Below are 226,892 nucleotides of genomic sequence, written 5' to 3' on the forward strand. Positions count from 1 at the left end.
CTGGCGGTGCGCCTGAATGCGGACAAGTCCGCCGGCAAGGCCATGACGCTGAACTGGAACTTCACCGACCTGCAGGAGCGCTACGCCATGACGCTGCGCAACAGCGCCCTGACCTACCTGGCCGACGCGCAAGCCGCGCAGGCCACGGCAACCATCACGCTGGACAAGGCCACGCTCGACCGCATCAGCCTGAAGCAACTGACGCTGCCGGACGCGATCCGCGATGGCAGCATCCGCATTGACGGCAGCCCGCAAGCGGTGGTGTCGCTGTTCGGCATGCTGGATACGTTTGACGGGTACTTCAGCATTGTGACGCCACAAGCCGCACCCTGAGGGGGGACGGGCGGCACGTCACCGGCGAGGGCTTTCAGCGCGGCGGGGGCGGCCCTGGCTTGCCCAGGGCCGCCTCGAAAAACTGCATCAGTGCCTGTACCCGCGCCGTGCGGCCCCGCCGCGTGGGCACCAGCAGGGTCACCGGCGCGCTGTCGAACTCCCAGCCGGCCAACACCCGGACCAGCGTGCCGCGCGCCACCGCATCCGCCGTATCCCACTCCGAGCGCAGCACCAGGCCAAGCCCCTGTTCCGCCCACTGGCGCGCCACGCTGCCGTCGTTGGTCGTAAAGGCCGGGACAACGCGCAGCGTCTCGCGGGCCGATGGCCGCCGCGCGGTGCCGGAACCCGCCCGGCGAAAACGCCACAGCGTCACGTCCTCGTCGTTCTCGCGAATGCAGATGCACGCGTGCCCCAGCAAGTCGCGCGGCTCTTGCGGCGTGCCGTGGGCGCGCAGGTAAGCCGGGCTTGCGCACAGCCAGCGTGCATTGGGGGCGAGCGTGCGGGCAATCCAGGATGAGTCCCGCACGGCGCCGATATGCACCACCGCGTCCGAGTCATGCTTGTCCGGCCAGGGCACCTCGCGCAGATCCAGCTGCAGGCGCAAACCGGGGTGGCACTGCGCAAAGCGCGCGAGCACCGGCGCCACGTGGTGCCGGCCATAGCCGAAGGGGGCGGCGACGCGCAGCGTGCCCGTCAGGCGGCTGTCTTCCCGGCGGAACGACTCGGGCAGCGCCTCGAGCTGCGCCAGCAGCGCCGCGCCTTCCTGCGCAAAGCGCTCGCCCTCGGGCGTGAGGCTCAGGCGCCGGGCGGTGCGGGTGGCGAGCGCCAGGCCCAGCGTGGCCTCCAGCTTGCGCAGGCGCATGGACAGCGCTGGCGGCGTCACATTGAGCGCGCGGGCGGCTGCGCTCAGGGACGGGGCCTGCGCCAGCGCCTCGACCAGCCGCAGGTCTTCGATCTGGATCATTCACTTCAGCTTAACGATTGATGTTCCGGTATTTAACCACGGACCACGTACTACTTCCTACACTGAGGGCCAGTTGTTCCACAGCCCTGCGGCCCGCCGCTCTGCTGTCCCGCCCACGCAAAAAGGAATGTATGGAAATCATCGACCAATCGCCCGCCCCTGCCTGGCCCCGCGCCGTGCTGTTCGACCTGCTCACCGCGCTGCTGGATTCCTGGACCGTATGGAACGCCGCCGCCGGCTCGCAGGCGCAAGGCCGGGCCTGGCGCGCGGAGTACCTGAAGCGCACTTACGGCTGCGGCGCCTACGTTCCCTACGAGCAACTGGTGCGCGAGGCGGCCAGCCACGTGGGCCTGCCCGCCAGCGCGCCGCAGGCGCTCGACGCAGGCTGGGACAAGCTCCCCGCGTGGGACGGTGCACGGGAGCTGCTGCGAGCCCTGCGCCCGCATTGCCGCCTGGCGGTGGTCACGAACTGCTCCGAGCGGCTGGGGCGGCGCGCCGCGGACTTGCTGGAGATCGACTGGGATGTCGTGGTCACCTCCGAGCAAGCGGGCTTCTACAAGCCGGATCCGCGCCCCTACCAGCTCGCGCTGGAGCAACTGGGCGTGCAGGCAACGGATGCCGCGTTTGTCGCGGGCTCGGGCTACGACATGTTCGGCACCTCGGCCGTGGGGCTGCGCACCTACTGGCATAACCGGGTCGGCCTGGCGCTGCCCGCCGGCGCGCCAGTGCCCGATGCGGAGTCCGCCACGCTGGAGCCCGCGCTGCCCTGGCTGCGGTCCTTTCATGCGGCTACCCCAACCCGGCTGCAGGCCAACGTCCAGTTGCTGGACTGACCGATCACGCTCAAGAACGCTATGAACACTGCCAACCACACACTCGCGAGCCTGGAAACACCGGCAGCGGTGATCGACCTGCCCCGCATGCAACACAACATCCAGCGCATGCAGGCGCGCATGGACGCGCTTGGCGTGCGGTTCCGCCCACATGCCAAGACCAGCAAATGCTCGGCGGTCGTGCAAGCCCAGATCGATGCGGGCGCGCGCGGCATCACCGTTTCCACCCTGAAGGAAGCCGCGCATTTCTTTGCCGATGGCATCACGGACATTCTCTACGGCGTCGGCATGGTCTCGACCAAACTGCCCCAGGCCCTGGCGCTGCGCCGCCAGGGCTGCGACCTGAAGATCGTCACCGATAGCGTGACGTCCGCCGAGGCCATCGTCGCGTTCGGCGCCGCGCATGGCGAGTCGTTCGAGGTCTGGATCGAGATCGACACCGATGGCCACCGCTCTGGCATCCGCCCGGACGAAGCCGCGCTGATCGACGTGGCCCGCGTGCTGCATGAAGGCGGCGCCCGCCTGGGCGGCGTGATGACGCACGCCGGCTCCAGCTACGACCTGGATACGCCTGAAGCCCTGGCGGCGATGGCGGAGCAGGAGCGGGCCGGCTGCGTCATGGCGGCCGAGCGGCTGCGCGCGGCCGGGTTGCCATGCGCGGTGGTCAGCGTCGGCTCGACCCCCACGGCGCTATCCGCAACGCGCCTGGAAGGCGTCACCGAGGTGCGCGCGGGCGTCTACGTGTTCTTCGACCTGGTGATGCGCAACGTTGGCGTGTGCGCAACGCAGGACGTGGCGCTGAGCGTGCTGACCACCGTGATCGGGCACCAGGCGGACAAGGGCTGGGCCATCGTCGATGCCGGCTGGATGGCCATGAGCCGCGACCGTGGTACGCAAAAGCAGAAGTGCGATTTCGGCTACGGGCAGGTCTGCGGCATCGACGGCACCGTGCTCCCGGGCTATGTGCTCAGCGGGGCCAATCAGGAACATGGCATCGTGTCGCGCGAAGGCGGGGAAAGCGCGCCCGAGCCGGACATCGCGGCGCGCTTGCCGATTGGCACGGTGCTGCGCATCTTGCCCAACCACGCCTGTGCGACTGGCGCGCAGTTCCCCGAATATCACGCGCTTGCGCAAGACGGCACGCTCGCTGCCTGGAGCCGGTTCCATGGATGGTGATCAGGCGAGCGCCACGGTCAAGGTGGTCAAAACGGTCAAGACGGTCAACCCCGCCGGGCTATCCGCGCCGGGCGGGCACTACAGCCATGCCACCGTGGCCAATGGCTTCGTGTTCGTATCCGGGCAGTTGCCCATCACGCCCGCCGGCGAAAAGCTCGTCGGCGCGCCCTTCGAAGATCAGGCGCGCCAGGTGCTGGCCAACGTGGAAGCGGCGCTGATCGCAGCCGGCAGCGGCATCGGCGGCCTGGCGCAGGTGCGGGTCTATGTGGACGCCATTGAACACTGGCCGGCATTCAATACCATCTACGCGGCGTGGGCAGGCAGCGCGTGCCCGGCACGCGCCGTGGTGCCGACCGGCGCGCTGCACTTTGGCCTGAACGTGGAGGTGGAAGCGGTGGCGGTGCTCCTGCCCGCTGCGTAGCGGCCAAGCGGCTAAACGGCTGAGCGGCTACGCAGCCAGGCGGTGGCGTCAGCCCATCTGCGGCTGCGTCGCGACAAAGCTTGGCCGCTCGCGCATCACTGCCTGCGCGCGCCGCACGTTGGGGCATTTCTCCAGCAAGGCGGCGCCCTCGGGAAACATGCCGACGTACGCCAGGATTGGCGCGAGAAACAGGTCCGCCATCGACATCGCCGTGCCGACCAGGTAATCGCGATTGCCGTAGGCTTCGTCGAACGCGCCTAGCTGCGTGGCTATCTCCGGCAGCGCGGCATCGATCACCGCGCGCTCGGGCTGGCCGTTTTCGCCTTTGGGGAAGATGTACTGCAATACGTAGCGGCGCACCATGGCGTCGTAGGCGTGGCAATTGATCAGGCTGATCCATTGCTCGCAGCGCGCATGGCCAATGGCGCCTGCTTGTCGCGCAAGCAGGCTCGGGCCCTCGAAGGCTTCCTCGATATAGGCCAGGATGGCGCGGGTCTCATAGAAGGAAAGCGGGCCATCGCTCAATACCGGAATGCGGCCGAACGGGCTATGCGCAAGCACCTCCGGCGAGTGCGGCGGCACGGGCTGCAGCTTGTAGGCCACGCCCTTCTCGGCCAGCGCCATGCGCACCGTGCGGCAATAGCTGCTGCGCGGGTCCCCGATCACGGTGACGGAGCCGGCGCTGCCCTCCGGGTCCAGGAAATCGCTGAGGCGATTGAACACCGATTGCCAGCCGCCCATGTGCGAATCGCGCTGACCCGCCTCGGGAAAGCCACTGTGGCGCATATGCAGGTGCGTGCCGCCATCCTTGGCGGTCAGCGTGACTTCAATCAGCGTCTTGATCTGCGGCGGCATCGGGCCGGTTTCCCAGAACCAGGTATAGGCAAGGAAATCCGCCCGGTCGATCGCCTGGTACTCGCCGCCCACGATGTGCCTGGCACCATCACGCCCACCCATGACGATGCGGTACCTGCCGCCCACACGCGCGTCGGCGCTGGCCTCCAGCACGTGCATGCCGCGCGGGCAATGCCACTCGGACAGTGCGGCCTGGCTGGTGAATGCGTCGAACACCTTCTCGCGCGGGGCGCGGATGAAGCGGTCCATTTCCAGATGGAAGGTAGCAGCTTGGGTCATGGTTTTTTCCCTCGGGCTTTGCCTGCGTTGCCGGTGCCTTCGGTCGAGCCCGCCGCATGGGTGCGTTCGACGAACTCGACAAGGCGATCGAGATTGCCCTCCCAGTGGCGCCGGTAGGCGCCCAGCCAGTCATGCGCGTCGCGCAGCGCATCCGCGCGCAGATGGCAGATGCGCCAGCGGGCGCTGACTTCCCGCTCGATCAGCCCGGCGTCCGCCAGCACGCGCAGGTGCTTGGAGATGGCCGGAGCCGACATGTCGAACGGCCGCGCCAGCTCGCTCACCGGCGCCTCCCCTTCGGCCAGGCGTGCAAGGATGGCGCGGCGAGTGGGATCAGCCAGTGCGGCAAAGATGGGGGTCAGCGGATCGGTGGAGGATGGCATGGATTCATTTAACCAATAGGTTAAATGAAAGTCAAGAAAGCAGATGGCGTGCCGTCGGCGTGTTGCCGCACCTGGTTAGTGCCCTGAATCACGTACGGCAACGGATCGTGGGGTTGTCCTAAGCCCGACGCGTCGCAAGAGGGTCTGAATGGCAGCGGTGGCGACGTCATCCGTTTCGTGCACATCCTTGAGCACCGCCCGAATCCGCAAGGCCAGTGCTTCGGCAAGCCTGGCAGCCGTCACGCGCAGCGGACAAGCGTCGCATCGCGCATACAGCGCAACATCCCTGACCAGCGTATCGCCTCGGTAGATAGCCACCAGGACTTTGGGTTGGTAGCTACCGTCGACGAGCGCCTTTGCGCGCGGCGTGACGCGATAAGTCACCGCCTCACGCATGGACATCTTCCGATCGTTGCAAGAGCCTGCTCCAGTCTTGTCACGCAGTGACAGCAGTATTGAAATCCGCGATGCGGACAACGGTCACTCGCCGTCCTTCTTGGCCAGAACCGTGGCGCCAACCTGGGACCGGGTTGCATAGGCCACCCCATGCTGCTCCAGATAGTCGCGAATCAACTGACGCACGACCTGTGATGGCGTTTGATCCTGCGCCGCGCACAGTGCCTCAAAGGCTTTCTTCTTCACGGGGTCGATCAACACGGTGAAACGGGCAGTCTTGGATTCCATACGCTTCAGAGTAGTATTGTATGATAATAGCATTATCATTATATACAACTGATCAGCCAAGTGCGGCCTGGCAACCGCCTTCGCCGGAAGGTCTTGAAGGCCTTGAAGGCATGCCGGAACCACGCAATGCGATCTTTAAATATCTTTTATGTCCCTCAGGGCCAATCCGACGACGCTTTTTCGGCCTGAGGCTGAAAGCTGAGCGACTCTCGCCGCGGGCGGGAGCCCAGGCGCGTATCCGGGCCACCGGCACGGACGAAATTGCTGCCGAGAAGTCATCGCCGCGCTGTTGACCGAGTGACAAATCGAATAACAAGCCTGATCGAGCCCGCAGATGGATCCCAGCCGTACCTCCTTTGAAGCCTACTTGAAGTTCCTCTCCGAAGCCCCGGACGACGGCACCCCGACCGTGCTGGAAACCCCGCTTGCACTTTCACTGCATTTCGACGCGCTCGCGACCCAAAGCATCATGTCGCGGCATGACCCCGACAAGCTTGTGCTCGGCTACACGCGGACGATGATGGCTTTTTTGCTGCTGCAGCCGGCACCCGCCAGGATCTCGATGATTGGCCTGGGCGGGGGATCATTGCTCAAGTATTGCTATCGGCATCTTCCGCAGGCAAAGGTTGTTGCCATTGAAATCGATCCGGCAGTGATCGCCTTGCGCGATACCTTCCACATCCCGCCCGACGACGAGCGGCTCGAAGTGGTCTGCGCGGATGGCGCCGAGTATGTCAAGAGTCAGGACGCGCGGCCGGAGGTCATCCTGGTGGATGGCTTTCTCGCCCATGGCATGCCGGCACAATTGGGGAACGCCGCCTTCTACGCAGCGTGCCATGCGCGGCTCGCCGACGATGGGGTACTGGTGGCCAACTACCTCGACAGCGATGCAGATATCCCGTTCTACCTGGAAGAGATCCGTTCGGTGTTCGGGGAATCATTTTCCATCGCCCTGTCCGAGGACAGTTGCAACTACACGCTGTTCGCGTGGAAGGGGGCGCGGGCGCTTCCCTCCCAGGACGAGCTGCTGACGCGGGCTCGCGCCCTGGAAGCCACGCACCCGCTGAATCTGCGGGCGGCCGCGCGTCGCCTGAAGCAGGGCAAACGGCTCGCGTCGGATCACACATTCTGGCAAAAGCTCGCGGGCTGAAGGACTCGGCCAGGATGGCAATCGCAGCGAGCCGTGACGGTTCCGCACCCGGTGCCTGGGCATACGAAACCGGCCACCGGGCCAATGAAGAGGGACGCCAAATGATCAGTCAGAAAATCAGGTTCTTCCGCTCACGGATTCCCGCATTCGCGTGCACCCCGGGCTGCCACGACTGCTGCGGGCCGGTGATGACCTCGACGCACGAGATGTCGCGGCTTCCGGTCAAAAGCGATGCCGAGCACGAAGCCGCGCTGACAGACCTCAGTTGCCCGCATCTTGGCAGCCAGGGTTGCCAGGTCTATGCGGAGCGCCCGCTGATCTGCCGCTTGTTCGGCACGACGCCGCGGCTGCCCTGCCCGAACGGGAACCGGCCCGAGGAGATGGTCGATCCGGAGATAGATCGCCAGATTCAACGCTTCTTCGTTGAAACACGTCACGTGCTGGTTTGAAGCAAACAGCGAGTTCGCCGCCCCGCGCGGGCGGAAAGACCAACTGCCGCGCGGGACGTGGTTCAGCCGCCCGTCAGGCCGCGGGCGCCAGCACGCTGGCAATCGCTTGCGCCACCTGGGTCACGTTGCGCTCGTTCAGCCCGGCCACGCACATGCGCCCCGAACGCAGCAGGTACACGCCGTGCTCCGTGCGCAGGCGGTCCACCTGGTCGGCCGTCAGCCCGGTGTAGGTGAACATGCCACGCTGCGTGAGGTAGCGCGACAGCGCCTCGCCGCTCACGTGGGCGGCCAGGCCCTTGTGGATGGCCGCGCGCATCTTGGCGATGCGCTCGCACTTGCCCGCCAGCTCGCGCTCCCAGATCGTACGCAGCGCCGGCGTGGTCAACACCCGGGCCACCACCCGGGCGCCGTGCGTGGGCGGGTTGCTGTAGTTGGCGCGCACCGCGCCCGTCAGCTGGCCGAGCACCCGGCCGGTTTCTTCGGCGCTGTCGCAAACCACGCTCAGGCCGCCGCAACGCTCGCCGTACAGCGAGAAGTTCTTCGAGAACGAGTTCGCCACCAGGCACGGCACGCCCTGGGCCACCAGCTCGCGTACCGCGAAGGCGTCGTCGTCCAGGCCGGCGCCAAAGCCCTGGTAGGCCATGTCGACGAAAGGCAGCAGCTCATGCTGCTTGAGCAGCGTGATGAGCTGGCGCCATTGGTCGTGGTTCAGGTCCACGCCGGTGGGGTTGTGGCAGCAGGCGTGCAGCAGCACGATGCTGCGCTTGGGGATCAGCCGCAGCGCGTCCAGCATGGCGTCGAACTTCAGGCCGCCGGTGGCGTCGTCGTAGTACGGGTACGTGTTGACGGTGAAGCCCGTGCGCTCGAAGATCACGCGGTGGTTCTCCCAGCTCGGGTCGCTGATCCAGACCTGGGCGTCAGGGAAATAACGCTTGAGGAAATCCGCGCCCACGCGCAGCGCGCCGGAGCCGCCCAGCGTCTGCACCGTCGCGATGCGCCCTTCGGCGCGCGCCTGGCACGGCTGGCCAAAAACCAGCGCCTGCACCGCGTCGCGATATGCCGCAAACCCAGCCATCGGCAGGTAGGGGCGCGGGCCCATGTCGGCCATCAGCGCGGCTTCGGCTTCGCGCACGGCCTGCATCACCGGCAAGCGGCCTTCGTCGTCGAAGTAGATGCCGATGCTCAGGTTGACCTTATCGGTCCTGGGATCGAGTTGAAAGCTCTCGTTGAGGGAGAGGATCGGGTCGCCCGGATAGGCATCGATGTGTTCGAACATTGGATACTCTGGCTGGAGTGCTGGGATGGGTCGGAGCCGGCGGCCGGTGGCCGCCAGGGTCATCATTATGCCGATACGCGCTCGGGCAGCGCCGGTTCGGCGCGCTTCTGCTTTTGCCTGAGACGGTAGCTCAGGCCCAGTACGGCCAGCCATGCCGGAATCAGGTACACCGAGATGCGCAGGCCTGGCGTGAGGTACATCACGTAAAGGATACCTGCCAGGAAGGCCAGGCACACATAGTTTGTCAGCGGGTAGCCCAGGCTCTTGAAGCGCGTTTCCTGGCCGGCTGCGCGCTTGTCGCGGCGGAACTTGAGGTGAATGATGCTGATCATCGCCCAGTTGATGATCAGTGCCGAGACCACCAGCCCCATCAGCAGCTCAAAGGCCTCGCCGGGCATGAAATAGTTGATCACCACGCAAGCCGCGGTGGCCAGCGCGGAAACACCCAGTGCGGCCAGCGGGATCCCGCGCTTGTTGACCTTCAACAGCGCCTTGGGCGCATTGCCCTGCTTGGCCAGCCCGAACAGCATGCGGCTGTTGCAATACACGCCGCTGTTGTAGACCGACAGCGCGGCGGTCAGCACCACGGCGTTCAGCACCGTGGCAACGATGTCGCTGTTCATCGCGTGGAAGATCAGCACGAACGGGCTGCCGCCGGTGACGACCTTCTCCCACGGGTACAGCGAGAGCAACACGCCGAGCGCGCCAACGTAGAAGATCAGGATGCGGTAGATGACCTGGTTGGTGGCTTTGGGAATGGTCTTTTCCGGCTCATCCGCTTCTGCCGCGGTAATGCCCACCAGCTCCAGCCCGCCGAACGAGAACATGATCACCGCCATGGCCATGACCAGGCCGGAGATCCCGTTCGGGAAAAAGCCGCCGTGCTGCCACAGGTTGGACACGCTGGCCTGCGGGCCGGCCGTGCCGGACGCCAGCAGGTAGCCGCCGAACACGATCATGCCGACGATGGCCAGCACCTTGACGATGGAGAACCAGAACTCCATTTCGCCGAAGGACTTGACGCTGGTCAGGTTGATGGCGTTGATCAGCAGGAAGAACCCCAGCGCGGAAGCCCAGGTGGGGATATGCGGCCACCAGTACTGGACATAGATGCCCACCGCCGAGAGCTCCGCCATGCTGACCAGGATATACAGCACCCAGTAGTTCCAGCCCGACATGAAGCCCGCGAAGCTGCCGCAGTATTTGTTGGCGAAATGGCTGAAGGAGCCTGCCACGGGTTCGTCGACCACCATTTCGCCGAGCTGGCGCATGATGAAGAACGCGATGATGCCGGCCACCGCGTAGCCGAGCAGGACCGAGGGCCCCGCCATCTTGATGGTCTGGGCAATGCCCAGGAACAGCCCGGTGCCAATCGCGCCACCTAGCGCAATCAGCTGGATGTGCCGGTTTTTCAAGCCACGCTTGAGCGTCGCGTCTGTATTGTCGGAAGCGTTGGGAACCATCTTTGTCTCTCTACCCACTCTTTTGGAATGTCGGCCTGCGCCTCTCGCGTGTCGCGGGCGCTTCGGCTTCGGCCAGGCACCGCCGGCGCGCAGTCATGCTGCTGCGCCGGCGGTGTTGATATGGTCAGCTTGCCTTGTGGGCCTCAGACCTTGAGCGTGCCGCGCTCAATCTGGTCGCGCTCGAGCGATTCGAACAGCGCCTTGAAGTTGCCTTCGCCAAAGCCTTCGTCGCCCTTGCGCTGGATGAACTCGAAGAACACCGGGCCGAGCGAAGCCTTGGAGAAGATCTGCAGCAGCAGGCGGGGCTTGCCGCCTTCGGTGGTGCCGTCGACCAGGATGCCGCGCGCCTTGAGCTGATCCACGGGCTGGCCGTGGCCGGGCAGGCGCGCTTCCAGGCCGTCGTAGTAATAGTCGTTGGGCGCCGTCATCAGGGGCACGCCGGCCATCTGCAGGCTGTCGATGACTTCGATCAGGTTGTCCGTCAGGAAGGCGATGTGCTGGATGCCTTCGCCATTGAAGGCCATCAGGAATTCCTCGATCTGGCCGCTGCCCTTGGACGATTCTTCGTTCAGCGGGATGCGGATCTTGCCATCCGGCGCGGTCATGGCCTTCGAGGTCAGGCCGGTGTATTCGCCCTGGATATCGAAATAGCGGATTTCGCGGAAGTTGAAGAGCTTTTCGTAGAAATTAGCCCAGTAAGCCATGCGTCCACGGTAGACGTTGTGCGTCAGGTGGTCGATCAGGCGCAGGCCGAGGCCCACCGGATGACGGTCCACGCCATCGATGAATTCGAAGTCGATGTCGTAGATGGACTTGCCTTCTTCAAAGCGGTCGATCAGGTACAGCGGCGCGCCGCCGATGCCCTTGATCGCCGGCAGGCGCAGCTCCATCGGGCCGGTGGCGATTTCCACCGGCTGCGCGCCGAGTTCCAGCGCGCGGGCATAGGCCTTGTGCGAATCCTTGACGCGGAACGCCATGCCGCAGGCGCTGGGGCCGTGCTCGGCGGCAAAGTAGGCAGCCGGGCTGTGCGGCTCGCGGTTGACGATGAAATTGATGTCGCCCTGGCGGTACAGCACCACGTCCTTGGAGCGGTGGCGCGCCACCAGCGTGAAGCCCATCTGCTCGAAGATCGGTTCCAGTAGGTTGGGAGTGGGCGAGGCGAATTCCACGAATTCGAAGCCCATCAACTGCATCGGGTTTTCAAACAGATCGGCCATGGTGTGTTCAACGAAAAGTTGGGGGACGAGAGAAATAATATTGCGGCTCCTGCGCGCCAGCGCATCAATGCGCAGTGCCAGGCACGTGCGGAACAGGCTCTCATTTACCCGTGCGCACTGCTAATCTGGCGTTCAGTGTATATTCCGGGCCGCAAAATAGGATTTCGTAATCCACGCAGGCAAACCCTAAATCATGAGATAAAATTTCACGATTCATGGTGAGTAGGAAACGAAAGTGCACAAAGATGAGCTAGACCGCATCGACCGGCGCCTGCTGGGAGCGTTGCAGGAAAATGGGCGCGCATCCAACCTGGAACTGGCCGACGCCATCCGCCTGTCGCCAGCCCAGACGCTGCGCCGCCACCGGCGCCTGGAAGAGCTTGGCGTGATCAAGCGCTACGAGGCCCGGCTGGACTCCGCTAGCCTGGGCTTCGGCGTGGTGGCCTTTATCCATGTCACGATGGAGCGCGGCCATATCCGGGACCTGTCGAACTTCAAGGGGTTGGTCGCCGAGCTGGCGCAGATCCAGGAGTGCTTCTCCGTGACCGGCGATATCGACTATGTGCTCAAGGTGGTGGCGCGCGACCTGAAGTCGCTGTCGGACTTCCTGCTCGACACCCTGATGCGCATCCCGGGCGTGAGCGGCGTGAAATCCAGCGTCTGCCTGGACGAGATCAAGTGCACCAGCGCCATGCCGCTGGAGCCTTGAGCCCGGACCCTCTGACTGCTGGCGTGCCGAGGCCGCGGGGTTCGGGGCCGGTTCAGCGCCCGTTCAGCGCTTGATCACGGACGGGCTGGATGGGCTGAAGAAATACGGCGCCACGGCAAGCGCCACGACCACGGCAGCCGTGAGAAAGATCGTCGAATAGGTCTTCGCCACCGGCCAGTGCCGGGCGTCGCCCATGCTGGCGATCATGCCGAATCCCCACGACGCCAGCGCCGAGCCCAGGAACACAAAGGTGTTGAGCACGCCAAGCCCGCGCCCGCGTGAAGACGGCGGCACCAGCCCGCGCCCCTGCGCCATGACCAGCGGATGCAGCATGCCGATGGTCGACAGCAAGGCCATCAGCGCCACACCGCTGACGATGCCATGCGTGGGCCAGAGGCTCAGCGCAATGGCGCCCGACATCGCAAAGCAGGACCATCCCGCGATGGTGGTCTTGAGCGAGCTGCGCCGGACCAGCACGGGCAGGAAGAACGCCGTGAGGAACCCGCTCACGCTCAGCAGCGTAAGCGCGATGCCCCGCGAGCCGGAATTCAAGCCGTACACGCTGGCCAGGTAAGGGCCGCTCCATGCGTTGCGGAACGCCGTGCCGGCCGCCATGGCGACGCACATCGGGATCAGGGTCCACAAGGGGACGATGGCCAGCAGCTTGGCGCTTTGCGAGAGCATGGAGCCCAGCGGCACACCGCGCGCCTCGGCATGGCCATCATCGCGCACGAAGCGCCAGACACCGTAGCAGGCCACCACCATGCACAGCGCCGCGACGGACATCGCCACGCGCCAGCCGAGCAGATGCATGGCCCATCCGAGCGGCGCCGTGGCGCACAGCGCGCCGATCATGCCGGTGGCATTGGACTGGCTGACAACCCGCGTGTAGTTTTTCTCGGACAGCTGCTCGGAAGCAAAATGCAGCAGCCCCATGAAGACCGGCGCGCAAGCCAGCCCCAGCCCGGCCTGCGCCAGCATGGCGACGGTACCGTTCGGCGCCAGCGAGAACACCACGGCGGACACCGCGCCAATGGCCAGCAGCAAGGACGTCGGCTTGCCCACACCATACCGGTCGAACGCAATCCCCACGGGAATCTGCGCAACCGCGAATGCCAGGAAGAAGGAGGAAGACAAGGTGCCGAAGCCCGCCGCCGACAGGCCGAAGTCGTGCTGGAGCTCCGGCGCCATCACCGCCAGGCAACTGCGATAGAACTGGCTCAGCGCGAACGCGAAGGTCAGCAGGACGATGCCCCGGCGCGCGCGCCGCGCCAGGGTCTCGGCGTCGGCCGCCGAGGTGAGCTCGCGATGATGCGCAGCGCTGGCCGGATTGTTCAACTTGATGTCTCTTCTCGTGGTAAGGCTGCCTTTTACCAGGCTTGTCCCGCAACTTGCCGGAGCATTCGGGATGCAGGACCGGTATTCTACGCCCGCTCCCGCTGGCCTGCTCCCCGCGCTATGCCCCGGCAGTGAACATCGCGAATGAGGCGATGATCGCGATCAGAAGGATGGGGAACGCCCAATACTGCATGGGAATCCAGAACAGCGTATGGCGCTTGCGCAATTCCACGGATTCCTGCGTGTTGGGATCGACCAGGATGCGCCCAGGACGCGAATTGAGGCGCTTGCCGAGATAGAAGACTGCCGCGGCCGACAGGATCAGCGATAGCACGATGGTCGCGATGTTGGAGAGATTCACCAGCGCGCCTAGCAGGCTCATGACGAGCAGGACGGCAAGGGGCAAGATGACAACCAGAAAACCTAAACCTTGCCAGATCAGAAACATGGAAAACTCCCGGGTATGGATATCAAGCGGATAAAAAGACGAATGCCCCGGATCCGGGGCATTGACGACGAATTATATCCATGCGACGGATAAATCACAAACGAGAATCGCCGGCCGTCTCCTCGTTATGTCGGACCGGGGCTGGTCACAACGCCCTGGAACTCGACTTCCGCCTTCGAAGCCTCGCGGCAATGGGGCAATGCGGAGGATTGCAAGGACGCGGCACCCCGCGCCAAAACCCCGGCATCGGCAGCGGCCAGCGCAAGCTAGCTTTCAGCGCGCGGCGACGCCTCTTTCGATGTAGCGCGCCAACGCATCGGCGCTCACACCGCTATACGGCCTGGCGCGCGCCTTCATGCGCATGTCGCAATTGCCGGCCTTGGCGGCGCCTTGCATGACATGGCTGACCGCACCCGCCATTTCCGGGCTGATGGCCTTGGCGGCATTGCCCAGCTGCCATGACAGCACATCCGCCACGGCCATGCCGCAGCGTTGCGGGTCGCGGTATAGCGCGGCGTCGCGCTCCAGCAGCATCTTTACCTTGGCTTGCTGGCCTAGCTGCATCATGATCACCAGCGGCAGCGCGTCGTTCTGGTCCACGCCGTTGATGCGCATGCCGCCGTCGCTGCGGTCGGTCTGGTCGGCCCCCGCCTTCAGCCACGCCAGGTACAGGTCATCCGGCAGCCATGGCGCGCTCAGCGGCGCGATCGCGTTGTCCTTCATGCCCTGCGCGCTGTTCTGGTAGCTGAGGCTGACGCCGGCCGCAACCATCCGCTCGGCCGTGGCGCGCGCGCTGGCGCGCAGGCCGTCCCACGCGGGGCTGTCCTTGCTGGCTCGCGCGCGTGCCTCCAGGTAGCTCCACGCGCGCAGCAGGGCCGACAGGGGCTCGCTGGTCAGCGGCGCCGCCGGCTTGCGCGAGGCCTGCACCAGCCGGTCTACCAGCGCGGGCTGCAAATAGGAGGCCGAGAGGCGCAGCGCCTCGTCCAGGCCGTTGCGCGCCACAGCGTCCTTGCCGCCATAGCCGCCCACCGAAGCGTCCGCGCCACGATCGAGCACAAAGGCCACGCGCTCCGGGATGGCGAGGGCTGCGCCCGGCTTCAACTCGCCGTCCGACTCGCGCAGCGCTTCCAGCAAGGGCGTTTCCCACATGGGGCTGTTGCCGTAGTACATGCGGATGTAGGCCGCGTTGATGTCGGCACCCTTGGCCAGCAGCTGATCCGCAAACCAGCGCGTGCGCAAGTTGCTGATGGCGGCGTGCAGCACGGTGCGGCCTTTCTTGTCATGCGTGTTCGGATCCGCGCCGTGGGACAGCAGGTATTCCAGCGTGGCGCGATCGTCCCCATAGTAGGACGTGCGCGTGATCAGCAAAGGCGTGCCGTTGATGTCGGGCGCCTCCAGCGAGGCGCCCGCCGCCAGCAGGATGTCCGCGATGGCGTAGCGCTGCGCCAGGGGCCGCTGGTCGCGTCCGTCCGGCATGGCCGAAGCCATCAAGGCCGGGCCCCGGTTCGGCCCGTTCACCTTGACGCCGCCGGCCAGCAAGGCGCGCACGATCGCTTCCTGCTGGTAGTACACCGCCACGCTCAGCGCGGATACGCCATGCTCGTTGACCCCGTTCGGATCCTGGCCGCGCGCCAGTTGCAGGCGCACCGCCTGCAGGTCGCCGGCCTTGATCGCCGGGAAGATCTCCAGGCGCGGCCGGCAGGTGGCCGCGCTCAGTTGCGTCTCGTCCAGCGCGGTGCTGATGCGGGCCGCCACATTGGACGGGATGGCGTTGTTGGACACCAGCCGCAGGCTGCAGTACTGGCGGTAGTCCTCGCGCGCCAGCGCCAGGTAATAGTCGCGCTTTTCCGGGTTGCGCTCGCGCTCGCGCTGCTGCCAGCGCGCGTCCGCGCGGTTCAGGTAGGCGGCGATGCGCGACGGGTCCCGGCGCAGCACCTCGCCCAGGATCAGGTCGGCCTGGGCGGCATCGCCGGTCTCGGCCAGCCAGAATCCGTAGTCGTTCAGTGCGACCAGCGTGTCGGGGTATTCGCCCTTGGGATCGATCTCGCGATAATCCTGCGCCAAAACGAAGGTGCGCAACTGCGCCAGCGCGCGGGCGAATTCCGTGGTCTTCAAGCGGGGGATGGCGCGCGCTGCCTGGTGCAGCGCCCGGAAGGCAGCCAGTGTGTCGACCGGCGGGCGCTGCACGAAGCGCAAGTCGGCCGGCATGGCCGTCAGGCGGCTGGGATAGCTCACCAAGGCTTTGCGCAGCGTGGCCATGGCCTGTGCCTGGCGCGCCGCGTCCCAGGGCCGCGTGCTGGTCACCGTCGCGGTGCCGGCGTCGGCGCGCACCGTGATGGCTTCGCCGGCTGTGTCCACCAGGTAGCCGTTGACCTGCTTGCCGTCGACATCGTTGTAGGTATAGGCCACCCAGTAAAAGGTCTCGTCGCCCCTGGGCGTGGTGACGGACACGTTTTCCTCGTGCGCCGGCCGCCAGGTGCCGGGGTCGATCACCAGCGGCGCAGAGCGAAACGCCAGCCTGGACGTGCTGCCTTCGCGCACGTAGCGGTAGAAGAACAAGCGGTTTTCGACCTGGCCGACCAGCAGCGCATCGCGCGCGTTCTCTGTGCCCCACACGCGCCGCTCAGGCGCGTTCAGGGCATAGCGGCTAAGGCGCATGGCGTCGATCACCGCGCCGATATCGTAGGCCAGCGCGTGGCGCGGCGTGCCGGCGAGGCAGGCTAGTGCCAGCGCCGCGGCGCCGAGCAAGCGGAAGATGCGGGGGAAGCGAGGGAAGCGAGGGAAGCGAGGGAAGCGAGGGAAGCGAGGGAAGCGGGGAACGAAGGAAACGTGGAGAGCTTGAGATTGAGCCGTGGCAGGAATGCGCAACATCCGGGACCGGGAAGAGTGACGGGCGGCCCGATGATACTCCGGTCACCCGTCAATGCCACGATTAATCCACTTTTCATCCGCTTTTCATCCACTTTTGATGCAGTATTCCGTATCGGCAGGCAGGCCGCCAGCAGCCAGCGCCCCGCCCGGTCAGCGGCGGCAGCGCCGGCAACGAGGCCGCTCAGTAATGGCGCACAGGTGTATCCGCCTTCTGGTGCGCGTCCGCGTCGAGCGACTTTTCCGCATCGTCCCCCGAGAGTCCCTTGTAGTACAGGTGCACCCCGATCGCCAGCGAGTCGTGGCGGATTTCCTGGAACGCTTTCCATGCCTTGGCGGGGTCCTTGAAGACCAGGTAGTGCGCTTCCTGCGAGACCAGCGTGGCCACCTCGTGCAGGCCGTGGCCGTGCAGCGTGCTGACCAGCGTGTCGAGGCTTTGGTGCGTGCGCGCGTCGGTGCGCGGGTACAGCATGTGCAGCACGGCCACGCGCTGGTCGGCTACCAGCGCCGACAAGGCGACGACGATCTCCTGGTGGTTGAGCGCGGTAACGACGCTGTCGGCGGCGCCTTGTTGCTTCGGGAACAGTGCTTCGATCGTGGAGCTCATGGGTTCACTTCCTTTCCTGCTGACTTGGGTGAAGGCGCACCGGGGGTGCGCCCGGGCACGAGGCCCCGCCAACGGCATGAAATCCTGCTTGCCGCTGACAGAGCGCGACATGATCACTGGACACCCTCGGGTTAACGCCGCGCCCGGGGTTCTCGCCGACATCCAGTGCGGCATGGCGATGCACGAATTTACTCCTGTCCGGTGATTAGGGGAAACCCTGAGATACACCGATACACTTTCCCGCACGCCAGACAATGCCGCCGGGCCCGCGCCAGCACTGGACGAGGCGCCTGCGTTTCTACTGGCGCAATGCATCAATCCGGATTCCGCAACGCCCTGCGATCACGCCGTGGCGTCGAATGCCTCGTGATAGCGCAGGGCGCAGGCGCGCCCGGCACGACCCCTGAATCGTTAGCACCGCTGCCAAGCTCAACCGCTGGCAGCGCGAGACGCTCCCGCCAACCAATATCCTCCGGCGATCGTTCACGCAATGGATACAGGCCGCGGTCGCGGCCTGTTTGAAGCACCGCAGCCTGGCTATGTTATGGCTTTGCGAGTGCGGACTGGAAGGCAGGATCCACCAACAAAACGCCCACCAGCTTGCGGTAGAGCGCCTCGTACTGCCCAGCTGCCTGCGGGATGGCAACCGCGCCGACGAAGGGCGAGTCCCACGTGGCATTGACATCGAGCTGCTTGTCGTAGCACACGTTGCCGGCGCGGGTCACGACAAAACGGGCTCCGAGCGATGCTGTTCCCTGGCCAATTGGCGCATCTACCTGGCTGTCCGATAAAACACCGGTCACTACGGCATCCGCGCCAGGATCCAGCAAGCCGGCAGAAGCCAGTTCCACCCGCAACGTTTGCCGTAAATACTGCGCAAAGGAATCCTCGACAGGCGAACGCAGCTTATTGCTCCGGATGCTGACGCCCTGGTCCAGCCCCGCACCCTTTGCCGGGTCTGGTGTAAAACGGCCGACCTCCACGGGCGCCAGGCCGGCCCCACGGAGCTTTGCCGCGTTCTCGATCGTCGCCTTCGGCTGACCCATGCGCATCTCCGCGCAACCCGCCAGCTGCAGCAGCCCTGCCATGCAAATCAGCAGGGCTGCCAAGCGGCAGGCACGCCCGCGAACGCCAGCATCAATGGAAGGATGCGTCATCGGACAGGTCCTTCAAGGCATTGCTCAGCACATCGCGCGTCATCTTCTGAGCCGCTACTGCCATGCTCTCGGACTTCACGGCACCGGCAGGGGGGCTGGCATTGCCCAGCGTCGTATGGATGGCGTGGCGCGCCGTCTTCACGATGGGGGTGGATTGCCCGGCCGGAAGATAGCTGACGGTACAGATATAGCCATCCGTAACGGCACTGCCCGCCAGGCCAAAGGTGAGTCCCGTCACGAAGCCCTTGCTCGCCGCGTCCGTGGTCAAGGGAACATTATTGAGTGTCACGCTGAGCAGGGAAGCACCCGGCACCGGCTCTGTTGCAACAGTGGAAAACAGGCCGCTCTCCTTAACCTGCTTGGCCACATCTTCCTTCAAGAAACTCGTGACCCGTGCATTGGGCGCGCCCTTTGTCTGGAACTCGAACACGAGTTGCACTTGCTTTGGCTGATCCGGCTTTTTCATGCTGGCTACGGGGACCTCCTTGGTCGCGGTATCCACATAGGTGCTGGCACATCCGGTCAGCAGCGCGGCGCCGCTGACCAACAAGGCTAGCGAGAGCTGACGAATGAAAGAACGACCCGAATTACCTGAATTACCCGAATTACCCGAATGATTTCTGTTCTTGTATTGCATGACTCTTCTTCTGTTTATTGGGTTTTATCCGTCAGGCTACGGGTGACCGAGATGCCCGCCAGCCAAAGGATAGCTACCACAAAGTGGCGGCATTCATAGTAACGGACAGGTAAAGCGGAGATAGACCCTACCGAGGGAGGGGGCGCGTAGCAAACAGGGTGCCGCGCACAGACGAACGAAATGATCGCATCAACGTCAGTACTGGGAATCTGACGGATGCGCCGATTGCCTTCAAGCTAGTGCAGCCAAGTCCCGCACCGGTCGCCGCGATTTCGGCCAACGCGGCCCCGGGGATCGCCAGGCAGCATCGGCCATTGCCTGGCTCCGTTTTCCGCGCCGGGCTTCGCGCCGAACGCGCCGAGGAAGATCACCAGCGATAAGGCGGAAACTGTCGGCTTACCGAGCTTGATTCGATAGGACATGGATGCGTGTTCGATGCGTTACAGTGCGCGGCCAATGTCGACAGCGCGTGGCCCAATGCAATGCGCCAGCCAATGGATCAGGCGTTCGGGCGGGCGCTTTTGTTTCATGCCTGCGCTGTCCACGACGCCCGCGCCGCCAGCACCTCGCAGATCAAATCCGCCGCCTGCTCCGGCCCGACGACTTCGGTATCGATCGCCAGGTCAGGCGCAAGGGGGGCTTCGTACGGAGCGCTCAGGCCGGTGAACTGGCTGATCTGCCCGGCCGACGCCCTGGCATAGAGCCCCTTGGCATCGCGCTGCGCGCAAGCCGCGAAGCTGGCGCTGAGAAACACTTCAACGAACGCATCCCCGCCGATGATCTCGCGCGCCTGCTGGCGCTGGCTGCGCAGCGGCGAGATGAATGCCGCCACCACCCACAGGCCGCTGCGATTGGCGAGCCTGGCCACTTCAGCGGCGCGGCGGATGTTCTCCGTGCGGTCCGCGTCCGAAAAGCCCAGATCGCGGTTGAGGCCAGCGCGCATTTCATCGCCATCGAGCAGCAGCACCGGATGGCCGGCGGCCAGCATCCGCTTGCGCAGGGCGTGGCTGAGCGTGGTCTTGCCCGCCCCTGATAGCCCGGTGATCCAGATCGTTCCCGGCCGGCGCCCGGTGTCGTGCGTTGCATCTGGCGTGAGGTGCGTAAGGTGCGTGAGGTGCATGCTGTGCGTGATCCGGTATTTGGCGTCGGGCTGCGCGATCAAAGGCCGCGTTCGCGCTGCATCAGACCCAGCAGCGCAGTCCAGGCATCGCCCGCCAGGCTATGGCGCTGGCGCGCCAGCAGCACGGTACCGGGCAGTTCGCGAGAAAGAGGGAGCGAATCGCAATGCGACAAGCGCACGCGGAAGATGGCCGTGGTGGGCGCCAGCCCGTTGTGCTGGCTGCGCGTGACCGCGATGGGGCCGCCATAGAGGCTGGCCAGCGTGCGCTGCTCCAGGCCGGCTACATTGACCTGGTCCGTCTGCGCGGCGGTGCAGCGCACCGAGCCGAATTCCGGGAGGTTGGCGACAAAGACGCCGCTGCTGCCGGCGGTGAGCGCGGCATGGTCTTGCTCGCCGATGAAGGCCTCCGCCTTGAGCTCGCTACCCTGGCCGACGATATGGTAAAGCGGTTCGCCGCGCGCCAGCCATGCGCCATCGGCGAGGAACAGGTTGGCATCCACCACGCGCCCGGCGAACGGTGCGCGCACTTCCATGCGCTTGCGCTCTTCGGCAAGGCCCGCCACCTCCGCCTGGGCGGCGGCCCAGCGGCGGCGCAGCACATCGCCCTCCTCGCGCAGTTTGGTGGCAAACGGCTGCTGCTCCATTTGCCAGCGCAGTTGCTGCGCCTGCGCCTGCGCGGCGGCCAGGCGGAAGTCCAGTTCCGGCGAGACCAGCTGCGCCAGCAACTGGCCTGCGGCGACAGTCTGCCCGGCTTGCACCGCGCCGCCGCTCACATAGCCGGGCTGGGCCGCATAGAGCGACTGGCTCTGGCTGGCGCTGAGCACGGCCGGTGCGCGAATGGTGCCGCCCCAGGGGATCACGACCACGGCCAGCAGCACGCCGAGCAAGACCACGGCGCGCCGGGTCTGCGCGTTCCAGTGGATATCCGCACGGCGGTGGCGCCACGCCAGCACTTCGCGAACGACCGGCATGACGATGAACACGCCAAGCTCGATGGCCAGCAGGGCCAGCCCCAGCGTCTTGAAAAACAGGTGATAGACGGTCAGCGCGATGCCAAAGAACAAGCCGAGCCGGTAAAGCCAGGTCAGGATGGCGAAGACAATGAGGAAGCGGCGCCGCGAGGCGGAAAAGGATTCGGGTGCCGGATCCGCGAAGCCGAACAGCCGCTCCCGCAGCCACCAGCGCGCCATCGCGAATGCCCGGTCGTGCAGGTTGGGCATATTGAGCCAGTCCGCCAGCAGGAAGTAGCCGTCGAAGCGCATGAACGGGCTGGCATTGATGGCGAGGGTCAGCAGCCACGTGCTGGTTGCCAGCATGAACGCGCCCGCACGCAGCGGCCCGTCCGGCAGGAAGCTCCACGCCACCGTGGCAAAGGCGGCCAGCGCCAGTTCCGAGAGCATGCCGGCGGCGCCGATCTTGAGCCGGTCCTCGCGCCGCATCAGCTTCCAGGCTTCGTTGGTGTCCGTATAGAGTACCGGCCACATCACCAGGAAGGCGACCCCCATGGTGGGTACGCGGCAGCCGTAACGGTAGGCGGTAGCGGCGTGGCCCAGTTCATGCAGCACCTTGGCCAGCGACAGCGCCAGCCCGATGCCCAGCAATCCCTGCAGGCCCGCATAGGAGGCAAAGGTATGGGTAAATTCATCCCAGCGGCGCGAGACCAGGTAAAGGCCAAGCAGGGCCACCAGCCCCACGCCCCACCAGAAGCGCGGCTTGAACGCCCATTCGACCCACGGCGCGCAGCGCTGCAGCATGGGCATGGGCCGCACCAGCGGCACGCGGAAGAACAAGTAATGCTTGAGCAGCCACATGGCCTTGCTCACGCGGTGCGCGCCCGCGATGCGGCCCAGACGCGCGCTGTCCTGCGCCCGCCACGCAAGCAGCAGGTTGTGCCGGTGGAGCAGCTGCACCACCGCTTCGAGTTCGTCCTCGCCCACGGTCAGCGTGGTCTCGCGGTTCACCGCATCGAGCAGCGCGCGCGCTTCGCCAAGCGGCCAGCGCGAGAGGATCTCGAATGCCGGCCAGGATAGTTGATAGAACTTGTTGGCGGCCGGATCGTGCAAGGTCCAGGTGGGTGCGCCGCTGGGCTCGGCCGGACCGGGGTGCAGCGTGAGGTCCTGGCGTAATGGGGGCAACACGTTAAATGCCTATCCACTGGCGCGCGACCGTCAACGGACGGCGCAGCGCATGATAGAGAAAAGGAACCCAGCCGGCCGACAGCCGCGCGGTGCCGCGCAGGCCAAGCCGCGGCAGGTCCTTGGCGGCAAAGCTGGCGCGCACGCGGTAGGCCAGCACGCCGCCATCGGTTTCGGCCGCAGCGTAGGATACGCTGATGATGCGGGCATCGAATGCCTGGGTCGGGTTGGCGTCCGGGTAAAAAGTGATCGTGTCGCCGGCCTGGATGCTGACCTGCTCGGCCACCGGCATCTGCGCGGTGAGTTCCACCTTGGCCGGGTCGGCCAGCAGCAAGACCTTCTCGCCAATGGTGACGGCCTTGCCCTGCCAGTCGTTCACATCGCCGAAAACGGCCACGCCCTCGCGCTCGGCCTTGACCTGCACGCGCGCCAGCTGCCTGGCGGTGTAGTCGAGTTCCAGCGCCTTCTGGTCCAGTTCCCCGCGGGTCTGGGCCATCTTGAGGCGGCTCTCGTCGTCGGTCACCGCCATCTGCGCGGACTGGCGGTACGTCTCCTGCGCCGTATCGTAAGCGCGCTCGGCCACGGCGCGGCGGGTCTGCAGCGCCACCGTGTCCAGGCTGAACAGCGGCGCGCCTTGCGGCACCGGCTGGTTCGGCTGGACGTACACGCGTTCGATCACGCCATCGAGCGGCGCGCGCACCAGGAACGGATCCCGCGCAGACACCTCGGCCGGGGCCAGCACCGTGAGCCGCATGGGAATGAGGCAGACCACCAGCAGGCCGAGCAGGACCCGGCGGCGGGTTCGCCCCGGCCGCAGCATGGCCTTGAGCCGCTGGCCCAGCGGCTGCGCGGGCCGGAACGCCGCCAGGGCGTGGCCGTAGGCATGCGTGACTTCGGCCAGCACCGCCAGCTCGTGCTCGGTAAACGGCGCTTCGCGCGCGAGCAGCAGCGCGCCGTCGCGCCGGCCGAGCTGGTCTTTGAGCGGCAGCCACAGGGCGTGCGCGGGCAGCCAGTCTGCCCAGTCGGCGCTGGTTTTAGCGGGCGCGGCACCCGCATCGACGGGCGTGGTATCGGCGTGGGCATGAGCCAGCCCACGGCAGAGCTGGGTCAGCCATTGCAGATAAGGCGCGTTGGGGTCGACCTGCGGCAGGCCGGATACGGCCGAGACCTGGCCCAGGCCGCTCTCCAGCCAGACCGCCGCCTGCCGGTACGGCACGAGGCTGAGCGTCTCGTTGGCCATCACAAACCCGAGCGCCTCCACGCTTTGCGCTTCGCGCGCGCGGCGCTCCAGCTGCAGCAGCGCGAGCAGCGGGGCAACCGCCGTTGGTGCATCGGCGCCTTGCGTCATTTGTCCGCGAAACTCGCCCAGCCGCTCATGCCCGGCAGCAAGGAAGCCTGGCTGCCGTCGATCTTGCCGGTGATGGAAATCGCCTGGCTCACCGGGTCGATCCTGGCGCCGATGCGGCTGACCTTGGCCGGGAACGACTGGTTGAGCTCATCGACCAGGACCGTGAACGGCGTGCCGGGCTTGATGCGCGCCAGCCACCTGGACGGCACGATCATCTGCAGCTCAAGATCGCTGGAATCGACAATCTCAAGCAGCGGCTTACCCGGCGTGACAAACTCGTGCGCCATCGCCAGGCGCTTTGTCACGCGGCCCGAGAACGGCGCCGCGATGCTGCACTTGCTGACGGTGGAGCGCATATAGGCGGCCTCCGCGGCCGATTCCTTGGCCTTGGCTTGCGCCTGCTCGATCTCCAGCTTGCCGACCGAGTTCAGTTCCGCCAGGCGCTTGTTGACGGCAAGCACCTGCTGCGCGGCCTCGGCCGAGGCGTCGGCCTTGCGCAGCTGCGCGCTGAACAGCGCGCAGTCGAACGAGACCAGCGTCTGGCCGGCGCGGAAGCTGTCGCCGTCACGCAACGGCAGGCGGTCGATCTTGGCGTTGATCTCGCTGGAGATGGTGGCGAACTCGCGCGCTGCCAGCTGGGTCCGGATTCGGCCATCCTTGTCGGCGCCGGCAAACGTGGTGGGCGCGGCCACGGGTGCGGCACCAGCCGCTGCTGCCACCAGCAGCAGCGGCAGCAAAGCAGTGGCGTTTAATGCAAAGCGTTTCATTACGGAGTGACGGTAAGACTGGATTACGGGATGACTGGCTTGCTCGATTGCTTGGTTGCTCAATTCGATTGCCTGGCTGCTTGATTACTGAGCCTGCTTGGGCGGCTCAACCAAGGTCTTCTCGTGCTCGGCGATGGCCGCGCGCAAGGTCGGCAGGTCATAGCCGCCAACCGCGGTCGGCAACGGGTCCAGGCCCAGGGTTGCCATCATCTGGCCAGAGGCATTCTGCAGCGCGCCATAGGCTTGATACAGCCGCAGCTCGGACATCACCGCGCTGGCGCCTGCCCGAATCTCGGCCAGCTTGCCGGTTGCATCGGAACGGGTGGCATTCTGCGTATGCGTCAGGATGCGCTGATCGACGTCGTTCATCTTGCCGGACAACTCGAAGGCACGCTTGTAGCCGATGTAACCACGATATGCCACGTGCACCTGCGTCAGCACCGCCATGTTCAGCGCCAGGCGCTGCTGCTTGGCGACTTCATACTGCGCATCGGCGGCGGCACGGATGTTGCCGGCGTTGAGCAGGTTGAGCAGGTTCCAGCTCATGCGCAGGCCGATGTTGTTCCAGGCGTTGTTCACCAGGAAGTTGTCGGTGTCGAAGTTCGCGCCCAGCTGGAAGGTCACGCCCGGCAGCAGCTTGGCTAGGGCCTTCTTGGTTTCATCCAGGCCAATGCGCTCGTTGTAGCCCGCCTCGACCAGTTCGGGCCGGTTGACCAGGGCGGTTTCTTCCATCTTGTCGGCGGCCACCGGTAGCTTGGGCAGGCTGAAGCCCGTTGGCGCGGCCAGCGTGTAGTCATCGCCCGGCGGCACGTTCATGATCGAGGCCAGGCGCGGCTTGGCTTGCGCCAGCTCGTCGCGCACGGCTTCGAGCTGGCGCAGGATGTCCAGCAGCTGGCGCTGGTAGTTCAGCGTTTCCAGCGGCGACTGCAGCCTCTCCTTCTCGATGCGCTGGGAGTCGTCCAGCGCCGCTTGCGTCAGCTTGAGGATGGGTTCGACCTTGGCTTCGAGCTGCTGCGCGCCCACGGCTTGCCAGTAGGCTTGCCTGACCTGCTGCATCATCAGGTGAACCACCTTGCGGCGGCGCTCGCTCATCACCAGCACGCGGTCGGCCTGCTGGCGCGCGGTGTAGTAGCTGACGCCGAAGTCCAGCACGTTCCACGACAGGTTCAGGTCGCCGTTATAGTGCGAGCGCTCGGACGAGGTCGACGGCACCAGGGACTGCTGCCCGGTGACCACGTCCCTGGAGGACGAGGCGAGTTCGTTGCTGCGCCAGGCGTAACCGGCGTCGGCCGTCAGGCGCGGCAGCATGTCCCAGCGCGACAGGTCGAGCTGGCGCTGCGCCATGGCTTCTTCCATCAGTTTGAGCCGGCCGTCGAGGTTGTACTTCAGCGCGCGCGCCATGGCCTCCTCGAGCGTAACCGGGCCGGCCAGCGCCTCCTGGTTCTGGAACATCGCCTGGCGTTGGTCAGGCAGCTCGGCCTGGCGCTCGGCCAGGGTGGTGGCGACGGGCTGGATGGCACAGCCGCCCAGCATCGCGGTGGCGGCCAGCACGGAAACCAGCCGTTTGGGTCCGGGTTGGACAAGGCGAGAGATAGCGTTCGACAACGGATTTTCCTCTTTCCGGGGATGCTGCGTTTTATATTGATTCATGGCGTGATTCGCTATCGGCCTAGGCCTGCTCCGGTTGTGCTTGTGCTGGCGCTTGTGCTTGTGCTGGCGCTTGCGGCTGCCGGCTCATTTGCAGGTGGCGCAGCAACGCCGCATTGGCGGCCTGTTGCGCGGGCCGGCCAAACTGATCGAACTGCACCGCCAGCGCCGGCTTGCCGGCCGGCTGCGCCGTGGCGGCTTGCAGCAGGCTGGCCAACGGATCGGCATGGCTGGCGTCGCCCTGCGCGAGCGTGTCGGCGTGCTCCAGGCCCGCACGCGAGCCAGCCGGCGCTTTTACGTTCAGGTCCAGATGGCTGCTGGCGCGATTGCCCTTGCTGTCCCTTGCGGTGACTTCGATCTGGAATTGCTGGTTCATGCCTTGCGGCGGCTTGCCGGCCAGCGTGCCGGTCACCGGATCGAACTTGAGCCACGGCGGCAGCGGGCGGCCGTTGGCCAGGCGCACCTCCACCGTCACCGTGGCTTCGCGGTCGCTCGTACGGAACAGGGAAGCCGGCAGCGCGATGCTGACCGCCTCGCCCGCCTGCGCCGAGAAACTGCCGATCTCCGGCATGGCCTGCAGGCCGACGCTGCCGGCGCCGCCAAAGTCGACCAGATTCATGCGCCCTTCCGGCGCCTGCAGTGCATAGCTCAGGCTGCCGGCCGAAAGCGGATCCGCATTGAACGGGTTCCTGCCAACGGCGTCGGCGCTGAAGCCGGTGCCGTTGCCGGCCGGGTTGAGCGTCGGCGCGTCGATGCCAGGCGCCGAGTCGAGCGCGGTCAGCGTGATCAGCGGCGCCGACGGGACTGGCGCCAGTGGTGCCGGCCCCGGCACGGGCACCGGGGCTGGCGCGGGCTGCGTCGTCAGATGGACAGTCGAGCGCACCTCGTACGGATCGCCGCTCGCGCCCGCAACGAGCGTGTTGCCCGCGCGGTCGGCAATGCCCGTGCCGCTTGCATTGAGCGTCAGGCCAATCTGCCCGGAGCCGCCGAGACCGGTGACAAGCACGGTATAGGTCCGCGCATCGACCTGGGTGACGCTGCTGATCGTACCCGTTGCAGAGCCGGTCCGGGTCAGCGCGAAGTCGGCCGCATCCACGCCGGTGACGCCTTCGGCGAACGTCACGGTGTAGCTCACCGCGCGGCCCGAGGTGGGCGACGCATCCACGCGCGCAATGCCCACGGCCGTGGGCGGCGTGGTGTCCACCGTCACGGCCCGCGTATCCGCCACGCCGTGCAGGGACACATCGATCGCATTGCCGGCGCTGTCGCGCATCGTGCCACCGTTGGCCTGCAAGGCGGTCACGGTGATGCCGTCGGTGTCGTTCTGGCCAGCCGCAACGATGTAGCGGAAGGTCAGCGCGGTGGTCCCGCTCCCGGACACGTAATCCGCGTACACGGTCTGGCCACCGACATCGAGCGCCAGGCGCGGCGTGCCTCGGGTGGCATCGATCACCGTGTTCTCGGACAGGCTCACCGTGAAATCAAGCACCTTGCCAGCGTTGTAGTCGCCACCGGCCGGCGCGCTCACGCCAAGCACGACCGGGGCGGTGTGGTCGACCACGTAGCGCTGGCCAGCCAGGCCGCCGGCAATGGCATTGCCCGCCACATCGGCTATGCCGGTGCCGCTGGCCTTCAGGTCCAGGCCCAGTTGGCCGTCGCCGGTCACGTTGTTCACCACCACGCTATAGGTATGCCCATCGACCTGCGTCACCGAGGCAATCTGGCCGGCGGCCGTACCGGTGCCAGACAAGACGAAATCGCTCACGTCCACACCGGTGACGTTCTCGCTGAAGGTCACCGTGAAGTGCACGGCGCTGCCTGCGCTCGGCGTGGGGTCCGTGGCGATGACCGCTACCGCTGACGGCGCCACGGCATCGACCAGTACCCCGGTGGTGGATGCCACACTGTTCAGCGCGGTCACCGCATCGTTGCCCGCGACATCGCGCACCGTGCCGCCGTGGAGATCCAGCGCGGAGCCAACGGCCACGCCATTGCTGTCGAGCTGGCCGCTCGCCACTGTCAGGCGGAATGTCAGGGCACTGGTGCCGGAGCCGGACACGTAGCTGGCGTAGACCGTGCCGCCGGTGTCCAGCGTCACGGCGATGCGCGGCGTGCCCCCGGTGGTGTCGACCACCACGGCCTCGCTGTAGTTGACGGTGAAATCGAGGTTCTGGCCTGCGATGTAGGTACCGTTGGCCGGCACGCTGACGGTGGCCACCGTCGGCGCAATGCCATCGACCACGATGTCATGCTGGCCACCCATCGAATGGGCACCGCCCACGGCGGGCAGGGTCAGTACCGCGGCATCGCTGCTGGCGTTGGTGATCACGCCGCCGTTCAATGCCAGCGCGGCTGACGACGCCACATCGAGATCGGCGCTGCTGTCGCCCGCCTGCACGGTATAGCGGAACGTGAGCGTATTGGTGCCGGAGCCCGAGACGTAGGTGGCATTGCGGTCCACCGCGCCGGTTTCCAGCAGCAGGGTCGGCGTGCCGCCCGTGGTGTCGACGGTTACCGCCTGGTCGAACGTCACCACCACGCTGACCGTATCGCCAACCTTGTAAGTGCCATTGGCGGTAAGGGCATCGACGTTGGTGACGACGGGATTGATGCTGTTGACGGTGATCGCGATCGTATCGGTAGCCGTCTTGGCGCCGCCGGACCCCGTCAGCCCCAGGTCGTTCGTGGTGATCTGGATGCTGCCTGCGCCGTGATAGCCGGGCGTAGGCGTATAGACAAGGCCATTGAGCGCGGCGTTGATGTTCGCCAGCGTCCCCGTGAATGTCATGGTGGCGTCACCCGCACCGGTGCCGGTCAGAAAGGTCAGGCTCGACGTGCCGGAGAGCGTGATCACGCCGTTGGTTGCCGTCAGCGTCACTTGTTCGACGCCGCCGGCGGAATCGGCATCGCTGACCGAGATCAGGCTGCCGTTGCCGACGCTGAATGTCAGCGCGCTGTTCTGATCGACACTCTGGGCCACTGGAACGGCGTTGAGCGGGCTGTCATTGACGGAATCCACGCTGACAAGCTTGGTGGCAGCGGCACTGTCGGCCGTGCCATCGTTGAGCGTGAAGCTGATGGTGCGGCTGCTGGTATTCGGCAGGTCCGACGTATTCGTATACGTGACGGATCGCAGCGCCGCCTGCCACTGGGCCGTCGTGGCGGTCGCACCTGCCGAGGTCAGCGTCATCACCCCGGTCCCGATGCTGTAACTTGCCGAGATATTGCCCATGGTGGCGCCGTCGTTGGTAAACGCCAGCACGTCCTCGGCGCCGTGGAAATTGCCGGTGATCGACACGGTGGCGCTGGCGAGCGTGGTGTTGTCCAGGTCGCTGACCGTCAATCCGCTGTCGATGACAACCGGCGTGCTGACGACGTTGTTGCCCTCGGTGAACGCGGTGGTGCCACCGCTAGCCGTTGCAATGGGCGTGTCATCGACCGCGGCAACGCTGACCGTCTTGGTGACCGTATTGCTATCGGCCGTGCCGTCGTTGACGGTAAAGCTGATGGTGCGGTTGCTGGTGTTCGGCGTGTCCGAGCTATCGGTGTAGGTGACCGAGCGCAGCGCCGCTTGCCACTGCGCCGTCGTGGCGCTCGCGCCGGCCGAGGTCAGGGTCATCACCCCGGTCGCGCTGTTGTAGCTCGCCGAGATGTTACCCATCGTGGCCGGGTTGTTGGTGAAGGCCAGCACGTCTTCACCGCCGTGGAAGTTGCCGGTGATGGCAACGGTGGCGCTGGCGAGCGTGGTGTTGTCCGCATCACTGACCGTGAAGCCGCCATCAATGGCAACCGGCGTGCTGGTGACGTTGTTGCCTTCGGTGAACGCGGTGGTGCCGCCGCTGGCCGTTGCAATGGGCGTGTCGTCGACCGCGGTCACGCTGACCGTCTTGGTGGTCGTATTGCTGTCAACCGCGCCGTCATTGACGGTGAAACTGATGGTGCGGCTGCTGGTGTTCGGCGTGTCCGAGGCATCGGTGTACGTGACCGAGCGCAGCGCTGCTTGCCACTGCGCCGTCGTGGCGGTCGCGCCGGACGAGGTCAGCGTCATCACCCCGGTCGCGCTGTTGTAGCTCGCCGTGATATTGCCGTAGGTACTCGCGCTGGTATTGATAAACGCCAGTACATCTTCGCCGCTGTGGAAGTTGCCGGTAATCGCCACCCTGCCGCTGGCGAGCGTGGTGTTGTCCGCATCGCTCAGCGTGATGCCGCTATCGATGACAACCGGCGTGCTGGCAACGTTGTTGCCTTCGGTAAACGCGGTGGTGCCGCCGGAACCGGTGGCAACGGGCGAGTCATCGACGGCCGCGACGGTAACGACCTTGGTCGCCGTATTGCCATTGGCCGTGCCGTCATTGACGGTAAAGCTGATGGTGCGGTTGCTGGTGTTCGGCAGGTCCGACGTATCCGTGTACGTGACGGATCGCAGCGCCGCTTGCCACTGCGCCGTCGTGGCGCTCGCGCCGGACGAGGTCAGCGTCATCACCCCGGTCGCGCTGTTGTAGCTTGCCGAGATATTGCCCATGGTGGCGCCGTCGTTGGTAAACGCCAGCACATCCTCGGCGCTGTGGAAATTGCCGGTAACGGCAACGGTGGCGCTGGCGAGCGTGGTGTTGTCCAGGTCGCTGACCGTGAAGCCGCCATCGATGGCAACCGGCGTGCTCGCGACGTTGTTGCCCTCGGTGAACGCGGTGGTGCCACCGCTGGTGGTAGCCACCGGCGTGTCATCGACCGCCGTCACGCTGACCGTCTTGGTGACCGTATTGCTATCGACCGTGCCGTCATTGACGGTGAAGCTGATGGTGCGGTTGCTGGTGTCCGGCGTGTCCGAGCTATCGGTATAGGTGACCGAGCGCAGCGCCGCTTGCCACTGCGCCGTCGTGGCGATCGCGCCGGCCGAGGTCAGGGTCATCACCCCGGTCGCGCTGTCGTAGCTCGCCGCGATATTGCCCATGGTGGCGGGGTTGTTGGTGAAGGCCAGCATGTCTTCACCGCCGTGGAAGTTGCCGGTAATGGCAACTGTGGCGCGGGCCAGCGTGGTGTTGTCCGCATCGCTGACCGTGAAGCCGCCATCGATGGCAACCGGCGTGCTGGTGACGTTGTTGCCTTCGGTGAACGCGGTGGTGCCGCCGCTGGCCGTTGCAATGGGCGAGTCGTCGACCGCGGCAACGCTGACCGTCTTGGCCGCGGCATTGCTATCGGACGTGCCGTCATTGACGGTAAAGGTGATGGTGCGGCTGCTGGTGTTCGGCGTGTCCGAGCTATCGGTGTACGTGACCGAGCGCAGCGCTGCCTGCCACTGCGCCGTGGTGGCGGTCGCGCCGGCCGAGGTCAGCGTCATCACCCCGGTCGCGCCGTTGTAGCTCGCCGAGATATTGCCCATGGTGGCGGGGTTGCTGGTAAAGGCCAGCACGTCTTCGCCGCTGTGGAAATTGCCGGTAATCGCCACCTTGCCGCTGGCGAACGTGGTGTTGTCCGCATCGCTGAACGTGACGCCGCCATCGACCACCACCGGCGTGCTGGCAACGTTGTTGCCTTCGGTGAACGCGGTCGTGCCGCCGCTCGTGGTGGCAACGGGGGCGGCGTTCGGGACGTAGGTCTTGTCGAGGACACCGCCGGTGTCGTTGTAGATCTTGTCCGTGGCTGTGGGGCTGATACCGGTAGCCCCTCCGCCGAGTGCCGGGCCGCCGGCCCCGCTTGCGCCTGCGTTGCCGGCTATCGCCGCATAGGCCGAAGCCGTGATATGCACAGTGCCCTGGTTCCATATGGCACCCACGCCCAGGCCACCGGCACCGCCGTTTGAGGCGCTCCCGCCCGAGCCCCCACCACCACCGCCGCCCCCGCCTGCGCCCAGGTTGTTGCTGATGATCGAGTTGCCAACCACATTGAGGGTTGCGCCAGTCGCGTTGAAGATGCCGCCTGCCGCGCTGCCACCGCCGCCGCCGGTGGCATCCCAGCCGCTGCCGCCGCCGCCGCCGCCGATCCAGATGGAGCCGTTGGTGGCAGTCCCCCCCCTGCCGCCGTTCGAATAGCCTGCAGTGCCGGTGCCCCCCGCACCGCCAGTGGTAGCGCCGCCACGGCCTCCCATGTAGGCCGGGTCGTAACCGCCGCCGTTGCCGCCAACGCCGGTATGGCCTGACGTACCGGCATAGACACCTGTTCCTAAGCCAGCCGCGCCCCCCGCTCCACCGCCAACGCCGGACATGCCACCGCCGCCGCCGCCGCCGCCGCCAACAGCGCCGCCAGCATAGGGGGCGTGCACACCACCGCCACCGCCGCCACCGGAAGCCGCGTTGGCCGTGACGGTGACATCCGTCAGCGTCAGCGTCCCGGCGTTGTAGATACCGCCGCCCTGCGCGGCGGTTGCAGTCACCCCGCCGGCCCCGCCCGCCCCAGAAACCAGGCCATGCTCGATGACCAGCCCCTCCAGCCCGACGGTCGAGCCCGAGGTGATTTCCAGCACACGGCCGTTGTATTGCCCATCGAGCGTGACGTCGGCGACGCCGTCGTGATTGATGTCGCCATCAATGGTGAGGTTCTTGCTGATCACCAGCAGCGAACTGGGCGACGTGAGGGTCGACAGGTTGATCGTCATGCCGGTGCTGAAGGTGATGGTGTCACCTGCCTGCGCCGAATTGATCGCGTTGCGCAACGTACCGGTACCGCTATCTCCGGTGCTCGTCACGGTGATCAGCGCCAGCTCGTGCGCATAGGCGGATTCCGCGCTGGCCGAGAGCACCGAGGTGGCTTCGATCTGGCCGGTGGTGATTTCCAGGTTCCAGTCGCTGCCCGCGCCGGTGCGGTTGTCCGAGGCAGCAATATCGCGGCCCGTCAGCGCCGCCAGCGAGTCGACGAACGACAGGCCGGCCGCGCCTTGCGCGGTGCTGCAGGCATAGATCAGGATGTCGCCACCGCTCTGGATGCCGCTGCCGATCCTGGCCAGGCTGCTGGCGTAATTGCCAACGTTGTCGCCGGACAGATAGGTATTGCCAAGCCACAGGTCGCCGGCCTCGCCGTGCGCAATGATCTGGACGGACTTGGCGCCGGGGTGGGCCGACAGGTAATCGGCCATCTGGGCCAGGCCGTCCGCGTTGCGGTTCAGGTAGACGATATCCGTGCCGGGCGCGACACCGGCCAGCAGGCTCGCGCTGTCTTCCACCCGGCTATCCACGAACAGCACGTTGTGGCCGGATGGCGCCGGGGCCGGCGATACCGGCGCGGCGGCTTCGGCCGGCGCGGGAGCATGGCCGGCGGCGTCCGCCGGCTGGGCAGTGGCTGGCGCTGCGGCCGGTGCCACATGGCTATCCGTGAGGTGGCTATCCGCTGCGTGGCTGTCCGCCGGCGCGCCATGGCTATCGGCTGCCGGGTGCGGCGCCGCGGCTGCCGTCGCGACCGCGGCCCCGTCAAACATGATGCGGGGCTCCAGCGCCATGATCAGCGACGAGGAGAGCGGGCTGGACCGCTTTGCGGGCCGGGCCGGGATTGCAACCGCGCCCTCTACCTTCTGCTTCCGGGTCCACCACATATCGCTCTCCTCGCGCATCCGCGCCGGGCACGGCTCAGGAGGCGCGCGGCGGGCTGCAATTTTCTGGTCAGTATTCTGAAATCGGCCAGCGAGTGCCAGCCCTTGTTCGTCGAACTAAACGCGCCAATCGATTCAATCGCGCTAATCGAGCTTTGCGCGGATGACATTGGCCGCGCTTTTGCTGCCGTCCTCCCAGAACGACAACGCCGCGTACTTCTCGAACAGGTCCGGCGGCAGGATGCTGCGCCGTGCTTGCTTTGCCACCTTGGATTTCACCTGATGCAGGCCGGACACGCCCAGCGCCTGATCGAACTCCGGCGCGTCGTACTGCACGTTGTTGAAATCGTGCGCAAACCACGGCTCGCCGATAAAGTCATAAACCAGGCGCATTACCTTGTCGGGCGCCTGACTGAGCAGATCGTAGTCGACCAGCAGCAGGGAACCGGCGTTCTCGCCGTAGTAGGCTTCCTTGAGCGCGGCCCACGCAAAGCCAACCAGGCGATTGCGCTGCGCCAGGGTATCGACCCGGCTATAGACGGTGCTGCGTTCGGCGTCATCGGAAAACAGCTTGGTGTTTTCATACGGATTGGCGCGATACAAACGCTCAAGGCTGTCCATGACCCAGGCGACATTGCGCACGCAGGCAATCACCTTGGCATTGGGGAACAGATCCTGCAGCGCGGGCAGGCGTGCGCACCAGTTGCGATTGGTGTCGAACACCACGCCCTTGCCGGCCTTGTCCGCGTAATAGCTATCGAACAGGCCACGCAGCAGCCGGCGGCGCTGGTCCTGGGCGATCACCGGCCCGAATTCGCTGCCGGCGCTGCATTGCGCCAGCACGGCATTGAACAGCGTCCCCACCGGACTCGTCATCCCCGCGTGGAACCGGGGATTCTGCAGCAGTAGCGCGGACAGCAAGGTTGACCCTGAGCGGGGTAGACCTGAGATGAAGTGGAACTGGTTGGAAGACACCCGATTCACCGCTGTTTTTATCTTTTAAGCCGGTAGTCTATGCGATGGACATGGCGCTCGTACATATGACAGACGGGCAAGCTCGGGGCCGCCGCAAGGATTTTCAGCGGACTTGCATTGCAGGATATTGGCGTGCGGCAAGGCGCTTTCCCGCAAATCGCGCACCCGCGCGGGTTGGTGAATTGATACCCCTACAACGAGGGGATCGTATGCAATCTCCATAGCTGCGCTCAGGTATTCCCAGGCACCGGCCGAAGTGTTGACGGCAAACAACGCCCGGCAGCGCCGTGGCCGACAAATACCTGAAACGAGGTACTTCACCGCCTTCCGGGGAAGGCTGCCCGGATTTTCAGGAAGACGTAACCGGTTTGCGAACGTACCGCCTCGCGCCGCTTGTTGACATGAGGGTTCAAGATTCAGCAGGAGGGGAAAAGGCGTGCAATTCGGACGCTCGCCGCCGACCGGCCGGCCGGTCACAAGCTGTCAGACTTGTGGTACTGCAGCATCCCTATTTGCGCACGTCCCAATACCCCAGCGGTCGTGCGGCTTGGCCGACATCCTTCATTTTCTGAAGAATTGATGCGCCAGTTTGACTCTACTGCAGATACGACAGGACCGCATTGAGCGCCGCGATATCACTAGCAGTTGCATTTTCACCTGTTACTTTAAAATCTTCTGCGACGAATGTCATGGAGATTATTAATAATAAAAATAGAGAGGATGATTTTATTTGCCTCGAAATCTACCAATGAAATATTCACATTTTCTAACCGGATCTAGTTTTGCGGCAAATCGATATAAATCTTCCAGTAGAGATTTTTTGGCCGCAATCTTGCGTCCATCTGCAAGGCCAAGTAGCTTCGGATAATTCTCATATGCCCTACCAAATTTGATGGCGATTTTCTTGTCGTTGCTCGTATGCAGATAAATTGCCTCGCGATATTCGAAATTCTGCAAAGAAAAATTTTCACCCTGTAAATCAGAATCATCAATAGTCTTAATTAGATCGGCAATCAATTTGGGATCACCTGTTTTGTATTCGCAGCCAACTTGTTTTAGGCGATTTTCATCTAATTTAGTAAGATAGTATCTATCGGGGAGGGCAATGTATAATGTAATTTCCAGCGCCGTCTGCATGCTGGAATGCAAATTTTCTTTTGCCCAATATTCTTTCTCGATTTGGTTGATTACTTCCGAATCCGGAATGGCGGGCGCAGGCTGGCAAAAAACCAACTGACTTGCACCTGCGGCGCATGCCAGGACGAGAGATGAAATTACTGCCTTCATATTCTTGACTCCTTCCAAATTCTTAATCTTCGTCTTCCAAGAGTCTCGTGGCTGGAGGTGGCATTGATTTTTTTAATCCACCAATGCACGTCATTCGACATCGAGTCGAATATGATTCTTCTAAAACGTCATTTTCCTCCGGATCGGCCAGTGCATACAGAGACTATGAGAACACGCGTGAATAGTAAAAAGCTTCATATCTTCTCGCATCAAAGTCACGTTGTCGTACAAATCCGTCAAATTGCATATTTTTATTTCACAATAAAATTTAGACTCAACTTCAATTCGATTGAGGTGGTTAATTTATAATATTAATACAATTCAAGGAATTGCCTTGATGTAAAATTTATCAACGCACGTCATGCCGTCGTCCTTACCAAAAGGCCCAAGGTAATGAAGATAGTGATGAATTCGCAAAACACTATTTCCCAATACAAGATAGTCAGCCATCGCGTCCGCTGTATGCGCCCACGATTTCTTGACATTATATTTCCACCCGGAGTCCAGTAGCATCTTTGTTGCCTCTGCGGCAACTACACAATTCCCTGCCATCCAATTCCCGAATGTATCGATTGGCCATTCCATATCAAGAGCAGTGAAAATGCCACCAGGCGCCAATGGATGGGTAACATCCCTATACCCGAGCTTATACTCGTACAAGGCGACATTAAAATACCATTCATCCCCTGCCAGGAGGCCGTAGTTAGTCGCTTCAGCATTATCGACAGCTTTTCGGAGTTTTATATCGAAAGCCTTCTCAAATTGCTCATGCTTTAAATAGCCGTGATTAGCGCTAATCACATCAACTATTTTTCCCCAAAATTCCATCGGCCCAAAAGGAGGAGGCGGCCGAAATTTCGGAATATTGTCACTGTCCGTTCTCACTACGGCCCCTCTCTCGTCGCTTATCGATAACGAGGAAGCTTCAATTGAAATTGGACTTGCTGCAATGCGAATCTGTGCGTCAACCGGATCGTTGTGAGCAAGAAGAAACGCGCAAAGAGGAAGAGACAATACCCGCAGCACGATAGAGTGCAGAGTCGGTGTGCCCCATTTACATGGGTTTCGTTCTGGCATTTTCTTCATGTTCAACCAAGAATGTTGTGAGACGATGCTTAGGATCGCGGGCAGAAGACGAACAGGAGGCCCATTAACATTGATTTGGCCTCGATAGCTTTGACACGCGATGCGACGAAAATATGTTTCGATCAGGAGGTAAGTGTCATCTTCGCCCTTGGATTCTGGAGACTGCAGGTTTCCGGATAATGTGAATATCAGAGGTGCGACAATGATGCGGTTATGCGTTATGGGCATGATGATGCACACACGCGAAATGTGTCAAAGATTAAAAAATTACATACGGTTACGTACGCAACTTCAAATGATTTTTCGTAAATACATTTCATGAGCGGCCTGGCAGTACCAACGCCAGGCGGCTGTGCCGACTTTGACGGCGGGTACGGCAAATGCGTGGCGGTCCAGAGTCGAACAACATCAGGCTTCGGAAATTTCAAACTCCAACTTGCGCCCCGGTGCCGGGCGCCTTGTTTTGTTGGCTGATTGAGCAGCGCTACCTGCCGGCCAATCCCTTTGCCGTATCAAGGTGCGCAGTCGCACGCGGGTCGCGGCACCCGATACCTCGCGCGGCTTTACCGAAGGCGAATGGCTGCTGGTGCGCACTATTGCCGATGGAGTGGAATGGTCGAACGGCTGGGACGCGCCCGCGGTGCGGCGATTGCGTTTTAATCTCGATTTCGCCTGCGCGGCCGGTCTGCCGGCCTGCGAACTGATTGGCGCAACGCGTCACGATATCCCGATATCCGCGCGAATAAGCACCACGATCACTGGCGGCCCTTGGTTGGCAAGGGAAGTCGGCCTGACAAAGTGGCGCTATCGCCGCTTTCGTCCGCGACACTCAATCAATTTCTCGTGTATCGCAGCCCGCGACGCCTGAGCACCATTAGGAAATCCCCAGGCACATTCGTGTTCGGGGTGTTCGCCGTCAAATTCGGATCCGTCAACTGGGCACCTTCGTGCGCAAGATTGACCGCAGCGGATTGGACGCCAGTATTGACCAGACCAGTTTGATCGGTAATGGTCAGCGCCTGGCCCGGATTCCAGTTGATGGTGTTATTTCCCATTTATGCGCCGTTTGCGCGAGTCATGTTGATGATAGTCCCGGCCGCGACCATCTTGCTGACAATGTCAGCGCCAGTCCGGCTTTTTTGCGGGTATCTCAGTGCTGCGTTGACGGCGGCGATATCCGATTGACTGGCGCTCGTAACTGTGAGATCAGCTGCAATGTGGTCATATTAATTTGGCGGCTAATGGGGTGGGTATGCCATGTTTGCTGCTAGCGATACTGGCGCAGGAAAGATTCGCATTTCTCCACGGGGGGGAGTTTCGCCGCCCAGCGATATATGTCGCTTATTACCGATTGAGATGCCGATATTTTTTTATTGTCCACCATTCCCTCAGCATTGGGGACGTTTGTCGAGTATCTATCGAATAGTAGTGTCGTTCGGCTCCCGCCCAGTGACTGCAGGTAAATTGCTTCGCGAGGTTCGAATGTTTTTTCGCTTTTAATCCTTGCCGCTTCGGGATTGGCTTGACCAACCAATCGCGCCAGTTCCGCTAGCATTTCTGCGTCATCGGTTTCGTACCTGCATCCAATCTGCCTCAAGCGCTCTTCGGTCAGGCCTCTTTCTGCGATATATATAAGTGGCGCAAGATAAACTACGACCGATTTCGAAAGAAGCATTTTGGTTGCAAGTTCTTTTGCATCAAACGATCTTTCCGGTTTTGATTCAGTGAGTCCGAGCGACGATTGGGCGAACGACGGTTTCAGTAGCACCAACAATATTAATATAATTAATCTAAATATATTAGATTTCAATTTTCAATTCCTATTGGAAAATACTGAAACTTCGTTTCATTCTTTGGGGATCAATGGCGCGCTGACACTCCATGAGCATGATGGCGCACACATGCAAAATGTGTCAAAGATGAAAAATTACATGCAATTACGTACGTAATCTCACCTGACTTTGAATCAATACAATACAAGCGGACTGACTACGCCGGCGTTAGGCTGCTGTGACCGATTTTGACGGCAGCGACGGAATGCGTGGCGGTCCAGAGTCGAGCACCACGATCACTGGCTGCACTTGGTTGAACGCGCTTCTATCACCTCTTTCGCAGGGCGCTCAATCAGCATCTCGTGCAGCGCGGCCAGCCGGTGTCGCGAAAAGGGGCGATCTGGCAGGGGTTCTCGCCCACAAGTTCAAGATCAACAAGCAAGAGATATTGCTGTCGTATGCGTTCACGGCGAACGAACTGATCCTGCTGAGCTTAGGTTCGCGCGAGAATTTTTATCGGAATCTAACGCGTTAGGAAAGGCAGAACGCCGCTTGCATCGTGCCGGCATGACAGGATTCGAGCACGCGTACTCAGTGGCCCCTCCAGGAGGCAATCACGCGCCCGCGAGGGCATCATGGGAGAGGATAGCCGCGCTCGTTCGCAGTCACTATTCTCGCGCCAACTAGAAGGAGGAAGCGCGCCAGATGGCAAAGACGCTCACCCGATTCGATTTGCATGTCCCCGGGCCGGTGCTGCCGGCACCGAGGAACCGCCGCCCAAGGGCGACGCCGAACCTGCGACTGATGCCACCATAGGACTCGAGCACCGGCGAAGCCGAATGCGTCCCCCCTGAAGCGAGATGCCCGGGATGCACGCTCTTCGGAGCGTGTCATCGCAACTTGCCGGATTGTTTCAAGGCCGCCGTTGGCCTGTGTGTCGACCACGCGACATCTCGAATGCGACCGACACAAGATGTCGTCGCAGTCTGCGAGGCTGCTGCATTCCAATGCGTGGTGGAGCCGCACGGTTCTTGCGCAACGATCAAGCGCGGCGTGCAATCCACGCTGCTCTATAATCCACATCTGCTTTCCTGAACCCGTGTTTCGGGGCAGCGGGCGTCCTTGATGCATCCATCGGGTTCCATGCATAGCGCTGCCGCCATGAGATGCCGACCAGGGACCGGCGCACCGAGGACGAAGGAGCGGCATTAGCGTAGCAGTTGGCAGACTTTTTCTCTTCCGCCGTCCTGCATCCGTGCAACCATTTGAGTATTGAAGAATGCGGAAGTCAGAGTCATCGGTCGCCGCCGCGGCACCATCCCCCACCCCGCTCACCGAATACCCCGGAGAGGACCCCCGCGCCGCGCGGGCAGGCATCCAGGTCATTGCGCGGGCGGCGGAAATACTGCGCACGTTGAGCAGCCACCCGGGCGGCCTGAGTCTCGGCGCCATTGCAAAAGAGGTGGATTTGCCGCGCTCGACCGTGCAGCGGATTGTCGATGCCCTGGGCGCGGAGGGTCTGACAATGTCCGCTTCGGGCGGCAGTGGCGTGCGGCTTGGTCCGGCTATCCTCTCGCTGGCCAATGCGACGAAATTCGAGATCGCGGACCTGGTCCGCGACGCGCTTGTCGACTTGTCGAAAGCGACGGGAGAAACGGTGGACTTGTCGATACTGGATCAGAACAAGGCGGTGTTTATCGATCAGGTACAGGGCACGCATGTGCTGCGGGCCGTTTCCGCTGTCGGAGCCGCTTTCCCGTTGCATTGCTCGGCAAATGGCAAGGCCCTGCTCGCCATGCTGGACGACGCGGCCCTGGCCAAGATGAAAGGCAAGCTGAAGTTCGAGCAACTGACACCGCATACCCTTCGCAGCTGGGACGATCTCGCAAAGGATATTGAGTCAACGCGGGCCACCCATGTCGCCGTGGACCGCGAGGAGAACTCATTGGGGATCTGCGCCGTTGCAATCGGCTTGCTCGGGCCAATGGACCAGCGCATCGCCATCTCGGTGCCGACCCCGACCCACCGTTTCGTGCAAAACGAAGCGCTTCTCACTGAGAAGCTTGTGGAATGCAGGGCGCGGCTCCTGGCAGGACCGCTGCGCAGGGCCTGACCCAGGTTCCGGCCCTCTTCCCGAGGGCTACGCCTTACGCCTTAACAGGCTTACGCCTGGGCATCGCCGCGTTCCTTTAGCGCGGCGGCAAGATACGCCAGGAGCTGCTCCCTGACGTCCTGCGCACTCGAATGCGTCCATTCGTAGAATCCCTTTCCGGACTTCATGCCGAGGTTGCCGTCGCGCACGCTGTTGGTCACGATACGGTTCGGCCACGAGGTGCTATCCAACGTCGGCAGGATAACGGCGTGAATGTCCTGCGTCAGGTCCAGCCCGACCAGGTCAGCATTCTCCAGCGGCCCCAACACCGGTAGCCGCAGGCCAAACGAGTTCTTGACGACCAGATCGACCGTGCGCGCATCGCAGATGCCTTGCGACACAAGGGCAATTGCCTCGCGCCAGAGCGCATGCTGCAAGCGATTGCCGACGAAGCCGGGAACATCCTTCCTGACGTGTACCGCCACCTTGCCGACCGATTCCAGCAGCGAGATCGTGCGTTCGACGACCTGCTGGTTCGTTGCCGTCGCCTGCACGACTTCCACCAACGGGATAAGGAAGGGCGGATTCCACCAGTGCGTTCCGACGAGGCGATCCTTTTTGCTGACAGCTTCGCCGATATGGCCGATGGGTATGACGGAGGTGTTGGACGCGATGATGCACTCGCCAGATACGACCGCCTCGATCTGGCGCATGACGTGATGCTTGATCTCGAGCTTTTCGGGCACGGCTTCGAACACGATCTGGCAGCCGGATAAGGCTTCGCTGATGTTGTCGCTCAGCTTGAGCTTTGCGAAAGACACAGCGGGACGTCCCAGCGCTTTCAGATTGGAAGCGATGCGCTCCTGCACGGTTTCGATCAAGCCTGGCGCGGCGTCGTAAACGCTCACATCGAACCGGCCGTCCTCCAGGAATACCTGCGCGATGCCGTGGCCCATCAACCCGGCACCGACGACACCAATACACATTGAATTCAATGTTCTCTCCCTCTTAATTTAACCGTATATCGGTACACATGTACCGCATTGAGGTTAACGATAGGCAGCAAACCGGCATCGGTCAACCAAGGGTAAACGCTGTCGAACAGCCGGATTCCCAGTCCTGGCGCGGGCTGCGAGGCAATTGCATGTCTCCCGTTGAACGCGTCACAGGGAAAGCCGCTGCGTGCACGCTTGACAACGCTGATGGCGATCCATAAAGTAACCGCAAAGCGATACAACATAACCGCAATACGGTACGGATATAAAAGGAGACAGCCATGGCAGCTGAGAAGGTCATCATTTCATGCGCGGTGACGGGGGCGATCCACACGCCCACGATGTCGCCCTATCTGCCAATCACGCCCCAGGACATCGCGCAGCAGGCGGTCGACGCCGCGCGGGCGGGAGCGTCGATCCTGCATCTGCATGCGCGCGATCCGCTGGACGGCCGCCCGAGTGCCGATCCCGACGTCTTTATGCAGTTCCTTCCGGAGATCAAGCGGCAGACCGATGCCGTGATCAACATCACGAGCGGCGGCAGCACGAAGATGACGCTGGAGGAGCGGCTCGCGCCCCCATTGCGCGCGCAGCCCGAGATGGCCTCGCTCAACATGGGCTCGATGAACTTCTCGATCCACCCGGCCGCTTCGAAGATTGCCCGGTGGGAGCACGATTGGGAGAAGCCATACGTGGAGGGCACGGAAGATACGATCTTTCGCAATACCTTCAAGGACATCCGACGCATCCTCATGGAGCTTGGCGAAGGATGCGGGACCCGGTTCGAGTTCGAGTGCTATGACGTAGGGCATCTCTACAACCTGGCCCACTTCGTCGATGCCGGCCTGGTGAAGCCGCCGTTTTTCGTGCAGACGATCTTCGGGATCCTGGGCGGTATCGGGCCTGCGGCCGAGAACGTGACGTTCATGCGCGAGACGGCTAACCGGCTGTTCGGCCGCGACTATTACTGGTCCGTGCTGGGTGCCGGGCGCCACCAGATGCCGTTGCTGACCTACGCATCGATCATGGGGGCGAACGTGCGGGTCGGTCTCGAAGACAGCCTGTACCTCGGGCGCGGCAAGCTGGCGCAGTCCAATGCCGACCAGGTCAGGAAGATCCGCCACATCCTGGAAGAACTCGGTTTCGAGATCGCATCGCCCGCCGAAGCGCGATCCATGCTGCAGCTCAAAGGGCGCGACAACGTCGCGTTCTGAACCCATCGAAATTACGCCATCCTTTCTACCACGGAGACATCATGTCGATATCCGCATACCCCGCCACGCCCCCTTCCAATACCGACGGCGTCGAATTCGTCGAACTGAGCCACCCCTGGGGTCACGGCGTGCCTAACTGGCCGTACTTCGAGGACGTGAAGATCGAACGGATCCACTACATGGCGAAGTCCGGCGTGTTGACGCAACGCATTACCACCGTCATGCACAGCGGTACGCATATCGATGCGCCTGCCCACGTGATCGAAGGCACGCCGTTCCTGGACGAGATCCCGCTGGACCGTTTCTTCGGCACAGGCGTGGTGGTCAGCATCCCCAAGAAAAAGTGGGAGGTGATCACGGCCAAGGACCTGGAGAACGCCTATCCGAAGATCCAGCGTGGCGACATCGTCATGATCAACACCGGCTGGCACCATCACTACGGCGACAACAGCCAGTACTACGCCTACTCGCCCGGCCTGTACAAGGAAGCGGGCGAATGGCTGGCCGAAAAGGGCGTGAAGATGGTCGGCGTCGACCAGCAGGCCCTTGATCATCCGCTGGGCACCGCGATCGGCCGCCACGGGGTCGGCCCGCTCTTGCCGCGGGTATGCGAGGAGTATGAGCGTGAAACGGGCCGCTCCGTCGAGCAGGACTTTCCGCACTGGGAGCCGGCGCATCGGGCGCTGCTCGAAGCGGGCATCCCGGGTATCGAGAATGTCGGGGGCGATCTCGACAAGGTGACCGGAAAGCGGGTGACGATAGCGGCGTTCCCCTGGCGCTGGGTAAAGGGGGACGGATGCATCGTACGTGTGGTGGCGATGCAGGACAAGAGCCAGTCCTTCCGTATCGAAAGCGGCCTGTAACGGAAGCGGCCATGGAAGTCAAACGGCTGCATGCCGCGGCCCGCTATGACGCGGCCAGGCATTTCGACATGCGGTCCCTGCGGTTGCAGGGGCTGGACGCCACGCACGTGGAGCATTTTTGGGTCGGCCTGTCGCACTTCTTGCCAGACGGCGGTGCGCAATGGGACGCAGGGCCGACAGAGAAGGTCTACGTGGTGCTGAGCGGTGAGATCACGCTCACCACCGCCGGCGGGGACGTCGTGCTCAAGGCATTGGACTCGTGCGTGATTCCGGCCGGCGAAGGGCGAAGCATCAGGAATGATTCCAGGCTGCCGGCGTCGATGCTCGTGATCCTGGCTTCGGCCTTGCCCGGCAGCCAATCTACAGGAGAAGGAAACAATGGCTAGTACCAGTGCCGCCTTTGGTTTGTCAGGCAAGGTAGGCGTGATTACCGGTGCCACCGGCGCGTTCGGGCGGGCTGCGGCACGCAGCCTGGCCGATGCCGGCGCGAGACTCGTGATCGCGGGGGCGAATGCGCAGGCGCTGCGCGAACTCGAAATGCAATTGAATGCCGACGGCATCCGGGTCAAGGCCAAGGCATGCAGGCCCGACACCGAGGCCAATGCCCGCAACCTGATCGACGAAGCGGTTGCGCAGTTCGGCGCCATCGATTTCGTCGTCGTCGGCTCGGGCACCAACGATCCCGCGCCGATCCAGGATATGACCACGGAGCAGTGGGAACACGTGATGGCAGCCAACGTGCGCGGATCGTGGCTGGTCTGCAAGGCCTTCGCCACCCACTGTATCGAGACGGCGCAGCGCGGCAGGGTTGTCCTGCTGTCGTCCACGCGCGGCAAGCTCGGGCTTGCCGCCGGTTACTCGGCTTACTGCCCCTCAAAGGCGGCGATCGATGGCTTGACGCGGACACTGGCATGCGAGCTGGGCCGCTACGGCATCAACGTCAACGCCATCGCGCCGACGGTGTTCCGATCCGAACTCACGGCATGGATGTTCGCCGATGACGATCGCGGCCGTGCAGCGCGCGAAGGGATGCTCGCGCGTATTCCGCTCGGGCGCCTGGGGGAACCCGAGGATCTCGTCGGTGCGTTGCAGTTCCTGCTTTCCAGGGCGTCGGAGTTTTGCACCGGCCAGACGCTATACATCGACGGAGGCTACACGGCCGGATAGTGATTCGCCCTGCCCGCAGCGGCAGGTACGAAAGGCAAGCGGTTCCAAAGAAGAACCGCGCCGACATGTGCATGACATGAGCATGACAGGAGACAAGACATGAAGAAGGAAACGGAAGGTGGCACTGTCCACCGGATGCGCTTCGCCGGGCGCCGCGCCACCTTGCGCGGCCTGGTGGCGCTGGGCGCGGCCACGGTTGGCGCGCAATCGATCCGGCCCGCTTCGGCGGCCGCGCGGCCGCTGAAGATTGGCTACGTGAGCCCGCGAACCGGGCCGCTCGCCCCGTTCGCGGAGACCGATGGATTCATGCTGCAGCGCGTGCGCGCAGCAATTGCGAACGGCATCTCTGTCGCGGGCAATGTGCATCCTGTGCTGATCATTGAAAAGGATAGCCAGTCGAATCCGAATCGCGCCGCCGAAGTCACGGCAAGCCTGATTAAGGACGACAAGGTGGATCTGATTGTGTCCGCGTGCACTGCGGACACCGTCAACCCCGTATCCGATCAATGCGAGCTGAGCCGGATCCCCTGCATCACCACGAACTGCCCGTGGCAACCTTACTACTTCGGGCGAGGCGGCTCGCCGGCGAAGGGCTTCGAGTACACCTATCACTTTTGCTGGGGACTGGAAGACCTGATCGCGGTGTATACGGCCATCTGGGACAGCACCGGAGCTGCCACCAATCGCACCGTCGGCGCGCTCTGGCCGAACGATGCGGAAGGCAACGCGTTCAGTGACAAGGCATTCGGCTTTCCGCCGGCGCTTGCCGCGAACGGCTACAAGCTTGTCGACCTTGGCCGGTTCCAGCCAGGCGCCAATGATTTCTCGGCGCAGATCCGCGCGTTCAAGGCGGCAAAGGTGGAGATCGTGACGGGCGTCCTGCCGCCCGCGGCATTCGCCACATTCTGGAGCCAGGCGGCACAGCAGGGTTTCAAGCCGAAGATCGTGACCTTTGCCAAGGCACTGCTCTTCCCTTCCGCGGTTGCAGGACTCGGGCCGCGCGGTGTGGGCTTGTCCACGGAGGTCGCGTGGTCGCCGGCCTATCCCTATCGCTCCAGACTGACTGGCGAGACCAGTGCACAGTTTGCCGATGCTTATGAAGCAGCGACCGGCCGGCAATGGGTGCAACCCCTTGGCGCAACGCTGTCCCTGTTCGAGGTCGCGCTCGATGTGCTCAGGCGGACCACCGTGCTAACGCCACAGGGCATTGTCGCCTCGATCCGTGCCACGGACTACGCGTCAGCCGTCGGTCCCGTCAAGTGGACCGGAAGCCCGGTCAAGAACGTCACCAAGACGCCGCTGGTCGGTGCGCAGTGGACCGCGGGCAACAGGCATCCACTGGATCTGCAGATCGTGAGCGCAACGCTCGCGAAGGATATCGGCGTGCAGAAGCGCCTGGCAATTCTCACCTGAGGGGTCGTATGGATCATTGTGTCCTTTCCGCCGAAATGCTGGTGAAGCGATTCGGCGCGGTGACGGTTGCCGACAATTTGTCCGTCACGCTCGATCACGCCGAAGCGCTGGGCGTCATTGGCCCGAACGGTGCGGGAAAAAGCAGCTTCTTCAACTTGCTGAGCGGCAACATCCGCGCGGACAGCGGCCGTATCCTGCTGGAAGGGCGGGACGTCACCCATGCCTCTCCGAACGAGCGGGCGATTGCCGGGATCGGGCGAACGTACCAGATCCCGCGGCCCTTTTCCCAGCTCACGGTATTTGAAAACCTGCTCGTGGGCGCGTTCTTTGGCGCCAGGCTGGACGCGCGCCGAGCTCAGCAGCACTGCTACGAAACGCTGGCACTGACCGGGTTGCTCCGCCATGCCGACAAACCGGCGGCTGCGCTGTCGCTGCTCGAACGCAAGCGGCTGGAACTGGCGCGAGCGCTGGCGACCCGCCCGAAGGTCCTGTTGCTCGACGAAATCGCGGGCGGCCTGACGGAGGGCGAGGCGGCGGAGCTGGTTGCGACCATTCAATGCATCCACGCCCAAGGCACCGCCATCATCTGGATCGAGCACGTCGTGCACGCGCTCCTCGCGGTTGTTTCCCGGCTGATGGTGCTGAGCTTCGGCAAGAAGCTCATGGAAGGCGAGCCGTCGGCTGTGATGAACAGCGCCGCCGTGCGGGATGTGTATCTGGGTATCGAGGTGGAATCCCATGCTTAGCGTTCATGAACTCGATGCGTACTACGGTGACTTTCAGGCGCTCTTTGCCCTGAGCCTGACGATCCGGCAAGGCGAGTCGGTGGCGATCATCGGCGCGAATGGCGCCGGGAAATCGACCTTGCTCAAGGCAATCTCGGGAGCGCTCCCTGTCAGGCACGGCGCGATCCGCCTGCGCGAACACAGCCTCGGACGCGACAGTGCGGCGCAAGTGGTGCGCAAGGGCATTGCGCTCGTTCCCGAGGGGCGCCGCATGTTTCCGAGCCTGAGCGTGGAGGAAAACCTGCAGATCGGGGCATACGCCAGGCGGCCGGGTCCGTGGAATCTGGGACGCGTCTACACGATGTTTCCCCGACTCGCGGAGCGGCGCCGGCAGAACGTGACGTCCCTGAGCGGTGGCGAGCAGCAGATGGTCGCCATCGGGCGTGCGCTCATGTCAAACCCCTCCATGCTGATGTGCGATGAGCTGTCGCTGGGCCTGGCGCCCAAGATCATTCGAGAGATGTATGGCCACCTCGCAACCCTCAAGGAGGAAGGCACGACTCTGCTGATCGTCGAGCAGGATATTCATCAGGCGCTTCGCTTCTCGGACCGCTACTACTGCATGCAGAAGGGGCGGGTCACGCTGTCCGGCAAATCCGCATCGGCCAGCAAGGAAGAGATCGGACGCGCGTACTTCGGAGAAGAACAATGACGGACTGGATCGATGTGATCGTTCAGGGCATGCTTCTGGGCGGCCTCTACGCCTTGTATGCGAGCGGGCTGTCGCTCATTTTCGGTGTCATGCGATTGGTCAACGTCGCGCACGGCGACCTGATCGTGCTGGCGGCATTCCTTGCCTTTGCGATTCGCATCCCGGGGGCGGAGACTTCATTTGCCTCGCTGCTGCTAACCGTCCCGGTCATGTTTGCGATCGGCTATGTCTTGCAGCGCGCGCTACTGAACGGCGCCATGGGCGCCAACGTGCTGCGTCCGATGCTGCTGACGTTCGGCCTGTCCATCGTCCTGCAAAACGGTCTCCTGGAAGTATTCTCGGCGGATGCCAGGAAGCTTCCTGGCGGCGCGATCGAGACAATGAGCCTGCCTCTGGGCAACGGCATCGCCGTCGGCATCCTCCCGGTGATCACGCTGCTGGCGGCCATTGCCGTTCTTGGCGCGCTCCAGTTCATGCTGCGGCGCACCGCAATCGGACGCGCATTCAGGGCAACCTCCGATGACGCGGAGGCGGCTGGCTGGATGGGTATCAATCACCGCAACCTGTTCGCGCTGGCGACCGGCATGTCGATGGCCGTCGTCGGCATCGCCGCTGTCTTCATGGGGACGCGGGCGAGTTTCGATCCTGCCAGCGGACCGGACCGGTTGATCTTTGCGTTTGAAGCGGTGGTCATCGGTGGGCTGGGTTCGCTGTGGGGCACCCTTGCCGGCGGCATCGCGCTCGGCGTCGCACAGAGCGTCGGCGCATCGCTTGACCCCGACTGGCAACTCCTTGCCGGCCATCTGCTGTTTCTCCTGGTGCTGCTGATCGCGCCCAACGGAATCTTTCCCCAACGAGGCAACCAATGAGCGCACACCTGACATCTCCCTTGGCGCTGCCTGCCAGCGCGCCGAGGTTTTCGCGCACCGACGGCGCCTTTGCGGCCACGGCCGTTGCGCTGGCCGCACTGGCTTTCGTGCTCGATGCGGGACAGCAGTCCATGCTCGTCGAGTTCTTCTATTTCGTCGCGCTCGCACAGCTGTGGAATATCCTGGCTGGCTATGGCGGATTCATGTCGCTCGGACAGCAGGCCTACCTTGGCAGCGGAGGCTATGTCCTCTTTGCCCTGGCGATCTTCTTCAAGATGCCGCCGCTGGCGTCGATTGTCCTGGCCGGGCTATGCGCTGCCGGCATGGCGTGCATCGTCGCATTTGCGGTCTTTCGCCTGGCCGGCCCCTACCTGGCGATCGGGACCTGGGTCATCGCCGAGGTGTTCCGGTTGGCATTTTCACAAGCGAGCGCGCTTGGAGCCGGGTCGGGAATCAGCATTCCCCTGGATGCGGTGCGCTCCCTTGACCTGGGCTGGATGAGTCGCGACATGTTGCTCTATCTCATCGCCCTGCTGCTTGCCGTCGCGGTGAACTATGGCGCGTACCGCATGCTCAGGTCGAAGTATGGTCTCGCGCTCTGCGCGATACGAGACAACGAGAGTGCGGCGTCCACCATGGGGATTCATCAACGGCACCTCAAGTTCGCTGTCTATATCGTGGTCAGCGCTGCCTACGGCATGCTGGGGGCGTTTATCTTCCTGACCAAGCTGCGTATTTCGCCCGCTTCCGCGTTCGACATCAACTGGACCGGCTACATCATCTTCATTGTGGTGATTGGCGGAATCGGCACGCTTGAGGGCCCGATCATCGGCTGCATCATCTATTTCGTGATGCGGCAGTACCTTGCCGACACCGGCAGCACCTACCTGATTCTTCTGGGATTGATCGGCATCGTCGTGATGCGCTTCTATCCCAGGGGAATCTGGGGGGAACTCGCCGCGCGCCATGGCATGGCATTTCTGCCCACGCGCTGGCACGCCCCGGCCAGGTACCCGGGTGCCCCGCCCGCCCGGGAGGGTGAAGGGCGGGGGGCGGAAGTAGCCGGCAACCGGTGATGACCGATACGTGACGGCGTCACGTTGCATGGGGCGCGCCGTAGTTCTCGCCCGCAGCGCAGCATACAAGAAAATAACGAGGAGACGACGATGAAAACAACAAAGACGGTGAAGGCAAGATGGCTGCTGGCGCTGCCGTGTCTTGGATTCGGTGCCGGCGCTTGCGCCCAGAGCAGCGTATCCCTGTTCGGCATGCTCGATGCCGGCGTGACGTATGTGAGCAATCAATCCGGAAAACGAGGCGTATTGCTCGATACCGGGGTCTATGTGCCAAGCATTTTCGGCATGCGCGGGAACGAGGACATTGGCGCAGGCAACAAGGTATTCTTTGAACTGGCCAGCCAGTTCAGCAATGACAATGGCGCAACGATTCCGTCGAACGGTTCGCTCTTCGCCAGGCAGGCACTGGTCGGTCTTGGCAATGTATCCTGGGGGAAAATTTCCCTGGGAAACCAGTATGACTTCATGACGGAATCCCTGTTGTTCGGCGGTCTTGACGGTGGCCTGCTATATGGCGGCTTCTACAATTTCCGCAATGGCCCGTTCACTGGCCTCGGCATTCCGAATAACCCAACGGGAGCGACCGACTTCGATCGCGTCGGCGCCTCCACGCGCGTGGCAAATTCCGTCAAGTATGTGACACCGTCAATTGGCGGCTTCACGCTTGGCGCCCTGTATGGTTTCGGCGAGGTCGCGGGCTCGATAACCTCCGGGCGGACCGCCAGCGCCGGGGTGAACTATGAGCGCGGCCCGCTCGCGCTTGGCGCTGCCGTCACGGACGCGCGCTACAGCGCGATCAACAATGGCCGGGACGGCATACGCAACGTCGGCGTGGGCGCGCACTATGGATTCCCTTCGGTGCTGGCCCACATTCTTTACACGAACACGCGCAACACACTCTCCGGTGCCATGGTCAACGTCGTGCAGGCGGGCGCAAACTGGACCCTGTCCGGCGCCCTGACACTTGGGGCCAACTACCAGTGGATGAAGGGAAACGCACAGCTCAGCCACAACAAGGCGCAACAGATCACATCGACCTTGATGTATGCGCTGTCCAAGCGCACCTCGGTCTACCTGGAAGGCGTCTACCAGCATGCTGCCGGCGACCACGGCGCGCAGGCATGGATCAACGGACTCTTCGGGCCAGACGCGGCGTCGTCCGGATCCAGTCAGACCATCGGGCGTATCGGGATGGCCACGCGGTTTTAAGGTGACAGTCAGTTGGTGTTCTTTTTTTGAAGGAGATTCAAATGGATTTGTCTGAAGCGCACGCCTTGCTCGATCCGGCTCCGCTTGCTCTGGAGACCGGCTATGAACGTCTCGCAAGCGGCGTCTTGCACGTGGCCTGCCGCACGGAACTACACGGCTGTACGGGGGAAATGTTTGAATGGTGGTTCCGCTTTCGCCCAAATACGCAGCAGTACATCTGGTGGCATCCGGCCGACCATGTCTCCAGCGCGTGGGCAGAGGCTCAGGATGGGACACATATCGGGTCCATTCATCTGGTCGAGGAGCATTTCTCCGGATCGCCCGCGGAAAAGCTCGCCATTCAGTTTCGTCATCCCCATGAGTATTTCGATGCCGCGGCATACGACGAAGCCAGGGACCGCGGCGCCATCAGCGCGGCGGTTTGCGGCCGGGTCGGCATGGGCGATGCGCCTGCCCGCACCGGCAGTGGCGAAATACTTGGCGGCCGGCTGTTGCACATGGGGCGCGATACGCCATCGGGAATGGCGCTGAGAAGTCATTTCTACCTTGGCGAGGATATGCCCGCGCAAGGGCATGGCGCCGAGGAGATCAAGGCTGCATTTCCCGATGCGTTCGGACAGGCACTACTCATGCACTGCTACAACGAATTCACCTTCCTTTCCCGCTTTCTGCCCTCGCTCTATATTGCAGAGCATCGGGATAGCGTCAAGGTTCGGCTTCCGTGGTGAGGGACAGGGAAACTGTTCCGGCCCAATCATTTCCTTCGTTTTTTTGGGTCATGAACTAAACCGGTCATCGATTGGTGCGCAGCGTGGGCGAAGTCCAAGGCTGCGCATCGGTCGGCAGCCAAGGTCGTGACGGATCGAGGGTTGGCCGGCAGTTACACGAAAATATTATTATTTAGCCCTTGATATTGCACCGGTCATATACTCATTCAGATCACGAAAATCCTTTACCGTCCATGTGAACGCAGGTAGTTTTACGCCATTTTCCCGCAACGTTCTCGGAATCAGATCTCCGTTGGGACGGAGTATGACGGACGATACAATGACACCCGGATAATCGATCAAGCGTCTCTTGAAGGCAGACGTTGTAAGATCAGGCGTTGAAGGGGTGCTTTTATTGGCCAATGGTCCGGTGCCTTTAATATCAGCACCGTGGCACATAGCGCATCTCTGCAAATAAATGCTCTTCCCATTGATACTATCCGCAAAGGACATAGACGGCGTCAAAAGCATGATTGTCAATGCAGCGATGACGTTCTCTTTAGCTTTCATGCGCACCGCGCTCCCAATGTAATCAGCTTGAATCAGCGTCTGGCGCTGTGAGAATTGCCACGATAGCCTAAAAATCTTCGCCCACGATCTTACCGGCTGGCTGCCGGTTGAAGCGAGCGCGAGAACAACGTCCGAGAAAAAAATCCCGGGCGATTTGGGGAGAAAAGGAGGACGACGGATCAGTCGTCCCAGATCGGCGGCGTGTGTATATCGTTGATTCGTGAGGCGGAATGCTCAGGCGCCCGACTGGCCCAGGCTTGCGACGAGTCGGGTCAGAAAACCAAGGTGCAGGCCAACGTGCGTGGGCTCGCTACGAGCCCACGATCAAACCACGCCCTGCGCCAGCATCGCGTCCGCGACCTTCACAAACCCGGCCACGTTCGCGCCCTCCACGTAGTTGATGAACCCGTCGGCTTTCTGGCCGTAGTGGATGCAGTTGCCGTGGATGTCCTTCATGATCGCGTGCAGCTTCTCGTCGACCTCGGCATGGTGCCAGGACATGCGCATGGCGTTCTGCGACATTTCCAGCCCCGAGGTGGCGACACCGCCGGCATTGCTGGCCTTGCCCGGCGCGTAAAGGATGCGCGCGGCCAGGAAGCGGTCCACGGCGTCCAGCGTGGCGGGCATGTTGGCGCCTTCGGCCACGCAGAACACGCCGTTGGCCAGCAGGCGTTCGGCGTCATTGCCATCCAGCTCGTTTTGCGTGGCGCAGGGCAACGCCACGTCCGCCGGCACGTGCCAGGGTGTGCGGCCGGCTTCGAAGTGCAGGTCCTGCTCGGCGGCGAATTCCGCCAGGCGGCCGCGCGCCTCGTTCTTGAAAGCCATCAAGGCCGACAATTGTTCGCTGTTCATGCCCTTGGGGTAATGCAGCACGCCACCGGAGTCGGAGACCGTGAGCACCTTGGCGCCCAGTTCGATCGCTTTCTCGGCGGCATACTGGGCCACGTTGCCCGAGCCGGACAGCAGCACGCGCAGGCCGCTGAAATCGCGCCCGCGGCGGTGCAGCATCTCCTGCGCGAAATACACCGTGCCGTAGCCGGTGGCTTCGGGCCGCATCAGGCTGCCCCCGAAGGCCATGCCCTTGCCGGTGAAGACGCTGGCGGAACTGTTTGACAGCTTTTTCATCATGCCGGCCATGAAGCCGACTTCCCGCGCGCCCACGCCGATATCGCCAGCGGGCACGTCGGTGTCCGGGCCGAGGTGGCGGTAGAGCTCGGTCATCAGCGCCTGGCAAAAGCGCATCACCTCGCCATCGGACTTGCCCTTGGGATCGAAGTCCGAGCCGCCCTTGCCGCCGCCCATGGGCAGCGTGGTCAGCGCATTCTTCAGCGTCTGCTCGAAGCCCAGGAATTTCAATACGGAGAGATTGACCGTGGGATGCAGGCGCATGCCGCCCTTGTAGGGGCCGATGGCTGAGCTGTGCTGCACGCGGAAGCCCCGGTTGACCTGCACCTGGCCGCGGTCGTCGGTCCATGCCACGCGAAACTGGATCACGCGCTCGGGTTCCACCAACCGCTCCAGCAAGGCCTGTTCGCCGTAGCGCGGATGCTGCTCGACGAAGGGCCAGAGCGTCATCATGACTTCCTTCACGGCCTGGAGGAATTCGGGCTGGTCGGGGTCGCGCCGGGCAACGCCGGCCAGGAATGTTTCAAGGGAGGCAGATGTCACAAGTGTCTCTTTGTTTCGATGTGCTGGTGCTTGGCAGAAGACGGCCGCCGCGGATACCTGTCCGGCAGGCGTGCCGAGGGATGCCACGGCGCTGCCCGGATGTTCCGGGGCGGCGCAACTGCGGCGAGCCCGGTGGGTATGTGGCAACGGCCGCCGGGCCATGTCAATACATCCAAGACTGGGATTGAATGTATTGCAAAGGGCGAAGCTTAGCATTTGACATGGGCGGCAAGACAGACACAACACCTTTAACCAGCAGACATATAGAGGCTGCCTGCTTGTATTTTTGTGCGATCAGCGCCCACCAGGCAGGGACTGGCGGCCTCGAAGGCGGGCCTGAGCACGCCGTACAATGCTCGGATCGCGCACAGACAGGGGGGCAAAGAACGTGGAAGTCCCGATCGATCAAGTTGTCAGCCTGCTCCACGAAGCGGCCTACGGCACCCTGGCGACGCACGCTTGCACCCTGCCCGGCTACCCCTACGCCACCGTGGTGCCGTTCGTGCCCGACGCGGCCAGCGCGCCCGTGATCTGCGTCAGCGCATTGGCCGAGCACACGCGCAACCTCCTTGCCGATGCGAGAGTGAGCCTGTCGGTGCTGCAGCCCGGCGCCGTTGACGTGCAGAACGCCCCGCGCCTGACGCTGGTGGGCGATGCCGCCCGCATCGAGCCGAATGCCGACGAGCTGGCGCGTTACCTGCGCTATGCGCCGGCTACCGAGCCATTGCTGGCGCTGGATTTCCAGTTCTTCCGCATCCACCCGAGCGCCATACGGTTTATCGGCGGCGTCGGCCGGATGGGCTGGATCGGGCAATCGGCGTGGGACGCCTTGCCGCAGGTGGCGCCAGGCGTCGAGGCCGGGATCGTGCAAGCGGCGTCGCTCGCCGCGCCGGGCGGCGTACGCGTGCTTGGCGTGGATGGCTATGGCATTGACTATGACATCGCGGGGCACCGCCGCCGCAGGTGCTTTCCCCATGCACCCATCGCGCCGAACGCGTTGGAGGCGACGGCCCTGGCCATTGCGGCCAGCCTCGGCTGAAGCAGCCTTTGCCGCCCTCAGGCGATGCGCAGCACGTGGACTCCGCTGCGTAGGAAAAACAAAGGTGGAATCTAGCGGTCGATCGAGGCCGGCCGGCTCGCCGTCCGGGAGCAAGAGAAACTCCTGGCCGAAAGCGCATCGTTCGCCGTCGATACCACGCTCTCTGGCAAGCGAGAACTGATCCTGATGGGACGGGCCAAGGCTGCCGGCTACAAAGTCAATCTCGTCTTCGTCGGCGGCCCCGATCCAGGCCTTTGCATCGCGCGGATCGCCCAGTGAACGGCCGCGGGAGGTCACTGGGTGCCCCCCGGAGATGTAAGGCGCCGCCACGCCCGAAGCCTTGCCAATTTCGCTCCCGCGTTTGAGATTGCAGACAGGACCTTTGCGCTGGACAACTCCGCTCTGCGTTCACGCCTGATTCTGTCCAGGGAAAACGACCGCATGCGCCAGCGCTCTTCCAGGCTGCCGCAATGGGCCTTGGATGCATTTCCTGCCCGGCTCTTGCCCCAGCTCGCCGGACCACGGTATTAGGCCGCATGCCCGAGCACAGCAGAAAGAAGGCCAACCAAAAGCAAGATCAACCAACTGTGGTAGCCGTGTTTCCCGCCCGAAGGGGCGGGAAACACCCAAGCGCGATGCGAAGCGAGCCGTGAAGGTGTGCCAAGGCCGTATGGGGCGCCTCGGGATTCGGCGAAAAGAGCGGAAAAGAGGGACCCATGTCTGAGTATCGCCTTAAGGCGATGCGAGTTTGGGTCCCGGCCGCTCTTTTCGTCGAATCCCGAGGGGTAGTCGCCCCATCCGGCGCGCCTTTTTTGCCTACTTTTTTGGCAAGACAAAAAAGTAGGTCGCCGCGCCGCAGGCGTGGTGAAACTGCCGTTGCCTTTTACGTCAAGCAGTTGCAGTTGCTCTCAATCCCCCCCAATCCCCCCCCCAATCCCCCCCCAATGCCGGCGCCGCCAAAGCCCACCACAGCAAAAAGCGAATCAAGCCTTGATACACCGCTAGTGACCAATGCCTCTGCGGAAGTACAATCAAATCGTCTCGTTTTCCGGAACGGAGTCCGAATTGAAATCGGCAACAGTAGCGGCACCCAAAAAAGCGCCTTCCGAGGCCCCCAAGAACAAACCCGCAAAACCCGCGCGCGCGAAGGCGTCCCTGCGCCTGGAAGAACCGGCCGCCGCGGCGCCGGTCACGAGCATGGCAGCCGACGCGGCAGCGGCGGACCGCGATACCCCCACGCTGCGCGCCTTCGCCCTGCTCGAATTCCTGGTTGCGGCCGACCGCCCCTTGTCGCTGGCGGAAATCATGCAGGGTTTCGAAGCACCCAAGGCTTCGCTGCACCGCATGCTTGGCGCGCTGGAGGCCGGCGGGCTGGTAATCCGCGAGCCGGGCGCGCGCAATGCTTATGCCGTGGGGCCGCGCCTGTCGCGCCTTGGCGTGGCCATCGTCACGCATTCGGGTACGCGGCAGTTGCGCCATGCCATCCTGGCGCGGCTGGTGGCGGACATCGGCGAAACGGTCAACTTGACCATGCTGCACGAAACCTCGGTGCTGTACCTGGACCGCATGGAAGCGCCGTGGCCGCTGCGGCTGGACCTGAAGCCGGGCTCGCGCGTGCCGCTGCACTGCTCGGCCAGCGGCAAGCTGCTGCTATCGCTGCTGCCGCGCGAGCAGCGCGCCGCGCTGGTGCGGCAGCTGCCGCTGGAGCGCTTTACGCCCAACACGGTTACCAATGTGGAATTGCTCGAAGCCGAGCTGGACCGCAGCGCGCACAAGCAGCTTGGCGTGGACAACGAAGAGTTCGTGGCGGGGATCTCCTGCGTGGCCGTGCCGGTGCGCGATGAGCGCGGGCAGGTGGTGGCGGCGCTGGCGGTGCATGCGCCTACGGCGCGCTCGCCACTGTCGCGCTCGCTGGAGTTCGTGCCGCGCCTGCAGGAAACGGCGAGGGAGCTGGCCGCTACGTTCTGAGCGAGCGTTTGGCATCCAGCCCCCTGAGCGTCGCCGCTATTCAGGCTGGATGCCTGCCGTCTTGATGATCGAGCCCCAGCGAGCGAGCTCGGCAAGCTGGAATCTGGCCAGCTCCTCTGGCGACGACACCTTGACCTCCATGCCGTTCTCCATCACGAAATGGCGGATGGATTCGGTCGCCATGGCGTTGCGCATCAGCGCATTGAGCCGGTTGATGATCGGCGCCGGCGTGCCTGCCGGCGCGTACAGCCCGTTCCAGTAGCCGGACTCATAGCCCTTCACGCCTTGCTCCGCGATGGTCGGCACGTTGGGCAGCAGCGGCGAGCGCTGCGGGCTGCTGACGCCGAGCGCGCGCAGCTTGCCGGCCTTGATTTGCGGCAGGCTGGTGGTCAGGTCGACGATCATCACATCGGTCTGTCCGGCCACCAGGTCGATCACGGCGGCCGGATTGGCCTTGTAGGGCACGTACGTGAGTTTCGTGCCGGTCATGTGCTGGAATTGCTCGCTGGCAACCCGCGCCGATGATGAGCCGGAGCCGAAGGTCAGCTTGTCCGGCTCCTTCTTGGCCAGTGCGATGAACTCGGGCACGTTCGCGGCCTTCACGTTGGGGTTCACCACCATCACCATGTAGCCCTGGACCACCTGGCCGATCGGCGCGAAGTCCTTGATGGGGTTGTAGGGCAGGTTCTTCACCAGGTGCGGATTGGCCGCCTGCGTGGTGTTGGTGGTCATGAACAGGGTGTAGCCATCGGGCGCCGAGCGCGCGACAAGCTGCGCCGCGATGCCGCCGAATGCGCCGGGGCGGCTGTCGACGATGACCGGCTGGCCCGTCTGGCTGGTGATCTGGGCACCGATTGCGCGGGCCAGGCCATCCGTGGTGCTGCCGGGGCTGGAACCGATCACGATGGTGACCGGCTTGGCCGGATAAGACTGCGCGCCGGCCATGCCGCACGCCAGCACGCTCACGGCCATTGCCGCCAGATATCTGATCTGCATCTTGTCTCCTCTCATTCTGATTCTTGACTTCCAGGCGAAATAACGGGGCTGCCAGCGCTCAGGTCGTGAGGCTGAACTCGGGCCGTTGCCCGGCAAGCGCCTGGGCAATGCTTGCCAGGACCATCTCCCCCATGGCGGCCCGCGTCTGGTGCGTGGCGCTGGCGCGGTGCGCTTGCAGCGTGACGTTGTCCAGCGCGAACAGGGCTTGCGGCACGTTCGGCTCATCGACGAAGACATCCAGCCCGGCGCCGGCGATGCCCCCGGATGTCAGCGCCGCGACCAGGTCGTCTTCCTTGACCAGCCGGCCGCGCGCGATGTTGATCAGGTAGCCATCCTTGCCCAGCGCGTCGAGCACCTCGGCATTGACGATGCCCTCCGCCTTGTCCGCGGCGGCGGCAAGAATCAGCGCATCGCTCTGGCGGGCCAGTGCCACGAGGCCGGGCACGAAGGTGTGGGGGACGTCATCCATTGCCTTGAGATCGGTGTAGGCAACGGGGCAACCGAACGCCGTCATGCGCGCCGCGATGGCCCGGCCCACGCGGCCCATGCCGACGATGCCCACGCGCATGCCGCTGACGCGGCGGGCCAGCGGGATAGCGCTTGGCTGCGGATGGCGGACCCAGTCGCCGGCGCGGATAAACCGGTCGCCCGCGCACATGCCACGGCACGTGGCGATCAACAGGCCCACGGCGAGATCCGCGACGTCCTCGGTCAGCGCCCCGAACGTCCCGGTCACCGGCAGGCCGCGCGCGCGGGCATATTCGAGGTCGACCGCATCGGTGCCGACGCCGTTGACCGCCACCACCTGAAGCGCGGGCAGTTGCGCCATCATCTCCCTGGTAATGCCGGTGTGGCCGCCGGTGATGACCGCGCGGATGGTGGGCCCGTGCTCGCGCAGATAGGCGTCCTTGTCGGTTTGCTCGAACAAGCGGTGCATGGTGTAGAGCGAATCCAGCTTGTCGTTGATGGCAGGGATGAGGATCGGGTTCAGCTGCAGGATGTTGGCTTTCATACGGTGAGTCCTATCTGGAAGGTGCGGTTTCGCGTGACCTGTTTCGGCGCCAAACTTATACGTCATCCTATGACTAAGGAGGCATTGAAACAAGAAGGAAATCGGGTATTCAGGGTTTACACTCTGCTAAATTGGAGGAAACCGAAAATCGCTCGCACTGACTCTTGGATTTCCTTATAATTTGTTGTATGACAACGTAACACAAAGAGCAGCCTGAGGCGCATACTAGAATCAAGAGGCCGCTCGGTCCCTGATGTCCAAGCCGATAGATCATGATCACTGACGCACCCATCGACCTGATTGCCGATGTCCGCAATGCGGTCGGCGAAAGCCCGTTCTGGGATACGCAGACGCAATGCCTGTACTGGTCGGACATCCCCGCCCGGACGCTGTTCGAATGGCGCGCCGCAAACGCGGCAATCCGTACCTGGGAGTTGCCCGAAATGGCGGGATGCATCGCCCCGGCCAGCGCCGGTGGCTTTGTCGCCGGCATGCAGAGCGGCCTGTTCCACCTGCAGCCACAGCCCGATGGCAGCATGGCCAGCCGCAGGCTCGCCAGCGTCGCGCACCCTGCCCCCTCCATGCGATTCAACGACGGCCGGTGTGATCGGCAAGGCCGGTTCTGGGCGGGCACCATGCACCTCGACATGCATCCGGCGCAATCGATTGGCTCGGTGTATCGCTTCGACGCGCGCGGCCTGCAGCAGCAGATCGAGGGACTGATCGTTCCCAACGGGATGGCATGGTCGCCCGACGGACGCACGATGTACCTGTCGGACTCGCATCCGGATGTGCAGGCAATCTGGGCGTTCGACTACGATGCCGCAAACGGCGTGGCCAGCCGGCGGCGCCTGTGGATCGACATGCGGCAATATCCGGGGCGCCCGGACGGCGCTGCGGTGGACGTTGATGGCTGCTACTGGATCTGCGGGAATGACGCAGGCGTCGTGCACCGCTTTACGCCAGAGGGGCGCCTGGACCGCAGCATCGCGCTTCCCGTGAAAAAGCCGGCGATGTGCGCCTTTGGCGGCGCCGACATGAAGACCTTGTTCGTCACGTCGATTCGCCCGGCCGATGCGTCGGTGCAAGCCGAGCAGCCGCTGGCCGGCGGGGTATTCGCTGTTCGCCCCGGTGTCGCTGGTATTGCGGAGCGCGCATTCCAGCTGGCCGCGTGACCGGCCGATCGGGCTGCGGGCACGGCTAAAGCGGCAGGAGGGGCATGAGCGGCAGGAGCCGGGCAGCGCATGCCGCCGCCCGGTCGGTCACAGGCTTTACATCCTCCCCTTCCAGGGCACCAGCCACTTCTCCGTCTTGCGCATCAGCAGATCGAAGGTATAGGCAATCAGGCCGATCAGCCCGATGCCCATGATCACCACATCCGTGCGCAGGAAGTTCGACGCGTTGAGCACCATCTGCCCCAGGCCCGAGGTGGCGGCCACCATCTCCGCCGCGACCAGCGTGGTCCAGCCAAAGCCGATGGCGATCCGCATGCCGGTCAGGATGTCCGGCAGCGCGGCGGGGATCACCACATGGCGGATCACCTGCCAGCGGTTGGCGCCCATCGAATACGCCGCGTTGATCTGCTCGATGGTGACCGAGCGCACGCCGGCCTGCGCGGACATCGCCAGCGGCGCAAAGCAAGCCAGGAAGATCAGCAGGATCTTGGACGTTTCATCGATGCCGAACCAGATCACGATCAGCGGCAGGTAGGCCAGCGGCGGCAGCGGGCGATAGAACTCGATCGGCGGATCGAAGACGCCGCGCGCAATGCGCGACACACCCATCATCACGCCGATCGGCACCGCCGTGACGGTGGCCAGCGCAAAGGCGCCGAACACGCGCACCATGCTGGCGCGAAAGTGCTCGGTCAGCGGCAGGCCGCCCTGCACATTGCCGTTCCAGGCATCGATAAACGCGTTGATGATGGCTTCCGGCGTGGGCAGGAACAGCGGCGGCAGCCAGCGCAGGTGGCTGCCGATCCACCAGAGCGCCAGCAGCGACACCACGGTGATGGTGGAGATGCGTGAACTGGAACCTTCGCCCGGCAAGCGGTAGCCGGAGACGGCCTTCATGCGGCGCGCGGGCGGCTTGGCGGCCACGGCGGCGGTGCCCGGCGCGGGCTCGAGTCTTTGAGCAGAAGCAGACATGTCGGACTCCTCAGGGCGTGGCATGGATCAGGTTGACGATTTCTTCGCGGTACCGGATGAACTCCGGATCGGCCTTGACCTCGCGGGCGTTGCCGCAGGCAATGAAGCGTCGGGCGAAGGGCAGCTCATAGGTATGCGCGATGCGGCCCGGCGAGGGCGTCATCACGATCAGCCGCGTTGCCAGGAACAGCGCTTCCTCCACACTGTGGGTGATGAAGAACACGATCTTCTGCTCCGCCGCCCACAGCTTGAGGATCAGCGCCTGGATCGTCTCGCGCGTGAGCGCATCGAGCGCGCCGAGCGGCTCATCCATCAGCATCACCGCCGGATCGTTGGCAAGCGTGCGGGCAATGCCCACGCGCTGCTGCATGCCGCCAGAGAGCTGGTAGACCGGCTTGGCCGCCACTTTCTCCAGGCCGACCAGCGCCAGCTTTTCCTGGGCGATGCGCAGGCGCTCGGCGCGCGGCACGCCGCGCAGCCGCAGGCCCAGCGCCACGTTGTCCAGCACATTGAGCCAGGGCATCAATGCATGCTTCTGGAACACGACGCCGCGCTCTGCACCCGGGCCGTGCACGGATTTGCCATCGAGGCGGATCTCGCCTTCCGAGGGTTGCATGAATCCGGCGATGCACGATAGCAAGGTCGTCTTGCCGCACCCGGAAGCACCGAGCGCGACCACGAAATCACCGCGCTCCATGGTGAGATTGACTTGCGACAGGGCCAGCGTATCGGCGCCACCGCGGCCGCCGTAGTTCACGCTCAGGTTGTCGATTTCGAGTCTGGCCATAGCTGCAAACTTCCTGAAAAGAGGATTCAAGGCCGCGCGGCCAGCGTCGCCCGCCGCGCGGCACCGGCAAATCAGGCCGGCGTCCTGGTGGCGAGGGCGCGCTTCACCCACTCCGCATTCACCCCCGGGCCGTAGTCCGGCAACACGGTCTGGATCGTGCCCTGCTCCTTCAGGAATTGCGCCGCCGATTGCAGGGCCTTGGCCGCGCCGCCGCCCAGCCAGCGGGACGAGGCTTGCTCCTCCAGCGTGGGGAAACCGTACAGCGCCATGCTGGCCGGCACCGCCTCGGGCTTGGCGCCCGAGACCTTGGCCACCGCCTTCACCATCGGCGACTCCGGGGTCCATGCCGCCTTGTCCTGGCGATACTTGTCATCCGCCGCGGCCAGGATCTTGACGAACTTGACCATGAACTCGGGGTTCTCCCGCGCAAACTTCTTGTTGGCGATCATGCCGTCGAAGGTAGCCTTGCCGGTCTCGGCGGCGATCTTGCCGGAGGTCACCAGCACCTTGCCCGATTGCTTGAGCTTGGCCAGCACCGGGTCCCAGATGAAGGTGGCGTCGATGTCGCCGCGCTCCCAGGCCGCGGCCACTTCGGGCGGCCGCATGTTCATGATCTTGACGTCCTTGGGATTGATCTTGGCCTGCTCCAGCGCCACCAGCGTGTGGTAGTGCGTGGTGGAGACAAAAGGCACGCCCACCCGCTTGCCTTTGAGGTCTGCCACGCTGTTGATATTGCTGCCGTTGCGCGCCACCATGGCCTCGGCCGCGTTGATGTCGTCAAGGATCCAGAACAACTCCACTTCCAGCCCCTGCGACAACGCCGAGGCAATCGGCGAGGTACCGGCTTCGCCGATGGCAATCTGGCCCGACGCCATGGCGCGGATCACGTCGCCGCCGCCGCCGAACTGGCGGAACGAGACCTTGTAGCCGGTCTGCTTCTCGACTTCCTTCATGTCCTGCGCATAGCGCCACGGCACCACCATATCCTGGTAGGCGATGACAACTTCCTTGGTCTGCGCGTAGGCGCCCGGGGCAACAACGGCCGCCAGTACCACGCTTGCTGCAAGCTGCTTGAACCAACGCATGATGAACCTCCTCAAGATGAACGGTGTGATGTGCTGTGGCGGAGACCGCCGGCAGGGAAAGCCCGGCACCAGGGCGGTGCCTGCTCGAGGAGGAAGAGGTGATAAGCATGAGGCATGCCAGTGTCTCCATCTGGTTGGGACGTCTTTGCGTCCTCTCCTTTCTTAGCGGCGCTCTGCGCATTGGCGAGTCGTCGCGGCGTGCACCAGGCGCTTTGGCAAGCCGCGCTGGGCAAGGTGTAACCGTATGGTAGAAAGCGGCCCGCCGCCGGGTTAGAGCCAGCGAGGACCAACTGTGGGTCCACATGGGCGCGCAGGTCGAACTTGCGTCACTTTAAAGGGTATTTACTAGCGTTTTTAGGTACATGGCATTCCGTTTATCGGATTTTCTTATTGACCATCGCTTAGTCTCATCCTACATTTCGATCCACGAACACTTTTCGGAACATTTGGTTCCGTTTTGATCGAAGACCGGAGACACTACACCATGAGCGAACATCTTCCCGAAACCCTCGCCGCAGGCACCCAAGCTGGCACCGCCACCACCGGCCCGCAGGAGATGACCCCGTCGGAAGCCTTTGTCGAGACCCTGGCCGCCAACGGCGTCACCGACATGTTCGGCATCATGGGCTCGGCCTTCATGGACGCCATGGACATCTTCGCCCCCGCCGGCATCCGCCTGATCCCCGTCGTGCACGAACAAGGCGCCGGCCACATGGCCGACGGCTATGCCCGCGTCTCGGGCCGCCACGGCGTCGTCATCGGACAGAACGGCCCCGGCATCAGCAACTGCGTCACCGCCATCGCCGCCGCTTACTGGGCGCATAGCCCGGTGGTCATCGTCACCCCGGAGGCCGGCACCATGGGCATTGGCCTGGGCGGATTCCAGGAAGCCAAGCAGTTGCCCATGTTCCAGGAGTTCACCAAGTACCAGGGCCACGTCACCCACCCCGCGCGCATGGCCGAGTACACCGGCCGCTGCTTCGACCGCGCCATGGCCGAGATGGGACCAACCCAGCTCAATATCCCCCGCGACTACTTCTACGGACAGATCAAGGCCGAGATCCCCCAGCCCCAGCGCCTGGACCGCGGCCCCGGCGGCGACCAGCGCCTGAACGAAGCCGCCGAGCTGATCGCCAAGGCCAGGTTCCCCGTCATCATCTCCGGCGGCGGCGTGGTCATGGCCGATGCGATTGAGCAATGCCAGGCGCTGGCCGAGCGCCTCGGCGCCCCGGTGGTCAACAGCTACCTGCACAACGACTCCTTCCCCGCCAGCCATCCGCTGTGGTGCGGCCCGCTCGGCTACCAGGGCTCCAAGGCGGCCATGAAGCTGCTCGCCCGCGCCGATGTCGTCATCGCCCTCGGCTCGCGCCTCGGACCCTTCGGCACCCTGCCCCAGCACGGCATGGACTACTGGCCCAAGCACGCCAAGATCATCCAGATCGATGCCGACCACAAGATGCTCGGCCTGGTGAAGAAGATCTCGGTGGGCATCTGCGGCGATGCCAAGGCCGCTGCCGTGGCGCTCACCGAGCGCCTGGCCGGCCGCACGCTGGCCTGCGACGCCTCCCGCGAAGACCGCGCCGGACAGATCGCCGCCGAGAAGGCCGCCTGGGAGAAGGAACTCGACGAGTGGACCCACGAGCGCGACCCCTACAGCCTGGACATGATCGAGGAGCAAAAGCACGAGCGCACGCCCACCGGCGGACACTACCTGCATCCGCGCCAGGTCCTGCGCGAGCTGGAAAAGGCCATGCCCGATGACGTGATGGTGTCCACCGATATCGGCAACATCAACTCGGTGGCCAACAGCTACCTGCGCTTCAACAAGCCGCGCAGCTTCTTTGCCGCCATGAGCTGGGGCAACTGCGGCTATGCCTTCCCCACCATCATGGGCGCCAAGGTGGCCGCACCCCACCGCCCGGCCGTGTCCTACGCCGGCGACGGCGCCTGGGGCATGAGCCTGATGGAGACCATGACCGCCGTGCGCCACAACATCCCGGTGACGGCCGTGGTGTTCCACAACCGCCAGTGGGGCGCGGAGAAGAAGAACCAGGTCGACTTCTACAACCGCCGCTTCGTCGCCGGCGAGCTGGACAACCAGAGCTTCGCCGAGATCGCCCGCGCCATGGGCGCCGAGGGCATCGTGGTCGACAAGCTCGAAGACGTCGGCCCGGCACTCAAGCGCGCCATCGACCTGCAGATGAATCACGGCAAGACCACCATCATCGAGATCATGTGCACCCGTGAGCTCGGCGACCCGTTCCGCCGCGATGCGCTGGCCAAGCCCGTGCGCATGCTCGACAAGTACAAGGACTACGTCTGAGCCAGTGAGTTAGCGGGCGCTTGGCCGGTGGCCGGAGGCAGCGCCCGCTGCTTCCGGCCATTTTCCATTTTGAGCGACCCCATCATGAAAGCGATCAACCGCATCATCGAGCGCGCCCGCGCCGAACCCAGGCGCATCGTGCTGTGCGAGGCTGAAGACCCGCGCATCCTGCAGGCCGCGCAACGCGCGGCCCATGAGGGCATCGCGCGCATCGTGCTGGTGGGCGACGCGGCGCGCATCCGCCAGGCGGCCGCCAGCGAGGACATCGATCTGGCCGGCATGGACGTGATCGACCCCGCCACCTCCGCGCTCACGCCGTCCCTGGCGCGCAAGCTGTTCGCCCTGCGCGAGAAAAAGGGCATGACGCTGGAAGAGGCCAGGCGCGAAGTGCTCAAGCCCCTGTGCTTCGCCAACCTGATGGTGCGCCTGGGCCATGCGGACGGCTCGGTGGCCGGCGCGGTGCACACCACCGCCGACGTGGTGCGCACCGCCATCCAGGTCATCGGCATTCACCCGGCGTTCAAGTTGGTATCGAGCTTCTTCCTGATGATGTTGTGCGAACCGTTCCATGCATTGAAGGGCGGCCTGATTTTTTCCGATTGCGGGCTGGTGGTGGATCCCGGCGCCGCTGAGCTGGCCGAGATCGCCATGGCCGCAGCCGACAGCGCGCAAAACCTGCTGATGGATGCCCCGCGCGTCGCCATGCTGTCGTTCTCCACCAGCGGCAGCGCCCGGCATGCCGCGGTTGACAAGGTGGTGCAAGCCACGCGCCTGGTGCAGGCGCAGCGCCCGGCGCTGGCCATCGATGGCGACGTGCAGCTCGATGCCGCCATCGTTGCCGAGATCGCCAGCAAGAAGATCGAGCACTCCAAGGTGGAAGGCCGCGCCAATGTGCTGGTCTTTCCCAGCCTGGAGGCCGGCAATATCGGCTACAAGCTGGCCGAGCGCGTGGGCGGCGCCAAGGCAATCGGGCCCTTGCTGCAAGGGCTGCAAAAGCCGGCCAACGATCTGTCGCGCGGCTGCAGCGCAGACGACGTGTTTTACGTGATCGCCGTCACCGCGGTGCAGGCGCAAGCCGCCGCGCAAGCCCGGCCGCAAGCCCCCATGGCCGCCTGCCAGCCATGACCGCGGACCACCTGCTGCCGCTGCTCGCGCTGATGGGCGCGGCAAGCTACTTCCAGACGGTGACCGGCTTTGGCCTCGGCATGATCGTGATGGGCGCGACCAGCGGGCTGGACCTCGCGCCGGTGGCGACCGTTGCCACGCTGGTGAGCCTGGTGACGCTGGCCAACAGCGCCGTGGCGCTGCCCGGCAAGCTGCATCACATCGACTGGCGCGCGGTGGGCGCGGCCACGCTCGGCATTCTGCCCTCCGTGGTGATCGGCGTGCTGATCCTTGACTACCTGAGCAGCGCCGCCGCCGGCATCCTGCAATGGCTGCTGGGCGCGGTGGTGCTGTACGGCGGCGTTAGCGCCGCGCTGCGCCCTGCGCCGCTGCCGCGGCGCTCCGGCAACCGCAGCTTCTTTGTCAGCGGCATCGCTGGCGGCTTGCTCAGCGGCATGTTTGGCGTGTCCGGGCCGCCACTGATCTTCCAGTTCTATCGCCAGCCGCTGTCGCTGGTGGAGATCCGCTGCGCGCTGATCCTTGTGTTCACCGCGACCTCCGTGACACGCACCTTGTTCAGTGCGTGGCAAGGGCAGCTCAGCGCCGACATCTGGATACAGGCAGCACTTGCAGTGCCGGTTGTGGCATTGACCACGATGGCGGCCCGGCGTTTTCCGCCGCCGCTTTCGGCGGCGGCAACGCGGCGGATTGCGTTTGGGGTACTGGTGGCGATCGGGGGATATCTGATGCTGCCGGGGCTGGTTGAGCTGGTTGCGCGGGTGACTTAGCCCGCCGGCCAGGGACCACCCCCAACTTTTATCTGCGTACCCCCTTGTATTTTTCGCCAGGTGCGATATAGTCCTGCCCTCGCGTGCGGCTGTAGCTCAGTTGGATAGAGTACTTGGCTACGAACCAAGGGGTCGTGGGTTCGAATCCTGCCAGCCGCACCACCTGACACGAGTAGCAAACCAACGGCTTAGAGAACTTTGATCTCTAAGCCGTTTTTGCGTTTGCCTGGCGCATCGCACCTCGCCCGCGATCACCGGCTCTGAACCGTCCCCCGGTGCCGGCTGCCAAATTGACGCTGGAATCGGGCCCCGCTTACACTACGTCATCGATACCAGCATCGGCACCCGCTTGCTGGTCGGGACAGCGCAGATGACGCCACACCAGCTTCGGTGTTTCACCGCCTGCCACGCCCGCCACGCCCGCCCATTCGTACTGCTACCGTTGCCCGAGAGCCGAACATGCGCATTCCGCCGCTGAAGTCGATCATCGCGTTCGAGAGCGTCGCGAGAACGAAGAGCGTTAGCCGGGCATCCGAGGAACTGGGCCTGACCGCATCAGCGGTGAGCCATCAGATTGCCAACCTCGAAACCATCATCGGCCAGCCGCTATTCTTCCGGCAGGGGCGAGGGCTGACGCTCACGCCAGTCGGAGAGCAATACCTGCGCGACGTCACAGGTTCGCTTGCGGAACTGAACCGCGCCACCGAGCGCGCATCGAGCCAGGCGGAAGTCGACATACTCAGGGTGCATTCGAGCCCGAGCTTCGGCCTGATGTGGCTGCTGCCGCGGTTGAAGTCGTTCCAGGCCGACAACGGCGATATCCAGCTGAATATCGCCTGCTCCTACGAGGATGTCTCCTTCACAAGCGGCTACTACGACGTCGATATCCGCTATGGCTATGCGCACTGGCGGGACTTGCAGGTCAAGACATTGCGTAACGAATTCATCGCGCCCCTGGCCTCCCCCGAGTATCTTGCCAAACACCCCATACGCACGCCGGCTGACCTGCCGGGCCAGCGCCTGATCTTCTCGGAGACGCCACTTGTCCAATGGCAGCAATGGTTTGCCAGGTTTGGCGTGTCCGGCGAGCACCAGGCGTTCGACTTTTCCTTTGACCGCTCTTACATGTCGCTGGAGACCGCGGCACTGGGCATTGGCGTGGCGCTGGAAAGCATGCTGCTCGCGTCGGTCCATATCGGCAAGGGAACGCTGGTGCCGGTCTTTGACCCGGCGTATGCCGTTGAGGTTGGGGGCCATCACATCGTCTGCCCATCGCAGAACGCGGATCTGCCCCGGGTACAGCGCTTTCTCGACTGGATCGACCGGGAATTGAAGTAGCACAGCTGCGTCACAGGCAGTCGGAAGTCTTTCTTATTGTGCAACGCACAATGCTCTCGACTCGCGGAACCCAATCCCTCATCTGAAAATTTCTCAGCAATAGCTGAGACGGACTGCATTGATCGGCGCTGCCCGAGGCACGACACTCGGATCATCATTTCAACAGCCAGGAGACAAAGATGATGCTCGAGAACAACGTTGTGATCGTAACCGGCGCCGCCTCCCCCCGCGGCATCGGCAGGGCAACGGCAAGCGCCCTTGCCGCGCAGGGCGCCAAGGTGGTGGTCCTGGACCTGCGGCAGGCTGACGCTGAGCGCGCAGCGCTGGAACTGGGCGCAGGTCATCTTGGCATCGCATGCGATGTGACCGACCGCGAGGCCTGCCATCTGGCAGCACGCGCCACCCTGGAAACATACGGCCGGATCGATGGCCTGGTCAATAACGCGGGGATTACGCAGCCGGTACGGACACTGGACATCCAGCCCGCCAATTTCGACGCCGTGGTCGATGTGAACCTGCGCGGCACGCTCTACATGTCGCAGGCCGTCCTCCCGCAAATGAAGGCGCAAAGGCGCGGCAGCATCGTTTGCATGTCGTCGGTCTCCGCGCAACGTGGCGGCGGCATCTTCGGGGGGCCGCACTACAGCGCGGCCAAGGCGGGCGTACTTGGCCTTGCACGTGCCATGGCCCGCGAATTCGGTGGCGACAACATCCGCGTCAATTCGATCACGCCGGGCCTGATCCAGACGGACATCACCGGCGACAAGCTCACCGTTGAAATGCGTGCCGACATCATCAAGGGGATTCCGCTGGGCCGCCTGGGTGACGCCGCCGACGTGGCCAATGCCTGCCTCTTCCTGATCAGCGACCTGTCCGCTTACCTGACGGGCATCACGCTCGACGTCAATGGCGGGATGCTGATTCACTGATCGGCCTCGACGACCGCCTTCATCTGGCGGAACTATCCGCGCACCCGGGCGAACCCGGGGCGCATGGCAGGAGACAACATGAAAACCAAATACGCTTCGCCCGTTGCGGGCGATGTGATGGCGCACGCGGATGCGGCCACCTTTGAATCCAGAACCTACGCAAAAGTGGTACGGCGCCTGATACCGTTCCTGATGCTTTGCTATCTCGGCGCCTACCTGGACCGGGTCAATGTGGGATTCGCCAAGCTGCAGATGCTCAATGACCTGCGCTTCAGCGAAACGATCTATGGCCTCGGCGCCGGCATCTTCTTTCTTGGCTATTTTCTCTTCGAAGTCCCGAGCAACATGATCCTGCACAAGGTGGGTGCGCGCAACTGGCTCGCGCGCATCATGCTGACGTGGGCCGTCATCTCGGCGAGCTTCGCGTTTGTCAGCAGCCCCACCTCCTTTTACGTGCTGCGTTTCCTGCTCGGCGTGGCGGAGGCCGGATTCGCGCCGGGTGTCATCCTTTACATGACCTACTGGTTCCCATCGGAACGACGGGCCAAGGCGCTATCGATGTTCTTCATGGCGATTCCGTTGGCGGGCATCGTGGGCGGACCGCTTTCAGGCTACATCATGCACGCGTTCCACGGCGCGCTGGACCTGGCTGGGTGGAAGTGGCTGTTCATGCTGGAGGCGCTGCCCTCGCTCATTCTCGGCATTGCCATCCTGCTCTACCTGGACAACGGCATCCAGAGTGCGAAGTGGCTCACCGAAGCGGAGAAGGCGCTGCTTGCGCGCAACGTCGCTGGCGACAACGCCCAGAAGGTCTCGCACGTGTCGATTCGCGCGTTCATCGCCGATCGCCGGCTCTGGCTGATGGCGGCCATCTACTTCTGCGTCGTGCTCGGACAATATGGCCTGACGTTCTGGCTGCCGACCATCGTCAGGAAGGCTGGTGTCGCCGATCCTTTGTGGGTGGGCATCCTCACCGCCTTGCCATACCTGTGCGCGATTGTCGCGTTGCCACTGGTTGGCATGAGCGCGGACCACCACCGCGAGCGGCGCCTGCACCTGGCGATCCCGATGCTGGTGGCGGCGGCGGGCTTTGCGACGCTTCCTCTGCTTGGTGGCGTCGGCGCGTCGCTCGTCTGCCTGAGCATCGCAGCGGCGGGCATCCTGACATCGTCGTCGCAGTTCTGGGCGTTGCCCACCGCTTTGCTGGGTGGCATGTCGGCAGCGGCCGGGATCGCCGCCGTCAACTGCGTGGCCAACCTCGCAGGGTTCTTTTCCCCGGCCATCGTCGGCTGGCTCAACGATCTGACCGGGAACGCGACGGCCGGCCTGATCTTCATCTCGGTTGCCATCGTTCTCGGCGCAATGCTTGTCTTCCTTGTCCCGGCGAAGGCAGTCAACCGCTGAGATTTCCCATTCCCTTGACCATCAGATACACGCAGGAGACGAACATGAATTCATCATCATCCGACGCGTTGGTGCCATTGCCAGAGCGCGCCTATCGCATCCGCAGGAATGCCCTGTTGATGGGCGAAGTACAGGGCCAGGGCTATATCGGGCAAGCACTCGACATTGCAGACGTCCTGGCCGTCGCGTACTTCGGCGCCATGAAGTACCGTCCGGAAGACCCCGGGTGGGAGGGGCGAGATCGCTTCCTCCTGTCCAACGGGCACTACGCCATTGCCTTGTATGCCGCGTTGTTCGAAGCAGGCATCCTGCCTGCGGGCGAGCTGGAGACGTATGGCAGCGATGATAGCCGCCTGCCGATGTCAGGCATGGCAAGTTACACGCCGGGCATGGAGATGTCCGGCGGCTCGCTGGGACAAGGCCTGACGATCGCGGTTGGCCGCTGCCTGGGCCTCAAGCGCAAGGGCTCCGATGCCTTTGTCTATACGCTGTTCTCCGACGGCGAACTGGATGAAGGCGCGATCTGGGAAGGGATCATGTCGGCGAGCCACTGGAAGCTGGACAACCTGATCGCGATGGTCGACGTCAACAACCAGCAGGCCGACGGGCCATCGACGCAGATCATGGCGTTCGAGCCGCTGGTGGAAAAGCTGGAGGCGTTCGGCTGGTTCACGCAGCGCGTGGATGGCAACGATATCGCGGCGGTGGCGGCCGCGTTCGATGCGGCGCGGTCGCATCCGGGCGCGCAGCCTCGCATCATTGTTTGCGGTACACGCATGGGCTGCGGCGTTCCTTTCCTGGAGCAACGCGAGAAGAACCACTTTATCCGCGTCGACGCCCACGAGTGGCAGCTCGCGCTGGAAGCACTGGAATCCGGGAGACAAGCATGAGCAACGCAACCTTGAACAAGCCGCGGCTGAAGACGTCCGCCATGATCGCGTCCATCGCCGCGGAGGGCCAGGCGACGCGCTCTGCACCGTTCGGACAGGCGCTGGTGGAACTGGCCCGCAGCAAGCCCGAAGTGATCGGCATGACGGCCGACCTCGGCAAATACACCGACCTGCATCTCTTTGCCAAGGCGTACCCCGAGCGTTACTACCAGATGGGCATGGCCGAACAGCTGTTGATGGGCGCCGCCGCCGGCCTTGCGCACGAGGGGGCGCAACCCTTTGTCACCACATACGCGGTGTTTGCCACGCGTCGCGCCTATGACTTCATGCACCAGGCCATCGCCGAAGACAACCTGGATGTGAAGATCGTGTGCGCGCTGCCCGGCCTGACCACAGGCTACGGGCCCAGCCATCAGGCCGCGGAGGATCTGGCGTTGATGCGCGCGATGCCCAACATGACCGTCATCGATCCGTGCGACGCGCTGGACATCGAGCAGATGGTGCCGGCCATCGCGGCCCATCGCGGCCCGGTCTATGCACGGCTGCTGCGCGGCAACGTGCCCGTGGTGCTGGATGAGTATGACTATCGTTTTGAGCTTGGCAAGGCAAAGCTGCTGCGCGACGGCGCAGAGGTACTCGTGATCTCGTCGGGCATCATGACCATGCGCGCGCTCGAAGTGGCCAAGGCGCTGGAGGCGGATCGCATCGGCACCGCCGTGCTGCACGTGCCGACGATCAAGCCCCTGGACACCGAGACCATCGTGCGCGAGGCAAGGCGCGCCGGCCGGCTCGTCGTCGTTGCCGAGAACCACACGGTGATCGGTGGTCTTGGCGAAGGCGTGGCGGCAGCGTTGATGCGCGCGGGCGTTAGCGCGCCATTCCGGCAGATTGGCCTGCCGGATGCGTTCCTCGATGCTGGCGCTCTGCCCACGCTGCACGATCGCTACGGCATTTCGGCCAAGGTCATGGCGGCAACCATCAAGGGCTGGCTAGGCTGACGAGTAACGAACGGCCGCAGGCAAGCAAGCGCGGCCCGGCGGCGGTGGGGTTACCACTCACCGCCCCCCCGATCCACCGCACCTTGGGAGGGAGCGAGCGCTGAAGCAATCGCTCGCATGGCCGCTCAGTAGAGCAGCGCGCTCAGGTCGGATTTTTTGTTGGCCGCTTCACGCCCGTCGCCGGCTGGTCGCCCGCTTGTCGCTGCGCAAACGCGGTCGATCCCGCATACGTGGCCAGTTCGCCCAGCTCGGCTTCTATCAGCAGTATCCGGTTGTACTTCGCCACGCGATCCGAGCGGCAGAGTGAGCCAGTCTTGATTTGGGTGGCAGAAGTCCCCACCGCGATATCGGCGATTGTTGTGTCTTCCGTCTCGCCGGAGCGATGGGATATGACGGCCGCGTATCCTGCCGCAGTGGCCATCGATATGGCGGCCAGGGTCTCTGTGAGGGTACCGATCTGATTCGGCTTGATCAGGACTGAGTTGGCGATCCCTTCTTTGATGCCTCTCTCCAGGATGGCCGTGTTAGTGACAAACAGGTCATCGCCCACAAGCTGAATGCGTTCCCCGAGCGTCTCCGTCAGCAGCTTCCATCCTGTCCAGTCGTCCTCGGCCATTCCATCCTCGATGGTGACGATGGGGTAGTTCTTCGCCAGTGCGGCGAGATAGTCGCAGAAGCCGCCTGCATCGAAACGCTTGCCTTCGGAGGCCAGGCTATACACCCCGTTTTCGTAGAGTTCCGAACTGGCGACGTCCAGCCCCAGCGCGATATCGGGCCCAACCCGAAAGCCGGCAAGCTCGATGGCACCGACGATCGCTTCCAGCGCAGCCTCATTGGAGGGGAGATCGGGCGCGAAACCGCCCTCATCACCCACGGCGGTAGAGAGGCCACGCTTTCGCAGCACGCTCTTGAGCGAGTGAAATACCTCGGCACCCCAACGGATGGCCTCGGCAAATGACGTGGCGCCTGCCGGCAGAATCATGAACTCTTGTATGTCGACGTTGTTGTCGGCGTGAGCGCCGCCGTTGATCACATTCATCATCGGTACGGGCAGCACGAAGCGGTCGGCCATCGAGAAGCGCCGGTACAAAGGCACCCGTTGGGATGCAGCCGCAGCCCTGGCGGCGGCGAGGGACACCGCCAGAAGCGCATTCGCGCCCATGCGGGATTTCGTCTCCGTACCGTCCGCCTGCAGCAGCAGGCCATCCACGGCCGCCTGGTCCGCCGCGTCGCAACCGGCCAGCGTGGCGCCCAGGTCTTCGTTGACGTGCCTGACGGCTTGCCGGACGCCTTTGCCGCCGTAGCGCGCCGGGTCATTGTCCCGGAGTTCCAGCGCTTCCCGGCTGCCAGTGGAGGCGCCCGAGGGGGCGGCCGCATATCCACGGGCGCCATCGGCCAGTGTCACCTCCGCGGCCACGGTCGGATTGCCGCGGGAGTCCAATACCTCGAAGCCTCGAATGGATCGGATGACGGTCATGATGGAATGCCTCAAATAGTGATGTCGCGGGTGCCCGGGGTCTTCAGGCGGCCGGCTGGCCGAGCGTTGCGATGCGAAGCAGGTTGGTCGTGCCAGGCGTGCCAAAGGGCATGCCCGCGGAGATCACGATGACTTGCCCCGAAGTGGCGAAGCCCTCGTTCTCGGCTGTGTCGCAGGCATAGTTCGTCATCTCGGTGACGCTCTCCACTTCATGGATGATCACCGCATGGACGCCCCAGACGAGTGCCATGGCACGCGCGGCATGCAGGTTCGGGGTCATGCCGATAATGGGGGCATCGGGACGCTCGCGCGACATGCGCATGGCGGAATAGCCAGAGCTTGTGTACGCCACGGTGGTGGCTACGTGGAGAAGCCCGGCCACGCGGCGCATTGCGCTGCCGATGGCGTTGGCGATGTCCGGCTCCGGCGGGGTCTGCGATGCCTCCATGACCTCCCTGTAGTACGGATCTGCCTCCGTCTGCACGATGATGCTGTTCATCATCTGCACGGCTTCGACGGGGTACTTTCCTGAGGCCGACTCCGCGGAGAGCATGACGGCGTCCGCGCCATCGTAGATGGCAGTGGCAACGTCGGAAGCTTCGGCGCGCGTCGGAACCGGCGAGCTCACCATGGATTCCAGCATCTGCGTGGCGACAATGACGGGCTTGCCCGCTTTGCGGCAAGCCTGCACGATGCGCTTCTGGATCGACGGCACCTGCTCGGCGGGCATTTCGACGCCAAGATCGCCGCGGGCGACCATCACCGCGTCGGTTTCGGCCACGATGGCATGCAACTCGGCGATGGCCGCGGGCTTCTCCAGCTTGGCGACGATGCTGGCCCGGCTGCCGGCAATCTGCTTGATCTCGCGAATATCTTCCGCGCGCTGGACAAAAGACAAGGCGATCCAGTCGACCCCGAGCGACAAGCCGTAGTCCAGGTCTTCGCGGTCCTTTGCGGTCAAGGCCGACAGCGGCAGCACAACACCTGGCACGTTGACGCCCTTGCGGTCGGACAACACCCCACCGTCGATCACTTCAGTCTCGGCATGGTCCGGCCCGAATGCCTTTACCCGGAGGCGGAGCTTCCCATCGTCGAGCAACAGGTCCGTCTGCGCTTTCAGCGCCGCGAAGATCTCGGGATGAGGCAGCGCAACCCGGGTTGCATCACCCGGGCGGTCCTTGTCCATGTCAAGCCGGAACGTCTGGCCTTGCACGAGCGTAACGGGACCGTTCGCGAACTGCCCCACGCGCAGCTTTGGCCCTTGCAAGTCCAGCAAGATGCCGATTGGCCGTCCCAGCTCCGTCTCCAGATCCCGGATGAGGTTGAGGCGTGCCTTGTGGTCGGCATGCGTGCCGTGACTGAAATTCAGCCGGAAAACGTCGGCGCCGGCCATGAACAGGCGGCGAAGGGTTGCAGCATCGCTGCTGGCTGGTCCGACGGTGGCGACAATCTTGGCATTTCGAGTGCGGCGCATGATCTAGCATCCTTTCCCGGCCGGGCTGGTAATCAGCAAGGCACGGAAGTCGTTGACATTGGTAAGCGTGGGGCCCGTGACGATGGAGTCGCCAAGCGCCTCGAAGTAGGTGTGCCCGTCGTTGTTGGCGAGAAAGGCATGCGGCACCATCTCCCTTTGCCAGCCTCGCGCGAGTGTCGTGGGGTCGGCGTATGCGCCCGCGATCTCTTCGATGCCGTCCACGCCATCCGTGTCGGCGGCCAGCGCAAAGACATTCGGGTGGCCGTCCAGCGCAATGGCCAGGGAAAGCAGGAATTCCACGTTGCGCCCGCCGCGGCCGTCGCCTTTGACTGTGACGGTGGTCTCGCCCCCTGACAGGAGCACACACGGAAGCTGGAATGGCTCCGTTCCCTGCGCGGCCTGGAAGGCGATGCCAGCCATCACCTTGCCGACGTCGGCGGCCTCGCCTTCGATGCGGTCGCCCAGTACATAGGGCTGGATGCCCGCGGCGGCCGCTGCCTGCGCGGCGGCGGCAAGGGAGATGGCAGGCGTCGCGATCATGCGCACCTCGCTGCGCGCGAGCCGTTCGTCACCAGGCTTGACTGACTCCCCGCTGCCGGACGCCAGCAGACGCTCTGCGCTGGCCGGGAGCAGGATCCCGTAGCGCCGGACGATATCCAGCGCGTCCTGGCACGTCGTCGCGTCGCATACCGTCGGCCCGGATGCGATATTGACCGGGTCGTCGCCGGGTACGTCTGAAATCAACAGCGTAACGACGCGAGCCGGATGGCACGCAGCGGCAAGCCTTCCGCCTTTAATGCTGGAGAGATGCCGTCGCACACAGTTCATCTCCGAGATGGTCGCGCCGCTGGCCAGCAGCGCCTGGTTGACGGCACGTTTTTCCTCCAGGCTCATGCCGGCCAGCGCAAGGCTAAGCAGCGAGGATCCGCCGCCGGATATCAGGCAGATGACCAGATCGTCCGGGCACAGCCCCGAAACCATGTCCAGCATGCGAACCGCGGCACGCTGGCCAGCCGCGTCGGGTACCGGGTGCCCGGCTTCGACGACTTCGATGCGCGAGGTCGGCGCGGCGTGGCCGTACCGCGTCACAACCAGGCCAGCGAGCGGGCCCGGCCAAGCCTGTTCCAGCGCCCGGGCCATGCTGGCAGCGGCCTTGCCGGCCCCGACGACGATGGTGCGGCCGACAGGCGGCTCGGGCAATGCGCACGCCAGGCAGTCCTGCGGGTCCGCTGCGGATACGGCAGCCCTGAAAAGCGACGCCAGGAATGCCCGGGGGTTTTCAACGGTGAAGTGTTTCACGATGCGCTACCTGTTTCCGTTCTGGTGTCAAGCGCTCTTGCGAGCGTCGGCGGCATAGTTCGGCGGCAACGGCACCAGGGGGATTGGTTCCGGCGCGACACCTTCGTAGAGTTGCTCCAGGTCCTCGGGGTCGACTTCGCCATTGAGGACGCGTTGGACGCGGTCCTCGTCGAGTGCGCCGACCCACTTGGCAATCGCCATGGTCGCAACCGCGTTGCCGATGGTGTTGGTGATGGCGCGCGCCTCCGACATGAAGCGGTCCACCCCAAGCAGGAGAACCATGCCCGCCACCGGAATCTTCCCCAGCGACGCGAGCGTCGCCGCCAGGGTGATGAAGCCCGAGCCGGTGATGCCCGCGGAACCCTTCGAAGTCAGCAGCAGCACACCGAGCACGACGAACTGGTCGGTGAGGGTCAATGGCGTGTTGGTTGCCTGTGCGATAAAGATCGCTGCCATGGTGTAGTAGATGCACTGGCCATCGGGGTTGAAGGTAAGGCCCGCCGGCACCACCAGCCCGACGACGGGCTTCGACACGCCGACGTTCTCCAGCTTGCGCATCAACTGCGGAATGACGGATTCCGACGAGCTCGTTCCCAGCACGGTCAGGATTTCGTCTTTGATGTATTTCAGGAAGTTGAACAGGCCAAATCCGCAGATGCGGCAAATCGCACCCAACACAATCAGCACGAACAGCGCGCAGGTCCCATACATGGTGGCGACCAGCTTGCCAAGCGATGCAATGGAGCCAAAGCCATACTTGCCCACCGTGAATGACATGGCGCCGAACGCGGCAACCGGCGCGACGCGCATGATCATGCCGACGATCGCGAACATGGCATTGGCGAACGAATCCAGGGCGGCGACGAACGGCTTGCCGCGCTCTCCCAGATGGGCCAGGGCCACGCCCATGAATACCGAGAACACAAGGATCTGCAGGATGTCGTTCTTGGCGAGCGCATCCATAATGCTCATCGGCACAAGGTTGAGCAGGAAGTCCATGATGCCTTCATGCTTTACCTGTGCCGTATAGGCGGCAATGCTCTTCGTGTCGAGCGTCGCCGGGTCGACGTTCATGCCATGGCCGGGCTGTACCACATTGACCACGATGACACCGAGCAGCAGCGCAAACGTCGACAGCACTTCGAAGTACAGCAAGGCACGCCAGCCTACCCTGCCAAGGTCTTTCATGCTTTCCATCTTGGCGATGCCGAGCACGACCGTCGCGAAGATGATGGGTGCAAACACCATCTTGATGAGGCGGATGAAGATATCCCCAAGTGGTTTGAGCGCGCTGCCGATATGGGGCATGAAGATGCCCAGCAGGATGCCCGCCGCCACGGCAATGAGCACCTGGACATACAGTGAGCTTATGAGTCGTCTTTTCATGATGTCTCCTACGGCGACGCACTTGCAGCGCTGCCTGTCTTGCCTTCATCAACTGAATGCGGCCGACGTCTTCGCGACGGCCATGCCGCTTGGTCAGTCCATGCTTACGTGCGCTTCTTTGACGAGCTTGCCGAAGCGGGTGACTTCGTCCTTGATCTGGGCCGTCATCTGGGCAGGGGTATTGCCGACCGGTTCCGCGCCGATGGCAGCGAATTGCCTTTTCACATCGGGGAGTGCCAGGGCCTTGGTGATTTCCGTGCCAAGCCGGTTCACAATCTCAGGCGGTGTTCCCGCAGGGGCAAGGATGCCGAACCAGGAGGCGATGTCAAAACCCGGCAGGCCGGACTCGGCAAGGGTAGGCACGTCCGGCAGTGCGGAAGAACGCCTGGCCGTGGCGACCGCCAGCGGCTTGAGCTTGCCTGCCTTGATGTAAGGCAGCGCGGATGACGCGGTGTCAAACATCATCGACACCTGGCCGCCCATCAGGTCGGTGATAGCCGGGGCGCTCCCCTTGTAGGGAACGTGGACGATGTGGGTGCCGGTCTGTACCTTGAATTGCTCGCCGATAAGGTGATGGGCCGTGCCGTTGCCATTGGACGCGTAGGTCAGCTTTCCCGGGTTGGCCTTGGCATAAGCGACCAACTCCTGCACGCTCCTGGCCGGGAAGCTTGGGCTGACGACGAGCACGTTCGGCACGATGGCAACCACGGACACCGGCGTCAGATCCTTTTGGACGTCGTAGGAGAGCTTTTTGTAGACGTTCGGTGCGATGGTGTGATGCACCGCCCCCATGAGCAGCGTGTAGCCATCTGGCGCAGACTTTGCCGCGGCGTCCGCGCCGATGGTGGCACCAGCGCCCGGCCGGTTTTCGATGATGACGGGCTGGCCCAGCGCCTGCGCGAGCTTTTGTCCCACGGTGCGGGCAAGGACGTCGGTGGTGCCCCCGGGGGGAAACGGGACAATGAGGCGAATGGGCTTGGTGGGATATGCCTGGGCAAAAGCGGTGCCGGCGCCCAGAGCGAGAGCGAGGGCGAACGCAGCCACCGCAGCCCGGATAACGGATTGCATGCCTGTCTCCTGATGGCATTCTTGATTGGCCGGCCCATTGCAGGGCCGGCACGGTGCGGGGCACCTGTGCCGGTGCTAACCCGCCAGCGGTTTGCCGCGGCGCGGCAAGCCGCGCTTCTTTTCCTGCTTCAGGCCGCCTTCTTGACCTGATCGGCCAACACCTTGCAGATGGCTTCGGTGACAGACGCGGTGGTCGCATGGCCACCCAGATCCGGGGTGAAGACACCGTTGGCGGTGATCTGCTCGATGGCTGCCATCAGGCGCTCCGCCGCGGGCTTCTCGCCCAGATGCTCGAGCATCATCGCCGCGGTCCAGAAGGTGGCGATGGGATTGGCCACGCCCTTGCCCGTGATATCGAAGGCGGAGCCGTGGATCGGTTCGAACATCGACGGGAACAGGCGTTCCGGGTTCAGGTTGGCGGTCGGTGCGATGCCGAGGCTGCCGGACAGCGCCGCAGCCAGGTCGGACAGGATGTCGGCGTGCAGGTTGGTCGCCACCACCACGTCCAGCGTATGGGGCTTCAACACCATGCGCGTCGTCACGGCGTCAACCAGTTCGCGGTCAACCTTGACGTCCGGATAGTCCTTGGCGACTTCGTAGAAGATCTCGTCCCACATCACCATGCCGAAGCGTTGCGCGTTCGACTTGGTCACCAGGGTGAGGTGTTTGCGGGGGCGCTTCTGCGCGATCTCGAAGGCGAAGCGGTGGATCCGCTCGACACCGGCGCGTGTGAAGACAGCGGTTTCCGTGCCGGTCTCGATAGGCAGGCCACGGTGGGTACGACCGCCGTTGCCGGCATACTCGCCTTCCGAGTTCTCGCGGATGATGACCCAGTCGATGTCCTTGCCATTGGCCAGCGGGCTCTTCACCCCTGGCAGCACGCGTGCGGGGCGTACGTTGGCGTACTGGTCGAAGCCCTGGGCAATCGGTAGGCGCAGGCCCCACAGCGACACGTGATCGGGCACGTTCAGGGCGCCCACTGCGCCAAAGAAGATGGCGTCGAACTGCTTCAGGCGTTCCAGCCCACCTTCGGGGATGTAGTAGCCTTTCTCCAGATAGTAGTCGGAGCTCCACGGGAAATGTTCGACGCCCAGCTTGAAGCCGCCATCTTGCCCCGCCAGGGTCTCCAGCACTTGCAGACCAGCAGAGATCACTTCCGGGCCAATGCCATCGCCAGGGATGGCTGCAATCTTGTATTCACGCATCGCGTTGCTCCTCTCATTGTTTTCCACAAACCGAAGGCCGCTTTCCACCGCCAGGTATGCCGGCGTCCTTCTGTGACCAAACTATCGTTGAAAACCGAGGGAGTAAGATGAACTCCATTTCAAACTAATATTAACTTGAGGTTGAAGATGGGACAGCCTTCGGAACTTGCTTTCTTCGCCGGCCTGGCCAAGGCGGGCAGCCTCTCGGCCGCAGCGCGTGAGCAAGACGTCACCCCCGCGGCCATCAGTAAACGGCTAGCTCAAATGGAGAAGCGGCTTGGGGTGCGGTTGCTGAACCGGACAACGCGGCGCATCGGCCTGACCGCCGAAGGGGAGGTCTACCTCGAGCACGCCCGGCGCCTGCTCGCGGAGATCGAGGATCTCGATCAGTTGATCTCCAGCAGCCATGTGGCGCCGCGAGGAACACTGAGGGTCAACGCCCCCCTGGGGTTCGGGCGAACCTACATTGCGCCCGCCATATCCGATTTCGCCAAACGATATCCACAGATGGAGGTGCAACTCCATCTGACGGACAGGCCACTGAACCTGGGCGATGAGGGATTTGACATAGGGATCCGGTTCGGCGAGATCCCGGACACACGCCTGATGGCGCGGAAGATCGCCGACAACCGGCGTTTGGTCTGCGCCGCGCCCTCGTATCTGAAAGCCCACGGCACGCCGGTCACGCCGCACGATCTGACGCAACATCAATGCATCGTGCTACGCCAGAACGACTCTGCCTATGGCATCTGGCGCTTCGCCAAGGGGAAGAAGACGGAAACGGTAAAGGTACGTGGCGCCCTGAGCAGCAATGACGGCGAAGTGACGCTGACGTGGGGCTTGGCCGGGCAAGGGATCTTGCAACGCGCGGAATGGGACCTTGCCAAGTACCTCCGAAGTGGCCGCCTGGTCTTGCTGCTCGAAGACTATGCCCTACCACCAGCCGACATATTTGCCGTCTTTCCGGAGCGGCTGAACATGTCGGCCAAGGTCCGGGCGTTCCTCGACTTTCTCGTTGCGCACTTTGAAGGCAAGCGGCTTAGGGTACGTGGGGGTACCTCTTCTTGGTAAGCATAAACAGCCTGCCATGAGGCCGGCGCCGGCACTACGAAGATGGCCTGCCCGTAACCGCCCGGGAGGGAAACGCGGCGGGAGCGCATGCATATTCTCATACGTAATGAAGATGCTGGCCCAGCGACGGTGATCGTGGTGAGAGCGGTGAGAGCGGTGAGAGAGCCCCTCACCGCCGCCCCCCGATCCACCGCACGATCTCCCCGAACACCGGCATGTCCATCGGCACCGACAAGTCCAGCGCCAGGCAACGGCGGTAGTATGGGCTGAGGTCCAGCCCCACGCCAAGTCCCAGCACCTCCACGTCGCGCAGCGTCTCGTGGCGCGCCACCACTTCCTTGAGGTGGTTGTCCAGGTAGAACACATCGTTGGCTTGCCCCGTGGCGCTGTCCATCGGGCTGCCGTCGGATACCACGATCAGGATGCGGCGGGTCTCGGCGCGCGCGAGCAGCCGCGCGCACGCCCAGTCGACTGCCTCCCCGTCCACGCCTTCGCGGAACAGGTCGGCCTTGAACAGCGCGGCGATGTTGGCGCGGGCACGCCGCCAGCTCGTGGCCGCGTCCTTGAACACCATGTGACAGGCTTCATTCAGCCGCCCGGGATGCGCGGGCCGGCCGCGGGCCAGCCAGTCGAGCCGGGCGCGGCCGCCATTCCACGCGCCGGTGGTAAAGCCCAGCACCTCGCTGGCCACGCCGGCCTGGTCGAGCGCGCGCGTGAGAATGTCGACCATCATGGCCACCGGCTCGATATGCGCTTTCATCGAGCCCGAGCAATCGATCAAAAAGCTCACCGCGCAGTCCGCCTGCAGCTGGTGCCGCTCTTGCCGGAACAGACGGCGCTCGGCCGGCGAGGTGACCAGTTGCGCGAGGCGCCGGCCGTCGATGCGGCCGTCTTCCTCGCCGAAGGACCAGCCATCGCGCTGCGGCACGGCGAGCGATGCCGTCAGCGCGCGCGCCAGCCTTGCCACGTTGATGCCTTGTTCGGCGATGCGCTGGTCGAGGCGTTCGCGGTACGCCGCCAGCAGATCCTTGCGCACCAGCGTGCCGGGGGCGATTTCCCGGTCGTAGCGCGTGGTGTAGGCGCGGTAGCCGTGGCCGCACGCGTGCAGCACGCGGCTGTTGCCGGTGGCCGCCATGGCCATGGCGTCGAGCTCGTCGTCCTCGCACCCGAGCGCCAGTGAGAACGCCACGCGCACGGCTTCGTTGTCTTCGGCCTCTTGCTCATCGGCTTGCGTCCCGTGCGTGCGGGTGGCGCGCAGCATCTCGCCCACCAGCCGTGCCAGTTCGAGGGCATGGATGGCAAACGCGCCCTGCTCCGCGCGGTGCCGGCGCAGGCCCGCCAGCGGCACGCCGAGCACCGGCACGATGGCCGCGCGCGTGGCTTCGATCAGGTCTTCGGTGTCTTCCAGCACCGGCCAGCCCGACAGGCGCGACCACGCGATCTGCGCCACGGTGTACAGCAGGATGCCAAGGTGGCTCTCGGCCAGGCCGCTGCGATGGAAGCCGCGGGACCAGGCCGCGAAGCGGTGGCGCAGGTTCTGCGCGACGCCCGGCATGCCGGCTGGCAGTTGCGACTCGCAGCGCAGTTGCTCCAGCAGCTCGAACACCAGCCGTTCCACCGGATCCGCCGGGCACAACTGCTTGTGCAGATCCGCGTCCGAATGCGCGAGCCGTAGTGCCGCCCCATCCGCCGCGCCGCGCAGGCAGGCAAAGTCGTCCACCTGCGGGTCGGTGCGCAAATGCGGCGCATGCAGCGGCAGCGGCCGCAGGTCGCGGCACAGGCGGCCGTCACGATAATGCAGCGCGCGCTCGCCCGTGAGCGCGCGCACCACCGCCGCGCACAGGGCCTCGCGCTGCTGGCCGCGGCGGGCCGCCTGCCGGGGCGGCGGCATCAGCACGGTTGCGCCGCGTCGCCTTGTGCGGCTTCCACTTCCCGGCCAAAACAGCGCTGGAAATACTCGCCCACGATCGGGCGTTCGGCGTCGTCGCATTTATTGAGAAAGCTCAGCCGGAACGCCAGCGCCGGATCGCGGAAGATCTGGCAGTTTTCCGCCCAGCTGATCACCGTGCGCGGCGACATCAGCGTGGACAGGTCCCCCGTGGCAAAGCCCTTGCGCGTGAGCTCGGCCACGCTCACCATCGATGCGATCAGCGCGCGGCCGGCGTCGTCCGCCAGCTCCGGCACGCGGGCCAGCACGATGCCGGCCTCTTGCGCGCGCGGCAGGTAGTTGAGCGTGGCGACCACGTTCCAGCGGTCCATCTGCGCGTGGTTCAGCATCTGGGTGCCGTGGTACAGGCCGTTCAGGTTGCCAAGCCCCACGGTATTGGCGGTGGCGAACATGCGGAACGCCGGATGCGGATGGATCACGCGGTTCTGGTCCAGCAGCGTGAACTTGCCGTCGCGCTCCAGCATGCGCTGGATCACGAACATCACATCGGGGCGGCCCGCATCGTACTCGTCGAAGATCAGCGCCACCGGGCGCTGCAGCGCCCACGGCACGATGCCTTCCTGGAACTCGGTGACCTGGCGGCCGTCGCGCACCACGATGGCGTCCTTGCCGACCAGGTCTAGCCGGCTGATATGGCCGTCCAGGTTCACACGCACGCAAGGCCAGTTCAGGCGTGCCGCCACCTGCTCGATATGGGTGGACTTGCCGGTGCCGTGCAGGCCCTGCACCATCACCCGGCGGTCCCGCGTGAAACCGGCCAGTATCGCCAGCGTCACTTCGGGGTTGAAGCGGTAAGCCTCGTCGATCTCCGGCACGTGGTCGTCGCGCTCGCTGAATGCCGGCACCATCAGGCCGGAGTCGATGCCAAACAGGGTGCGTGCCGCAACCATCTTGTCCGGCTTGCCAGTCACGATATCCATCACGTCGGTCTCCTTTGGGCGCGCCCTTTCAGCCATGATAGAGCAGTTTCGTTTTTAGATACAAATCATCTCGTTTATTGATTTCACCTATTGACCTTCGTCTCCATGTGCCATACATTTTTGGCAACAACACTTTTCGGGACTCTTAGTTCCGTTTTAATAAACATACCGGAGACGCACCATGAGTGAACACCTGCCTGAAGCCATCAAGACCACCGCGCTGCCCGCCACCACCGGCCCGCAGGAGATGACCCCGTCGGAAGCCTTTGTCGAGACCCTGGCCGCCAACGGCGTCACCGACATGTTCGGCATCATGGGCTCGGCCTTCATGGACGCCATGGACATCTTCGCCCCCGCCGGCATCCGCCTGATCCCCGTCGTGCACGAACAAGGCGCCGGCCACATGGCCGACGGCTATGCCCGCGTCTCGGGCCGCCACGGCGTCGTCATCGGACAGAACGGCCCCGGCATCAGCAACTGCGTCACCGCCATCGCCGCCGCTTACTGGGCGCATAGCCCGGTGGTCATCGTCACCCCGGAGGCCGGCACCATGGGCATTGGCCTGGGCGGATTCCAGGAAGCCAAGCAGTTGCCCATGTTCCAGGAGTTCACCAAGTACCAGGGCCACGTCACCCACCCCGCGCGCATGGCCGAGTACACCGGCCGCTGCTTCGACCGCGCCATGGCCGAGATGGGACCAACCCAGCTCAATATCCCCCGCGACTACTTCTACGGACAGATCAAGGCCGAGATCCCCCAGCCCCAGCGCCTGGACCGCGGCCCCGGCGGCGACCAGCGCCTGAACGAAGCCGCCGAGCTGATCGCCAAGGCCAGGTTCCCCGTCATCATCTCCGGCGGCGGCGTGGTCATGGCCGATGCGATTGAGCAATGCCAGGCGCTGGCCGAGCGCCTCGGCGCCCCGGTGGTCAACAGCTACCTGCACAACGACTCCTTCCCCGCCAGCCATCCGCTGTGGTGCGGCCCGCTCGGCTACCAGGGCTCCAAGGCGGCCATGAAGCTGCTCGCCCGCGCCGATGTCGTCATCGCCCTCGGCTCGCGCCTCGGACCCTTCGGCACCCTGCCCCAGCACGGCATGGACTACTGGCCCAAGCACGCCAAGATCATCCAGATCGATGCCGACCACAAGATGCTCGGCCTGGTGAAGAAGATCTCGGTGGGCATCTGCGGCGATGCCAAGGCCGCTGCCGTGGCGCTCACCGAGCGCCTGGCCGGCCGCACGCTGGCCTGCGACGCCTCCCGCGAAGACCGCGCCGGACAGATCGCCGCCGAGAAGGCCGCCTGGGAGAAGGAACTCGACGAGTGGACCCACGAGCGCGACCCCTACAGCCTGGACATGATCGAGGAGCAAAAGCACGAGCGCACGCCCACCGGCGGACACTACCTGCATCCGCGCCAGGTCCTGCGCGAGCTGGAAAAGGCCATGCCCGATGACGTGATGGTGTCCACCGATATCGGCAACATCAACTCGGTGGCCAACAGCTACCTGCGCTTCAACAAGCCGCGCAGCTTCTTTGCCGCCATGAGCTGGGGCAACTGCGGCTATGCCTTCCCCACCATCATGGGCGCCAAGGTGGCCGCACCCCACCGCCCGGCCGTGTCCTACGCCGGCGACGGCGCCTGGGGCATGAGCCTGATGGAGACCATGACCGCCGTGCGCCACAACATCCCGGTGACGGCCGTGGTGTTCCACAACCGCCAGTGGGGCGCGGAGAAGAAGAACCAGGTCGACTTCTACAACCGCCGCTTCGTCGCCGGCGAGCTGGACAACCAGAGCTTCGCCGAGATCGCCCGCGCCATGGGCGCCGAGGGCATCGTGGTCGACAAGCTCGAAGACGTCGGCCCGGCGCTCAAGCGCGCCATCGACCTGCAGATGAACCACGGCAAGACCACCATCATCGAGATCATGTGCACCCGTGAGCTCGGCGACCCGTTCCGCCGCGATGCGCTGGCCAAGCCCGTGCGCATGCTCGACAAGTACAAGGACTACGTCTGAGCCAGTGAGCAGACAGCAGACACGCGCGTGACCATCCCTTGCCCGGACATGCCGGGCAGGCGATGATCCGGACCCGGCGGCAGGCGGCGCATGCGATACGCGCCGCCTGCCGCAACCCGCTCGGGTGTCATCGAGCGCGGCCACGGCCCCTGGCGGCGAGCCATTCGCCGACCTACGAACTACTATATAAGCCGTGGCGCGCGACCCCTGGGCAGAGCAGGAGACAAGCAAAGTGATTCACCATCAGCAGCAGCAGCAATCCAGCGGCCTGAAGCACGGGCTGAAACAGCGCCACATGACCATGATCGCGCTGGGCGGCGTCATTGGCGCGGGCCTTTTCGTCGGCAGTGGCGTCGTCATCAAGTCTGCCGGCCCGGCGGCTGTCATTTCCTTTCTCATCACCGGCTTGCTGGTGGTGCTCGTCATGCGCATGCTGGGCGAAATGGCGTGCGCGCTGCCCACCGTGGGCTCCTTCTACGAATACGCCCGCGAAGCCTGGAGCGACCGCCCGGCCATGGGCGAGCTGGCCGGGTTCCTGACCGGCTGGATGTACTGGTATTTCTGGGTGATCGTGGTCGCGCTGGAGGCCGTGGCAGGGGCCAGCCTGGTGCAGTTCTGGCTCCCGGGCGTTCCCGCGTGGAGCATCAGCCTGGTACTGCTGGTGATGCTCACGCTCACCAACCTGATCTCGGTGAAATCCTTTGGCGAGTTCGAGTTCTGGTTCGCCTCGATCAAGGTGGCGGCCATTGTGGTGTTCCTGTTCCTGGCCGGGCTGTTCGTGCTCGGCATGTGGCCGGGCGCAACCGCCAGCGTGGCGCACCTCACCGTGCATGGCGGCTTTGCGCCTAACGGGATCATGCCGGTGTTGACAGGCGCGGTCGCGGCGACGGGGTTCTACTTCGGCGCCGAGATCGTGACCATCGCCGCGGCGGAAACCGCCGAGCCGCAAAAGGCGGTGGCCAGGGCCACCAGCTCGGTCATCACCCGCGTGCTGGTCTTCTATGTGGGCTCGGTGCTGCTGGTGGTGTGCCTGGTGCCGTGGAACTCCGCCGGCATCGCCACGCCGTATGTCAGCGCGCTCAATGCCATGCGCATCCCGGCAGCGGCGCAGATCATGAATGCCGTCGTGCTCACCGCCGTGCTGTCGGCGCTGAACTCCGGGCTGTACGCCTCGTCGCGCATGCTGTTCGCGCTGACCAAGCGCGGCGACGCGCCCAAGGCGCTGGCCAGGCTGAGCCGCAACGGCGTGCCGGTCAGGGCCATCCTGTTCGCCACGCTGTTCGGCTACGGCGCGGTGGTGATGTCCTACGTATCGCCGGACAAGGTCTTTGCCTTCCTGGTCAACTCCTATGGCACCGTCGCCATCTTTGTCTACATCCTGATCGCCATCTCGCAGCTGCGCCTGCGCGCCCGCCTGGAGCGCGAGGCGCCGCACCGGCTCAAGGTGCGGATGTGGGCCTTCCCCTACCTGACCTGGGTCGCCATCGCTGGCATGGTCGGGATCGTGGTGGCCATGGCCTTTATCCCCGACCAGCGCACCCCGCTGCTGCTCGGCGTGGCCAGCCTTGGCATCCTGGTGGTGGCGTACGCCGTGCGCCAGCAGCTCCGAAAGCACGCCGCCGCCGCGCCGCTGGGCGAGGTGCGGCGGGCTGACTGACACGCCCAGCGCCTGAACCGGCTTGCCGCGATGCGTGCCATCGCGGCGCTCCCTGCCTCCCAACGCCTTGCAGGCCGGCGCGGCCATCCTCCGCGCCGGCCCGCCCGCGCCTGCCCGGCCGTGTACCTGATGCGCGGCATTCCGGGGGCGCACTGGCCCAAACGATTCATCGGATCTGGCCCTACAGCATTGCGCTTCACCTCTCTATGCTGCAGTCATACACCGCACAGGTCCGGCGCCCGGATCACCGGCACCATCAAGAACATCAAGGACATCAAGGAGACTCGAATGGCAAACCCCCAGGTAACCGCAGCCACCCTGCAAGCCTTCAGCGACGCGTGGAACCGCCACGACATCGAAGCGCTGATGGGCTTCATGGCCGAGGACTGCGTGTTCCACGCCGTGGCCGGCAGCGAGCTGTTCGGCCGCAGCTTCGAAGGCCGCGCCGCCGTGCGCGAGGGCTTCCAGCTGGCCTGGCAGGCGTTCCCCGACGCGGCGTGGCTTGACGGCGAGCATTTCGTCGCCGGCGAGCGCGGCGTCAGCGAATCCACCTTCCGCGGCACCAAGGCGGACGGCACGCGCATCGAGGCGCGCATGGTGGATGTGTTCACCTTCCGCGACGGCAAGATCGCGGTGAAGAACGCGTACCGCAAGGATCGCCCGCCCGTTGCCGCAGCCAGCTCCGGCGCCGCCAACTGATTCCAGCCCCGCCAGAGGGCATTTGAGGATGACAAACATGGACGCCACCGCCGCAAGACTGATCCTGCCCGAAGGCCACGCCACCGCGCCTTCGAAGCCGTACGACCCGGCCTACGATCCGCTGGTCGCACCCACGCCCGGCCAGGGCCGCGAGTACGCTCCCACCTACTGGATCGGCACGGCCGGCGAGCCGCCGCCCGACGATGGCCCGATCACCCACGATATCGACGTGGACGTGGCCATCATCGGCTCCGGCTTCACCGGGCTGACCTGCGCGATCTTCCTCGCGCAGGAGCACGGCATCAAGGCGACCGTGCTGGAGGCCAACCGCGTGAGCTGGGGTTGCAGCACGCGCAACGGCGGCCAGGCGCAATGCGCCTCGGGCCGGCTCAAGCGCTCGCAGTGGATCCAGCGCTACGGCCTGGACACCGCGCTGCGGCTGCATGAAGAAGTGTGCGACGGGATGGAGACCTTCAAGGGGCTGATCAAGGACATCGACTGCGAACCGCAGCCCGGTGGCCACCTCTACATCGCCCACCGCGCCAAGGTCATGCCCGCGCTGGAAAAGGAAGCCAAGGTGCTGCGCGACGTGTTCAAGTACGACGCGCGCATCCTGGACGCCGACACCGTCAAGCGCGAGTACGTCGACGACAAGGAAGCCGCTGGCGCCATGCATGAGCCCGAAGGCATCGGCATCCATGCCGGCAAGCTGGCCTTCGGCTACCTGCGCCGCGCGCGCGCGCTGGGCGCCAAGGTGCATCCCTCCAGCCCGGTACTGAGCTGGGAGACGCGCGGCGGCGTGCATTACCTCAAGACGCCTGGCGGCATCGTGCGCGCCCGCGCGGTGGGCGTGGCCACCGGCGGCTATACCTCGCCGAGCCTGCACGCGCAGCTCAAGAACCGGCTGTTCCCGATCCTGTCGAACTCCATCGTCACGCGCGTGCTGACGCCCACGGAGCGCGAGGCGTGCAATTTCCGCACGACGCAGGTCATCACCGATACCCGCATCCTGCGGCACTACTACCGCCTGATGCCGGATGGCCGCCTGCAGATCGGCAGCCGCAGCGCCATCACCGGCAACGATGCGCCGCAGCATAAGTACAAGGACAAGCTCATTGCCGACCTGCACCGCAAGTTCCCTGCGCTCGAAGGCATCCAGATCGACTATTCTTGGTGGGGCTGGGTCGATGTGAGCCATGACATGATGCCGCGCATCTTCCAGCCGGACCCGGCCCAGACCATCTACTACGCGATGGGTTACGGTGGTAACGGCGTGATGTATTCCGCGCAGGCGGGCAAGCGCATGGCGGCGCTGATCGCGGGCAAGAGCGCGGGGCCGGAACTGCCGATCTTCCGCTCGGCGCTGCCGTTCCCGAATGTGCGCGAGATGGTGGAAGCGCAGGCGTTCGCGCCGTTCCGCCGCTTCGGGCAGTGGTTCCTGTACCGCTGGTATCACATGAAGGATGAAGTGATCTGAACCTGGAAGGTTGAAGTTCGAAGGTTGAAGGTTGAAGGTTGAAGGTTGAAGGTTGAAGGTTGAAGCCGAATAAGAGCGCGGTCCCCTGAGAACCGCCATCCCCACCAAAGACGAGGAGCCAGGCATGGGCCGAGGCCATCAATCCGTACCCCCGCAGCCAGGCCGCCGCGGCGCGCTGCGCTCGCTCGGCGCGCTGGGCGCCGGCGCCGCGCTGACCCACCCGGCGCTGCAAGCGCTGGCGGCCACCGCCGCCGATGCGCGCATCGAGTTGCCGTTCGAGAACGGCGAGCGCGAACTGGTGGCCTTCCCCCAGAAGCGCCCGCTGATCCTGCTGACCAGCCGGCCGCCACAGCTGGAAACCCCGTTTGGCGTGTTCAACGAGGGCCCGATCACGCCCAACGATGCCTTCTTCGTGCGTTACCACTGGAGCGGCATCCCCACCAGCATCGATCCGCAAACCTACCGGCTGCGCGTAGGCGGCAAGGTCAACGCCCCGCTGGAACTCTCTCTTGACGAGATCAAGCGCCTGGCCACCCCGGTGGACCTGGTGGCGGTCAACCAGTGCTCGGGCAACAGCCGGGGCTTTTTCTCGCCGCGCGCCAACGGCGGGCAACTCGGCAACGGCGCCATGGGCAATGCGCGCTGGACCGGCGTGCCCCTGAAAGCGCTGCTGGACAAGGCCGGCGTGCAAGCCGGCGCCATGCAGGTGAGCTTTGACGGCATCGACCACCCGCCGCTGCAAGGCGGCCCGGACTTCGTCAAGGCACTGGCCATCGACCACGCGCTCGACGGCGAGGTCATGCTCGCCTGGGCCATGAACGGCGCGGACCTGCCCATGCTCAACGGCTATCCGCTGCGCCTGATCGTGCCGGGTTACTACGGCACCTACTGGGTCAAGCACCTGGCCGATATCCAGGTGCTGGACAAGCCGTTCGACGGGTTCTGGATGAACGCGGCCTATCGCATCCCCGACAATCCCTGCGCCTGCGTGGCGCCCGGCACGGCCCCCGCGCACACCGTGCCGATCAACCGCTTCAACGTGCGCTCTTTCATCACCAGCGTGGCCGATGGCGGCAGGGTGCCGGCCGGACGCCAGACCGTGCTGCGTGGCATCGCCTTCGACGGCGGCCATGGCGTTGACGAGGTGGCCCTGTCGACGGACGGCGGGCGCACCTGGCGCGCGGCGCAACTGGGCAAGGACCTGGGCCGCTACTCCTTTCGCGAATGGACGGCGGCGTTTACGCCGCCAAGGAAGGGCGAATACGAACTGAAGGTGCGCGCCAGCAACCGCATCGGCCAGAGCCAGCCGCTCACCGCGCTGTGGAACCCCGCCGGCTACATGCGCAACGTGGTGGAAACCACGCGCGTGGTGGCAGCATGAAGGAGGCCGTGATGCAATACGCCAAGCCCTTGCGCCGCCACGGCGGGATCGTTGCCCTTGCCCTGTACGCTGCCGGCATGACGAGCGCCGCGCAGGCACTGGAAATCACGCTGCCGCCGGAGACCGCGCGCTACACGCCGAGCGACCTCCCCGGCTTTCGCCTGGTGCAGCAGAACTGCATGACCTGCCACTCCGCGCAGTACGTGCTGACGCAACCGCCATCGTCGCCGCGCGGCTACTGGGAGGCGACGGTCAAGAAAATGAAGAAGCCCTTCGGCGCGCCGTTCGCGGATGAAGACATCCCCGCCATGGTCGACTACCTGACCAAGACCTATGGCGCGGAACGCACGGCCTACGCTGCGGCGAGCGCGGCGCAAGGCAGCGCGCCAGCGCCGGCCGCCCCTGCCGTGGTCGCCGGCAGCCATGATCCCCAGGCCCTGCTCGCGGCCAATGGCTGCACCGCCTGCCACGCCGTCGACAAGAAGGTGGTGGGGCCCGCGTTCAAGGAGGTCGCGGCAAAGTACGCGAACCAGCCGGGCGCCGCTGCGCTGGTGGCGCAGAACATCCGCGCGGGCGGCGCGGGCAAGTGGGGGCAAGTGCCAATGCCAGCCTATGCCGCGCTCACCAAGGAAGACCTGCAAAGCCTGGCGGGGTGGATCCTCGGCCGCTGAGAAGCCGTGGCGCCGGACTGCGGGCAACCCGCATTTCCCCGGCGCGCGGCTTCGCCCATAATCTGCCGCACACGACAACGGCCCGGCGCACCGCCACAACGGCGCCCACGGCACCGGCCACAGCAACGGGAGCGGCATGGCAAGCGTAGGCAAGGCAAACACTTTCTGGAACCGGCTGCTGCAGCTTTCCTCCGATTCCGGCGTCAGCCTGCAGGCGCAGTTGCGCCAGCAGCTGGTGTCGGCCATTCTCGCCCGGCAGTTGCCGGAAGGCAGCGCCCTGCCGTCCAGCCGCGAGCTGGCGGCCACGCTGGGCATCGCCCGCAACACGGTGATCCTGGCTTTCCAGCAACTGGTCGAGGAGCGCTTCCTGGAGACCAGGCCACGGCGTGGCTACTTCGTGGTGGAACAGTTGCCCAGCGCCGCCCGGCCCGGCTCAGCGCCGGCCCCGGCCACGGGCGCGGCCAGCCCCGAGGACGCTGGCGAAGGCGGCCCGGACTGGGATGCGCGGCTGCCGGACATGACCGGCAAACGTGCGATCGTCAAGCCCAGCGAGTGGCAAAACTATCCCTACCCCTTCATCTACGGCCAGTTCGACCCCGCGCTGTTTCCCACCGCCGACTGGCGCGAATGCTCGCGCATGGCGCTGGCCGTGCTGGAGATCCGGGGCTGGGCGTCGGACCTGATCGACCGCGACGATCCACTGCTGATCGAGCAGTTGCAAAAGCACATCCTGCCGCGCCGGGGCGTGTGGGCCAACCCCGACGAGATCATGGTCACCATGGGCGCGCAAAATGCGCTCTACCTGCTGGCCGACCTGCTGATGCAAGGCACGCGGGTCGGGCTGGAAGAGCCGGGCTATAACGATGCGCGCCACATCTTCGGCATGCGCGCGCGCGAGGTGGTGCCGCTGGCGGTGGACGAGTCCGGCCTGTGCCCCGACGACGCGCTGGCCCAGTGCGACTACGCCTTCATCACGCCCAGCTACCAGTGCCCCACCACGGTCACCATGCCGCTGGAGCGGCGCGAGACGCTGCTGCGCGAAGCCCGCCGCCACGACGTGGTGCTGATCGAGGACGACTACGACACCGAGAACCCGGCGCTGACCCAGCCCATCCCCGCGCTGAAAAGCCTGGACCGCGATGGCCGCGTGATCTACGTGGGCAGCCTGTCCAAATCCTTCGTGCCCGGCATCCGCCTCGGCTACATCGTCGCGCCCGCCGCCGTGATCCGCCAGGCGCGCGCGCTGCGCCGCTTCATGCTGCGCCATCCGCCCGCCAACAACCAGCGCGCCACGGCGCTGTTCATCTCGCTGGGCCACCACGACGCGCTGCTGCGGCGCGTGGCGCCCATCTTCCAGCGCCGCGCCGAGATCCTGCGCGACATGCTGGCGCGCCACCTGCCGCAGGCGCGCGCGCGCAACTCGCCCGGCGCGTCATCGTTCTGGGTGGAAGGCCCGCCTGGGCTCGACGCCCGCAAGCTGGCCGCGATCGCGCTCACGCACGGCGTCATCATCGAGCCGGGGGATGTGTTCTTTTCTACCGATGCGCCGTCGCCGCACTTTCGCATGGGCTATACGGCCATTGCGGAAGAGCGGATCGAGGAAGGGGTGAAGCTGCTGGGGCAGTTGATCGGGCAGGCGATGGTGCGGTGACGGGCCGGTGACGGTGCGGTGAAGCCGCACAGCGCGACGGCGCACGCAATGCGTTGGTTTGCTCCGCCCTACTCGCCCTACTCGCCCTACTCGAACACCGGCCGGAAGAAACTACGCTCGTAGCTGACGATGCATTGCGTTTCCTGCGCATAGCGGAACGCCGCCTGGCACTCCGGATCGTCGAAGGACTGGTTGCGATACACCTCGTACAGCGCAAGGCTGGGGAAGGAGAACAAGGCCAGCGCCACGTTGTTGGCGCCTTCCGACGGCAGGAAGTAACCATGGTGCTGGCCGCCGAATTTCTCGACCAGCGGAATCCACAGCTTGCCGTAGTGCTCGAATTCCTTGAGCTTGTTGGGGTCGACGATATAGCGCAGGTAGCAGGTGATCATGGTGGGGAGGTTGTCCTGGGTTGATTTTGCTTTGACGATGCGGCCTTCTCCTGCCCTAGCCGCCCGCCGCGCCGCCGCCAAACCCGATGACTTCCGACGCCAGCGCCCGGATCGGGCGGCCGAAGCTGGTGATGGCCGGCAGCGTGGCGTTGTGGTGGCGCCGGATCAGTTCGGCGCTGGCGTGCGGCTTGTCGTGCGTGGTGTGCGCGTCGGCGGCGAGCGTGATCGAGTAGCCAAGCCCGGCGGCGCGGCGCACGGTGGTGTCCACGCAGAACTCGGTGGCATAGCCGCAGATGACCAGGTGCTTCGCCCGCAGGCGGTCCAGCAGCGCGGCGAGCTCGGTATGCAGGAAGGAGTCGGGCGTGGTCTTGCGCACGCGGTGGTCGTCGGGCGCGGCGACCAGCGTGCGCTCCAACTCCCAGCCAGGCGAGCCGAACGACAGCGCGCTGCCAGCCTGCTCGTGCTGCACGAACACCACCGGCACGCCGGCTGCCCGCGCCCGTGCCGCGAGGCCGTTGATGCGGCCGAGCACGGCATCGGCATCGCCCGGCCGTGGCGCGTCGTCGAACAGGCCACGTTGTACGTCAATCACGATCAGAGCGGTTTGCATCGAATGAATGGCCGGCGGCCCGTGGCAGGATAGCCGCCAGCATAAGCGACCCTCCGCGCGACCGCAACGCAATGCGCCGGAATCAATGCAACGGCGGCGAGGCCAGGTTGACGCCACCATCCGCCGGCATCCCACGATCAAGCCGGATGGCCAGCAGCGCCACGGCCACCGCCGCGACCGGCACCAGTGCCGCCACCCAGGTCACGGCGCCAAGCCCCGGCCCGCGCGTGATGACCACCCCGCCCAGCCACGCCCCAATGGCATTGCCCAGGTTGAAGGCTGCGATATTGAAGCTCGACGCCAGGCTCTGCCCTGCACCGCTGGCACGCTCCAGCACCCACATCTGCAGCGGCGCCACGGTTGCGAAGGCGGCCACGCCCAGCAGGCCGATGAAGATCACGGACAGCACCTTGCTGTGCAGGACAAAACTCATCAGCCCGAGCACCACGGCCAGCGCCAGCATGCTGCCAAGCACGGTGGCCTGCAGATGGCGGTCCGCCAGCTTGCCGCCAAGCAGGTTGCCGGCCACCAGGCCCACGCCGAAGACCAGCAGGATGGGCGAGACGGCGCTGTCGGCAAAGCCGGTGATCTGCGTCAGGATCGGCGCGATATACGTGAACACCGCAAACACGCCGGCATAGCCCAGCACCGTGGTCAGCAGCCCCAGCAGTACCGGCCGGCGCATGAGCGCACGCAGGTCGCGGCGCAGGTCGGGCGCTGGCGGTGCCGCGCGCTCGCCCGGCACGGCCAGGGCGATCACCAGCACCGCCAGCAAGCCAACGGCGGCCACCGCCCAGAAGCTGGCGCGCCAGCCGTAGGCCTGGCCGAGCCAGGTACCGAAGGGCACGCCGAGCACACTCGCCACCGTCAGCCCGGTGAACATCACGGCAATGGCCGAGGCGCGCTTGTGCGGCGCCACCAGCCCGGTGGCAACCACCGAGCCCACGCCAAAGAACGTGCCATGCGCCAGCGCGGTGAGCACCCGCGCGGCCATCAGCAGCGCGTAGTTCGGCGCCAGCGCGCAGGCCGCGTTGCCGATGGTGAAGATCACCATCAGGCCCAGCAGCGCCGTCTTGCGCGGCCAGCGGGCGGTCAGCACGGTCATGACCGGTGCGCCGGCCACCACGCCGAGCGCATAGCCGGAAATCAGCAAGCCCGCCGCCGCGATCGAGACGCCGAGGTCGGCCCCGACCTCCAGCAGCAGGCCCATGATGATGAATTCTGTGACGCCGATGCCGAAGGCGCCGGCGGTCAAGGCATAGAGAGCGAGTGGCATAGGAAGTCCATGAAGCGGTATGCGATACGGGTTGCATGCAACCCGGGAAGTCCAGGAAGCCCGGGAAGCCGGAGCGGCACGCAGCGAAGTATGGGGACGGGCAGATTGATGCGGTAGACTGCCCACACGAACAACATTTATGAATTGAATTCACAATGTCCAGGCTCGAAGTCAACCGCTCCGGCGAGATGGAAGTGTTCGTGCGGGTGGTGGAGCTGGGTGGCTTCTCCGCCGCCGCGCGCGCCTTGCGCATGACGCCGTCGGCCGTGAGCAAGCTGGTGGCGCGGCTGGAGGCCCGGCTCGGCGCGCGGCTGGTCAACCGCTCCACGCGCCGCATCGAGCTCACGGCGGAAGGCAGTGCCTTCTACGAACGCGCCGTGCGCGTGCTGGCCGACCTGGACGATGCCGAGCGTGGCGCCGCCGCCAGCGCCGCGCCCCACGGCCGCGTGCGCATCAATGCCAACGTGCCGTTTGGCGACCACTTCCTGCTGCCGCTGGTGCCGGAGTTCCTGGCGCTCTATCCGGACATCCAGCTCGATATCGTGCTGACCGACCAGGTCATCGACCTGATGGAAGAGCGCACCGACGTGGCGATCCGCGCCGGCGAGCTCAAGAGCTCGCGACTGGTGGCCCGCAAGCTGGGCGAGACCCGCATGATGGTGGTGGGCGCGCCCGCCTACCTGGCGCGTTGCGGCACGCCCCGCGTGCCCGCCGACCTGGCCGGGCACAACTGCCTGAAGTTAGGCTACGCGCGCGCGATCGAAGGCTGGCCGATGCTCGAAGGCGGGCAAGCCACCATGGTGGCGCCGCTGGGCAATGCCATGACCAGCAATGGCGACGCGCTGCGGCGGATCGTGGTCGGCGGGCTGGGGCTGGCCAGGATGGCCGTGTTCCAGGTCCGCGAGGACATCGCCGCCGGGCGGCTGGTGCCGCTGCTCGAAGCGTTCAACCCCGGCGACCTGGAGGCGGTGCATGCGGTGTACCTGGGCCAGGGCCGCCACTTGCCGGCGCGGGTGCGGGCGCTGCTGGATTTCCTGGCGCAGCGGGTGGAGATGGGGACCTAGGGACGCCGCCTGGCTTGCTACAAGAGCCGATCGCGCGTCTAATCATTCAGGGTGGGCAAAGGCGGTCAGGAGGCGATATGCGCTGCACGAATTGCGGCTACGCGAACCTCGCAGGCGCCAACTTCTGCGAGGCGTGCGGGGCGCGGCTTGCGCGCATTTGCCCGCAGTGCGGCGAGGAGGCCACCTCCGTTGCCAGGTTCTGCCGTGCCTGCGGCGTTGCGCTCCTTGATTCCCCGTCAGGATCGCCCGTGCCTTCCAGGCCGTCGGTCGCGGCCCCTGTCCACTACACGCCACCCCACCTGGCCGAGCGCATCCTGGCCGAGCAGGCGGCAATGGAGGCCCGGGGCGGGACGGCAGGCGAGCGCAAGACCATCACGGCTCTGTTCGCCGATATGGCGGGCTCGACGGCCCTGACCCAGGACCTGGACCCGGAGGAAACGCGCCGCCTCATCGACCCCGTCGTGACGCTGATGATGGAGGCAGTGCACCACTACGAAGGCTACGTGGCCAAGTTCCTGGGCGACGGCATCCTGGCGCTGTTCGGCGCGCCCATTGCCCACGAGGACCATGCCCTGCGGGCCCTGTACGCAGCCCTGCGCATGCAGGAAGCGATGCGACGGCACAGTGACCGGCTCCGCCTGGAGCAAGGCATACCGCTTCAGATCCGGATCGGCATCCACACGGGCGAGGTCGTGGTGCGCTCGATTCGCAAGGATGACTTGCACACGGACTACGATCCGGTCGGGCACACGATCCACATCGCCTCGCGCATGGAAGGTATCGCTACACCGGCGTCCATTCTCGTGAGCGAATCCACCCATAAGCTCACGCAGGGGTATTTCGAGTTCAAGGCCCTGGGCACCACACATGTCAAAGGCGTCCGGGACGCGCTGGCGGTCTATGAGGTGATGGGCCTCGGGGCAATGCGCACGCGCCTGCAAGTCGCGGCACACCGCGGCCTGGCCAGGTTCGTGGGCCGCCAGGCCGAATTGGAACGGTTGCACGCCGCGCTGGCGCTGGCCGAGGCGGGCCGAGGGCAGGTCGTTGCCGTGGTTGGCGAGGCCGGGGTCGGAAAATCCCGGCTGTTCCACGAGTTCAAGGCGCGATCGCAGGCAGGCTGCCTGGCGCTGGAAACCTTCTCGGTTTCGCACGGCAAGGCCTTCGCCTATTTACCGTTGATCGAGCTGTTGAAAAACTACTTTCAGATCACCGCGCAGGACAGCGACCGAAGCTGCCGCGAGAAGGTGACCGGCAGGCTGCTCACGCTGGAGCGTTCCCTGGAACGTCACCTGCCCTACTTGCTCTATCTGCTCGGGAACATCGAACCCGGCTCGGCACTGCCGACCATGGACGCGTCGATCCGACGTCAGCGCACCTTCGAAGCGATTGCTTGCCTGCTGGTGCGCGAGAGCCAGAACCAGCCGCTCGAGGTCATCTTCGAGGATCTGCAATGGCTGGACAGCGAAACCGAGGCCTTCCTCAATCTGCTTGTCGACCATGTGCCGGGGGCCAGGATCATCCTGCTTGTCAATTACCGCCCGGAGTATTCCCATGACTGGGGCCCCAAGGACAACTACACCCAGCTGAGCCTGCAGCCATTGGGCCCGGACGAAGCGCAGGGACTGCTCACCGCGCTGCTCGGCGACGATCGCAGCCTGGTGCCCCTGAAGCGACTCATCCTGGACAAGACCGAAGGCAATCCGTTTTTCATGGAGGAAGTGGTCCAGACCCTGGTCGAGGAGACCGCCTTGCTCGGCCAGCCCGGCTGCTACCGCATCGAGAAGGCGCCCGCCTTGCTGCACATCCCCACCACCGTCCAAGGCGTGCTCGCGGCCCGTATCGACCGGCTCCCGCTTGCCCAGAAGGAACTGCTGCAGACCCTGGCCGTGATCGGCAAGGAGTTTCCATTGAGTCTCATCCTGCATGTCACCAGCCTGGCCGAAGACAAGCTGCGCCCGCTACTGGCTGACCTGCAGGCGGCGGATTTCATTTACGAGCGGCCCGCCTTCCCCGAAGTCGAGTACGCCTTCAAGCACGCCCTGACGCAGGAGGTTGCCGGCAATTCGCTGCTTACCGAGCGGCGCGGCGCGCTGCATGAGAGCACGGCCCAGGCCATCGAGGCCCTCTTCCATGGCCGGCTGAAAGACTACTGCAGCGATCTCGCGCACCACTACAGCCATAGCGGCAATATCCCGAAGGCGGTCGCATACCTCCACTGTGCCGGCCAGCAGGCCCTGCAGCGTTCGGCCCAGGCTGAAGCGATCCGGCATCTGAGCACCGCCATCGAGCTGCTCAAGCGGATGCCGGACAACCCCGAGCGCACACGCCAGGAACTCACGCTGCGCCTCACCCTCGGCCCGGCCCTGATGGCCTCTCGCGGTCAGGCCTCCCCGGATGTGGAGGCAAACTACAAGCGCGCGCTGGCCTTGTGCGAACAGCAGAAGCAAACACCATACGCCTTCTCGGCTCAGCTCGGACTGTGGGCGTTCTATCAACTGCGTGCGCAGTACGAGATCGCATACCCCCTTGGGGAACGGCTGCTCGGCCTTGCCCTGGAAACGCAGAAGCCCAAACAACTTGCCGAGGCGCATCGCGCGATCGGCGCCACGGTTTTCCGCCTTGGCAAGCTGGACATGGCCCGCAAGCATGTAGAGCAAGTGCTGGCATTGCAACGCCCGGACCCGCCGGTGTATGACTTTCTCATGGGATACGGACGGGATCCGGCCGTCCATGCCACCAGCACATTAGGCTGGATCCTGTGGTACCTCGGCATGCCGGATCAGGCCCGCACGCGCAGCCACGAGGCCTTGGCGATGGCCAGGACACGTCCGGACGCCTTTAACCTCGCACTTTGCCTTGTCTTTGCGGCTGAAGTGCACCTGTGCCGCAGGGAGGTGCAACTGACCCGCGAGTATGCCGAGGCCGCCATGTCGGTCTCGGGCGAGCAGGGCTTCCCGATCTATCTGGCGTGGGGAACCGTCCTGCTGGGCTGGGCGCTGGCCGAACAGGGCAATCATGCGCAGGGGATAGCCCAGATCCAGCGGGGCATTGCCGCCTATCACGAGACCGGCGCAGCGCTGGGACAGCCAAATCTCCTGGCCCTGCTCGCGCACGCCTACGGAGAGGCGGGGCAAATCCAGGCCGGGCTGGACGCGCTGGCCGAGGCGCAAGCCTTGGCGGAGGCGACGGGAGAGCGGCTTGACGAAGCGACGCTGTATCGCCTCAAGGGAGAACTGATACTCCGGCAGTCAAGCCAGGCGCCCTTCCCGCCCACCGGCAGCGATGAAGCCCAAGCGTGCTTCCAGAAAGCGATCGCGGTCGCCCGCGACCAGGGTGCCAGGTCACTGGAACTGCAGGGCGCGCTGAGCCTGGCCGGCCTGTGGCGCCAACAAGGAAAGCTGATCGCGGCGCGCGATGCGCTGGCGGCGATCCATGGCAGCGTCAGCGAGGGCGCCGATACCGCGGACTGGCAACAGGCCCAAACCCTGCTGGATGATCTGACGCGGCAAATTGGCACGACCCCGGTGCCTTCTCCCGAATGACCCGGATGCAAACCCGCTTCCTGGCGCTGTGGGCGCGTTCCGGCGGCACGCAGGCTGTCGAGGCCTATGCGGATCTTGCCCGCTGCTATGGCGAGCCGGCACGGCACTATCACACGCTCCACCATGTTCGCCGCTGCCTGCGTGACCTGGACTGGGCGCGCAGCGCGATTCCCGATACTGACGCCGTCGAGCTGGCGCTCTGGTGCCATGACGTCATCTATGTTCCCGGCGCGCAAGACAATGAGCAACGCAGTGCCGAGTGGCTCCGATACTGGGCCAAAGGCCGGATTGCCGCAACCGAACGCATCGCCGGGATGATCCTGTGCACCGCGCATGGCGGCACTGCCGAGAATCTGGCCGGCCAATTCACCGCCGACATCGACCTTGCGGTGCTGGGTTGCGCCCGCGCGCGCTTTCGCCAGAACGGCGCGCACTTGCGGGCTGAGCGTCCTGACCTGGATGAGCTTGCCTATGATTGCGCCGAGCGGGCTTTCCTGGGCGCCCTGCTTGATCTGCCTCGTATCTATCAGACCGATCTGTTCCATGCCCGCTATGAAGCTCGCGCACGCCTGAACCTGGCGTGGCGGCTTGCGCGGCCGGCGCCATCCGGGGCCGCGTCTTGCCTCAAAGAAATTCCCCTCTGATATCAATGGTCGAACGCTGGCCAATGTGTTCGTAGTGTTCCTCCAGCCACGCCCCGGCCTCAGTCCTTCCCTTGTCACGCAGCGAACAAAGGAAGGCCCAGTCGGCGTTGTACTTGCTCGACACGCCCAGCGCGGCCATCGTCTCATCGGAGCGGATCGAGTGGATCATCATCTCCTTCATTTCACTCCGGTCGATCTTGCCTTGCTGGATCAGCGAAGTCACGAATGCGATGGCGCGCATCTCTCGGATGAGGGATGAGTTAAAGCTGACTTCGCTGACGCGATTGAGGATGTCAGCGGCCGTGGTCGGCACACCGCGGCGCACGATCGGGTTGATGTGCACAATCACGACATCGTGGGTATTGCAGTGATAAATCAGCGGAAAAATTGCCGGGTTGCCAACATAGCCGCCGTCCCAATAGTGCTGGCCATCGATGGCCACTGCCTGGAACAGTGTTGGCACACAGGCTGACGCCAGTACCGCGTCGATGCACAGGTCCTCGCCTGAAAAGATGCGTATCCTTCCGGTCTCGATATTGGTCGCGCACAGGTAAAGGTGAATGGGGCAGCGCTGGCGTAACGCCTCGAAATCCACCTGCCTGGCCAACACATCCCGCAGCGGATTCATGTTGTTGGGATTGAACTGGTATGGCGACAGGAGACGAAGAACGATGTCGGCCATCGCATACAGCGGAGAATGGTCCAGGCCCAGGGTATGGTTCCCCTTGATCCACGGCACCCAGCGCAATGGACTGTATCTTTCAGCCGATTGGGCGATAGCGAGCCAGAAGTCGTGCAGCGCCTGGCGCGCGCCGTCGCTCCCGCCTTGCAACAGCCCATAAGCCAGCACGGCGGCATTCATGGCCCCCGCGCTCGTCGCGCTGACGCCCTCGATGCCGAGCCGCCCGTCCTCGAGCAGCCGGTCCAGGACCCCCCATGTAAACGCGCCGTGCATGCCGCCGCCCTGCAACGCAAGGGCCACAGCCTTCCGCTCCCCGTTTTCAGGACGCATGCGATGCCCCCTTCCATCCCTGACAAGCCGGCAATAGCGGTGGCTGGATGAGCGCCCACGCTCCGTTGTCAAGTCAAGTATTGGTTTGGCCACGCCCTTTGCGCGCGCGAAGCCGCGCAAAGGCTAACAAAAGATATTTGAAGTTAACACCTTGATGCGCATTTTGTCAGGGCTTCTTGGTTCTTGGAGGCGGGAGGGGACTGCCGCGCCGGATATGCTGCCTTCGCGCCGCTTTCAGGTCCGCAACGGACACGCTGCGCCAATGCGCGAGGCAATCTCGGCACGCAACGCCGTCAATTCCGCCAGCCGGACATCCACCACTTCGAGTTTCTCCTGCAGCAAGGCGGAAAGCGCGTGCGCCGGGTCGGGCGCATTGCGAAGTTCGGCGCCGTGCCGTGCCACCTGCGCCAGCGAAAAACCGAGGGCCTGGGCCGTGCGCACATACTGGAGCCAGGCAATCGCCTCAGGTGGGAAATCCCGATAGCCGTTGCCCAGGCGACGGCCTTCGACGAGGCCGATCTTCTCGTAAAAACGGACAGTGTCCTTCGACAAGCCCGCCTTGGCCGCCAGTTCTCCGATACGCATGCCTGCTCCCTGCCATTTCCATCGATGGGTTTCCCGGCGGCCTGTTGCCTGCTGCCCTGGCCAGGGGTTGACCTTGGAGTCTACTCCACGCTTTAGAGTGGCCAGACTTCCACTTCCTCATGCAGGGAACTCGCCATGACATCGCGCCGCTATCTCCAGTTCGTCCGCGCCAGCGCCTGGTACGACCTGGTCGTCACCGCCCCCTTCGCCACACCCTGGACGTTCCAGTGGCTGCACGCCGCCCTGTGCCAGGCCGCCAGCATCGTCGGTGCCGGCGCGCTGCCAGGGTTCGATCCCACCCATGTCCTGTTTGCCAACCTGCTTGGCTCTGTCGTGGCGGTCTGGTCGCTGCTGCGCATCCTGGGCCCGCGCGTGTCGCACGGCTTGTTCGACGCTGCGGCGCGCGTGCTGTTCGCCTGCTGGCAGGCCTATGCGCTGGCGCATGGCGCGAGCCTGGTCATCCTGCCTTTCCTGGCTTTCGAGGTCTTCTGGGGCGTGGCGCAGCTGGCGCCCTGGGCCGGCAAAGTCCCGGTGCGAGCCGCCGCGGCAAGGCTGGTGCCCGGCGAGCATTCGTAACCACGGATCGTGCGTCTTCTCGAACGACTTACCCAACGAGTTTGTGATTCAGGACACTGTCTGGCCCGGCGCGTTACCGGTCACCGCACATCGGCCGCCTGCAGCCCCTTCTCCACCATATCCAGCAACCGCTGCCCGATCTGGTGCGCCTGCCCTGGCGACGTCGCCACCATGCGCAGCGGCCCGTCGATGACCAGCATCGACAAGCCATGCACGGCGGACCACGCAAGGTATTCGGCGCCGGGACGGTGCGCAGTGGACAGCACGCCGGCCGCCATCATCCGGTCCAGCGCCGCGCCGAGCAGTTGGTAGGGGTCAAGGCCGCTGTCGCCCGCCTTGCCGGGAACCGGCACGCCTTCCAGTTCGTCCGGCACCGAGAATGCCGTGCGGAACAGGCCGGGCTCGGCGAGCGCGAACTGCATGTAGCCGGCGCCGACCGCGCGCAGGCTGGCGCGGGCAAAGTCCGCTGGCGGCGCGCTCTCGTCCAGCGCGGCAAGCTCCGCCTCGATGGCTTGCGCCAGCGCCGCAAGCGCTGCGGCGCGCACCGCTTGCAACAGGTCCTGGCGGCTGGCGAAGTGCCGGTAGGCGGCGTTGGGCACGACCCCGGCGCGCCGGGTGGCCTCGCGCAGCACGACGGCATCCGGGCCGCCATCGCGCGCCAGTTCGATGCCGGCGTCGAGCAACGCGCGGCGCAGGTCGCCATGCCGGTAGGTGCTGCGGGGCGTTGGGGTGGCGGGGGTGGTGGCTATCTCCGTATCCGCGGGAACGGCAGTGCCGCCGGCGTCGGCCGAATCCGTTGAACTCGCGATGCGCGCTGTGCGCGGGATGCGTGAAGAGCGCTTTGCGCCGGTCATTTCCTCACCATGTGGACAGCATCCATTTTCTTTACTACTGTAGTGGACAGTGTACACATGATTGAGCGAACCGGCGCCACGACACCGCGCCCCCCCTTGGCTCAACGCGCAAGGATGGTGAACACCTCCCTGCCCTCCCAGACCGCGTCGCACCCTGGCAGCGAAGCCCAGGTGCGTGCCCTGGCCGACAGTTTGTTTTCGCAAGATCGCCGGCCGATGGCTGGTGGTGCATCAGCACGCATCGATGCCGGTGCGTTTCAACCCCCGACGCGTTTCAACCCTGGAAGTGGAAAGGAGACAAGATGCTAGTCCAACCCTATCTGTTCTTTGAAGGCCGTTGCGAGGAAGCGGCTGAGTTCTACAAGCGCGCCGTAGGCGCCGAGGTGGTCATGATGATGCGCTTCAAGGAAGCGCCCCCGCCGGAGTCTCCCCCGCCCGAAGGCGCTTGCGCGCCTGCGGCCGGCACCGAAGAAAAGATCATGCACATGTCCATGCGCATCGGCGAGACCGTGGTGATGATGTCCGATGGCCGGTGCACGGGCAAGCCCGATTTCCAGGGCTTCTCGCTGTCCGTGACCGTGCCCGATGTGGCCAGCGCCGACCGCGTGTTCAACGCCCTGGCCGAGGGCGGCCAGGTGCTGATGCCGCTAGGCAAGACGTTCTACTCGCCACGCTTTGGCATGACGGCCGATCGCTTCGGCTTGATGTGGATGGTCATCGTCCTGGAGTCCTGAGCCGCGCGGCATCAGACCGAGCCAAGCCAAGCCACGCCAGTCATGCCGGCGTGGCTTTTTCGATGAACGCCACGCCGAGCCGGGCCACGGGGGAGCGACAACCAGCGATAACGAGCGATAAGCAGAGATAGCGGTGAGGCTCAGCCTTGCTTGCCGTCGGCGCCGGACGCGGCCGTTGCCTGGTTGGACTTCAGTGCGCAAGGCGTCTGCGCCTGCTGCTTTGCCTGCACCTGCTTCTGGGCGCGCGCGCGTTCGATAACGGTCCAGTCGGGACCGGCAAGCGCGGGCAGCGAGGCAGCGAGGGTCGTGACGCTCAGCAGCGCCAGCACGATGGTTTTCATGATTTGTCTTGAGACGAAATTGGCAATGGCAATGACATTGCGTGGAGGATCTTGATACTTCCATACTGGCCGGTCCGGCCATGGGTGGAGGGGTCCCAGGGCCGGACCGGCAGCGCTGTATCAGGCGCTATATCAGGCGCTGGCCTGGCGGTTGTCCGCCGCACCATGCGCCGGCGCGGCCGACACACCGGTCAGGTCGCGCCCGGCGAGGTCCAGTGCCGCGGCTGCGCTGCCGTGCGCGCCGTCCGTGAACGAATCGCGACGGTCGCCAACGCGAGCACCGTCGGTGAAGGGGCTGCGGCGGTCGCCAACGCGGGCACCGTCGGTGAAGGGGTCGCGCTTGCCGTTGTGGAGTGCGTAGCCGTACTTGTCGCCGGCGTTGGTGCTATCTTTCGGACCCGTTGCCCCGGCTTGCGTTGCGGCCAGGAGGCAGACGCCGAAGGCGGCTGCGGAAACAAGGGTCGTGATGCGCTTCTTAATCATGATTGCTGCTTAATTCCAGATTGGGCGGCACTTTCCACTGGGTGTGGAGCGGGATAGGCGGATTCTTGCGTCCCGCATGTCGTCTGTTTCGCCTTTTGATCTGCACCGCGTATTCGACGCATTCGATGCATTCGATGCGTTGAGCAGCGCGGTACAAGCACATAGTGTAGCCACGGCGAATCATTCCTGGGATGAATTAAACGTCTCACTTCCAGTCGAATTTTTCACAACAAAAAAACTGCGCGGGTCGCGCATGAACGGTGGATGGCCCGCACCACCACCATCGGCGCATGCGAAACCCGACTGGCCCGCGCGACTTTAAATCATGCTGTCCGCGCGTATGGCATGGGTACACTCTGCACGCCCTTCCCCAGGCCCCAGACTGCCATCACAAAGAACAGAACGCTCCCGGCCGCACCCTGAATGACAGACTCTCCTCGCCCCGCACCGCTCCAGCCTCCCTCCCCCGAAGACATCCGCAAGCGCATCTACGCCATCGTTGCCGCATCCTCCGGCAACCTGGTCGAGTGGTTCGACTTCTACGTCTACGCGTTCTGCGCCATCTACTTCGCACCTTCGTTCTTCCCCAAGGCCGACCCCACGGCGCAACTGCTGAACACCGCCGGCGTCTTCGCCGCGGGCTTCCTGATGCGACCGATCGGCGGCTGGCTGTTCGGGCGGATAGCGGACCGGCACGGGCGCAAGACCTCGATGCTGATCTCGGTGCTGATGATGTGCTTCGGCTCGCTGCTGATCGCCTGCCTGCCTACCTATGGCGCCATCGGCAACTGGGCGCCCGCGCTGCTGTTGCTGGCGCGGCTGCTGCAAGGCTTGTCGGTCGGCGGCGAATATGGCACCACGGCCACGTACATGAGCGAGATTGCGCTCAAGGGGCGACGCGGGTTCTTCTCGTCGTTCCAGTACGTCACGCTGATCGGTGGCCAGTTGCTGGCGGTGCTGGTAGTGGTGGTGCTTCAGCAACTGCTGGATGAGGGGCAACTGCGGAGCTGGGGCTGGCGCGTTCCGTTTGTGATCGGCGCGCTCACCGCCGTGGTGGCACTGGCATTGCGCCGCACGCTGCGCGAAACGTCATCCGCGGCCACGCGCCGCAACAAGGAGGCAGGCAGCCTCACCGCGCTGTTCCGGCATCACAAGGCGGCGTTCCTTACCGTACTGGGCTATACCGCCGGCGGCTCGCTGATCTTCTACACGTTCACCACGTATATGCAAAAGTACCTGGTGAACTCCGCCGGCATGTCCATCAAGACGGCAAGCACGGTGATGACCGGCTGCCTCTTTGTCTATATGTGCATGCAGCCGCTGTTTGGCGCATTGTCTGACCGCATTGGCCGGCGCAGCAATATGCTTGCCTTTGGCGCGCTGGGGACAGCCGCCACCGTGCCGCTCCTGAGCGCCCTGCAGATCGTCTCCAGCCCGCTCGCGGCCTTCGCGCTGATCTCTATCGCACTGGCAATCGTCAGTCTCTATACATCGATCAGCGGCATCGTGAAGGCGGAGATGTTTCCCCCCGAAGTGCGGGCATTGGGCGTGGGGCTTGCGTACGCGATCTCCAATGCGATCTTTGGCGGCTCGGCCGAGTACGTGGCGCTGGCGCTGAAATCAGCCGGCCATCAGTCGGCGTTCTACTGGTATGTGACGGCGATGATGGCGCTGGCGTTCGGGGTCAGCCTGCGCCTGCCGCGCCAGGCCAGGCACCTGCGCCACGAGTATTGAGGCGCCAGGGCCGGACCACGGGCGTCGGTCAGGCGCCGCGATCCCAGGCCTGCAGCTGTTCGGCCGTGGCACCGGCGCCGCCGCAGACGATGACCAGCACGTCGCTCGCCGCCGTCACCGCGGCAGGCTTGCGCTCCAGCGCGGCCAGCGCCGCGCCGCATGCCGGCTCCACCACGATCCGGTGCTCGGCCAAAAAGCGCAGGCACGCGCCCACCGCCTCCTTGTCCGTGACCACCTCGCTGACAATCGAATGCACCTTTGACCACTCGAGCGCTTTGGCGCAAGGGCTCCTGGCACCCAGCGAGGTCGCGATGCTGGTGATGGCGGGCAGCTCGACCTGCGCGCCGGCCGCCAGCGAGGCGGCGTAGGAATCCGCGCCAACGGTCTCGGCCGCGATGACGGGCACATCGTGCCAGCCATTGCGCTCCAGCCCGGCCAGCACGCCGCACAGCAAGCCGCCCCCGCCTACCGATAGCACCACCGCGCCCGGCTTGACGCCGGCGGCCGCCACCTCGTCGATCATCGTCGCGTGGCCTTCCCACAGCAGGGGATCGTCAAAAGGGTGGATAAATGCATACTCCGGGCGCATCAGCGAGAGCGCGTGATCGTTGGCCTCGCTCCACGCACGTCCGTACACCACCAGTTCGGCGCCTTCCGCCGCGATACGCTCGCGCGCCGCGGCCGAGGTGGTCTCGGGCACGACGACGGTCACCGGCACGCCAAGCAGCCGCCCGCTGTAGGCGACGGCAATGCCGGCATTACCGCCCGAGGAGCACACTAGGCGTTTTGCGCCCCACTCCTTGTAGGTCTGGCATGCATGGCCGATGCCGCGCGCCTTGAACGAGCCCGGGGGCTGCAGCGCCTCCATCTTGAACCACACCGAGCGCCCCAGCCGTGCCGAGAAAGACGTGGATCGCAGCAGCGGGGTGACGATGTGCAGGCTCGCGGGCAGGGCGTTGTTAGCATGGGGCATGGTGGCGCTTCTTGGTTCTGGCATGAAGAACCTTGAATGGTAGAAGCCTGCCGCCTATGCGGTCAAATGCCTGTCAATCCTGAAAGCTATACTTGTAAGGCATAGCAACATTCAGAGGCAACCGCAGAGCATGCGAAACATCGAAACGCGGCACTTGCGCTACTTCATCGCCGTCGCGGAAGAAGGCAGCATCATTGCGGCATCCCGGGCGCTGAACATCACGCAGCCGGCCTTGTCGCGGCAGGTCCAGGATCTGGAGCGGGCGATCGGCGCCCCATTGTTCGAGCGGCATGCCAAGGGCGTGCAACTCACCGATGCCGGCGCCAGCTTGCTGCACGACGCGAAGCAGTCGCTGCTGCAGCTGGAACAGGCACGCGACCGGGCCTATCGCATTGCACAGGGCCAGACCGGCTCGTTTTCGCTCGGCATCATGCCCAGCTACCTGGCCTCGCCGGTGACGCTGGCCATCCTTGCGCACTTCCGTGAGCACAACCCGGAGATCCTGCTCTGCATCGAGCCGCTGTTGTCATTGCAGCAGGCACAGGCGATCCGCAGCGAAGAGCTGGACGGCGGCATCATGGCCTGGCGCACGCCGGACGATGCCAGCCTGAGCGGGATCGCCCTGTACCGGGAGCGCTTTGTGCTGGCCGTGCCGGCGCAGCATGTCGCGCCGGCGAAGCGCCCGCGGCGGCTGGCCGACATCGCCGGCGAACGCTTTGTGTGGTTCAACCGCGAGAAGTCGAGTGCGCAGCACAGCTTGCTGATCGCGGCGTGCGCCAAGGCCGGGTTCACGCCGCATATCGTCCAGATCGGCACCGACACCCCAACCATCCTGGGGCTGGTCGCCGCCGGCATGGGCTGCGCGCTGGTGCCCGCCAGCTCACAGCTGCACGCGCCGCCCACTATCGCCTTCATCGCGCTGGCCGACCTGACCGATGAGGTCGATATCGAGCTTGTCTACTCGGCGGCGCGCCGCTCGCCGCGCGTGCAACGCTTTATCGAATCGGTCCGGCATGTCACCGGCACCAAGGCAAAGCACGCGCGCGGCAAGGCATAGGGATAGGCATAGGGATAGGCATAGGGCCGCAGCCACTCAGTGCGCCTCGCTCATCCTGTGCTCTGCCACCTTCGGGCTGTTCTGCCAGCCGCCGCCCAGCGCCAGGAACAGGTTGATCTGGTTGAGGGCCACCTGGCTGTCCGACGCCGCCAGTGCCGCTTCGGCACCGGCCAGCGTGCGGTCGGCATCCAGGCTGGACAAATACGGCACGCGGCCGGACTGGTACAGCAGCCGGTGCTGGCGGGCGACCTCACCTGCGTCCTCGCGCGCCACGCGCAAGGACTGATTGCGCTCCAGCTCGCGCGTGTAGGCGCTGAGCGCACTCTGGGTCTCCTCCAGCGCCTTGAGCACCACGCCGTCGAAGCGGGCGAGTGCCGCGTCCGCGCCAGCCTCCATGCCGTGGATGCGCGGGCGCACGCCATTGGTGGGCAGGTTCCAGGTGATCAGCGGGCCCATGCCCCAACGCGCGGTCGGGCCAGTGCCGAGATCGCTCAGGATGCCGCTCAGGCCAGCCGACGCACCGATGCGGACCGAGGGGTAGAGATCGGCGGTGGCCACGCCGATCTTCGCCGTGGCCGCTGCCAGCTCGCGCTCCGCCTGGCGGATATCGGGGCGGCGCTTGAGCAGCGCGGCACCGTCGCCGACAGGCATCGCCTGGCGCAGCGTGGGCTCCTCATGACATTCGGCTGCGGCTTGCGGCAACGCTGCCGGCGGCTGGCCCAGCATGACGGCGAGCCGGTAGGCCGCGCCCTCCTTCTGCGCCTTGAAGCGCGGCAATGCTGCGCGCAAGGTCTCGGCCTGCACGCGTGCGCGCAACATGTCGGCAGGCTGGCCACGGCCGGCGGCCACCATCTTGGCGGCGATCTCCACGCCGCGCGTCTGCAGCGCGAGCTGCTCCTGCGCCACCGCCAGCTCGTGCGTGGCGGCGCAACCCTGCACATAGGCCTGCACGGTTTGCGCGACCACGCTCACGCGCGCCATGTCCAGCGCGGCCTGGCTTGCCTGGGCGCTAGCCAGCGCGGCCTCGTCGGCGCGGGCCAGCTTGCCGAAGAAGTCCACCAGGTATGACACCGAGAAGCCGACGTCGCCCAGGTTGAAGACCGGCACCTTCTCCTTGAGCAGGAAGCTCTCGCCCGCGATCTGCGCGCGTTCGGCCTTGGCGGAGAAGGCCGCCTGCGGCAGGTTTTCCGCCTCCACCTCGTGATAGATCGCCACCGCCCGGCGCAGGTTGGCGGCTGCCACGCGCAGGCTGGTATTGGCGCTGAGCGCCTGCTGCACCAGCGCGTCGAGCTTGGGGTCGTCGTACAGGCGCCACCAGTCGTCCGGGACCGGCGCCACCGAGACGGCCGGGCCATCGGTGCCGAGCAAGGGGCCGTTGGCCTCGGGCGCACGCACGGCCGCGTGCTCCGGCACGTGGTAGTCGGGGCCCACGGTGGTGCAGGCGAACAGCAGCGGGACCAAGGCAGGCAGCAGGACAAGGCTGAGCTTGCTCATTGCGCGCTCTCCTGCGTGGTCTCGTCGCGCAGCACGGCGATGGTGTTGCGCGGCTGGGCCACGGAGACCGTTGCCGTGCGGCCCGACACCAGCCGCACATCCGCCGGCACGTCGTCCAGCACGATGCGCACCGGCACACGCTGCGCCAGCCGCACCCAGTTGAACGTGGGGTTCACATTGGGCAACAGGCTGGTGCCATTGCTGCGGTCGCGGTCCTCGATGCCGGCGGCGATGCTTTGCACGTGGCCGTGCAGGATCGTGCGCTCGCCCATGATGCGCACGGAGACCGGGTTGCCGATGCGGATGCCCCCCAGCTTGGTTTCCTCGAAATAGCCTTCGACGTAGAAGGAGTTCAGGTCAACCATCGACAGCACCGGCCGGCCCAGGACCACATAGTCGCCCAGGCGCGGCAGGCGGTCGTTGAGAAAGCCATCGACGGGGCTGGCCACCCGGGTGCGGGCGAGGTTGAGCCTGGCCAGCGCCACCGCCGCCTCCGCCTGCGCCAGCGCCGCCTCGCCCTGCTGCACCCGCGCCTGCCCCTCTTCCACCACCTCGGTGGCAACCACCTCGGACAAGGCGTGGCTGCGGGCCGCCTCCCGGCGCGCCTGCGCCAGCGTGGCGCGCTGCGCGGCGGCGCTCGCCATGGCTTGGCGCAACGCCAGCTGGTAGCGGTCCTGGTCGATCACGAACAGCACCTGCCCGCGCCGCACGCGCTGGTTGTCCTTGACGAGGATCTGCGTCACCAGCCCCGAGACATCCGGCGCAACCTGCACAACGTCGGCCCGCACGTGGCCGTCGCGCGTCCATGGCGCCACGGTGTAGTAATCCCAAAGATGCTTGCCGACGACGAGCGCGGCCACGGTGGCCAGCAGGGTCAACATCACGGGGACCAGCAAACGGAACTTGAATTTCATGATTGCAGCCAGCGGGCCATGGCGGCCACGCCACCCAGCACGATGACGTAAAGGGCTAGATTGAAAAGCGACCGGTGCCAGACCAGCCGGTAAAAGCCTGCGCGCGCAAGGGCCACACGCATGCAGGCGGTGATAACGAAGGTGAGGAGCATCAACGCCAGCAAGCCGGGCACGAAGACGCCGTAGAGATCGATTTCTGCGCTTAGCATCGTGGCTGCGCCTGCAACGGGATTGGCACGGCCTGCAAAGGCTGCGGCTGCGTTGGATACAACGTGACCCGCAACGCAATCAGCGCGCCCAGCGCACTGCGCGCAGGCTCGCCGGGACTTTGCGATGCGCCGCTTTGCATGGCCACCTCGCGCAGCGCCTTGTCGATCCGCTCGGATAGCGCATCCGGCGGCGCCATCGCGTGGCCGGCCTTCAGGCGCGCACGGAAATGCAAGGCAACCGCGTTGAGCACCCTGGCCACGGCGCGGCGCGCGGCCGGGTGCTGCCCAGGCAGGCTGCGCTGCAGCGCCAGCGCGCCGAACCCGACCTGCAGCTCGGCAAAGCCATCCGAAGCCATCTTGTCGTCGCTGGCCGCAAGCCTTGGCACCAGCTGGCTGAGCCGGTCCAGCATGCGGCCGCCGAGCCGGGCGTGCTCGCCGGGCTCGCGCCGCGTGGCGGCTTGCGCCAGGTCCTTCCAGCTCGCGCGGATCAGCCGGTGCGCCGCCACGCGCGCGCCGAACGGCCGCGTCGCCATGGCCCACAAAGGCGCGAACAGCATGCCGCCGATGCTGGCCAGGCTGGCGTTGAAGGTGGTCAGGAAATTCGTGTCGTAGACGCTCTGCACATTGGCGAACGACGCCGTGTTGACCGACAGCAGCATGGCGATCAGGTTGAAGCCGGGCCGCGATATCAGCATGCCGATGCCCATGTAGGGTAGCGCCAGCATGCCCACCAGGGTCTCGAAGTTGTGCGCGTTCGGCACCACCAGGAACAGGTAGAACGACGATACGGCGAAGCAGAATCCGCTCCAGCGCAAGAACGAATGCGCGACCGGCCGGGGCTCCTCGATGGTGGCAAAGAAGCAGCAGGCGATGGACGCCACGGCGACCGATCCCGCGCCGTCCTCCCATCCCAAGGCGATCCACAGCATGCCCGCGCAAAACACCGCCAGGCTGGTGGAGCAGGCATAGAACAGCAGCATGGCGTGATCGTGGTGATGCGCCCGGTCGGCGCGCTCGGCGCCGCGCCCAAGCGCACGCATGGATGGCGCGGCGGCACTGGCCGCCTGGTCGCCAATGCCATGCTGCAGGGCGTGGCAGTCCTCGCACAGCGCGGCCAGCGTGCGCAGCTGATCGTTGGCGGTGGCGACCAGCCCGCCATGCCAGCCCGGCGCGCGCGCATAGTCCGCCCACGGGCCCGCTTCCGGCTCCAGCGCGGGCGCGGGGCCGTCGAAGCCCGCGCGAATCCACGCAGACATGGCGGCCATATGGCGCGCCAGGCTATCGGGTATGCCCTCGGCATGGCGCCGCAAGGCCTGCAGCACGCCGGCCAGCGCGGACAGCACGGGCAGCAGCATCGTCATGCGCTCGCGCAAGGCGCGGGCGTGGCGCAGCGTGTGCGCGCTTTCCGTGTCGTAGGAGAGCTGGGTGATGAGCTGGTCCAGCGCGAGGATGTCGGCGGCCAGCCGGTGGCGGCTGCCGTGGCGCGTGGCATTGGCATCAGGGTCGGCGGACAACATGTCGGTGGCCCACAATGCCGCATCGGCCAGCCAGGTGGCGCAGCGGGCGCGCAGCGCGGGCGCCACCTTGGCCGGGAAGACGATGGCGCCCACCATGCCGGCGCACAGGATGCCGATGACGATCTCCTCGATGCGCGCCACGGCAATGTCGAAGACTTGCGCCGGCTCGCTGACTGCCGGCAGCGCCACGATCGGCAGCGTATAGGCGGCCAGCAGGAAGACATAGCTGCGCGGCGTGCGCTGCAGCAGCGAGAAATAGAGCAAGCCTCCCGTCCACAGGGCGATCGCGGCCATCAGCAACACCGGCGCGTTGACCAGCAAGGGCACCGTGACCACCGCGGCCGTCGCGCCCAGCACCGTGCCCGCCACGCGATAAGCGGCCTTGGAGCGGGTGGCGCCGGTCAGCGGGTGGGAAACAAAATAGACGGTTGCCATGGCCCAGTAAGGGCGGGGCAAACCCAGCGCGAGCGCGATGTAGAGCGCCAGCATCGAGGCGGCAAACGCCTTCAGTGAAAAGAGCCACTGTCGTGCGCTGGGCCAGCTAGCCATGACGCGAATATCCATTGAAAAGAGCGTAGGCCAGCAGTGTAGCCAACTGGCGGACATTCCTCACATGATTTAAAATTGCAAATCACATTCGCTTTTTTCATGGGAAAGGAAGCACCCGATGCCCATCGACATCCGCGCCCTGCGCTACTTTGTTGAAACCGTTCGCCTGAAAAGCTTCACCCAGGCGGCGACGTCCCTGTTCGTCACGCAATCCACCATCAGCAAAATGGTGCGGCAACTGGAAGACGAGATCGGCCAGCCACTGCTGATCCGCGAAGGCAAGCAGGTGCGGCTGACCGATGTGGGGCGCGTGGTCTACGAGCGCGGGCAGGAAGCGCTTGGCGTGGTGCACCGGCTGACGCTGGAAGTGGCCGATCTCTCCTCGCTAGGCCGTGGCCAGCTGACCGTGGGAATCCCGCCCATGGCCAACCTGTTCTTCTCGCCGGCCGTCAGCGCCTTCCGCCAGCGCTATCCCAACCTGGAGCTGCGCCTGGCAGAACATGGCGGCCACATGGTGGAGCAGCAAGTGGCGAGTGGTGAACTCGAAGTCGGCGCCACCGTACTGCCCCGGGACAGCGGCCTGGAACTGGCCACGCGCGAGTTCGCCAAATACCCGATCTGGGTCGCGGGCCCGCGCAAGGCCAGTTGGGCCAAGGGCAAGACCGTCACCCTGGCCGCGCTGCGCGACGAGCCCCTGCTGATGCTGACCGAAGACTTCTCCCTGACCCGCAAGCTGCGGCAGGCTTTTCTCGACGCCCGGCTCGAGCCCCGCATCGTGGCGCAAAGCGGGCACTGGGACTTCCTCGCCTCGATGGCCGCGGCCGGGCTGGGCACCACCTTCCTGCCCCAACCGCTGCTGGACAAGCTCGACATCCGCGACAAGCTCGCCGTGGCGCGGCTGACGGAGCCGGCCATGGACTGGGCGCTCGCCCATATCTGGTCGCCGGGCCGCTACCTATCGCATGCGGCGCGGGCATGGTTTTCGGTTTGCGAGGAAGTGCTGGGGGCGTAAGCGCGGACCGGCGCGTTTGCCGCCAGTGCGGATGCACAGCGTCAGAAATCCAGCTGGCCGGCAGCAATGCCAAGGGCGGCAGCGATCTTCCCGCGCGACGCCTTGCGCAGTTTGTCACTGTGCTCCTGCTGCGCGTATGCCGGTTGCGAGATGCCAAGACGCTCGGCAACCTCAGCCTGGGTCAAGCCCAGGTGTTCCCGCCAGGCCCGGGCGGGGCTCGCACCGCCGACGGTGCGCGTAACCACATCATGCGGCACAAGATTGCGCTCGCTCGTGTGGCCGGCCACATACTCTGCATAGGGGATCACCACAAAGGCGGGATTCCCATCCGGCCCATTGATCACTTGGACGTTAGTAGGTGCGTTCATCGCGTTTCCTCACTTCCTGAATTTCGACGATCTTGCTTTGAGCGCACCACTACCTCGAAAATTCCTCAAACACCACCTGCCGCAACCATTGGTTGGCCGGTTCCCGATTGTTCCTGGCGTGCCAGAGCACGTTGATCACGATATCGGGGATCTTCACCGGGCACGGCGCCGTCTCCAGCCCGAAGGGCTTTAACGTGCGCTCGGCATAGGCCTGGGGCACCACCGCGATCAGGTCGGTCGTCTGCAGGATATGGCCCACCGCCACGAAGTGCGGGACGTGCAGGCGGACCTGGCGCGGCACGCCGGCGCGCTGGATCACTTCGTCCACCATGCTGTGCCCGGTGCCTGCGGCGACGATGGCTACGTGCTCGGCACTGCCAAATGACTTGAGGGTCATGCCCTCGCGGGCCAGCGGATGGCCCTGGCGGAACAGGCAGACGTAGCGCTGGCGGAACAGCCGCCGCTGGAAGAAGCCGGCCTTGAGGTCGGGCATGAAGCCGATCGCCAGGTCCACGCGTCCGCTTTCCATTTCCTCGCGCAAGTTCACCGTATGGTTGCGCACCGTGCTGATGGTCACGCCGGGCGCCACCTCGGACAGCCGCTTCATCAGGTCGGGCAGGAAATAGATCTCGCCGATATCCGTCATGGCGATGGTGAAGGCGCGCGCGCTGGTGGCCGGCTCGAACACGGACTGCGCATTGAGCGTGTTGTGGATGGCGCCGAGCGCGTAGCCGATCGGCTCCGCCAGGTTCTCCGCGAACGGCGTGGGCACCATGCCCTTGGAGGTCCGCAGGAACAGCTCGTCGCCCAGCAGCTTGCGCAGGCGATTGAGCGCGTTGCTGATGGCCGGCTGCGAAGTGCCCAGCGTTTCGGCCACGGCGGACACCCGCCTCAGGCGCAGCAGTTCATTGAACACGACCAGTAGGTTCAGGTCGATCTCCCGCAACTCCATGTCAGCCCCCCTTTATCACTCACAGTGATATGACGTATCACCTTCCTTCTATTTATTAATTCTACCCGCGGCGCCAACATACGCCCATCGGCAAACGGATGCCACGAAGAACTAGCTGGAGACGCCCCCATGGAAGTATCCATCCACCCGCTGGACAGGACGCTGCACGCGCAAGCCGGCGACAACCTGCTGGACGTGCTGCGGGCCAACCAGGTGCCCATCTCGTATAGCTGCATGGCCGGGCGCTGCGGCACCTGCCGCTGCAAGGTCCTGGCCGGCCGCACCCAGGCGAGCGGCCCCGAGGATTCGCGCGCGCCCATGGCCGCCGGCCAGTCGGTGCTGGCGTGCCAGACCACGCTGGTGGAGAGCTGCGCGATCGAGATCCCGGAACTCGACGAGGTCGTCGTCCATCCCGCCAGGATCCTCAAGGGCACCGTGACCGCCCTGGACGACCTGACCCATGACATCAAGCGGGTCCGCGTGGCAATTCCCAAGCCGCTCGACTTCTCGCCAGGACAGTACGCCACGCTGCAGTTCACGCCGCGCCATATCCGGCCTTACTCGATGGCGGTGGCGCACGGCGCCACCGAGCTCGAATTCCATATCCGGCTGGTGCCCGACGGGCGCGTGACGTCCTATGTGGCGTCGGAACTCAAGGTTGGCGACGCCATCCGCGTTGCCGGCCCGCTAGGCACGGCGTACCTGCGGCGCAAGTTCGACGGGCCGGTGATCTGCATCGCGGGTGGCACCGGGCTGGCCCCGATCCTGTCGATCCTGCGCGGCATGCTCGACGGCGGCATGCGCAACGAGGTGCACGTGTATTTTGGTGTTCGCACGCATGCCGACCTCTATGGCCTGGAGTGGCTGCGCGAGCTGCAGGCGCGCCATGCGGCAATGCATGTGCACGTGGTGGTGGCATCGGCCGGCGACGGCAACGGCTACCGGGGTGGCGTGGTGACCAAGGCGGTGGCCGACGACTGGGCGCACATGCAGGGCTGGCGCGCCTACCTGGCGGGCGCCCCGGTCATGGTCGATGCCGCCTCCATCCTGCTGCGCCAAAGAGGCATGGACCCCGACCACATCCATGCCGACGCCTTCCACGCCAGCGGCGTCTGACCCGCCGCGCCCCACATCACGAACATCACAAACATCGCAAACATCGCGGAGACAAACCATGCGCGAGCAAGCTGTTGTATTCAAGAAAAAAGAATGGCAGGACGAAGGCTCCAGCCGGATCCCCTTCTGGGCCTATACCGATGACGACGTCTACCGGCAGGAGCTGGAGCGCTTCTTCTACGCCGGCCACTGGTGCTATATCGGGCTGGAAGCGGAAATCCCGAACGCCGGCGACTTCAAGCGCACCGCCATCGGCGAGCGCTCGGTCATTGCCAGCCGCGCGGCGGATGGCGAGATCTACGTGGTGGAGAACGTCTGCGCGCATCGCGGCGTGCAGTTCTGCCGCGAGCGCTCCGGCAACCGCAAGGACTTCACCTGTCCCTATCACCAGTGGAACTACGACCTCAAGGGCAACCTGGTCGGCGTGCCGTTCCGGCGCGGCGTCAAGCTCGACGGCAAGGTCAATGGCGGCATGCCCGCCGACTTCGACCCGAAGGCGCACGGCCTGACCAAGCTCAAGGTGGCGCGCCGCAACGGCGTGATCTTCGCCTCGTTCGACCATGAGGTGCCGACGCTGGAGGACTATCTCGGCCCGACCATCCTGGCCTACTTCGACCGTGTCTTCGACGGCCGCAAGCTGACCATCCTCGGCTATAACCGCCAGCAGATTCCCGGCAACTGGAAGCTGATGCAGGAGAACATCAAGGACCCGTATCACCCGGGGTTGCTGCACACGTGGTTCGTGACCTTCGGGCTCTGGCGCGCCGACAACAAGTCGGCGCTCAAGATGGACGAGCACTTCCGCCACGCCGCGATGATCTCCACGCGCGGCCAGGGCGGCAAGGGCGACGTCACCAGCGGTGTGTCCAGCTTCAAGGAACAGATGCGCCTGCATGACGACCGCTTCCTCGATGTGGCGCAGGAACCCTGGTGGGGAGAGCCCACGGCGGTGATGATGACGCTGTTCCCCAGCGTCATCATCCAGCAGCAGGTCAACTCGGTGTCGACGCGGCACATCCAGCCCACCGGCCACGGCTCGTTCAACTTCGTGTGGACGCACTTCGGCTTCGAGGGCGACGACGCCGACATGACCCGGCGCCGCCTGCGCCAGGCCAACCTGTTCGGCCCGGCCGGCTTTGTCTCGGCCGACGACGGCGAGGTGATCGAGTTCTCCCAGCAAGGCTTCGAGCAAAAGCCATTCCACCGGACGGTGGCGGAACTCGGCGGGCGCGAGATCGGCGATACGGACCACATGGTGACCGAGACACTGATCCGCGGGATGTACAACTACTGGCGCCGCGTGATGGAGGCCTGAGACATGCTCGACTTTGAAACCTACACCCAGGTGCTGGCGCTATACACGGACTACGCTTGCGCGCTGGACAACAACGAATGGGAAAAATGGCCCGGCTTTTTCACCGAGGCCTGCGTCTACAAGCTCCAGCCGCGCGAGAACCACGAAGCCGGCTTGCCGCTTGCCACGCTCTGCTTCGAGAGCCGCGGCATGCTCAAGGACCGTATCTATGGCGCGACCGAGACCATCTTCCACGATCCGTACTACCAACGGCATGTGGTCGGCATACCGCGCATCCTGAACGCCGATGCGCAGCGGATCGACGCCGAGGCCAGCTATGCCGTCTTTCGCACCAAGCCGGACGGACAAACCACCGTGTACAACGTGGGCCGCTATATCGATGTGATCCGGCGCACGGGGGACGGGCTGAAGTTCGAGTCCCGGCTATGCGTGTTCGACAGCGAGATGATCGCCAACTCGATCATCTACCCGATTTGAAATCTGACTATTGAGATTAGAGGCAGACCATGTCAAAGCAATGGACCCAGGTGATCCCGCTGGTGGCAATCCCCAAGGACGATGTCGTGGCGGTCAACGCGCTCGGCAAGGAAATCGCGCTGTACAGCGTGGGCGACGCAATCTATGCCACAGACAACGCTTGCAGCCATGGCAACGCGCGTCTGTGCGACGGCTTCCTGGACGGGCACGAGATCGAGTGCCCGCTGCACCAGGGCAAGTTCGACGTGCGCACCGGACGGGCGATGTGCGAGCCGCTGACCAGCGATATCCAGGCATACAGCGTGAAGGTGGAAAACGGCGCGGTGTTCGTGGAACTGTAGGCACGAGGACGCCGGCGAGCCAAACCGCGCACGCCGGTCACGCCGGTCGCGCCGGTGCAAAGGAACCAACAGGAACCAACGCCGGCATCAGGACCTTGCCGGCGTCTCCAGCGCCGAGCGCACGACAAAGGTCATGAGCACGGCGAACACCAGCATGGCGGCCAGGAAGTAGAGTCCCGAGGCCAGCTTGCCCGTCGCATCCTTGATCAGGCCGATCCCGTAGGGGCCAAGGTAGCCGCCCAGGTTGGCCAGCGAGTTGATGGTCGCAATGCCCACGGCGGCGCTGGCGCCGGTCAGGAACTGGCCCGGCAGCGCCCACACCACCGCCTGGATCGAATAGATCGAGAACGCAGTCAGGCAGATGAAGAGGAACTGCAGCGCGGGCGTCTGGACCCAGGCGCTGGCCGCCATCGTGATCGCGCCCATGGCCGACACCACGATGATGTGCCAGTAGCGCTCGCCCTTGCGATCCGAATGGCGTGGCACCAGGTACAGCCCGACCACCGCGAACAGGTACGGTACCGCCGACAGCAGGCCCGTGGTGGCATCCGTCACGCCGAACTGCTTGATGATGGTGGGCAGCCACAGCGACAAGCCGTAGATGCTGAGCGGGAACGGCAGGAACAGCAAGGCCAGCAGCAGCACGCGCTTGTCCTTGAGCGCGCCAAGCGGGTTACCGTGCGCCTTGAGCGCAAACGTGGACTGGTCCGCCGCCAGCTCGCGCTCGATCCAGGCGCGGTCCGCCGGCGCCAGCCAGCGTGCCTGCGATGGCGACTCGGGCAGGATGCGCAGCGTGGGCAAGCACAGGAGCACCGCCGGCAGCCCGCTGAGCACGAATAGGGTCTGCCAGTTGGTCAGGCCAAACAGCCCGCTGGTGGACAGCACCCAGCCGGCGATCGGCCCGGTGACGATCAGGGCGATGGGCTGCGCGAGCACCAGCAGGCCGATGATGCGGGCGCGATGGCGCATCGGGAACCACTTGGTCAGGAAGTAGAGGATGCCGGGATAGAGGCCCGCCTCGGCCGCGCCCAGCAAGAAGCGCAGCACGTAGAAGGTGCTGGCGCTGTTGATCAGGGCCATCGCCATGGTGATGACGCCCCAGGTGAACAAGATGCGCGCGAACCAGCGGCGCGCGCCGAAGCGCTCCAGCGCCAGGTTGCTGGGCACCTCGCACAGGAAGTAGCCAATGAAGAACAAACCCGCGCCCAGCCCGTAGGACGCGTCGCTGATGCCTACCGCCGCATTCATGTGGAGTTTGGCAAAGCCAACCACCGAGCGGTCGATATAGGCCACCACGTAGATCAGCGCCAGGAAGGGAATCAGCTTGCGGGTCAGCATGCTGATAATGCGGCTCTCCTCGCTGGCGGCGCCGGCCGGCGTATCGCCAGGCAGATCCGCAGCGCCAGGAAGCGGGACTGGCCGGTCCAGGCCGGCCGTGGGGGTGGTGTTCATCTGTGTCTCCTCGAATGTTCCTGCATGTTCTTGTCAGTGGCCGCTGCCGGCATTGCCGGCAGTGGCGCAATCAGTGCGAATGGCGAGGCACCGCGGCGCCGCGGCAGCCCACCAGGAAGTCCAGGTCGCAGCCCTCGTCCGCCTGCAGCACATGGTCCACATACAGCCGCCGGTAGCCGCCCTCCCCTGCGGCGCGTGTGTCGACGCGCTCGGCCATGCGCCGTGCCAGTTCCTCGTCATCGATGTCCAGGTGCAGCGTGCCGGCCTCGCAATCCAGCTCGATCCAGTCGCCGTCTCGCACGGCGGCCAGCGGGCCGCCGGCCGCGGCCTCGGGCGCCACGTGTAGCACCACGGTGCCGTACGCCGTGCCGCTCATCCGCGCATCCGAGATGCGCACCATGTCCTTGACGCCCTGGCGCAGCAGCTTGGGCGGCAAACCCATGTTGCCGACCTCGGCCATGCCCGGATACCCCTTCGGGCCGCAGTTCTTCAGCACCATCACGGACGATGCGTCGACGTCCAGCGTTTCATCGACGATCCGCTCCTTGTAGTGCTCAAGGTTTTCGAACACCACGGCGCGGCCGCGGTGCTTGAGCAGCCCGGGCGTGGCGGCGGAGGGCTTGAGCACCGCGCCGCGCGGTGCCAGGTTGCCGCGCAGCACGCGGATACCGCCATCGGCCATCAACGGGTTGTCCAGCGCGCGGATAACCTCGTCATTGGTATTGGGCGCGTCCTTCACGTTCTGCCACAGCGTGCGGCCGTTGACGGTCAGCGCGTCCGGGTGCGGCAGCAGGTTTGCCTCGCCCAGCCGGCGCAGCACCGCGGGCAGCCCGCCGGCGTAGTAGAACTCCTCCATCAGGAAGCGGCCCGAGGGCATCAGGTCGACGATGGTGGGCGTGTCGCGGCCAATGCGTGTCCAGTCCTCGAGCTCCAGCGGCACGCCGATGCGCCCCGCGATGGCCTTCAGATGGATGACCGCGTTGGTGGAGCCACCAATCGCCGCATTGGCGCGAATCGCATTCTCGAACGCCGCGCGCGTCAGGATCTTCGACAGCGTCAGCCCTTCCTTGGCCATCTCGACAATGCGGATGCCGGACATATGCGCCAGCACGTAGCGGCGCGAATCCACGGCGGGAATGGCGGCGTTATGCGGCAGCGAAGTGCCCAGCGCTTCCGCCATGCAAGCCATGGTGGACGCCGTGCCCATCGTGTTGCAGGTGCCGGCCGAGCGCGACATACCGGCTTCGGCCGAGAGGAACTGATGCACATTGATCTCGCCGGCCTTGAGCGACTCATGCAGTTGCCAGACGGCCGTGCCAGAGCCAATGTTCTTGCCGTCCAGCTTGCCGTTGAGCATCGGCCCGCCCGTCACCACGATGGCCGGCACGTCGCAGCTCGCCGCGCCCATCAGCAGCGCGGGCGTGGTCTTGTCGCAGCCGGTGAGCAGCACCACGGCATCGATCGGATTGCCGCGGATGGCCTCCTCGACGTCCATCGCCGCCAGGTTGCGCGTGAGCATGGCGGTGGGCCGCAGGTTGGACTCGCCATTGGAGAACACCGGGAACTCCACCGGGAAGCCGCCGGCCTCGTAGACACCGCGCTTGACATGCTCGGCCAGCTTGCGGAAATGCGCGTTGCAGGGCGTGAGCTCCGACCACGTGTTGCAGATGCCGATGATGGGACGGCCATCGAACTCATGATCGGGGATGCCCTGGTTTTTCATCCAGCTTCGGTACATGAAGCCATTCTTGTCGGCGGAGCCGAACCATTGGGCCGAGCGCAGCTTGGATTTGGATTCCGGCATGGGGGGAGCTTCCTGAATACGGGGACGATGGGACTGGACTGGGACGCGATGACGGCGACGGCCCGTGAAGGGCGCCTTGGCTACCGTGGGACCGGCGCCAAAGGGGGACGCGTCCGGGGGAGGCTGTCTCTCATCTTGCTTGAGTCTGTTTTTGAATATGGCCGGAGTGTACGGCCCGGTTTGATATCCTTCCAATGAAGATTAAGGCCGTATCCATATCACTTCAGATATCAACGTAAACCCTATGTCAACGCCCAGCCCGTGGTATATCCGCGCCCGGCTCAAGACCCGCCAGCTCCTGCTGCTGGTCACCCTTGCCGACGAAGGCAACATCCACCGCACCGCCGCCGCGCTCAACATGACGCAACCGGCCGCATCCAAGCTGCTGCGCGAGCTGGAGGAGATTCTGGAAGTCCCGCTGTTCGAGCGGCTGCCGCGCGGCATGCGCCCGACCTGGTATGGGCAAGCGATGATCCGGCACGCGCGCGCAGTGCTGGGCAACCTGGACCAGGCGCAGGAGGAAGTGATGGCGCTCAAGGCCGGGCGGCTGGGCCATGTGGCCGTGGGCGCGATCACCTCGCCCGGCGTGAAGCTGCTGCCGCCCGCCGTTGCGCAGGTCAAGCGGGAGCAGCCCGGACTGCGCGTATCGCTGGAGATCGAGAACAGCAACGTGCTGCTGGAACGCCTGGCCCAGGACAAGCTGGACCTGGTGGTCGCACGCCTGTTTGCCGAGCACGACAAGCTGCGCCTGCGCTACGAGCCGCTCGCGGGCGAGCCCGTGTGCGCGGTGGCGCGGCTGGGCCATCCACTGCTGGCGCAGTCCGCGCTGACACTGCGGGATGTGGAGGATGCGGCGTGGATCGTGCCGCCGGCCGGCAGCGTACTGCGTCACCGCTTCGACCTGATGTTCCAGCGTGCCAGCCTGATGCCGCCGACCAACGTCGTGGAAACCGCCGCGCTGCTGTTCCTGACGCGCATGCTGGAACAGAGCGACATGCTGGCCGTGCTCACCGACGACGTCGCGCAGTACTACGCGCAGCATGGCCTGCTCGCCATCGTGCCGCTGCCGCTGCCCTGTCATATGGACGACTTTGGCATCATCACCCGCACGGATCGATTGCTCTCGCCCGCGGCCATGCTGATGACGCAAGCGCTACGCACCGCGAGCCACGCGGTGTATGGCGCCGCGCTGGTGCTGGATGCCGGTGCGCCGGCTTAGCACGCTGGCGTGCCTGGACCCTGGCATGGCCATGACCGGCGTGCGGGAATGGAGACTGGCGCCGTGGCGCGCGCCGTTCGGCCAGCGCGATTCACTCCGCCACGATCGACGCGCTCTTGATCAGCGCCTGGCTCCTGCCCAGTTCGTCGCGGATGAGACGGGCCGTCTCCTCGCCATTGCCGGTCTTCACGACAAAACCCTGCGCGGCAAACAGCTCCCGCGCCTTGGGTGCGGCCAGCGCCTTGACCAGCGCCTGCTGCAGCCGCGCGGCGACGTCCTTGGGCAACCCGGCGGGACCGACCAGCGCGATCCAGGCATCGTACGCATAGTCCTTGACGCCCGATTCCGCCAGGGTCGGCACCGCCGGCAGGCTGTCGAGCCGCGCTGGCGTGCTGACCGCCAGCGCCCGCAGCTTGCCGGCCTTGATCTGCGGCAGGGCGGACGGCGTGGCCAGGAAGGCCGCGTTGATCTGTCCGCCAAGCACATCGGTCATCAACGTGTTCACGCCCTTGTAGGGTACGTGCAGCATATCGATGCCGGCCTTCGATTTCAGCAGCTCGCCGGCCAGATGCAGCACGCTGCCTTTGCCTGACGAGCCGTAGCTCAGGCTGCCCGGATGCGCCCGCGCCGCCGCGACCAGTTCCTGCACGGTCTTGTACGGCGAGCCCGCACCCACCACCAGCACCAGCGGGGTGGTGCCGATCAGTCCCACGGCGGTGATGTCCTTCACGCTGTCATAGGGAATATGGCGGTACAGGCCCGGGTTGATGGCATGGTTGGACGACACCACCGCGAGCGTGTAGCCGTCCGCGGCGGCGGATACGAGTTGCCGCGTGCCGGGGATGCCCGCCGCACCGGGGAGGTTCTCCACGTAGAACGGTTGCCCGAGGTCCTGGCCCATGCCCTCGGCCACCACGCGCGCCACCACGTCGGCGGTGGAACCCGGCGAGTTCGGCACGATCAGGCGCACGGTCTTGGCGGGATACTTTTCCGCGGCGTGCGCCGCGTGCGCGGGGTGCGCGCCGATGACCGGGAATGCGATGGCGGCGACGGCAAGCAGCCGCCCCGCCGCGCGCAGCACGCGCGAGGTATTGGGGAACATCGTTGTCTCCTGTGGATGGCTGCCGGGATCTGTCGCCCGGCTATGGATGCCGCCGCGTCCCCGCTTGCGCGCGGACGCCGGGGTGCGCTAGGGTGCGGCGCAGCTTGCCTGCAATTGCCCGAATGTGCTGATCTGCCCCGCCAGCGCGCTCGCGGCCACCGTGTAAGGACTGGCCAGCCAGACCTGGCCCGGCCCCGAGCGGCCGGGGAAATTGCGGTTGATGGCGCTGATGGTGACCTGCTCGCTGGTGGTGGAAGCGCCCGGCCCGCAGTTGGCGCACGAGCCGCAGCCCGGCATGACCAGCGTGGCGCCGGCGGCGGCGAAGGTGTCCATATAGCCGCGCGCTTCGCAGTAAGCCTTCACGCCGAGGGTGCCGAACTGCAGGAACAGCCGGGTGCGGGGCGACACCTTGAGGCCATGCTCCAGGCCCCAGCGCAGCACCTCGTGGTAGTAGTCGAAATCCTCCCGCTTGCCTGCGGTGCAGGACCCGCCGTAGGCAATGTCCACCGGCACCGGCTGCGCCAGCGTGTTGGCCGCAATGCCATTGCCGGGGTCTCCGGGACGCGCCACCATGGGCGCGATGGCGGCGGCGTCGATGCGGATCACGTCGCGATAGGTTGCGCCGGCATCGCTGCGCATCCAGTCCTCGATCGCAAAATCGACGCCGCGCCGCGCCTTCAGGAAGGCCACGGTCTTGTCGTCTGGCTCGACGATGCCGGTGAAGCCGCCCAGCTCGGCGACCATATTGGTCAGCGTGGCGCGCTCGTCGATCGACAAGGCCCGCACCGTGCTGCCGGCGTACTCGAACACCACGCCGATCGCGCCGCCCGAGCGGATTGCGTCCATCTGCAGCAGGTAGAGCACGATGTCCTTGGCGCTCACGCCCGGCGCCAGCTCGCCCTCCACCTCCACACGCAGGGTTTCCGGCACCTTGCAGCGCACGTAGCCCGTGACCCAGCTATTGGCGACATCGGTGGCGCCCGCGCCAAACGCCAGGCAACCCAGCGCGCCGGAATGCGGCGTGTGCGAATCGGTGCCCACCACCACCTGCCCCGGCAGCGCGTACTGCTCGGCCATCAGCGCATGGCAAATGCCTTCCGAGCCGGGGACGTCGCCGGGAAGCGCGTTATGCGAGCGCACCGGGTAGTCGTGCGCAAAGCTGCTATGCCCCTGCATCAGGTTGGCCACCCCTGGCAACAAGCCGTCGCGCACATGCGGGAAGCTCTGGGCCGCCAGCACCAGGTGATCCTGGAACGCGATGATGTGATCCGGCTCGCGCAGCGTTGCCGGCTTGCCGAAAGCGCGGTGCATCAGGTGCGCGCACATGCCGGTGAAGTAGTCGTGCGAGAAGCGCCAGTCCGCCGCCACGAACACGCCCTGGCCGCACTCGGCGCTCGGGGTGCCAGGAAGCAGATGGCGGGCGATGATTTTTTCCACCAAGGTGCGCGGTGCGGCGCTGCCGGTTGCCTGCGTTGCCTGCGCGCCCTCGCCCGCTGCCGGCCAGCTTGCCGCGCGGCTATAGGCCAGCAGGCCGCCGGCACGGATCACCTGCCGGGTCAGCGCATCGCGCCCGGCGAGGAACGCCTCGATGGGAATCGCCTCACCCGCCAGCACGCGGTCGAGCACGGTGAAATCCGTGGTGGTCAGGATGCCGATGTTGTCGCAGTTCTGCTGGTAGATGCGCTCGAAGCTCTCGGCAACGATCAGGCGGATGCCGGCCGACAGCTCCGCCAGCGGGCTGGACTCGCGCGAAGAACCCTTGCCATAGCGCTTGCCGGCCACCGTGACGGCAAAGCCGCCATTGCGGATGGCATCGCGGCCGATCGGCTGCTCGCCCCCCGCCTGGAACCCCACGTAAGGGAATTGCCCCAGACGCTCATCGTAGGTAAGCATGATCGTGACGGGCGTGATCTCATCGGTGGAGATGTTGTCGCGCAGCGGGCCGGCCTCGGCCCGGGTCATCGGCTTGCCGTCGAGTTGGGCGCGCACGCAGGCTGGGTCTTGCGACAGGTACAGCACGCGGCCGTCGAAGCGGATGGTGGCTTCCATTGCGGGGTTTCTCGTTATGATGACCCCACTATATGGTTTGGCGCCGCCGGGGCAAAGTGCGCAGTCGGCATGGCAGGCATCTCGGTTTGCGACGGCTGGCTGGTTGCCCACTCGCGCTTCGCTTTGCCCGCCTTATTCCTATTCCCGGCAGAGAAAGCCCACCAAGGCCAAAGCGCTCGCCGAAAGATGCTCCCGGGAGTGAAACACCACCACCAGTTGCCGTGTCGCCCAGGGGTCCGATAGCGGCCGCGCCACCACGTCCAGGGTGTTGAGGTAAAGCTCGCCCACCTGCCTCGGCACGACAGCAATCCCCAGCCCGACATGCACCATGCGGCACAAGGCATCCAGGCTCGCCACCCGGATCTTGATCTTGAGCGCCTCGTTCAAGCGCGCCGCCTGCTCCGCCAGCAGGCGGCTCAACGCACTCTCATCGCGCAGCGCGACGAAGGTCTCGCCCAACAAGTCAGCAAAGCGCACCTGCTGCGCCGACGCCAGCGCATGCCCGCGCGGCACCAGCACGCAAAGCTGGTCCTCCCGGTAAGGCAGCGAGACAAACTGCTCCACGCCCTGGATCGCATTGCAGATGCCAAAGTCCGCGCTGCGCTCGCCCACCATGCGCAGCACCTCGGGGCTGTGCTGCTCCTCCAGCTCGATGCCGACATCGGGATACACGCGTCCAAAGGCCGCCAGGTCCTCCGGCAGGAACTGCACGATGGCGCCAAGGTTGCACACCAGGCGCACGTTGCCGCACGCGCCGGAGGTAAAACGCGACAGTTCCGCGCTGAGCGCCTCGACACTGCCAATGATGGCCAGCGCATGCCGCAGCACCGTCTCGCCCACCGCCGTCACCGTGATGCCGCGCGCATGGCGCTCGATCACGGGCAGGCCGATCAGCGCTTCGATCTCGGCAATGCGGCGGCTCACCGCCGACGGCGCAATGAATTCGCGCTCGGCGGCGCGGGCAATATTCTGTTCCTGGCAAACGGCAACGAACAGCCGCAGCGAGGTCAGGTCGAGTTTTCTGAGCAGGTTGTCCATGGCAGCGATGCTACAACGATCGCGGGCGCGGCATGGATTTTTGCTCCGCACAATACACTACCTCAATGCCGCCCTGCCGGTCAGCGCGGAAAAGATTCAGGAGATCCTGGCATGCGCCTCGCCACCCAATCGCTATCCGAGCGCATCGGGGGCCAGGCTCATGTTGGCGGGGTCCATGGCCGGGCCGATGCCGCCTGCGGTATAGTCCTCGCGTTCAAATCTGGCGGAGAGATTGCATGGCTGACAAAAAGGTTCGGGTGTCGCATATCGGCGTTCCCGGCGACCTGAGTATCTTGAAACTCAAATCGTACCTGCGCACCGCCGTCGCCGATGCGGCGCAAACGGGAAGCGAAGCGGAGATCCTGCTGGTCAAGGTGCTTGTGCCCCGCCCGCTCGGCCTGCGTGCCGGGGAAAAACTGTTCGACAAGGTGCTGCAAGGCATCGTCGACAAGGATCCCCGCGTGGCCCGCGTCTCAGTCGAGTTCGTCGATGGTGAGATTACGCAGCAGGCCATCGACGCCAGCATGGCGAGGATCCAGAAAGAGCTGGATGAATTCGGGCATGTGTTGCACGAACGTCCGGAGGATGTGCACGGGGATTGATCCACGCGGGCGCGGGTGCCGCATCCGCGATGCGGATTAGCCGCACATACAGGCCAAAGTCTTGACGCAATGACGGTAGTGCCTTAAGGCGTGGAGCGCAAGCCGTATGCGGCGAGGAGGCCAAGGTGCCGCTGATCGAGCCGCCTGGCGTCTTGAATACGGCGGAGGTGCAAGAGGAGCGCACGGCAGAGAATGATGTCTGGATTTGATTGGCCGGGCCCTCTCGCTGTGAAGCGATGATCCCGTGAGAGCCGCCTGCTGGCGGCCCTCACACCTTGCAGATCAGAGCATTTCCTGTACCCGGCTGACCGCCTGGTCGAGTTGCTCCTTCAGCGGGGCCAGCAGGCACTGAATGCCGACCGTGTCCATGTCGGCTTCCTCGTCGGCCTCCAGCAGGCGCAGCACAGCCGCGAGCCCGGCGCTTACGCGCCATAGCTCTGCGCAGCCTTGCTGGGTAATGTCGAGGATGGTGGTACTGAGTGTGCCGAGCTGGTAGGCGGCATTTTGCGCCCGGATACGGTCCCTGTCGTCGGCGTTAGCCGGATAGGTCAACTCGATCAGATCGGCGATCAGGGGGGATTGGCGGGAGATGGCGAATTGGTGCGCCGGGGCTTCAAGAAGAGTGGATTGCTCAGCGCAGGGAGTACGAGCGGGCATGGCGCCTCCGTGGAACTCGGTTGGTCGGGTCCCGGATCCTTCGAGTTTCCACGCTCGGTCGCCGTTGTTTGCGGTGACTCGGGGAGTTTGGGGGAGAGGCCGGTTGCTGTCAATCAGACAAGTCTGACGCCTGGTGCACTGCGGTTCGCGGTCGCCCGACTGTTCGACAGCTTGATCGTCATCGGATGCTGCTTTGGTTGCCCGCTTCCGACCCCTAGGAGTGGGTCGCCTTACTCCAAGGCGGTCGTTCAGAGTTTGAATTAGGCCGGCCATTTCTTATGGAGGTAGAGACCCCATGCAAATGCGCCTACCCCTGACCAGAAAAGGCCACAGTAGAATAATATTGGAAAGTCGTCAACCTCGACACCGTTGACTCGGTACGTGAGTTGCCACCGGTGTTTTTCAATGGTGGTTTCTACAGGAAGGTAGCGTCGTAATGAATGGTCGGTAGGGCCAGCGCTGTATGCTGTGGTCGAACCATCTACCGCCCTGAGGACATAGCTGGTCACGCAACGGTTATGCTGCGGTTTCTGGCACCTCGTTTCATCAGTCGCTACTTGGCCTACTACGTTAATTGAGGCTCTGCCATAGATTTCTGACGCAGCTCCCACAGCGAGTAGGACGCCAAGAAGTGTCAGTGCAAGATAAGGTCTTGCGTTGGTCGATAGCGCCATGATTCGACCTATAGAAAAACGTTCACCATGTCCGCATCGTGCCATTGCGCGCGGGGAATGACAACCTTGACCAGCCGCTGATAGCCCGGATCGGTCGGATGCCCGCCGCCAAAGCGTGGTCGTCTCTGATCGACCCTGAACCGCCTTTCGGGCATCGAGACACCGTAGCGACCGCTTCCGAGGTACAACCGGCGCTCGCCCGGCCGAGTTGGCGGGCGAATCATTGGTCAAAGGGGGCACCTGCCTGACATTCGCAGGAGGCGCTGTCGCGGGGCCTAAATGACATGCTGGAAGCTCTGCAAAGGTCGCTGCCATGTGACATGGACACTCATGGCACTCAGTACTGATTCGACATCTAGGCGGAAGGCACCAGGCCGACCGCCAGGATCTCGACAGATCGACAACTAAACCGAACATCAAAGCCAGCGAGAGGCCTCATATCAAAGCCGAGGCGACCATTGTTTTGCGTCGATATGACGATCTCGTCCAGCCAGCCACCGCCGGACAGTTCATTGAGATTAATGTTGGTCTCAGCTATATCCCGGCATAGGAATTCAACGATCCGATCTTCGCCTGAAGCCGTCCACTCTGGGTTGTCCTGACCGCCATGCCGTACTGCTATAGTTGCATCAGCTACATGCCGGCCTGCTTCCTCAGCCATCCTTTTGCAGAACGTGACAACCTCAGAATCGTGAAAGGCCGGCCAGTAGTCGAATGCATTTAAGACCAGCTCGCTGTTCTGTACCAAAGTCTGACCCACTTCCCTTTTGGAAATTTCCCTGCTCATCGCCCACCTCCAGAATTCGGGGATTGCTTTGCTGGTTGCTTACCCCCAGCGTGATGCTCGGGTGCTGTCCCGACATATGCCTGACAGTGGAGGCATTTGGTCCTTGCAGGCTCGATGAGCACTTGCAGGGGGAAAAACTGGTCTCGTAACGCTTGCCAGTCTGGGTATAGGGAGGGCGATCGGAAATCGATCAGCATGCGCCTGCCGCAGTTTGCGCACTTCACCGCTAACGCCACGGTCAGAGCGAGTATCCAAAGTGCAACGCCGATGACGATTCCGCCGAAGAAATAACTCTTGCTACTAGTAAGGAAGAGTGGAATGCCAAGCAACCAGATCAGCGAAAACCAAGATGCTACTGCGCCGAGACCTGCGGCTGCGCGAATAGCGGTGAGAATATTCGTGGCGTTCATTGGAGTTCCTGTTTTTGCGCCGTATCCGAGGCGGAATGTGCCATTAACGAAATCTAGTCCCGTCGCTTCCGATGCAAATATTGTAAAAATACAACAAACACCATGCCCATGCAAAAGGAGATTTTTGCCAACAAAAATTGAGCATCATCGAGATGACTTGGTACACCAATCACCTGGAGAACGATACGCGCCGTGCCCGCTACTAGCATGCCCACTGCGAAGAAGCGAACCAGACGCCCTGTCAATATTCTAAAGGCGCTTGTCCTTCCGAACGGAAGCCATGGGAATTTTCCTCGCATGTTCCGGCCGATATCCGGCATGCCTAAGGCCACGATGATTATCCCAGCGAGGAAATTTGCGGCGGCAATGATGTAACTGTATGCGATAGACAATTCTTTATAGCCTAAGGGTCGACAGGATGAGAGTTCCTATTTTTCCAAACGATTGCGGCATGTCAGTGCGGGACCAAACACTCCATCTATGGGGCTTTTGCACTAGCACCGCCGCCGGACCGTCCGCGGAAAGACCACATCCCGCACAAAAAAAGCACGCTCGGACTAACGTTTTAACTTGGCGGAAGGGCGGCATTGCACAACACCTTGAGTACCTTTCGTGGGTACACTGGACAACCAAACGTCTGAGCAAAGGAGCGACTGAGCGGCGCTTCTGGCCGGACGCTGACGACCACAGTAGGTGGCCGAAACCCGGAACCGGCCGGGCCACACCAGATGTGAAATATAAGGCACCCCACGTCCGATCGAGAAGCACTGCATCCTGCACCGGCACGCCCCGGTTTGCGCTGGAGCCAAGCGCAAACCGGGGCGATTCCTGCCGGATCGTCAGACGGGAACGCTGCATTCGGCAACTGAACGCCACGCCCGGGGAGCAGGGCTTCCGCACCAAGGCTATTGCCAGGCGAGCCCAAGATCACCGAAGATTGGTGATTCGCCCGTTCTTCCTGGGGACGACATGCATCCACTCTCGGATTTCGCCAACCAATCGCACCGCGATGACGTCTTTGCACTCTGGGACCGGCTCGCCGAGTTCTCCGCAGGCGAAGCCGATGCCGCGCTGACCCATTTACTAACCACGCTCTGTGCGATGGTCACGGCACAGAATGCACTTTGGGCTGTAGTTGTGCGATTACCTTCGCTCGCGCGAAAGGATCCCCTGTTCGGCTGGCGTCCACGCCTGGTTCGGCTCCTGCATCCTGTACCCGCGATGGTCGCTTCCGTGCAGGAGCAGTTCGACACGCTATGGTCCGGCAACGTCGATTCGTCACATGTCGTGGCCGCGTCGGGGAACGAGCCGTTCCGCGCCAACCTGCTCTTCGAGGCGATGCCCGCCGAATGGTTTGAAGGTGCCCACTATCGCCGCCACTACCTTGAAGTCGGTCACGCCGACAGCATCCAGGTGCGTTGTTCGCTCAACGATGATGTGCGAATTCATCTTTTCGTGTTTCGCGATCTGCAAGCCCCCCGCTTCTCTGCGCCGGATCTCGAGCTTCTGGGCTTCGTGATGCATGGGCTGAGATGGTACTATCGGCAGCAACTGCTCAGCCACGGCCTGCTCATCGCCGATGCTTCGCTGACGTCGGCCGAGCGAAGGGTGCTGCTGGGGCTACTCGACGGACTGACGGAAAAGCAGATCGCGCAGAAACTCGAGCAGAGTCCGAACACGACTCATGTCCATATCAAGTCGATCTACACAAAATTCAACGTCCGGAATCGCTCGACGCTCACCGCGCTGTGGCTCGGCAAGTTGCGATAGCGAATTGCAGACGCGGCGGCGTTGCGGGCAATTGAGCGTAGTAGCCTGGCATTGAGTTCGCCCTGTCACAAGCGGTCTGCGCAAGAGTCTCAGCGCGGATCGTACGGAGGATTGGAGCGGCTCGGCTAAGGTGCGAACAGGTCCAACCCCGCCAGGGCCAGCGCGCCGCTCAGCGCAATTGCGGCCGTAGAATCCACGAGAATCAGGATTGCACCCGACAGCCAGCACGCGAAGGCGAAACCAATTGCTGCTTTCATCGTGACACCTGACTCGTAGATGGGCTGCGGCGAGCCAAGCCGGCCCGCAAACTGAATGACTGCCTCAACGAAAGCGCAGAATGCATCTTCTCCAAGGAGGCATCACTAACATCGAGCCTTGACCCTGTGCCTGGCACCAACCGACGCTGCCAGCCAGATGCCGAGCAGGACGGCAACGAAACTGACAACAAGGCGCGTACTCACCGGTTCCTGCAGGAACAGAACGCCGCCGAGCGCCGCAACGGGCGGCACCAGTAGTTGGATGGCGGCCGCGGACATTGCCGGCAGTTTTCGGATTACCGACCCCCACACGACAAAGCCGATAGCAGATGTCACGGCGCCTGACGCCACAGCGAGGGCAACTCCGGCTACGCTCGCATGGGCATCGCCGTTAAGCATCCAACCGAGGACGATGCAGATCGGGGTCGCGCGCAGGAAGTTTCCTGCCGTTGCCGAGAGTGGACTTGCGGATCGCCTACCTCGCAAGGTATAGATCCCCCATGCCACGCCTGCCCCAACCATCATAAGCAGGCCGGAGACTCGCGGAACGCCGACGCCGGGCGTGGTCAGGCATAACAGTCCGGCAATAGCCAGGAGATAGCCAATCAGCGCCACGCGGTGGAAGCGTTCTCCTTTGAGGAGACAGGCAACAAATATCGTCAGTTGTACCGTCCCGAACAACACGAGCGCACCGGAACTGACGCCGAGGGATAGATACGACAATGAGAACAGGATCACGAAAATCCCCAGCGCCGTAGCCGAGATCCAGTCAGGGTCAGGACTGGGCTGCGGAGCATACTCCGGTCTCAGCTTCGTCACGACCAGTAACGTCGCGCCTCCGGCCAGCAGTCGGATATCGGAGAAAGTCGCTGCGTCGATGCAGTAGTTGAACAGTGCGACGCGGCACAGTAGTGCGTTCGAGGCAAATGCAGCGATCGCAATCGCGCCCTGCAGGGCACAAGTTGGCGTGATTGCACTCGCGTCTGCGGGAGCCGGATAGGCATTCATCGCCCTTCCTTTCTTTAGCGTCGCAAGCCTTTGGCGGGCGCATTGTGCGACGCCCCTTGCGTCTGCTGGAGAGTAGGTGGTTCGATGACGCCCGAAAATAACCTGAATAGGTGACCGCGTGCTGGCGCCTGCGAAAGGATCAGGACGGCATCCCGCCATCCGGCACTTCACGCTGGACTGACGCAATGTCCGATCGTCGCTGTAGAGGTTGATACGCGTTGAACCGGTGACCTACCAGTTGCTTGTCTTCGGCTCGGTGTTATCTGAAATTAACCCGTTCATGTCCGCTCATGGCTGGTCTCGGCTTTCGATCTACCTGGGAAGGCACTTGCCGGCACCAGCGGCGACCGCGTGCAGATTTCCCTTGTTGGAAAAGCCATCACGCACGCGACCGTGCGCGAAGCTTCGTGATGCCGGTCCTTATCTCGGATTGCCCGCCTGTTGTCAGGCAATTTCACTGGCAGCTTCGCCAGCCAACGCGACTTCCGTTTCGTCGGTCACCGTGCTTTCCGCTATCGCGTTGTCGTCTTCGGAAACCATGTCGCCCAGACCGATGACGACCGTGATATTCGGCGTCCAGTTCTTGCGGTCGGTGCTGACCTCGGCAAACGTGGTCACCGTTGCGGTGTAGCCCTGCCCTCTGAGGTCGTCGGCTAGCCGTTGCGCGCGCGGTTCCAGCGCTGCTTGCGGATTGTCTTCGTTGATGTCGAGTACTAGTCTGGTCTCGAATTCTTCCTTGCCCCTCTGGATTGCCGTTTGCATTGTCTTGAGTTGCTTGTTCGCGAGCGCGACGAGCTTGCTGTATCTGGACTCTTCCTGGCTGGCGCGCAATGCCTTGGCGGCGTTGATGATTTCGGTGCGGTCCACAAACATAATTGCCTTTCGAGGTGAAGGAGAGAAAGCGCAGGCGCCACACGGGCCTGACTTCAGGAGCCAGCTTTTCTGGGATGTGACGACAACTGTATAAATATACAGTGTTTGCCGGCTAACCGGCAAGGAGTAAAGGGGGAAAGTCCCTGACAGCGGAAGATCTACCTCTCCTGGCTCCGGCTGAGGCTGGGTAGCTTGTAGGTGCCGGTTCAGGCCGTTGTGCAAGGTCAGCCGTAGGGGAGCACCGGCTGCTCAAGTCCAAACGCCATGACGACCAAGTTGAGAGGAGCCGACCGGCGCCTTACGACCCATCGCGGAAGTTCGCTCTTTTCAGAAGCAGACATTCAATGAATTCGCCGGCCCGCGCAACTTCATGCGCAGGCCCACCGGCATGATGGGTTGGATCTCTGGGAGGCACTCTCATTGGTGCTCATACAGAAGCAATGGGACTGGAGACCCAGCATCTAAGGTGCCAACAAAGTGACGAAGTAATTCAACTCGCTGGTTGGTCAATATCGTTCTGCACGAATAGATCAACCCTGAAACCATTGATCCCCCATCGGCTGATGACGCATCAAGGTCGCAATCAGCATTGCGGAATTGCTCCCACGCTTTCTGAGATCGCTTGAAGTATGCGAGGCGGACCTTGTCCGAGCTGAGAGCCTGATCGACTTCCTTCGCGATGCTGCGAAGTTCTTTCAGAGAGTTGCGATAGGAGGACCACTCACATATCGCAATTGAGATTTCATCTCTCTGGCAGTCGCGCAAAGCTTCATTGATCTCGGATTGCGAGGCGCCATATGGAGCCTCTTGGTCGCGAACTTGATACGAGAACGCTGGACTGGCGAGGGCTAGACATAGTACCGACGTGGATAGTAGGCGAGCGGCATTCATCTGAGAGGCTAATAGAGCAGCGTAGACAGCGGCGCATCTGAACACTAACAGAAATCCACCCGTGGATGTCTGCTATGGATGACAAAAGTCGAAGGGCCGTTCCTGGCCGGGCTCGGTCCTTAGCAATCTAGGCGGAGCCTTGCCGACGCCAGAGGCGACTTGCGATCCTTCCGAGTCAGTCGGCGGCCTCACTGCGAATGGCCGGTCTTGCCCGCTACGGTTATTAAGTCAGCCCGTGCGGCCAGGCAGCGTACGCGAAAATATTCTACATAGTACGCATTCAGTAGCATTGAATGCTACGCACTCCCCTCTCGGTTATGGATTTTGGAAGCAACTTTCAGTGCGTTCGTCGTAGCATTTCTACCCTTCTGAAGGATGAATGATGAGCACGGACACTCTGCGGTACTTCGATTACGCTGCAACCACACCGGCGGACCCTCGTGTCATGGAGGCGATGTTCGGCTGCTTGGGGGCCGCCGGCGTCTTCGGAAACCCTGCATCGAACTCCCACGCTGCGGGGCTGAAGGCAAGGGATGTGGTCGAGGAGGCTCGCGCCCAGGTGGCCGCTCTCATTGGTGCAGAGCCATCCGAGATTGTCTGGACGTCCGGTGCGACAGAGTCGAACAACCTAGCGCTCAAGGGTTTTTTCGACCACGAGCCGACGCGCCGCCATTTGGTTACCAGCAAGCTTGAGCACAAGGCAATTCTGGACACCGCGTCGCACCTTGAGCGACTTGACGTTTCCGTTTCCTACCTCTTGCCGAATCCAGCCGGCGAGATTTCGCCGGCCGCTGTTAAAGCGGCCTGCAGCAATCAGACGGGCCTCGTTTCGTTGATGATGGTGAACAACGAGATCGGCACCCTCACCAATATTGCTGAGATCTCGCAAATTGTTCACGCCGCTGGCGCTCTGCTTCACGTGGACGCGGCGCAGGCTGCTGGCAAGACCGCGATTGACGTAAAGGCGATGGGTATAGACCTGCTGTCGATGTCGGCACACAAGTTCTATGGCCCGAAAGGCATCGGCGCGCTCTATGTGAGTCGCGAAGTGGCACCGCGTATTGCCTGCCAGATGCACGGCGGCGGACATGAGCAGGGGCTGCGATCTGGCACCCTTGCCACGCACCAGATTGTCGGCATGGGAACGGCTTGCGAACTGGCGCGTACTGAAATGGCGTCGGACAACGAGCGCATCGCGCAACTGAGCGAGCGCTTGCTGAGTGGTGTGCGCGCGTCAGGCGCCGTCACGCAGAACGCCAGTTCCGCGGCCCGCATTCCGCACACACTTAGTCTGACCGTGGAACTGCCCAATTTCCTCCCGTCCATGTTGACCGACGATCTGGCCATCTCCTCAACGTCTGCCTGCAATTCGGCGGCCGGCAAACCGTCTCACGTGCTGACTTGCGTCGGCCTGGATGAAGATTCCGCGGAGCGCACAGTCCGTCTGAGCCTTGGACGCTTTACAACGTTGGCAGACGTGGATTTTGCAGTCGACTGCTTCCGCAAAGCCATAGAGCGCTGCATGGAAGTGGGCACGGGCCGACAGGACATGCTGATCAAGCAGCTCTCGAACGACGTGAGCGTGGCGCCACAGTTAAGCGGAGCCGACGTACGGGCGGCGCATGCGGTCGGGTTCCTTTCCATCGTCTGCAACCGGCACGATGGAGAGGCTGCCGGCCAGGTCCAGTTCGCGAAAATCGCGGAGGTGGCCAGTTCGCTTGGCATGGCCGCGCACTACCTGCCCGTAAAATCGGGGGGTGTCACCGTCGAAGCTGCAGCAGCCTTCGGTTTACTCATGGCGGAGCTGCCGAAGCCCATACTTGCGTACTGCCGTACGGGAACCCGTTCGGAGACGCTGTGGAATATGGCATGCACCCGGCAAGGGTGACGGGGCGGTCGGCACTGAAGGACTACGCGACGGGGCGTGCGCGGGCTGACGTCCAATCCTCGGCGTTGGGCCTACGATCCTGCGGAGGGTAAGCAAAACCCATAGGCCTTCTCGCCCGCCGAATCTGGGTAGGACATCAACCCGGCGCTGGCGCGACACAAGCGCCCGCAGCATGTTGGTATTCAGTCGGTGACGAAGTACCGCCTGGACCGCAAGTCGTCGGTGGCTGTCCGGAGGGCATTCGAGGGTCTCCGCTCGACCCGTTGCCGTCGTTCGGCCCAGTGGCACCTCGACGGCAGCTTGCAAGGCACAACGGCCATTCGCTCGATCACATTGGCCGGCAGGTCCTCGGCCAAAGCTGCCGGTTGCGAGCCGAACTCAATGCGCTCCGCATGGCCGCATCTATGGATGCAGCACCTACCGCCAAGTGCTGGCCGCTATCCGGTTGCCTGACTATCGCAGGAGGAACGCAATATCGTCGACGCTGACCTGCGTGATCGGCAGGCCCTTGCGACGCTGGAGCTGGAAATGCTGCTGCACCCGCCTGCGTTGCGCCGAAAAGATTGCCTGATCTATTGGGGCGCCGATACGAGCGTAGTGTTCCACCAGCAGCTTGTAGGCTCGGCGCCTGATCTGCAAGGCCTCAGTTTCAGCTCGCAGCCGCTTCCATTCGGCTGGACTCGTATCCATAGCGTGTTGGAGTTCCTCCAACGTGCGGGTGTGAAGGTCACGATAGATGTCGCGCTCAGCTTCTGCCTTGTGCAACTCTTCCCGCATCGTGCGAATCTTTTGCTGCAACTTCAGGCTCTGACTAACAGCCTGCTGCATGCGGCCGGTACCTTCCAACGCGCTACTGGCTATCGCCATTGTGCTCTTCCAAAAACCCGACTCTGCCGACCCGGAATCCGACGACCAACTGCTCACGACTTTTCTTAGCGTTTTCATGTTGATGACATCATGATATGGTTCCCGATTCTTAGCCACCCCGCGCACAGCACCGGTAAAGCTTAGAGATAGATATATCGGCAGCGAAGTCAAAGCCCTTTAGATACCGAGAGTAGATCAATGCGAGGCCGACGCCATATCGGTCAAAAGTATGTTTCAGGAGCGAACGGCTAACCAGTGGGCATCTAGCGTCAGTTGCGTCGCGTTCCGAGCAACGGCACCTCACCGTCGAAGGTTTCTCCAGGCATAAGACGGCACCCGCACGCCCGATTTCAGCCAGCGGTCCCCGACCGACTACATTGAACGGCTGCTTCTGGCTGGGAACGCCCGTAGCCTCTGCCAAGCCGAACGGCAGGGAATCGGACTCGGCCGTCCGACGGTGTAAGGGCGGCCGGCAGAAGCCGGATGCTCATGGGACATTCGAGTGGCCGGAGCGGCCCGTTAGTCAATGCCTCAAAATGGCCGTGAACGGCCGCCTGTGGCCGATTATCGAACGGAGTGACCTACCCCATGTCGGGCGACCGGTACCGACCCATTCCGGCCGTTCGCACCTGGCGCGCCCAACTACCGATCAACGGCGGCCAAAGCCGTCGTACATAGGCTTGACTTCCTAGCCTATCCGGAGGGTCCGCTTTGAAGAGCCCCGAAATGCCCTTTTCGGCCAGGGGCGCACGTTATGACAGGAACAGAATTGATTGGAAGGGTTCGCGCTTGGAATGTCTGCTTCCGCACCGATGCTGATCTGAATACCGCGCATGTTGCCCCTTAGTCGGTTGATGATCTTGCAGATGCAATTTGTATAAGGTGCGAGGCTCGGTTAAAAGTAGAGCGATGGCGTGTATATGTAGCGCTCGGCCACTAATGTGAAAAAATAAGCCATTTGAGCGAAGGGATGAAAATGATTAAGCGGATTATTATCTTGCTTGGAATCCTTGCCATATTAGCCACGGAGAACGGTGCGTGGGCAGGGGCCATTGAAAGCGATAAATCGAGACTTCTCGGAATGCTATTGGCTAGCCAATATACTCAATTGGATCGTGAGATGAGCGAAACTCAGCGAGCGTACGAACGCGGCACGATTGGTGATGAGCAATTGTTGGCGGCTTTTCGTTCATTCTATATCACGGACCGCACCGTGGAGCCGAAACTCATTGAGTGGATTGAAAAATACCCAAAGTCATATGCGGCTCGCTTAGCAAGAGGAATTTATTATAAATACGTTGGATTTGAGGCTCGTGGCGATAATTTTACGGACAAAACGAGCGACGAGCAATTTACAGGGATGGATGCCAATTTTAAAAAATCCATACAAGATTTACTGGACTCCGCGAATCTAACCGATAAGCCGATTCTCAGTTACCTGCACGCAATGGATATCGGAAAGAACTATGGCCTAATAAGAATGAATCGAAGACTACTTGATTTGGCCAATGAGAAAGCTCCTAGGAATTTCATTGTTAGGAGGAAGTACTTGTTCACGCTCCAGGCGAGATGGGGTGGCAGTGCCGAGGAGATGTCGAGCTTTGTCAGGGAATGTAAAGGCGCGGGCTTGCCCGTCGAGAAAGTACGGGAACTTGACGCGGCAGTTACTGCTGACGTCGCGTGGAAACTAGAATGGGAACACGACTACGTGGGCGCGCAGCGGAAATACGAGGAAGCGCTGGCAGTATTGCCGGATGATCCTGACATTATCAGTCGGATTAGCTGGGTACTGATCCGGCAAGGTAAATACAGCGCGGCGGTGCCACATTTATCGAGGCTGCTGGAAATCAAGCCAAATAATACATACGCTCTCGCAAACAGGGGCGTTTGTTATGCGCAATTGAAGCGGCTTGATAGTGCGTTGGTGGATTACATGAAGGCGGCAAACCTTGGCGATGCATTCTCACAGAACGAGATCGGGACGTTCTATTGGCACGGGATTACCGTGCCACGGGATAAGGCGTTGGCAATTCAATGGTTCCGCAAATCTGCGCAGCAGGGCAATGATGCGGCGAAGCGAAATCTCAAGGAGGCACTGGCGTCTGGCCTCTAATTGCGCCGAACCGGCCTGTAATGGCGATTTTGGAGGGCGTGAGAGAGTGTCCTGCGGCTCCGGCGACGAGTGCCACGAGAAGAAGGCCGATCCTAGCATCGGCTGCGTAACTAGACCCAAAGGCTGATACCCCCCCGGGTACGTAGGAGGCGTCTCATGAAGAAGGTGCTGATGGTTCTCGGAGGTACGCTCCTCGCTATTGCAGTCGCAGCCGCGGTGGGGATTTCGATTCTTGCAGTCAAAGGCAGCGCACTGGATAAAGAAAGTCAGGAGTTCGCGAATGAGTCCATACTTGCAGTTGTCTCCGGCTGGGATGCCGACAAGTTGATAAGTCGTGCAAGCCCCGAGTTCATGTCGGCCACAAATGGTAGAGACCTGGGGAAACTTTTTGGCTGGTTCCGAATGCTTGGCAAGCTCAAGGAGTACAAGGGATGCAAAGGGCATGCGACTATTTCCGTCACCTCCCAGCAAGGGAAGGTCATCACGGCTGCCTACACTGGGCGTGGAGACTTCGAGAGAGGCCCCGCGGAGATTAACATCACGCTAATCAAGCGTGGGGACAGGTGGCAGATTCTTGGGTTTCGAATCAATTCAAAATTATTGTTCGAACAAACATAATGGAGTATTTTGCTACACCGACGGATTATTACTCCGGCACATCAACTGAGCGGGTAATGAAAAGTACAGGAGAAACTGCGCGATAGAACCGCGTCCTGAACAGGAACGTTGAATATTTGCCTTAGAAAGGCTCGACGACCACTTTGAGTCGAGAGTACTCATTCGTGTAGCTGGGAAGCGGACATTCCGCCACTCACCTTTCGAAAAAGGGGAGCGGCCGGTTCGACCGATGAGCGGCGTCCGGCCTCTGCCCGCCGAAGGTCCGGTTCGGCCCAACTTCGGGGGTTAAAGCGAGCCTGCGCGAACGGCCGAAAATGGCCGTGAACGGCCGCCCGCGGCCGATTATCGAACAGGGTGACCTACCCCGTGTCGGGCGGCCGGTACTCGACCCCTACCGGCGTCGCCGGGCCCCGATGGCAATAGCCGATGTTGGCGGGAAGCCGGTCAACTGGATGGTCCGCCAGGAAAGACCTCCATCTTTCCTCCGATGGATACACGCTGAGTTGTCGATGAATCGGGTATTCCAAAATCCGCGCAAATCGGTAATCTGCGAGGTTTCAGTGAACGAAAAGGCCTCGCTGCCTGAATGCAACCATTTGGATCCTCGATGACTGAGCCTCGTCTGACATTCCTTGACCAGAATGAATGGGAAAACTGGTTGGCGCAAAACGGCGGTACCTCGACCGGGATATGGCTGCGCCTTGCCAAAAAGGGCGCCGGGCAGTCAACCTTGACTTATGAACGGGCGCTGGAAAGTGCCCTTTGTCATGGCTGGATCGATGGTCAAAAACAGACTGAAAGTGAAGAATACTGGTTGCAACGCTTCACTCGACGCGCCGCAAAAAGTATCTGGTCCAAGCTCAACAAAGACCGGGCCGAAGCGCTGATCGCCGCAGGCAGAATGCTGCCTTCGGGCATGCGAGAAATCGAGAAGGCCAAAGAGGATGGCCGCTGGGAGGCTGCCTATACGTCGGCCAGCAACTCGGCCGTGCCGGACGACCTGCAAGCCGCACTGGATGCCAATCCCAAGGCCAGCGCCTTCTTTGCGACGCTGAACGGCCGAAACCGCTACGCCATCCTGTTTCGGATACAGAATGCCAAAAAGCCCGCAACACGGGGACGCAAGATCGAGGAGTTCATCGGCATGCTCAATCGCGGCGAAACCATTTATCCCTAGACCAGGGGGTTCGACAGCCGACGAAAGTCGCCGGACGATGCGGCGTTCAAGGCGAGCAACCCGCAGCGCTCTCCACGCCTCGGCGCTGGCGAGCGTCGATCAATGCTGGCTTACCCCTTTGGCCGCTATTCGCGCGTGACCGGCCGCGACGAAAATCCGGCTGAGCGTCGGATTCTGGCCGTTCACGGCTGCGGATTCAACCGGTCGACTATCGAACAGGGTGACCTACCCCGTGTCGGGCGGCCGGTTACGGTCCTCGGCGGGGACGCGGACGGCGGCCGCCTCCTTCCGACCCTTAGCGATCGGTCGAGCTAGCGGAGACTACAAAGGCAGATGTTTGAGTGGATCAGTCATTGTTGCCTACCGTCATTCGCGGGCAAGTTAGCGGCGCGTGTTGCCCCGCACACGGAGCCTGGTGAAAGCGCGCGCACGGTCCAATGGTCAAATGGTCAAATGGTCAAATGGTCAAATGGTCCAATTGCCCAATTGCCACCCATGCGAACAACTACTGTATCGCCCGTATGCGCGACGAAAACTATCGGGGATCCTGAGACGTTGACCGTCCGTGCAGCTTGAATGATTTGCACGCCCAGTTCGGCTTATCGTTTTGGGAAACGCGCAAGATCGCCGCCGCTCGCGATGTTGTGCTCCCGCCTGCTTTGCGTAGTTTCGCAGCCGACTCTCGGAAATTCGGTTTGCCACCGGTAACTGAGTCACTCCGGCCTTGCCGACGCTCCGCTACCGTGATTGCGCGTAGGTTCGCCCGCGGTCGCCGACGGGCTCATTGACGCCAGAATTTCGTCGCGGCAAACCGCAAGGATTTCGTCGGCCAGCGGCGAATCGTCCGGGCAGGCGCGCGACATGACAATGGCACCGACGGCGTGCGCCAGTATGTCGAGGGACCTGGCTCGCGCCTGGGCTGTGTCCACACCGTCCAACGCACTGCCCTCGGCGCTCAGCACAGCCAGCAGGCTCTCGATGCCGGCCGCAAACGCGGCACGAACTGCTTCCGGCTGACGCACGGCATCCCCGCACAGTGCGGCCATCGTGCAACCGGTCGCGCGGGTGTCGCGGTGCTCGCGAGAAAGGTAGTACCGCACAAACGCAGGGGCTTCCACACCCGCGCTCAGCACCACGGTCTGCGCGATACCGCAGGCCGCCGATTCCGCCATCAGATCGGCCTTGGAGCGGAACTGCTTGTAGAAGCCGCCGTGGGTAAAGCCGGCGGCAGCCATCAGATCGGCAACGCCAACCCCATCGTAGCCGCGCTCCCGAAACAGCTCCGACGCCGTCTCGACGACGTGTTCCCGGTTGGCCTGCGCCTGTGCCTTGGTGATCTTCATATCTTGACCACTGTGAACGCATGTTTGCGAAGGCCTCATTATACATTGATGTCGATCATCATCAAAACCTTGACACATTAGATTACGGTCGTCATCATTGATCCCGTTCCCAACCCCTGAAGCTGACGCAACATGATCGACAAGACACTTTTCGAGCCCTACGCCCTTGGCCGCCTGAGGCTTGCCAATCGCTTTGTCATGGCGCCGCTGACCCGCAATCGCGCAGGCGCGGGGCTAGTGCCCAGCGAACTGGCTGCGACCTACTACGCCCAGCGCGCTTCAGCTGGCCTCATCATCACGGAGGCCACTCAGGTGTCGGCCCAGGCTCAGGGCTATCAGGACACGCCGGGCCTATACACGCCCGAGCAAATTGCTGGCTGGCGCAAGGTCACTGAGGCCGTGCACGCCAAGGGCGGGCACATCTTCGCGCAACTCTGGCACGTCGGACGCGTTTCGCACGTCGATGTCCAGCCTGGCGGCGCTGCGCCGGTCGCGCCTTCGGCGATCCGCGCGGAGACAAAAACCTTCGTCAACAACGGATTTGTCGATGTATCCCAGCCACGTGCGCTGGCGCTCGCCGAATTGCCGGGCATCGTGAACGATTTCCGCCAGGCTGCGGCCAACGCTATTGCGGCCGGCTTCGACGGCGTCGAAATCCACGGGGCCAACGGCTATCTGCTGGAGCAGTTCATCAAGGACGGGGCCAACCAGCGCACTGACGCCTACGGCGGCTCGATCGAGAACCGTGCGCGCCTGTTGCTGGAAGTCGTCGCGGCAGTGGTGGAAGAAATTGGTGCCGATCGCACCGGCGTGCGCATTTCTCCTGTGTCACCGGCAAACGGCATCTCGAGCAGCGACCCTCAGCCGCAATACGACTACATCGCCGGGCAGCTCAGCGCGCAGGGCATCGTCTACCTGCACGTGGTCGAGGGCGCGACCGGCGGCCCGCGCGACGTCGCACCGTTTGACTACGACGCGCTGCGGCAGCGGTTCACGCAAACCTACCTGGCCAACAACGGCTACGACCTGGAACTCGCCACCGCCAGGCTCAACGAGGGCAACGCAGACCTGTTCGCCTTCGGTCGTGCCTTCATCAGCAATCCCGATCTGGTCGAACGCCTAAAGACCGGCGCCCCGCTGGCCCAGCCCGATTTCGCCACGCTCTATGGTGGCGGTGCCGCGGGCTACACCGATTACCCAACCATCACCGCTTGAGGCGCGCGCTGCTTGCTCCCGCGTCCAAACCGCCTTTGCAAAGGAAATTACTCATGACAACGCTTCCGACTGTTCTCGTCACCGGAGCCTCCTCCGGCATCGGCGCCATCTACGCCGAACGTTTCGCCCGCCGCGGCCACGACCTCGTGCTCGTTGCACGCGACAAGGCCCGCCTCGATACGCTGGCCGCGCGCCTGCGTGAAGAAAGCGGAGTTGCCGTCGAAGTGCTGCAGGCTGACCTGACCCAGCCTGGGGACCTGGCCGCGGTCGAGACTCGCCTGCGCGACGACGCTCGCATAGGCATCCTGATCAATAACGCCGGGATGGCTCAGTCGGGCGGCTTCCTGCAGCAGACCGCTGAGGGCATCGAACGACTGATCACGCTCAACACCACGGCGCTGACGCGGCTCGCGGCCGCGGTCGCTCCGCGCTTTGTCCAGTCGGGTACCGGCGCGATCGTCAACATCGGCTCGGTGGTGGGTTTCGCGCCCGAGTTCGGCATGTCGATCTACGGCGCCACCAAGGCCTTCGTGCTGTTCCTGTCGCAGGGATTGAACCTGGAGTTGTCGCCTAAGGGCATCTACGTACAGGCGGTGCTTCCGGCGGCGACCCGCACGGAGATCTGGGGACGCGCCGGCATCGACGTCAATACGCTTAGCGAGGTGATGGAAGTCGGTGAACTGGTTGATGCGGCGCTGGTCGGCTTTGATCGCCGCGAACTCGTCACCATTCCGCCGCTGCACGTGGCCGGGCGCTGGGACGCACTGGATGGCGCGCGCCAGGGGCTCCTGTCGGACATTCGACAAGCGCACGCGGCCGATCGCTATCGGCCGGAAGGCTGACCACTGCGGCTTCGGTCTTACCCGAAAGCCAGCAATGCCTTATCGACCGACACCCCGGCTCAGCCCTCAGCAGGTAACCCGATGACTGACACGCATATCACCACGCCTACGCGCTTCGCGGATGTCGACGGTACGCGATTCGCCTACCGCCGCTGGGGTAACACCGAATCCTCGCAGCCGCCTTTACTGCTTCTGCAGCACTTTCGTGGCGGCATGGACCATTGGGACCCGTTGATGACGGACGGCCTTGCCGAAGGCCGCGAAGTCATCCTCTACAACGGTCGCGGCATTGCTTCGTCCGGCGGCCGGCCGCGCACCCGCATTGAGGACATGGCTGATGACGCGGCGGCCTTCGTTCGCACGTTGGGCTTGAAGCAGATCGATGTTCTGGGCTTTTCGCTGGGCGGTTTTCAGGCGCTGGATCTCACCTGGCGCCATCCCAAACTGGTTCGCAAACTGATGCTGCTGGGCACTGGCCCGCGCGGTGGCGACCCCGACATGGAGCCGCGGGTGCTGGGCACGGCAGTCAATCCCGTCCCCGTATTCGAAGACTTTCTCTACCTGTTCTTCGGCCGGTCGCCACATGCCGAGCAGGCCGCGAGGGAGTTCTGGGAACGGCGCCATCAACGCGCCGACCAGGACCCCCCGTCATCCCCCGAGGTCGCCCAAGCGCAGATCGAGGCCAACATGCTGTATCTGCCAAGGCTCTCGGAAGATGATCCGTTCGCCTATCTGCGTGGCATCCAGCAGCCCACTTTCATTCTCAACGGCGTTAACGACGTGATGATCCCGACGGTCAACTCGTTCTACATGGCCCGCAACCTGCCGAACGCCCAGTTGTTCATCTACGAGGACTCGGGCCACGCTGCGCAGTTCCAGTACCCGCAGCGCTTTCTTTGCCATGTGGGGCGGTTCCTGAACGAGTGACGGTAACGCCACTCATCGCCCGAATTCACGATCCAGTATCCAGAGGCCCTCGCCATGCTCAAGTTCAAGTTCCTGCTGTGGATGTTCAACCAGCTCCTGAAACGACAGATCAGGAACAACCCCGACTGTGCGAAGTACGTCGGGGGCAAGGCGCTGGTGTTTCAGATCCGGACGGTATCCGGTGGCGGTCGCTACTTCGTCATTCGCGATGGCGCCATCCGATCCTTTGCGGGAGTGACGAACACCCCCCAGTTCACGCTCACTTTCAGAGATGCGGTCAAAGGCTTCGCGATTCTCTCGGCCAGGGAAAGCCAGGCGGCGTTCCTCAGGGGCTTGGGCAACAAGGATCTGGTCATTAGCGGCGACTTTCGCGAAGTGATGTGGTTTCAGGGCCTGACGGCATTCCTGCAGCCCCCGAAAGTCGTTTCGCCTTACGACCGCACCGCGTTCTGAGCTGCCCCATGAAACCAGATCTGCTGAATCAGCCGTTGCGCCTGCCCAATGGCTGTGTGCTGCGCAACCGGCTCGCCAAGGCGGCCATGAGCGAGACGCTGGGCACCTACGACAATCGTCCGACTTTGGACCTGGTGCAGTTGTACCGGCGCTGGGCCGCATCGGGGCTTGGACTGATCGTGACGGGCAACGTAATGATCGACCGCCGCGCCCTGGGCGAGCCCGGCAATGTGGTGATCGAGGACGAGACTGATTTGACTGCCCTTCGAGAGTGGGCGCGAGCGGTGACCGGGCAAGGGGCGGCCATCTGGGCGCAGCTTAATCATCCGGGCAAGCAATCGACAAAGGGTTTGAACGCGTTCAACCTCGCGCCGTCGGCCGTTCCCTTCCGCGAAGACATGGCAGCCTTCTTCGAGACGCCGCGCGAAGCCACCACGTCGGAAATCCGCGACATCGTCGAGCGCTTTGGCCGCAGCGCGGCGATCTGCAGAAAGGCCGGATTCAGCGGCGTGCAGATTCACGGGGCGCACGGCTATCTGGTCAGTCAGTTCCTGTCTCCGCATCACAACCGTCGCGAAGACGAATGGGGCGGAACCCCCGAAAAGCGTCGGCGCTTCGTACTGGCCGTCTATGCGGAAATCCGCCGGCAAGTCGGCCCGGACTTCCCTGTGGGAATCAAGCTCAATTCGGCCGACTTCCAGCGCGGTGGTTTGACTGAAGAAGAATCGATCGAGACGATCCGTGCGTTGACCACTGCGGGCATCGACCTGATCGAGATTTCTGGCGGTACCTACGAGGCGCCTGCCATGAGCGGGGCAATGCGAGAACCGAAGAAGGAATCCACTGTGGCCCGCGAAGCCTACTTTCTTGAATTTGCCGAGAAGGTGCGGGCCGCCGTAAAGGTGCCGCTGATGGTGACCGGAGGGTTCCGCACGGCGGCGGGCATTAACGCTGCCCTGTGCTCCGGCGCGTTGGATGTAGTGGGCCTGGCGCGGCTGCTAGCGATCGATCCTGACGCGCCTGCCGCCCTGTTGCACGGACGCGATAGCCTGCGGCAGGTGCGCCCGATCAGTACCGGCCTCAAGGCCGTCGATCGCATGGGAATCATGGAGGTGCTGTGGTACACGCGCCAGCTGAAGCGCATCGCAATGGGTAGAGAGCCGCGCCCCGACGAGAGCGGACTGGCAGCGTTCGTGAAATCTGCTCTGCGCAGCGGCTGGGGCACCTTTCGCACGCGGCGTCTGCGGGCGCAAAGTTGAGTGCCGAAGGCTGGCAATCAGATTCTCAACTGTTGAGCGCCATATGAAACGATCCACAACGGGATCCAGCGATGTCACTCACGGCAGCACCCTCCTGGACGTCAACGCATGAAGGCCGAACCCAAGGAAGCGATGATGAACAGTTTCAGCCCAACTAGCCAGTCGGCCACGTCCTATGTCGACGCACAGAACAATCAGGTCAGGGCGGACGGAACCACCTTCGCTTATCGCGAGCTGGGCCCGCTCGGCGGCATCCCGCTGGTCCTGCTGAACCACTGGGGCGCCGTGCTGGACAACTTCGACCCGCGTATCGTCGATGGCCTCGCCCGGACGCATCGGGTTATTGCGATCGACTACCGGGGAATCGGTTCGTCCGGCGGCATCGCGCCCGTGACCGTGGGCGAGATGGCGCGCGACACCATCGCGCTGATCCGCGCGATGGGCTTCGATCAGGTCGATCTGCTCGGCTTTTCGCTCGGCGGCTTCGTGGCGCAGGACGTGGCGCTAAAGGCGCCGGACCTGGTGCGCAGGCTTATCCTCACAGGTACGGGGCCCGCAGGCGGCCAGGGCATCGATCGCGTGGGGGCCAAGTCCTGGCCACTGATGCTCAAGGGCCTGGTGACGATGCGCGATCCCAAGACCTATCTGTTCTTCCCCCCCACCGCCAACGGCCGGCAGGCAGCAAAGGCATTCCTGAAGAGGCTCAAGGAACGCAAGGCGGGGCGCGACAAGGGGCCGACACCCCGCGCGTTGCTTCGCCAACTCAAGGCGATCAAGGCCTGGGGCCAGCAGGCGCCGCAGGACCTCACCCGCCTGCACATGCCAGTCCTGATCGCTAATGGGGACAATGACATCATGGTACCCACCGCATTGAGCCATGACATGGCCCGCTGCATTCCCAACGCGCAGCTCGTCATTTACCAGGACGCCGGGCACGGAGGCATCTTTCAGTATCACACCGACTTCGTGATCAAAGCACTGGAATTTCTGGCGCAATGAATCCTTCGCGGTCAGCGACCGGTGAAGTCCCCATGAAGCTCAGCAGAACATGAATCTTGAACAGGTCTTGTCGAAGACAGGCCTGGACATACTTCACCCAAATCTGGAGAAACAGATGAAAGCAGTCCGGTTTCACAAGACAGGCGGACCCGAAATGTTGGTCTATGAGGAGGTGCTCGATCCGAAAATCGCCGACGACGAGGTTCTCATCCGCGTGGAAGCAGCTGGGGTGAACTTTGCCGACGTCATGCGTCGGCGCGGCGACGACTATCCTGAGCCGTCCCCGACGCCCTTCACGCTGGGTGCCGAAGTGGCCGGCACGGTCGTCGCCGTCGGGAAGGCCGTGACTTCGCTCCCTGTCGGCACGCCGGTGCTGGCGGCGCCAGGAGCAGGCGGCTATGCACAGTACGTCCGCGTGCCCGCCGCCATCGTGATGCCGCTGCCGCCCGGGCTCGACTCGGTACGCGCTTCGGCGCTGGTTGCCCATGGCCTCACCGCCGCTCTGGTCCTGCGCAAGGCCGCTCGACTGGCGCCGGGCGAAACGGTGCTGGTGGAGGCTGCGGCAGGTGGAGTGGGCTCGTTCGCAGTGCAACTTGCCAGGCTGTACGGCGCCGGCAAGGTCATCGCTGCCGCCAGCAGCCCTGCAAAGCGGGCTCTGGCCGAGCGCCTGGGGGCGGATTCGTCGGTGGACTACACCGCGCCCGACTGGGCCGAGCAAGTGCGCGCGCTGACCGACGGCAAGGGTGTAGACGTGATCCTGGAGACGGCCGGTGGCGACAACCTCGCCGAAGCGTTCAAGGCATTGGCTCCATTTGGACGCCTGATTTTCATCGGCCAGTCCAGCGGCAAGAGCAGCCTGATCGACCCGTGGAAGCTGACCGTCCCCAACCACACCGTCACCAGTTTTTACGTCGGCGCCTACCTGGCTTTCCCCGATCTGATCCAGGCGACGTTGACCGAACTCATCGGACTGGTTTTGTCGGGCAAAGTAACTCTGCAAACGGAGACGGTGTTGCCGCTCTCGCAGGCCGCCGAAGCACATCGCCTCCTCGAAGGGCGCAGCACGACCGGTAAGGTCGTGCTGCAGCCATGGGCGTGAGTTGGATTTCGTCCGAACTCTGCCCATAACTTACCCAACAATGAATTTGAAACATCATGAAAGCGCTCACCTTCAAACGCTATGGCAAGTCACCCGAGATCGGGTTCGCCGAAGTGCCTCGCCCCACGCTAAAGCCTGATGAACTGTTAGTCCAGGTCCACGCGGCGGGATTGAACCCGATCGATAACATGATTCCGGCGGGAACGTTCAAGCCCGTGCTCAAGTTCGAATTGCCGGCCACGCTGGGCAGCGATATTGCTGGTGTGGTGACTGAGGTCGGCAGCCGCGTGACGCGTTTCAAGCCGGGCGATGCAGTCTTTGCCAGCCTCTTCGATCTTGGTAGAGGCTCAATCGCCGAATTCGCGGCGGTGCCGGAGAGCGCCGCCGCGTCAAAGCCGAGCAATCTCGACTTTGTGCAAGCCGCGGCCGTTCCGATGGTCGGGCTCACCTCCTGGCAGGCGTTGAAGGAGCGCGCCAACCTTCGCGCTGGCCAGAAGGTGTTCATCCCTGCCGGGTCAGGCGGCATTGGCACGTTTGCGATCCAGCTGGCGAAGTACTTCGGCGCCAGGGTGGGAACGACTACCAGTACGGGCAACGTCCAACTGGCAACCAGTCTGGGCGCAGACGAGGTTGTCGACTATAAGAAGCAGGAATTTGAGGAAGTGCTGAGCGACTACGACGTTGTGCTTGGCACCATCAGGGGCGATGCGATTGAGAAATCCATCGGCATCCTCAAACCGGGGAGCAAGATTGTGTCTCTCATCGGGCCGCTGGACGCGGCGTTCGCCCGTTCGCGCAGGCTGAACGTTATTCTGAGGGTGGTATTCGGGCTGATGAGCCGCAAGATCATGCGGCTTGCGAAAAAGCGGGATGTAACCTATTCATTTCTTTTCGTGCGCCCCGATGGAGCCCAACTCGCCGAAATTGGCGAACTGCTTAAGTCAGAGCGCATCCGTCCGGTGATTGACCAGGTGTTTCCGTTTGAACAAGCAAAGGAAGCGCTTCAATACCTGGCGCGGGGACGCGCCAAGGGCAAGGTCGTCGTGAGGATCAAGTGAGCTGCCAAACGGTCGACTATCGTGCAGGATTTTGCCTTAGCGTTTGAAGAGAGGGGACGATTGGCTCAAGGCTCGCAGAGAAGCGGATGGCGGCTTAGGAGGGCCGAGCCGACGCCCGAGTGTCTGAACGAAAACGAGAGCGAATGACGCTTGTTGCCCGGGATCGGTCGAATACCCGCCGCCAAAGCGTGGTCGTCTCTGACCGACCCACGAGGGTCACTCGCGCCTCCGAATAGGGGCCGCTCATTCGACGCCGGTGGCCACTGGAATGTCAACCTCCCGAGTCCAGGTGCTCAAGCATATTGCGCGAGGCCGTTGCCGCGGGACCAGTTCTCTTTCTCAACCTCCACAAGGCTCACGAACACATCCTCTGGTCGGATACCGGGGCTTTCGCCGAGCAGTTCCGCAGTCCGCCCAAACAGCATCTTCTTCTGTTCTACAGTGCGGGTGTTATTCGCAGTGATCTGGATAAACACGAGCTCATCGCTACGAGCGACGCCAAGGTAAGACGCCCCATAGCGGAAGTCCGCGCCTTCATGCTGAGTAATAGTCATGAACTGATCGTCCTCGGGAACGTTGAATGTTTCACGCATCGCGCGGTAGACGCTGTCGAAGATTGCCTGTCTATGGGCTTGGGTCTTTCCGGTGCGCAGTGAGATGTGAACGAGTGGCATTGTGGGTTCTCCCCTTGTTGTGTCGCTTCATACTAATCATTCTGTTACGCTATGCATGTTTATTTCAATGATAACCATCTGAAATGACTGCTCACTCTCTCGACTTGGACTGCGTGAAAGCTTTCATCCGCATCGCAGAGCTTGGAAGCTTTACGCGGGCTGCCGAAGCAATGCAGACGACGCAGGCCGCAATCAGCCTGAAGTTGAAGCGGCTTGAAGATAGGCTTGATTCTCGACTCATCGAGCGGACGCCCCGGTACGTTGAGCTCTCGGCGAGGGGGGCAACGTTCCTTGAGCATGCGCGCGAACTTCTGGCGGCCCATGACCGCGCTCTGGCCGCTTTTTCCAGCTCCCGGCAGCGTATTACCGTTGGCATCAGTGATCATGTCGCGGGACCAGAACTGCCCGCATTGATTGCACGCATGAACGCGCAAGACCCCGAGTTGTTAGTCGAAATCCGGATCGGATCGTCCGGTGATCTTCTTCAAAGCTTCGACCGGCGGGAACTCGACACGGTAATCGTTCGCCTGAATGTAGGTCGGAGCGACGGAGAACTTATTGCCGAAGAAAAACTTGGCTGGTTCGCAGCGCCTGGCTGGCAGCATCGAGCAGACGAACCTCTGCCGCTTGCCACACTCGCGGAGCCATGTGGTGTGCGTGCGCTGGCCGGAAGCCTTCTCGACGCAGCGCAAGTCCCCTGGAGAGAGGTCTTTGTCGGAGGCGGCGTGGCAGCCGTCGCAGCGGCTGTCATGGCGGGATTAGGAGTCGCCGCACTGGCTCCGAGGATGCTGCCATTTGGTGCCATTGATATAGGATCGAAACTCGGCCTTCCGGAGTTGCCGCGTCTGCCCGTCCTGCTTCATACAAGGAGCAAGGATGGCCGAACGCATGACGCGCTTGCTGCGCTTGCAGCAGCCTTCCGGAGCGCAGTACGCGCGTAGCCGACGCCATTCCCGCCTGCCGAGATCGTCATTCCGTGCCAAATTGCCGACAAGGTGGGCGGACAAGCCGGCCGACCGAACTTGGCCGACTGCGGCCCGACGTGGGCGCCAGCACCCGCCCAACCGTGTGTCCTAAGTCAAAACGCCAGCATGCACAGGAGCAAAGAAGCCCCTGCGGCAAGTTCGCGGGTTTCACAGCGGGGGACGATTCAGGGCGACCCAACGCTGAACTGACGGCCTTTGCCACTGACGCGCAGCGTAGTCAGCCAACCTTCCCGGCACCGCATCACCATTGAGGACGAGCCGGTTCAGCATTAGAGCAAGGTCAACGTCTGCGATGCACCACTCGCCAAAGAGGTCCGGTGAGTGGTCGGTAAGCAGCACCTCGCAAGCGGAAAACAGTTTTCCTGCAGCCGTACGTGCCGCAGCAGATAGGGGCTCCGCGTGTGCGCCGTAAAATACCACCTCAGTGGAGCGCTCCTGCCGGATGGGCATGAGATCGCTTCGCAGCCACGCTTGGACTTGACGTGCCCGAGCGCGGCTGATCGCATCTTTTGGGTATAACGAGGTACCCGGAAAAACCTCGTCGAGATATTCAGTTATCGCTGACGACTCGGACAAAGCGAAACTGCCGTGAATCAGCGTAGGTACACGCTGCGTGAGTGAGCTCTGCGCATACCCGGGTTCGCGGTTCGCGTTGTTGGCCAGGTCGATGGTTACAAGCTCAAACGACAATCCCTTCTCGTGAAGGGCCACGAAGGCCGACATCGCATATGGACTTGCGAATTGAGCGTCGGCGTAGAGACGCAGATTCGTTGAAGGCAACGTGGGCTCCTGTTTGCTTATGCAACGAAAACGATTGTCAACGATCCAGGCGTCGATGTCGACCGACCGCACTTGGCGGTAGGCGACGGCTCGGGTCGCATCGACCCGTTGAATCCACGCCCCCTTGCCGTCATTGAGCCCCACGAAAGCCGGACGTTGGAAGTAACAGTTAGCCGGGCGCCCGGTCGAACGCCGGGTTAGCGTCAACTTAGTACCTATGTTCCCGACCGGCCACTTGGCTTGCAGGTACCGATGCAACTCGCGAAGCGGGTCTGCTCAAATGGAGTCGGTTATCCCGAGGCGGCGGCAAGTACTCGGCTTGTGCGCGCCAAAGTCAATTGGCCCGCTTTAGCACAACCTCTCCCGTGCCGCCTCCGGACGCTGCAGGAGTGGTCCACCTGAGCTCATCTCCCGAGAGGACAAACGGCCTGCGCTGCTCGACCCCATTCCAGTTCGGGAACGTGCTCGTATCTATGTGAAAGGTGATCGTTTTGTCTGCGTTTATGACGTACGTGCCAAAGTGCGCGATCGAACCTTGCACTACGGCGCGATATTCCTCCGCACTGCCCTTCATTCGATCGTTGGATACATACTTTGGCAAGTCGCCGCGCGAATTCACCAGCGCGTAGTGACCATGACCGTCAAAGATCACAAGACCGTGTGGATTGGGCCCGTACATTGGTGTGCGGCTGCCATCCGGGCGGACAGTGTCGACCGAGACATACGTCCATGCGCCGGCCAATTGCTGGTCCAATGCCTGTTGGCCGAACGCAACGCCCGATTGCAGCGTGAGTCCCAGAAGCACCCATCGCGGAACGATGGTGAGGATGTGGATATGATTCATGGACCTCCTCCTATTACGAGCTAGCAAAGCCGCCTGTACGCAAATATAGAATGTAAACAAGGCAGAAAGGGCCAATCGCTCCTGCTCGAATGCCCGGCACGCGTTCTCCTCGCGCGCGCAAGCGTGCCCGTGTGACAACCGCAGCCACTCGATAAGTACCGGTCAATGGCAGCTATTGGGCGTGGATTCAACCGGTCGATGCAACACTGGACGCCGCGTGAGCAGTGGAGGTGTTGCAAATGAAACAGAGGCGCAGGATCTACTACACCGAGACTCAAAAGGCACTAATGTGGGAGCGGTGGCGCAAAGGTGACACGCTGTGCGCGGCGGCAACGTCTTTCTGAACGCCGGCGTCAATGCTCTCCAGAATGGCAGTGGCCTGTTGTTTGCCAGCCCGAACATCATCACTGCACCGGTGACGCAGATCGACCTCTCTACCCACACCATGCGCAGCATGGTCGGCGGCATCGCGGGTGCGGCGCAAGTCTGACGGTCACCATCGCCGTAGCGAGGCCTGACCGTGCGCCCGACCCGCCGGAAATACCGCCAGCCATGCCGCATTTTGTGGCGTGCGCCGTTGGCGGGGTATCTCCGACACTAGCGGACCCTTCAAAGGTAGCCCGTGTCAACGCCCGTTTTTACCCATCCCTTAACTCAGGATTCAATTTTTTGCAGCACGAGATCATCCACTTGGCTGAGATGCTCCGCCCGAGCGTTGCCTATTCTTCAGATTAGTCCGCAAGGTTTCCGGCACGGCCCGGAAACCGATGGCGGCGGTCGCCGATGTGTGTTCTGGTCCGACGGAGACCTCGCGGCACTTTCACGGTCCAGCCGCGCGCCGTCCGCCGATTGCTGCGCCGTGACCCAATGGCCTTTGGAAATGGGAGGGTGCGATGCCAGACGTCCTAGCCGGAACCATCGATGTCATCATCGACATCAACCATGACAACCACTTCGATGCCGTCAAGGCAAAGAACGCTGGGGTCAGGGCAGTTATCCACAAGGCCAGCGAGGGGGCGACCTTCCAGGATCCTACTTACAGAAAGCGGCGGGATGAGGCACTGTCTGCAGGACTGCTGTGGGGCGCATACCACTTCTCCAGCTCCCGGGACGCTATCGCGCAGGCGGACAATTTCCTGGCCGCCACGCTGTGGGGCGACCCGGCGGTAGATAATTCCATGACGCTCTTCTGCCTCGATTTCGAACCCAGTTCAAGCGGACCGGATATGACGCTAGATCAGGCCCACGAGTTCGTCGCCAGGGTGAAGGAAAAGACCGGACGCTGGCCCATGGTCTATGGCGGCAACATGCTCCGCGACGCCGTGCAGGCACATGGTGCGGACCCCATCCTCAAGAATTGCCCGCTCTGGTATGCCCGGTACCGAAGCCAGCCTGTTGGCATCCCGACGGACACCTGGCCGCACTTTATCCTCTGGCAATACACCGACGGCAAGTCTGGGCCGTTACCCCATGCGTTTGTGGGGATGGATCCCAGCGATCGGGATTGCTATGCCGGAACCGAAGCGCAACTGAAGGCGGCATGGCCGTTTGCTGACTATTTCAAGACAGCGCCAAGGTCGACCGACCAGAATGCCTAGGTGCCAGGAGCCTCCACACCTAGCCCAGGACAGATGAAAACCGACGCCGCCAGTGCGGCACAACCCTTCGCGATGCATATCCTGCAATGGCTTTCCATAGCCTTGCTGCTAGGGGGGCTTTGTGCATGCGCGCCGAACAGCGCGTATCGCACCCATCGTGTTGACCTCAACAAGGATGCAAGCTGTCAGCGTGCAAGCGCCGATATGCACGACGACCCGCGGCAAGGGTGCGGCAGCGTGACACCGGAAAGTGTGCGAGGGCTCTATGAATTGCATTTCGTCGAGTTCGACGACCAGGGCTGGCTGTTTCCGAATACGCCCGCTTCCGCAGACGCACTGGCGACCAACCCCTCGGATCAGATCGATAGCCTGATGGATCGGCTGACGTCCCTCCTTGCCAAAGGCGAGGACCTGAGCATCGTTGTTTTTGTTCACGGTTGGAAGCACAACGCACAGGCCGACGACGCTAATGTGCGGGAATTCCGTGCTTTGCTCGAAGCCGCAGGCGCCGAGGAACGTGACCGGGCCGGACCGGGTGGCACACCGAGAAAGGTCGTGGGCGTTTATGTGGCCTGGCGAGGGAAGTCGTGGACGGTGCCCGATCCGCTGCTGAGTCTTACTTTCTGGGCGCGCAAGGAGGCCGCGCGGCGCGTCTCGATCGGATCGTCGCGCGAGCTGTTTGCACGACTGCGATCCCTCCGAACTCACTACAACGAAGCGCAGTCGGCCGGCGCGCTCCAGACGGGCGCAGCTTCCGAGAAAGCGGGCGCGCGTCCGCGCATCCGCACGCTGATGATAGGTCATAGCTTTGGTGGTCTGATCCTTTATGCCGCCATGTCCGGATCGCTGATCGAGTCGCTGGCCGCGCAGCGAGATCTGGCCGGAACGGGCAAGGGAACGGAACTGGCGGAAAGACCGGCGGACATGATCTTGCTGATCAATCCGGCCTTCGAGGCATCGCGCTACGAGGCGCTCTATCGCGTGTCGCTCAGGTATCGGCCGACACGGTTCCAGCCGCCGCTGCTGGTGTCCGTCACGTCGATCAAGGACTGGGCAACTGGAATCGCATTTCCGATTGGCCGGTCGGTCAATACGCTCTTCGAGCGCGAGACCACCGGTGAACAGGGTACGGCCATGAAGAAGACCCCGGGCCACATCGATCATTATCTGACGCACCGGCTCTACGCTCACGCGCCCGGCGAGGCGCCGGGCAGGGACAACGCCAAGCCTGGCGACGGCGCCCGTTGTGCAGGATGGAGGTCAGAGGCGGAGCTCAAAGATTTGCACGGCGAGGAACTGGGCGAGGCAGTGCGTCAGAACAAGAAACTCGAGGCAGAAGACGCTGCTGAGTTCTTTCGCCAGAATCTCACCCCAGGCTATCTGCTTAAGCCAAACTGGGCACGTACCTTCTGCGGCGGCAGCTTTCTGACGACGGTGGGTGGCACTGATGGGGTCGCAGCGGCGAACGCAGTGATCTGGAACGTAGAGGTGGACGGCGATGTCATCAAGAACCACGACGACGTAATGAATCCTGTGTTTCTCGCGTTCATGCGGCAGCTATATGGGGATGTCTCCACGCATCCCTGATCGCCGCTGGACCGCCGCCGAACATCAAGGTGCAACGGTCATCTAGCCAGCCTTGCCAACCGGCGCGTGATCGGCCAACCGAGACATTCGATCCTGTGCGGCGAAGCCCAGCCGCGCCCGTCAGCCTCAACGATCCACGCCGCTAGATGTTGCGTTCTTTTCGTCGGTCGATTTTGACGCTGACGAATGGCCTTTGGGAGAGATGAAAAATGCGAATCTATCGGTTGTTGCTCGCTAGCATCGTTGCCTTGGGTGCTCTCCCTCCAGGGCAGGCGAACGGTGAGGTAACGGAAACGCGAACCGGCACGCACCTCATCACGCTCGGTACGCGCGGCGGGCCAATTCCCGCCAAAGACCGGGCGCAATCATCGAATCTGCTGATCGTCGACGGGACGTATTATCTTGTAGACGCTGGCGATGGCGTGCTGCGCCGGTTGACGCAGGCAGGGGTCAATTTCCGCCAGATTGGAAAGGTATTCATCACGCACGGCCACGATGACCACACTGCGGGGTTGGGCACACTCATGTCAGTGGCGTGGGATTTTCAGCGCCACGATCCAATCGCCGTCTACGGTCCGCCCGGGACCGCGACGCTGGTAAAAGGCGCCATTCAATATTTTACGGTGAATGCGGAAATCCGCTGGGCCGAAGGCAGGCGCACACCGCTTGCCGATGTCTTCGTCGGCCATGATGTTGTGCCAGGGCCGATTTACCAGGATAAGAACATCCAGGTAACTGCTGTCGAGAACACGCACTTCCATATCCCGGAGGGCAGCCCATACTATGGCAAGTACAAATCCTATTCCTATCGCTTCCAGACACCCGACCGCGTAGTTGTCTTCACTGGCGACACGGGTCCCAGCGACGCGGTGACTGAGCTAGCAAGGAATGCCGATATCCTCGTGTCGGAGGTCGGCTCCAGCGAAGACGTGAAGCAGGTGTTGGTCAAGAACGGTACTTGGCAAGGAATGACAGCGGAACAACAAACCGCATTCATGCGGCATGAAGTTGAGGAGCATCTGACGCCGGATGAGGTCGGGAGAATGGCGGCACGCGCTCATGTCAGGACGGTGGTATTAAGTCACCTATTGCCGACGGTCAACGAGCATGACGATTACCTGCGCTATGTGACCGAGGTTAAGAAATTCTTCTCCGGACAAGTGGTCGTTGCCAAGGACCTGATGGAGTTTTGACCCTCATCCGGCCAACACTAGGCTTCGATACACCGGCTGAACGATTCCACCAAACCGTTGCATCGACCGGTTGAATCCGCAGGACTGAGCGGATGCCTGTGCAGCGGGGGGGGGGGATTCCTACCAGTTATGACTTGATGCCCCTCAGCGTCTTGTGAGGTTGGATCCTGGCTTTCATACTCCTGAGCACACTTTGCACAGGGAAGAAAGAATGGACACCGCACCTCGCCACCGCGCTCGTTGGCTGCCCAAATACTGGGCAGCGGCCACGATGGCGCTCCTCACCATGACGGGCGGAGTCGCGGCACAGTCGCTGGGGCGCGACCAAGCTAACGATCCGAAGGGGGATGGCGTCATGCAAGGCTTCCCACCGCCTCAAGCCATGCGCGTGAACAAGACCAACGCATTTGAGCGTCCGTATATGCGCTGGGCCTTCCGTCATGCCCGGGAGACCTCGCCGACGGCGGGAATTCGGCACGCTCCGACTCCAATGAATCTCCCAGAACAGCCTGTGGGGAATCTCGACGACGTGCAATTTAGCGTGGAAGGTCGGCCAGTCAAATTGGCCGACTACCTTCGGGACACCCACACCGACGGCTTCATCGTGCTGCACAAAGGACGAATCGTTCTTGAGCGCTACCTGGATGGCTTCGGACCTGCGCAGCCGCACATCTGGGCTTCAATGACCAAATCGGTCACGGGCCTGATGGCGGCCATGCTGATCGTCGAAGGCAGACTCGACCCCGAAGCAAGGCTGGCCACCTACGTGCCCGAGTTGACCGGCAATCCGTTCGGCGATGCCACGCTAGAGAAAAACCTCGACATGGAAGTGGCTGTCGCTTACGCGCCGGCCCTTCCACCCGACCTTGGGTTGTTCGGTGCGGTTGGAATTATCCCGCGCCGCGCCGGCACGCCAGACAACATCTACGATTTTCTCAAGACAGTCTCGGCCGACACGAGGGCTGTCACGGCGGACTACTGGTTCTATCAGAACGGATCACCGGAAGCGGTCGCCTGGGCAATGCGCCGGATCTCTGGCAAATCCTGGGCGGAACTGGCTCAGGAACGGATCTGGTCAAAGCTGGCCCAGGACGACGCTTACATCCAGGTCGATTCGCTCGGAACAGAGATGGCAAGCGGCGGTCTGAGCACGACGCTGCGCGATGCGGCCCGTTTTGCTGATGCAGTCCGGCGCGCTCATGCCGGCGACGCCAGCGCAGGCATATCTGTTCAAGCTGTCCGTGTTGCACTGCGGCCGCGCGAGAACCAGGCGGGGTTCGCCACGGGCCGGCTCGCGGCTGGCAAGCCTGGCTACGCCTACGGTGACTACTGGTACCAGGTCAACGATGGCGACGGCTCGGTCGAGGCCGGCGGCCGTTTCGGGCAGAAGATCTACATCAATCCGAGAAAGGAATTGACTGTGGTGAAATTTTCTTCGAGCCCTGATGCGGCACCTCGCAACCCTACCGCGGATACAGGAGGGAATGTAGCAGCACACAGTCGACCGCTGGAATCGTCAACGGCCTTCATCGCAGCAATCCAAGCGGTCTACGCGGCTATACCGCGCTAAACCCGACCGAGCCTCGGTCATTGGGGTCATGAGGGACGAAAGGCCGAAACCGGCCGACTGCCGCCCGACGTGGGCGGCAGCACCCGACCCTGTGCGGTCTGTCGTTCGCAGAAAATTGACCGGCCGGGTTGAGCATTCAACCGGCCGCCCAGTCCAGTCCAGAACTCAGATCGAGCGCCCGCGCCAAAAACCGGCACGGGTTTCCGGCCTGATCGGAAATTTGACGAGCAAGCCATAGCTGGCCGCATCAAGGTCTTTGGATGCCGCTGCCGTCGGCTGGGCGTGAGCGGCGGAAAAATGGCCGAAGGTCGCCATCACGGCGAGGGACAGAGCGTAGCGCAGTGATTTCTTCATCTGATGATCCATGCAAAGTGGCGGGCTTGGACCTCATTACAGAAAACCTACGTTACGCAATGCCTCCTCGGCGGCCTCATGGTCCTGGGCAGAGGTGCCCCCGGATATACCGATGCCACCCACCAGACGCCCTTCGTGAAAGAGCGGTACGCCGCCGCCTACTGGCGTCAGGCGCGGATGGTGCGCCAGCGGGGCAACGGCGGGTTCGGCCATGTATTGATTCCATTGGTGCGTGGCCATGCCGAACGATGCTGCCGTCCATGCCTTGTTGATGGCGACGTCAACGGTCAGGAAAGGAGCGGCGTCCGCGCGCTCGAAAGCGCGCAGGTGGCCTCCTGCATCGGTAATGGCAATGGTCGCGGCGAAACCGCGCGCTGCACAGGCGCGACGCGCCTCCGCCAGCAAGGTTTGCGCGGCTTCCAGGCTGATCGTTGCCGTGGTGACGATGGGTGATGTCATGGGTAGGTTCCTTGTCAGAATGGTTCAGGGATTAGCGACTACGACTTTGCCGATCATGTTGCCGGCTTCGACCAGCGCGTGCGCCTCGATCAAGCTCGCAGCGTTGATGCCATCAATTCGCTGGGTCAGGGTGTGCTTGATGTCTCCGCGATCGACCAGTTCGGCCACGCGCCGCAGCAAGGCATGTTGTCGGGCGATGGTGTCGGTGGTGAACATGGCGCGGGTGAACATCAGTTCCCAGTGAATCGAAATGGATTTCCCCTTGAACGGTCCGATGTCCAGATCCACCGGGTCGTCGATGAGGGCGAATTGCCCCTCGGGGCGTAGCACAGCGGCGATCTGCGGCACGTGGATGGCGCTCTGGTTCAAGCCGGCCACATGGGTGACGTGTTCGATGCCGAGCGCTGCCAATTGAGGCGCCCAGGGTTGATGGTGATCGATGACGTGGTGCGCGCCATGCGCCAACACCCATTCACGGGTGTCCGGCCGCGAAGCCGTGCCGATAACGGTCATCCCCGTCAGCGTGCGCGCCAGTTGGGTGAGGATGGAGCCAACGCCACCAGCAGCTCCGGTGATCAGCAGTACGTTGTTGTCGGTCGGGTCGGCTGCCTGAACACGTAGACGGTCAAACAGCAATTCCCAGGCAGTGATCGCTGTCAGCGGCAGCGATGCGGCTTGCGCGAAATCCAGCGATGCCGGCATGGGACCGACGATGCGTTCGTCCACGGCATGCAGTTCGCTGTTGCTGCCAGGCCGCGTAATGTCGCCGGCATACCAGACTCGGTCACCTGGCTTGAAGCGCGTGGCCAACGGTCCGGTAGCGCGGACGATTCCCGCTGCGTCCCAGCCGGCGATACGCGCGTGTCCCTCCGGAATGTCTCCGCCCCGCCGGATTTTGGTATCGACCGGGTTGACGGACACCGCTTTGACTTCCACCAGCAGGTCGTGGTCACGAAGTTCAGGCGTCGGCAACTCGATGTCTTGTAGCGCCTGCGGATGGCTGATGGGGTGGTTCTGATAGAAGCCGATGGCTTTCATACAAGTGATCTCCAGGGAATGAATGCCATGCTATCTTTCCGCAATATGCAGATAAACAAGCGAAACGCCAAAACACTTTCGGCATTCCAATGAAAATCATCCGACTCGATGACGTGCAAATCTTCGTGCACACGGCCGACGCTGGCAGCTTCTCGGAGGCGGCGCGCCAACTGAACATCGCGCCGGGGCAGGCAAGTGCGTCCGTGCAGCGGCTCGAAAAGGCGCTGGGCGCTCGCCTGTTCACACGCTCCACGCGCAGCATGCAACTATCTGAGGCTGGGGAGCGCTACCTGCCGCATGCGCGGATCATGGTTGGCGCGCGGGAGCAAGGCGAACAGGCTCTGGCTGGCGGTCGGGAAGCACTATCCGGTCCGCTGCGGCTATCTGCTCCGTCCGATTTCGGGAGAAATCTGCTACTGCCGTGGCTCGACGTTTTTCAGCACCGGCACCCCGGGTTATCGTTGCACCTGAAATTGAGCGACCGGGCGGCCGATCTCATCCGCCAGCCGCTGGATTTCGCCGTGCGCTACGGGGCGCTGCCGGATTCATCTCTTCTGGCCATGAAATTGCTCGACAATAACCGACGTGCGTTGTGTGCTGCACCGTCGTACATCGAACTACATGGCACACCGGCCAAAGTTGATGACCTGCGGCGGCACAACTGCCTTCGGTATATCTGGAGCGAGCAGATCCATGAACGCTGGCGCTTTACCCTACCCGGCGGCGACCGCACCGTGGCAGTCACAGGGAATCGCGTCAGCGACGATGCCGATGCGGTGCGTCGCTGGGCGATAGCTGGCGAAGGCCTGATCTATAAATCACGGCTGGATCTCGTCAACGATCTGAAGACCGGACGATTGGTAGAGATATTTCCGCAGGATTATGGCGAGCCAGCGCCACTGCATTTGATTTGCGCTCACCGTGCGCAACTGACGCCCGCAATTAAAGCGCTGAGTGCCTTCCTACGGGAACGCTGCATCGCCCTGCTCACAAGCTACTCCACGGAAGGCTCGCCATCCGAGTAACACAGTGCCCACTGACTCATGCTGAATCCTGATCGGCCAGTCGACCGAACTGCGCCGACCGACCGCACCTGGCCGGCAAGAGACGGCCAACGGGCGGTACCATGGCATATGATTGGTTGGACTCTTCACAAAGGTGCCAAACATGACGATTGATTGCTTCGCAGAGAGCAATCCGGCAACACGAACTCTACCGCGCTCGCTGGCGACGAAGGCCGGTGACTTTGTGTTTGTATCCGGTCAAGTGGCAAGGGCGGAAGACGGTACTCTTGTCGTCGGTGGGATAGAAGTACAAACACGCCAGACCTTGCACAACGTAGCCAGCGTACTTGCACTGGCAGGGTGTACGCTCGACGATGTCGTGAAGACAACGGTGTGGCTTGAAGACCCGCGCGACTTTGATGAATTCAATCGCATTTACGGCGAGTTCTTTCAGGGTGGCAAGCCGGCACGTTCGACATTACAGGGCAAGAACATGGCCGGCACCAAGATTGAAGTCGAGGCCGTCGCCTATAAGCCATGACTTCGTGTCCATGGCAATTCGCCGGATTCGTTTGATCACTGCCCTTCTTGGTGAGCATCCAGGACGACAGCCGCGACGTAACTGCCTGCGCATGTATAGGTAGCGCCAATTCCACCCCTCCGCACAAGCGAGGCATGTCGTCGCCGTCACAGAGCTCATGCGAGCAGGCCATCGCCGCTCGCATACGGATATCCCTTCTCAGTTCGCCAAAAAGCTACGCTAGCAGCATTTTTGGGTACCGCTAGCGGAATTAGCGATCTTCTACAGCGTCAGGCCGGCAGTGCAATGGCGCCCATGGGTCATGGACCACGGGCGCCGGTCGCCTTGCGACTGAGGGGCCGATCAGGCCGGGATCGGGGTGAAAGGCGAATCGTAGCCAACGTTGCTCTTGGAAGGATCCGTGGTGCGGATGTTGATACCGTCGTCATAGATGACAGTCGGCTCCTTGTAGTCGGGCACCATGAGGACCTTTCTGAAGATGCCTCCGTAGATTTTTGCCAGAGCGGCGGATTCGAGGGTATCGACCTTGGACAGATCGTGGATGAGGATGGCGGACATGTTCTTCTCCTTGTCGAGAGGTGCGGGCTCCGTGATTGGGTCGCGATACATCTCAGCAGCAAACATGCCAGGCGTAGACAGCACCTTTTGAGGCTGCGGCAATCAGTTTGGTTGGTTCTAGATAGACGTTTGCATCGATATGTGTTGGCAATGCTCCAACTTCCCAGGACAGAGGGGCGGCGCTTCAGAGGAACTGGGTTCCTTCCCGATGTCGCAGCCGAGATTGCTTCGCGGAGGCGCGCCGACGCTCGGGCCGCTTGGGGGGGTGTCAGGATTTTTGTGTTTAGGGCATAACATGTCACCAAGGAGCATGTCATGCCACGCAAAACGAAGACGAGCCTTGCCGCAGCCCGGGAGCTGCCGGCCATTCCCGAGGAACTGATCGCCCATTTTGTGAAGGGTCCGATGACCGCCGGGGCGGTGCAGGATGCCTCCATGGCGTTCAAGAAAGCGCTTATCCGCGACCTACGACGGTCGCGTGGCGTCCAGGCACGATTGCGGCGATTCGCGCCGGTCGTGCCGGGATTCCCTGGGCAAGTAGTGACAGGCGCTTCTTCATCTCATTCATTTAGTCAGTACAATCACGCGTCCAAACATTAAAACAGGCCGGTGCGGCATCTTCCGCGCGGCATTCAACGTCGACTGAAAGAGTGATCATGACCATTTCCATCTACAGCGCCTCCGTCCCCGTTTTCAAGCAAATGCTGGCGGCATTGTCCGAGGTACTCACGAAGGCCGAAGCACACGCCACCGAAAAGAGCATCGACCCGAACGCGCTGCTGCAAGCGCGCCTGTTCCCGGACATGTTCCCGCTGGTGCGCCAGGTGCAGATCGCCGCCGATTTCGCTAAGGGCATCACCTCGCGCCTGGCCGGTGTGGAAGTGCCTTCGTGGGCCGACACTGAGGTCACGTTTGCCGACCTGCAAGCGCTGATCTCTAAGACCCTAGCCTACATTGGCGCATTCGACGCCGCGCAATTCGACGGGAGCGAACACAGGGAGATCGTCCTGCGTCCCGGCACGCCGAAAGAGAAGCGGCTGGTCGGCAACGCCTATCTGCAAAACTACGGACTGCCGCAGTTTTTCTTCCATATCACGACCGCCTACGCAATCCTGCGCCACAACGGAGTTGATATCGGCAAGCGCGACTACATGGGCGTGTACTGATCGTTGGGGCACGCGCCAATCGGACCACCGGTCGGCAGCGGGTGTTGAACGACGTCCACGAAAGATCGGATGCCTTTGCGTGGCTGGGCGAAGCCGCCGTTCGAATGGCCACGTGAAAGCTCGTGCCACCGACCGTAGTTGGCCGTGAGGAGACGGCTGGAGGGAGCAGAAAGACGATAACAACCTGGCCTTTTGGGCGAGCCAGAGTATCTGCCCTCTGGCCGTTGAGGTTTCAGGGCAGCAGGTGGGTATCGCCGGCAGCCTGCGGCGGTAACTTGATTGCCAGTGCCTTGAAATCGCCGCTGGTTGCGATCGAACCCGCGTGCGCGACACCCTTCGGAATGACGATCAGGTCACCGGGGCCGACCTCGCGCTGTTCACTGCCCAGCCAGAATATTCCCTTTCCTGAAATGACATACTGGATCTCGTCGGCGCTGGTGTGGTAGTGCTTTGGAACGTTGCCCGATTGCACCGCAACGGTCCCGTGTGGCGTCGCCACCAGCCCTTTCGTACGCAGCGTGCCCATATTGGGTATCTGCGGCCCGATGTCTTCATTGGTCATGGCCGCCAGGTTGATGATCAGCGGCGCCAGCGTGGCGGGCGGGGTCTGCGCGTGGGCCAGCGGTACCCCCATGTGGGCCGCAAGGTAGCCGCAAGCAAAAGCGACCGGGACAGCGGAAAGAGCGGCAAAGCGATGCATATTTATCTCCCTTCGGTTGGCCTGCGATCATTGCGTCGCCACGACGCTTGATTCGTGCGATACGGCTGGATTGTCTCACCGCGATCCGCGCCCAGAATTGAGGGAAAACCCGAAAGCACTGAATCAATCGACTCGCGCAAAGGGGGCTGAAGCCCGAAGGAGATTCAACGGTGCCTTTGTCTTCGGGGGAACTCGTGTCCATTTTGGAAACGGGTGAGAATACTTGGCGGCTACGATCGCACAGGAAACCTGCTCTTTGATCGGCTGGTTGCTCCTGGCCGGCAAGCGTCCCACATCGGCCAGATCTGGCCGGCAGCACCCGACCCTTCTGCGGCGTTGCGAGTGCCGGAAGGCGAACGACCGCTACCGGAGTACAACCGCCGTCGCCTCGCTTACCGCGACCAGCAGGTCATCGGCCGAAGCGAACGTACGTCGGACCGAAAAAAGCTCGATAGCTGCAGGCCGTCGCGACGCTGGGGATTTTTCGTTCCTTCACCAAAATCCGCGTAGCTCCTTTCCTATAGCTACTATCATGTGGCCATCTCAATGTTGGCGTGGAGCCCGAAATTAAAGCAGGAAAAAAAGCTAACCCGACATCCGGTCTGGACCGGCTGGGCAATGTTGACTTCCATACTTTGTACGCGCTTGCCGCCCTGTTGCGAGGGCGCAGCGTATCGCAGGCGGCGGCCCAGATGGAGGTGTCGCAGCCGGCTATGAGTCGAACCCTCGATCGCCTGCGCGACGTCTTCCAGGATGCCCTGCTGGTGCGTGAAGGCAACCATATGCTGCTGACCTCGCACGGCAAGGAATTGCTGCCGATCGTGGAAAAACTGCTGGAAACCACGGCTCAGTTGGCGGGCGCCAACGCGCCCTTCGATGCCGCCACCCACGTGCGACACTTCTCGCTGGCCTGCAATGAGCATATTCAGCTCCTGCTGGCCCCGACCTTGCTGAGCGCACTGCGGTCCGCCGCCCCCTCCATCACGGCGCAGTTCAGTCCATTGCATCGGAGCGGCGCCGTCGATGCGTTGGCAAGCGGCGAACTCGATCTCTGCATTGGCTCGGCCTTTCCCTCCGCACCCGGGATCCGCTCTCGGCTCCTATATTCCGAGGCGTTCGTCTGTGTGATGCGCAAGCCGCGCAATACCGGAGGGAATGTACGGATCAGCCTGAAGGACTTCTGCAACCTGCCCCACCTGGACGTCTCGCCAACCGGCCTTACCCTGCTGGGTGAACTGATCGACCGGACCATCCGCAAGCAAGGTGGCTCGCGCCAGGTCGTGTACACCATTTCCAGCTTCATGGCGGCGCCGCAGATCGTCAGCGAGACCGACATGATCTGCGCCATCCCGGCAAGGACAGCCAGGCGACTGGCCTTGCCAGACAACGTTGTGGTAGCCGAACTTGCCTTCGAGGCGCCTGCCACGGATGTCTCGATGTTTTGGCACAACCTCACCCACCGCGACGCGGCCTGCGCTTGGCTGCGCACCGAGATCAGCCACGCACTCCCCGCGCAATAAAGGTTACAAGGTCATATCAGTAGTGGTATGGCTGATATATACCCGCCCCAATTGGTGCCGTGTCTGTGGCTGCCTATTCTGCAGCCATGCGAGCCAGACAGAGCTCGCCCTCGATAAGTTAGCGTGGAGACGAGATGAACAGACGTACCTCAATGCGCCTTGCCGGAGCGGTCACATTGCTCTTGCTGGCGCTGCCCTTCAGCGCGGGCGCCTACCCGGATAAGCCAATCCGACTGGTGGTATCGTTCCCGCCCGGCAGTGGTGCTGATACCACTGCGCGCTATGTCGCGCAGAAGCTCGGCGAGCGGCTGGGCAAGCCGGTTGTCGTGGAGAACCGGCCCGGTGCCAACAGCTTCATCGCAGCCGCGGCCGTGGCCAGCGCCGACGCCGACGGCCATACGATCTTCCTGGCCAGCAATTCACCGATGGCAACCAATGTTGCCATCTTCAAGCGCTTGCCATACAACCCCGTGAAGGACTTCGCACCGGTGGCCCGATTGACGCGTGGCGTGATGGCGGTGGTGGTGCCAGGCTCTTCGGGTGTGAAAACGATTGACGATCTGGCAGCACGCAGCCGAGCCCAGCCGGGCACGCTCAACTACGGCGCCGGTGCGGCCTCCTACCAGGTCGCCACCGAACTCTTTCTTCAACTTGCGGGTGGCCGCGCTACGCCGGTACCTTACAAGGGCGTGGCGCCGGCTTTGTCGGACCTGGCCGGCGGCCAGCTCGACTTTGCCTTTGTCGACCTCGGCGCCGTCGTTCCCTTTCTCCAGTCCGGCAAGGTCCGGACGCTGGCTGTGACCGGCGACCGGCGCTTCGAAGCTTTCCCCAAGGTGCCGACGCTGCAGGAGTCGGGCTTCCGGAACTACTACATGGTCAACTGGACCGGCGCTTTCGTTCCGGCTCGTACGCCGGCGTTGATCGTCGACCTGCTCGACAAGCAGTTGCAGGCGATCTACCGCTTGCCCGAAACAGCGATGAAGGTGCGGCAATCCTACGGCGAGCCGTTTGTTGGCGATGCCAACGAACTGAGGCGCTTCCAGCTTGAGGAAATCAGCCGCTGGGAGCAGGCAGCCCGGCAGGCCGGGATGCAGAAACAATGAGAGCCATATCATGACGACGAATCTGACCAAGAGCGTGACCGACCAACTTCCGGCTCGCCAGCTTCCCCTTGCCGGCCTTACCGTACTCGACCTGGGCCAGATCTATCAGGGTCCCTACTGCGGCTTCCTTCTGGCGATGGCCGGCGCCGACGTGATCAAGATCGAACCGCCACATGGCGAGCCGGTGCGCGCACGCCGCGAGTCGCTGTTGCCCCTGGCCATGCTTAATTCCAACAAGCGCGGCATCACGCTCAACTTCAAGACCGAGCAAGGCCGCAGCGTCTTTCGTGACCTGGTGGCCAAGGCGGACGTGGTGTTCGAGAACTTCATGCCGGGCGTGATGGAGCGCCTCGACCTCGGGGCCGAGGCGCTGCTGGAGATCCAGCCTCGCTTGATCTACGCGTCTGCCTCGGGCTACGGGACCAGTGGGCCGAATCGCGATCATCTTGCCATGGACCTGACCATTCAGGCCATGAGCGGGGCCATGCACGTGACCGGCTATCCCGACAGCCCCCCACTCAAGGCAGGGCCGGCCATCAGCGATTTCATGGGCGGTATCCACCTCTATGGGGCTATCGTCTCGGCCTTGTTCGAGCGCGAACGCAGCGGCCGCGGAAGGATTGTCGAGATCGCCATGCAGGACACGATGTATCCTGCTCTCGCCTCAAACCTGACGATGTATTACGAGGACCCGGAACGCAATCCGCGCACCGGAAACCGGCACGGGGCGCTCGCAATGTCGCCCTACAACACCTACTCGGCGACGGATGGCTACATCGCCATTATCTGCGTTACCGAAGGTCACTGGCCGGGGCTGTGCCAGGCGATGGGGCGCCCTGAGCTGGGCAGGCAGGAACGCTACGCGACACACGCCTCGCGTTGTGCGGTGATGAGCGAAGTGGACGAACTGGTTGCCTCCTGGACCCGCAACCTGACGCGCGCCGAGATCATGGCGGCCGGCCAGGCCCATCACTTTCCCTGCGCGCCAGTACGCACGCTCGATGAGGTTGTGCACGACCGTCATATGCACGAGCGCGGGATGCTGAACTATGTGACGCATCCCAAATTGGGCGAGGTGGTCCTGCCCAACAGTCCCTTGCGCTTTCACCAGTCCCCACCGTTGGCACTGAGGCCCAACCCGGACCTCGGCGAGCACAACGAGGCTGTACTGAGCGAGCTTCTCGGTCTGTCACGCGCGGCAATCGACACACTGCGCCAGCAAGGCGCGTTCTGAAGCAAGAACCGGCCCCCAGCCAAGAGAAAACGCCAGCCATGTCAGATTTCGTCCAGATTGTCCGTGATGACGGCATCGCCGTCATCACGCTGAACCACCCGCATACGCGCAATGCCATTGCAGACGAATCCTGCATCCAGGCCATCGTCACGGCACTTGCGGAGATCTCCGCCGACCCGGCCCTGCGCGTGGCCGTCCTGACCGGGGCCGGGCCCGCATTCTGCGCCGGCGGCAGCCTGCAGTCGCTGGGCCAGCTCGCCGCGGGCGAGCCGATCGCCAACGAAGAGCGCTACCGCAATGGCATCCAGCGCATCCCGCGAGCCTTCCAGCAACTCGACATACCGATGATCGCGGCGGTCAACGGCCCCGCCATTGGTGCTGGACTGGACCTGGCCTGCATGTGCGACATCCGCATTGCCTCGACCCGCGCGACCTTTGCAGAGAGCTTCGTCAAGCTTGGCCTGGTGGCGGGTGACGGCGGCGCCTGGCTACTGGCACGCACCCTGCCTCTGGCGCGCGCCTATGAAATGGCGCTCACCGGCAACGCCATCGGTGCACAGCAGGCGCTGGAGTGGGGGCTCGTGTCGCGCCTGGCCGAGCCTGAGACATTGATGGACGCTGCGCTGACGCTTGCGGGCGCGATCGCCGCGAACCCGGGGCACGCGGTCAGGATGACGAAGCGCCTGGTGGACGCGTCCCAGCTCAACACGCTCGACTCCGTGCTCAACCTCTGCGCCAGCATGCAGGCGCTGGCGCACACCACCGAGGCGCACCGCCAGGCGCTGCGCTTGATGACTGAACACATGAGGAGCAAATCATGACTGCGGCCAGCCCTGGCACCAACGAGATCATCCTCTGCGAAGTGGCGAACCGGATTGCCGTCATCACCCTAAACCGGCCGGACCAGCTCAACGCCTGGAACTCTGAGATGGAAGCCGGCCTGCGCACTGCGCTAGAGCGCTGCCAGGACGATCGCGAGGTCCGTGTGATCGTATTGACCGGGGCCGGAAATGCCTTCTGCGCCGGCGCCGACCTGTCGGCGGCGCGCGCGCGGCTGGCGGCGTCCGGCCCGCGACACGTCAGTAGTACCGCGGCTCACGCGCCCAACGATGTCGCCGCCAGGGAGGACTTTGGCCAGCGCTACAGCTATCTGCTGTCGATCGGCAAGCCGATCATCTGCGCTCTGAATGGCGCGGCAGCCGGTGTGGGGCTGGTGCTCTCGCTCTATTGCGACATCCGCTACGCTAGCCGCGAAGCGCGCCTGGTACCAGCCTTCGTGCGGCGCGGGCTACCCGCCGAACACGGCATTGCCTGGATCCTGCCCAGGCTGATTGGTCTGTCTCGTGCGCTCGAATGGCTGATCAGCGGCAGGTCAATGAGCGCACAGGAGGCGGAACAGGCCGGCCTCGTTTCAGCCGTGCTCGAAACCGATGGCTTTCTGCCAGAGGTCCTCGAACGTGCCGCCACATTGGCTACCCTGTGCTCGCCCAGTGCAATCGCGGCGACCAAGCGGCAGTCTTACCTCGCGCTCGGCCAGACTCTGGGTGAAGGCGTAGCGCTGGCCGAGCGCGAGATCGCGGCTTCATTGCAAGGGAGCGACTTCCGTGAGGGTGTGGCAGCCTTCCTCGGAAAACGCCAGCCTTCGTTTGTGGGACTAGAACGCTGAGCGACCTGCAAGCACGCCGCTGGTCTGCGCCCGAACGTCCGATACGAGGAGTAGACCGGACATTGGGATGTCTGGAAGCAAGCGTTGGCCGATGTCCGTTTGCCGAACTGAAACATCACCTCAGTCCTAGCGCTACCGGCGCCAAGCCCAGCCGCGCCCGGTGACTCGTCCTGCCCGCGTCCCTGGATATCGGCGAGAACCCAGAAAAGTTCTTCGCCGAATTGCAAGGTGGGAGAGTCGAGCGGGGCTGGGTGACGGTATAGTTCAGGGATCGGCCCAACGGCGGGCACCCTCGCCCATCCCGCACTAGCAGCCACCATAGTCCTTGCGACCGCTGGACGTAATCGTGTAAGTGCCTCCGCGGGGACCGGTGTAGCAGGTCTGGCCAGATGATGTGCTGCGAGTCGTCACGAGTGAATTGGTCGACTTACCGGCTGAGGCGGTCGGGCTCTGCGTCGAGGTTGAGCCGACGCGCCCACCTCCGCGATGACAATGGTATTCCCCGGTCTTGCGGTTGGTGTGACATCCGTCTGCGTCTAGGCTCTCGAGGACGAGGTTCTCCTCAAGATGGGACGGAACCTACTTCTGAATCAACAGGTGGAACACCTATTGAAGGCCATCCTGGGACTTGCAAGGATCGAGGGGACACCGGCGGACGCCGCGACTCGACTTGAGGCGCGACATGCGGCCCTGACAACGACGTCTTTGGGTGGACTGCAGAGAAAATTTCGCAATGAACTTCTCGCGCCCCCGGAAGAACAGCCACAAAATCAGGAGCCTGCTGACGTCTCCCAACCCCGGTTTAGCACGACCTTCCGGTTCGAGCTCAAGCCGTCGGACAAGGAAGCTCTGGAAGCTGACCTGGAAGCGCTAACCGCTGAGCGCAACGAACTCGCGCATCATTTCCTGCCACGCTGGCAACCTGGCTCAGTTTCGTCGATGACCGAGGCTAGCGTCCATCTGGACCGGCAGCGAGAGAGGATTGTCGCAATGCATCATCGCCTCAAATCAATGCACGGCTCAATGGCTGAAACGCTACAGATGGCTGCGAACTTCTGGGCATCCAGCGAGGCCACGGCCGCTATTGAACTCATGCATCTTCAGGGCAGCCGGATGATTGAATTGCTGGAAGAAGTCGCAGCGGCTCCCAAACGGGCAGATGGATGGACCGACCTGGCTTATGCTGCGGGAATCGTACAACGCCAGGAACCAGACGCGCTGGTTGACCGCAAGGCGCGCTTTGGCGAGCGGAGCCTGAAGGCGCTTATCCTCAAATCCGGATTGTTCGAGGTCGCAGAAGAGGTGCTTCCACAAGGCACGCGGACACTGATTCGCTCACGCTCGGTCGTCTAGGAACAGGCGAAACGAAAATGGGAAGCCTCAGCTCCCCTTCTTTCTCCAGCCCATCCCAGCGAACTTAAGCCGCGGCGTCCTTCAGTTTCTTCATCGGGCGGACTTCAACCTTGACGGATGCCAGCGTGGCGGCGAACCACCGGTCTTCGCCGACTTATACCTTAACCATGCCTAGTTGAGCGGATGGTCAGCTGGTCGGTGGAAACACCGGCTTCTTCATTTCAGCGCGCTGTCCACCGGAACGGGTAAGGGAAGGACCGCAGCCGACCCCTAGCAGACTGACCCATCAGCCCGCAAATCGCTACCGTCACTCGATGGCATCAGTTGGCACCTGCCGCCCGTAGCTCATCGACCAACCAATCGCGCAGGACGCGCACCTTCGGGTGGTCACGATTGCCGGTGCGGTAGACGAGGTCATATCCGCGCTCCGCTTTCAGCTTGACGTTCGGGAAGGGCGCGACGAGCCTGCCCGCTGCGATGTCATCCGCCACCAGAGCGCTGCGCCCCAGTACTACGCCTTCATCTCGAATCGCTGCCTCAATGGCCATGCTGCCATGGCTGTACGCTGGCCCACGGCCACTGCTGAAGCGATCCACACCCGCCAGTGCGAACCACTGCTCCCAATTCGCCAGCATACGGTCTTCGTGCAAAAGGGTACAGGAGACCAAGCTTTCGGGCGTGGGCAAACCGCCCGCGGCTGCAAGATAGGCCGGACTACAAACTGGCGTGACGGTTTCATCCAGAATCCGCTCGGCGACCACGTTGCGGTAGCGACCGCTGCCATAACGGATGGCCACATCGACCTGACCGTCGTTTAAGTCGACATTGATGTCCGTCACATCCAAGTGAATGTCCAACTCTGGATGCTTGGCTTTCAACCGATGCAGGCGCGGCGCCAACCACTTGCTGGCAAACGACACGCTGGTGCTGATCTTCAACCGCGACACGCCGTCCTGTGTGCGAAGGCGCTCGGCCTCGCGCGTGAGTTCCCCTAGCAAGCGAGCAACCGATGCATGAAATTCTGCGCCGGCCTCGGTCAGGACGATCCGACGCGTCAGCCGCCGAAAAAGCACCACGCCAAGATAACTTTCAAGTGTCTTAATGTGCCGGCTCACCGCCCCATGGGTGACGTGCAACTCTTCAGCGGCCAGCGTCATGCTAAGCAGCCGCCCCGTGGCCTCGAAGGCACGCAAGGTCTGCAGAGGGGGAAGGCGGTCGAACATCGCGGCTTAATGTGTGACTTTGAATCACACATTATGTGATGACAAATGGTTTGTCGGCAAGGCCGTCTGCACCGCACCATTCAAGGCAGCAGCTGCCAGAGCGGCAGCGATTCTTTCCACCAGTTATGTCGGAAGCACGATGCAACTCCACACCTGGCTGATTTTTCTCGCCACCTCGATTGGCATGTCGCTATCGCCTGGCCCGAACGGCATGCTTGCGCTCACGCATGGCGCCATGCACGGCAGCCGTAAGACGCTGTTCACCATCGCCGGTGCCGTGCTGGGCTTCGTGGCCGTCATCGGCTTGTGCATGTTCGGTATTGGCGCGTTGATCAAGGCGTCCGTCGTGTGGCTCACCGCCCTGAAGTGGGTGGGCGGCGCCTACCTGCTCTGGCTGGGGGTACAGGTGTGGCGGGCTCCGCCCATCGCGGTGACTGCCAACACTGAACCTGTAAAGGCCAGCGGCTGGTCGCTTTTTCGTCAGGGCGCGCTGTCGGCGGCAACCAATCCCAAGGGCATGCTCTTCTTCAGTGCGTTCCTGCCGCAGTTCATCGATCCACAACGCAACCTGGTGGTGCAATTCGCTGCAGTGGCTGCGACCTACGCTGCCACCGAGTTTCTGGCCGAGTACGCCGTGGCGAGCGCTGCACACCGGATACGCCCCTGGCTTGAGCGGGTCGGACGCCGGTTTAACCGGGTGTGCGGCGGCGTGTTCGTCCTCATCGGCGCTGCACTGCCGCTGCGTGCCTAGAAGGCCCGGCAATGCGCTCGTTGCAAAAGCGGGGCACACGCCCACCACCGATGGTTGGTGACGCACTCGGGACGATGATCGAGCCACTGTTGCCACAAGCCAAGCCGAGGCGGTTCCGGCATCCCGGTCGCTTCCCGGTGTCGGATCGCGCCGCCCTAAGCGGCATTCTGTTCGTTCTCAGCAATGGCATTCGTTGGGCCGAGCTGCCCGGCGAAATGGGGTACAGCTCTGGTGTACATGTTGGCGCCGGCTTCGCGCATGGCAATGCGCGGGGGCATGGGCGCGTGTCTGTGACGTCCTGGTGCGAGAGCTTGCGCCAGGGCAACAGATCGACTTTGCTCGTACGCTCGATTCGGCAAAGTACCACGCTGGCTGGACAGGTTCGCGCCACCATCACCATGCCGCCGCAGGCGCATACTGAAACTCGTGGCTGAGGTCCGCAAACCAATGCACGCATTGGCGCTGGCATGTTCGATATGAATCTTCTTGTCTTTAAACTCATCGTGACTCCGCTCCTGCTGCTGGCTGCCAGCGTGGCCGTGCGCCGCTGGGGTGAGACGGTGGGCGGCTTCCTGGTCGGCCTGCCGCTCACCTCGGGGCCGATCTCGGTGTTTCTGGCGCTTGAACATGGGTCGACGTTCGCCGAGCACGCAACGTCAGGCTCCCTCGCGGCGACAGCGGCGCAAGTAGCGTTCTGCCTTGCGTATTGCCGGCTTGCTACCCTGGGCTGGCCCATTGCGCTGTCGGGCGCGTGCGTGGCCTTTGCCGTTGCCGCAACGGCGCTGCAATGGAGTGGCCTGGCGCAGACCGGGCTGTTTGTCGTGGCGATGTCGGCCATGACGGTTGTGCTCTATGTGACGCCAAGAAGCACTGCACGCGGCAAGGGGTTGAGTTCGCCATGGTGGGACCTACCGGCGCGCATGGTGCTGATTACGTGCCTGGTCGTCAGCGTGACGTTAATCGCGCCTTATGTCGGGCCGCAGGCAAGCGGTGTGCTCGCGTCGTTTCCGTTCATGGCAACCATTCTGGCGATTTTTGCGCACCGCCTAATCGGCGCCGCTGCCGCACGGCAGGTGCTTCGCGGAATGGTGGCTGGGTTGTTTGGCTTTGCAGCATTCTTCTATGTGCTCAGCCTGACATTGACGCGGCTCAGCCTGTTCGTCGCATACAGCGGGGCGATTCTGACGGCGTTGGCAGTGCAGGCGATCTCTTTGCATCGGATGCGCCTGTCAGTGCCGCAGATTGCCGAATAGCGCGATCTTGACGTTGCGCCCCGCTAGCGGTCTTCGAATGTCTGTGTTTGGCCGGGAAGCGACCTCGTCCCGCCGCTACCCAGTTGGCTCTTCCCGTTTAGGGTTACTCGATGCCGGCCATAGTCCGCGTGATTGTGTGTGTGCCCACACGCGCGCTGGCGGGCACCGAATAAGCCTCGATGGAGGAAACCGCGAAGTGGTCCGATGGCGCGCGGGTTTTGCGAAGCTATGGGGATGGATGGACGAGGATGGCGAGCGGTGGCGTGAAGTAACGGACGCAAGCGCTCGCTCGCGGCTCGCTTTGCTGCGGAGCCGACGGCCGGTTTGGATACCTCCTGGCAGCTGCGATCATGGATCGCCTCGCCGAATGGGTGGTGCGCATATGGCCGCGAGGGTGACGGCAATCCACATGTGGCGGTGGCGATGCTGGGCAAATCCACCGTGCGCAACGCGGATCCGCATAACCTGATCGTGTCCATTCTCGACAGCATCGAAGCACGAAATTGGCCCAGACTGGAGAGCATGCAGGACATGCCCGGCTTTGCCTCGCGCCTGAGCAACGCGGAACTGACCGACCTGGCTAGCTACCTGCGGGCAAGCTATGGCGGCCAACCTGGCGACGTGAGTGCGGACAATGTGAAGGCGCTGCGCGCGCAGGCGGGCAAGGGGCGTTGAGGCAGCGCGCCGTTCTGCATGTTCCTGCGCAAACCAAGGGCTTGGCCACGCAACCAGATATTTCCGATCAACCGAGCGAGCACGCGATGGACGCGCGGCCCGCTCGACGCGGACCAGCGCGCCGCGCTGCATGCCATCGCCAAGCGCTGCCGGGTTCACCGGGCGTTGCACACCGAAGGGATGGTCAAGACTGACAGCGCGCAAGAATGCGGATAGGCGCTCAAGCGCCGTCGAGGAAAGGATTGCGCTGGCCAAGGCGCGTTCCGAGCGCGTCGGGAGCCAGGCTCATGCTGGCGGGGTCCATTGCAGGGTTGGGGCTGCGGGCCAGTGTCGGGTCGGCTGGTGCAGGCGCCATGCCCGCCTGCGCCGGTTGTTCGGCCCCCTGCGCATAGACATCGCGTGCGGCCGGCAGCGCCTCCTGGGCCGACGGCGCTGTCGCCGGCATGGCTTGCATTGGCTGGGCGGATGGCACCGACTGGATGGATTGCGCCGGTTGGCTGGATTGCATCGGCTGGGTCGGCTGAATGGGCTGGGCCTGCTGCGCGAATAGCGGATAGGACGCGATCATTGCGCCAGCCATCAACAAGGATTTCGCCAGATGTTGCTTCATTCGTGTACCTCCAAAAAACGCCTTCAGGCATGGGAAGGGCCACTGTAGCGCCGAGGCACCTGACATTCTGTTCGATTTTGCAACAATCATTTACCAGCCTTGCCATCGACACCAAGGCCCGTTAGCTGCGCGCGCTCGATCGTTGTGCTGCCACCAGAGGGCAGGGACGATGGGCTGTGCCGAGAGCTTTCTGATCCTCCACACGGCTGACCGCTTGCAAGGCGGCTCTCCGTCGCGATATACCCTCAACCTGCTCCCTAAACCAGCAACGCCCTCTTGTTTTCCAGAAACGCCCAATCGTCGGCATCCGGCAGCGGCCCGTCCCCGATTTTCACCACCGGCCACTTCCTCGCCAACTTGTCATTGAGTTCAACGAAGCCGAGCTCCTTCTCCGTCAGGTCATAGTCATTCTTGATGGCATTGACCGGGCACACCAGGGTGCAGATCGTGCAATTCAGGCATACCGACGGGTCGATCACCATAAAGTTCGGCCCCTGATGGAACGCATGCACGGGGCAGACTTCCGCGCAATCTCCATAGCGGCAGTTGATGCAAGCTTCAGTGACGACGCAAGCCATGGCTACTCCAATGACAAATCCCGGAGCACCGCACCCCGGGGATAGGACGCAGGGAATTTCAGGAGGCCTTGCGGAAGCCGGCCGTGCCGAAGAAGACATTCGGCTTGCGATAGCATCCGCGACATTGTGCGGCTGCCGTCGCCAGCAAACGAGTGATGCCCGAGTGATGCGTTTGCGCGCGCCAATGCGCAAGGAGGCCGTGATGCTGATTCGCGGCTCCTCAGCGCGGGCGTTGAGGATACGACGGACTTGCTGGCAGCTAGCGCGCAGGCGCTGGCTTAACGCGCCCAGGGCGCATCCACCTCCATCTTCACGCCATAGCGCTCCAGCCCCTTGGCATGCAGCGCCGGAGAAATCGACCGCAGCGCGGCAATCGCCACGTGGTAGCGGTCGATCTCGAAGAAGCGGCGCAGCGCGGCGCGCGTGTCGCTGCGGCCGAAGCCGTCCGTGCCAAGCGCGGTGAACGGCGCGCGCAGGTACGAGGCGATGAGCTGCGCATAGGCCCGCACGTAGTCGGTGGCGGCGATGACAGGGGTAGCGCCCGGCAGCGAGCGCTGCAAATGGCTCTGCGTTTCGCCGCCGCTGGCGAACAGGCTGGCGCGCTCGCATTCGCGGGCGTCCCTGGCCAGTTCGGAGAAGCTGGTCACGCTCCAGATCTCTGACTTGATGTCCCAGTCGCTTGCCAGCAGGTCCGCGGCGGCGATGACTTCGCGCAGGATGGCGCCCGAGCCGAGCAGCCTCACGCTGGTGGCAGCGCCTTCGGGGCCGCGCGTGCCGAAAAGGTACATGCCCTTGATCACGTCGCCGTGCGCGTCCTCGCGCAGCGGCGCCTGCACGTAGTTCTCGTTGTTGACGGTCAGGTAGTAGAACTCGTCGCGCTGCGCTTCCAGCATGCTGCGCGCGCCGTGGTGGATGATGACCGCGGCTTCGCTGGCGAAGGCAGGATCGTAGGCGCGGCAGTTCGGCACCGTGGCGGCGATCAGCTGGCTGGTGCCGTCCTGGTGCTGCAGGCCTTCGCCGGCAAGCGTGGTGCGCCCGGCGGTGGCGCCGATCAGGAAGCCGCGCGCGCGCTGGTCCGCCGCCGCCCAGATCAGGTCGCCGACGCGCTGGAAGCCGAACATCGAGTAGTAGATATAGAACGGGAGCATGGCGACGCCGCTCACGCTGTATGACGTTGCCGCGGCCGTCCACGACGCCAGCGCGCCGGCTTCGGTGATGCCTTCTTCCAGCAGTTGCCCTTGCTGGCTTTCCTTGTAGTACAGCATCGAGCCGGCGTCTTCCGGCTCGTAGAGCTGGCCCACCGGCGAGTAGATGCCGATCTGCCGGAACAGGTTGGCCATGCCGAAGGTGCGCGCTTCGTCGGCCACGATGGGCACCACGCGCGGGCCGACGTCCTTGTCTTTGATCAGGTTGGTGAACAGGCGCACCACGCCCGTGGTGGTGGAGACGGCGCGCTCGTCCGGCTCCATGGCGAAGCGGCCATACTGCATCAGCTCGGGCATGCGCAGCGCGGGCGCGGTGCGCGCGCGGGCCGGCAGGTAGCCGCCCAGCGCTTGCCGGCGCGCATGGAGGTAGGTCATCTCCGGGCTGTCGTCGGCCGGCTTGTAGAAGCGCAGCTGCGCCACGGCATCGTCGTCCAGCGGTAGCGCAAAGCGGTCGCGGAAGGCAAGCAGCGCGTCGATATCAAGCTTCTTCTGCTGGTGCGCCGTCATGCGGGATTCGCCCGCTTCGCCCATGCCGTAGCCCTTCTTGGTCTTGGCGAGGATCACGGTGGGCTTGCCCTGGTGCGCCTGCGCATCCTGGAATGCGGCGTACAGCTTGCGAAAGTCATGGCCGCCCCGGCGCAGCGCGTCGATATCCGCGCTGCTCATGCTGGCGACCAGGGCCTTGAGCTCGGGGTCCGTGTTGAAGAAGTGGGCCAGGTTGTAGTCGCCATCCTTGGCCCCGAGGTTCTGGTACTCGCCGTCCACCATCGCCGCAAAGCGCCGCAGCAGCGCGTGATGGGTGTCGCGCGCAAACAGCGCATCCCACTCGGAACCCCAGACCACCTTGACGACGTGCCAGCCGGCGCCGCCGAACAGCGCCTCCAGCTCATGGATCACCTGGCCGTTGCCGCGCACCGGGCCATCGAGCCGCTGCAGGTTGCAGTTGATGACGAAGGTAAGGTTGTCGAGCTTCTCGCGCGCCGCCAGCGAGAGCGCGGCAAGCGACTCCGGCTCGTCCATCTCGCCATCCCCGAACACGCCCCACACGCGCCGCGCAGCGGTGTCGGCAATGCCGCGATGCCCGAGATACCGCAGGAAGCGGGCCTGGTAGATGGCACTGATCGGGCCGATGCCCATGGAGCCGGTCGGGAATTGCCAGAAATCCGGCATCAGCCAGGGATGCGGATAGGACGAGAGGCCGCCACCGCCGGTTTCCTGCCGGTAGCTCGCCAGTTGGGACTCGGACAGCCGGCCTTCCAGGAAGGCGCGTGCATAGACGCCCGGCGCGGAGTGCGGCTGGAAGTAGACCAGGTCGCCCTTGCGGTCCCCATCGTCGGCACGGAAGAAGTGATTGAAACCCACCTCGAAGATCTCGGCGGCGGAGGCATAGCTGGCAAGGTGGCCGCCAAGTTCGCCGTAGGCCTTGTTGGCGCGCACCACCATGGCCAGCGCGTTCCAGCGGATGATCGAGGTCAGCCGCTGCTCCATGGCAAGGTCGCCGGGATAGCGTGGCTGCTCGCCTACGCCGATGCTGTTCTGGTAGGCCGAGTACGGATTGGCCCGTTCGCCAAGGCCGAGATGGCTGGCATGCTCGGCAAGGCGCTCCAGCAGGAAGCGCGCACGCGGCGCGCCGCCGGTGCGGAAGACGCCGGCCAGGGCGTCGAGCCATTCGCTGGTTTCCTCAATGTCGGGGTCGTGCCCTTCGCCAGGGGCAATCTGGATGGCGGCTGTCTTTGGCAGGGCACGCATTGCGGTCTCCGTGGGCCTCGTTCCTCTCTATTGGATTGTAGGGAGGAGCCCGCGGCAGATGCTGCCGAACTGGCAGGCAACACCGGCCGCCCGCAGCGTAGCGTGCTGCGGCTGGCCGGCTGGCAGCGCAACGTGCTGCCGGGACTGGCACGCGGATCGATCTGGCATGTGGGCCATATTCGGATTCGGATTCGGATTCGGATTCGGATTAGCGCGCCAACATGCCGCCGCCCGCAGCTTACTTCGCCGTAGGCATGGCGAACTCGGCGCCCTTGCCGATGCTGTCGGGCCAGCGCTGCATGACCGACTTCTGCTTGGTGTAGAAGCGCACGCCTTCCTCGCCATACGCGTGGGTGTCGCCAAACAGGCTGCGCTTCCATCCGCCAAAGCCGTGCCAGGCCATCGGCACCGGGATAGGCACGTTGATGCCGACCATGCCGACCTGGATGCGCCGCGCAAACTCACGCGCCACGCCGCCGTCGCTGGTGTAGCAGGCCACGCCGTTGCCGAACTCATGGTCGTTGACCAGTTGCACGGCCTGGGCAAAATCCTTCACGCGCACGCAGCCCAGCACCGGGCCGAAGATTTCTTCCTTGTAGATGCGCATGGCGGGGGTCACGTTGTCGAACAAGGTGCCGCCCGTGAAGAAGCCTGCTTCATGGCCGGGCACGCGGCAGTCGCGCCCGTCCACCACCAGCGTGGCGCCTTCCGCCACGCCGAGGCCGACGTAGCCTTCGATCCGCTCCAGGGCCTGGCGCGTGACGATGGGGCCCATCTCGGCCTCGGCGTTCATGCCGTTGCCGATCACCAGTGCCTTCACGCGCTCGGCCAGCAGCGGCAGGATCTTGTCCGCGACATCGCCCACCAGCACGGCGATCGAGATCGCCATGCAGCGCTCGCCGGCCGAGCCGTAGCCGGCGCCGATCAAGGCGTCCACGGCTTGTTCGATGTCCGCGTCGGGCATGACCACCAGGTGGTTCTTGGCGCCGCCGAGCGCCTGCACGCGCTTGCCGAAATGCGCCGAGCGCTCGCTGATGTACTGAGCGATCGGGGTAGAGCCGACAAAGCTCACCGCCTTGACCTCAGGATGTGCGATCAGTGCGTCGACCACGACCTTGTCGCCCTGCACCACGTTGAACACGCCGGCCGGCAAGCCGGCTTCGGTCAGCAGATCCGCCATGAACAGGCTGGCGCTGGGATCGCGCTCGCTGGGCTTGAGCACAAAGGTGTTGCCGGCCGCCAGCGCGATCGGGAACATCCAGCACGGGACCATGCAGGGGAAGTTGAACGGCGTGATGCCAACGACCACGCCCAGCGGCTGGCGCAGCGTCCAGTTGTCCATCCCGGTGCTGACCTGGTCCGTGTAGTCGCCCTTGAGCAACTGGGGAATACCGCAGGCAAACTCGATGATGTCGATGCCCCGGGAGACTTCGCCCTGCGCGTCGGAAAAGACCTTGCCGTGTTCCGCCGTGATCATCGCCGCGAGCGTGTCGCGATGCTGGTTCATCAGTTGCAGGAAGCGTTGCATGACCCGCGCGCGGCGGATCGGGGGCGTGTCCGCCCAGGCCGCGAAGGCCGCAGCCGCGGCGGCAACCGCGGTGCCGGCTTCGTCGGCCGAGCCCAGCGCCACGCTGCGCGCGGCGGCGCCGGTGGCCGGATTGAAGACATCCTGCGCGCGGCCGCTGGCGCTGGCAACCCGGCTGCCGTTGATGTAGTGGCCCAGCTGGCCGCCTTCGGTGTATGCGATGGGAGTCTTCACGTTGCTGCCTTCCAGTAAAAGAGAGGGAAAGAGTAGGAGGGATTAGCCAATGCGACGAGTGTAGTCACGGCCCCTTCCCCCATCAATGCCGCGCGGCTTGACTCATTGTTTAGCAAAGTAAACAATGCCGCGATGGAAGACGAAAACAAAGAACCCAACTGGGCGCACCTTTACTCGCTGGTCGTGCTGGGTGAGCTTGGCAGCTACACGGCCGCGGCCGTGCGCCTGGGCCTGAGCAAGGGGGCGATGAGCCAGCGCATCGCGGAGCTGGAGCGCAGCGCCGGGGTGCCGCTGGTGCAGCGGACCACCCGCAGCGTCCGGCTGACCGAAGCCGGCCAGCAACTCGCGGACACAACACGCAACGCCTTCGCGGACATCGAGCGCAGTTTTGCCGGCGTGCGCGATCTTGCCGGCGAGCCGCGCGGCTTGCTGCGGGTCACGGCGCCAGTGGCGCTGGGCCGGCAGCAGATCGTCCCGCGCATCCCGGCCTTCCTGAAGGCCTATCCGGAGGTGCGGATCGAGATGGAGTTTTCCGACAAGTTCACCGCGTTGGCGCAGGAGGGCTTCGACCTGGCAATCCGGCACGCCTCGGTGGCGCCGGATACGCATATCGCCTGGACGCTATGCCGCACGAACACGGTGCTGGTGGCAACGCGCAGCTACCTGAAGCGCCATGGCTCGCCCGAAACCCCGGAGCAACTGGCCGAGCATGCCTGCCTGCATTACTTCCGGCGGGGCGAATCGCCCACCTGGAGCTTCGAGCCGCTGCGCGGCGCCGGCCCGCGGCGCAGCGTGGCCATCCACGGCAGCTTTGCCGCCAACAACAGCGAGGCCCTGCGCGAGGCGGCGCTGGGCGGACTGGGCATCGCCCTGCTGCCGGACTTCACCGCCCAGGCGGACGTGGCCGCCGGCAGGCTGGTCAAGGTGCTGCCCAACTGGCGCCCGGCGGGGGCCTTTGGCGACCACCTGTTCGCCATCCGCCCCTACAGCCCCTACCTGCCGCGCGCCGTGCGCGTGTTTGTGGACTACCTGCGCGAGACGCTGAAGGATGGCTTCACGATGGGCTGACGCCCCCTGCCCTGCCGCAGCTTGCCCGGCGCATTGCCAGCGCCGAATCGTCTGCCTTTATACTGCGGCATGGCCTACGATCTCACAGACAAACTCGTCATCGGCATCTCGTCCCGGGCGTTGTTCGACCTCGAGCACGAGAACGGCATCTATCAATCCGAGGGGGTGGCGTCCTACTCCGCCTACCAGCGCCAGCATGAGGACGAACCCCTGCTGCCGGGCACGGCCTTTCCGCTGGTGCAGGCGCTGCTCGGACTCAATCACCTGATCCCGGACCGAAGGCTGGTCGAGGTGGTGGTGATCTCGCGCAATTCGCCGGACACCGGGCTGCGCGCGTTCAACGCCATCGAGACCCACCGGCTCGACATCACCCGCGCGGCATTCACCGGCGGCGAATCGATCTCGCGCTACCTGCAAGCCTTCAAGGTGGACCTGTTCCTCTCGCGCGAGGCCACCGACGTGCAGGCCGCCATCGACGGCGGCGTGGCCGCGGCCCAGCTGTACGCTGCGCCCGCCGATTATCACGCCCCCGCCGGCCAGATCCGTATTGCCTTTGACGGCGATGCCGTGCTCTTCTCGCCGGAGTCCGAGCAGATCTTCAAGCAAAAAGGGCTGGAAGCCTTCGTCCGGCATGAGCAAAAACACCGCCACAAGGCCATGGCCGAGGGGCCGTTCGCCAAGCTGCTGCTCCGGCTGGCGGAGATCCAGTCGCATTTCCCGCCCGGGGAATGCCCGGTGCGCATCGCCATCGTGACGGCGCGCAACAGCCCGGCGCATACCCGGGTGGTGCATACCCTGCGCGCGTGGAACGTCAGCATCGATGAAGCCTTCTTCCTCGGCGGCTTGCCCAAGGATCAAGTGCTGCAGGCGTTCGGCGCGCATATGTTCTTCGACGACCAGGAAGGGCATGTGGAACTGGCGTCGGCGGTGGTGCCGTCGGGGCGGGTGCCTTACAAAGGCGGCGAGCTGGGGGGCGGCAAACGCAGGCCCGCGCGCAAGCGCGCCAGGAACGATGACAACGATGCCGCCAGCCGGGCCGGCGACGCACCCGCCTGCGCCGCATGAAGACGTTCGCCCTTTACCTCATCACGGCCTGCGCGGAAATACTGGGCTGCTATTTCCCCTACCTGTGGCTGCGCCAGGGTGCCAGCGCATGGCTGCTGGTGCCAGGCGCGCTGTCGCTGGCGCTGTTCGCCTGGCTGCTGTCGCTGCACCCGGATGCTTCCGGGCGGGTCTATGCGGCTTATGGCGGCATCTATATTGCGGTGGCTATCCTGTGGCTCTGGCTGGTGGATGGGGTGAAGCCTAGCCACTGGGATCTGGCCGGGGTGGCGGTGGCGATTGCCGGGATGGCGATGATTGTTTTTCAGCCGCGTTGAAGCGGCGCGGAGCGTGATGGAGCGCTTGCGCTACAGCTAGCGCCCGCCCTCCCGGTCCGTGCCCCGCCAACCATTGCGCCCGCAGCCGCTCAGGCCGCGACCCGCGCCGCCGCCCCGCGATACTGCGCCAGCAGCGCCACACGCCGCGCCGCCGCCTTCTCCATATTGGCTTCCTTGACATGCCCGAAGCCGCGGATGTCGTCGGGCAGGCTTGCCAGCGCTACCGCCGTATCCAGCCGGTCCGCATTCAGCGTCGCGCCGAATTCCTCCGCCATCGCGATGTAGTCCTCGATCAGCTTGCGTTCCGCGCGCCGCTCGGCGGTCTTGCCGAACACGTCGAAGGCGGTGCCGCGCAAGCCCTTGGCGCGTGCCAGCAGACGGAAGGCGGTCAGCATGGCCGGGCCGAAGCGGCGCTTGACCAGGTGGCCATGCGAGTCCCGCTTTGCCAGCAGCGGGGGGGCCAGGTGGAAGCTGAGCTGGTAGTCGCGGCCAGGTTCGCCTTCGAACTGCGCGCGCAGCTTGTCCAGGAAGGCGGGGTCGGCGTACAGGCGGGCGACTTCGTACTCGTCCTTGTAGGCCATCAGCTTGGCCAGGTTGCGCGCCACGGCTTCGGCGAGCGGCAAGCGCGGGTTGGCGCCCACGCGCTTCTCGGCGGCGCGCACGCTTTCGACCGCGGCGCGATACCGGGCGGCGTACGCCGGATTCTGGTAGGCCGTGAGCAGGGCTTCGCGCTGGCGGATGACGCTATCGAGCGTTTCCGGCATGGCCACCACCTGGGCACGCGGCGTGATCTGCAATTGCGCTGCGAGCGCAGCCTCGCCGTGATGCGCCAGATAGCGGCCCCAGTCGAAGGCCAGCAGGTTCTTCTCCACCGCTACGCCGTTCAGCTCGATGGCGCGCACGAGGCTTTCGCGCCGCAACGGGACCCAGCCCTTTTGCCAGGCAAAGCCCAGCAGCAGCGGGTTGGAGTAGATCGAATCGGCCAGCAGCTTCACGGCCCACGCGTTGGCGTCGATAAAGGCGCAGGCGTCGCCGACGCTGGCGCGCAGGTCTTGCTCGGCCGAGGCGCCCGGGAATTTCCAGTTGGGGTTCTTGATGAAGTCGGCGGTAGGCGTATCGGCGCTGTTGATGGCGGCTGCCGTCACGTCGATCCGGGTCTTGGACAAGACCTCGGGCGAGGCGGAGACGATCGCGTCGCAGCCGATCACCAGCCGTGCCTCGCCGGTGGCGATGCGGGTGGCGTGCAGCGCGGCCGGGGTCGGGGCGATCTGCACGTGGCTGATCACCGCGCCGCCCTTCTGCGCCAGGCCGGCCATGTCGAGCACGGTCACGCCCTTTTGCTCCAGGTGGGCGGCCATGCCGAGCAAGCCGCCGATGGTGACCACGCCAGTGCCGCCGACGCCCGTTACCAGCACGCCGTAGGGCCGCTCCAGCGTGGGGAGCGCCGGCTGCGGCAGCGCGCTGAAATCGGCGAGCGCGCCCTTGCCGCCCGCCGCGGCCGGCTTGCGCACCTGCGCGCCTTCGGCCGTGACAAAGCTCGGGCAAAAGCCGTTGACGCAGGAGAAGTCCTTGTTGCAGGACGATTGGTTGATCTTGCGCTTCGTGCCCAGCGGCGTTTCCAGCGGCTCCACCGACAGGCAGTTGGACTTGACCGAGCAGTCGCCGCAGCCTTCGCAGACCGCGTCGTTGATAAACGCGCGCTTGGCGGGATCGGCCATGGTGCCGCGCTTGCGGCGGCGGCGTTTTTCGGTGGCGCAGGTCTGGTCGTAGATCAGGATGGTGACGCCGGCGGTATCGCGCAGCTGGACCTGGATCTCATCGAGCTGGTCGCGGTGGTGCACGGTCACGCTGGCGGGCAGCATGCCGCCGTCGCCGTATTTCTCGGGCTCGTCGGTGACCACCACGATCTTGCTGGCGCCTTCGGCCAGCACCTGGTGAGCGATCTGCGGCACCGTCAGCACGCCGTCCACCGGCTGGCCGCCGGTCATCGCCACGGCGTCGTTGAACAGAATCTTGTAGGTGATATTGGCCTTGGCCGCGATGGACGCGCGCACCGCCAGCAGGCCCGAGTGGAAATAGGTGCCGTCGCCGAGGTTGACGAACACATGCTTCTCGCCGGTGAAATGCATCTGCCCGGTCCACGCCACGCCCTCGCCGCCCATCTGGCTGAAGGTGTCGGTATTGCGGTCCATCCACATCGCCATATAGTGGCAGCCGATGCCGGCCAGCGCGCGCGAGCCTTCGGGCACGCGGGTGGAAGTGTTGTGCGGGCAGCCCGAGCAGAACCAGGGCTTGCGCTCCACCGAGATGCGCGGGCGCGCGGCTTCGCGCTCCTTGGCCTCGATCAGCGCCACGCGCGCGGCGATGCGCTCGCGCACGTCGGTGGGCAGGTCGCTCTTCTCCAGCCGGGTGGCGATGGCCTTGGCGATCAGCGCGGGCGATAGCTCGTAGTGCGCCGGCAGCAGCCAGTTGCCGCGCGGCAGCGACCATTCGCCGCCGTGGTTGCCGCGCTCGTCGAACTTGCCGTAGACCTTGGGCCGCACGTCGTCGCGCCAGTTGTAGAGTTCTTCCTTGAGCGCGTATTCGAGGATCTGGCGTTTTTCTTCCACCACCAGGATCTCTTCCAGGCCGGTGGCGAACTCGCGCGCGTCGTGCGCGTCCAGGGGCCACACGCAGCCCACCTTGAACACGCGGATGCCGATACGGCGGCAGGTATCGTCGTCCAGGCCCAGGTCCGACAGCGCCTGGCGCACGTCGAGGTAGGCCTTGCCGGCGGTCATGATGCCAAAGCGCGCGTTCGGCGAATCCAGCACCACGCGGTTGAGCTTGTTGGCACGGATATAGGCCAGCGCCGCATACCATTTGTGGTCGAGCAGGCGGGCTTCCTGCGCCAGCGGCGGATCTGGCCAGCGGATATTGAGGCCGCCCTCGGGCATGGCGAAGTCTTCCGGCAGCACGATCCGCACGCGATCCGGATCGACCTCCACCGAGGCGGTGGATTCCACCACGTCGGTCACGCATTTCATCGATACCCACAGGCCGGAGTAGCGGCTCATGGCCCAGCCGTGCAGGCCGTAGTCGAGGTATTCCTGCACATTGGACGGGTACAGCACCGGAATGCCGGAGGCCAGCAGCACATGCTCGGACTGGTGCGCCACCGAGGACGACTTGGCGGCGTGGTCGTCGCCCGCCAGCAGCAGCACGCCGCCGTGCTTTGCGGAGCCGGCCGAGTTGGCGTGCTTGAGCACATCGATGGAGCGGTCCACGCCCGGGCCCTTGCCGTACCACATCGAGAACACGCCGTCGCGGGTCGCGTCCGGGAACAGGTTGACCTGCTGGGTGCCCCACACGGCGGTAGCCGCCAGGTCTTCGTTCACGCCGGGCTGGAACACCACGTCGCTGGCGGCCAGGTGCTTCTTGGCCTTCCACAGCGCCTGGTCCACGCCGCCCAGCGGGGAGCCGCGGTAGCCGGAGATGAAGCCCGCCGTATTCAGTCCGGCGGCAAGGTCGCGCGCCTTTTGCAGCATGGGCAGGCGCACCAGCGCCTGGGTGCCGCTGAGATACACGCGGCCTTTCTCCAGGGTGTATTTGTCGTCAAGGGAAACCGACGCTAGCGCATCTTGCTGGGCTGAGGATAGGGGGGCATTCATCGATGCTGTCTCCGGGTGCTCTTGTGGGCTGTCACTGAGTGTAGGAAGGCTGGCCGATATCGTAAAATCATGAATTCAGAGAGCTGGTATCCGAAAAACGCATAGCGGAGTGGCATATGGCGAAAGAGCGGCACGGGAAGGAAGACGGCGGGCAGCGCATCGCCAAGGAAATTACCCTGCGGCAGTTCCGCTATTTCGCCGCGGCGGCGGAGACCGGCCAGTTCTCCATGGCCGCCACCGCCGAGCATGTGTCGCAATCGGCCATTACCAATGCCGTGCTGATGCTCGAGCAGCAGCTTGGCGTGCGCCTGTTTGACCGCCTGCCGCACGGCGTGGCCCTGACGGCGGAGGGCCACCGGCTGCATCAGCGCGCCCGGCAGATCCTGGATGCCGTGCAGGACACGTTGCGCGAGCCGCGCTTCCAGGCGCACAACCTGAGCGGCACGGTGCGCCTGGCGGCGTCCTACACGGTGCTGGGCTACCTGCTGCCGGGCCTGCTGGCGCGGTTTCGCACCAACTACCCGGATATCGATTTCGACCTGCACGACATGGACCGTCCCGGCATCGAGCGCGCGGTGCTGGCCGGGGAGATCGAGCTTGGCATCGGGCTGCTGTCCAATATCGAGAGGCTGCAACGCTTTGCCCACCACACGCTGATCCGCTCGCGGCGCCAGCTATGGGCGTCGCCGTCGCATCCCCTGCTGGCGTTGCCCAGGCTGACGCTGAAGGACATCGCGGCGCATCCCTACATCCTGCTGACGGTGGATGAAGGCGAGCGCTCCACGCTGCGCTACTGGCGCAGCAAGCGGCTGACGCCATCGATCGCCTTTCGCACCAGTTCGATGGAGGGGCTGCGCGGGCTGGTGGCGCACAGCTTTGGCGTGACCGTACTGTCCGACATGGTGTACCGCCCGTGGTCGCTGGAAGGCAAGCAGATCGAGGCGCGGCCGATTGCCGAGGGCGTGCCGGACATGGAACTGGGCCTGCTGTGGCAACCCGGGCGCAAGCTGGACAAGCCCGCCGATGCGCTGCGCGAGTTCCTGATCCATGCCAGCGGCAGCTAGGCGTCAATCCCCTGTGCCAAGGCGCCACACGCTGTTCCAGATTGGTACACCTTGGCGCACCGCGGCACACTGGAAGCCGCCTGCATAGCCTCCTGCTTGCCAGGTTTTACGTGGTTTCGCCGTTCTCGCTGCGCCGTGTCCGCCAGGCACGGCTTTTGCGGATGGATGCTTGTGCGCGAACAACGCGGCACGACGGACATCACAGAACGGAGACAGACATGAACATGGCGGAAATCGCCCAGCTGGGCGTTGCGTATCCCTACAAGGAACAGTACGAAAACTATATCGGCGGCGCCTGGCTGGCCCCGGCCGATGGCCAGTACTTTGAAGCGATCTCGCCGGTCACCGGCAAGCCCTTCACGCGCGTGCCGCGCTCCAACCAGAAGGACGTGGACGCCGCGCTGGACGCCGCGCACCGCGCCAAGGGCGCCTGGGGCCGCACCTCCACCACCGAACGCGCCAACATCCTGAACCGCATCGCTGACCGCATCGAGGCCAACCTGGTCACGCTGGCGGTGGCCGAAACCATCGACAACGGCAAGCCCATCCGCGAAACCACGGCGGCCGACCTGCCGCTGGCGGTGGACCATTTCCGCTACTTCGCCGGCTGCATCCGCGCGCAGGAAGGCGGCATTTCCGAGATCGACCACGACACCGTGGCCTATCACTTCCATGAGCCGCTGGGCGTGGTCGGCCAGATCATCCCGTGGAACTTCCCGCTCCTGATGGCCACGTGGAAGCTCGCGCCCGCGCTGGCCGCCGGCAACTGTGTGGTGCTCAAGCCCGCGGAGCAGACGCCGGCCTCGATCCTGGTGCTGATGGAAATCATCGGCGACCTGCTGCCGCCGGGCGTGCTCAATGTGATCAACGGCTTCGGGCTCGAGGCAGGCAAGCCGCTGGCCTCCAGTTCGCGCATCAGCAAGATCGCCTTTACCGGTGAGACCACCACCGGCCGGCTGATCATGCAGTACGCCTCGCAGAACCTGATCCCGGTCACGCTGGAACTGGGTGGCAAGTCGCCCAACATCTTCTTCGAGGACGTGCTGTCCGCCGACGACGCCTACTTCGACAAGGCGCTGGAAGGCTTCGCCATGTTCGCGCTGAACCAGGGCGAGGTCTGCACCTGCCCGTCGCGCGCGCTGATCCAGGAGTCGATCTACGAGCGCTTCATGGAGCGCGCGCTCAAGCGCGTGGCAGCGATCAAGCAAGGCCACCCGCTCGACAAGGCCACCATGATCGGCGCGCAGGCTTCTCAGGAGCAGCTTGAGAAGATCCTGTCGTATATCGACCTGGGCAAGCAGGAAGGCGCGCAATGCCTGATCGGCGGCGAGCGCAACGCGCTGGGTGGCGACCTTGCGAGCGGCTACTACGTCAAGCCCACGGTGTTCTCGGGCCATAACAAGATGCGCATTTTCCAGGAAGAGATCTTTGGCCCGGTGGTGTCGGTGACCACGTTCAAGGATGAGGAAGAAGCGCTGGAAATCGCCAACGACACGCTCTACGGGCTAGGCGCCGGCGTATGGACGCGAGACGGCGCACGCGCCTTCCGCATGGGCCGCGGCATCCAGGCCGGCCGCGTGTGGACCAACTGCTATCACGCCTACCCGGCGCATGCGGCGTTTGGCGGCTACAAGCAATCCGGCATCGGGCGCGAGAACCATCGCATGATGCTGGACCACTACCAGCAGACCAAGAACCTGCTGGTGAGCTACAGCCCGAACGCGCTCGGCTTCTTTTGATACAGCGCAAGAATGGGCGCTTGCGCCCATGACATGATCGACATGCCGCCCGCCCCTGCCGGCTTGCCGCCGCGCAGCGCGGGCGTCCTTGCCAACAGAATCAGGAGTCGAGATGACAGCGATGATGAAAGCCGCCGTGGTGCGGGAGTTCGGCGCCCCGCTCACGATCGATGAAGTGCCCGTGCCGCAACCCGGGCGCGGCCAGATCCAGGTCAAGATTGAAGCTTCCGGCGTATGCCACACCGACCTGCATGCCGCCGAAGGCGACTGGCCGGTCAAACCGACCCTGCCCTTTATTCCCGGCCACGAAGGCGTGGGCTATGTCTCCGCGGTAGGCGCGGGCGTGAGCCGCGTGAAGGAAGGCGATCGCGTCGGCGTGCCCTGGCTGTACAGCGCCTGCGGCTACTGCGAGCACTGCCTGCAAGGCTGGGAAACCCTGTGCGAGAAGCAGCAAAACACCGGCTACTCGGTCAACGGCGGCTATGGCGAATACGTGGTGGCCGATCCCAACTACGTGGGCCTGCTGCCGGACAGCGTGGGCTTCGTGGAGATCGCGCCGATCCTTTGCGCGGGCGTGACCGTCTACAAGGGCTTGAAAGTCACCGACACTCGGCCGGGCCAATGGGTCGTGATCTCCGGCATCGGCGGGCTTGGCCATGTGGCGGTGCAATATGCGCGCGCCATGGGCCTGCGCGTGGCCGCGGTGGATATCGACGACAAGAAGCTCGAACTCGCCCGCAAGCTCGGTGCCGAGGTCACGGTCAATGCGCGCACCACCGATCCCGTGGCGTTCCTGCAGAAAGAAATCGGCGGCGCGCACGGCGCGCTGGTGACGGCGGTGTCGCCCAAGGCATTCGGCCAGGCGATCGGCATGGTCCGGCGCGGCGGCACGATTGCGCTCAACGGCCTGCCACCGGGGGACTTCCCCACCCCGATCTTCGACGTGGTGCTCAAGGGCATTACCATCCGCGGCTCCATCGTCGGCACCCGCAGCGACCTGCAGGAGTCGCTGGACTTCGCCGCGCATGGGGCGGTCAAGGCGACCGTGTCCACCGCGCCGCTGGAGAAGATCAACGAGATCTTCACGCGCATGCGCGCCGGCGATATCGAAGGCCGGGTCGTGATGGACTTCGCTGCTTGACGTTTGCCAGCCGAATTTGCCATCCGAAGTTGCCATCCGAATTTGCCATCCGAATTTGCCATCCAAAGTTGCCACCTGAAGTTGCCACCTGAAGGCAAGGAGCCGCACGATGCCCGCCCCCCAGTCACCCGACGCCGTGCAGCGCGTCGTCGCCACGCCTGCCGCGCTGGCGCTGATCGAGCGCCTGCGCGCGCAGCACGGTGCGTTGATGTTCCACCAGTCGGGCGGCTGCTGCGACGGCAGCGCGCCGATGTGCTACCCGGACGGCGACCTGATCATCGGCGAGGCCGATGTCTGCCTCGGCGAGATCGGTGGCGCGAATTTCTACATGACGCGCGCGCAGTTCGAGTACTGGCAGCACACGCGGCTGGTGATCGATGTAGTGCCCGGATCGGGCGGGATGTTTTCGCTGGAAGGGCCGACCGGGTTGCGGTTCCTGACGCGCTCCGCATTGTTCAGCGATGAAGAGGCGGCGCGGCTGGAGCGTGAGCCGGCGCCGTGACGCGCCGGCACGACGTGAAACCGGTGTTGATCCGCCGCGCTTTAGCCCCGCTTTAGCTCCTCTTTAGCCGCCGGTAAATCGTATTGCGCGACAGGCCAAGCTCGCGCGCGGCCAGGCTGACGTTGCCGCCGTGGCGCGCCAGCGCCTGGTGGATCATGGCGGCTTCCCGATCGCGCAGGCGCTCGGGGGTACCGGCGGGGGTCACGGGCATCACCGGCGTCGGGGGCATGAAGGCTGATGCGGCGTCGCTGTCCTGCGCGAACATCGGCTCACGCTCGAAATCCTCCGGCAGATGCTCCACGCGAATCTCTTCTTCGCCTTCGGCCATGATGGCCGCGGTGCGCAGCACGTTGACCATCTGGCGCAGGTTGCCCGGCCAGGGATGGCGCTGAAAATGCGCCAGCACGTCCGCGGCGACGCGGGTTGGATGCGCGTCACCGTGCTCCGCCTGCGCGAGTTGCTGCGTCAGGATACGCTCCACCAGCACCGGCAGGTCGGTGCGCTCGCGCAGCGCCGGCAGCGTCACCGATAGCGCATTGATGCGGTAGTACAGATCCTCGCGGAAGGTGCCTGCCGCGATCATGGCGCGCAGGTCGCGGTGGGTGGCGCAGATGATGCGCAAATCCACTGGAATCGCGTGGGCGCCGCCCAGCGGGGTCACCGCGCGCTCCTGCAGCACGCGCATGAGCCGCACCTGCTGCGCCAGCGGCATGTCGCCGATCTCATCAAGGAACAAGGTGCCGCCGTGCGCCTGCACCAGCTTGCCCGGGCTGCCACGCCGCCGCGCGCCGGTGAACGCCCCGTCCTCGTAACCGAACAGCTCCGCCTCGATCAGGGACTCCGGGATCGACGCGCAATTCACGGCCACGAATGGCGCCGCGCCGCGTGGCGAATCGCGATGGATGGCGCGCGCCAGCCACTCCTTGCCGGTACCGGTGCGGCCCAGCACCAGGATGGGAATATCACGTCCGCGCACCTTGTCGACCCGCTGCAGCACGGCGGCCATGCGAGCATCCCCGGTATCGAGAGCGGCCAGCGCCGAGGTAGTTGCCGATTTGGTTGCACGCGCGGCCTGCGCGCGGCGCGGCGGCGCGAGCAGCGCGATGCGCGCGAACACGAGCACACGGCTTGGCAGGGTCAGTGTCAACAACTGGCCCGGCGCATCGACGCCCTGCTTGAGCGCGGTGCCCAGCGGCATGCCGAACAAGGCGGCAAAACTCTGGCGGTTCAGCGTATCGGGAGACAGGCCGAGCTGGAACAGCCCGCTGCGGTTGGCCGCCAGGAAGGTGCCATCGGGCGCGAACGCCGCCATGCCTTCGAACAGCGTGCCCACGAACTCCGGCCGCGCGTGAAAGCGCACCAGCGCGGCATCGGTGAAATGGGTGGAAAACAGATGGTTCTCGATCATCTGCGCCGACATGCGCACCAGCGCCATGGTGTGCTTGTGGAAGCCGCGATGATCGCCGCTGACGTCGAGCGCCCCAAGCATTTGGCCAAACGGCCCGGAGATCGGCACGCAGGAACAGGTCAGCGTGCGGTTGGCACGCAGGAAATGCTCGTCGGCATGGACCACCGCCGGCCGGGCCTCGGCCAGCGCGGTGCCGATGGCGTTGGTGCCCTTGCTCGACTCCGCCCACGAGACGCCCGGCGCCAAGGCCACGCGCCTGGCCCGGTCGGCAAAATCGCCGTCGCCCAGGCTGTGCAGGATCACGCCGCCGCTGTCGGTCAGCAGCACCATGCTCTCGGTATTGGCGATCTGCGCGTGCAGGGTTTCCATGACCGGCAGCGCATGCTTGTACAGCATCTGGTTGGCGTCGACCAGTTCGTGCAGCGCGCGCGCGCCCAGCGATTGATAGTCCGCCGCATGGGTGGCTTCGAGGCCGAAACCGGTGGAGCGCGCGTGCGCGCGCGCAATCAGGATGTGGCGCTCCGGATCGGCGTGCGGCGTTGCGGCGTGGCTGGCAAGCGTGCTGCTCATGGCGGCAGGTCTCCTGTTCTGGATCCCGGCGTGGCCGGGTCAGGCCGTCTTTCGTGCCGGCCTGTCTGGCGGCATGGCGGCCTTGCCGCCAGACCTTATCACATGCCGGGCGCGCAACGCGCACGCACCACCGGGAAGTCGGGTGTAAAGTACATGTTTGCCGCACGCGCGCTGCGCGCCCGGCCACTCCCGTTTCACTCCCTCGAAAGGCGCACGATGAGCATTGTGATAGATCGCTTCGACCATATCGTCCTGAATGTGAAGGACGTGGAGACCAGCGCGGCGTGGTACGAGAGCGTGCTGGGCATGCGGCGCGAGGACTTCGAATCGCGCACCGGCAAGCGGGTCTCGGTGCGCTTCGGCCAGCAGAAGATCAACCTGCGCCCGATCGATACGGACACCGTGGCGTGGTTCACCGGCGTTCACCCGACCACCGGCAGCGACGATCTCTGCTTTATCACCCACAACACGCTGGAGAGCGTGATCGCGCACTGGATTGCGCACCATGTGCCGATCGAGGCGGGACCGGCGGCGCGCACCGGCGCGCTCGGCCCGATGACCTCGGTCTATTGCCGGGACCCGGACGGGAACCTGATCGAAGTGGCGGCCTATCCCGCACACTGAGCGCCGGAGGCGGCGCCCGCCGGAATCAACGCTTGCCGTCGAGCAGGTCGTTCAGCACGTCGTCAAATGCCGCTTGCGCATCTTCCAGCGCCTGCAGCGACGCATCGAAGGTCTGCAGCGCCATTTTTGACGGCTTGCCGCTGCCCTGCGGCGCAAACTGCCCCTGCAGCGCGGCAAAGGCCACCTGCACCTGGCGGGTGGCGTTGACGACACGCTCCATCGCCCGGGCTTCTTCCGCGCGGTTGTCTACGTCGTTTTGCTGGTCTTTCTGCTCTTTCTGGTCGTTTTGTCCGGTCATGCCCTTGGCTCCGTGCGCGGCCGCACCGGCCGCCGTTGATGTGAGGCGTATCGTACAAGAATCGGGCAAGAACTTGCGCACGGGTTGCCCGGTCGAATGCCGTGCCCCCCGGAAAATGATCCGGGAGACGCCAGGAAACACCAGGAAGCACCAGAAAGCACCAGGAAACGCCCCCACGCATTGCGCTGTAAAGCCAGGCAGAACAAACCCTCCGAACCCATGCCCCCCCATTCACGCAAGGCCCTCGCCGCCGTCCTGCTCACTGCGGGCGGCTTCACCTGCTACTGGACCTACCTCACGCTGAACCAGGACAGGTTGCTGTTCGACGCCCGCCGCCGCCCGCCGCGGGACCTGCCCGAGGGCATTTCCGCTTACTCGCACGAAGTGCCGGGCGGTTTCCTGCGCGGCTATGTCTTCGGCGCCCAAGGCGTCCAGGACGCGCAAACCGGGGAAACCGTGCGCGACGCACAAACCGCGCGCGACCTGCTGTTCTACCTGCCCGGGCGCGGCGAGGACGTACTGGACACCATGCAATACCTGGCCTGGCTGCCGCCGGACGTGGGCTTTGCCACCATGGACTACCGCGGCCTGGGCCACTCGGACGGCCAGCCCTCCGAAGCAGCCGCCGTGGCGGACGCCAGCCAGTTCCTGCTGCACCTGCGCCGCATGTTCCCCGGCACGCGCGTGCACGTGGTCGGCCGCAGCCTGGGCACCGGCGTAGCCATCCAGCTGGCGGACCTGCAGGATTTCGAGAGCCTGCAGCTGATCACGCCGTACGACTCCTTGCTGGAAATCGTGCGCAAGCGCTTCCCGCTGGTGCCGCTGCGGCAACTGATGCGCCATCACTTTGACTCGATCGCTCACTGCAAGAAGGTGGTGCAGAGCACCAAGGTGCTGCTGGCCGAGGTCGACGAGGTGGTGCCCCACGCATGCTCGGAGCGCCTGATCGCTGCCTGGCCCGGCAACGTGGCGCGGCAGATGATGCCGGGCACCAACCATTTCACCATCATCGAGCAGCCCGAGACCTGGCACGCGCTGGCGGAGTTCGCACAGCGCGTGGGCCGGCCCGGCGCCCGGCCGGTTGTGCCGGAAGTGCTCCGGGCCGATGGCGTGGAACCGGCAGCGGCGCAAGCCCCGGACGGCATGCCCGGCATCCCTGAGTTCGCCCCAAGGTAGAATGCGCGCATGAAACGAGTCGTTGCAAAGGCAGCAAGCGTCGCTTTGGCGCTGGCTGCAGCCTCCACCCTGCTAGTTGGGTTCGCCGCCGTGGTGAGCCTTCGTCAACTCCCCGCCGTCGATGCGCTGCGGGACTACCGCCCCGACCTGCCGCTGCGGATCTTTACCAGCGACAACGTGCTGATTGGCGAGTTCGGCACCGAGCACCGCGAATTCGTCCCGCTGGAGCGCATGCCCAAGCAGATGTCCAACGCGCTGCTGGCGGCGGAAGACGATCAGTTCTACCAGCATGCCGGCGTGGATATCCCCGGGATCTTCCGCGCCGCGCTGGCCAATATCGGCGAGGGCTACGCCCAGGGCGCCTCCACCATCACCATGCAGGTGGCGCGCAACTTCTACCTGTCGCGCGAGAAAACGCTCTCGCGCAAATGGTATGAAATCCTGCTGGCCTGGAAGATCGACCGCTCCCTGCCGAAAGACCGCATCCTCGAGCTGTACATGAACCAGGTCTACCTGGGCGAGCATGCCTATGGCTTTGGCAGCGCGGCGCAGGCGTATTTCGGCAAGCCGCTGGATGCGCTGTCGCTGGCGGAAACCGCGATGCTGGCCGGCCTGCCCAAGGCGCCGTCGACCATGAATCCCGTGGTCAATTTCCCGCGCGCCAAGCTGCGCCAGCAATATGTGCTGGGGCGCATGCAGGCGCTCGGCATGATCTCGCACCAGCAATACCAGGCGGCCCGCGCGCAAACGCTGCAGGTGGCCGGCTCGCACAACGGCCGCTTTGACGGGCACGCCGAGTACGTGGCGGAGCTGGCCCGCCAGCTCGCCTACGACCGCTTTGGCGAGGCCGCCTATACCCGCGGCCTCAATGTCTACACCACGGTATCGTCGGTGCGGCAAAGCCTGGCCTACGAGGCCGTGCACGCGGGCCTGGACCAGTATGGCAAGCGCCATGGCCAGCAAGCCGCGCCGCAGGCCGCGCTGGTCTCGCTGGACAGCAGATCGGGCGCCATCGAGGCCATGATCGGCGGCGCGGACTTTGCCACCAGCCGCTTCAACCATGCCACGCAGGCGCTGCGCCAGCCGGGCTCGACGTTCAAGCCCTTCATCTATTCCGCCGCGCTCGAGCGCGGCGTGTCGGCCACCACGCTGATCAACGATGCGCCGCTGGATGCCTCGTCGCGCTGGCAGCCGGGCAACGACGATGGCCGCTTCCTGGGCGCCGTGAGCGTGCGCCAGGCGCTGGCGGAGTCGCGCAACCTGCCTGCCATCCGGACCTTGCAGACGATCGGCATTCCCTATGCGGTTGACTATGCGGGCAAGTTCGGCTTCTCCGAGCAGCGCCTGCCGCGCTACCTGCCGTTGGCCCTGGGCACCGGCACCACCACGCCGCTGCGGCTGGCCGCCGCCTATGGCGTCTTCGCCAGCGAAGGCTACCGCACCGAGCCGTACCTGATCGAGCGCATCAGCGACGGCGCGGGCAACGTGCTGTTCAGCGCCGACAGCGAACCCCAGCCGCACCGCGTGATTCCCGAGCGCAATGCCTATGTGATGAACAGCCTGCTGCGCAGCGTGGTGACCAGCGGCACCGGCGCAGGCCTGCAACGCTACCTGCGGCGCGCGGACGTGGCAGGCAAGACCGGCACCACTAACGATTCGGTCGATGGCTGGTTTGCCGGCTACGCGTCTGGCATCGTCACGGTGGCGTGGATGGGATTCGACGATAACCGCAGCCTGGGCCGGCACGAGTTCGGCGCCACCACGGCCCTGCCGATCTGGGCCAGTTACATGGAAGGCCGCCTGGCGGGCCAGCCCGAGGCGGAATTCGTTGCGCCCAGGAACCTCGTGCGCAGCGGCGACGACTGGGTCTACCCGGAATACGCCGACGGCAGCCACGGCATTGCCGCGCTTGGCTTCCCGTCCGCGCCGGCGGACGCTGATGCGGGGGTGGCGACGGCGCTGACCGACACCAGCGGCACTACCGCCGCGACCAGTGCAACCAGCGCGACCAGCACCAACGGCACCGCCGGCGGCGCCGAAGCCGTCAGAGCACTGAGCCCTGCCCCGGCCGGCGTGCCGCCCCGCGCATCGCAGCCTACGACCTGAACCTCTACCCGCCGCCCGCAAGGCTCCGATGCAATTCTCCCAGTACAGTGGCCCCTTGATCTGGGCGGTGGCCGCCGCCACCACCTTTGGCGTCATCACGCGGCCGTTCCGGCTGCCGGAAGCCTTCTGGGCGGTAGCTGGCGCGCTGCTGCTATGCGTCACCGGCCTGCTTGCCGTGCCCGATGCCATGGCCGCCGTGGCGCGCGGCTATGACGTCTACCTCTTTCTCGGCGGCATGATGCTGGTGTCGGAGCTGGCGCGCAAGACCGGGCTGTTCGACCATGTAGCGGCCGTGGCGGTGCGCCAGGCCGGCGGATCGGCGCGGCGGCTGTTCCTGCTGGTCTATGGCTTCGGCACCCTGGTCACCGTGTTCATGTCCAACGATGCCACCGCCGTGGTGCTCACGCCGGCGGTGCTGGCCGCCGCCCGCGCCGCCAAGGTCAAGCATCCGCTGCCCTACCTGTACAGCTGCGCGTTCATCGCCAACGCCGCCAGCTTTGTGCTGCCGATCTCGAACCCCGCCAACCTGGTCATCTTCGGCGCGCACATGCCGTCGCTGATGGGCTGGCTGGCGCGCTTCACGCTGCCGTCGCTGGTGGCCATCGTGGCCACCTTCGCCGCGCTCTACTGGACCCAGCGCGACGCGCTGCGCGAGCGCATCGCGACCGACGTGCCGGTGCCGCCGCTGTCGCTGGAGGCCAGGCTGACCGCCGCCGGCATCGTGGTCATGGGCCTGGTGCTGCTGACGGCCTCGCTGCTGGGCGCCGACCTGGGCTGGCCGACCTGCCTGGCCGGCGTGGCGACGCTTGTGCTGGTCTGCGCCTGCCGCCCCGGCTTGTGCCTGCCGGCGCTGCGCGAGATCTCCTGGGGCGTGCTGCCGCTGGTGGCGGGGCTGTTCGTGCTGGTGGCGGGCCTGGAGCAGACCGGCCTGATCGGCAAGCTCGCCCACGTCGTGCAAGCGCTGTCGCAACAGTCGCCCACGGCCGGCGTCTGGGTAACCGGAGGCACGGTGGCGCTGGTGTCCAACGTGGTCAACAACCTGCCGGCCGGCCTGTTCGCGTCCTCGGCGCTGGCGGCCAGCCATGCCTCCACGCAGGTCACCGACGCGGTGCTGATCGGCATCGACCTCGGGCCCAACCTGTCGGTGACCGGCTCGCTGGCTACCCTGCTATGGCTGACCGCGCTGCGGCGTGAGGGCCATCATATCGGCGCGCTGCAGTTCCTGCGCATTGGCGCGCTAGTGATGCCGCTGGCGTTGGTGCCGGCCCTGGCCACGCTGCTGCTTTAGGCGCCCAGCTTGTCGAGCAGGCTGTACCAGGCCACCCCCGCGGCGATGTAGAAGCGCTGCAGGCCATGCAGCGGAATCCCGGCCACAGGCGTGATGGGATATGGGAAATCCCCGCCCTTGCCCGCCAGCCGTGCCGCGATGTGCTGGCCCAGGCTAGTGCACAGCGCGATGCCGCGCCCATTGCAACCCAGCGCCATGATGACGCCCGGCGCGGGCTCATGCACATGGGGCATGAAATCGCGCGTGATCGCGATACGCCCGGCCCAGCGGTACTCGTAGGAGAGCGGACCGAGTTGCGGGAACAGCAACTCCAGCGAGCGCTCCAGGTGGGCGAAGTCCTGCGGCCCGCGCGGATCGGCGAAGAATCCGCGGCCCCCCATCAGCAGGCGCCCCAGCGCATCCTTGCGAAAATACAGCAACAGCCGCTGTGAGGTGGATGCCGTCTCGCCTTGCGTGAGGATGCCGTGCGCCTCGGCGTCCCGCAGCGGTTGCGTGGCCACGATGAAGCTGTTGGCCGACAGCACCGTTTGCGCCAGGCCGGGCCACAGCGGGCCGGTGTAGCCGTTGGTGGCGATCACGACTTGCTTGGCCGTCACCGTGGCGCCCAAGGAAGTCGTCGCCACCCAGTGCGTGCCCTGGCGCGCCAGCGCCGTCACCGCCGTGCCGCCGTGCACCGTGGCGCCCGCCCGCTGTGCGGCGCCGACCAGCCCGCGCGTATAGGCCAGCGGCTGGATGGCGCCAGCGCGCCCATCCAGCCAGCCGCCGGCGAAGGCCTGCGTGCCCACGCGCCGCGCTACCGCCGCGCGGTCCAGCACGTCGACCGGCGCCCCGCGGCGCGCCCATTGCTCGGCGCGCGCATGCATGGCCGGTACGGCGCCGGGTGAATAGGAAAGCTGCAGCCAGCCGCTGCGCACGGGCTGGCAATCGATGCCGTGACGCGCGATCAGGTCGAACACCAGGTCGGCCGAACGCGACACCGCATCGAGCAACGGCTCGGCCCGGGCGGCGCCAAACAGGCGCACCAGCTCGTCGGGATCGTGCTTGAGCGTGGGATTGACCTGGCCGCCGTTGCGCCCGGACGCGCCCCAGCCCGGCTCGTTGGCTTCCAGCACGCACACGTGCGCACCGCCCTCGGCCAGGTGCAGCGCGGTCGACAGGCCGGTGAAGCCGCCGCCGATGACCAGCACGTCGGTGGCGAGCGATTCGCGCAGCGCAGGCGTGGGCGGCGCAGGCGGGGCCGTGGCCGCCCAGAGGGAGGACGGCAAAGGCATCGCGGTGGCCGGGGCCGGCCGGCTTGCCGTGAACTGGCTGGAGGTCATGGCGCCGGGTCCCCCGCCGCTTCCACTGGCTTGTGCAACACGCGCCGCAGGAAGTCCTGCGTGCGGGCGTGGCTGGGCGCGCCCAGCACCTGCGCGGCGGCGCCTTCCTCAACGATGGTCCCGCTGTGCAGGAAGCACACACGGTCCGCCACTTCCCGCGCGAACCCCATCTCGTGCGTCACCACGATCATCGTCATGCCCTCGCGCGCCAGGTTGCGCATGACTTCCAGCACGTCGCCCACCAGCTCCGGGTCGAGCGCCGAGGTGGGCTCGTCGAACAGCATGGCTTCGGGCCGCATCGCCAGCGCGCGGGCAATCGCCACGCGCTGCTGCTGTCCACCGGAGAGCTGCGGCGGATAGGCCTGCGCCTTGGCGGCCAGGCCGACCTTTTCCAGCAGTTCCATGGCTTCGCTGCGCGCCTTGTCCCGGCTCTCGCCCTTCACGTACACCGGGCCTTCCATCACGTTTTCCAGCACGCTGCGGTGCGGGAACAGGTTGAAGCGCTGGAACACCATCCCCATGCGGCTGCGCAGCCGGTGGATGTCCTTGCCGCCGCGGTCCACTCGCTCGCCAAAGGCACGGATCTCGCCGCCCTCGTAGGACTCCAGCCCATTGATGCAACGCAGGACGGTGGACTTGCCGGAGCCGGACGGGCCGATCAGGCAGACCACCTCGCCCGCGTCGACATGCAGGCTCACGCCGCGCAGCACGTGATGGTCGTCGAAATACTTTTGCAGGTTGTCGATCCGGATCATGGCTTTTTCCTCCCCACGCCAAGGCGACGCTCAAGCCGGCGCAGCCCGAACACCAGTGGCAAGCTCATCAGCAGGTAGAGCAGCGCCACCAGCGTGTACACCGTCATGTTCTGGAATGTGGACGAAGCGATCAGCTGGCCCGCGCGCGTCATCTCCGCCACCGTGATGGTGGACACCAGCGACGAGTCCTTGAGCATCATCACCAGCGTGTTGCCGTACGGCGGCAGCGAGATGCGCAACGCCTGCGGCAGAATCACCCGGCGCATCACCAGCGCCGGGCGCATGCCCATGGCCTGCGCGGCCTCGCGCTGGCCCGGGTCGACGGCCTCGATGCCGGCGCGGAAATTCTCAGCCTGGTAGGCCGAGTAAGCGATGCCCAGGCCGATCACGCCGGCCTGGAAGGCCGTCAGGTGAATGCCCGCATCCGGCAGCACAAAGTAGATATAGAACAGCTGCACGATGATGGGCAGCCCGCGGATCACGTTGATCGCGCCGGACGCGCCCCACGACAGCGTACGCGCAGGCGACAGCTTCATCAGCGCCAGCGCCAGCCCGAGCAGGCTGCTGAGCACAAAGGCGAGGACGGTCACCTCGACGGTGACCACCGCGCCCTGCAGCAGGATCGGCAGGAACTCCCGCGCGTGCTGGAAAAAATTGGCATCCATGGGAACTCACATGTTCCATTTCTGGATGATGCCGGCCAGCGTGCCATCGGCCTTGATCTTGGCGATGGCCTTGTTGATGCGGGCCAGCGTCTCGGTGTCGCCCTTGCGCACGACCAGGCAAACGTCGCCAACGTTGACCGGCTTGTAGCTGGCGGCCAGCTTCACGCCCGGGAAGGCATTCTGGCGGATCTGGTAGGCAATGATGGGCTGGTCGCCCAGGCCAGCCTTGATGCGGCCCAGCGTCAGGTCGCGCGTCATGTCCGCCACCGAGTCGTAGCTGCGCACTTCCTTGAAAATGCCCTTCTTGTTGAGCATGTCGAGAAAGACTGTGCCCACCTGCGCCCCCACGACCTCGCCCTTGAGTTCGTCCAGCGAGGCATAGGGCTTGTTGTCGTCGCCCTTGACGATCAGGCCTTCGCCGTAGGCATAGACCGGATCGCTGAAGTCCACCACTTGCTGGCGCGCCGGCGTCTTGAGCATGGCAGCCGAGATGATGTCGATCTTGCTGGAGGTCAGCGACGGGATCAGCGCGGAGAAGACGGTCTGCTGCACATTGACGTTGAAGCCCCCCGCCTTGCCGACGGCCGTGACCGTATCGACCATCATGCCCTGGATGGTGTTGGTCTTCACGTCCAGGAAGGTGAACGGCACGCCGGTGGCCGTCGCGCCCACGTTATAGGTCGGCGCCGCCCCCTGGGCCCAGGCGAACGAAACGGTGCTGGCGGCGCACAGGATTAGTGCGGCGCGGCGGGACATGGTGAATCGAGACATGCGGACACTCCTGGCGAAAGGGAACAAAAGGCGCCCGGGTGGGGGCGACCCACCGGCTTATGCAATGAGCATGCCAATTTTCAATTACGGAGGATCGAAAATTAATTGTCGTTAACCAGTAATTGCTTTATTGAAATCGATATGCGATTCTGTAACATGATTAAATGACTTTTGCAGCACAAATATGTCGCAACCTGAAGCCAACGATTCCGCCAGCCTCCTGTTCAACCAGTCTCTGGAGAAAGGGCTTGCCGTGCTCCGCGCGTTCAGCGCGCAGCGCCGCACCATGACGATCGCCGACGTGGCGGATGCGGCCGGCATCAACAAGAGCTCGGCCCAGCGCATGGTCTTCACGCTGGAGCAGCTCGGCTACCTGCGCAAGCATCCGCAGACGCGGCGCTACCAGCTCACGCCCCGCGTGATGGAGATCGGCTTCAACTACCTGGCCGCCAACCCGCTGATCGAGGTGGCCAACCCTTTCCTTTCCGAGCTGACCAAGGTCACCACCGAGACTTCGTGCCTGACGGAGCCGGACCTGCTCGACATGGTCTATATCGCGCGCTTTGTCAGCGCCCACTTCGTGCCGGTGCATATGCCGATCGGCAGCCGTATCCCGATGTACTGCACCGGCTCCGGGCGCGCCTACCTGAGCGCGCTGCCGGAAGACGAAGCGCGCGCCATGATCGAGCGCTCGGCGCGAACCGCGCATACGGTCCACACCTGCACTGCATTGGCTGACATCATGGAGAAGCTGCGTGAGACCCGGCAGCGCGGGTACGCGGTCAACAGCGAGGAGCTGTTCCTTGGCGACATGACCCTCGCCGCGCCGGTGATCGGCGGCAATGGACGGCCGCTTGGCGCGATCCACCTCGTGGCACCCACCGGGCGCTGGACCCGCGAGCAAGCGGAGCGCAAGCTCGGCCCGCCGCTGTTGCAGTGCGCACGGGCCGTGAGCAGTTCGGCGCGGGCGATGGGCTAGGCGCGGCTATTGCCGCGCGGGCGATGCCGCTGGCGGGGTTGCCAACGGGCTTGCCAAAGGGATTGCCGAAGTTAGTGCCTCAGGCCGGATCAGGCATGGGCTGCCCGGCAGCTTGCCCGCGCTCTTGCTGCCGGTGAAATTGCGTGTGGCGGTACAGGCCGTAGATGCTGGTCGCGGTAAAGCCCAGTTGCTGCACGAACAGGCCGTAGGTGCCGGTCACCAGGGCGAACACGCTCCACACGATGTTGGAGCACAGGTAGGCGATCCAGCCCCAGCGCGACGCCTTGTTGTGCAAGGCCACCAGCAAAGAGCCGCTCATCGCCAGCGCGCAGCCGGACCACTCCAGGCCATTGAGCAGATTGGGAATGTACTGTTGCGCCAGATCCATCGCGCTTGTCTCCTGATTGGGTTCAGATTTATTTTGTGTTCACGTTTTGCATACAATGCAGGGCGAAGCTTAGCGTGACAACTCGGGCGGAGCAAGGGGTTTGCGGGGATAGTTGGCGCTGATGATGCGCCTGGCTTGCTTGGGGGTTGGCCGGGTTTGTAGTAGCGTCGAGAACTGGCGCGCCCCCCGATAGGCGCCGGTGGTGATTCCACCGCTTTTGTGATGGCCCGCAATCCGGCTGCCATAGTCACGTTTCCAGCTCCCGCCTCATCGAACGCAGCGCGCGGTTTTCCCGCACGACGCTCTCCTGCTTGCTTCATGTCAAGATTTATGAGAGCAGCAGGTACTCCCTGCGCGAGGTCCGGAAACCCAGCATCCAGGCCCGTGACCGCGCGCAGATCGGTGAAGTCCAGCGCCCGCGCCTGCGTCACCAACCGGGTGCGCTGTACGGTCCGCTGGATTGCAGTGAAACAGGACCACGAGGTCTTCGCGCCTGCGACGCCGCGCGAACTCGCCTGGCTGGCGCCGCACGCCCCCGATCACGCCGCGCGCCGTCCGGCCCGCGCCCAGCGCGCCGGGGCAGTATCGCTCGAACGCCTGCCGCGATGACGCGCCCGCGTACCAAGCGCGCAGGGCTGCCAGCGAGGCGGCATCAGGGAGTTCTGGCAAGATGGTCGTGTCTTGCATCGAACAGCGTGGAGTGCGTAAGCCTTGGTCAAAGGTGGGAAGGTTCGCGCATATGGGCTGAGGCACAAATTGCAAGATGGCAGTTTTCCAGAAAAATTTACCTATATCGCTAAGAGCGGTTATCGATATAGCGCAGCAGATCAGCACTTCACTTCTGTCCACATGCCCGACCACCTCGTTGCCAAAAGGCGAGGATCTTCGTGCTGGAGAAGCAGCTCAAATGGCTTTTTTCCAGGCGTATCCAATGCCGGGCCGTGTCGATTGAAAATAATTGTAAAAAATTGGAGATTTTAGGAATCGTCTGATTGGATTTCATCCCCCGCCAGCTTATCCTGTAAGGCTACTCCGCGTCCCATCGCTGCCTGGCATGTTGCTGTGGCGGCCCCGTCGACCTTCGCTGTATCCACTGCACATGGACAACGGATCGTTGTCATGCGTTTTTCGCCCATTTTAGTGGGGCGGATTTTTTGCAATTGGTCAAGAAACCCCAATAGAAGGACGGTTCCGTGTCGGATAGAAACGAGCGATTTCTGTACTGCAAGCCTGACTTTTTAATATCGACTGGAACATCAGACAAGTTGCCAAGGGCTGCATGATAGTTGACAGAGCCGCGCGAGCGCGAATCGTGCTCCGTGTATGGGCAATGAGCATTGCCGCAGCGATTGGGGCAATCGTCGTGATCCGCTATGGCGTCGATGTGCATCAGCGACTCCATGCGGGGAATTGCCTGCGCGAGACGTCCGCTAAAGAGGTCGGGGAGTATGTGGCTGAGATTTGCCTGCCTCCAGCACGGGGAATGGCGCTATTGCGGTTGTACTCAAAACCGTCCGGCACCCTGCTTGCCGAACGTCTGTATGAACACTCAGATCCGCACTTGATTTGGACACGGGAAGAACTTATTTACGACACGGCTGCATCCGATGGCAAGGGGACGGTCGGCTTGCCGCCAACCTGGTGGGACCGACTACTTGCATTCGTACCGTAGAAACTCGCTCGCAGCTTGCCAATAGAGGTGGTCCCCTGTGAACCTGAATTCAGACAATGCGGACGGACTGCGGGCGGGCAAGGTGCGCCATGCGATTTGAGCACACCAGCACGGATGGTTACGTCCGTGGCCAGGGAACCGACCTCGCGTGCCCACAGGCGGTAGCCTGTCGGCGTCTTGAGACGGTACATCAGGGTTCGGCCAGCGAGCGCCGGTCATAGCCGGTGGCTTACCTGGTCAGGCAAACGACGATCACGATGACCTCGAGTCCGGCGAGGGTGAGCACCAGGGTGCCCATGCGATCGAAATCGATCTCTGCCGCCGCCCGCGCGGCGTGTATTTGATCGCGGTGGACAACAGGTTGGTGACCCCCTGCGTCACCCGCGCCGTATCCGCGTACACCATGACCAAGGCAAAATTGCAGCGCCTCGCGCGCGGCCCGGGCCTGCGCGGCATCCTTGCTGCGCGACATGCTGGGCACCGCGCCGGCAAAGCCGAATTGGCGAGGGATCGCAATAGCGCCGGGGCGGATTTCCGCATCCGGCCGTACGGGAGATCGCGCAGCCGCAAGCGCAGCGGGCGCACCGCTATCACGCGCCCAAGCCGATAGCGCACCAGTGAAAACCCGCACCCGCAGACCCCGAATGTGGCTTTTCAGGGCGGAATCGACGATGCCCGCTGTCCAGTACGCGAATCTACTTAAGAACTATCCCTAGGCACCGTAAAGCTAGTCTGAACTTAAGATACGAGTAACAGCCCGAAGGGCAGGAGGGCAACATGCGCCCGCACTATGCAAACGAAAAAGACAGTAAGGAAGTACAGGACCTGCTCCAGGCGTGCGACCTGCCGGTGGACGGCGTAGCCGAGCAAATCGGCAATTTCCTGGTGGTACGCGACAACGCTGGCCTGCTCGGCTGCGCCGGGGTGGAGAACTACGGACAAGTGGCCGTGCTGCGCTCGGTCGCCGTGGCCGAGCGCGCGCGCTCGGCTGGCCTTGGCGAATTGCTGGTGGCTGCGATGCTGGCCGAGGCCCGCACGCGCGGCGTGCAGTCCGTGGTGCTGCAAACCACCACCGCCGTCGACTATTTTGCCCGGCTGGGCTTTGAGCGCGTGGAGCGCGCCTGCATGCCTGCGGAACTGCTCAATACCGCGCTGAGCCGCGAAGCCTGCCCGCCGTGCGCCACCTTGATGCAAGCCGCGCTGTAGCCATCCCTGCCAAGGGCCTGCGCCCGTGATGCGGCCCGGCCACATTGCGATCTGGCCGGCCCCTCTTCCCATTCCCCGCGTTGTTGTGTGCCGTGCACCCATGGCTGGCCGGTGCCGGCGCAGGATATTGTTGTAAAGTAAGCGCAAAGCGCAGACCACAGGCGGCCAGAGGTGGATCGGCACGCGATGCCCGCCTGCCTCCCCCCTTCAACGATCCTTCAACGACAGCCACGAACCGCACGATATGGAATCCGACCACCAAGCACCCGACCCCGGCCTCGACGAGGCCTTGGGTAGTGTGTCGACCCGCATACGGTCGCGTTTGCAGGCGGCACGCGAGCGCTTCCACGCCAACGACAATATCGCCGCGTATGTCGAGCCCGGCGAACTGGACGAGTTGCTCGATGAAGTGCAGTCGCGCATGGAAGAGGTGCTGCGCAGCCTGGTGATCGATATCGACCACGATCACAACACCCGCGAGACCGCGCGCCGCGTGGCCAAGATGTACCTGAAGGAGATCTTCGCGGGCCGCTACGTCAACCAGCCCAATGTGACCGAATTCCCCAACGCGGAGCGCATCAACGAGTTGATGATCGTGGGCCCGCTGCGCGTGCGCAGCGCCTGCTCGCATCATCTGTGCCCGATCATCGGCAAGCTGTGGGTGGGTGTCATGCCCAACCAGCACTCCAACCTGATCGGCTTGTCCAAGTATGCGCGCCTGGCCGAATGGATCATGTGCCGCCCGCAGATCCAGGAGGAAGCCGTGACCCAGGTGGCCGACCTGCTGCAGGAAAAGATGAGCCCGGACGGGCTGGCCATCGTCATGGAAGCGGAGCATTTCTGCATGCACTGGCGAGGTGTGCGCGACACCGATGCAAAGATGACCAACAGCGTGATGCGCGGCTCGTTCCTCAAGGATGACAGCCTGCGCCGCGAGTTCCTGACCCTGCTGAACCGCACGCGCGACTAAGCCAGCGCCATTCACCGCCTCGCACGCAAACCCAGTGGAGACAACATGCTCGTACGCCTGCTCTACGCCAGCCGCGCATGCCAGCCGGCCGATCCCGCGCTGGTAGACGCCATCGTCGCCACCAGCGTGGCGAATAACCCGAAGCACGGCATCACCGGCGTGCTGTGCTACGGCAACGGTATCTTCATGCAGGCGCTCGAAGGCGGCCGCACGGAAGTCTCGCGCCTGTACCAGCTGCTCGGCCGGGACGCGCGCCACGAGGACGTGGTGCTGCTGCACTACGAGGAAATCCTCGAGCGCGAGTTTGCCGGCTGGGCGATGGGCCTGGTCAATACCGGCAAGGTCAATATGGCCACCATCCTGAAGTATTCCGCCCACGGCGAGCTCGATCCCTACCGCACCAGCGGCCACGCCTCGCAAGCGCTGCTCAAGGAACTGATCGCGGGTGCGTCGATCGTGGGGCGCACCTCGGAGCGGCATCGCTTCTGAACGCTTTCGTGCCGTGGCCCGGCCAGCCCCCCGCTATTCAACAACCCATCACCCATCACCCATCATCCAGGAGAATTCGTGAGCGAACCCTTCAACCCCGGCCCCGCGGCGATGCTGCTGACCGACGCCTGCCGGCGCGGCGTGCAATTCGCTGACCTGCCCGCCAACATCAAGCCGGCGACGCTGCGCGACGGTTATGACGTGCAGGATCGCTTCATCGCCGCGCTCGGCGATCCGGTGGCGGGATGGAAGCTGGGTGTCGGCAGTGCCAACGCCATGCGGCGCGCAAAGCTGGCACGCCCGCTGGTGGGCCAGGTGGGGGCATCGCGCTGTTATGCCTCGGGCGACACCGTGCCGGTCCCCACGGGGGCGACGGTAACCATCGAATTCGAGATTGCCGTGCGGCTGGCGCGCGATGTCGCGCCGCTGCAGGCCGAACTCGCGCCGGCAGCGCTGGCCGAGCTGATAGAAAGCGCGCAGGTTGCCGTCGAGGTGGTGCTGTCACGCTATGAAGACCGCACTGCGGTGGGCATGCCGGCTTTTGCCGGCGATAACGTGGGCTTCCATGCGCTGGTGCTGGGCGCGAAGATCGACACCGACAGCATGGAAGACGTGCGCGCAAGCGCCAGCGTGGCGCTTGACGGCGTGGCTTGCGCACAACCGCTTGCCGACGACGATGCGGTCTACCCGCTGGAAGCCCTGCAATCGCTGCTGGCGCATGCCGCCGAACGCGGCGTCACCTTGCGCAAAGGCACCGTGGTGACCACCGGCACGCTCACGCGCCCGTTCGACGTGCCGGCCGGCGCGCATACGGTCCAGGCCACCTATGGCGGCGGCGAACTGGTGGTAAAGCTCGCTGCGCAAGCCGCGGGCTGAAACCGGGGCCCTTGCGGCCCGATGCCTCGCGGCTCTTTCTCTTGACTTCCTCTCCTGGCTAAACCCCGGAGATTCCTACTTCCAGCGCTTGAAGTCCCAAGCGGGCGATGTTCCTTGCGGCGTTCGTATCGCGGTTGTGTTCCGCGCCACACGCACAGCAAGTCCACTGCCTTATTCCAAGACCAGCCCTACCTTTCGGACTGCTGGGCGGGATAACGCCACAGCACGAGCAAGTCTGGGTTGAGAACGCCTCGTTGACCTCTTCGAACACCACACACTGCCTGATGGCCTTGTACTTGAGTTGTGTCCTGAACGTCGTCCACGCGGCATCGTGCACGGACTTAGCCATGCTCGTCTTTGCCATCGCTTTCGCGTTCACGTTGCCTACGAAGATTGCTGCATGTTTCTTGACCAGCGCCGTCGTTTCCTTGTGGATGGCGTCCTTGCGCTGATTTGCGATGCGCGCGTGGATAGCCTTCACGCGCCGCTTCTTGTTCGCCCGCTGGGCGATTCCTAGATCCGCCTCAGACAGCCGATACCACTTCGGCATGGCGAACTCGGAGCCGTCGCTGTACGTCGCCGCCGTCTTCAGGCCAAGGTCGATCCCGAGCGTGGTTGTGCCATCCGGCACGCGCTTTTCTTCGACCTCAACCTTGACCGCGATGTTGACGTACCAGCGCCCGCGCGAGTCCTCATTGAATCTGCCTGCTCCAAGCTCGTACTTCGACAGGCCGTAGGAGTCCCACAGGCCGATCTTGAGCCCGTTGAAGTGTAATTGCCCGTTCCTGTACTCAATGCCTTCGCCTTTGAACGGAACCCAGCCGAGCGAGTATTTCGGCGACTTCCGGTCGCTTACGCGCCAGTTCAGCCTCTGTCTCTTGAACTGCTTGAGCCGGGTCGCGAATTCCTTGCACGTTTCCTGAATCGTTCTCGAATCGACGTGTACGCCTTCGCACTTGCTGAATCCTGCGGTGAGCTTCTGGAGATCGAAACCTGACAACCAGACTTTCGGCTTGTTGCAGTACCGCTTGAGGCTTCGGTACTGGGTTTCGTTGCAGAAGTTCCAGACGGTATTGACGTCGCGTGCCATCGCAAGCATCGTCTTCGCGTGCTTGTCCTGGATGCGCAGCTTCAGTGTCTTTACGGTTCCCATGACGCGAAGTGTATTTTGCTACTCGAAACTAACGCAAGAGGAAAAATGGGGCGGCCACGCAAAACAGACAGCGATTTACGGCACGGAAGGCACTGTGTATTTGCCCTACACGTGCACTTGGTATTTGTTACGAAATGTCGCCGCAACGTGTTCAAGAAAGAGCACCTTGAAGCGATGCGGCGAGTTCTCGAAAGTGTCTGCCGGGACTTCGACGCGGAGTTGGTGGAGTTCAACGGCGAGCATGACCACGTGCATCTTCTGGTGAACTACCCGCCGAAGGTGGCTCTATCCACGCTCGTCGCGTCGCTCAAGGGCGTTTCCAGCCGTTTGCTGCGGCAGTACATCGAGCAGCAGGCACCGCACTAATCCCCAGATTCCCTGCTTACCCCGGACTGAACTCCGGGGCTTGCGCAGGTGCCTTGGTCACCCAGGCTGCCGCCCGAGGCGCTTGGCGCACGCGCGCGGCCTTGGCATTTCCAGCGGATAGGCTAGAACTATCACAAGGGCCTGGCTTTCAGGCCGCTGGTGAGAAGGAGCCGTTCATGGAACTCCATTTGCATATGCAGCCGCACCATTTCGCCCGCCGCGCGCCGGACTGGCGCGCCGCTGCGATTGCGGGGCTGATCGCGGGCACGCTGTACGTCGTACTGGAGCTGCTGACGGCACGCTTTGTGCTGTACCAGGGGGCGTGGGGCACGGTGAAGATGGTGGCTGCGCTCATGCTCGGGCGGCAGGCGCTGGCCTCCGCCGACGCGTTCAGCTGGACCATCGTGCTGGCCGCGGGCATCGTGCACTTTGGCCTGTCGATCGTGCTGGCGACGATCCTGGCCACGCTCATCGCGTCGTTCCGCTTTGATTCCAGCATCGGCATGGCCACGCTGGCGGGCGCGGTGTTCGGGGTGCTGGTCTACCTGGTGAACTTCTACGTGATGGGCCGGTACTTCAACTGGTTCGACGAGGCGCGCGGGTGGGAAAGCCTGTTCGCCCACATCATGTTCGGCGTAATCGCGGCGGATGCCTACGCCAACCTGGAGCGGCGTGAGCCGGATGCGCCGGGGATGCCGGGGATGCCAGGGGGATAACACGGGGCGGCTGAGCGCGCCCCGGGACAGACTCATCGCGCCCGCTGGCTACAGGTAGCACTCACCACCCAGATAGGCCTTGCGCCAGCGCGTGATGCGCACCTCGGCAAACAGGCCGGCCCGTGTGAACGGGTCGGCGCCGATGAATTGCTGCGCCGCGTCGCGGGTGTCGAGGTCGACGATATAGAAGCCGCCGCCGGCATCGCTGCCGTCATCGTTGAGCTTGGCCCCGCAGGCCAGCAGCAGGGCCTTCTGAGCGTCCAGGAAAGCCAGGTGCTCCGCTCGGGCCGCTTGCCGCACTTGCTGGTGCTGTGGCTTGTCCCAGGTTTCGATCAGGAATGGCATGGCGTTGTCCTCGGGTGATGACGGGTTGGAACAGGGTATCGGGTACCGGGTATCGCGGGATGGGCATGGCGGCAGCCAGTGTCATGCCGATCACTCCCGGCGACGAGTTTCGCCGATTCCGTGCCGGCAGCACAAGCCGGCAGAACCTGCGCACCGGACGCCGTCGCGCCCACCGCCGCCAGGAAAAACCTGCCCCCAGGGCTTGACAAACCCGCCGGGCCTCACATTTTCCCTGCTGCCGCCCGACAGTGTTATCCACACTTTATGTGGATAACACTGTCAACAAGCTCCGCAAATGGCTCTAGCACGCGGACCCCATCGGACTGCCCACAAAACGGGCAACTGCAAGCCGGCCAGGCAGGCAAGTCCATCATCCGCGCTGCCTACAACGGAATCACAGCGTCGTCAATGGGGGCCGGCGCAACGAAGCGGGTGGTCACGATGCCGAAGTCGTCAAGGATGCCGATCAGCAGCACCACGTTCAGCGCGGTCGTGATGATCGGGCTCAGCCGGCCAGCTTCGCGCCCGCATCGCGCAGCGCGGTGCGCAGGCCTTCTTCCACCACCGGGTGGTAGTACGGCATGGCCAGCATCTGGTCGATGGTGAGCGCCTGCTGGTAAGCCCAGGCCAGCAAGTGCGCGATATTCTCGGCGCGCGGGCCGGTCCATTCCGCACCGAGAAAGCGCCCGCTAGCCTTGTCGGCATAGACGTGCATCAGCCCACGGTTCTTGAGCATGACGCGGCTGCGGCCCTGGTCCTCGAAGCTCACCTCGCCGGTGACAAAACTGTCCGGCTCGATATCGGCATGGCGCTGGCCCACCATGGCGATCTGCGGGTCGGTGAAGACCACGCCGATCGGGGCGCGGCGCGACAACGGGCGCACCTTGGGATAGGCCGCGGCGTTCTCGCCGGCTGCCTTGCCTTCGTCGGCAGCTTCGTGCAGCAGCGGCAGGACATCGTTGGCGTCGCCGGCGATGAAGATCGGCGCCGTGCCGCATTGCAGGGTGGCCGGGTCGAATACCGGCACGCCGCGCCAATCCAGTGCCAGGCCGGTGTGCTCAAGCCCGAGGCCGCGCACATTGGGCTGGCGGCCGGTGGCGGCGAGCACGTAGTCAAAGCGCTCCGTCACGGTGTTGCCCGAGAGATCGGTAAAGCTGATCACCGCCTCGTCGCCATCGCGGTGCATCTCGCCAAGCCTGGCGTCCGGATCGAGGTAGAACTCCTCGCGGTAGCTAGCCACCGCACTGGCCTTGATGGCCGGATCGGTCAGCGGGCCCACGCCGCCGCGCAAGCCGAACACGCGTACCTGCACACCCAGGCGAGACAGTGCCTGGCCAAGCTCCAGCCCGATCACGCCAGGGCCGAACACGGCGACGCGGCGCGGCAGGTCGTCCCAGGCGAAGACGTCGTCGTTGACCACCAGCCGATCGCCGAACACCTTGAACGGCGGCGGGATCACGGGGCTGGAGCCGGTGGCGATGACCACGCGGCTGGCACGCACGGTGGTGTGCTCGCCGACCTGCAGCACGGTGTTGTCGATGAAGCGGGCATAGCCGCTCACCTTGTCCTCGGCGGGAATGCCGTCCACGCCGCGCACCACGAAGCCGACAAAGCGGTCGCGCTCGCGCTTGACGCGCGCCATGACTTCGCGCCCGTCGATGCGGATCTCGCCATCCACATGCACGCCGAAGGCAGCCGTGTGGCGCAGCTCATGCGCGGCCTCGGCCGCGGCGATCAGCAGCTTGGAGGGCATGCAGCCCACGCGGGCGCAGGTGGTGCCATAGGGGCCGCCTTCGATGATGACGGCGCGCTTGCCGGCAGCGCGGGCCGCGCGGTATGCGGCCAGGCCCGCCGTGCCGGCGCCGATCACGGCGACATCGGTCTGGATGGTTTGCACGGTCTTCACGTTCTGCAAGTTCTGCGCGTTTTGCACGTTCTGCACGTTCTGCGGGGTGGTCATATCGGCGTTCCTGGTAAAGGCTGTGTCAATCAACGGACCGGATGGCACCGGGTGGCGCTGCCATCGGGTCCGCCGACTGGGGCACGTCCGCCGGCCTTGCCGGCGGCCGCGTCCTGCGGCGATCAAGCGTCTTGCGTGGCTGGCTAAGGCTTAGCGAACCAGGTAGGTCTCAAGCGCGTCGGCGCCGCCGATCAGCTTGCCGTTGATGAAGATCTGCGGCGCGGTCATGTCGCCCGACAAGGCGCCCAGCACCTTGCCGCGGATCTTGTGTTCCAGCGGCACGTCGATGTACTCGAAGCCGTGGTCCGACAGCATCTGCTTGGCCTTGGCGCAGAACGAGCAGCCCACCTTGGAGAACACCACGACCTGGTCGGGCCTCTTGGCGTTGGGGGCGATGTAGTTGAGCATGGTGTCGGCGTCCGACACCTTGAACGGGTCGCCCGGCTCTTCCGGCTCGATGAACATCTTGTCGACCACGCCGTCCTTGACCAGCATCGAATAACGCCAGCTGCGCTTGCCGAAGCCCAGGTCAGCCTTGTCGACCAGCATGCCCATGCCTTCGGTGAATTCGCCGTTGCCATCGGGAATCATCACGATGTTTTCCGACTCCTGGTCCTTCGCCCACTCGTTCATCACAAACGTGTCGTTGACCGAGACGCACAGGATCGCGTCCACGCCGTGCTTGGCGAACACCGGCGCCAGCTCGTTGTAGCGCGGCAGATGGGTGGACGAACAGGTTGGGGTGAAGGCGCCCGGCAGCGAGAACAGCGCGATGGTCTTGCCTTCGAACAAGTCGGCCGTGGTCACGGTCTTCCATTCGTTGTTCTCGCGAACACGGAACGTGACATTGGGAACGCGTTGACCTTCACGGGATTGCAGCATGGGTTAGCTCCTGGATGACTTGGGGGTGGATGGCCGCGTGTTGCAGCGAAGACCCGATTCTGTTCGCACCCATGTGATTTGTACAATTCATCGTTACAAAGACGATGATTGTTTTTTGCTATGGTCAGTGGATAGCCCGGCCCTATCCCGAATTAAGAAGCCTCCTAAACCGGCTTTAGCGCCTCAAAAAGCACTTTCGTGTGGCGGCGCCACTGAATGCGACCTGCCCGCATCGCATCTTCAGCGCGCTAGCCTCGGAAAGTTCTGCAGGTCTTTTCAGACATTTCTCAAATCTGTGCGCAGGCGCGGCCCGTACATTTGGGCCAAGGCGTGCACTTCCTTACCGGCGCTCGGCGTCGCCTGAAGCTGCAGCCCCATGCGTGCGCAGATCCGGCACAACGCGGCACGCCTGCCTCCACGAGAATCCCTTATGTGCATCTGCAGTTCCCCGCATCCGGCGCACGGCTCGCCCACCGCGAGCCGGCGCGTGCCGGCCAACTGGTGGCGCCGACAACTGTTGGTGCTGCTGCTGGCGCTTTGCCAGGGCGCGCCGGCGCTGGCCGCCCTGCCTGCCGAGCCCCTGCGCACGTTGCGCCTGAACGCCCAGGTGCGCCTGGACCCCGCCGGCACAAGCGATATCGTCGACCGTGCCGCATCGGCCCGGGGCGACGATGCAGCGTTGCATGCATGGCGCCGCGCGCACAAGGCCTTGCGGGTGGGCGTGGTTGGCAACTACCTGCCGCCGTTCGACCTGGTCAGCCTGAGTGGGGACTACCGCGGGATTTCCGCCGACTACCTTGCCGTGGTGGTGGCCCGGCTTGGCGTGCCGGCGCAGATCCAGCGCTACCCCTCGCACGAACTGGCGCGCAGCCATCTGGCCAGCGGCGCCATCGACCTGATCACCACCTCGCTGGACAGCCCGGGCACCGGCGCGCGAACCGCGCCGTACCACGATCATCGCCTGATCGAGGTCGTGTCCCGGCGAGACGGCGCGCGCAGCCACGCCAACCGCACCATCGGATACCTCGCGGGCGAAGTCTCGCCGGCCTTGCTGCAGCGAGCCTACCCCGGCGCGCGGCTGCTGCCGTTCGAGAACCTGCTCGGCGCGCTCGACCGGCTCTCCCGGGACGCGGACTTCGTCATGGTCACCAACGCCACCGCAGCCGGCTACCTCGTCGAGCAATACCGCTACGACGAACTGACGGCGCGCGACTTCGCGCCGCTGGCACACGAGGGCATCGCGTTCGCGGTGAACGACCCCGCGCTGGGCCGGATCATCGACCAGGTGCTGGCGCAGCTGCCCGCGGCGCGCAAGCACGAGATCGACGCCTTCTGGACGCCCAGCTCGCTCGAATTCGATATCACCGACAAGCTCAATCTCTCCACGGCAGAGCGCGCGTGGGCAGCCCTGCATCCGGAGGTGCGCTACCTGGCGGCCCGCGACCTGATTCCCTTCCAGTTCGTCGACGCCGGGCAAGGCCTGGGCGGGCTCACCGAGCAGGTGCTGCAACGGATCGCGCAGCGCACCGGGCTGCGTTTCGTCCCATACTGGCCGGCCAGCGCCACGGACGTGACCACCGCGCTCAAGAACGGCACGCTGGACATGGTGCCCACCCTGCCGCTGAACCATGCCGCCACCGGCAACGCCCCGCTCTCGGTCAGCGCGCCCTATTTTTCCGGCAACTGGGTCGTTGTCACGCGCGCCGGCAACGACAGCATCAGGAGCCTGCCCGACCTTGCCGGCAAAGTCATCGCGGGGCCGCCGCTCAACGGGATCTACGATCTCGTGCGGGCCAGCTACGCGGTGAGCCAGCGCGAGACCAACTCGTACGATGAGGCATTTCGCATGGTCGCCACGGGACGCGCGGATGCCACCATCTCCAGCGCCTTCATGGCCGACCACATGCTCAAGCAAACCTATGCCGGCCGGCTCAAGGTCGCCGCGGCCGCGGGCGGCGTGCCGCTGGAAGTCGGCGTGGGTGTCAGCAACCGGCACCCGGAGTTGCTGGGCATCATCAACAAGGCCATCCTCAGCATCTCTCGCGACGAGCTTGGCGCCATGCGCGCGCACTGGACGGAACCCAGGCCGCCGGGCTTCACCTGGCGCCAGTTCATGCCATGGCTGATGGCTGGCGCGGCCGCCCTGCTGCTGGCCAGCCTGCTGGTTCTGGCTTGGGTGACCTCGCTGCGCCGGCAGGTGACCCAGCGCACCGCGGCCGAACGCGCCTTGCAGGACCAGGTCGCGTTCCAGACGGCAGTGCTCGACGGCATTCCCCAGCCTATCTACCTGCGCGACAACCAGTTCCGCATGATCACCTGCAATACCGCCTACGAAGCGGCGCTGGGCACGACGCGGCGGGCGCTGGCCGGGACCGGGCCGGCCTTCGTGCACGCCGCCTTCAACCCCGATATCAGCCACCAGGAACTGATGGCCGTTTATCAGCGCGTGCTGCGCACCGGCCTGCCGTTTGCCGCCGATCGCCAACTGACCATCGGCAACGCGCCGTGCAGCGTGATCAGCTGGGTGGTGCCGCTGCGCCGCGCCAATGGCAGCACGGCGGGCATCGTCGGGGGCTGGATCGATGTGACGGAGCGCCAGCAGATGCTGGCCGAACTGGCTGGCGCCAAGAACCGCGCCGAGGCGGCCAACCGCGCCAAGTCGACATTCCTGGCATCGATCAGCCATGAGATACGCACGCCGATGAACGCCATCCTCGGGATGCTGGAACTGGTGCTGACGCGCCGGCACGCCCGCCACGAGGATCGCGAGCAACTCGACACGGCGCATGGCGCGGCCACATCGCTGCTGGCGCTGCTCGACGATATCCTGGACCTCTCCAAGATGGAGGCCGGCAAATTCACGCTGCAACCCCGTGCCGCCAGCCTGCGCCAGGGCCTGCATGAAGTCACCCAGATGTTCGGTCCCGTCGCCTCGCGCAAGGGCGTGGCCTTGAACGTCAGCGTGAGCGATGCCGTGGCGCCGGCGCATCGCGTGGATATCCTTCGCATGAAGCAGGTCATCAGCAACTTTCTCTCCAATGCCATCCGCTTCACCGAGCGCGGCAGCGTGGAAATCCGGCTCGACGGCTCCGCCGCGCGGGGAGGCTCGCAAGCGCTGTGCCTGAGCATCAAGGACACCGGCATCGGCATTCCCGCGGAGGCAATCGGCAAGCTGTTCCGGCCTTTTTCCCAGGTGGAGTCAACCGGGCGCGCGAACACCCGCGGCACCGGGCTCGGCCTGTCCATCGCGCAAAACCTGGTACGCAAGATGGGGGGCGAGATCACCCTGGAGAGCGAGCCGGGACGCGGCACGCAGGTGCTGGTGCGCCTCAGCCTGGAGGTTTCGGCTGCGCAGCCCCCGGCAGTCGCGCCGCCTGCCGGCAACGCGGGCATCACGGGCATCGCGGACATCGCGCTGTTTGCGCCAGGCACCCGTGTGCTCATCGTGGACGACCACGCGCCCAACCGGTTGTTGATGGCGCGCCAGCTGGAGCGGCTTGGCATTACCGTGGAGACGGCGGAGAACGGCGCCGTTGCCTTGCAGGACCTGCAGCGGCGCCCTGCGGACCTGATCATCTGCGACTGCATGATGCCGGTGATGGATGGCTTCGGCCTGGCCCGGGCGATACGCGCACGCAAGGATGCGCTGGGCCGCATCCCCATCATCGGCTGCACGGCGAGCGCGCAGAGCGAGGATCACCTGCATGCGCTGGCCGCGGGAATGAGCGAAGTGATAGTCAAGCCGGTGGGACTCGCCACGCTGGAACGCGCATTGCGAGGGCACCTGCGCAGCGGCCCCCGACCGGCCAAGGGCAATGCGCAACCGGGCTAGCCGTCCCCCCCGTCATGGGGCGCGGCAGCGGTTGGGATCGCGGTTAGGGTAAAGATAGCGGTCGGGCCGCTCGCGGGAGGCGGGCGCAGCGCCGCCAGCGACGCATCAAGGTGCGCCAGCGTTGGGGCAAGAATCGGCAGCAAGGCTTGCGCGGTGGCAAGGTCGCCGAACTGGGCAACGGATTCGAGCCGGCCGCAGAGCGTGACCAGGGCCCCGCACTCCAGGATCCTGGCCGAGCCCTTGATGCGGTGAGCCCCGCTGCTAAACCGCTGCCAGGCGCCATCCGCCAGCGCCGTGCGCATCATCTCGAGGTCAGTGCGGTTGGTCTCGACCAGGCTGTCCACCAGCTCCCGGACGATATCCGCGTCACCGCCCGCGAGCGTATCGAGCAGCGTGCCGACGGCCGCGCATTCGCCGGGCGACACCGCGACAAACCCGTGCTCGGCCAGCGCGTGCGCCAGCGCGCTGACGTTGACCGGCGCGCTCAGCGTGGCATCGAAGGCGGCGCCATGGGCTGCATCAACCACGCTCGCGTGCGCGCCGGCCTGCACCACGGAAAACAACAGACTGTCCGGGGACAGGCCGAAGTCGCCGCGCGCGAGCTCGCCGGCATGGTCATGGGCCAGCCAGACCAGTGCCAGCCTGGGCGGCTCGCGCTGGACGCGCCCCGGATCCGGGCTGGCCAGGCCCACGTGCTCGACGGAAAAGCCTAGGCCCGCGAGCACGTCCGCCAGCCCGCTGAATTGCAACGCTTGCACGCCACTCCCGGTAGTGCTGAGCAATAGCGCACGGATCATGTCTTTGCCTCTGTGAACATTTGCATATTGTTGACCCAATGCCGACGCGCGGCCAATGGCTGGCGTCATTGCGCAGGCGTCAGGCGGCAGCGCCGCGCCAAGTCGACCAGGTCCACCAGCGAGGTAGCCTGCAGCTTGCCCATGATGCGGGTCTTGTGGCTGCTCACCGTTTTATTGCTGATGAATAAAAGCTCTCCGATCGCCTTGTTGGACAAACCCCTGACCAGCATCTGCAGGATGACGATCTCCTTGTCCGAGAGCAACGCGAGCCGCTCTTCATCCGCAAGCTGGTTGAACAGCGGCAACTCGCGCTCATAGCGCATTTCGGGAAACACCGTGTAGCCGGCCATCACCCACTCGATGCAGCGCACGATTTCCTTCATGTCCTGCATCTTGCTGACGAAACCCTGGGCGCCCGCCCGCCGCACCCGCGGCGCGAAGATGGCCTGTTCCTGACCCGAAATCACCAGGATCCGGATCGGCGGATAAATCCGTTTCAGGCGGGGGATCACGTCCAGCCCGCTGATACGGGGAATATCCAGGTCCAGCACGGCAAGATCGGGCTCGAACTGCCGCGCGGCTTCAATCGCGGTCTGGCCGTTGTCGGCTTCCAGAATATTGCCGACCCCAAGCACTTGCGACAGCTGGGCCTTGATCACCAGGCGCAGTGCAGGGTGATCGTCGACGATCAGGATAGTTGCCACTTGCGCTCCCCCCAAAACTGCCGAAATAACGAACTCACCTGCGTCGGGCGACAGCCGGCAATCAGCAGGTGAAGCGCGGATTATGTGGTGAAGTGGCCCCCGAACTGGCGTGAAACGTCCGAATCAGCCGTCGGAAATTTCCCAAAGGAGGGGGAAATTCAGTCCTGCCGAGTGCACGGGCGCGTCGTTTCGGCATGTCGGAACACCTAAAAAAGTAATCAAAAGTCACTTTTAAGCATAGAACCGCCCACCGGATGGCGACTTCGCTCCGCCTTCCGTTGGGAATCTTCCTTGGCGATCGGAAGAAGACCCGGGGAGTGGAGCGCCAGTGAAGCGCCTCGGGCTGCCTGGCGATTCCACCAGCATCCGGGCCGCGGTGCCGCGGTGCCGCAGGCAATGCCTCCCCAGGCAACGACGGCGCGGAATCAAACTGCCGAAGATTCTGCTCCGGACCCAATTTCCGCGCGGTTCCCGGCTCGCGCCCGCAATTGCGGCGAATTGAGGAAATTTCTCAAACCAGCTTGGCGTTCCCGGCGATACAGTCAGCAGTCACAAATTCAGTACCTTCTTCGGCGCGCCGCGCCGCGATTCCAGGAGCGCAAGGAACTCTGCCATGAGCGACCTCACCCCTCTTTGTCCGCGCCAGTTGCCGGGCATGCGCTGGCGCCATTCGTCGTCGTGGACCCATGCCCATGCCGGCTAACCTCTCGGCCGCCAAATCCCACATCGTCATCGCCGACGACCATCCCGTCATGCTGCTGGGCTTGAGAGGCTTGCTGGCGCAGTTCGAGGGCATAGAGATTGCCGGCATCGCGCGGAACTCGACCGAAATCCTCGCCGCGCTCAGCCGGCAACCGTGCGACATCCTGCTGACGGACTATGTGATGCCAGGCGGCGTGCATGGAGACGGCCTGCACATGATCGAGTTTGTGCGGCAGCGCTATCCCGCGCTGTCGATCCTGGTGGTCACCATGCTGGAAAACCCCACGCACATCGGCAGGCTGGTCCGGTTCGAGCGCTTGTCGGTGGTCAGCAAGCTGGACGATGCCTCGCATATCGCGATCGGCCTGTCGCAGGTGCTCGACGGCGTGCGCTACCTGTCGCCGACGATCGTGCAACTGCTGGACAGCACCGGACAGGACGTGAACGTGCGCTCCCGGTTCAGCGCGCTCAGCCCGCGCGAGACCGACGTGATCCGGCTCTACCTGTCGGGCATGTCCGTGAGCCAGATCGGGTTGAGTCTCGGGCGCAGCGTCAAGACCATCAGCACCCAGAAGGTGTCCGCCATGCGCAAGCTCGGGCTGCGCGGCGACCTGGATCTCTACAGCTACGCCGTCTCCATCGGCCTGCTCGGCCAGCCCCGCAAGCTGGCGCCACGGCGGCGCAACAAGCGCCCGGCGCAATAGAGATCTGCTTCTGGTAAGGCGAGACGGGCGGGCTATTCATTCCCGGCTGGCGCCCGGGGCGGCATCTCGGGCGGCGTCTCCGGTGGCAGGCAGGGGGGCGCATCCGCAGCCACCTCCGCCAGCAGCCAGGCAAGGAAGACGCCGACCAACGGGCTATGCCACTTGTCCTCGAGGCAAACAAAGTAATAGGACTTGGGCGAGACATAAGTGGCGTCCAGCAACCGCACCAGCCGCCCCGCCTTCAGGTCCTCCCTCACCACGTAGTCGGGCAGCAGGGCGATCCCCATGCCGCTGAGCGCCGCCTGCAACCCCATGGCCAGCGAGGCATAGCGCGGCCCGCGCAGGGCCCTGCGCGCCGCCATGCCGATCACATCGAAGTAGCCCGCCCACGCCTCCAGCGCCTCCGCCTGGTGCAGCAGCGGCAGGTGCTCCAGCGCAGCCTGGGCGGACTGCGCCTGCGCCAGCAGTTCGGGCACGCACACCGGAAACAAGGCCAGTGGCATCACCTTGACCCCGACATGCCCGTCGGGCGGGCTCGTGCAAACCTGGATCGCGCCGTCCAGGCCGGACGCACGCAGATCCACCGTGCCCGCCTTGGCGGTGACGTTGACCTGGATCCGGGGATAGGCCTTGGCAAACCCCGCCAGCCTCGGCAGCAACCAGATATTGCCTAGCGAAACCGGCACGCGCAGATCGAGCCGGCCACCGCTGCCCCTGCTTGTCAGCACCTCCAGCGTGGCTTCCTCCAGTTCGGCAATCACCTTGCGGACCGTGCGCAGGTATTGCTCGCCCGCCTGGGTGGGCGAGACCGCGCCCTTGCGGCGGGTCAGCATGGGCACGCCGAGGTACGCTTCGAGCTCGGTCAGCTGCTTGCTGACCGCGCTCTGCGTCAGGCATAGCTCGTCGGCCGCGCCGGTCACACTGGCTAGCCTGACGGTAGCTTCCAGCGCCACCAGGTGGGACAGCGCGGGCAGGTGCCTGCCGTTCGTGCTTCTCATAAGGCCGTTCTGGTCGATAAAGGGTGGAGAAGATGGCAGGCACGCGGCGGCGCCCATGGCCGCTACGCAGGCAAAAGGCGAAGAAGGCGGGTCAGCCGATGCGCCAGGCCGGCACCGTGCCATCCTCCGGCGCGCTCGCGCGCAGGTAGTCGCTGGTCTCGGCGCAGCGCTCCCGGTTGCTCCGGCGCACCTGCACGCCATTGAGCACGCCGCCGATCACGTTGGCGTGGGCCCGGTCCAGGTACTTGAGCGCCTCCGCCACCTTCTCCTGCGGAGTGTTGCCGGCACGCACGAACAGCAGCGTGGCGCCGGCAACGCGGCTGACCAGCGCGGCGTCGGCCACCGCGAGGATGGGGGGCGTATCCACGAGGACCAGGTCAAAGCCCGCGGCGCAGGTGAGCAGCACCTCGCGCAGGGCGGGCAGCATCAGCAGCTCGGATGGATTCGCCGGCCGCGTGCCGGCCGAGAGCAGCCACAGCCCGCCGACAGCGGTGGGCTGGATCGCATCATGCAGCGTGAGGGCCCCGCCCAGCAGGTCGGCCAGCCCCAGCGTGCCCTCCAGGCCGAACTGCCCGGCCACGCGGGCACGGCGCAGGTCGGCGTCGACCACCAGCACGCGCATGCCGGCCTGCGCCGCCAGCACGGCCAGGTTGACCGCGCCAAAGGTCTTGCCCGCGCCTACGCAGGCGCTGGTGATGGCCACGATGTGGTTGGCAGCGCCGTCCATGGCGAAGTGCAGCGACGCGCGCAAGGTGCGCAGCCCCTCAACGGCCGGGGCATGCGGATACTGCCGCGCGAGCAGGTACCGGTCGTGCAGCACCGTGTCTTCACACGCCGCGCCGGGGTGCACCGAAGCGGTGGACACGCAGTGGCGCAGGCTCGCCCGCGCCGCGTCGTCCGTGCCGCGTGCGAGCCGTACCG

General features: G+C 64.2%; 206 protein-coding genes, 1 tRNA gene and 6 pseudogenes (2 of these 213 cut by a window edge). 110 read left to right on the forward strand and 103 right to left on the reverse strand.

Annotated features, from left to right (window positions below; all coding sequences use genetic code 11):
- Positions 1–333, forward strand: partial view of an alkyl/aryl-sulfatase gene (locus RR42_RS33435; protein WP_043356293.1) — the 3' portion only. It extends 1,644 nt beyond the left edge of the window; 333 of the gene's 1,977 nt are visible here — the last part of the coding sequence; its start codon lies off the left edge, out of view; the stop codon is at positions 331–333.
- Positions 334–367: 34 nt separating this feature from the next.
- Here the strand turns inward: RR42_RS33435 and RR42_RS33440 are convergent, their stop codons facing one another.
- Positions 368–1,297 (reverse strand): LysR family transcriptional regulator, encoded by a 930-nt coding sequence (locus tag RR42_RS33440; RefSeq protein ID WP_043356295.1) that lies wholly within the window; start codon positions 1,295–1,297, stop codon positions 368–370.
- 131 nt (positions 1,298–1,428) lie between these two features.
- Here RR42_RS33440 and RR42_RS33445 point away from each other — a divergent pair, with 131 nt between their 5' ends.
- From RR42_RS33445 to RR42_RS33455, 3 genes are read left to right on the forward strand one after another with little or no spacing between them, the layout of a single operon-like run.
- Complete coding sequence (locus tag RR42_RS33445) at positions 1,429–2,130, forward strand: HAD family hydrolase (protein ID WP_052495144.1); 702 nt, start codon at positions 1,429–1,431, stop codon at positions 2,128–2,130.
- Positions 2,131–2,151: 21 nt separating this feature from the next.
- The gene (locus tag RR42_RS33450) at positions 2,152–3,306 is read left to right on the forward strand and encodes a DSD1 family PLP-dependent enzyme (RefSeq protein ID WP_043356296.1); all 1,155 of its coding nucleotides are present in this window, start codon (positions 2,152–2,154) and stop codon (positions 3,304–3,306) included.
- Positions 3,296–3,727, forward strand: a complete 432-nt coding sequence (locus tag RR42_RS33455; protein ID WP_052495145.1) for a RidA family protein — start codon at positions 3,296–3,298, stop codon at positions 3,725–3,727. The genes RR42_RS33450 and RR42_RS33455 overlap by 11 nt, the downstream gene beginning before the upstream one ends.
- Positions 3,728–3,775: 48 nt before the next feature.
- Here the strand turns inward: RR42_RS33455 and RR42_RS33460 are convergent, their stop codons facing one another.
- From RR42_RS33460 to RR42_RS33475, 4 genes are all read right to left on the reverse strand, one after another.
- Positions 3,776–4,861 carry an SRPBCC domain-containing protein gene (locus tag RR42_RS33460; protein ID WP_043356298.1) on the reverse strand — a complete coding sequence of 362 codons (1,086 nt, stop codon included), beginning with the start codon at positions 4,859–4,861 and terminating at the stop codon, positions 3,776–3,778.
- Entirely contained in the window at positions 4,858–5,241 is a 384-nt protein-coding gene (locus RR42_RS33465; protein WP_043356300.1) for an ArsR/SmtB family transcription factor, read from the reverse strand. Before RR42_RS33465 ends, RR42_RS33460 begins: the two co-directional genes overlap by 4 nt.
- A gap of 75 nt (positions 5,242–5,316) precedes the next feature.
- Positions 5,317–5,643: a hypothetical protein gene (locus RR42_RS33470; protein WP_043356302.1), complete on the reverse strand. Its 327-nt coding sequence runs from the start codon at positions 5,641–5,643 to the stop codon at positions 5,317–5,319.
- A 78-nt stretch (positions 5,644–5,721) separates the two neighbouring features.
- Positions 5,722–5,925, reverse strand: coding sequence for a ribbon-helix-helix protein, CopG family (locus tag RR42_RS33475; RefSeq protein ID WP_043356304.1), 204 nt, complete (start codon positions 5,923–5,925; stop codon positions 5,722–5,724).
- Positions 5,926–6,259: 334 nt separating this feature from the next.
- Here RR42_RS33475 and RR42_RS33480 point away from each other — a divergent pair, with 334 nt between their 5' ends.
- Together RR42_RS33480 and RR42_RS33485 are read left to right on the forward strand one after the other, a co-directional pair.
- A complete protein-coding gene (locus tag RR42_RS33480; protein WP_043356306.1) occupies positions 6,260–7,075 on the forward strand; it encodes a fused MFS/spermidine synthase in 816 nt (271 codons plus the stop codon).
- A gap of 101 nt (positions 7,076–7,176) precedes the next feature.
- The gene (locus tag RR42_RS33485) at positions 7,177–7,524 is read left to right on the forward strand and encodes a YkgJ family cysteine cluster protein (protein WP_043356307.1); all 348 of its coding nucleotides are present in this window, start codon (positions 7,177–7,179) and stop codon (positions 7,522–7,524) included.
- Positions 7,525–7,597: 73 nt separating this feature from the next.
- On the opposite strand, the gene RR42_RS33490 is transcribed toward RR42_RS33485, so the two are convergent.
- From RR42_RS33490 to hppD, 3 genes are all read right to left on the reverse strand, one after another.
- Positions 7,598–8,800 (reverse strand): amino acid aminotransferase, encoded by a 1,203-nt coding sequence (locus tag RR42_RS33490; RefSeq protein ID WP_043356309.1) that lies wholly within the window; start codon positions 8,798–8,800, stop codon positions 7,598–7,600.
- Positions 8,801–8,865: 65 nt separating this feature from the next.
- Positions 8,866–10,263 (reverse strand): amino acid permease, encoded by a 1,398-nt coding sequence (locus RR42_RS33495; RefSeq protein ID WP_043356311.1) that lies wholly within the window; start codon positions 10,261–10,263, stop codon positions 8,866–8,868.
- Positions 10,264–10,406: 143 nt separating this feature from the next.
- Positions 10,407–11,480: a 4-hydroxyphenylpyruvate dioxygenase gene (gene hppD / locus RR42_RS33500; protein ID WP_043356312.1), complete on the reverse strand. Its 1,074-nt coding sequence runs from the start codon at positions 11,478–11,480 to the stop codon at positions 10,407–10,409.
- A gap of 235 nt (positions 11,481–11,715) precedes the next feature.
- Here hppD and RR42_RS33505 point away from each other — a divergent pair, with 235 nt between their 5' ends.
- Complete coding sequence (locus RR42_RS33505; protein ID WP_043356314.1) at positions 11,716–12,189, forward strand: Lrp/AsnC family transcriptional regulator; 474 nt, start codon at positions 11,716–11,718, stop codon at positions 12,187–12,189.
- 63 nt (positions 12,190–12,252) lie between these two features.
- Here the strand turns inward: RR42_RS33505 and RR42_RS33510 are convergent, their stop codons facing one another.
- The 15 genes from RR42_RS33510 to RR42_RS40200 all read right to left on the reverse strand — a co-directional run bounded on the left by RR42_RS33510 (position 12,253) and on the right by RR42_RS40200 (position 37,356).
- On the reverse strand, positions 12,253–13,527 hold the full coding sequence (locus RR42_RS33510; protein WP_043356316.1) for an MFS transporter: 1,275 nt from the start codon (positions 13,525–13,527) through the stop codon (positions 12,253–12,255).
- A gap of 118 nt (positions 13,528–13,645) precedes the next feature.
- Positions 13,646–13,975, reverse strand: coding sequence for a hypothetical protein (locus RR42_RS33515; RefSeq protein ID WP_043356317.1), 330 nt, complete (start codon positions 13,973–13,975; stop codon positions 13,646–13,648).
- A 273-nt stretch (positions 13,976–14,248) separates the two neighbouring features.
- On the reverse strand, positions 14,249–16,723 hold the full coding sequence (locus RR42_RS33520; protein WP_043356318.1) for an ankyrin repeat domain-containing protein: 2,475 nt from the start codon (positions 16,721–16,723) through the stop codon (positions 14,249–14,251).
- Between the two features lie 304 nt (positions 16,724–17,027).
- Positions 17,028–17,450, reverse strand: coding sequence for a hypothetical protein (locus tag RR42_RS33525; RefSeq protein ID WP_043356320.1), 423 nt, complete (start codon positions 17,448–17,450; stop codon positions 17,028–17,030).
- Positions 17,451–17,992: 542 nt separating this feature from the next.
- Complete coding sequence (locus RR42_RS33530) at positions 17,993–18,607, reverse strand: hypothetical protein (protein WP_082055194.1); 615 nt, start codon at positions 18,605–18,607, stop codon at positions 17,993–17,995.
- The gene (locus RR42_RS33535) at positions 18,588–19,244 is read right to left on the reverse strand and encodes a hypothetical protein (RefSeq protein WP_052495146.1); all 657 of its coding nucleotides are present in this window, start codon (positions 19,242–19,244) and stop codon (positions 18,588–18,590) included. Before RR42_RS33535 ends, RR42_RS33530 begins: the two co-directional genes overlap by 20 nt.
- A 526-nt stretch (positions 19,245–19,770) precedes the next feature.
- On the reverse strand, positions 19,771–20,364 hold the full coding sequence (gene cysC, locus RR42_RS33540; RefSeq protein ID WP_043358380.1) for an adenylyl-sulfate kinase: 594 nt from the start codon (positions 20,362–20,364) through the stop codon (positions 19,771–19,773).
- Between the two features lie 38 nt (positions 20,365–20,402).
- Positions 20,403–22,502: an HlyD family efflux transporter periplasmic adaptor subunit gene (locus RR42_RS33545; protein ID WP_144410020.1), complete on the reverse strand. Its 2,100-nt coding sequence runs from the start codon at positions 22,500–22,502 to the stop codon at positions 20,403–20,405.
- 1 nt (position 22,503) lies between these two features.
- A complete protein-coding gene (locus RR42_RS33550) occupies positions 22,504–23,847 on the reverse strand; it encodes an efflux RND transporter periplasmic adaptor subunit (protein ID WP_052495147.1) in 1,344 nt (447 codons plus the stop codon).
- Positions 23,844–24,677, reverse strand: coding sequence for an efflux RND transporter periplasmic adaptor subunit (locus tag RR42_RS33555; protein WP_236702108.1), 834 nt, complete (start codon positions 24,675–24,677; stop codon positions 23,844–23,846). The genes RR42_RS33550 and RR42_RS33555 overlap by 4 nt, the downstream gene beginning before the upstream one ends.
- A 21-nt stretch (positions 24,678–24,698) precedes the next feature.
- Positions 24,699–26,219 (reverse strand): TolC family protein, encoded by a 1,521-nt coding sequence (locus RR42_RS33560; protein ID WP_052495148.1) that lies wholly within the window; start codon positions 26,217–26,219, stop codon positions 24,699–24,701.
- A 64-nt stretch (positions 26,220–26,283) separates the two neighbouring features.
- A complete protein-coding gene (locus tag RR42_RS33565) occupies positions 26,284–33,783 on the reverse strand; it encodes a DUF4347 domain-containing protein (protein WP_043356324.1) in 7,500 nt (2,499 codons plus the stop codon).
- Positions 33,784–33,924: 141 nt separating this feature from the next.
- Complete coding sequence (locus RR42_RS33570; protein ID WP_330218531.1) at positions 33,925–34,764, reverse strand: sulfotransferase; 840 nt, start codon at positions 34,762–34,764, stop codon at positions 33,925–33,927.
- A gap of 717 nt (positions 34,765–35,481) precedes the next feature.
- Entirely contained in the window at positions 35,482–36,042 is a 561-nt protein-coding gene (locus RR42_RS40195) for a hypothetical protein (RefSeq protein WP_144410021.1), read from the reverse strand.
- Between the two features lie 321 nt (positions 36,043–36,363).
- On the reverse strand, positions 36,364–37,356 hold the full coding sequence (locus tag RR42_RS40200) for a hypothetical protein (protein ID WP_144410022.1): 993 nt from the start codon (positions 37,354–37,356) through the stop codon (positions 36,364–36,366).
- A 218-nt stretch (positions 37,357–37,574) separates the two neighbouring features.
- On the opposite strand from RR42_RS40200, the pseudogene RR42_RS39160 reads away from it, so the two are divergent.
- Positions 37,575–37,980, forward strand: a pseudogene (locus RR42_RS39160) (integrase); the annotation flags it as partial.
- Between the two features lie 415 nt (positions 37,981–38,395).
- Here the strand turns inward: RR42_RS39160 and RR42_RS40205 are convergent.
- The gene (locus RR42_RS40205) at positions 38,396–38,938 is read right to left on the reverse strand and encodes a hypothetical protein (RefSeq protein WP_144410023.1); all 543 of its coding nucleotides are present in this window, start codon (positions 38,936–38,938) and stop codon (positions 38,396–38,398) included.
- 200 nt (positions 38,939–39,138) lie between these two features.
- Between RR42_RS40205 and RR42_RS39165 the strand changes: the two genes are divergently transcribed.
- Entirely contained in the window at positions 39,139–39,435 is a 297-nt protein-coding gene (locus RR42_RS39165) for a type II toxin-antitoxin system RelE/ParE family toxin (RefSeq protein WP_236702110.1), read from the forward strand.
- A 744-nt stretch (positions 39,436–40,179) separates the two neighbouring features.
- Positions 40,180–41,013, forward strand: a complete 834-nt coding sequence (locus RR42_RS33575; protein WP_043356326.1) for an IclR family transcriptional regulator — start codon at positions 40,180–40,182, stop codon at positions 41,011–41,013.
- A gap of 50 nt (positions 41,014–41,063) precedes the next feature.
- Here RR42_RS33575 and RR42_RS33580 read toward each other — a convergent pair whose 3' ends face one another.
- The gene (locus RR42_RS33580; protein WP_043356328.1) at positions 41,064–41,978 is read right to left on the reverse strand and encodes a 3-hydroxyacyl-CoA dehydrogenase family protein; all 915 of its coding nucleotides are present in this window, start codon (positions 41,976–41,978) and stop codon (positions 41,064–41,066) included.
- A 290-nt stretch (positions 41,979–42,268) separates the two neighbouring features.
- Between RR42_RS33580 and RR42_RS33585 the strand changes: the two genes are divergently transcribed.
- The 11 genes from RR42_RS33585 (at position 42,269) to RR42_RS33635 (ending at position 51,963) form a co-directional block, all read left to right on the forward strand.
- Positions 42,269–43,201 (forward strand): 3-keto-5-aminohexanoate cleavage protein, encoded by a 933-nt coding sequence (locus RR42_RS33585; RefSeq protein WP_043356330.1) that lies wholly within the window; start codon positions 42,269–42,271, stop codon positions 43,199–43,201.
- A 41-nt stretch (positions 43,202–43,242) separates the two neighbouring features.
- Positions 43,243–44,064, forward strand: a complete 822-nt coding sequence (locus tag RR42_RS33590) for a cyclase family protein (RefSeq protein WP_052495150.1) — start codon at positions 43,243–43,245, stop codon at positions 44,062–44,064.
- An 11-nt stretch (positions 44,065–44,075) separates the two neighbouring features.
- Positions 44,076–44,450 (forward strand): cupin domain-containing protein, encoded by a 375-nt coding sequence (locus RR42_RS33595; RefSeq protein ID WP_043356332.1) that lies wholly within the window; start codon positions 44,076–44,078, stop codon positions 44,448–44,450.
- Positions 44,443–45,231, forward strand: a complete 789-nt coding sequence (locus RR42_RS33600; protein WP_043356334.1) for an SDR family NAD(P)-dependent oxidoreductase — start codon at positions 44,443–44,445, stop codon at positions 45,229–45,231. Before RR42_RS33595 ends, RR42_RS33600 begins: the two co-directional genes overlap by 8 nt.
- A 99-nt stretch (positions 45,232–45,330) precedes the next feature.
- The gene (locus tag RR42_RS33605; RefSeq protein WP_236702111.1) at positions 45,331–46,644 is read left to right on the forward strand and encodes an ABC transporter substrate-binding protein; all 1,314 of its coding nucleotides are present in this window, start codon (positions 45,331–45,333) and stop codon (positions 46,642–46,644) included.
- Positions 46,645–46,652: 8 nt separating this feature from the next.
- Complete coding sequence (locus RR42_RS33610; RefSeq protein ID WP_043356336.1) at positions 46,653–47,390, forward strand: ABC transporter ATP-binding protein; 738 nt, start codon at positions 46,653–46,655, stop codon at positions 47,388–47,390.
- A complete protein-coding gene (locus tag RR42_RS33615) occupies positions 47,383–48,081 on the forward strand; it encodes an ABC transporter ATP-binding protein (RefSeq protein WP_043356337.1) in 699 nt (232 codons plus the stop codon). The genes RR42_RS33610 and RR42_RS33615 overlap by 8 nt, the downstream gene beginning before the upstream one ends.
- Positions 48,078–48,950: a branched-chain amino acid ABC transporter permease gene (locus RR42_RS33620; protein WP_043356338.1), complete on the forward strand. Its 873-nt coding sequence runs from the start codon at positions 48,078–48,080 to the stop codon at positions 48,948–48,950. Before RR42_RS33615 ends, RR42_RS33620 begins: the two co-directional genes overlap by 4 nt.
- Positions 48,951–48,970: 20 nt before the next feature.
- Positions 48,971–50,026, forward strand: a complete 1,056-nt coding sequence (locus RR42_RS33625) for a branched-chain amino acid ABC transporter permease (RefSeq protein WP_063778474.1) — start codon at positions 48,971–48,973, stop codon at positions 50,024–50,026.
- A 90-nt stretch (positions 50,027–50,116) separates the two neighbouring features.
- On the forward strand, positions 50,117–51,235 hold the full coding sequence (locus tag RR42_RS33630) for a porin (RefSeq protein WP_082055199.1): 1,119 nt from the start codon (positions 50,117–50,119) through the stop codon (positions 51,233–51,235).
- Between the two features lie 41 nt (positions 51,236–51,276).
- Entirely contained in the window at positions 51,277–51,963 is a 687-nt protein-coding gene (locus RR42_RS33635; protein WP_043356340.1) for a DAPG hydrolase family protein, read from the forward strand.
- A 168-nt stretch (positions 51,964–52,131) separates the two neighbouring features.
- Here RR42_RS33635 and RR42_RS39170 read toward each other — a convergent pair whose 3' ends face one another.
- A complete protein-coding gene (locus RR42_RS39170) occupies positions 52,132–52,512 on the reverse strand; it encodes a c-type cytochrome (RefSeq protein ID WP_082055200.1) in 381 nt (126 codons plus the stop codon).
- 324 nt (positions 52,513–52,836) lie between these two features.
- Positions 52,837–54,180, reverse strand: a complete 1,344-nt coding sequence (gene gdhA, locus RR42_RS33640) for an NADP-specific glutamate dehydrogenase (protein ID WP_043356342.1) — start codon at positions 54,178–54,180, stop codon at positions 52,837–52,839.
- 388 nt (positions 54,181–54,568) lie between these two features.
- Here gdhA and RR42_RS33645 point away from each other — a divergent pair, with 388 nt between their 5' ends.
- Positions 54,569–55,219 (forward strand): HugZ family protein, encoded by a 651-nt coding sequence (locus tag RR42_RS33645; RefSeq protein WP_043356344.1) that lies wholly within the window; start codon positions 54,569–54,571, stop codon positions 55,217–55,219.
- 1,197 nt (positions 55,220–56,416) lie between these two features.
- On the forward strand, positions 56,417–57,187 hold the full coding sequence (locus RR42_RS33650) for an IclR family transcriptional regulator (RefSeq protein WP_043356347.1): 771 nt from the start codon (positions 56,417–56,419) through the stop codon (positions 57,185–57,187).
- Between the two features lie 36 nt (positions 57,188–57,223).
- On the opposite strand, the gene RR42_RS33655 is transcribed toward RR42_RS33650, so the two are convergent.
- Entirely contained in the window at positions 57,224–58,183 is a 960-nt protein-coding gene (locus RR42_RS33655) for a Bug family tripartite tricarboxylate transporter substrate binding protein (protein ID WP_082055202.1), read from the reverse strand.
- A 58-nt stretch (positions 58,184–58,241) separates the two neighbouring features.
- On the reverse strand, positions 58,242–59,195 hold the full coding sequence (locus RR42_RS33660) for a 2-hydroxyacid dehydrogenase (RefSeq protein ID WP_043356350.1): 954 nt from the start codon (positions 59,193–59,195) through the stop codon (positions 58,242–58,244).
- 272 nt (positions 59,196–59,467) lie between these two features.
- On the opposite strand from RR42_RS33660, the gene RR42_RS33665 reads away from it, so the two are divergent.
- Positions 59,468–60,370: an SMP-30/gluconolactonase/LRE family protein gene (locus RR42_RS33665; protein ID WP_043356353.1), complete on the forward strand. Its 903-nt coding sequence runs from the start codon at positions 59,468–59,470 to the stop codon at positions 60,368–60,370.
- 96 nt (positions 60,371–60,466) lie between these two features.
- On the opposite strand, the gene RR42_RS33670 is transcribed toward RR42_RS33665, so the two are convergent.
- From RR42_RS33670 to tauA, 3 genes are all read right to left on the reverse strand, one after another.
- A complete protein-coding gene (locus RR42_RS33670) occupies positions 60,467–61,342 on the reverse strand; it encodes an ABC transporter permease subunit (RefSeq protein ID WP_043356355.1) in 876 nt (291 codons plus the stop codon).
- 10 nt (positions 61,343–61,352) lie between these two features.
- Entirely contained in the window at positions 61,353–62,129 is a 777-nt protein-coding gene (locus tag RR42_RS33675) for a taurine ABC transporter ATP-binding protein (RefSeq protein WP_043356357.1), read from the reverse strand.
- Positions 62,130–62,200: 71 nt separating this feature from the next.
- Entirely contained in the window at positions 62,201–63,214 is a 1,014-nt protein-coding gene (gene tauA / locus RR42_RS33680; protein WP_043356359.1) for a taurine ABC transporter substrate-binding protein, read from the reverse strand.
- Between the two features lie 484 nt (positions 63,215–63,698).
- Between tauA and xsc (RR42_RS33685) the strand changes: the two genes are divergently transcribed.
- The 9 genes from xsc (RR42_RS33685) (at position 63,699) to RR42_RS33725 (ending at position 72,988) form a co-directional block, all read left to right on the forward strand.
- On the forward strand, positions 63,699–65,537 hold the full coding sequence (xsc, locus tag RR42_RS33685) for a sulfoacetaldehyde acetyltransferase (RefSeq protein ID WP_043356360.1): 1,839 nt from the start codon (positions 63,699–63,701) through the stop codon (positions 65,535–65,537).
- An 84-nt stretch (positions 65,538–65,621) separates the two neighbouring features.
- Positions 65,622–66,662: a phosphate acetyltransferase gene (pta, locus tag RR42_RS33690; protein WP_043356362.1), complete on the forward strand. Its 1,041-nt coding sequence runs from the start codon at positions 65,622–65,624 to the stop codon at positions 66,660–66,662.
- Positions 66,659–67,429, forward strand: coding sequence for a sulfite exporter TauE/SafE family protein (locus tag RR42_RS33695; RefSeq protein ID WP_043356364.1), 771 nt, complete (start codon positions 66,659–66,661; stop codon positions 67,427–67,429). The genes pta and RR42_RS33695 overlap by 4 nt, the downstream gene beginning before the upstream one ends.
- Positions 67,430–67,514: 85 nt before the next feature.
- A tRNA-Arg gene (locus RR42_RS33700) sits at positions 67,515–67,591 on the forward strand.
- 297 nt (positions 67,592–67,888) lie between these two features.
- The gene (locus tag RR42_RS33705; RefSeq protein WP_043356366.1) at positions 67,889–68,767 is read left to right on the forward strand and encodes a LysR substrate-binding domain-containing protein; all 879 of its coding nucleotides are present in this window, start codon (positions 67,889–67,891) and stop codon (positions 68,765–68,767) included.
- Positions 68,768–68,946: 179 nt separating this feature from the next.
- Complete coding sequence (locus RR42_RS33710) at positions 68,947–69,696, forward strand: SDR family NAD(P)-dependent oxidoreductase (protein ID WP_043356367.1); 750 nt, start codon at positions 68,947–68,949, stop codon at positions 69,694–69,696.
- Positions 69,697–69,774: 78 nt separating this feature from the next.
- Positions 69,775–71,100, forward strand: coding sequence for an MFS transporter (locus RR42_RS33715; RefSeq protein ID WP_043356368.1), 1,326 nt, complete (start codon positions 69,775–69,777; stop codon positions 71,098–71,100).
- A 44-nt stretch (positions 71,101–71,144) separates the two neighbouring features.
- The gene (locus RR42_RS33720) at positions 71,145–71,990 is read left to right on the forward strand and encodes a transketolase (protein ID WP_043356370.1); all 846 of its coding nucleotides are present in this window, start codon (positions 71,145–71,147) and stop codon (positions 71,988–71,990) included.
- Positions 71,987–72,988 carry a transketolase family protein gene (locus tag RR42_RS33725; RefSeq protein ID WP_043356372.1) on the forward strand — a complete coding sequence of 334 codons (1,002 nt, stop codon included), beginning with the start codon at positions 71,987–71,989 and terminating at the stop codon, positions 72,986–72,988. The genes RR42_RS33720 and RR42_RS33725 overlap by 4 nt, the downstream gene beginning before the upstream one ends.
- 142 nt (positions 72,989–73,130) lie before the next feature.
- On the opposite strand, the gene eno is transcribed toward RR42_RS33725, so the two are convergent.
- The 6 genes from eno to RR42_RS33755 all read right to left on the reverse strand — a co-directional run bounded on the left by eno (position 73,131) and on the right by RR42_RS33755 (position 80,897).
- Positions 73,131–74,465: a phosphopyruvate hydratase gene (gene eno / locus RR42_RS33730; protein WP_052495151.1), complete on the reverse strand. Its 1,335-nt coding sequence runs from the start codon at positions 74,463–74,465 to the stop codon at positions 73,131–73,133.
- Positions 74,466–74,508: 43 nt separating this feature from the next.
- On the reverse strand, positions 74,509–75,939 hold the full coding sequence (pyk, locus tag RR42_RS33735; RefSeq protein ID WP_043356374.1) for a pyruvate kinase: 1,431 nt from the start codon (positions 75,937–75,939) through the stop codon (positions 74,509–74,511).
- A 3-nt stretch (positions 75,940–75,942) separates the two neighbouring features.
- Positions 75,943–77,238 (reverse strand): glycerate kinase type-2 family protein, encoded by a 1,296-nt coding sequence (locus tag RR42_RS33740; protein ID WP_043356376.1) that lies wholly within the window; start codon positions 77,236–77,238, stop codon positions 75,943–75,945.
- Positions 77,239–77,265: 27 nt separating this feature from the next.
- Positions 77,266–78,624 (reverse strand): dicarboxylate/amino acid:cation symporter, encoded by a 1,359-nt coding sequence (locus RR42_RS33745; protein ID WP_043356378.1) that lies wholly within the window; start codon positions 78,622–78,624, stop codon positions 77,266–77,268.
- Between the two features lie 93 nt (positions 78,625–78,717).
- Positions 78,718–79,692: a tripartite tricarboxylate transporter substrate binding protein gene (locus tag RR42_RS33750; protein WP_043356379.1), complete on the reverse strand. Its 975-nt coding sequence runs from the start codon at positions 79,690–79,692 to the stop codon at positions 78,718–78,720.
- 128 nt (positions 79,693–79,820) lie between these two features.
- A complete protein-coding gene (locus RR42_RS33755; protein WP_043356380.1) occupies positions 79,821–80,897 on the reverse strand; it encodes a tartrate dehydrogenase in 1,077 nt (358 codons plus the stop codon).
- 147 nt (positions 80,898–81,044) lie between these two features.
- Here RR42_RS33755 and RR42_RS33760 point away from each other — a divergent pair, with 147 nt between their 5' ends.
- Complete coding sequence (locus RR42_RS33760) at positions 81,045–81,968, forward strand: LysR substrate-binding domain-containing protein (protein WP_052495152.1); 924 nt, start codon at positions 81,045–81,047, stop codon at positions 81,966–81,968.
- A gap of 169 nt (positions 81,969–82,137) precedes the next feature.
- Here the strand turns inward: RR42_RS33760 and RR42_RS33765 are convergent, their stop codons facing one another.
- On the reverse strand, positions 82,138–83,859 hold the full coding sequence (locus RR42_RS33765) for a cobaltochelatase CobT-related protein (protein ID WP_043356381.1): 1,722 nt from the start codon (positions 83,857–83,859) through the stop codon (positions 82,138–82,140).
- Complete coding sequence (locus RR42_RS33770; protein WP_043356383.1) at positions 83,859–84,836, reverse strand: AAA family ATPase; 978 nt, start codon at positions 84,834–84,836, stop codon at positions 83,859–83,861. The genes RR42_RS33765 and RR42_RS33770 overlap by 1 nt, the downstream gene beginning before the upstream one ends.
- A gap of 181 nt (positions 84,837–85,017) precedes the next feature.
- On the opposite strand from RR42_RS33770, the gene xsc (RR42_RS33775) reads away from it, so the two are divergent.
- From xsc (RR42_RS33775) to RR42_RS33805, 7 genes are all read left to right on the forward strand, one after another.
- Positions 85,018–86,850, forward strand: coding sequence for a sulfoacetaldehyde acetyltransferase (gene xsc, locus RR42_RS33775; RefSeq protein ID WP_043356386.1), 1,833 nt, complete (start codon positions 85,018–85,020; stop codon positions 86,848–86,850).
- 232 nt (positions 86,851–87,082) lie between these two features.
- On the forward strand, positions 87,083–88,507 hold the full coding sequence (locus tag RR42_RS33780; RefSeq protein ID WP_043356387.1) for an amino acid permease: 1,425 nt from the start codon (positions 87,083–87,085) through the stop codon (positions 88,505–88,507).
- Between the two features lie 288 nt (positions 88,508–88,795).
- Positions 88,796–89,206 carry a nuclear transport factor 2 family protein gene (locus RR42_RS33785; RefSeq protein WP_043356388.1) on the forward strand — a complete coding sequence of 137 codons (411 nt, stop codon included), beginning with the start codon at positions 88,796–88,798 and terminating at the stop codon, positions 89,204–89,206.
- 37 nt (positions 89,207–89,243) lie between these two features.
- Positions 89,244–90,683, forward strand: coding sequence for an NAD(P)/FAD-dependent oxidoreductase (locus RR42_RS33790; protein WP_043356390.1), 1,440 nt, complete (start codon positions 89,244–89,246; stop codon positions 90,681–90,683).
- A gap of 124 nt (positions 90,684–90,807) precedes the next feature.
- Positions 90,808–92,064, forward strand: a complete 1,257-nt coding sequence (locus RR42_RS33795; protein ID WP_043356392.1) for a molybdopterin-dependent oxidoreductase — start codon at positions 90,808–90,810, stop codon at positions 92,062–92,064.
- 11 nt (positions 92,065–92,075) lie between these two features.
- The gene (locus RR42_RS33800; protein WP_082055324.1) at positions 92,076–92,735 is read left to right on the forward strand and encodes a c-type cytochrome; all 660 of its coding nucleotides are present in this window, start codon (positions 92,076–92,078) and stop codon (positions 92,733–92,735) included.
- A gap of 136 nt (positions 92,736–92,871) precedes the next feature.
- Positions 92,872–94,386 carry a PLP-dependent aminotransferase family protein gene (locus tag RR42_RS33805; RefSeq protein ID WP_043356397.1) on the forward strand — a complete coding sequence of 505 codons (1,515 nt, stop codon included), beginning with the start codon at positions 92,872–92,874 and terminating at the stop codon, positions 94,384–94,386.
- Between the two features lie 86 nt (positions 94,387–94,472).
- On the opposite strand, the gene RR42_RS33810 is transcribed toward RR42_RS33805, so the two are convergent.
- The 3 genes from RR42_RS33810 to RR42_RS33820 all read right to left on the reverse strand — a co-directional run bounded on the left by RR42_RS33810 (position 94,473) and on the right by RR42_RS33820 (position 96,664).
- Positions 94,473–94,778 (reverse strand): NIPSNAP family protein, encoded by a 306-nt coding sequence (locus tag RR42_RS33810; protein ID WP_043356399.1) that lies wholly within the window; start codon positions 94,776–94,778, stop codon positions 94,473–94,475.
- Positions 94,779–94,833: 55 nt separating this feature from the next.
- Positions 94,834–95,388 (reverse strand): cysteine hydrolase family protein, encoded by a 555-nt coding sequence (locus RR42_RS33815; RefSeq protein ID WP_043356401.1) that lies wholly within the window; start codon positions 95,386–95,388, stop codon positions 94,834–94,836.
- A gap of 82 nt (positions 95,389–95,470) precedes the next feature.
- Positions 95,471–96,664, reverse strand: a complete 1,194-nt coding sequence (locus tag RR42_RS33820) for an MFS transporter (protein ID WP_043356403.1) — start codon at positions 96,662–96,664, stop codon at positions 95,471–95,473.
- Between the two features lie 155 nt (positions 96,665–96,819).
- On the opposite strand from RR42_RS33820, the gene RR42_RS33825 reads away from it, so the two are divergent.
- The 3 genes from RR42_RS33825 to RR42_RS33835 all read left to right on the forward strand — a co-directional run bounded on the left by RR42_RS33825 (position 96,820) and on the right by RR42_RS33835 (position 101,914).
- Positions 96,820–97,728, forward strand: a complete 909-nt coding sequence (locus tag RR42_RS33825) for a LysR family transcriptional regulator (RefSeq protein ID WP_043356406.1) — start codon at positions 96,820–96,822, stop codon at positions 97,726–97,728.
- 77 nt (positions 97,729–97,805) lie between these two features.
- Complete coding sequence (locus RR42_RS33830) at positions 97,806–101,270, forward strand: adenylate/guanylate cyclase domain-containing protein (protein ID WP_052495153.1); 3,465 nt, start codon at positions 97,806–97,808, stop codon at positions 101,268–101,270.
- Positions 101,267–101,914, forward strand: coding sequence for a hypothetical protein (locus RR42_RS33835; RefSeq protein ID WP_043356407.1), 648 nt, complete (start codon positions 101,267–101,269; stop codon positions 101,912–101,914). Before RR42_RS33830 ends, RR42_RS33835 begins: the two co-directional genes overlap by 4 nt.
- Here the strand turns inward: RR42_RS33835 and RR42_RS33840 are convergent.
- Together RR42_RS33840 and RR42_RS33845 are read right to left on the reverse strand one after the other, a co-directional pair.
- Positions 101,895–102,926, reverse strand: coding sequence for a patatin-like phospholipase family protein (locus RR42_RS33840; protein WP_043356409.1), 1,032 nt, complete (start codon positions 102,924–102,926; stop codon positions 101,895–101,897). The two genes, RR42_RS33835 and RR42_RS33840, sit on opposite strands and share 20 nt — an antisense overlap.
- A gap of 234 nt (positions 102,927–103,160) precedes the next feature.
- Entirely contained in the window at positions 103,161–103,511 is a 351-nt protein-coding gene (locus tag RR42_RS33845; protein ID WP_043356412.1) for a MerR family transcriptional regulator, read from the reverse strand.
- Positions 103,512–103,646: 135 nt separating this feature from the next.
- On the opposite strand from RR42_RS33845, the gene RR42_RS33850 reads away from it, so the two are divergent.
- Positions 103,647–104,087, forward strand: a complete 441-nt coding sequence (locus tag RR42_RS33850; protein ID WP_043356415.1) for a hypothetical protein — start codon at positions 103,647–103,649, stop codon at positions 104,085–104,087.
- A gap of 80 nt (positions 104,088–104,167) precedes the next feature.
- Here the strand turns inward: RR42_RS33850 and RR42_RS33855 are convergent, their stop codons facing one another.
- Complete coding sequence (locus tag RR42_RS33855; protein WP_082055203.1) at positions 104,168–104,941, reverse strand: TetR/AcrR family transcriptional regulator; 774 nt, start codon at positions 104,939–104,941, stop codon at positions 104,168–104,170.
- A 302-nt stretch (positions 104,942–105,243) separates the two neighbouring features.
- On the opposite strand from RR42_RS33855, the gene RR42_RS33860 reads away from it, so the two are divergent.
- Positions 105,244–105,675, forward strand: coding sequence for a VOC family protein (locus RR42_RS33860; RefSeq protein ID WP_043356416.1), 432 nt, complete (start codon positions 105,244–105,246; stop codon positions 105,673–105,675).
- A gap of 140 nt (positions 105,676–105,815) precedes the next feature.
- On the opposite strand, the gene RR42_RS33865 is transcribed toward RR42_RS33860, so the two are convergent.
- Positions 105,816–106,016 carry a hypothetical protein gene (locus RR42_RS33865; protein ID WP_043356417.1) on the reverse strand — a complete coding sequence of 67 codons (201 nt, stop codon included), beginning with the start codon at positions 106,014–106,016 and terminating at the stop codon, positions 105,816–105,818.
- Positions 106,017–106,148: 132 nt separating this feature from the next.
- A complete protein-coding gene (locus tag RR42_RS33870) occupies positions 106,149–106,499 on the reverse strand; it encodes a hypothetical protein (RefSeq protein WP_043356419.1) in 351 nt (116 codons plus the stop codon).
- A 423-nt stretch (positions 106,500–106,922) separates the two neighbouring features.
- Between RR42_RS33870 and RR42_RS33875 the strand changes: the two genes are divergently transcribed.
- Entirely contained in the window at positions 106,923–108,233 is a 1,311-nt protein-coding gene (locus RR42_RS33875; protein WP_043356421.1) for an MFS family transporter, read from the forward strand.
- Positions 108,234–108,261: 28 nt separating this feature from the next.
- On the opposite strand, the gene RR42_RS33880 is transcribed toward RR42_RS33875, so the two are convergent.
- Positions 108,262–109,206, reverse strand: a complete 945-nt coding sequence (locus RR42_RS33880; protein WP_043356423.1) for a pyridoxal-phosphate dependent enzyme — start codon at positions 109,204–109,206, stop codon at positions 108,262–108,264.
- A 130-nt stretch (positions 109,207–109,336) separates the two neighbouring features.
- Between RR42_RS33880 and RR42_RS33885 the strand changes: the two genes are divergently transcribed.
- Positions 109,337–110,263, forward strand: coding sequence for a LysR family transcriptional regulator (locus RR42_RS33885; RefSeq protein ID WP_043356424.1), 927 nt, complete (start codon positions 109,337–109,339; stop codon positions 110,261–110,263).
- A 36-nt stretch (positions 110,264–110,299) separates the two neighbouring features.
- Here RR42_RS33885 and RR42_RS33890 read toward each other — a convergent pair whose 3' ends face one another.
- Genes RR42_RS33890 through RR42_RS33905 form a run of 4 tightly spaced genes read right to left on the reverse strand, consistent with a single transcriptional unit; the run spans position 110,300 to position 114,946 of the window.
- Complete coding sequence (locus RR42_RS33890; protein ID WP_043356426.1) at positions 110,300–111,757, reverse strand: efflux transporter outer membrane subunit; 1,458 nt, start codon at positions 111,755–111,757, stop codon at positions 110,300–110,302.
- The gene (locus RR42_RS33895; protein WP_043356428.1) at positions 111,754–112,671 is read right to left on the reverse strand and encodes an HlyD family secretion protein; all 918 of its coding nucleotides are present in this window, start codon (positions 112,669–112,671) and stop codon (positions 111,754–111,756) included. Before RR42_RS33895 ends, RR42_RS33890 begins: the two co-directional genes overlap by 4 nt.
- Positions 112,668–112,880 carry a DUF1656 domain-containing protein gene (locus tag RR42_RS33900; protein WP_043356430.1) on the reverse strand — a complete coding sequence of 71 codons (213 nt, stop codon included), beginning with the start codon at positions 112,878–112,880 and terminating at the stop codon, positions 112,668–112,670. Before RR42_RS33900 ends, RR42_RS33895 begins: the two co-directional genes overlap by 4 nt.
- Positions 112,874–114,946: an FUSC family protein gene (locus RR42_RS33905; RefSeq protein ID WP_043358400.1), complete on the reverse strand. Its 2,073-nt coding sequence runs from the start codon at positions 114,944–114,946 to the stop codon at positions 112,874–112,876. Before RR42_RS33905 ends, RR42_RS33900 begins: the two co-directional genes overlap by 7 nt.
- Positions 114,947–115,064: 118 nt before the next feature.
- On the opposite strand from RR42_RS33905, the gene RR42_RS33910 reads away from it, so the two are divergent.
- On the forward strand, positions 115,065–115,958 hold the full coding sequence (locus tag RR42_RS33910; protein ID WP_043356432.1) for a LysR family transcriptional regulator: 894 nt from the start codon (positions 115,065–115,067) through the stop codon (positions 115,956–115,958).
- A gap of 41 nt (positions 115,959–115,999) precedes the next feature.
- Here the strand turns inward: RR42_RS33910 and RR42_RS33915 are convergent, their stop codons facing one another.
- Positions 116,000–116,326, reverse strand: coding sequence for a helix-turn-helix domain-containing protein (locus RR42_RS33915; protein ID WP_043356434.1), 327 nt, complete (start codon positions 116,324–116,326; stop codon positions 116,000–116,002).
- Positions 116,327–116,375: 49 nt separating this feature from the next.
- A complete protein-coding gene (locus tag RR42_RS33920; RefSeq protein WP_043356435.1) occupies positions 116,376–117,278 on the reverse strand; it encodes a LysR family transcriptional regulator in 903 nt (300 codons plus the stop codon).
- 129 nt (positions 117,279–117,407) lie between these two features.
- Here RR42_RS33920 and RR42_RS33925 point away from each other — a divergent pair, with 129 nt between their 5' ends.
- Genes RR42_RS33925 through RR42_RS33940 form a run of 4 tightly spaced genes read left to right on the forward strand, consistent with a single transcriptional unit; the run spans position 117,408 to position 120,527 of the window.
- Complete coding sequence (locus RR42_RS33925) at positions 117,408–118,394, forward strand: 2Fe-2S iron-sulfur cluster-binding protein (protein ID WP_043356437.1); 987 nt, start codon at positions 117,408–117,410, stop codon at positions 118,392–118,394.
- Positions 118,395–118,452: 58 nt separating this feature from the next.
- Positions 118,453–119,709: an aromatic ring-hydroxylating dioxygenase subunit alpha gene (locus RR42_RS33930; protein ID WP_043356438.1), complete on the forward strand. Its 1,257-nt coding sequence runs from the start codon at positions 118,453–118,455 to the stop codon at positions 119,707–119,709.
- 3 nt (positions 119,710–119,712) lie between these two features.
- The gene (locus RR42_RS33935) at positions 119,713–120,186 is read left to right on the forward strand and encodes an aromatic-ring-hydroxylating dioxygenase subunit beta (RefSeq protein WP_043356439.1); all 474 of its coding nucleotides are present in this window, start codon (positions 119,713–119,715) and stop codon (positions 120,184–120,186) included.
- A 29-nt stretch (positions 120,187–120,215) separates the two neighbouring features.
- Positions 120,216–120,527 (forward strand): non-heme iron oxygenase ferredoxin subunit, encoded by a 312-nt coding sequence (locus tag RR42_RS33940; RefSeq protein WP_043356441.1) that lies wholly within the window; start codon positions 120,216–120,218, stop codon positions 120,525–120,527.
- A gap of 87 nt (positions 120,528–120,614) precedes the next feature.
- On the opposite strand, the gene RR42_RS33945 is transcribed toward RR42_RS33940, so the two are convergent.
- Together RR42_RS33945 and RR42_RS33950 are read right to left on the reverse strand one after the other, a co-directional pair.
- Positions 120,615–121,979 (reverse strand): MFS transporter, encoded by a 1,365-nt coding sequence (locus tag RR42_RS33945; RefSeq protein ID WP_082055204.1) that lies wholly within the window; start codon positions 121,977–121,979, stop codon positions 120,615–120,617.
- Positions 121,980–122,049: 70 nt separating this feature from the next.
- Positions 122,050–123,783 (reverse strand): IlvD/Edd family dehydratase, encoded by a 1,734-nt coding sequence (locus tag RR42_RS33950; RefSeq protein ID WP_043356443.1) that lies wholly within the window; start codon positions 123,781–123,783, stop codon positions 122,050–122,052.
- 244 nt (positions 123,784–124,027) lie between these two features.
- Between RR42_RS33950 and RR42_RS33955 the strand changes: the two genes are divergently transcribed.
- Positions 124,028–125,002 carry a LysR family transcriptional regulator gene (locus RR42_RS33955; RefSeq protein ID WP_043356444.1) on the forward strand — a complete coding sequence of 325 codons (975 nt, stop codon included), beginning with the start codon at positions 124,028–124,030 and terminating at the stop codon, positions 125,000–125,002.
- 91 nt (positions 125,003–125,093) lie between these two features.
- Here RR42_RS33955 and RR42_RS33960 read toward each other — a convergent pair whose 3' ends face one another.
- From RR42_RS33960 to RR42_RS33970, 3 genes are all read right to left on the reverse strand, one after another.
- The gene (locus RR42_RS33960) at positions 125,094–126,104 is read right to left on the reverse strand and encodes a Bug family tripartite tricarboxylate transporter substrate binding protein (RefSeq protein ID WP_063778475.1); all 1,011 of its coding nucleotides are present in this window, start codon (positions 126,102–126,104) and stop codon (positions 125,094–125,096) included.
- Positions 126,105–126,191: 87 nt separating this feature from the next.
- Positions 126,192–128,153, reverse strand: a complete 1,962-nt coding sequence (locus tag RR42_RS33965; protein ID WP_043356446.1) for an aconitase family protein — start codon at positions 128,151–128,153, stop codon at positions 126,192–126,194.
- A 138-nt stretch (positions 128,154–128,291) separates the two neighbouring features.
- On the reverse strand, positions 128,292–129,191 hold the full coding sequence (locus RR42_RS33970) for a LysR family transcriptional regulator (RefSeq protein WP_043356448.1): 900 nt from the start codon (positions 129,189–129,191) through the stop codon (positions 128,292–128,294).
- Positions 129,192–129,427: 236 nt separating this feature from the next.
- Between RR42_RS33970 and RR42_RS33975 the strand changes: the two genes are divergently transcribed.
- Positions 129,428–129,793, forward strand: a complete 366-nt coding sequence (locus RR42_RS33975; protein ID WP_043356450.1) for a hypothetical protein — start codon at positions 129,428–129,430, stop codon at positions 129,791–129,793.
- Positions 129,794–130,075: 282 nt separating this feature from the next.
- Here the strand turns inward: RR42_RS33975 and RR42_RS40605 are convergent, their stop codons facing one another.
- The 4 genes from RR42_RS40605 to RR42_RS40215 form a co-directional block, all read right to left on the reverse strand.
- Positions 130,076–130,450, reverse strand: coding sequence for a DUF1484 family protein (locus RR42_RS40605; RefSeq protein ID WP_052495154.1), 375 nt, complete (start codon positions 130,448–130,450; stop codon positions 130,076–130,078).
- Positions 130,451–131,479: 1,029 nt separating this feature from the next.
- Positions 131,480–131,911: an Imm50 family immunity protein gene (locus tag RR42_RS33985; protein ID WP_043356452.1), complete on the reverse strand. Its 432-nt coding sequence runs from the start codon at positions 131,909–131,911 to the stop codon at positions 131,480–131,482.
- Complete coding sequence (locus RR42_RS40210) at positions 131,908–132,321, reverse strand: hypothetical protein (protein WP_144410024.1); 414 nt, start codon at positions 132,319–132,321, stop codon at positions 131,908–131,910. The genes RR42_RS33985 and RR42_RS40210 overlap by 4 nt, the downstream gene beginning before the upstream one ends.
- Positions 132,322–132,374: 53 nt before the next feature.
- Positions 132,375–132,713 carry a hypothetical protein gene (locus tag RR42_RS40215; RefSeq protein WP_144410025.1) on the reverse strand — a complete coding sequence of 113 codons (339 nt, stop codon included), beginning with the start codon at positions 132,711–132,713 and terminating at the stop codon, positions 132,375–132,377.
- 577 nt (positions 132,714–133,290) lie between these two features.
- Here RR42_RS40215 and RR42_RS33990 point away from each other — a divergent pair.
- Entirely contained in the window at positions 133,291–134,091 is an 801-nt protein-coding gene (locus RR42_RS33990) for a helix-turn-helix transcriptional regulator (RefSeq protein ID WP_043356454.1), read from the forward strand.
- A gap of 125 nt (positions 134,092–134,216) precedes the next feature.
- Here the strand turns inward: RR42_RS33990 and RR42_RS41555 are convergent, their stop codons facing one another.
- The 4 genes from RR42_RS41555 to RR42_RS41865 form a co-directional block, all read right to left on the reverse strand.
- Positions 134,217–134,348, reverse strand: a complete 132-nt coding sequence (locus RR42_RS41555) for a hypothetical protein (protein WP_269083416.1) — start codon at positions 134,346–134,348, stop codon at positions 134,217–134,219.
- 105 nt (positions 134,349–134,453) lie between these two features.
- Positions 134,454–135,356, reverse strand: coding sequence for a DMT family transporter (locus RR42_RS33995; protein WP_043356456.1), 903 nt, complete (start codon positions 135,354–135,356; stop codon positions 134,454–134,456).
- 444 nt (positions 135,357–135,800) lie between these two features.
- The gene (locus tag RR42_RS34000; protein ID WP_043356458.1) at positions 135,801–136,229 is read right to left on the reverse strand and encodes a hypothetical protein; all 429 of its coding nucleotides are present in this window, start codon (positions 136,227–136,229) and stop codon (positions 135,801–135,803) included.
- A gap of 417 nt (positions 136,230–136,646) precedes the next feature.
- Positions 136,647–137,120, reverse strand: coding sequence for a lysozyme inhibitor LprI family protein (locus RR42_RS41865; protein ID WP_082055206.1), 474 nt, complete (start codon positions 137,118–137,120; stop codon positions 136,647–136,649).
- Positions 137,121–137,499: 379 nt separating this feature from the next.
- On the opposite strand from RR42_RS41865, the gene RR42_RS34005 reads away from it, so the two are divergent.
- Positions 137,500–139,008 (forward strand): aminotransferase class V-fold PLP-dependent enzyme, encoded by a 1,509-nt coding sequence (locus tag RR42_RS34005; protein ID WP_043356459.1) that lies wholly within the window; start codon positions 137,500–137,502, stop codon positions 139,006–139,008.
- A gap of 453 nt (positions 139,009–139,461) precedes the next feature.
- On the opposite strand, the gene RR42_RS34010 is transcribed toward RR42_RS34005, so the two are convergent.
- The gene (locus RR42_RS34010) at positions 139,462–139,953 is read right to left on the reverse strand and encodes a hypothetical protein (RefSeq protein ID WP_043356461.1); all 492 of its coding nucleotides are present in this window, start codon (positions 139,951–139,953) and stop codon (positions 139,462–139,464) included.
- A gap of 892 nt (positions 139,954–140,845) precedes the next feature.
- Between RR42_RS34010 and RR42_RS34015 the strand changes: the two genes are divergently transcribed.
- The 3 genes from RR42_RS34015 (at position 140,846) to RR42_RS34025 (ending at position 143,783) form a co-directional block, all read left to right on the forward strand.
- Positions 140,846–141,988: a DUF4034 domain-containing protein gene (locus RR42_RS34015; protein WP_043356463.1), complete on the forward strand. Its 1,143-nt coding sequence runs from the start codon at positions 140,846–140,848 to the stop codon at positions 141,986–141,988.
- A 156-nt stretch (positions 141,989–142,144) separates the two neighbouring features.
- Positions 142,145–142,606: a hypothetical protein gene (locus tag RR42_RS34020; RefSeq protein WP_043356465.1), complete on the forward strand. Its 462-nt coding sequence runs from the start codon at positions 142,145–142,147 to the stop codon at positions 142,604–142,606.
- A 607-nt stretch (positions 142,607–143,213) separates the two neighbouring features.
- Complete coding sequence (locus RR42_RS34025; RefSeq protein ID WP_043356466.1) at positions 143,214–143,783, forward strand: YdeI/OmpD-associated family protein; 570 nt, start codon at positions 143,214–143,216, stop codon at positions 143,781–143,783.
- 713 nt (positions 143,784–144,496) lie between these two features.
- Here the strand turns inward: RR42_RS34025 and RR42_RS34030 are convergent.
- Positions 144,497–145,126, reverse strand: a complete 630-nt coding sequence (locus RR42_RS34030) for a TetR/AcrR family transcriptional regulator (protein WP_043356468.1) — start codon at positions 145,124–145,126, stop codon at positions 144,497–144,499.
- A 132-nt stretch (positions 145,127–145,258) separates the two neighbouring features.
- On the opposite strand from RR42_RS34030, the gene RR42_RS34035 reads away from it, so the two are divergent.
- From RR42_RS34035 to RR42_RS34070, 8 genes are all read left to right on the forward strand, one after another.
- Positions 145,259–146,341 (forward strand): alkene reductase, encoded by a 1,083-nt coding sequence (locus RR42_RS34035; protein ID WP_043356470.1) that lies wholly within the window; start codon positions 145,259–145,261, stop codon positions 146,339–146,341.
- A 53-nt stretch (positions 146,342–146,394) separates the two neighbouring features.
- A complete protein-coding gene (locus RR42_RS34040) occupies positions 146,395–147,183 on the forward strand; it encodes an SDR family NAD(P)-dependent oxidoreductase (RefSeq protein WP_043356471.1) in 789 nt (262 codons plus the stop codon).
- A gap of 81 nt (positions 147,184–147,264) precedes the next feature.
- A complete protein-coding gene (locus tag RR42_RS34045; RefSeq protein ID WP_043356472.1) occupies positions 147,265–148,110 on the forward strand; it encodes an alpha/beta fold hydrolase in 846 nt (281 codons plus the stop codon).
- A 54-nt stretch (positions 148,111–148,164) separates the two neighbouring features.
- Positions 148,165–148,563 carry a hypothetical protein gene (locus RR42_RS34050; RefSeq protein ID WP_043356474.1) on the forward strand — a complete coding sequence of 133 codons (399 nt, stop codon included), beginning with the start codon at positions 148,165–148,167 and terminating at the stop codon, positions 148,561–148,563.
- 8 nt (positions 148,564–148,571) lie between these two features.
- The gene (locus RR42_RS34055) at positions 148,572–149,822 is read left to right on the forward strand and encodes an NADH:flavin oxidoreductase/NADH oxidase family protein (RefSeq protein WP_043356477.1); all 1,251 of its coding nucleotides are present in this window, start codon (positions 148,572–148,574) and stop codon (positions 149,820–149,822) included.
- A gap of 135 nt (positions 149,823–149,957) precedes the next feature.
- Positions 149,958–150,821 carry an alpha/beta fold hydrolase gene (locus RR42_RS34060; protein WP_043358404.1) on the forward strand — a complete coding sequence of 288 codons (864 nt, stop codon included), beginning with the start codon at positions 149,958–149,960 and terminating at the stop codon, positions 150,819–150,821.
- 49 nt (positions 150,822–150,870) lie between these two features.
- Positions 150,871–151,920, forward strand: coding sequence for a quinone oxidoreductase family protein (locus RR42_RS34065; protein ID WP_236702112.1), 1,050 nt, complete (start codon positions 150,871–150,873; stop codon positions 151,918–151,920).
- A gap of 56 nt (positions 151,921–151,976) precedes the next feature.
- Positions 151,977–152,978 carry an NADP-dependent oxidoreductase gene (locus RR42_RS34070; RefSeq protein WP_043356482.1) on the forward strand — a complete coding sequence of 334 codons (1,002 nt, stop codon included), beginning with the start codon at positions 151,977–151,979 and terminating at the stop codon, positions 152,976–152,978.
- Positions 152,979–153,271: 293 nt separating this feature from the next.
- Here the strand turns inward: RR42_RS34070 and RR42_RS34075 are convergent, their stop codons facing one another.
- Entirely contained in the window at positions 153,272–153,652 is a 381-nt protein-coding gene (locus RR42_RS34075; RefSeq protein ID WP_043356484.1) for a tautomerase family protein, read from the reverse strand.
- An 83-nt stretch (positions 153,653–153,735) separates the two neighbouring features.
- On the opposite strand from RR42_RS34075, the gene RR42_RS34080 reads away from it, so the two are divergent.
- Positions 153,736–154,593, forward strand: a complete 858-nt coding sequence (locus RR42_RS34080) for a LysR family transcriptional regulator (RefSeq protein WP_043356487.1) — start codon at positions 153,736–153,738, stop codon at positions 154,591–154,593.
- Positions 154,594–154,785: 192 nt separating this feature from the next.
- Here RR42_RS34080 and yfcF read toward each other — a convergent pair whose 3' ends face one another.
- Positions 154,786–155,418: a glutathione transferase gene (gene yfcF / locus RR42_RS34085; RefSeq protein WP_043358406.1), complete on the reverse strand. Its 633-nt coding sequence runs from the start codon at positions 155,416–155,418 to the stop codon at positions 154,786–154,788.
- Positions 155,419–155,752: 334 nt separating this feature from the next.
- Positions 155,753–156,262 carry a lipocalin-like domain-containing protein gene (locus RR42_RS34090; protein WP_052495155.1) on the reverse strand — a complete coding sequence of 170 codons (510 nt, stop codon included), beginning with the start codon at positions 156,260–156,262 and terminating at the stop codon, positions 155,753–155,755.
- 319 nt (positions 156,263–156,581) lie between these two features.
- Between RR42_RS34090 and RR42_RS40610 the strand changes: the two genes are divergently transcribed.
- The 5 genes from RR42_RS40610 to RR42_RS34110 all read left to right on the forward strand — a co-directional run bounded on the left by RR42_RS40610 (position 156,582) and on the right by RR42_RS34110 (position 162,210).
- Positions 156,582–156,752: a hypothetical protein gene (locus RR42_RS40610; RefSeq protein ID WP_158408336.1), complete on the forward strand. Its 171-nt coding sequence runs from the start codon at positions 156,582–156,584 to the stop codon at positions 156,750–156,752.
- A 403-nt stretch (positions 156,753–157,155) separates the two neighbouring features.
- Complete coding sequence (locus RR42_RS34095; protein WP_043356490.1) at positions 157,156–157,860, forward strand: glycoside hydrolase family 25 protein; 705 nt, start codon at positions 157,156–157,158, stop codon at positions 157,858–157,860.
- A 33-nt stretch (positions 157,861–157,893) separates the two neighbouring features.
- Positions 157,894–159,447, forward strand: coding sequence for a hypothetical protein (locus tag RR42_RS34100; protein ID WP_043356491.1), 1,554 nt, complete (start codon positions 157,894–157,896; stop codon positions 159,445–159,447).
- 209 nt (positions 159,448–159,656) lie between these two features.
- The gene (locus RR42_RS34105; RefSeq protein WP_043356493.1) at positions 159,657–160,640 is read left to right on the forward strand and encodes an MBL fold metallo-hydrolase; all 984 of its coding nucleotides are present in this window, start codon (positions 159,657–159,659) and stop codon (positions 160,638–160,640) included.
- 211 nt (positions 160,641–160,851) lie between these two features.
- Complete coding sequence (locus RR42_RS34110; RefSeq protein ID WP_043356495.1) at positions 160,852–162,210, forward strand: serine hydrolase domain-containing protein; 1,359 nt, start codon at positions 160,852–160,854, stop codon at positions 162,208–162,210.
- A gap of 165 nt (positions 162,211–162,375) precedes the next feature.
- On the opposite strand, the gene RR42_RS34115 is transcribed toward RR42_RS34110, so the two are convergent.
- From RR42_RS34115 to RR42_RS34125, 3 genes are read right to left on the reverse strand one after another with little or no spacing between them, the layout of a single operon-like run.
- The gene (locus RR42_RS34115; RefSeq protein ID WP_144410026.1) at positions 162,376–162,564 is read right to left on the reverse strand and encodes a hypothetical protein; all 189 of its coding nucleotides are present in this window, start codon (positions 162,562–162,564) and stop codon (positions 162,376–162,378) included.
- A gap of 36 nt (positions 162,565–162,600) precedes the next feature.
- Positions 162,601–163,023: a GlcG/HbpS family heme-binding protein gene (locus tag RR42_RS34120; RefSeq protein ID WP_043356499.1), complete on the reverse strand. Its 423-nt coding sequence runs from the start codon at positions 163,021–163,023 to the stop codon at positions 162,601–162,603.
- Between the two features lie 24 nt (positions 163,024–163,047).
- On the reverse strand, positions 163,048–164,061 hold the full coding sequence (locus tag RR42_RS34125) for a zinc-binding alcohol dehydrogenase family protein (RefSeq protein WP_043356501.1): 1,014 nt from the start codon (positions 164,059–164,061) through the stop codon (positions 163,048–163,050).
- 95 nt (positions 164,062–164,156) lie between these two features.
- On the opposite strand from RR42_RS34125, the gene RR42_RS34130 reads away from it, so the two are divergent.
- Positions 164,157–165,086: a LysR family transcriptional regulator gene (locus tag RR42_RS34130; RefSeq protein WP_043358409.1), complete on the forward strand. Its 930-nt coding sequence runs from the start codon at positions 164,157–164,159 to the stop codon at positions 165,084–165,086.
- Positions 165,087–165,228: 142 nt separating this feature from the next.
- On the forward strand, positions 165,229–165,606 hold the full coding sequence (locus tag RR42_RS34135; protein WP_043356503.1) for a RidA family protein: 378 nt from the start codon (positions 165,229–165,231) through the stop codon (positions 165,604–165,606).
- Positions 165,607–165,948: 342 nt separating this feature from the next.
- Here the strand turns inward: RR42_RS34135 and RR42_RS34140 are convergent, their stop codons facing one another.
- Positions 165,949–166,164: a hypothetical protein gene (locus RR42_RS34140; RefSeq protein WP_043356505.1), complete on the reverse strand. Its 216-nt coding sequence runs from the start codon at positions 166,162–166,164 to the stop codon at positions 165,949–165,951.
- Between the two features lie 315 nt (positions 166,165–166,479).
- Between RR42_RS34140 and RR42_RS39185 the strand changes: the two are divergent.
- Positions 166,480–166,623, forward strand: a pseudogene (locus RR42_RS39185) (IS256 family transposase); the annotation flags it as partial.
- Between the two features lie 197 nt (positions 166,624–166,820).
- Positions 166,821–167,330, forward strand: a complete 510-nt coding sequence (locus RR42_RS34145) for a DUF1993 domain-containing protein (RefSeq protein WP_043356507.1) — start codon at positions 166,821–166,823, stop codon at positions 167,328–167,330.
- A 232-nt stretch (positions 167,331–167,562) separates the two neighbouring features.
- Here the strand turns inward: RR42_RS34145 and RR42_RS34150 are convergent, their stop codons facing one another.
- A complete protein-coding gene (locus tag RR42_RS34150) occupies positions 167,563–168,030 on the reverse strand; it encodes a cupin domain-containing protein (RefSeq protein WP_043356510.1) in 468 nt (155 codons plus the stop codon).
- A gap of 554 nt (positions 168,031–168,584) precedes the next feature.
- Here RR42_RS34150 and RR42_RS34160 point away from each other — a divergent pair.
- The 5 genes from RR42_RS34160 (at position 168,585) to RR42_RS34180 (ending at position 173,553) form a co-directional block, all read left to right on the forward strand.
- Positions 168,585–169,550 (forward strand): LysR family transcriptional regulator, encoded by a 966-nt coding sequence (locus tag RR42_RS34160; RefSeq protein ID WP_082055207.1) that lies wholly within the window; start codon positions 168,585–168,587, stop codon positions 169,548–169,550.
- Between the two features lie 134 nt (positions 169,551–169,684).
- Entirely contained in the window at positions 169,685–170,653 is a 969-nt protein-coding gene (locus RR42_RS34165; RefSeq protein ID WP_043356515.1) for a Bug family tripartite tricarboxylate transporter substrate binding protein, read from the forward strand.
- Between the two features lie 10 nt (positions 170,654–170,663).
- The gene (locus RR42_RS34170) at positions 170,664–171,887 is read left to right on the forward strand and encodes a CaiB/BaiF CoA transferase family protein (protein WP_052495156.1); all 1,224 of its coding nucleotides are present in this window, start codon (positions 170,664–170,666) and stop codon (positions 171,885–171,887) included.
- Between the two features lie 38 nt (positions 171,888–171,925).
- A complete protein-coding gene (locus tag RR42_RS34175; RefSeq protein WP_052495157.1) occupies positions 171,926–172,708 on the forward strand; it encodes an enoyl-CoA hydratase-related protein in 783 nt (260 codons plus the stop codon).
- Complete coding sequence (locus RR42_RS34180) at positions 172,705–173,553, forward strand: enoyl-CoA hydratase-related protein (protein WP_043356517.1); 849 nt, start codon at positions 172,705–172,707, stop codon at positions 173,551–173,553. The genes RR42_RS34175 and RR42_RS34180 overlap by 4 nt, the downstream gene beginning before the upstream one ends.
- Positions 173,554–173,859: 306 nt before the next feature.
- Here the strand turns inward: RR42_RS34180 and RR42_RS41870 are convergent.
- Positions 173,860–174,093 (reverse strand): annotated as a pseudogene (locus RR42_RS41870) (YHYH domain-containing protein); the annotation flags it as partial.
- 69 nt (positions 174,094–174,162) lie between these two features.
- On the opposite strand from RR42_RS41870, the gene RR42_RS34185 reads away from it, so the two are divergent.
- On the forward strand, positions 174,163–174,906 hold the full coding sequence (locus RR42_RS34185) for a hypothetical protein (RefSeq protein WP_043356519.1): 744 nt from the start codon (positions 174,163–174,165) through the stop codon (positions 174,904–174,906).
- A gap of 64 nt (positions 174,907–174,970) precedes the next feature.
- On the opposite strand, the pseudogene RR42_RS41355 reads toward RR42_RS34185, so the two are convergent.
- Together RR42_RS41355 and gcvA are read right to left on the reverse strand one after the other, a co-directional pair.
- Positions 174,971–175,057: pseudogene (locus tag RR42_RS41355) on the reverse strand (DNA-binding protein); the annotation flags it as partial.
- A gap of 169 nt (positions 175,058–175,226) precedes the next feature.
- Positions 175,227–176,129 (reverse strand): transcriptional regulator GcvA, encoded by a 903-nt coding sequence (gene gcvA, locus RR42_RS34190; RefSeq protein ID WP_043356521.1) that lies wholly within the window; start codon positions 176,127–176,129, stop codon positions 175,227–175,229.
- A gap of 139 nt (positions 176,130–176,268) precedes the next feature.
- Between gcvA and RR42_RS34195 the strand changes: the two genes are divergently transcribed.
- The 4 genes from RR42_RS34195 (at position 176,269) to RR42_RS34205 (ending at position 178,808) form a co-directional block, all read left to right on the forward strand.
- The gene (locus RR42_RS34195; RefSeq protein ID WP_043356523.1) at positions 176,269–176,880 is read left to right on the forward strand and encodes a LysE family translocator; all 612 of its coding nucleotides are present in this window, start codon (positions 176,269–176,271) and stop codon (positions 176,878–176,880) included.
- A gap of 74 nt (positions 176,881–176,954) precedes the next feature.
- On the forward strand, positions 176,955–177,314 hold the full coding sequence (locus RR42_RS39190) for a transposase (RefSeq protein ID WP_158408337.1): 360 nt from the start codon (positions 176,955–176,957) through the stop codon (positions 177,312–177,314).
- Positions 177,315–177,347: 33 nt separating this feature from the next.
- Positions 177,348–178,133 carry a hypothetical protein gene (locus RR42_RS34200; protein ID WP_236702113.1) on the forward strand — a complete coding sequence of 262 codons (786 nt, stop codon included), beginning with the start codon at positions 177,348–177,350 and terminating at the stop codon, positions 178,131–178,133.
- Between the two features lie 324 nt (positions 178,134–178,457).
- Complete coding sequence (locus tag RR42_RS34205) at positions 178,458–178,808, forward strand: c-type cytochrome (protein WP_043356525.1); 351 nt, start codon at positions 178,458–178,460, stop codon at positions 178,806–178,808.
- A 220-nt stretch (positions 178,809–179,028) separates the two neighbouring features.
- On the opposite strand, the gene RR42_RS34210 is transcribed toward RR42_RS34205, so the two are convergent.
- The 4 genes from RR42_RS34210 to RR42_RS34225 form a co-directional block, all read right to left on the reverse strand.
- Entirely contained in the window at positions 179,029–179,418 is a 390-nt protein-coding gene (locus RR42_RS34210) for a hypothetical protein (RefSeq protein WP_043356528.1), read from the reverse strand.
- Positions 179,419–179,675: 257 nt separating this feature from the next.
- Complete coding sequence (locus RR42_RS34215; protein ID WP_043356530.1) at positions 179,676–179,996, reverse strand: DUF3470 domain-containing protein; 321 nt, start codon at positions 179,994–179,996, stop codon at positions 179,676–179,678.
- Between the two features lie 278 nt (positions 179,997–180,274).
- Positions 180,275–182,950 (reverse strand): alpha-ketoglutarate dehydrogenase, encoded by a 2,676-nt coding sequence (mdeB, locus tag RR42_RS34220; RefSeq protein WP_043356533.1) that lies wholly within the window; start codon positions 182,948–182,950, stop codon positions 180,275–180,277.
- Between the two features lie 238 nt (positions 182,951–183,188).
- Positions 183,189–184,709 (reverse strand): CoA-acylating methylmalonate-semialdehyde dehydrogenase, encoded by a 1,521-nt coding sequence (locus tag RR42_RS34225; protein ID WP_043356536.1) that lies wholly within the window; start codon positions 184,707–184,709, stop codon positions 183,189–183,191.
- Positions 184,710–184,841: 132 nt separating this feature from the next.
- Here RR42_RS34225 and RR42_RS34230 point away from each other — a divergent pair, with 132 nt between their 5' ends.
- From RR42_RS34230 to RR42_RS34240, 3 genes are all read left to right on the forward strand, one after another.
- A complete protein-coding gene (locus tag RR42_RS34230; protein WP_043356539.1) occupies positions 184,842–185,777 on the forward strand; it encodes a LysR family transcriptional regulator in 936 nt (311 codons plus the stop codon).
- Between the two features lie 69 nt (positions 185,778–185,846).
- Positions 185,847–186,842 carry a 5'-nucleotidase gene (locus RR42_RS34235; protein ID WP_043356541.1) on the forward strand — a complete coding sequence of 332 codons (996 nt, stop codon included), beginning with the start codon at positions 185,847–185,849 and terminating at the stop codon, positions 186,840–186,842.
- Positions 186,839–187,156 (forward strand): YnfA family protein, encoded by a 318-nt coding sequence (locus RR42_RS34240; protein ID WP_043356543.1) that lies wholly within the window; start codon positions 186,839–186,841, stop codon positions 187,154–187,156. The genes RR42_RS34235 and RR42_RS34240 overlap by 4 nt, the downstream gene beginning before the upstream one ends.
- 89 nt (positions 187,157–187,245) lie before the next feature.
- On the opposite strand, the gene RR42_RS34245 is transcribed toward RR42_RS34240, so the two are convergent.
- Positions 187,246–190,806 (reverse strand): indolepyruvate ferredoxin oxidoreductase family protein, encoded by a 3,561-nt coding sequence (locus RR42_RS34245; RefSeq protein ID WP_043356546.1) that lies wholly within the window; start codon positions 190,804–190,806, stop codon positions 187,246–187,248.
- Between the two features lie 116 nt (positions 190,807–190,922).
- Here RR42_RS34245 and RR42_RS34250 point away from each other — a divergent pair, with 116 nt between their 5' ends.
- From RR42_RS34250 to RR42_RS34265, 4 genes are all read left to right on the forward strand, one after another.
- Complete coding sequence (locus RR42_RS34250) at positions 190,923–191,870, forward strand: LysR family transcriptional regulator (RefSeq protein WP_052495158.1); 948 nt, start codon at positions 190,923–190,925, stop codon at positions 191,868–191,870.
- Positions 191,871–192,088: 218 nt separating this feature from the next.
- Positions 192,089–193,609: an aldehyde dehydrogenase gene (adh, locus tag RR42_RS34255; RefSeq protein ID WP_043356548.1), complete on the forward strand. Its 1,521-nt coding sequence runs from the start codon at positions 192,089–192,091 to the stop codon at positions 193,607–193,609.
- A 112-nt stretch (positions 193,610–193,721) separates the two neighbouring features.
- The gene (adhP, locus tag RR42_RS34260) at positions 193,722–194,750 is read left to right on the forward strand and encodes an alcohol dehydrogenase AdhP (protein WP_043356550.1); all 1,029 of its coding nucleotides are present in this window, start codon (positions 193,722–193,724) and stop codon (positions 194,748–194,750) included.
- A 109-nt stretch (positions 194,751–194,859) separates the two neighbouring features.
- Complete coding sequence (locus RR42_RS34265; protein WP_043356552.1) at positions 194,860–195,252, forward strand: DUF779 domain-containing protein; 393 nt, start codon at positions 194,860–194,862, stop codon at positions 195,250–195,252.
- A gap of 52 nt (positions 195,253–195,304) precedes the next feature.
- Here the strand turns inward: RR42_RS34265 and RR42_RS34270 are convergent, their stop codons facing one another.
- Positions 195,305–197,230, reverse strand: coding sequence for a sigma-54-dependent Fis family transcriptional regulator (locus tag RR42_RS34270; protein ID WP_043356553.1), 1,926 nt, complete (start codon positions 197,228–197,230; stop codon positions 195,305–195,307).
- Positions 197,231–197,446: 216 nt separating this feature from the next.
- On the opposite strand from RR42_RS34270, the gene RR42_RS34275 reads away from it, so the two are divergent.
- On the forward strand, positions 197,447–197,854 hold the full coding sequence (locus RR42_RS34275; protein WP_043356554.1) for a VOC family protein: 408 nt from the start codon (positions 197,447–197,449) through the stop codon (positions 197,852–197,854).
- Between the two features lie 25 nt (positions 197,855–197,879).
- On the opposite strand, the gene RR42_RS34280 is transcribed toward RR42_RS34275, so the two are convergent.
- Positions 197,880–198,152 (reverse strand): hypothetical protein, encoded by a 273-nt coding sequence (locus RR42_RS34280; RefSeq protein WP_043356557.1) that lies wholly within the window; start codon positions 198,150–198,152, stop codon positions 197,880–197,882.
- A gap of 219 nt (positions 198,153–198,371) precedes the next feature.
- Here RR42_RS34280 and RR42_RS34285 point away from each other — a divergent pair, with 219 nt between their 5' ends.
- From RR42_RS34285 to RR42_RS34295, 3 genes are read left to right on the forward strand one after another with little or no spacing between them, the layout of a single operon-like run.
- The gene (locus tag RR42_RS34285; RefSeq protein WP_043356559.1) at positions 198,372–199,328 is read left to right on the forward strand and encodes an alpha/beta hydrolase; all 957 of its coding nucleotides are present in this window, start codon (positions 198,372–198,374) and stop codon (positions 199,326–199,328) included.
- Positions 199,329–199,337: 9 nt separating this feature from the next.
- The gene (locus RR42_RS34290) at positions 199,338–201,434 is read left to right on the forward strand and encodes a penicillin-binding protein 1A (protein ID WP_052495159.1); all 2,097 of its coding nucleotides are present in this window, start codon (positions 199,338–199,340) and stop codon (positions 201,432–201,434) included.
- Between the two features lie 28 nt (positions 201,435–201,462).
- On the forward strand, positions 201,463–202,722 hold the full coding sequence (locus RR42_RS34295) for an arsenic transporter (protein ID WP_043356561.1): 1,260 nt from the start codon (positions 201,463–201,465) through the stop codon (positions 202,720–202,722).
- On the opposite strand, the gene RR42_RS34300 is transcribed toward RR42_RS34295, so the two are convergent.
- From RR42_RS34300 to RR42_RS34315, 4 genes are read right to left on the reverse strand one after another with little or no spacing between them, the layout of a single operon-like run.
- Positions 202,719–204,041 carry an NAD(P)/FAD-dependent oxidoreductase gene (locus RR42_RS34300; RefSeq protein ID WP_236702114.1) on the reverse strand — a complete coding sequence of 441 codons (1,323 nt, stop codon included), beginning with the start codon at positions 204,039–204,041 and terminating at the stop codon, positions 202,719–202,721. The two genes, RR42_RS34295 and RR42_RS34300, sit on opposite strands and share 4 nt — an antisense overlap.
- On the reverse strand, positions 204,038–204,796 hold the full coding sequence (locus tag RR42_RS34305; protein WP_043356563.1) for an amino acid ABC transporter ATP-binding protein: 759 nt from the start codon (positions 204,794–204,796) through the stop codon (positions 204,038–204,040). Before RR42_RS34305 ends, RR42_RS34300 begins: the two co-directional genes overlap by 4 nt.
- Complete coding sequence (ehuD, locus tag RR42_RS34310) at positions 204,793–205,461, reverse strand: ectoine/hydroxyectoine ABC transporter permease subunit EhuD (protein WP_043356565.1); 669 nt, start codon at positions 205,459–205,461, stop codon at positions 204,793–204,795. The genes RR42_RS34305 and ehuD overlap by 4 nt, the downstream gene beginning before the upstream one ends.
- Positions 205,462–205,467: 6 nt before the next feature.
- Positions 205,468–206,232, reverse strand: a complete 765-nt coding sequence (locus RR42_RS34315; RefSeq protein WP_043356566.1) for an ABC transporter substrate-binding protein — start codon at positions 206,230–206,232, stop codon at positions 205,468–205,470.
- A gap of 184 nt (positions 206,233–206,416) precedes the next feature.
- Between RR42_RS34315 and RR42_RS34320 the strand changes: the two genes are divergently transcribed.
- Positions 206,417–207,211 carry an IclR family transcriptional regulator gene (locus tag RR42_RS34320; RefSeq protein ID WP_043356567.1) on the forward strand — a complete coding sequence of 265 codons (795 nt, stop codon included), beginning with the start codon at positions 206,417–206,419 and terminating at the stop codon, positions 207,209–207,211.
- A gap of 79 nt (positions 207,212–207,290) precedes the next feature.
- Here the strand turns inward: RR42_RS34320 and RR42_RS34325 are convergent, their stop codons facing one another.
- Complete coding sequence (locus tag RR42_RS34325; protein ID WP_043356568.1) at positions 207,291–207,599, reverse strand: nicotinamide mononucleotide transporter; 309 nt, start codon at positions 207,597–207,599, stop codon at positions 207,291–207,293.
- A 384-nt stretch (positions 207,600–207,983) separates the two neighbouring features.
- Here RR42_RS34325 and RR42_RS40615 point away from each other — a divergent pair, with 384 nt between their 5' ends.
- Together RR42_RS40615 and RR42_RS40235 are read left to right on the forward strand one after the other, a co-directional pair.
- Positions 207,984–208,208, forward strand: a complete 225-nt coding sequence (locus tag RR42_RS40615) for a hypothetical protein (RefSeq protein ID WP_043356570.1) — start codon at positions 207,984–207,986, stop codon at positions 208,206–208,208.
- Positions 208,209–208,929: 721 nt separating this feature from the next.
- Positions 208,930–209,271, forward strand: a complete 342-nt coding sequence (locus RR42_RS40235; protein WP_144410028.1) for a hypothetical protein — start codon at positions 208,930–208,932, stop codon at positions 209,269–209,271.
- Between the two features lie 49 nt (positions 209,272–209,320).
- Here the strand turns inward: RR42_RS40235 and RR42_RS39195 are convergent.
- Together RR42_RS39195 and RR42_RS34335 are read right to left on the reverse strand one after the other, a co-directional pair.
- Positions 209,321–209,497 (reverse strand): annotated as a pseudogene (locus RR42_RS39195) (IS5/IS1182 family transposase); the annotation flags it as partial.
- A gap of 3 nt (positions 209,498–209,500) precedes the next feature.
- Complete coding sequence (locus tag RR42_RS34335; RefSeq protein ID WP_043356572.1) at positions 209,501–209,743, reverse strand: hypothetical protein; 243 nt, start codon at positions 209,741–209,743, stop codon at positions 209,501–209,503.
- Between the two features lie 305 nt (positions 209,744–210,048).
- On the opposite strand from RR42_RS34335, the gene arsN2 reads away from it, so the two are divergent.
- From arsN2 to RR42_RS34355, 4 genes are all read left to right on the forward strand, one after another.
- Entirely contained in the window at positions 210,049–210,477 is a 429-nt protein-coding gene (arsN2, locus tag RR42_RS34340; protein WP_043356573.1) for an arsenic resistance N-acetyltransferase ArsN2, read from the forward strand.
- Positions 210,478–210,721: 244 nt separating this feature from the next.
- Entirely contained in the window at positions 210,722–211,447 is a 726-nt protein-coding gene (gene folE, locus RR42_RS34345; protein ID WP_043356575.1) for a GTP cyclohydrolase I, read from the forward strand.
- A gap of 45 nt (positions 211,448–211,492) precedes the next feature.
- Positions 211,493–211,936, forward strand: coding sequence for a BLUF domain-containing protein (locus RR42_RS34350; protein ID WP_043356577.1), 444 nt, complete (start codon positions 211,493–211,495; stop codon positions 211,934–211,936).
- A gap of 78 nt (positions 211,937–212,014) precedes the next feature.
- The gene (locus RR42_RS34355; protein WP_043356579.1) at positions 212,015–212,812 is read left to right on the forward strand and encodes a fumarylacetoacetate hydrolase family protein; all 798 of its coding nucleotides are present in this window, start codon (positions 212,015–212,017) and stop codon (positions 212,810–212,812) included.
- A gap of 58 nt (positions 212,813–212,870) precedes the next feature.
- Here the strand turns inward: RR42_RS34355 and RR42_RS34360 are convergent, their stop codons facing one another.
- Complete coding sequence (locus RR42_RS34360; RefSeq protein WP_043356581.1) at positions 212,871–213,965, reverse strand: RNA-guided endonuclease InsQ/TnpB family protein; 1,095 nt, start codon at positions 213,963–213,965, stop codon at positions 212,871–212,873.
- 45 nt (positions 213,966–214,010) lie between these two features.
- Between RR42_RS34360 and tnpA the strand changes: the two are divergent.
- Positions 214,011–214,304 (forward strand): annotated as a pseudogene (gene tnpA / locus RR42_RS34365) (IS200/IS605 family transposase); the annotation flags it as partial.
- Between the two features lie 203 nt (positions 214,305–214,507).
- On the forward strand, positions 214,508–215,047 hold the full coding sequence (locus RR42_RS34370; protein ID WP_043356583.1) for a hypothetical protein: 540 nt from the start codon (positions 214,508–214,510) through the stop codon (positions 215,045–215,047).
- A gap of 48 nt (positions 215,048–215,095) precedes the next feature.
- Here the strand turns inward: RR42_RS34370 and RR42_RS34375 are convergent, their stop codons facing one another.
- From RR42_RS34375 to RR42_RS34385, 3 genes are all read right to left on the reverse strand, one after another.
- The gene (locus RR42_RS34375; protein WP_043356585.1) at positions 215,096–215,392 is read right to left on the reverse strand and encodes a YciI family protein; all 297 of its coding nucleotides are present in this window, start codon (positions 215,390–215,392) and stop codon (positions 215,096–215,098) included.
- A gap of 505 nt (positions 215,393–215,897) precedes the next feature.
- On the reverse strand, positions 215,898–217,289 hold the full coding sequence (locus RR42_RS34380) for a dihydrolipoyl dehydrogenase (RefSeq protein WP_052495311.1): 1,392 nt from the start codon (positions 217,287–217,289) through the stop codon (positions 215,898–215,900).
- Between the two features lie 213 nt (positions 217,290–217,502).
- Positions 217,503–218,234, reverse strand: coding sequence for a glutathione peroxidase (locus tag RR42_RS34385; RefSeq protein WP_043356588.1), 732 nt, complete (start codon positions 218,232–218,234; stop codon positions 217,503–217,505).
- Positions 218,235–218,664: 430 nt separating this feature from the next.
- Between RR42_RS34385 and RR42_RS34390 the strand changes: the two genes are divergently transcribed.
- Positions 218,665–222,066 carry an ATP-binding protein gene (locus RR42_RS34390; RefSeq protein WP_236702115.1) on the forward strand — a complete coding sequence of 1,134 codons (3,402 nt, stop codon included), beginning with the start codon at positions 218,665–218,667 and terminating at the stop codon, positions 222,064–222,066.
- Here RR42_RS34390 and RR42_RS38015 read toward each other — a convergent pair.
- Together RR42_RS38015 and RR42_RS34400 are read right to left on the reverse strand one after the other, a co-directional pair.
- Positions 222,063–222,863 carry an Hpt domain-containing protein gene (locus RR42_RS38015; RefSeq protein WP_052495160.1) on the reverse strand — a complete coding sequence of 267 codons (801 nt, stop codon included), beginning with the start codon at positions 222,861–222,863 and terminating at the stop codon, positions 222,063–222,065. The two genes, RR42_RS34390 and RR42_RS38015, sit on opposite strands and share 4 nt — an antisense overlap.
- 65 nt (positions 222,864–222,928) lie before the next feature.
- Positions 222,929–223,567, reverse strand: coding sequence for a response regulator transcription factor (locus RR42_RS34400; protein ID WP_043356589.1), 639 nt, complete (start codon positions 223,565–223,567; stop codon positions 222,929–222,931).
- A gap of 692 nt (positions 223,568–224,259) precedes the next feature.
- On the opposite strand from RR42_RS34400, the gene RR42_RS34405 reads away from it, so the two are divergent.
- On the forward strand, positions 224,260–224,973 hold the full coding sequence (locus RR42_RS34405) for a response regulator transcription factor (RefSeq protein ID WP_043358424.1): 714 nt from the start codon (positions 224,260–224,262) through the stop codon (positions 224,971–224,973).
- A gap of 32 nt (positions 224,974–225,005) precedes the next feature.
- On the opposite strand, the gene RR42_RS34410 is transcribed toward RR42_RS34405, so the two are convergent.
- Complete coding sequence (locus RR42_RS34410; protein ID WP_052495162.1) at positions 225,006–225,971, reverse strand: LysR substrate-binding domain-containing protein; 966 nt, start codon at positions 225,969–225,971, stop codon at positions 225,006–225,008.
- A 91-nt stretch (positions 225,972–226,062) separates the two neighbouring features.
- Positions 226,063–226,892: the 3' portion of a polysaccharide biosynthesis tyrosine autokinase gene (locus tag RR42_RS34415; protein WP_158408338.1), read on the reverse strand. 1,639 nt of this gene lie beyond the right edge of the window; 830 of the gene's 2,469 nt are visible here — the last part of the coding sequence; its start codon lies beyond the right edge, outside the window; the stop codon is at positions 226,063–226,065.

This window comes from Cupriavidus basilensis (assembly GCF_000832305.1).
GTDB classification, from domain to species: Bacteria; Pseudomonadota; Gammaproteobacteria; order Burkholderiales; family Burkholderiaceae; genus Cupriavidus; species Cupriavidus basilensis_F.

Bases quoted from the DNA above. Each gene is read 5' to 3' on its own strand.
- RR42_RS33865 (WP_043356417.1), bottom strand. From the start codon at position 106,016: ATGAAAACCATCGTGCTGGCGCTGCTGAGCGTCACGACCCTCGCTGCC.
- RR42_RS33825 (WP_043356406.1), top strand. From the start codon at position 96,820: ATGTCCAGGCTCGAAGTCAACCGCTCCGGCGAGATGGAAGTGTTCGTG.
- RR42_RS33920 (WP_043356435.1), bottom strand. From the start codon at position 117,278: ATGGAGTTGCGGGAGATCGACCTGAACCTACTGGTCGTGTTCAATGAA.
- RR42_RS34060 (WP_043358404.1), top strand. From the start codon at position 149,958: ATGAACAGTTTCAGCCCAACTAGCCAGTCGGCCACGTCCTATGTCGAC.
- RR42_RS33930 (WP_043356438.1), top strand. From the start codon at position 118,453: ATGCGCGAGCAAGCTGTTGTATTCAAGAAAAAAGAATGGCAGGACGAA.
- gcvA (WP_043356521.1), bottom strand. From the start codon at position 176,129: ATGTTCGACCGCCTTCCCCCTCTGCAGACCTTGCGTGCCTTCGAGGCC.
- RR42_RS40195 (WP_144410021.1), bottom strand. From the start codon at position 36,042: ATGAAGGCAGTAATTTCATCTCTCGTCCTGGCATGCGCCGCAGGTGCA.
- RR42_RS34360 (WP_043356581.1), bottom strand. From the start codon at position 213,965: ATGGGAACCGTAAAGACACTGAAGCTGCGCATCCAGGACAAGCACGCG.
- RR42_RS34120 (WP_043356499.1), bottom strand. From the start codon at position 163,023: ATGACATCACCCATCGTCACCACGGCAACGATCAGCCTGGAAGCCGCG.
- RR42_RS33605 (WP_236702111.1), top strand. From the start codon at position 45,331: ATGAAGAAGGAAACGGAAGGTGGCACTGTCCACCGGATGCGCTTCGCC.
- RR42_RS33485 (WP_043356307.1), top strand. From the start codon at position 7,177: ATGATCAGTCAGAAAATCAGGTTCTTCCGCTCACGGATTCCCGCATTC.
- RR42_RS33805 (WP_043356397.1), top strand. From the start codon at position 92,872: ATGGCAAGCGTAGGCAAGGCAAACACTTTCTGGAACCGGCTGCTGCAG.
- RR42_RS33665 (WP_043356353.1), top strand. From the start codon at position 59,468: ATGATCACTGACGCACCCATCGACCTGATTGCCGATGTCCGCAATGCG.
- RR42_RS33955 (WP_043356444.1), top strand. From the start codon at position 124,028: ATGTCAACGCCCAGCCCGTGGTATATCCGCGCCCGGCTCAAGACCCGC.
- RR42_RS33710 (WP_043356367.1), top strand. From the start codon at position 68,947: ATGATGCTCGAGAACAACGTTGTGATCGTAACCGGCGCCGCCTCCCCC.
- RR42_RS33745 (WP_043356378.1), bottom strand. From the start codon at position 78,624: ATGAAAAGACGACTCATAAGCTCACTGTATGTCCAGGTGCTCATTGCC.
- RR42_RS34030 (WP_043356468.1), bottom strand. From the start codon at position 145,126: ATGAAGATCACCAAGGCACAGGCGCAGGCCAACCGGGAACACGTCGTC.
- RR42_RS33940 (WP_043356441.1), top strand. From the start codon at position 120,216: ATGTCAAAGCAATGGACCCAGGTGATCCCGCTGGTGGCAATCCCCAAG.
- pyk (WP_043356374.1), bottom strand. From the start codon at position 75,939: ATGCGCCGCACTCGAAATGCCAAGATTGTCGCCACCGTCGGACCAGCC.
- adh (WP_043356548.1), top strand. From the start codon at position 192,089: ATGAACATGGCGGAAATCGCCCAGCTGGGCGTTGCGTATCCCTACAAG.
- pta (WP_043356362.1), top strand. From the start codon at position 65,622: ATGAAAGCGATCAACCGCATCATCGAGCGCGCCCGCGCCGAACCCAGG.
- RR42_RS33750 (WP_043356379.1), bottom strand. From the start codon at position 79,692: ATGCAATCCGTTATCCGGGCTGCGGTGGCTGCGTTCGCCCTCGCTCTC.
- RR42_RS39190 (WP_158408337.1), top strand. From the start codon at position 176,955: ATGATCGAGCCACTGTTGCCACAAGCCAAGCCGAGGCGGTTCCGGCAT.
- RR42_RS33650 (WP_043356347.1), top strand. From the start codon at position 56,417: ATGGCAGCCGACGCGGCAGCGGCGGACCGCGATACCCCCACGCTGCGC.
- RR42_RS34370 (WP_043356583.1), top strand. From the start codon at position 214,508: ATGGAACTCCATTTGCATATGCAGCCGCACCATTTCGCCCGCCGCGCG.
- RR42_RS34010 (WP_043356461.1), bottom strand. From the start codon at position 139,953: ATGAAAACGCTAAGAAAAGTCGTGAGCAGTTGGTCGTCGGATTCCGGG.
- RR42_RS33830 (WP_052495153.1), top strand. From the start codon at position 97,806: ATGCGCTGCACGAATTGCGGCTACGCGAACCTCGCAGGCGCCAACTTC.
- RR42_RS34175 (WP_052495157.1), top strand. From the start codon at position 171,926: ATGTCAGATTTCGTCCAGATTGTCCGTGATGACGGCATCGCCGTCATC.
- RR42_RS34305 (WP_043356563.1), bottom strand. From the start codon at position 204,796: ATGATCCGGATCGACAACCTGCAAAAGTATTTCGACGACCATCACGTG.
- RR42_RS34095 (WP_043356490.1), top strand. From the start codon at position 157,156: ATGCCAGACGTCCTAGCCGGAACCATCGATGTCATCATCGACATCAAC.
- RR42_RS33880 (WP_043356423.1), bottom strand. From the start codon at position 109,206: ATGCCCCATGCTAACAACGCCCTGCCCGCGAGCCTGCACATCGTCACC.
- RR42_RS34070 (WP_043356482.1), top strand. From the start codon at position 151,977: ATGAAAGCGCTCACCTTCAAACGCTATGGCAAGTCACCCGAGATCGGG.
- RR42_RS34100 (WP_043356491.1), top strand. From the start codon at position 157,894: ATGAAAACCGACGCCGCCAGTGCGGCACAACCCTTCGCGATGCATATC.
- RR42_RS34090 (WP_052495155.1), bottom strand. From the start codon at position 156,262: ATGAATCATATCCACATCCTCACCATCGTTCCGCGATGGGTGCTTCTG.
- RR42_RS34180 (WP_043356517.1), top strand. From the start codon at position 172,705: ATGACTGCGGCCAGCCCTGGCACCAACGAGATCATCCTCTGCGAAGTG.
- RR42_RS34270 (WP_043356553.1), bottom strand. From the start codon at position 197,230: ATGAGCAGCACGCTTGCCAGCCACGCCGCAACGCCGCACGCCGATCCG.
- RR42_RS33595 (WP_043356332.1), top strand. From the start codon at position 44,076: ATGGAAGTCAAACGGCTGCATGCCGCGGCCCGCTATGACGCGGCCAGG.
- RR42_RS34125 (WP_043356501.1), bottom strand. From the start codon at position 164,061: ATGAAAGCCATCGGCTTCTATCAGAACCACCCCATCAGCCATCCGCAG.
- RR42_RS33760 (WP_052495152.1), top strand. From the start codon at position 81,045: ATGGGACAGCCTTCGGAACTTGCTTTCTTCGCCGGCCTGGCCAAGGCG.
- RR42_RS34080 (WP_043356487.1), top strand. From the start codon at position 153,736: ATGACTGCTCACTCTCTCGACTTGGACTGCGTGAAAGCTTTCATCCGC.
- RR42_RS34385 (WP_043356588.1), bottom strand. From the start codon at position 218,234: ATGCTGCAATCCCGTGAAGGTCAACGCGTTCCCAATGTCACGTTCCGT.
- RR42_RS33655 (WP_082055202.1), bottom strand. From the start codon at position 58,183: ATGCAGATCAGATATCTGGCGGCAATGGCCGTGAGCGTGCTGGCGTGC.
- RR42_RS33860 (WP_043356416.1), top strand. From the start codon at position 105,244: ATGCTAGTCCAACCCTATCTGTTCTTTGAAGGCCGTTGCGAGGAAGCG.
- RR42_RS34140 (WP_043356505.1), bottom strand. From the start codon at position 166,164: ATGTCCGCCATCCTCATCCACGATCTGTCCAAGGTCGATACCCTCGAA.
- RR42_RS34110 (WP_043356495.1), top strand. From the start codon at position 160,852: ATGGACACCGCACCTCGCCACCGCGCTCGTTGGCTGCCCAAATACTGG.
- RR42_RS33675 (WP_043356357.1), bottom strand. From the start codon at position 62,129: ATGGCCAGACTCGAAATCGACAACCTGAGCGTGAACTACGGCGGCCGC.
- RR42_RS33800 (WP_082055324.1), top strand. From the start codon at position 92,076: ATGCAATACGCCAAGCCCTTGCGCCGCCACGGCGGGATCGTTGCCCTT.
- RR42_RS34115 (WP_144410026.1), bottom strand. From the start codon at position 162,564: ATGAAGAAATCACTGCGCTACGCTCTGTCCCTCGCCGTGATGGCGACC.
- RR42_RS33660 (WP_043356350.1), bottom strand. From the start codon at position 59,195: ATGAAAGCCAACATCCTGCAGCTGAACCCGATCCTCATCCCTGCCATC.
- RR42_RS34275 (WP_043356554.1), top strand. From the start codon at position 197,447: ATGAGCATTGTGATAGATCGCTTCGACCATATCGTCCTGAATGTGAAG.
- RR42_RS33515 (WP_043356317.1), bottom strand. From the start codon at position 13,975: ATGTTTCTGATCTGGCAAGGTTTAGGTTTTCTGGTTGTCATCTTGCCC.
- RR42_RS34065 (WP_236702112.1), top strand. From the start codon at position 150,871: ATGAATCTTGAACAGGTCTTGTCGAAGACAGGCCTGGACATACTTCAC.
- RR42_RS34240 (WP_043356543.1), top strand. From the start codon at position 186,839: ATGAAGACGTTCGCCCTTTACCTCATCACGGCCTGCGCGGAAATACTG.
- RR42_RS39170 (WP_082055200.1), bottom strand. From the start codon at position 52,512: ATGAAAGCTAAAGAGAACGTCATCGCTGCATTGACAATCATGCTTTTG.
- RR42_RS40605 (WP_052495154.1), bottom strand. From the start codon at position 130,450: ATGCCCGCTCGTACTCCCTGCGCTGAGCAATCCACTCTTCTTGAAGCC.
- RR42_RS34350 (WP_043356577.1), top strand. From the start codon at position 211,493: ATGCTCGTACGCCTGCTCTACGCCAGCCGCGCATGCCAGCCGGCCGAT.
- RR42_RS34055 (WP_043356477.1), top strand. From the start codon at position 148,572: ATGAAACCAGATCTGCTGAATCAGCCGTTGCGCCTGCCCAATGGCTGT.
- RR42_RS33495 (WP_043356311.1), bottom strand. From the start codon at position 10,263: ATGGTTCCCAACGCTTCCGACAATACAGACGCGACGCTCAAGCGTGGC.
- RR42_RS33835 (WP_043356407.1), top strand. From the start codon at position 101,267: ATGACCCGGATGCAAACCCGCTTCCTGGCGCTGTGGGCGCGTTCCGGC.
- RR42_RS33995 (WP_043356456.1), bottom strand. From the start codon at position 135,356: ATGAATGCCTATCCGGCTCCCGCAGACGCGAGTGCAATCACGCCAACT.
- RR42_RS33455 (WP_052495145.1), top strand. From the start codon at position 3,296: ATGGATGGTGATCAGGCGAGCGCCACGGTCAAGGTGGTCAAAACGGTC.
- RR42_RS34295 (WP_043356561.1), top strand. From the start codon at position 201,463: ATGCAATTCTCCCAGTACAGTGGCCCCTTGATCTGGGCGGTGGCCGCC.
- RR42_RS41865 (WP_082055206.1), bottom strand. From the start codon at position 137,120: ATGAATGCCGCTCGCCTACTATCCACGTCGGTACTATGTCTAGCCCTC.
- RR42_RS34020 (WP_043356465.1), top strand. From the start codon at position 142,145: ATGAAGAAGGTGCTGATGGTTCTCGGAGGTACGCTCCTCGCTATTGCA.
- RR42_RS33715 (WP_043356368.1), top strand. From the start codon at position 69,775: ATGAAAACCAAATACGCTTCGCCCGTTGCGGGCGATGTGATGGCGCAC.
- RR42_RS33630 (WP_082055199.1), top strand. From the start codon at position 50,117: ATGAAAACAACAAAGACGGTGAAGGCAAGATGGCTGCTGGCGCTGCCG.
- RR42_RS33960 (WP_063778475.1), bottom strand. From the start codon at position 126,104: ATGTTCCCCAATACCTCGCGCGTGCTGCGCGCGGCGGGGCGGCTGCTT.
- RR42_RS33790 (WP_043356390.1), top strand. From the start codon at position 89,244: ATGGACGCCACCGCCGCAAGACTGATCCTGCCCGAAGGCCACGCCACC.
- RR42_RS34410 (WP_052495162.1), bottom strand. From the start codon at position 225,971: ATGAGAAGCACGAACGGCAGGCACCTGCCCGCGCTGTCCCACCTGGTG.
- RR42_RS33895 (WP_043356428.1), bottom strand. From the start codon at position 112,671: ATGAAATTCAAGTTCCGTTTGCTGGTCCCCGTGATGTTGACCCTGCTG.
- RR42_RS33900 (WP_043356430.1), bottom strand. From the start codon at position 112,880: ATGCTAAGCGCAGAAATCGATCTCTACGGCGTCTTCGTGCCCGGCTTG.
- RR42_RS33475 (WP_043356304.1), bottom strand. From the start codon at position 5,925: ATGGAATCCAAGACTGCCCGTTTCACCGTGTTGATCGACCCCGTGAAG.
- RR42_RS33850 (WP_043356415.1), top strand. From the start codon at position 103,647: ATGACATCGCGCCGCTATCTCCAGTTCGTCCGCGCCAGCGCCTGGTAC.
- RR42_RS33905 (WP_043358400.1), bottom strand. From the start codon at position 114,946: ATGGCTAGCTGGCCCAGCGCACGACAGTGGCTCTTTTCACTGAAGGCG.
- RR42_RS34300 (WP_236702114.1), bottom strand. From the start codon at position 204,041: ATGACCTCCAGCCAGTTCACGGCAAGCCGGCCGGCCCCGGCCACCGCG.
- RR42_RS34210 (WP_043356528.1), bottom strand. From the start codon at position 179,418: ATGAAGCAACATCTGGCGAAATCCTTGTTGATGGCTGGCGCAATGATC.
- RR42_RS34315 (WP_043356566.1), bottom strand. From the start codon at position 206,232: ATGTCTCGATTCACCATGTCCCGCCGCGCCGCACTAATCCTGTGCGCC.
- arsN2 (WP_043356573.1), top strand. From the start codon at position 210,049: ATGCGCCCGCACTATGCAAACGAAAAAGACAGTAAGGAAGTACAGGAC.
- RR42_RS34035 (WP_043356470.1), top strand. From the start codon at position 145,259: ATGATCGACAAGACACTTTTCGAGCCCTACGCCCTTGGCCGCCTGAGG.
- RR42_RS33530 (WP_082055194.1), bottom strand. From the start codon at position 18,607: ATGACGCATCCTTCCATTGATGCTGGCGTTCGCGGGCGTGCCTGCCGC.
- RR42_RS41555 (WP_269083416.1), bottom strand. From the start codon at position 134,348: ATGAAAGCAGCAATTGGTTTCGCCTTCGCGTGCTGGCTGTCGGGTGCA.
- RR42_RS33765 (WP_043356381.1), bottom strand. From the start codon at position 83,859: ATGCCGCCGCCCCGGCAGGCGGCCCGCCGCGGCCAGCAGCGCGAGGCC.
- RR42_RS33695 (WP_043356364.1), top strand. From the start codon at position 66,659: ATGACCGCGGACCACCTGCTGCCGCTGCTCGCGCTGATGGGCGCGGCA.
- RR42_RS33755 (WP_043356380.1), bottom strand. From the start codon at position 80,897: ATGCGTGAATACAAGATTGCAGCCATCCCTGGCGATGGCATTGGCCCG.
- RR42_RS33575 (WP_043356326.1), top strand. From the start codon at position 40,180: ATGCGGAAGTCAGAGTCATCGGTCGCCGCCGCGGCACCATCCCCCACC.
- RR42_RS33615 (WP_043356337.1), top strand. From the start codon at position 47,383: ATGCTTAGCGTTCATGAACTCGATGCGTACTACGGTGACTTTCAGGCG.
- ehuD (WP_043356565.1), bottom strand. From the start codon at position 205,461: ATGGATGCCAATTTTTTCCAGCACGCGCGGGAGTTCCTGCCGATCCTG.
- RR42_RS33885 (WP_043356424.1), top strand. From the start codon at position 109,337: ATGCGAAACATCGAAACGCGGCACTTGCGCTACTTCATCGCCGTCGCG.
- RR42_RS34050 (WP_043356474.1), top strand. From the start codon at position 148,165: ATGCTCAAGTTCAAGTTCCTGCTGTGGATGTTCAACCAGCTCCTGAAA.
- RR42_RS33875 (WP_043356421.1), top strand. From the start codon at position 106,923: ATGACAGACTCTCCTCGCCCCGCACCGCTCCAGCCTCCCTCCCCCGAA.
- RR42_RS33535 (WP_052495146.1), bottom strand. From the start codon at position 19,244: ATGCAATACAAGAACAGAAATCATTCGGGTAATTCGGGTAATTCAGGT.
- RR42_RS33950 (WP_043356443.1), bottom strand. From the start codon at position 123,783: ATGCCGGAATCCAAATCCAAGCTGCGCTCGGCCCAATGGTTCGGCTCC.
- RR42_RS33975 (WP_043356450.1), top strand. From the start codon at position 129,428: ATGGCTGACAAAAAGGTTCGGGTGTCGCATATCGGCGTTCCCGGCGAC.
- RR42_RS34215 (WP_043356530.1), bottom strand. From the start codon at position 179,996: ATGGCTTGCGTCGTCACTGAAGCTTGCATCAACTGCCGCTATGGAGAT.
- RR42_RS34135 (WP_043356503.1), top strand. From the start codon at position 165,229: ATGACGATTGATTGCTTCGCAGAGAGCAATCCGGCAACACGAACTCTA.
- RR42_RS34390 (WP_236702115.1), top strand. From the start codon at position 218,665: ATGTGCATCTGCAGTTCCCCGCATCCGGCGCACGGCTCGCCCACCGCG.
- eno (WP_052495151.1), bottom strand. From the start codon at position 74,465: ATGACCGTCATCCGATCCATTCGAGGCTTCGAGGTATTGGACTCCCGC.
- RR42_RS33720 (WP_043356370.1), top strand. From the start codon at position 71,145: ATGAATTCATCATCATCCGACGCGTTGGTGCCATTGCCAGAGCGCGCC.
- RR42_RS38015 (WP_052495160.1), bottom strand. From the start codon at position 222,863: ATGATCCGTGCGCTATTGCTCAGCACTACCGGGAGTGGCGTGCAAGCG.
- RR42_RS34000 (WP_043356458.1), bottom strand. From the start codon at position 136,229: ATGTTTGTGGACCGCACCGAAATCATCAACGCCGCCAAGGCATTGCGC.
- RR42_RS34280 (WP_043356557.1), bottom strand. From the start codon at position 198,152: ATGACCGGACAAAACGACCAGAAAGAGCAGAAAGACCAGCAAAACGAC.
- RR42_RS33915 (WP_043356434.1), bottom strand. From the start codon at position 116,326: ATGAACGCACCTACTAACGTCCAAGTGATCAATGGGCCGGATGGGAAT.
- RR42_RS40235 (WP_144410028.1), top strand. From the start codon at position 208,930: ATGAGCATTGCCGCAGCGATTGGGGCAATCGTCGTGATCCGCTATGGC.
- RR42_RS40200 (WP_144410022.1), bottom strand. From the start codon at position 37,356: ATGCCCATAACGCATAACCGCATCATTGTCGCACCTCTGATATTCACA.
- RR42_RS33610 (WP_043356336.1), top strand. From the start codon at position 46,653: ATGGATCATTGTGTCCTTTCCGCCGAAATGCTGGTGAAGCGATTCGGC.
- RR42_RS34150 (WP_043356510.1), bottom strand. From the start codon at position 168,030: ATGCATCGCTTTGCCGCTCTTTCCGCTGTCCCGGTCGCTTTTGCTTGC.
- hppD (WP_043356312.1), bottom strand. From the start codon at position 11,480: ATGGCCGATCTGTTTGAAAACCCGATGCAGTTGATGGGCTTCGAATTC.
- RR42_RS33970 (WP_043356448.1), bottom strand. From the start codon at position 129,191: ATGGACAACCTGCTCAGAAAACTCGACCTGACCTCGCTGCGGCTGTTC.
- RR42_RS33815 (WP_043356401.1), bottom strand. From the start codon at position 95,388: ATGCAAACCGCTCTGATCGTGATTGACGTACAACGTGGCCTGTTCGAC.
- RR42_RS33935 (WP_043356439.1), top strand. From the start codon at position 119,713: ATGCTCGACTTTGAAACCTACACCCAGGTGCTGGCGCTATACACGGAC.
- RR42_RS33820 (WP_043356403.1), bottom strand. From the start codon at position 96,664: ATGCCACTCGCTCTCTATGCCTTGACCGCCGGCGCCTTCGGCATCGGC.
- RR42_RS33965 (WP_043356446.1), bottom strand. From the start codon at position 128,153: ATGGAAGCCACCATCCGCTTCGACGGCCGCGTGCTGTACCTGTCGCAA.
- RR42_RS34265 (WP_043356552.1), top strand. From the start codon at position 194,860: ATGCCCGCCCCCCAGTCACCCGACGCCGTGCAGCGCGTCGTCGCCACG.
- RR42_RS34075 (WP_043356484.1), bottom strand. From the start codon at position 153,652: ATGCCACTCGTTCACATCTCACTGCGCACCGGAAAGACCCAAGCCCAT.
- RR42_RS34005 (WP_043356459.1), top strand. From the start codon at position 137,500: ATGATGAGCACGGACACTCTGCGGTACTTCGATTACGCTGCAACCACA.
- RR42_RS33810 (WP_043356399.1), bottom strand. From the start codon at position 94,778: ATGATCACCTGCTACCTGCGCTATATCGTCGACCCCAACAAGCTCAAG.
- RR42_RS34165 (WP_043356515.1), top strand. From the start codon at position 169,685: ATGAACAGACGTACCTCAATGCGCCTTGCCGGAGCGGTCACATTGCTC.
- RR42_RS34245 (WP_043356546.1), bottom strand. From the start codon at position 190,806: ATGAATGCCCCCCTATCCTCAGCCCAGCAAGATGCGCTAGCGTCGGTT.
- folE (WP_043356575.1), top strand. From the start codon at position 210,722: ATGGAATCCGACCACCAAGCACCCGACCCCGGCCTCGACGAGGCCTTG.
- RR42_RS34025 (WP_043356466.1), top strand. From the start codon at position 143,214: ATGACTGAGCCTCGTCTGACATTCCTTGACCAGAATGAATGGGAAAAC.
- RR42_RS33620 (WP_043356338.1), top strand. From the start codon at position 48,078: ATGACGGACTGGATCGATGTGATCGTTCAGGGCATGCTTCTGGGCGGC.
- RR42_RS34015 (WP_043356463.1), top strand. From the start codon at position 140,846: ATGAAAATGATTAAGCGGATTATTATCTTGCTTGGAATCCTTGCCATA.
- RR42_RS33465 (WP_043356300.1), bottom strand. From the start codon at position 5,241: ATGCCATCCTCCACCGATCCGCTGACCCCCATCTTTGCCGCACTGGCT.
- RR42_RS34040 (WP_043356471.1), top strand. From the start codon at position 146,395: ATGACAACGCTTCCGACTGTTCTCGTCACCGGAGCCTCCTCCGGCATC.
- RR42_RS34145 (WP_043356507.1), top strand. From the start codon at position 166,821: ATGACCATTTCCATCTACAGCGCCTCCGTCCCCGTTTTCAAGCAAATG.
- RR42_RS33990 (WP_043356454.1), top strand. From the start codon at position 133,291: ATGCATCCACTCTCGGATTTCGCCAACCAATCGCACCGCGATGACGTC.
- RR42_RS34235 (WP_043356541.1), top strand. From the start codon at position 185,847: ATGGCCTACGATCTCACAGACAAACTCGTCATCGGCATCTCGTCCCGG.
- RR42_RS34405 (WP_043358424.1), top strand. From the start codon at position 224,260: ATGCCGGCTAACCTCTCGGCCGCCAAATCCCACATCGTCATCGCCGAC.
- RR42_RS33890 (WP_043356426.1), bottom strand. From the start codon at position 111,757: ATGAGCAAGCTCAGCCTTGTCCTGCTGCCTGCCTTGGTCCCGCTGCTG.
- RR42_RS33910 (WP_043356432.1), top strand. From the start codon at position 115,065: ATGCCCATCGACATCCGCGCCCTGCGCTACTTTGTTGAAACCGTTCGC.
- RR42_RS40210 (WP_144410024.1), bottom strand. From the start codon at position 132,321: ATGAACGCCACGAATATTCTCACCGCTATTCGCGCAGCCGCAGGTCTC.
- xsc (WP_043356386.1), top strand. From the start codon at position 85,018: ATGAGTGAACACCTGCCTGAAGCCATCAAGACCACCGCGCTGCCCGCC.
- RR42_RS33600 (WP_043356334.1), top strand. From the start codon at position 44,443: ATGGCTAGTACCAGTGCCGCCTTTGGTTTGTCAGGCAAGGTAGGCGTG.
- RR42_RS34170 (WP_052495156.1), top strand. From the start codon at position 170,664: ATGACGACGAATCTGACCAAGAGCGTGACCGACCAACTTCCGGCTCGC.
- RR42_RS34335 (WP_043356572.1), bottom strand. From the start codon at position 209,743: ATGTCGCGCAGCAAGGATGCCGCGCAGGCCCGGGCCGCGCGCGAGGCG.
- RR42_RS33440 (WP_043356295.1), bottom strand. From the start codon at position 1,297: ATGATCCAGATCGAAGACCTGCGGCTGGTCGAGGCGCTGGCGCAGGCC.
- RR42_RS34290 (WP_052495159.1), top strand. From the start codon at position 199,338: ATGAAACGAGTCGTTGCAAAGGCAGCAAGCGTCGCTTTGGCGCTGGCT.
- RR42_RS33565 (WP_043356324.1), bottom strand. From the start codon at position 33,783: ATGTGGTGGACCCGGAAGCAGAAGGTAGAGGGCGCGGTTGCAATCCCG.
- RR42_RS34320 (WP_043356567.1), top strand. From the start codon at position 206,417: ATGTCGCAACCTGAAGCCAACGATTCCGCCAGCCTCCTGTTCAACCAG.
- mdeB (WP_043356533.1), bottom strand. From the start codon at position 182,950: ATGCGTGCCCTGCCAAAGACAGCCGCCATCCAGATTGCCCCTGGCGAA.
- RR42_RS34045 (WP_043356472.1), top strand. From the start codon at position 147,265: ATGACTGACACGCATATCACCACGCCTACGCGCTTCGCGGATGTCGAC.
- RR42_RS33670 (WP_043356355.1), bottom strand. From the start codon at position 61,342: ATGTCTGCTTCTGCTCAAAGACTCGAGCCCGCGCCGGGCACCGCCGCC.
- RR42_RS33770 (WP_043356383.1), bottom strand. From the start codon at position 84,836: ATGGATATCGTGACTGGCAAGCCGGACAAGATGGTTGCGGCACGCACC.
- RR42_RS33550 (WP_052495147.1), bottom strand. From the start codon at position 23,847: ATGACGCAAGGCGCCGATGCACCAACGGCGGTTGCCCCGCTGCTCGCG.
- RR42_RS33480 (WP_043356306.1), top strand. From the start codon at position 6,260: ATGGATCCCAGCCGTACCTCCTTTGAAGCCTACTTGAAGTTCCTCTCC.
- tauA (WP_043356359.1), bottom strand. From the start codon at position 63,214: ATGCGTTGGTTCAAGCAGCTTGCAGCAAGCGTGGTACTGGCGGCCGTT.
- RR42_RS33590 (WP_052495150.1), top strand. From the start codon at position 43,243: ATGTCGATATCCGCATACCCCGCCACGCCCCCTTCCAATACCGACGGC.
- cysC (WP_043358380.1), bottom strand. From the start codon at position 20,364: ATGCACCTCACGCACCTTACGCACCTCACGCCAGATGCAACGCACGAC.
- RR42_RS33460 (WP_043356298.1), bottom strand. From the start codon at position 4,861: ATGACCCAAGCTGCTACCTTCCATCTGGAAATGGACCGCTTCATCCGC.
- RR42_RS33785 (WP_043356388.1), top strand. From the start codon at position 88,796: ATGGCAAACCCCCAGGTAACCGCAGCCACCCTGCAAGCCTTCAGCGAC.
- RR42_RS33580 (WP_043356328.1), bottom strand. From the start codon at position 41,978: ATGTGTATTGGTGTCGTCGGTGCCGGGTTGATGGGCCACGGCATCGCG.
- RR42_RS34230 (WP_043356539.1), top strand. From the start codon at position 184,842: ATGGAAGACGAAAACAAAGAACCCAACTGGGCGCACCTTTACTCGCTG.
- RR42_RS33525 (WP_043356320.1), bottom strand. From the start codon at position 17,450: ATGAGCTCCACGATCGAAGCACTGTTCCCGAAGCAACAAGGCGCCGCC.
- RR42_RS33985 (WP_043356452.1), bottom strand. From the start codon at position 131,911: ATGAGCAGGGAAATTTCCAAAAGGGAAGTGGGTCAGACTTTGGTACAG.
- RR42_RS33945 (WP_082055204.1), bottom strand. From the start codon at position 121,979: ATGAACACCACCCCCACGGCCGGCCTGGACCGGCCAGTCCCGCTTCCT.
- RR42_RS34200 (WP_236702113.1), top strand. From the start codon at position 177,348: ATGTTCGATATGAATCTTCTTGTCTTTAAACTCATCGTGACTCCGCTC.
- RR42_RS33470 (WP_043356302.1), bottom strand. From the start codon at position 5,643: ATGTCCATGCGTGAGGCGGTGACTTATCGCGTCACGCCGCGCGCAAAG.
- RR42_RS34250 (WP_052495158.1), top strand. From the start codon at position 190,923: ATGGCGAAAGAGCGGCACGGGAAGGAAGACGGCGGGCAGCGCATCGCC.
- RR42_RS34375 (WP_043356585.1), bottom strand. From the start codon at position 215,392: ATGCCATTCCTGATCGAAACCTGGGACAAGCCACAGCACCAGCAAGTG.
- RR42_RS33925 (WP_043356437.1), top strand. From the start codon at position 117,408: ATGGAAGTATCCATCCACCCGCTGGACAGGACGCTGCACGCGCAAGCC.
- RR42_RS33795 (WP_043356392.1), top strand. From the start codon at position 90,808: ATGGGCCGAGGCCATCAATCCGTACCCCCGCAGCCAGGCCGCCGCGGC.
- RR42_RS33725 (WP_043356372.1), top strand. From the start codon at position 71,987: ATGAGCAACGCAACCTTGAACAAGCCGCGGCTGAAGACGTCCGCCATG.
- RR42_RS33870 (WP_043356419.1), bottom strand. From the start codon at position 106,499: ATGATTAAGAAGCGCATCACGACCCTTGTTTCCGCAGCCGCCTTCGGC.
- RR42_RS33445 (WP_052495144.1), top strand. From the start codon at position 1,429: ATGGAAATCATCGACCAATCGCCCGCCCCTGCCTGGCCCCGCGCCGTG.
- RR42_RS34195 (WP_043356523.1), top strand. From the start codon at position 176,269: ATGCAACTCCACACCTGGCTGATTTTTCTCGCCACCTCGATTGGCATG.
- RR42_RS34285 (WP_043356559.1), top strand. From the start codon at position 198,372: ATGCCCCCCCATTCACGCAAGGCCCTCGCCGCCGTCCTGCTCACTGCG.
- RR42_RS34325 (WP_043356568.1), bottom strand. From the start codon at position 207,599: ATGGATCTGGCGCAACAGTACATTCCCAATCTGCTCAATGGCCTGGAG.
- RR42_RS33855 (WP_082055203.1), bottom strand. From the start codon at position 104,941: ATGACCGGCGCAAAGCGCTCTTCACGCATCCCGCGCACAGCGCGCATC.
- RR42_RS33845 (WP_043356412.1), bottom strand. From the start codon at position 103,511: ATGCGTATCGGAGAACTGGCGGCCAAGGCGGGCTTGTCGAAGGACACT.
- RR42_RS33490 (WP_043356309.1), bottom strand. From the start codon at position 8,800: ATGTTCGAACACATCGATGCCTATCCGGGCGACCCGATCCTCTCCCTC.
- RR42_RS33705 (WP_043356366.1), top strand. From the start codon at position 67,889: ATGCGCATTCCGCCGCTGAAGTCGATCATCGCGTTCGAGAGCGTCGCG.
- RR42_RS33635 (WP_043356340.1), top strand. From the start codon at position 51,277: ATGGATTTGTCTGAAGCGCACGCCTTGCTCGATCCGGCTCCGCTTGCT.
- RR42_RS33585 (WP_043356330.1), top strand. From the start codon at position 42,269: ATGGCAGCTGAGAAGGTCATCATTTCATGCGCGGTGACGGGGGCGATC.
- RR42_RS34105 (WP_043356493.1), top strand. From the start codon at position 159,657: ATGCGAATCTATCGGTTGTTGCTCGCTAGCATCGTTGCCTTGGGTGCT.
- RR42_RS33450 (WP_043356296.1), top strand. From the start codon at position 2,152: ATGAACACTGCCAACCACACACTCGCGAGCCTGGAAACACCGGCAGCG.
- xsc (WP_043356360.1), top strand. From the start codon at position 63,699: ATGAGCGAACATCTTCCCGAAACCCTCGCCGCAGGCACCCAAGCTGGC.
- adhP (WP_043356550.1), top strand. From the start codon at position 193,722: ATGACAGCGATGATGAAAGCCGCCGTGGTGCGGGAGTTCGGCGCCCCG.
- RR42_RS33840 (WP_043356409.1), bottom strand. From the start codon at position 102,926: ATGCGTCCTGAAAACGGGGAGCGGAAGGCTGTGGCCCTTGCGTTGCAG.